Here is a 230,686-nt window from a genome sequence, read left to right as displayed (position 1 = left end):
CCATTATCTATGAGGCGCATGTACGCGGCCTCACCATGCAACATCCGCTGATTGCCAATGATATTCGAGGCACATTTGCCGCATTGAGTGATTCGGCCATCATCAGCCACCTGCAACGTATAGGGGTAACCGCGATAGAACTGATGCCTATCCATGCCTTTACGCAGGATAGATATCTGCTGGAAAAAAACCTCGCCAATTATTGGGGTTACAACACCCTCGCCTACTTTGCACCAGAGCCAGCCTATCTAGGCTCGGGTGGCCTGGAAGAAATTGCCAAGACCGTGGATGCCCTGCATGACGCGGGCATAGAAATCATACTCGATGTGGTTTACAACCACACCTGTGAGGGTAACCACCTCGGGCCTACCTTGTCCTGGAAAGGCATAGACAACCTCAGCTATTACAAGGAGTTGCCAGGCAACCCGCGTTACTACGACAATTTGACTGGCTGTGGCAACGCGCTAAACACCTCACACCCCAAGGTCATGCAAATGATCATGGATAGCCTGCGCCTATGGGCATCGGTCTACGGCATTGATGGCTTTAGATTTGACTTGGCGTTGACCCTGGGCCGCAACGAAAACGGCTTTAACCGTGATCACGCCTTATTCCACGCCATGCTGCAAGACCCCATCCTGACGCGCTGCAAACTGATTGCAGAACCTTGGGATGTAGGCCCAGGCGGCTTCCAACTGGCTCATTCCCCCCCGGGTTTTCAGAATGGAATGGCGATTACCGTGATGTCACACGCGAATTCTGGACTGGGCGCGAAGGCATGCTGTCGCAATTTGCCAGCCGCTTTGCCGCCTCCAGCGATCTGTTTAATGAACAGCACCGCCGACCCTGGTCCAGCGTTAACTTCATTACCGCACACGATGGCTTCACCCTGCATGATCTGGTCTCCTACAACGAAAAGCACAACGAAGCCAACGGCGAAGACAACCAGGACGGTGCCAATGACAATCGCAGCTGGAACTGCGGCCATGAAGGCGAAACTGATGATGAGGAAATACTGGCGCTGCGTGCGCAGCAAAAACGCAACTTCCTCACTACCCTATTCCTCTCGCAAGGCATTCCCATGCTGCTGGCAGGTGACGAGCTCAATAACAGCCAGCAAGGCAACAACAACACCTATTGTCAGGACAACCCACAGGGCTGGATAGACTGGTCCAATAGTGACGATAGCCTGATAGACCTGGTGGGCCAACTCGCCGCCCTGCGCAAAAGCCATGGGGCTATTTCAAGAGCCGAGTTTGTCACTGGCAAACTCAACGAGCATGGAAATTCCGATGTGGCCTGGTTCAACGTCAATGGCGAGCCCATGACGAATGAGCAATGGAGCGACCCTAACAACAAGGCCATGATGGTCAAGTTTGTGCCGCCTATCAAAAGTGAATGCGCGGTGCTGGTGATGATCAATGCCTCCCACGTCACCGTGCCTGCCCAACTGCCCTACTGTGAAACCTATGACTGGAGCTTGCTGCTGGATACACCGCTCAAGCCCATTCCTGACCAGCAAGGCAAGGACATCAATCTTGAATCACGCTCTATCTATGTTTACGAAGGCAAGCTGATTGCCGAGCAACACCCTCCTGCAGCGCAGGACAAAGCAAAAGACCAAACAAAAAACTAAACAGCATCAACTTATATATATCGGGGCAATAGCTATGGAAAAAATTCTGCAAATTCTTTACCGCATCCACAACGGCGAAACCACATTCCACGCAGGCGAAGCGCGCGATATGGTGCGTTTTCAGGTAGAGGTGGTTTGCCTGCAACAAGCCCACAAACTGGGCTATATCGCCCAGCCCTGGTTTATGGCCAGCGCCTCCTTGCAACACCCCTGGCAGATCGAAAAAGTCTCCATGCTCAAGCTCACAGACCTCGGACTAAAAACCTTGCAGGAACAATATCTTAGCGACACACTGGCAGCTTGAACTTGGATAAGAGATAAGTCTGGTCGCGGACAATCTTGGCAATGCCTGCTGAAAAGACTGAAATTCGCTAGCAGCCAGTCGCAGGATCAGGCTATAATGCGCACCCTTGCTTAGATGCAAGACATGGTAAGCGGAAGTGGCGGAATTGGTAGACGCACTGGATTTAGGTTCCAGCGCCGCAAGGTGTGAGAGTTCGAGTCTCTCCTTCCGCACCAGTTATGCTGGTGTAAACAGCAATAGAATCAAGGCGCAAACTACGGTTTAGCGCCTTTTTTATTGCCCATGCAAGGGTCATATGCGATTAACCTGCCGTAGCAAAAATAATAGGTACATTAGTTTAGTACCAGACATTTTATAAACGGCTCTTACGGCGACGCACAGCAATACCTACAAACCCGATTCCAAGACCTAGCATGGCATAGGTACTAGGCTCAGGAATCGCCACCACAACCTTAAGTTTAACGTTCATTCCTGGTAGTATTTCATGGCTTAATTTTGTAGGCTCAAATATCAATTCATAGCTATACTTTGGTGAATCCAAACCCGTAACGGTGAGTGTTGGGATTTCCTCAAGCCAACCCCAGGCACCATGGATCAAGATATATGTAGTGTCATGAGTTGGCGCATAATCGTTGAGGAAATCGATATTTATCGCACCACCAAATATATTGAGCAACGCCCACTCCGCATCAATATAGTCATGGCTTATGCCCGGATCAACACCACCAATCTTCATCCTCAATGATGCGTCTTTGGTGAAGTTGACATCCCCCTCTAGCTCTAGGATGCCGAAATCATCCCCCAAAGATAGCTCTCCGCCGTTCAGGTGCATATAGCCAACGATTGACCCCGTCGCTTTTAGCTCTCCGCCAGTCAGCGTCAGCCCTTGTGAACGATCTCTGTTGTTAAATGTGACATTGTTCAGAATTGTTGTACCAGCCGACTGGAAAAATGATTGAACATTTAGAGTTGAATGATTACCAAACTCAATTTTTCCGCCAGAATTTGATAAATCAAAAATTCCCGAAGTTTCAATATTTACACCAGAATTAACTTTAAGCTCGCCGCCTTCAGCATTGCTAAACCCTGAGATATCCAGCGTGCCGCTTCTAACTTCAACTTTCTGATTATTTGCAAATAAATTGTATAAACTAGAACGACCATCAGCACCCGGATCTACAAGGATTGTTCCCTTATTCAAGAAAGTAGGTGCGGATCTATTCATATAGTTGATTGCATTTCCCCCACCATCCCTCAATGTAAGAGTGCCATTATTTTCAATTGCGCTAACATTTGCCCAAAGGCTACCGCTCAGTGTTGTATTGCCATTCAATACCAGTTTGGAACTGGAGCATGAATCACAGTAAATCGCACCAGACCCAGCTTCCAACGAAATTACAGATCCTTTTTTACCAAGGACGGAATCACCATTGACGGTTATAGTTCCGCCTGTATGAAAATTACCAGATATCCAACTTAAACTCTGAGTGGTCAGGTTACCCGTTCCAGCAACTAGACCCCCATTTTGAGTAAATATTTTAACTTCAACATCTCCATTCATCTGAATGGTTCCACTATTGACAATGACGTGATCTTGAGAGGTTGGGACTACACCCTCCAACCAGTTTGTTGAATCATTCCAAGATCCCATACCACCAAACCAAGTACGGCTCTCAGCATATGCGACTGATGAGAAAGAAAAAATGCTGATAATAACTAATGCAACTTCTTCGAGTTTAAGTTTCATCACTTCTCCATTGTTAGATTTTATTAAGCCTTGTATTTAACCTAAAGAAGTCAAACAACATATAGTCCATAGAGACTAAAAACCTTCATCCTCAACAGAATTCATATATATGCCTGCTTAATATGAAAAAATAATCATAGTTTCAACCAACCAAACCATTACTCTATCCGCATGTGCATGCATATCACTTCCAAAAAATAAAAAGCCACCCGAAGGTGGCTTGGTGTCAGTACTAAGTAAAACCATCAGTAGATCTTGCGGCGGCGGGCGGCAAAACCGATTAAACTGAGCCCAAGGCCAAGCATGGCATAAGCACTAGGCTCTGGAACTGCAAGAACATTAAAAGTTATGCCAGAGCCAGTGTAATCAAGCCTGTAAGAGTACTTAGTTAGATCAAGGCCGCTCACATTGAGTTGACTGAATATATACCCATCCACGTACTCAGAGTTTTCATCAGACACTACATAGCCTGAAAATAGAAGATACTTGCTGCCAAGTACAGGCTCAAATGACTCAAAATTGACATTCAGAACTCCACCTTGAGCGAAGACCCAATCTAAGCCGTTCACTGCATCATATGTGACACCTCGCTCATTACCTGCAATAACAAGCGTAATCTCTGAAGCAGAGCCTAAAGTCACCCACGTCGCTTCCAATAATCCGGGTTTATCACCTAAAGATACTTTGCCCCCAGCCACTGTTAAACCGGCATTCATATTTCCGTTTGCAACAAACTCACCACCATTAATTTTGATACCGTCATAGTCAGTGAAAGTAAGATTTGCGTTGTCAAATGTAGTCTTACCAGAGTTTTGAACAAAGTAAGAGGCGGTGAAGGTTGAGCCTTGTTCTAGGCTGACCTCACCACCATTGTTTAACACCCCGGTGATGGAATTCCCGGTAATATCGGCTGTCGCTCCTGATTTAACATGGAAAACGCTTCCGGCATTATTGTTAAGTGGCCCGGAATAGTTGTAGATAACAAATGAACCGCTAGTGACAAAAACCTTACCATCATTGTCGAAAAGGTTGTTAAATCTAGCGGTTTGACCAGCTCCTGCATTGGCATCGATCGTGCCATTGTTCACCAGTGGGCTCCACCACCGATACCAATAATCAATCGAACTGTCAGACCCCTCCTTTAGCGTAAGATAACCGTTATTCACGATCTTCCCCATGCCTGCGGTTATCTTGCCTTGGAGAGTTGTATTGCCATTCAGGACCAAAGTAGTTTCTGGACAATTCTCGCATGTGTACGGATTGGTAACCCAGTTGCCCGCCAAAGACACCTCAGAACCCGCTACACCTATGGTGGCATGACCATTGACAGTTAAAACACCATTGACAGGGAAATTAGGGCCACCTAGATTGATATTCCCCCGTGTCCAATGCAAGCTGTTAGTAGTAATACTTCCAGAACCCTGGATTCGACCTATCGCAATCGTCAGGGAATCAACAACTACACCACCAGAAATAGACAAAAATCCATCATTGATTACCGCATGGTCTTCAGCACCAGGTACCACTCCACCTGACCATTTAGTTGAGTCATTCCAGTTTCCGTTACTGTCATTCCAGATGATATTTGCGAATGCCTGCGTTGATAATGTAGTCAGTGCGGCTAGTGCAATTGCACTTTTTATTGATGGTTTCATACAGATCCTAAATGGGAATAATGACGTTCATTATTAGCGGTGTTTGATGGAAAACCAGCCCTGGAAATACCCTGATCAGAAAAAATCTTTAGCTGCGCTTACGTCTAGCAACAAAAGCCAGCAACCCCATGCCCAGGCCAAGCATGGCAGATGTGCTAGGTTCCGGTACAGCTTGCACAATTAGCGAAATACTTGTTGCAGCGTAGTTAAGTTGATATGAATATTTCGACAAATCCAAACCATTCACATTGACTTGCGAGAATGAATAGCCAGCACCATATTCAGAGTTTTGATCAGCCAGTATTGAGCCACTAAATAAGGTGAAAGTATTTCCGTTAACAGGGTCAAATGAAAAATCAACATCCAGACTGCCATTCGCATGAATGTTACCCGTGGCTTGAACCCAGTCATAGTTCAAACCTTGGTCAGTGCCGCCAATATTGATGAGGAAATTGGAGTCTGCGCCCAGCAAGAGGTCTCCCTGTATGGTCAGTGCAGCAGGTGTATCGCCCAAGGAGAAATTCCCGCCATTCACATAGACACCACCTTTGAGTTGACCACTGGCCGTGAAGTTACCGCCATTAATGGCTATACCTGGGTCATCAGTGGTTTCGAGTGCAGCATTTTTGATAGTAGTGCTGCCAGAATTTTGTACAAACGAGCCGCTTTGAAGTTTAGCGCCGCTTTCAATGACCAGCTGACCACCATCGTTGAAAAACTCCTGGCCCCAATCACCAACCACTGAGAGTGTGGCACCAGAATTTACCTGTATCACCCCGGTACTGCTGTTTCGGGTCTGGAATCCAATGTTGTATATCTCCAGCGTGCCAGTTGCTACCTCCAACCTGCTGGAGTTCAGGTCATGATTCAACAATCCTGCCACCTTGCCAGCCCCCGCATCGCCAATGATGGTGCCGTTATTGATCAGAGGTGACCAGTAACGCATAAGATAAGGTGTATGAGTAGTACTACCCTCTTTCAAGGTGAGTGTGCCGTTGTTCACAATGTCACCAGTTGAAGCAATCAACTGCCCTTTTAGCGTTGTATTGCCATTGAGAATAATTCTGCTGGTACTACAACCCACGCAATCCCAATATGGGCCTTCGTAATCGACCACAGATACCGTAGTTCCAAATGCTCCGAGCACGGCATCGCCATTGACCGTTATGATGCCAACCCCAGGAGCACCACTTGCGAAATTGATATTGCCCTTGGTCCAATTCAAGGTGTTAGTAGTGATGCTGCCAGTTCCCTTGATAATGCCATCCCCAAGCGTCAAACCATCCAATGTGACACTTCCACTTAAAATGGCTTCACCAGTGTTGATAACGGCATGATCGGTGGAAATTGGCACCACACCGCCAACCCAGGCCGATGGGTCTATCCAATTACCGGGACCACCAGCCCAAATAACGTTGGCAAATGCAGGATTGGAGAGTCCCAATAATGCAGTAGACAATAAGAAAACCTTACCTGCTGCTTTCACATTATTCTCCTAGAATTATCTTGGTCGAACTAGACAATGACATTGATTATCATTTTTATCAAATAGTCTAATCAGGCCATTGTCTTAATTACAGAATAAGGTGATTATTTCAGGTTGAAAATTTCAAGAGCACATTCATACCAACAGTTTTCCACACGTAATCTTGTGCGAGAAACCTAGCTCAGTATGCCAATTGAATTGGTGATTTTTTTACCAGCATGTCTACATCAGCGCTTACTTGTAGAGCTAGCTTTAGTTTGACAAAAGTGCAGGGATGGAAAACCAGAAGAAAAGTTAGGCCACATTCAAAATCCCACTACTTACTCACGCATATGCTTTACCCTTAGCATGTCACCAATTCAGATTTGACACCCTTAGGCATACGGGCCAATATGACGAGGTAAAGAATTCACCCGTATCAAGAAAGTCAAACGCATTATGCAAATATCTATCAATCAGGACGAAATCAATATGCTGCGCGCTGAAGTGGAGATTCTCATGCGCGAACGCCATGACCTGCTCAAGGTAACTGGCGCGGCTGCTGGCCTGATTGCCGAGCTCGACAGTCACGACCTGCCAGTTGGCACGGAAGAGGCGGCAGAGCTGTTGGCAAGCAACATTAACACCCTACCAGAAGAAACCCTGCAGGACGCGCTGGACTCGGTCCAGGCGGCCATTGCAGAGTAGTATATTGCCTGAAACAGCGCCCAGTTATTCCTTGGGCGCTTCGTAAATTCCCACCAGCTTGCCCTTGGCCAACACATGGTCAGCGATTGCCTGTGTCCATTGCTCGCGCGTGGCACCTGCTGCCAGGTCTAGGCTTTGATCCAGCGCATAAATCTGGAAGTGGTAATGATGTGTGCCTGTGGCAGGCCTGGGCTTGGGGCCAAGATAACCTGTGCACCACTGATGGTAATGCCTTGACGCGCACCAGCCGGAGCGCTCAGTTGCCCGTCCTTGGGCAGATTGTCTGGTAGTGCCGTGACATTGGCCGGGATGTTGTACAGCACCCAGTGTACGATGGATTTGCCATCACGTACGCCGTTTTCATCTTCCAGCAGCAAGGCATAGCTCTTGGTGCCTGTTGGGCCTGCGCTCCAACTCAAGGCTGGTGAAAGTGAAGCGCCATAGCTGGAGTTCTGCAAAGGAATCAAGCCGCCATCCTTGAACGCGGTAGATTCCAGTTTCAAAGCCGTGGCTTGCTTGGCGTGTATGGCTTCAAAGCTCAGCTCAGCCTTGATCGGCTCTGCAGCCAGCGCAGGCAAGCTGCTCAGGCCCAGTAATAAGGTGGTCATCAAGCGTGTGTTCAACATGCGATTCTCCATATGGTTGTCTTAGGTAATTCTTCTTGAGTGCAGGCTGAATGAATACAGGCGTCACATGTGACGCCTGCCATCAAAGCCTTGCCCTTACTTCTTAGGTGGCTCTATCTTGTATAGCGCGCCGCTAGGGTCATCGGTCAGTACGTAAATATTGCCATCCGGGCCCTGCTTGACGTCACGTACGCGTTGATTGAGGAAGGAAAGCAGTCTTTCCTCGTGTACCACTTTGTTGCCCTCAAGCACGATGCGTATCAATTGTTTATCTGCCAGTGAGCCCAGCAGCAAATTGCCCTTCCAGGCGTTGTCCGCAGTGGCAAACGCCAGGCTGGAAAGCGCTGGCGATTTGGCCCAGTAGTAAGCTGGTGCCTCAAAGCCATCGCCCTTGCGGTGCGGGCCTGTGGTTTCCACGGTTTGCTGTCCGGTGTAATCCACGCCATAGCTGACGATAGGCCAGCCATAGTTTTTACCAGGCTTGACGATATTGAGTTCATCGCCACCACGTGGGCCCTGGTCTGTGCTCCAGATTTGGCCTGTAGTTGGGTGGAAGCCTATGCCTTCGGCATTGCGGTGACCATAAGACCAGATTTCCGGCCTGGCACCTGGCTTGCCAACAAAGGGGTTGTCCTTGGGCACCGTGCCATCAAGGTTGAGGCGCACCACCTTGCCCGCCAGCTTGTCCAGCTGCTGCGGTGCCAGGTTGGCATGGTTATCTCCATGGCTGATAAAGATATGGCCCTTGTTATCAAACAACAGGCGGCCACCGTATTCCCAGTAAGGGGCTACGGCCTGCTTGGGCTCTTGGCGGTAAAACACCTTGAAGTCTTCCAGGCTATTCTCACCCAGCTTGGCAGTGCCTACGGTCAAGCCCACAGGCTCTTCACCATCTGTGCCTTCGGCATAAGAAAGAAAAATGGTTTGGCTTTGCTTGAAATCAGGGGCCAGCGCCACGTCCAGCAAGCCACCATGGCCGCCGACGAAGACCGTGGGCACACCAGCGATAGGCTCGGAAACATCGCCCTGCGCAGTGATGCGGCGCAGCTTGCCTGTGCGCTCGGTGACCAGGAAGCTGCCGTCAGGCAAAAAAGCCAAGGCCCATGGGTGGGAGAGTTTTTCGGCTACCTTGGTGACATGGATGGGGCCAAGCTGGGTGCCCGCCAATTGGCGTTCGCTTTTGATGCTGGGTGGCACGCGCAGGGCCGCAGGTAATTCCGCTGCAGCAGGCGCCGCCGCCGGAGCAGTGGCTGCCGCCGTACCCGCTTGGGCGGATAAGCTAAAAGCACTGCTGATGGCTACGGAAACAAGCAGTCTGGTGTACTTATTCATAAATTTCTTACCTTGTGAAAGTTGCTGAAAATAATGGCAGGGTTCAAACCGAGTCATGGTGAGCACCATGACTCGGGGATAAAGCCAGAAATCGCTAGAAGTTGAACTGCACGCTGCCGACGATGGTGCGTGGCTCTGCCAACAGATAGGTCGGCGTACCGCGCACACGGCCGTCGTTCAATCCTGAAGACAAAGTCCCTGCCGAGACACCCTGCAGGTATTCCTTGTCAAACAGGTTGTTGACGTTGAGGCTGAATACCGCATTCTTGAAATAGCGGCTGATGTTGTTGACGCGATATCCCAAAGCCAGGTTGACCGTAGTTGCGCCCTCTACTTTTTCCTTGTTGGTCAGGTCACCGTAAAGGCTGCTCTTGTAGTAGGCACGAATATCACTGTAGAAGCTGCCATCGTCATAACCCAGGCCTATGCTGGCTAGATGCTTGGGCGTATTGAAGAGCTGCTTGCCTTTGGTATCCAAGGCTGCCGGGCCAGTGCCATTACCGCCCTCGACCACGAAGTCCTCTTGCTGTGTGGCCAGGGTATAAGCGTAGGAAGCGCTGTAGTTGAAGCTGTGCGGCAGCAAGCCATTCAGTGCCAGTTCCAGCCCCTTGGTCTCCACCTTGCCAGCGTTGTAGTAGGCCGTGACAAACTGAGGTGTCTGATAGGACACTTGGCGATTCTTGAAATTGTCGTAGAACAAGGCCGCGCTTGTGGAAATCTTGCTGTCACGATAACGCCAGCCAATTTCCTGGTTGATGGTAGTTTCCGCCTTCTGTGAGCTGTTAGCAGTGGTGTAGAGCGAAGCCGCTGCTGGGACACGCAAGTTCGAAGACACACTGTAATAAAGCTGGTTGTTCTGGTCAGCTTGATAATCCAGCGAAAACGCAGGCAGGAAGCGGTCATAGGTCTTGTCGCGCTCATAGCCTGGGTTGTTGTAATTAATCGACGTACCACTCAGCACCTGGCCAATGTTGTGCGCCTCGACCTTAGTCTGGTGATATGCCAAAGCAGTAGTGAGCTTGAGTTGCTCATTCACACTCCAAACATCCTCTGCCCAGAGCTTGAAGGTCGGCATATCTGTGCGCTGATCGGAGCGATAAACCGCGTTGCCTCTGCCATCAACTGCAATATTGCTTTCACCATTATTGGTAAAGGGCTTGCCATTGGCCTTGATCGGCACATAGGAGAAGGTTTGGCGTGAATGAATGCGCTCATACCAGCCACCTAGTTGCAACTTATTGCTATCACTCAGTTGCCAGTCTAGTTTGGCGCTGATTCCTGGGCGATATTGTGCTGGCAACATCTGCAGGGCGAAAGGTACGCCGGTGTCGATCTGGTCGCCATCACGGTTAAGATCGGTACCCAGGCCAACTTCACTGAGTACAACTGCACCAGATGATGAAGTACCCCCGCGAATACGCTGGAAGTAAGGATCTATATATAAATCAACCTTGTCCGACAGCTTGAAATGGCTGTTGACCATATAGTTCTGCACATGGAAGCTGGTTGAATATAGGTATTGACTAGCCGTAGGGTTAACGCTGTCAGCCACGCCATTGGTACCACGATAGGTGGAGAAAGCGGTTAGCGGATAGCCGCTCTTATAGGGCTGAGCATCATACTGCGCTTTAGTTTTGGGCTGGGTAGACCAGTTCTCCATTTCTTGTGTGGAGATGATGAAGTTGATGCTGTTCTCATCCCATTGGTATTGAAGATTGGCACCGAAACGCTTGGTTTGCGCGCGCAGGCGGCCAGCTTGCCAGTTGTCATAGCGACTGTCCGAAGCCGAAATCCAGCCGGAAAAACCGTTATGCTCGCCGAAATTGATGCGGGTATAGGTTTTCTGTACATCGTAATTGCCAAAGCTTTGCTTCAACATCACGCCAGGTTCCTTGGTTGGGGCAACGGTCTTGAGGATGATGCTGCCACCACTAGCGGTGACGCTAGGCAGGGAAATCGACGATGAACCGTAGATCAGAGAGATAGACTCGTAATCTTCAGGATCGCCGATGACACTGCCCACGGCCAACTGGAACAAGGGATCATTAAGCGGCAGGCCATCCCGCACAATGCCAATCTGACCACCACTGAAACCGCGTACCGTGAAGCCTGCGCCGCCTGCGCCATAGGAATTGCCGCCTTGGGATTGCACCCCAGGCAGGAATTTCAGAGAGTCATAGACACTGCCTATACCAGCCAGCTTTTCCAACTGGAACTTGGTCAAAGTCGCGCGTGAGCCAGGTGTGGATTCCACCTTGGTATCGCCCAGATAGTTGTCTCTGACTTCCTTGTCACTCACCACCACTACCGAGCCCAGGTCTGAAGGCTCAGCCTCTGTGTCTTCTGCCAGCGCAACATGGCCATATAACAGCACCAGAGCACACTGCACGGCAGTGCCGATTTTTCTGGTACGCATTGGAATTCTTTTCATTACTACTCCCCTAATCAATCAACTAATTTCCATGACTTCTCACCCAGGCTGTCAGCCTGGAATTGCGTTAAACGCAGAGCTAGAGGTGGCAACATCCATGCCATCCCTCACAGGCAATATCAAGAAAGGGGTAAAAATAGACTCAAGCGCTTGAATAAACTCAGCAAGAAAGTAGGTAAGCCCTTGTAAAGATGATCTTTACCATTTAGTTAGGGCCTTAACCAGTGATGCCAGCGCAACAAAAAATGCTGTCTCATGCGCAGCAGGTTTGCTGACAGCGCAGCATCTGGCGTGCAGATTGCCCAGATTGAAGGCTGGCTGTACTATCGCGCATGGAGTGAACAACGGCGGCGCAATGAATACAATAAAATCAGCGCCCGGACGAATATCCTGCCTTTTGTTGTGTAGCCTGCTGATTACACCTGCGGCTACCAGAAATACCAGGCGCAGCCATTACAGGCGCGTGATGGCATGGTTTCGTTACGGATGCACGATACGGGAGATGAGGGGTTTCAGGCTTATATGCGCGAGGAAGGCTATGCCAACCTGCCAGCGCAGTGGGGCTGGCGCGAGCTATTGCACAGCAGCTTCTACTTCCACCCTGACCTCAATGTGGCCCGCAGCCAATTACAAGTCGCCATGGCTGGCATCACCACCGCAGGTCAACGGCCTAACCCCAGCATTTCAGCCGGGGCCGGGCGCCGCAATGAACCCGATGTGCCCGAGGTCTACAGCCTGGGCTTCAATATCCCCATAGAAACCGCAGGCAAGCGCCAGGCGCGCATAGATATGGCCACGGCCTTGTCAGACGATGCCCGCTTCAATATCGCCCAGACCGCCTGGACACTTAGGCAGCGCTTGTTACTGAGCTGGATAGAGCTCAACGCCGCCCAGCAGAATCTGCTCATACTGCAGCAAGAAAACCGCCTGCGCGAGCATATCGTCACCATGCTGCAGCAAAGGCTGGAAGCCGGCATGGTTTCTAGCGTGGAACTCAGCAACGCCAGGCTGCAATGGCAGCGCATACAGCAAAGCCTGGTGCTGGAACAAGGCAGAATAGAAGAACTGAAAACCCAGCTGGCCAGCAATGCCGGGCTGCCTCTGAACAAATTCACCAGCCTCACCCTGCAAGCCGATGACGCTGCCACGCTGATGCAGGCACAACACAATATCGATATCGCCCACAGCCTCAACCCCACAGCGCAAGATGCCGCGCTGCAAAACCGCGTGGACATCCGCGCCAGCCTGGCGCGTTATGCGGCCAGCGAGGCCAGACTGCGGCTGGAAATTGCGCGGCAATACCCGGATATCAGCCTCTCCCCTGCCTACAACTATGAGGAAGGCTTCCATATCTGGTCGCTGGGCATTAACAGCCTGCTCAACATCATGCATCGCAACCAGGGCCAGATTGCCGAAGCCACTGCCTTGCGCGCCAATGAGGCTGCGCAGTTTGAAGCCCTGCAAGCCAGAGTGATAGCCTCCATGGACAGCGCGCGCAGCCGCTACGCTGCGGCCTTGCAGGCCTTAACCCAGGCAGGCGCGCTTTACCAGACGCTGCAACAACAAGCCGTGCTGGCTGGGCAGCGCTTCGAGCTGGGCTATGCCGACAGGCTGGAGCTAGTGACCCAACAACTCGAAAGCCTGCTGGCCAAGCAAAATTTCATTAGCGCGGAATATCAGGTGCAACGTGCCGCCGCGGCACTGGAAGACAGCATGCAGCTACCGCTGGAAAACCTGGGTGCTTTACCGCGTCAGCTGGATGCCACATCCCAGCAATATCTCAGCGCTCAGCAAACCTTATCAACGCAATCTCAAGATCAGTCGCCACGGAAGCCTCAGCCATGAACAAGAAAACCGCCGCGGTCATCATCATCCAGGCCTGCCTGATTGTCGTATTGCTCTGGTTGCTGGTGCTGTTCAGCAAGGATGAGTTCGAGGCCTTTAACGAGGACGAGGAAATCGAAAGCCCAGTGCGTGTGCACACTGAAAATGGTGCCTCACTGATTACCCTCAGCCCGGAAACTCAGCAACAGAGTGATATTCATACCCAGACCCTGGTTCAGGTTAAACACCTGACCACGCTGGAAGGCCTGGGCACGGTGATGCCGCTGGATGGCCTGCTGGATTTGCGCAGCCGCTACTTAAGTGCAGTCGGTGATTTGGCAGTCATCAAGGCCAGCCTCAGCAACAGTCAGAATGACTATGAGCGCCTGGCGCAGCTCAACCGCCATGACCGCAATATTTCCGACCGCATGCTGTGGGCAGCCGAGGCGGTTTACAAGGGTGACCAGGCCAAGCTGCAAGCCGCGGAGACCGCGCTGGATAATCTACGCTACACCGCGCGCCAGCAATGGGGTGAAACCCTGGGCCTGGCCGCCCTGGAACGCAATGCAAAACCTGAAATTCAGGCCTTGCTGGATTATCAGCAGGTGCTGATACGTATTGTGCTGCCTGCCGATCAGGAAAGCCCAAGCAAGGTGTTGAACGTTACCCCGGTAGGCAGCACACCACGTGGCATCAACGCACGCTTGATTGCCAGCGCGCCGCAGGCCGACCCCACTTTGCAGGGCCGCACCTACTTTTACGCCGCGCCCGCAGGTGAACTACGCGCAGGCATGCGCCTCAGCACCCGTGAAATGGATAGCGCCAAGCTCAAAACGGGGGTGGATATTCCGCAAAGTGCTGTAGTCTGGTTTGGTGGCAAGGCCTGGGTGTATCGCAAACAAGGCAGCGAAGACTTTGTGCGTGTGCCCATCAGCACCGAGGTAGAAAGTGAACACGGCTGGTTTAACCACGAACGCCTGGAACCCGGCAACACCATCGTCATCAGCGGGGCGCAGCTACTGCTCTCCGAGGAGCTCAAGTATCAGATCAAGAACGAAAACGACGATTAGGAACTGATGCCATGATGTCTGCCTGATCCGTTTCTCCATACGCCAAAGCGGCGTCATGATCGCACTGGCCTTGCTGGTAGTGTTTTATGGTCTGTACAAAACCACGCATAGCCATCTGGATGTGTTCCCGGAATTTGCCCCCACGCAACTGGTGATCCAGACCGAATCTCCAGGCCTATCTGCCGAACTGGTGGAGTCCCTAGTCACACAACCACTGGAAAACAGCATTGCGGGCACCGTGGGCATCAGCAGCCTGCGTTCACAATCCATCCCAGGCCTATCGGTCATCACCGTCATTTTTGACGACAGCAGCGATATCTACCGCAACCGTCAGGTGATTGCCGAGCGCCTGACCACACTGAGCAATGTGCTGCCCGTGGGCATAGTGCCCAACATCACACCGCTGACCTCCTCTGCCAGCACCGTGCTTGGCATAGGGCTGACTTCTGAAGTACGCACCCTTACTGAGCTACGTACCCTGGTGGACTGGACGCTGCGACCGCACCTGATGGCGGTGCAGGGCGTAGCCGATGTCAATGTGTTTGGTGGTGAGGTCAGGCAGTTTCAGATTCAGGTCGACCCGGCCAAACTGGTACGCTACAACCTCTCCATGCAACAAGTCGTGGATGCCGTCAGCCGTGACACTGGCATACGCGGTGCTGGTTTTATAGAAAACAGCAACCAGCGCATTATCCTCAATACCGAAGGCCAGGCCTTAACGCCGCAACAACTGGCACGCACCACCCTGCTGCATGCCGCAGGCCAGACCCTGCGCATTGCCGATATAGGTAAAGTGGTAGAAGGCGCAGCGCCTTCCATCAGTGCGGCCGCCATCAATGGCAAGACAGGCATCTATCTCTCAGTACAATCCCAGCTCGGGGCCAATACCGATGGCGTCACCCAGGCAGTAGAAGCCGCACTGGAAGAGCTAGGCCCGGTACTGGACGCCAAGGAAATCCAGGTCTACCCCAAGCTATTCCGCCCCTCCAACTTTATCGAAACCGCGATAGACGGCGTGCAGATTGATATTCTGATCGGCTCCATCCTCGTCATCGCCGTCCTGTTCCTGTTTCTGTTCAATGTACGCGCAGCCTTTATTTCTGCCACCGCCATTCCCCTCTCGCTGTTGACTGCCATTCTGGTGCTACAGCAGTTTGGCATGGGCCTCAATATCATGGTGCTGGGTGGCCTGGCAATTGCGCTGGGTGAAGTGGTCGACGATGCCATCATAGATTCGGAAAACATCTTCCGCCGTATACGCGAGAATCGCCTGCTGCCCACGCCCCTGCCGCTGCACACCGTGGTGTTCAATGCCTCCATGGAGGTGCGCAGTTCCGTGGTATACGCCACCTTTATTGTGGCCCTGGTGTTTCTGCCGCTGCTCACCATAGGCGGCGTTGCTGGCAAGTTGTTTGCCCCGCTGGGCTTTGCCTATATCAGCGCCATCATGGCGTCTCTAGTGGTGGCACTGACCCTGACGCCAGCGCTGTGCTACCTGCTGCTGGGCAATTCGGCCAAGCTGGATACCGCCGATTCTCCGGTAATCCGCTGGATCAAGCGCCATTACGTCAGCCTGCTGCACCGCATAGAGCAGCATTACAAGATATTGCTGGGGGTGACCCTGTTGTTTATTGCGCTGGGCCTCACCACCCTGCCTCTGTTCAAGACCCAGTTCATTCCCAGCCTCTACGAAGGCCATTACATCATGCACATGACTGCGGTACCCGGCACCTCTGAGCAGGAATCCCTGCGCATAGGCAAAAAGGTCACCGAAGTGCTGCAACAGATAGAAGGTGTGCAATCAGTCGCACAATGGGTAGGCCGTGCGCCCAATGGTGCCGATACCTTTGGCACGCATTACAGTGAATTCGAGATTGAGATAGGCACCCTGTCTGGTGCTGAACAAAGACGCATTCTGGAAGAAATCCGCGAGAAACTCTCGGGCATGGATGATGACGGCCCTGGCTACCCAGGCTTTATCGGCGTCAACTTTGCCATCAACACCTTCCTCACCGAACGCATAGAAGAAACCATCTCCGGCTATGCCGCAGCGCTGGTGGTGAATATCTATGGCCGCGATCTGGATAGCCTTAACCGGGATGCCACTCTGGTAGCAGCCGCGCTTGCCTCCTCCCCCGGCACCACAGATGTGATGGTGCAATCGCCGCCAGGCACACCGCAACTGGTAATCCGCCTATTGCCAGAAAAACTATTGCAATACGGCCTGCATGCCACGGATGTGCTGGATACCATACGCTTTGCCTATGAAAGCCGCCCGGTCACCCAGGTGTATCAGGATAACCGCGTCATAGGGGTAGCCGTGGTGCTGGCCCCCGAAGCCAGACAGAATATCCAGCAGGCCGCCCGTTTGCCGTTGCGCAATATCGAGGGCCGCATGCTGCAACTCAAGGACGTGGCCGATATCCGTCAGGAAAATGGCCAGTCCAAGATTCTGCACCAGGGCACCAAGCGTATTCAGACGGTTACCGCCAACTTCAAGGAAGGCGATATCAACAGCTATTACCAGCAAGCCAAGAAAAAACTCCGGCGCGAAGTGGATTTATCTCCGGGCAATTACCTGGCCTTCAGTGGCGAGGCGGAAGCTGGTAACCAGGCCAGCCAGGAACTGCTGGTCCATTCCCTGCTGGCACTGACCGGGATTTTCCTCATGCTGTATATCGCGCTGGGTAATCTGCGCAATCTGGCCCTTACCTTCCTCAACCTGCCGTTTGCGCTCATAGGCGGCATTATTGCCGCCGTGCTGGCAGGTGGCTGGATTTCCATAGGCTCCATGGTCGGTTTTGTCACCCTGTTTGGCATCACCCTGCGCAATGCCATCATGCTGATCTCGCACTACCAGCATCTGGTGGATATAGAAGGCCTGGAGTGGAATCTGGAAACCGCCATCCGCGGTGCCTCTGAGCGCCTGCCCTCCATCCTCATGACGGCCTTGGTGACTGGCCTTGGCCTGTTGCCGCTGGCCATAGGCAGTGGTGAGCCTGGGCGCGAAATCGAAGGTCCCATGGCCATGATCATTGTCGGTGGGCTGGTCACCTCTACCCTGCTCAACCTGCTGGTGATGCCAGCGGTGATGCTGCACCTGGGTAAATTCGAGAAGCAAGAGCTTTAAGGCTTTATTTCTGTCAACCACAGCGTCAGTGGTGGGTTAGAATCAAAAGCATGAATTGGCTTATGTCACTGAATTGGCTTATACCACTGGCTCGCCCTGCGCTACCAGCCTTGCTGCTGGCCATCTTGCTCTGCTCGCCCGCTGCCCAGGCCGCCCCTGCGCCCTGGTATCTTTGGCAGAGCAAGCTGAATGGCCAGACTATTTGTTTACAGCACTCACCCGGCCCCGGCTGGTATAGAGTGCAAGGGCCTTTCCAGCAGGATAACTGCCGCCCCTGACGCTATCTCTATCTTTTCTCTATATATCTTCATTGGGACGATTCACCATGGCATGGTTTACCCTGATCATCGCTGGACTGCTGGAAGTGGTCTGGGCGATAGGTCTCAAATATACCGAAGGCTTCAGCCGTTTTTGGCCCAGTGTAGGCACACTGGTGGCCATGTTGTGCAGCGTTGGCCTGCTGAGCCTGGCCATGCGTGGCTTGCCCATAGGGACGGCTTACGCAGTGTGGGTGGGCATAGGTGCGGTGGGTACGGTGATCATGGGGATCTGGCTATTTGACGAACCCACCAGCGCGTTAAGGCTGGCCAGCCTGTGCCTGATCATAGGCGGCATCATAGGGCTTAAGCTCAGTCACTAATCTGATTACAACTGTCTGCGGCATCAAGCACACTTACCAAGCTAGGTGCTTACCGCACCAGCGTACGGCTAGTGCCAGATTTGACGTCTGTGAGTATCACTGTTACCCCGGCGATATTAACGCCCAACATCTTCAGCAAGGGGTCGACTACATTGGCGGTCACCCCAGCCAGCAGTGGCAGCACAATGTTATTGATCGTGGGGGTCAGGATGGCATTGACAACGTTACCCAGGCAAATTCCGGCAACACAGACATTGATATTGAGATTGGCCCCAGTCGCCAGACCCGCCATGCTTTGCCCCGCTGAACCATAGCTGTTGGCTGAGACAGGCAGACTATTACTGACAGGATGGCTAAGGTTGAAGGTCATGGTATTAGGGGCGGGTTGAGTGATAGGCGCATTGAGGCCAAGCTCGGCATAAGCCAAAGGTCCTACCACCCTGAGCTCCGCCGGGCCAGAGCCTGCATTATTGGTCAGCCGTATACTGGCTAGCCCGGGATAAGCATCAATGCGTACATTGGTCTGCCCATTACTCAGCGTGGTTATCCCCATCAGTTCGGCACGCCCCGGTGCCACCTCCACCACCAGCTTTAAATCTATCGCGGCGATAAGACCGAGAATGCCAGGCTGGTTAACGCTGGTTTCCACACGCACCTGTGCTGTCCTTGCCACGGTACAGGCTGGGCCGCCTGTAAACGCTGCCGGCCCTATCACCAGTTGCGGCGGCTGCACAACAAAGGCTTTGATATCAATGGAAGTCAGGTTGGGGATGCTAATCCCCAGCGGCAAGCCTATGGCATTGTTGCCATTGGCAACCAATACCGCAGTATTCAGCAATTGCAGCACATTGATGCCCGCGCCCAGCACCGCATTAGGGTCTGGATTCACCACCTTGAGCACATCGCCTATCTTGATATTGGTAGTGTTGACGGTTTTGGTAGCTAAATTCGCCAGATCTGCCACCACCTGAGCGTTGGAAGTGGCCCCGCTTTGCCCGGCTGCCACTGCCAGCAACTGCATAAAATCCTTGAGCGAGAGATTGAGGTTAAGCAGGTCGTTGACCGATCCCACCGAGGTCCCCCTGGCCTGCACCAGATTGAGCAAGGTCAGTTGACTGTTGGCGATGCCCTGATAAGACGCCAGGCCCAGTGTCAGCGTAGTGCCCAGCACCTTGCCGAGCAAGGCATTGAGCAGGTTGGAATCAGACGTATTGAGGGTAGCCGCTGTGCTCCCCACCATGAACGAGGCATAAGAGCTGCGAGAAGGAGCCACCGCATCCGCCGTGATGACGATATTGCCCGTGAACAAACCGCCCGCAAACAAGCTGGCGGGTACTTCACGCGTGGCTCGTACCCGCACCGATTGGCGCTGAGAACTGCTAGCAGAGAAGCTGCGCACGCCTGTCGTCATATCCGGCTGAGTCATGCCCACATCCACCGCATTGGGCGTAGATAACAAGCTGCCCACATAGCCATTGGACAAAGCAGATGCCTGGGCCGCATTGGCAACACGGGTTTTCATGTCGGCCGTAGTTCCTGCGGGGCAGCCCCCCACCTCTTTCGCGGCATCGATTGCCGCCATATCGGCAATGCTTTGCAGCTTGCGCTTTTGCGACCATAGCCTGGCGCTATCGACCACTACGGCAGTGAACAAGACCGCCAGCAGCAACACCACCACACCAAATACGCCTATGGCGCCGCGTTGATGGTGGCGAGTTGAGACTGGCCTGGTCATGGTGAGTGCCTTTTGCTGACTATTTGCTGGAGTTGTTGAAACTGCCTGGATCAAAACGCTCGGGGATAGGTCGGGTGAAACTATCCAGATAGCGTTTGTGGATATTTTCCATGGCTGGCCCGGACAAGGTCTGACGCTTTACAGAAGCCTGCTCACCTTCACGCTGCAATTTGAGCCAGGTCTCGGTAGGTGTCAGCGACGGTTCATTTTCGGCTCTGGCGGCAGCGCTTTCTTCCGCTGCTGCCTGCAGCGAGATTGCCAGCACGCTGATGATAAGGGCAGTTTTCATTGAACAACCTCCAGAGTAGGACTGAGTATCCCTGTGCATAGTTGGGTATTACCATTGCAGCTGCCCAGCATATATTGCTGGCGTTGGCCGCTCTTGGCTGCAGGGTTGAGCGACGACTGGCCTAGGCTGTTGCGTATCTCAGCCAGGTTTTGTTCCGTGATGCCATAGTCACTGGCAATCTGTGCGGCTTTTTCATCCTGACCGGTCTTGAACATCAATAAAACCAGGTTATTAATCGCCAAGCGATTCTTACCATCCAGCTCTATGGCGGTCAGCAGCTCGGCCAGTGCCTGTCGGTTATCACCAGCCATCATGAGCGCATAGCCATAATCGCCACGTACCCGACTTTCCACAGGCAACAAGGTGCTGGCCACCTTGAGGTAACTGATGGCCGCCTCATGCTGATCCTGCATTTCGGCCAATAGCCCCATGCCCTGATAGGCCAGGCCAGAAACGCAACTGCCTAGCAGCGCCTGATAATACTGTGCTGATTGTTCATACTGCCCGGTCTGACGCAGGGCATGGGCGCGGTAGAGTCTGGCCTGCGGCAGCTCCAGCTTGGAGGCGTCAAGGAAAGCAATCGCGGCGTAGGCCTTACCATCTGCCAGTACCTTGCCTATCATTTCCAGCTGGGTCTTGTCTTCCGCCGAGATTGCCTGGCAGGAAAGCTTGGCGGCATTTTCCTTGGCGGTTTTATCCGAACTCTCGGCCCAGGCTGGCAAGCCTTGCAGCAGCATTGCCAGCAACACAGCGCCTGCCAAACGACTTGCATGCAGCTTGAACCATGAGAAGTAAACTTGATGCGCGCTTGAGTATTTCATCTTTTACCCCATAGAGCTCAGTGCACGTCCCAGGCCAATAAAGCCAGGGCCAGCGATAAAGACCATCAAGGCCGGGAACATGAACAACATCATGACGATGGTCATCTTGGCGGAGAGCTTGCCCACCCTTTCACGCAAGGCAGAAAACTGCCGCTCCTCCACCAGTGCGGCATAGCGCATGATGGATTCGCGCACATTGCCCCCCTGCGTAGCCACCTGTTTCAGCATGGCGACTACTTCTGTGAGGTCGGGGATATCCAACATCTGGCTCATGCCGAGCAAGGCCTCGCCCCTGTCCTGCCCGGCGGCAATACGCGCCAGAACACGCTGCAGCTCTTGCGCCAGCTCAGGCATGATTTCATCAGCCTGCTCTACCATGATGCGTAGCGAATGCTCCATGGACAGGCCAGAATCAAATAGCATGACCAGCAAATGCAGAAAGGTAGTGATCTCCTTAGTGATACGCTTGAGCCTACGTTGCGCCATATTGCGCAGGATGTAGCGTATTACCACGTAAAAGCCAGCATACCCAAACAAGGCTTTGAGCAGACTGCCGCCCAGGCTCTCGCCCTCAATCAGGAAAAACAAGGCGGTGACCCCCGCCGTGGTTAAAGGCCCCAGACGAACCATGGCATTAAAAATGACACGGGTGCGGCCACGGTAACCAGCTTGCACCAGCAGTTTGAGCACTTCTCGGTCTTTGCTGCTTGGTAGCACGGACAAACGCTCTATGAAACGCTCTACCCGCGCTTGGGTGAAGGCAGATGCAGGCGCTTCTTGCGCCCCAGTACATCCTCAAACCGTGCATGGGCATCCAGCTTGCGCATGCGCGATAGCTCGGCAAACATCAGCAGCATGGCCCCTGCCAGCAAGCCCACCATACTCATAATCAGCCAGATATTCATGGGTTGGGCTTCATCCTATATGCTCTTCATCATGCGCCAGAAAATCAGCACACCCGTCACCTGCATGATCAGCGCGCCCTTGAAAATCATGGCCCCGCTGGCATCCTGCAACATCATGTCGAGATATCCGGGGTTGCTGACATACATATAGCCCAGGATCAGCAAGGGCGTCAGCGACAGCACCCAGGCTGTAATCTTGGTTTCCCCGGTCATGGCCGCCAGTTCACGCTGCGCCTGCTCCTGCTGCCTGATCATATGCACCACGCTCTTGAGCAACTCCTGCGGTGAGCTGCCGTAATTGCTGCTGATGCGGATTGCCAGCGCAATCAGGCCCAGCTCCTTGATGCCATGCAACTGCGCCGCACTGTAGATGGCCTCGGCAAAACTGACGCCCAGGTCGGTTGAGCGTATCACCCGGTCCAAAACCCCGCGCAATGGCATCTGAATATCAGTCACCACGCCACGTACCGCTCCTTCCACACTTTTGCCCGTGGAAAGCGCTCTGGCCATTTGGTCTATGAACATGGGGATCTGCGTGACTATCCTGCGCTGGCGGCGGCGCAAACGCACATAGGGTACAAAAAACAGCAGTACCAGGCCAAGCCCAGGGTCATCCCCCCGGCCTGCCAAAAAATAAAGTACTGATCAAGAATGATGTGCATGATCAGCAACAGCATGGCGATGGCAACTATCTGCCACATGGCCAACTCAAACCCAAGCTGTACCGACAGGCGTAGTTGCTGACGCTTGAGCCAGCTATCCTGCTTGCCCGGCATTATGGACTGGGTCTTGTCGAAGAACGGCAGGGCTTGTTCCAGATTCTTGCGGGTTTTTTCCTGCACACGCTGTTGCTTGCTGCTCTGCCACAGCATCCAGGCTGGCAGTAGCAGCATCATTCCCATCAACATCAGCAGCCAGCGGTTCATGTGCTTTCCTAACTGAAGGCCAGTGCGCCGCGCAGCTTGGGGTTGCTGGGCGTCACCTGCAAATGCGTGAACTGTTCATTATCTGCGTCGTAGCTGAACAGCTCGTTGGTAACAAATTGCTCATCACGTATGCCCACTACTTCAACAATGGAGGTCACTCTGCGCTTGCCGTCCGCCATGCGCGTCACCTGCACTATCAATTCAATTGCGGCAGCTATCATCTTGCGCATCGTGATTTCGGCCCCTTGAAAACCAGCCAGGCCTGCCAAAGTCTCCAAGCGCAACAAGGCATCGTTGGCATTATTGGCATGCACTGTACTCATACAACCCTCGTGGCCAGTATTCATGGCCATCAGCATATCCATGACCTCCTTGCTGCGTACTTCGCCGAGGATAATGCGGTCTGGCCGCATACGTAGTGCATTGCGCACCAGATCATGCGCACTGACCTCGCCTACCCCATCTAGATTATTGGGCCGGGTTTCCAGACGTACCACGTGATCGTGCACCAGCCTTAATTCAGCGGCATCTTCTATGGTCACCAAGCGCTCTCCCTGCGGGATGGAGCGGCTCATAAAGTTGAGCATGGTGGTCTTGCCTGAGCCTGTGCCGCCGCTAATGATGGTGTTGACGCGGCGCTCGGCAGCATTGGTGAGAAAGCTCAGCATCTGCGAATTGAGTGTGCCATAAGCCAGCAAATCACTGCCCAGAATAGGCGTCTTGCGGAACTTACGTATCGACATGCAAGGCCCATTGAGCGCCAGCGGCGGAATAATCACATTGAGGCGACTGCCATCAGGTAATCGCGCATCAACCGTCGGGCTGGCTTCATCCACGCGCCGCCCCAGTGGTGACAGAATGCGGCGTATGACGCGCAGCACATGCTCGTCATCAATAAAGCGTAATGAGGTTTTTTCCAGCTTGCCCTTGCGCTCGATAAAGATATCGCGCGCACCATTGACCAGAATATCGTTGATGGTTTCATCGCGGATCAAGGTCTCCAGCGGGCCGAAGCCTGCCAGCTCATCCACCATTTCTTCAGTGAGCCGCTCCAGGTCAAAGGCACTAACCACCAGTTTTTTTTCTGCTACATAGCGATAAACCTTGCTATTGACGTAGGTGAACATCTGCTGCCGCGACATGCCCAGCAAGTCGGTTCTATCCTGCTCGATCTCACCTATGAGGTAACCATGTAGCAGTAGTTTGGTGTCCTGCGATTGATCGGCAGGCTTGATATCGTAGCGACTGTCAGAAATTCTCATGGCACATTCCTAGGATTTCACCAGCCGTAGCTCGACCAGCATGCGCTGTAGCGCCGCCATGATGCCGGTTTGCTGCGGTGGTTGTTCGCGATTTTCCAGCACTATCTGCGCCAGTTCGCGCACCCGCAAAGCATAGGGGCTTTTGGCGCTCTGCTCGAAAATGCTGTCGCCTGTATTGGTGGCCGCCAGCCGTATCATGCCGGAGGGCGGTAACAGACCCAGTATGGGTAATTCGAACGAGCTGGAGATGCTATCGGCATCCGGCATCATGCGGCTCAGATAGTGATCCAACACCAGCCCGGTGTTTTGCAATTCCAGCTTTTGCGAGCGCAAAGCCTTGAGCAATTCATAATTGCGCTTGCAACTGGGTACGCTTTGCTCGGCCACGACAATGGTTCTATCTACCGCCGACAGCAGCAGTTGCAGGAAATCCACCCGGGTCACACCGCCCAGGTTGATGACAATCTGCGAGAAGTATTTGCGCAGGGTGCGCAGCACGGTATAAATATCGGCCGGAGCTACCTGAAAATCTTCCTCAGGGTCTTCCGGCATGGATAACACGGTAAGGCCGCTCTTGTGCTTGGCAAAGCCAGTGTCAATCAAAGTCGCATCTACACGCCCAAGATTGCGCATGACATCGGCAAAGGTATATTTGGAGGTCATGCCCATAAACAGCAGGCTATCGGCATGTGGTGTACCCAGATCTACCAGCAAGGTAGATTCCCGCTCCTGCATGGCCAGTGACAAATGAATAGCCAGCATGACGGTGTCAGGCCCAGGTCTGGCATTGATGATGGCGGTGATCTTGCCCGCTGCCGCCCCTGTATTCAGGGTCATTTCCGGCTTGAGCATATTGCGCACACTTTGGCGGCCAAGGATGGCGAGTAACTCGTTCTCCTTGCTGCCTATGCGGATAAAATCGCGCACCCCAGCACGCATGATGGTCAGCAGCAGTTGTTCATCGGCAGTATCTGCCAACGCCAGCACTGGCAGATCCGGTCTGGTGGAGCTGATTTCTTCTATGAATGCCACTTCCTGCAGGAAGGCAGGCGACATGGCAACTTCTTGGCGGTAATCCTGAGAACGTAGGTGTACCAGCACGGCATTGATTTTGACGGCATCCACCAGTTGCAACACCTTGGGAATGTTCTGATCTTCCACAAAGATGAACTTGGTGGCATGGTCACTGACATTGCGCAGCCAGCGCATGCAATCCTCGCCATTGCTGATCACGATATAGTTGCGACTATCTGGCATTAGCGTGACATCCCGGTTGAACTGCGTTTTGGGTAGGCATCGCGCGACAGGAAGAACTCGCCAAAGCTGGGCTTGAAGTCCTTGAGTTCCTGCCCGGGCATGGGCGGTAGCGCGGCATCCCTGGAGATAGGTCTGACCAAACGTGGGGTCACCACCATGAGTAATTCCTTGTCTTCACGATCAAAGCGCTTGGAGCTGAAGAAAGCCCCAATAATCGGCAAGCTGCCCAGCCAGGGCATGCGATCTATATTGTTGACAGTGCTACGGCTCACCATGCCACTGATGACAAAGCTTTCGCCATTGCCCAGTGACACACTGGTTTCGGTACGCCTGACCTTGAGCCCTGGTACTGACACCCCGCCAGTTTGTACTGCGTTGGCGAAATCCAGCTCACTGACTTCAGGTGCCACCTTGAGAAAGATACGGTCGGCACTGAGTATGGTGGGGGTCAACATCAGCCTGACGCCATATTCCTTGTAACGTATGGTGATGGCGCTATCGGCTCCGCCACCGGTGCGTATAGGCACCGGATATTCACCCCCGGCAAGGAAGGTGGCCGTTTGGCCAGAGATGGCGGACAAGGAAGGCTCAGCCAGGGTATAGGCAAAGCCGTTGGTTTCCAGCACGCTCAAGGTGCCCAGCAAGCCTGAGCCATGGTTTCCCAGCGCCACATTGAAGGCATTCAGTATGGGCAGAAAACCTGAACCGCTGACAAAACTCACCCCGCCGTTTTCTCCACTCTCCAGCCCATTGAAAGCGCCCGGCGGCGACACTATGCCAAAGCCATTGCTGCTGGGACCGTTGCGCCCGATCAGAAAGCCAAAGCGCATGGCATTCTGGCGGCTGACCTCGACTACCTTGATATCAATCTGCACATGGCTGTCAAAGGCCGCACTACTGACGTCTACCGGGCCTTTTTTGTCTTTTTGCAGCGCTTCCAGCGCACGCGCATGTCCTTCCAGTGAATCAGCCTCACCAATCAGCGCCACACCAGCGCCAGCAGATTCGGCATGCAGCTCGGCTACATCCACTGCCTCCAGGCTTTGGCCTTCAAGCGCCAGGCTTTGGGTGACGTTGATATGCAGTACTTTGTTGGGCTGGCTGGATTTGTCATCCCAAAGACTGACATCGGTAGCGCCTAGCGCCTTGGGTACCAACAATACGGTCTTGGGGCTGGTCAAGGTCACGCCGACGATTTCCGGATTGGCAATCGCCACGCGCTTGAGGCTCAGTGGATGCTCGTAGACTTTCTGCTCACCCTGCCTGATGCTGATATCCTCTGCCCAGGCCTGCCCAGCAAGCAGGCAGACAAAACTCCCTATGTACCAGGCTAGCGATAAGCCCGGCTTTGCCCATGCTTTCAGCGCTGTCATTTATTGTCCTTTGAAGCTGACAGATTCGGTTTTGTCCCCGGCGTGAATAATCACGCTGGTTACGGGTTCTACCTTGCAGGGCCTCGCGCCTGACCAGTTGCTTGAGATACTGGCCCAGCCACGGTGGCAGGTTTGCCTTGAGCAATATCGCTGAGGTGTATCAGATCGCTGCCCCTATCCTGCTCTGTATGGGCGCCGCGCAGTGAGAGCCGCAGCGTACCGCCACTGGCAGCCAGCATCAGCTTGGCCACATCCTCTTCTCGCACAGCCAGTACGGCAGAGTGGCCGCCGCCTGCGCCCACGGTGGGATTGACACTAGGCACACTAGCGGCACCAGGGGCTAGAGGCCCTTTGCTTATTTCAGCATTGGCTTGCTGCAGGCTATTGACCTGCTGCAAATTTTCACCGTAGCTGATGACGCGCACATCCTTGATAATGGACTGCGCCGAGCTATCCACACTCACGCCATTGCTGGTACTGATATACAGCAGCACATCGACATGATCGCCAGGCTGAATAAATCCGCCCACGCCTATGACTTCATCGACCTTGAGCGCTACCCCGCGCTCACCTGACTTGAGCAATTGGGCGGCAGCACCACGTTGAGGGAAATGATTGGGTAACAGAATGCTACCCTTGCTGATATCGGAATCTAGGCTACGACCTATCAGATCGTTAGTGGCGCTATAGGCCAGATTTTGCGGTGTTTCACTTTCCTGCAGTTCTAGATCTGAGGCTTGCAGCACATGCCCGGCCTTGAGATCAGTGCTTGCTACTACATGGGTATAGCGTATAGCCGCTACCGGAGCCGGAGCACTAAGCTCAGGGGCTGGCTGGCTGGCCCGCAGTCCATAAAGCCCGATCAGGATTGCGCCTACAAACAGCAGGATGGCCGTGATCCTCAGTGCATTTCCGCTCATTTTTATGATGTCTCGTTTGTTATGTCATACATTCAAGCCGGACAAATGGCCGGGGAAAATCCGCTTTATCACACTAGGTTAATTGTTGCATTGCCTTGCAAATCCAGCGGCATGGGCAGCATGGGGCCATAGCGGGAATATTCAGAATCGGAATCACGGGCGTGCTGTTGTAATTGCTATACACCACACGCACGGTCAGGCTATTGCCCACCACGTTCACCACCACATTGCTATTGTTGGTACCCAGCACACGGTACGTATGTGATCTGGCATCCAGCTCAGCGCCTTGCCCACCGTGGTTTTAACCTGATTGGTCACACCCTGAGTGGTGTATTGCGCAGTACTTGAATACGCCATGGGATCAATGGCGATGGCAGATCTGGCACCCTCAGTGGCGGCGAAAACAAAGGAGGATTGCAGCAGGAACAGGATGGCGTAGGTGACTAGGGCATAGAACAGCACGAAGAACAGCATGAATAACATGGCAAATTCGATAGCGGCAGCCCCTGATTGCTTGCGTCTCAATGCGCGGTTTAAATTTGCATGATTCAATCTCCCATAGGCTAGGAAACAGCACGACTACCACCATGGAGGCCGCCAGTGCAGCACCGAAAGGAATATTGCGCCGACCACGCTCCAGGTAATTCATCCAGCTTGGGCTGGCAAGCCGTGGGCTGAAATACCACACCATTAATACAATGGCCAGAACGCTGAGTGAGGCCAAAACAAAGGTCAGTAGTACCACCTTAAGCCCACACAGCAAGCTGATAGCCATCAGCAGCTTGACATCGCCCCCACCCAGGCTATGCGTGGCATAACCTGGGATGGTGAGAAGAAAAGCTACGGCCAAACCCCCAAAGGCAGAGGAGATGGGTGGGCCGTAGTAAGACTGTCCAAAAAGCAGCATAAAGACTAAGGCAAACACTATTGCCCCCAAACTGAGTGCATTCGGTATCAGGCGCTGGGTTAGGTCATAAAACACAATCATGCCCGCCCACATGCATAGCGCCAGAATCCAGAGGCTATTCAACATTCAAGACTGCTTGTCGGTCATAAGTTACTGAGCACCCTAATCCTTGAATGCTCAAGTAAATGTACTCAAGTTGCTGCGTTAGTCAGCTGAGTGCTGATCTTGGTAAAGATAGTTGAGACCGCTGTGCGAATTGGTGTGGATACGCTGGCAATCACCACAGCCACCATGGCCGCAATCAAGGCGTATTCAATACCACTGGCGCCTTCTTCATCATGATAAAAATCCAACAGGCATTTTTTTACTGTAGTCAGCATGACGTTCTCCTGATTGAAATACCCTGAACCTGAAGCTCAGCATGAAATTTGTAAAATCTACTAAATATGAAAAATATGATATTCCGTAGTTTCCATGCTCGTCAAGCACCAAATGCGTGCAAAGCAATATAGGACAGGCTTAGAGGCAAAAAAAAGGCCAAGCTGGAGCTTGGCCTTTTTTATCTTGCGTGAAAAATTTATACGCTGTCGTACTTGAGGTATTTAAAGCGGGCATCCTCGTTGGGTGTACCCTCCAGCGCCCCACCCTCTGTTGCGGGTTGCCATTGAATCACAGACTCTATCTTGCCGCGAGTGCCCAATCCTTGTCCGTAATGCCCTTGGCGCTATGCGTGCACAATTTAACGATGACAAAAGCATAGGAAACCGTGAGATCAGGATGGTGCCAGGCAGCCTCCGCCAAATGCCCTACGGTGTTGACTACCATCAGGGTCGCTTTCCAGCCGCTGGTCTTGTATTTGCGCCTGATCCAGCCATCTTCAAAATACCAGTGGGGTAATTCCGCTTGCAGCTTGGCCTGAATCTCGGCCTCGCTGTAGGTACGTTCTGTGGCTTCTGCCATGGTCGGGTCTCCTCTAAATTGCCAGGGTGCTGCTATAAGTGCGCGAGCGCAGCACGTCTCGCCAGCGCAGCAGTATTAATTCCAGGAACAGCGCACAGGCAAGCCCACTCTTGCCAGGTCTGCGTCATTGAAGCCTTCGCTGAAAGCCACACAGTCCTGCCTGCCCACCACCCAGGTATTGAAATCGCGTCCGGCTATATGGTCGCCAAAGCCGGTATCAACAAAGCCTTCCTTGGTGAGTTTTTCCAGCGAGACTTGCTGATCGGCTTCTGGCCGCGAGGATTTCACCAGGATCAGATGCTCGGCATTGAGCTTGGCAGCCAGATACGCTGCCAGACTATCTGACGTAATGCCCCAGTTCATGGGCACATTTTCATCTGCGCATACCATATCACTGGGCATCCAAATAATGCCTCTGTGCTGCCAGCCACGTTCGGCAATTTCCAGCTCACTGCGCGCTGTCACCAGGCGTGGGCAAAGCCCGTTCATGAGCACGCCATATTGATCCATGGCCATCACGGCCATGCGGTGTGCGGTTGCATCATCAAGACCACACACGGTCTGGGCATCGCGTACCGCATCGGCAAACATGCCACCGCCCGGCACTATCACTACCTTGCCATCGCCATGACGCGCAATGGTGTCCAGCCATATATTCAGCTCCGGAGAACCCAGTAAGCTGCCACCCAGTTTAATTACCCACATCTTGGCCCCTAAAATAGTCTACAAGTTGCAGCATCGTTGACGCTTTATCCCAGGTCTCCCTGTATTCCTTGTCCATCTCGGAATCCGCTACGATACCACCTCCGGCCCAAAAGCGTATTTCGCCCTGGGAATAAACAGCGGTACGGATGGCAATATTGGTATCCATATTGCCATCAAAGCCAATGTAACCGATTGCGCCGCAATAGACACCTCGGCGATGCGGCTCCAACTCCTCGATAATCTGCATGGCGCGCAGCTTGGGCGCTCCAGTAATGGAGCCACCCGGGAAGGCACCGCGCAGCAAATCCAGTGCATCCTGATCATCAGCCAGCTTGCCAGTCACGGTACTCACCAGGTGATGAACGTTGGTATAGCTTTCCAAGGCAAACAAGCGGTCTGCACGCACAGTTCCCGTTGCGCAACTCTTACCCAGATCGTTACGCAACAAGTCGACAATCATGAGGTTCTCAGCCCTGTCCTTGAGGCTGCTCTGCAAATCCTCGGCATGGGCTTGATCTTCTGCCGCAGTAGCGCCACGTGGGCGTGTGCCCTTGATGGGCCTGGTTTCAACATGGCGGCCACTGACCTGCAAAAAGCGCTCGGGAGAGCCTGATAATATCTGCAGGTCTGGCAGGTTCATAAATGACATAAAGGGGGCTGAACCAGTCTTACGCAAATGCTGGTAAGCAAGCCAGCCGTCACCGCTGGCGCGTGCACTGAAGCGCTGTGCCAGATTGACCTGATAGCAATCGCCTTCGTGGATATAGGTCTGGATACGGTCAAATGCTTGCTGATAAGCCGGAAGATCAAAATTGGATTGGGTGGCGGAGTTGATAGTGAATGGGGTGTCAGGCAGTTGATCGGTGCCAACATTATCCTGTGTTTCTTCGAGAAACAAGGCGCGCAAAGCCGCCCAATCCTGATGGGGGCCTTCTGCCACGGCACAGGAAACCAGCCAGGTTTTCTGCTTACGGTGATCTACCACCACCGCCCAATCGTAGATACCAACCATCATCTGCGGTATATGCTCGCCATCCAGCGCTTGGTTGGGCAAAGCTTCCAGGCAGCGGCCCAGATCATAGGCAAAGTAGCCTAGCGCTCCACCGCTGAACGGTAAATCCGAGCTCAGGCGCGGGTACTGCTTTAAGGCCTGCTTGAGTAAAGCAAAAGGGTCTTCAGTCAGGCTTTGCACGCCATGCTGATCCTGTACATCAGTCACACCATTACGCGTGGTGAAGGTCTTGATGGGGTCCGCCACCATGATGTCGTAGTGACCGAAATCATTGCCCGGCCTGCCGCTATCGAGATAGATGGCCCAGGGCTTGTGCGCAATGCGTGCAAATAAAGCGGAGCTATCGGCCTGGTATGGTAATTCTTGTCTGAGCATGTGGCTTATTTCGAAGCGGATGATAAAAGGCCAAGATTGGCGACAGCATAAGCAGGCAAACATACGCCCGCCCAGTTACGCACATGATCTGACTCAGCTTTGATCAGCGAGCTCACATCAATGAATTCATGGCCTAGTTGTTGGGCTAGTTCGCGCACCAGGAAGGTCCCTGCCCCGGCACCGATAAACGGCGTACCTGGCCCTATCAAGTCTCTGGAAAGATTACGCAAGGCGGCACGGCGCAAGAGATTAAGCTGTTGCTGCTTGAAAGCCTGGGCCAGATGTATCCAGGCCGTCTGGCTGGCATCGCTGGCATCACGCCCTACGGTACGTGCCAGGCGGCGACTGGTTTCCGCCAAGGACTTGCCTGCACTATCGGCAGTGGCAGCCATATCCTCTTCCGGTTCCAGATCCCCTGTCAGTCTGTAGATATCAGCCGTGGTGGCAAAGTGCTCAGCGGCTACGTTTTGCCATTGCCCGGCAAAGGGTATGCTGGAGGCCAGGGCCATCAAGGAGGTACGTATCACCCCGGTATAGACCAACTCCTCATATTGCATGCGCTCGGCATCGCTATTGCCCAGATTGACGGGCTTGCCTGCCTGCAAGAGCACAAAGTCTGCCGTGGTACTGCCTATATCCACAAACAAGCCCTGCTGCAGCTTGCTGGCGACATAAGCAGCACTGGCCAGCCAGTTGGCTGAAGCAATGGCATTGGCATATTGATCAATCTGTGGATAGGCCACAAAGCCGGATTGCCCGGCGAAAAACTGCACATGGGCACCCAGCTTGGCCACTACGCGAGCGGCGATTTCTTTTACGCCTGTAGGCCTATCGGGGAAAATATCAGCCAGCTCGCCAGTCATGGTGACCTGATGCTGGACTTCCTGGGCTGCGAGTAAATCCAGGGCAGCGCTCAGCGCCAGGTCTAATTGGCCTATTCCTTGCCACAGCGGGCAAGGCACTTGCACCACCTTGATGGCAATGCCTGCGGGGCTAACCAGGGCCGCCTTGAGATGGGCACCACCTATATCCCAACCAATAAAGGAGCGTTTGGCAATCGGGTGTGATTCAGTCATTCAGCTTGATTTCAATCCTGTTGCGCTGCAAATCAGGCGGCAGCGTGAAGTGTTCATTATAGAACAAGTCGATTAACAAGCACGCGGGGTTATAGCCTATGGCCTGAGCAATGCCAGCAAACGAGGTAGTCAAGCGCGGATTCACCTCCAGGATATGCAACTCCCCCGCTTCATCCATGAGTAAATCCACCCCAACATAGCCAAACAACTCAGGCATGGCCTGTGCCACTTGCGCAGCAATCTCCGCAAAGCGCGCCCAGTGCTGCGCCATGCCGTTGACCACACTACCCTGGTACTGGAAGCTAGTGATCGTGTCCTGCTGCTGAGCAATAAGCTGGGTATTGCAGCTAAGCAGCCAGGCTTGCCCATCTCTACACAACATGGACAAACTGGCAGACTCACCGACGATATAAGGCTGTATCACATAGGATTTCATACGGCCTGCGCTAAGCCAAGTACGCATAGCGTCTATGTCCTGAAACAAGGCAGTACCCTCGCAACTAATGCCATCATCCGGCTTAGCGACCCATAGAGACGATTCCTTCGAACTTGCAGGTTGAACAAAAAACTCCTGTGCACGCCAGATTGGAAGCACATTCAATGCAGCCTCCTGCAGACGGCAGTAAGTGTCGTATTTACTCGCCGCCAGTGCCACAGCCTCTGGCGGGCAAGACAACAGGCCTTTGTTGGCTGCCAGCACCATGGCACTAAGCCGTTCCAGTGCCCCGCCGCTCTCGGGCGCAACCAGCCAGACCAAGTCGCAGTCTTGCACGGCCTGCTGCCATAGCGCCCAAGGATCTTCCCCAGACTGCAAGATATGAACATCGCAACCAGGCGTTAACTCAGATAGGGCTGGCTCAGGCAGGCGTGGATCATGCACCACACTGACCTGCATACCCAAGGCCAGCATGCCTTCCAGCATGGCATTGCGCATCAGCGAGGCCTCTTGCGCCAGCGCTGGAGGGATAGCCTCACGGTATAATCCCCCGCCCGTGACGTATTCGCAGACAAAAACACGGCGCGCTGCAATCTCAGACCGTGCGCTAGCACTGATCGCGGCAGTAGAATTTGAAGGATAGGGAGGAGGCGTAATGCAGATCATACCGGTGATAGACCTTATGCATGGGCAGGTTGTCCATGCCAGAAAGGGAGAGCGTGAGCATTATCACCTCATACAATCCCGCTTGAGCAGCGACAGCCAGCCCATCAATATCGTGAATGGCTTACGCGGATTATACCCGTTCACCAGCCTCTATATCGCCGACCTCGATGCCATACAAAAGCGTGGTCAGCACTTGTCCGTGGTCGCTGAGTTACAGCTCGCCCACCCCGAGCTGGAAATATGGATAGATGCAGGTTTCAGCTCTGTGGCTGAATTGCAGCCCTGGCTGGATTTGGGTGTTCGACCAGTACTGGGTTCAGAGAGTATCGCTGACATGGAAGCCTACTTGGCCATGGCTAAAGCCTGCACACAGCAACACATACTTTCTCTGGACTTCACCCAGCAAGGTTACCAAGGCCCCCTGCCCTTGCTGAATACTGCCCAGTATTGGCCGCAAGATGTGATTGTGATGAGCTTGCCGCACGTAGGAAGCAATCTGGGGCCTGATCTCAGCAAGCTGCAAAGCATGCAGCAGCAATATAGCGCGCAGGCTTTTTATGCCGCTGGCGGCACGCGTGATGTCGCGGACATTGAGGCACTGGCGCAATTAGGCATCAAAGGGGTGCTCATCGCGAGCGCGCTGCATGACGGCAGGTTGGATGCTCAAGCTCTGCAAGCTCAAGCACTGGGCAGTATAGGTCGCGGCTAGCGCGCGTATGTTCAAAACCTAAAACTCTAAAATATCCATACACCAAAAAGCAAAACGCCCAGTCACATATGCAACTGGGCGTTTTCTGCTAGTGCTGTCCTGAAGTTTTCAGGTCAGCATCACAGTCGGCTAATTACTTAGCTTGGAATGGGTGAGCAGATTCCTTGTATACCTTCAGGATGTCAGCAACCTTAGGCTCACGAGCAACTGCGCTCTTGATTGCCTGACGGGTAGCTTGGTAGTTCCACTCTTGGATACGCTCATCGATGTCAGCACGGCTGTCGATGAATACGCCAACGGAGATGAACACGTCATCAGCTTCTTCTTGTGGAATGGTGCCGTCAGCAACAGAGTCCATTACAGCCATCGCGATACCGCGCTGTGCTGGGCCGAACATCTGAACAGCTTGCTTGCCGTTCTTGATAGTTACCTTATTGAACATCACGGTTGCTGGCTTAACCATCAGGTTAGGAGCAACGATAGCCAGCAGGCCGTTAACGCCTTCCTTCTGGTCAGTCAGGGTACGGCAGAAAGCATCTTCTGCAGCGCTACCACGTGGCCCAATAATAAGATCGATGTGAGCTACGTTCAGCAGGTCGAGGCCGCTGCCGTCAGGACGATTGTCGATAACAAGAGCTTCACCTACTAAAACGCGATCAATAACTGCCATTTCATTCTCCAATATAAAGTTTCCGTAGAAACAAGCCTGACATTGCCGGGTTAGCTATGCCATAAAGTGCCTTACGTCTGTTTAACGTCAAGCCTTAAAAATTTGCTAAACATTATACATAGTTTTGTTAAAACTATGTGAATTGTCACACCAATACTTTGCTTCCATACCACTATTTTTTGCAATTCGGCTGCAATCATCTGCTGACGGGCTTTTAGTCATAAGCACGTCCGTAAAAGTTCACGCCAAATCCAAATAAAAAACCCGGATTACCAAAGCTGGTTTATCCGGGTTTTATTCATGCCTAACTAAGGATTACTCCAGGTTAGCGTGGATAGCACGCATACCTTCTTCAGTCAGGTTTTTGTCGTCTACGAGCTTGGCAATTGCCGACTCGAGGAACAACAGTGTGGACAACTCGAAGATGGTGCCCATAGGCATACCGTGAGTCTTGTCGAAGGCTTGTGGGTCATTGCCACCAACCGGAACTACCAGGTCAGCCAGCTCAGCCATGGGCGATTGTGCCTTCATGGAGATCACCACAATCTTGGCGCTTGGCTCTTGGCCTTCTTAACCAAAGGCAGCAAAGTCTCAGTACCACCGGAACCAGAAATCACGATGAAGAGGTCACCAGCTTGGATGCTAGGCGTTACAACTTCACCTACCATGCTCACTTGGTAGCCAGCGTGTACCAGACGCATCGCGAAGAAGCGGGAAACCAACAGGGAGCGACCAGCGCCACCGATGAAGGTACGGCCAGCAGCAGCCACCAGGTTCAGAATCTTGTCTTCAAAACCTTCAGCAGTGCTATTCAATACATTGGTCAGCTTGCCGACCACGAGTTCTTGATATTTATTCATAGCGTTCACCTTTAAACGTGTCTCGTTGAAGTGATGTCATAAAAAAATCCACCAGACTAGCTCTAGGAGCTACGTGTGGTGGATTCTTGTCTTGCTAGCTAGCTAGTTGAATTACTTAGCCAGGCCAGTGATTTCAGCAGCAGCAGCAGCTGGGTCAGCAGCACCGTAGATAGCAGCGCCAGCAACGATGATGGTAGCACCAGCGTCCTTAACTTGCTTAACGGTAGCAGGCTTAACACCACCAGCTACGGAAACTTCCAGACCCAGGTTCAGGCCGGTAACAGTTGCCAAGTCAGCGAAAGGAGTTTGGCCAGCAGCTTGTTGATCCAGACCAGTGTGAACGCCGATGATGTGCGCGCCCAGCTTAGCCACTTCCTTGGTACGTGCGGACTTGTCAGCAACGTTGATCAGGTCAATTTGAGCCTTCTTGCCGTACTTGTTAGCAGCGTCAATTACACCCTTGATAGTGCCCAGATCAGCTACGCCCAGAACGGTAACGATGTCAGCACCAGCCTTGTAGAAAGGCTCAGCTTCGTAGAAACCAGCATCCATAGTCTTCAAGTCAACCAGGATCTTGTTGTTAGGGAACTTTGCACGCAGAGTTTCCAGCAGCTTGATGCCGTTGTGCTTGATACATGGTGTACCGATTTCCAGAATGTCAACGTTAGGTGCAACTTTCTCAGCCAGCGCAACAGTCGCGTCGAAATCCAATGAATCTAATGCCATTTGTGTCAATGCCACGATACTTCCTCCAAAAGGGTTACAAATTGAATACTACTTAAAATCATTACTACTTTTTTGTGCAAAAAGCGGAACGGCAATGGTAATCGCCATACGCGCCGGATGTCAACGCAAAATCGGCATGACATCCGGTCAAATCGGCATTACAGCTTTTCAGCCAGTGCCTTTTCCAGCTTGTTTTGGTCTACTACAAAACCACGGATGCCTTCGGCCAGCTTTTCAGTCGCCATTGCATCTTCGTTCTGATCGAAACGGAATTCCTTTTCGCTCAGCAGAGCAGGACGTTGTGCAGTCGCACCGTTGTCTACCAGTACGCGTGGCAGGTTACCTTCGGTAGCCTTCAACTCTTCCAGCAGGTTAGGAGAAACTGTCAGGCGGTCGCAACCAGCCAGGGCAGTGATTTCACCAATGTTACGGAAGGAAGCGCCCATCACAACAGTCTTGTAGCCGTGTTCCTTGTAGTAAGCGTAAATCTTACGTACGGACAACACGCCTGGATCAGTTTCAGCAGTGTAGTTTTCACCAGTCTTAGCCTTGTACCAGTCCAGAATACGGCCAACGAATGGGGAAATCAGGAACACGCCAGCTTCAGCACATGCACGGGCTTGCGCAAAGCTGAACAGCAGTGTCAGGTTGCAGTTGATGCCTTCTTTTTCAAGAATTTCACCAGCCTTGATGCCTTCCCAAGTGGAAGCCAGCTTGATCAGTACGCGATCCTTGCTGATACCAGCGTCTTGGTACAGCTTGATGAGCTTGCGGCCCTTTTGCACCATGGCATCTGTATCGAAGGACAGACGTGCATCCACTTCAGTGGAGATCTTGCCTGGGATGTGCTTGAGGATTTCTTGACCAATCAGCACAGCCAGCTTGTCAGCTGCGTCTTCGATTTGCTGGGTCTTGTCACCGCTTTGAGCCTTGGCATAAGCAATCGCTTCGTCGATCAGCGGAGCGTATTGTGGCAGTGTGCTAGCCTTCAGCAGCAAAGAAGGATTGGTAGTTGCATCATAGGGCTTAACGCTCTTGATGGCTTCCACGTCGCCGGTATCGGCCACAATGGTTGTGATTTCCTTAAGTTGATCGAATAAATTAGCCATATTGCTCCTCCTTGAAATAGATACAGAAATTAAGCGTGACAGATATTAAGCATGCATATGATGAAGCTATGAACCAGGGTTGGGGCTGAACGGCCATGGTTTAGACTGCATGGTTGAGACTGGCTGATAAACACAGGCTCAAACGAGCTAACCTACGCCCCGCGGCTACTTAATCGAATTAGTATAACTGAAAATACGACTTATCCATATATCCCTGATCACTGCAGAGCATGGGCCATCAATGTTGCAACAGTAAGATCAGCGCTAGTGCCTGGATTTAGACGATTTGTCTTCAAATCAGCATCAAATTGCAACAAGGTGCGCTGATAAAGTTTGGGGTTGTCCTGTGCCAGCCAGGCCTGTAGATGCTCTGCCGCCTGCAGCCTCACCTCTTCTGCCTGCGCCAGCCCATATTTACGCAGCAAATGACTATCCGGGTAAGTGGCTAGCAGCGTGAGATAAAGTGTGGTCACAGCCCAGGCCTCGTTCTGCCAGCGGTCCAAGGCCTGCTGATAAGTTTTTAGGCCCAGACCAAAGATATCGGCAAAGTCATGGGCATATTGCCAGGCAATGCGGTCACGCTGGGCTGACGCTTGCATGGCGGCGAGCAAGCTGACTTCTGAGGCGGCATGCACATCGTGCTGATTGCTGCCACCCAAGCCAGCAGGATTAGCGCGCACAATGGCTTTGAATGCCAGATTGGCGTCCTCTACATCCAAGCCCTGCAAGACTTGCTGCAACCTGTGCTGCAAACTGCCCTGCCCGGCCCAAGCCGCTGCAACCAAGGGCGCACATAACAGCACAATACCCAGATTGGTATTGCAATCCACCACACTCCAGGTAGCTTCAACGGCAGCGAGAATACGCTCCCCCACCTTGAGCCCAGGCTGCGCAATCACAGCGGCCACGGCGTCGGCGCTCTGAATAAACTGCTGCACCACCATGCCATGACCATCAGAGAAGATATGTACATTGCCGGGCTTAAGCGCCGTTAACTCCGCCATGCAAGCCTGTTTGAAGGCGGCCGCAATCACTTCATTACTCACAAGCTTACTCATGAAGCAACGGCCAATACTGGCCTGGCATGTATCTGCGCTAGAAAATCATCCACCAGCTTGAGCGCGATATCCATGCCTGCCACGCCTTGCAAACCCTTCCAGGCCGGAATGCTGTTGACTTCCAGCACATACAGCTTTCCAGTGCGGTCACGAATCACATCCACGCCACAATAATCCACACCTACGGCATGGGCGGCAGCTTCTGCCAATTGCGCCAGCTCACCCTCAGCGGCTACCAACTCGCAACGGCCACCCTGGGCCACATTATTAACCCAGTGACTGCCATGGCGTATCATCGCCGCCACACTGCGGCCACGGATTACAAACACCCGGTGGTCATGCCAAGCGCCCTCGCCGCTATCTATATAAGACTGCAGGTAATAAAGTCCATCAACATGCTCTTCCATAGGTGCAGGCATGCGCTCGCCCGCTTGCAGCTTGCGCACCCCTTTACCCTGAGAGCCGAACAAGGGCTTGATCACCAACTGCCTACCCGCCATGGTTTCACGCGTGATGATCTCTTGCGCCTGATGCCGTGACTCACAGACCCAGGTATGCGGTGTACTGACGCCATTGAGATGCAGCAGAAAACTGGTCATGGCCTTATCTACCGTGCGCTCAACGGCCTGACCATCGTTATAGACGGTCACACCTAATAACTTGAGCGCATGCAGAATATCCAGCCGTGCAATTACCTGCTGCAAACTGCCGCCAGGTACGCCACGCACGAATACACCATCGGGCAAACCCTGCTCAAAGCCAGGGATGTGCACAGGCAGCGTGCCTGCCGCGCCTAGATTCAGTGCGCAATCCTTGAGCGAGATAAACACGGCCTCGCGTCCACGCTGGGCAAACGCCTCTTGCAGACGTTTGCCATGCCAGCCTGGATCATCAGTAAAAACGGGAATGCGGGGATTCAACTTACCAACTACACTCAATGATTAAGCGCTATAGCCAAAGGATTGATCCAGCAAGGCTGCATCCAGCTTGCCGCCAGTGAAACTACGGCCAGATTCCAGTGCAGTCACGGTCACAGCAGCTGGGCTGAACAGTAATGGATCTATCTTGTAGAAGTCCATATTCACTGCCTTGAATACTTCGGCGAAGGGGCGACCATAATCACGCGAGGCACTGCTGGGCAATTCTTGCGCCAGCTTGGCAGCGGCTTCATCGCTACCCTTCACAAATATATGCGCATGACCACCAAACAGAATGGCGTCATTAGTGCGGCCCATGCCAATGAGGAAATCAGGCGCTGGCGGTGGCAGCGGTGCGCTGGCAATACCATCCACTACATGCTCCAGCGGGAAATGCAGGGTGTGTATCTTATGCAGGGCTACTTCCAGCACGCGTGCCACGATCTGCACGGTACCCGCAAGACTACGGGTAGGTGTGAGGATAAAGGTCAGCTTGTCTATGGCAACACCAGTATCACGCGCGACTTTTTCTATCACTTCCACTGGCGGCACTTTGTCACTTTCCAGCACCAACACTGCGGCATCGGCCTGGTCTTTATAACCCAGCTCTTTATATAGCTCTTCGCGGCCAGCCAGCGCACGACCAGGGCCAGAACCCAGCGAGAAGAATTTCTCATGCGACAAGCTCCAACCTGCATACTGGCTACCCAGGCAAGACAGCACAGGGTTGTTGGAATGCACAGACAAAGCCCATGGCCAGTGCGGGAAAGCAGTAGAGCTTTGCAACTGCACATGACCCAGACCGCCCATGCAGATTTCTGCAATCAAACGACCTGCTTCCAGGCCACCTTCGGCTTGATGCCTGCATCAATAATGGTCGCGCCGTTATCTAGCTTTTCAACCTTGACACGCAAAGCCTTGGCATTGTTGATCAATTGCTGCACCAGGGGATTGGTCAATTGATTGACACTGGGCCACAGACTCACGTCCAGCTTGTTTTCACTCATGATTTTTCTTTCCTAATTACTCAATTTTTGGGGCAATGCCTGAGCATTGCTGGGGGGAGGTCATGCTGTTAATAGAATTTGGTTTTTGCCGCAGTTTTTTGCCGCAGTTTTTGCCGCACTATACCGCCTAAGCATGAGCCTGTTAATACATGACTTAAACTCAGAACAACTTAAATATATCAACTTAAATATATATAGCCATTGTTACTGCTTTAACACAGCAGCCACCCTAGCCTGCGCCAGCGCCCAAGCATCGGCTGCATGCACGGCTTGCGCCTGTACCGTACAACAAGGCTCATCTTGAGCAATCACCGTACCTGCTGGCGGAATATCCGCCACCCATTCCGGCCACGCGCCATCACCAATCTCCATGCCATGGTGCGCATAGCATACGGCCAAGGCTTTGGCTTCTGGCTGCACCTGGAAGGCAGGCAATTCGCCATCTAAACTTGCCCGTAGATGTAGTTCCATCAGCGGAATATCAGTCGCGTACAAGCCCGCACTTGCGGTCAGCCTGGGGTTGATTTCCAACACATAGACCTTGCCGTCTTCTGCCAATATGGCATCCAGACTATTCAAGCCTTTTAGCGACAAAGCCTGGGTCAATTGCGCTGCCGCAGTTTGCAATGCCAGTTTGGCACTTGCAGGCAAATCCGCATGGCTGACCAAACCGCCATAGCGGAAAGGCATGCCCACCCCTGGCTGACAAAACTGCTGGTTAAAGCCTATGACTTCAGCACGCTGAGCATTGGCCAAAAACAACAATGAAACCGGGGTGCCAGATAACTCGCGCTGGTAGACAAATTCAGACGGCTTAAGCGTTTTGGTATCCGGTGGACCATCCTGAAAATCCCTGTGCACCTGCGTGCCTCCCGAGCCGCCCATACGCTTGCGTAACCAGCCTTGCGACTGATCTGGTGCCTGGGTGCGGGTTTCCGGGTGCAGGATGTTGTAATGACGTAACAAGTCAAAAAACACCAGCCCATCCTTGGCGCGTCTGACACTATCCACGCTATTGCCTATCAAGCCATGCTGGGTGTTCACAGCTAGCTGTTGCGCTGCAATCTGCAACAGCCCAAGACGGCTTTCAAAACCGCTGCCATAGACCATGCCCATGATGTCTTCTGCTGCCAGTGAAGCCAGCGCGCTAGCAAATGCCTTGGGTTCAAAACCACCATCCTGATAAGGCAGGCGCAGCACTTGCTGCGCCAGAGCCTGGGTATCGACATCGGCAAAGATATCCAGCGCAATCACATCAAAAGCCGCAGTGGCTGCCAGCGCCACATAAGGGCGGGCAGACACTGCGGCCACAATTAGCTTGCGCGTCATTGCGGCCAGCCCGTGATTGCAGCGGTCAGAATTACTTCAGGCTATTACGTGCAGTCTCGAAGGCGGAGAGGAAGTCCAGGTAAACCTTCTTCTCGGTGGCTTCCAGCATTTGCTTGAGCAGGTTGTGCTGGGTGGTGTACTTGACGTTACCAATCGCCAGCGCGCCAATACCAAAGGCATTGGTACCAGGGATGGCCACGCCATCAGCGAATACATCGACACCTTCAGCGCCAGTAGGCGGTACGGCATTCACATCAGCAACTACCTTAAGGGTGGGCGAACCTGCCATTTGGGCCAGGCTCACCACTTGTATGCCAGCCGCAGCAGCACAGAGGGCGATATCGGTGCGGTGCAGGATTTTGTGCTTGAGTTCATCGGTACTGCCGTCGGTGTAACCCAGCTTGATACCGTAGCGCTGGTTATAGGCCGCAGCTTTTTCTTCTACATCGGCTACCGCACGGTGGGCAACCAGTTCAACTTCAGCGCCGTACTTGGCAGCAATCACGGCAGTACAACCACCCACAGGGCCAGTCGCGCCAAACACGCTAACCTTGCGGCCACTCAAATCACCACCAAAGTTCTTGATCAGGTGCTGCTCCACCTTGGCCATCATGCCAGCAGCGGTAGTGAATGCACCGGAAGGATCAGCAAACACGGAAATCTCAAACGGTGGCACCATGGCCTTGCGTGCGGTGTCCAGCATATCCATGGCCACATCAATATCACGACCGCCAATGAACACGCTTTCACGCTTCACGCCGCTGGGGCTGCGCGAGAAAATCGCGTCCTGCACCAGGCCTGTCACTTCTTTCAGCTCTACATTGGTATAAGGCACAATCTTGTCAAAACCTGCGTCAAACGCCATGTTGACATCAAATGGGCTAGCATTTTTTGCTGCCGTGATCAGATGCAGAATCGAGACTTTTTCCATATATCCACCTTTTTATTAAAATCCAGTTTATTGATTATCCATGGCACACATGGCAAATGCATTAGCCTAGAAGGCATCAGCCAGTTTGCGCGCCTGTTTGTGAGGCTCAAAGACTCAAGCTATAAAGTGCTAGCCTGCAATATCGCTTACCACACCACCTTCATTACGTCCTTCACACAACTCAAACGCCAACGCGTCATAAGATGAGAATTCTGTGCGCAATTGCGCAAGCAAGGCCAGCGCCTCGGATTGATGCTCAACAATGGCAAAACCCGTAGGCCCCCATGAGCTTTGGCCGAAACAGCCCACACCTAGTTGTTCCAGCCAGCTTAGCACTTTGGTCACGCGTGGGCTGGCATAGCGCCCGCCTTGTGCCGGAGCAAAGTAATCCCCGGTACGGGCTTGCAGCTCGCGTATGGCAGTGCCAAAGCTAGGCAAATCGTGCTCAGCCAGCGCAGGCAACGCCTGCATCAGTACATGTCTACAGAGTATGGCCGCGGCTTCCGCCGGAAATTGTGGCAGATTGCGGAAGGCCGAGATCTCGGCCTCACCATGCACACCGACTTCGGTGCGGTCAAAAATCAGGATAATGCGCCAATGCGCAGGGAATTCGGCACGGGCAATCACGGGCGGCACCACGGTATTGGCACCGCGACCCCCATCAATAATCACGCCGCCACTGGCAAAGGTACCCAGACCTATTCCTGAGCGTGCGCCACGCTCTGTGAGCTGGGCTACGTCATTCACCATCAGCCCCAGGCCGTAAAGGTGATTCATGGCCAGGCCCACGGCCAACGCCATTTGCGTGCCCGAACCCAGGCCCGCATGTTCGGGAATAATATGCTGGAGCTGGATATGCATAGCACCCTCCAGTTGCAGGGATGCCGCCAGACGCTCGGCAATCTTGACCGCGCGGGCAGCACCTGGCCCTTCCGCGCTGAATTGCGCAGCTTGCCAGGCATGTAATGCGGTGGCGGGCTGATTGAGTGAAACCCCTATACTGCCAAATCGGCGTCCCAGGTCCCCATTAAGGTCAAAAAACCCCATGTGCAAACGTGCTGTGGTAACAACACTGACGCCTTGCTTAACGATGATCATTTCCTTCAGCTTGCGGGTGAGCGGCATTTTTGATGCCTAGTAGCACAGGTGATGGCTATCCCCCCATGCTTCAAGCCGATATTGTAGCCCAGCGGGTGCCACTTTAAAAAGCCGTGTATCACTTTTGCCAAACAGGCGACAAGAAAATATGCATAGCTGAATCCACACTATGCGCAAACAAAAAACTCATGGCCATGAATGCTAGAAATGAATGCTAGGACAGAGATGAAAGTTTGCGGTAAATTGCCCTCTTGCGCTTTAGTGGCCTACATTGCGCCTCTATCAAGAGGTATAATCCGGCCTGCAATCTACAAGCTTGCGAGCACAGAAGCCGATTCATAGGCTTCCACCATGTCTGATCAAGACATGTACTATGAGGAACTAACAGTTTTCGGATGGAGAACATGACTCAAGCAACCCACTTCCCGGCCGCAACCCTGGAAGCCGTCGCGCTTCCCAGCGATGGTCTTCTTAGCGATGACCTCACGCTCAACCGCGATGCCGACGGCAATCTCTCCCTGCAATCCCCCACTTGCGCCAAAAGCCAAGCCTTCTTCGAGCGCCCACGCGCTGCCAGCACCCCCAGCATACAAGGTAAGCCAGCCACACTGGAAGCAGCCGTTGCCCATGCAGCGCAGCTGTTTGCCAAGGCCAAGCACCCGCTGCTGAGCGGACTGGCCACCGATGTCTACGGCATGCGCGCAGTAATGAATCTGGCGGAAAGCGCAGGGGCCACCATAGATCACATGAACTCCAAGAGTTCCATGAAGAATATTCTGGTGGTGCAGAATTCTGGCTGGTATGTCACCACGCTGAGCGAGGTAAAGAATCGCGTTGATTTGCTGGTCGTCATAGGCACCGATGTGGTCAGCTATTTCCCACGCTTCTTTGAGCGCATGATCTGGAACAAGGAAGCCATGTTCACTGCCGATACCGATGCACGTGAAGTCGTGTATCTGGGTGGCCGTAACCTGGACACCAGCGCTGGCGTTTCGCCCTCTGGCCGCAAGCCTGATGTTCTGCCCTGTGATATTGACCGGGTGCCTGAAGTATTGGCTGCCTTGCGCGCACTGCTGACTGGCAAGCCATTGAAGGCAGAAAATGTCGCTGGCATTGCCACTGCAGACCTGCAAAAGCTCGCCGATAGACTGCAAGCCGCCAAGTACAGCGTATTGGCCTGGACTGGCAGCGCACTCGATTTCCCCCATGCCGAACTGGCCATCCAGAATGTGGTTGGCATTGTTGAACATTTAAACAAGACCACGCGCAGCGCTGGTCTGCCATTGAGCGGCAATGATGGTGACGTCAGCGCCTATAACGTCAGCACCTGGATCAGCGGCTATCCTTTCCGTAGCTCCTACCGTAGAGGGTTCCCGGATTACGATCCCTATCACTATGAAACCACGCGTCTCTTGGCCGAAGGTGAGGCTGACGCCCTGATCTGGATTAACAGCTTCAACCCCGAGCGCCAGCCACCCGCAACCACACTGCCCACGGTTGTGATTGGTCACCCGGCTTCTGCTCTGGAAAAACCCGCTGAGGTGTTTATCCCGATCGCCGTGCCTGGCCTGGAAGCCAACGGTGCGCAGTTCCGCAGCGATAGCTCGGTCACCTTGCCACTGCGCAAGCTGAGGGAAACCGACCTGCCGACCCTGGCTGATGTGCTGTCTGCCATCGAAGCCACGCTCAAGACCGCTTAAGCAAGAATAAGGAACCAGCAACATGCTCATCAAACTTACCGGTGGCCGGGTTTACGATCCCGCACACCAGATCGATGGCAAGGTCATGGACATTTATGTCCGCGATGGCCGCATCGTAGAACGTCCCAGTGATGCCGAACCCATAGACCAGGAATATGACCTGCGTGGCAAGGTGGTGATGTCCGGTGCCATTGATATGCACACTCACATTGGCGGCGGCAAGGTCAATATTGCCCGTCTTATGCTGCCTGAAGATCATCGTGCCCACCCTTCCCAGCACACTGATGCCTGCCGTTCTGGCTGTGGTCATGCCGCACCTTCGACACTCACCACAGGTTATCGCTACGCCGAGATGGGTTACACCGCAGGTTTCGAGCCTGCACTATCCCCGGTCAATGCGCGCCAATCGCATCTGGAAATGTGCGACACCCCTATTATCGATAAGGGTGGCTACGCCATGATAGGCAGTGACGATTACTTCCTGCGCATGCTGGCCGCCAAGAAAGATCAGAACGCCATCAACGATTATGTGGCGTGGATACTGCATGCCACCCAGGCCATAGGCATCAAGGTAGTGAACCCAGGCGGTATCAATGCCTTCAAGTTCAACCAGCGCGCGCTTAATCTGGATGAAGAAAATGTGCACTACCAGGTCACGCCGCGTGAAGTGCTGCAATCGCTGACGCGTGCGGTTTATGAGCTGGGCATTGCCCACCCGCTGCACGTACACGGCAACAACCTCGGTGTGCCCGGCAATGTGGAAACCACTCTCAAGACCATGGGCGCGGTTGAAGGCTACCCAGTCCACCTTACGCATATCCAGTTTCACAGCTATGGTACCGAGGGTGACCGCAAGTTTTCCTCAGGCGCTGCTGCGATTGCCGAAGCACTCAACAAGCACAAGAACGTCTCGGCTGACGTAGGGCAGATTCTCTTTGGCCAAACCGTGACCGCTTCTGGCGACAATATGCGCCAGTACGCCAACTCCGGCCACGGCTCACCACGCAAGTCGGTGCTGATGGATATCGAGTGTGATTCAGGCTGCGGCGTAGTGCCGTTCAAGTACAAGGATCAAAACTTCGTCAACGCACTGCAGTGGGCAATAGGCCTGGAAATCTTCCTTTTGAGCGAAGACCCATGGCGTATTTTCCTTACCACCGACCACCCCAACGGTGCGCCATTCACCAGCTATCCGCATTTGATTCGCCTGCTGATGGACAAGAGCTTCCGTAACGATATGTTCACCAAGCTCAATCTGGATGCCCAGGCCATGAGCACGCTGAACTCTATCGAACGCGAATACAGCCTGTACGAGATTGCCATCATGACGCGTGCGGGTGCGGCCAAGCTGGTCGGCCTGCATGACCGTGGTCATTTGGGCGTGGGCGCTGGTGCAGACATTACCGTCTATACCGATAATCCAGATCGCGAAGCGATGTTTGCCAAGCCAGATTATGTGTTCAAGGATGGTCAACTGGTGGTGCGCAACGGTGAAGTGGTCAAGGTCACCTGGGGTAGCACGCATACGGTCAAGCCCGACTTCGACAAGGCTATCGAAAAAGACCTCAAGCAATACTTTGACCGCTACCACACCATGAATATGGAAAACTTCAAGGTCAATGCAGCCGAACTGGAAGAAGATGGTCGCGGCAACGTGATCGTCCAGGAGTGCAAGGGCCGCAGGGAGAAAACAGCATAATGATTATTAACGGCGTAACCATAGACGACACCTTTGCCGAAGCCTTCGGCATGCGCGGCACGCGTGTCATCATCACCGCGCAGAATTTGCGCTGGGCCTACAATGCCGCCCGCGCCATGACAGGCTTTGCGACCTCGGTGATTGCCTGCGGCGTGGAAGCAGGCATAGAGCGTGAACTCAGCCCGGAAGAAACTCCGGATGGCCGCCCCGGCGTCTCCATTTTGATGTTTGCCATGAGCAGCGCAGTGCTGATCAAGCAACTGGAAACCCGTATGGGCCAATGTGTGCTGACCTGCCCTACCGCAGCAGCATTCTCCGGCATAGACGAAGGCTATGCCGAGATCACCAAGATCAACCTCGGCAAAAACCTGCGCTTCTTCGGCGATGGCTTCCAGACCTCCAAGCTATTCAACGGCAAGCGCTACTGGCGCGTGCCTGTCATGGATGGTGAATTCCTCACTGAGGAAAGCACAGGCATGATTCGCTCGGTCGGCGGTGGCAATTTCCTCATTCTGGCGGAATCGCAACCGCAGGCGCTGGCCGCGTGTGAAGCCGCAATTGATGCCATGAGCAAGGTGCCCAATGTCATCATGCCTTTCCCTGGCGGCGTTGTGCGCTCAGGCTCCAAGGTAGGCTCCAAGTACAAGGCATTGATCGCCTCGACCAATGATGCCTTCTGCCCTACTCTCAAAGGCATCACCAAGACCGAGCTGTCCCCCGAGATCGAATCCGTAATGGAAATCGTGATTGATGGCCTGACCGATCCTGATATCCGGGTTGCCATGCGTGTGGGCATAGCCGCGGCTTGCGAGTTGGGTGCCAAGAACGGCATCAAGCGTATTTCCGCAGGTAACTACGGCGGCAAGCTCGGCCCTTATCACTTCAAACTCAGGGAGATCATGGCATGAGCGCGTTGACCTTTACCCTCAAAGCCCCCTTACAGCAGCGCGTAGATGTCTCGCCGCTGACCCCGGACCAACTCGCTGACAAGAGCGTTGCTGAGATTGCTGCCATTACCCTGGTCAGTGGCCGCCAGCAGTTGCGTGTAGATCAAGTCTTCGATATCAGCGGCGATGACGCCAACGACATCATCTTTGCTCAGGCCAGCCGCAAGCTGGACTATATAGGCCAGAAAATGAACGGTGGCCGCATCACCATCAATGGTGGCGCAGGCTCTTATCTGGGCTTGCAGATGCGCAAGGGTGAAATTGTGCTCAACGGTGATGCCGATGCCTTTGCTGCCAGCGGCATGGCAGGTGGTACGCTGCACATCAATGGCAGTGTGGGTGATTTCCTCGCCGCCGCCCTGCCTGGCGACCGCAAAGGCATGAAAGGTGGCGTAGTCATCATCACGGGCAATGCGGGTGAGCGCGCGGGTGACCAGATGCGTCGCGGCATTATCCTGATTGAAGGCAATGTCGGTGCCTACTGCGCATCGCGCATGCTGGCTGGCACCATAGGCGTATTGGGTACGGTAGGCGATTATTTGGGTTACGGCATGCGCCGCGGCACATTATTGCTGACACAAGAACCCAAGCTGCACGCTACCCTGCAGGATTGCGGCACCCACACCCTGCCCTTCCTCAGCCTGATGTTCAAGTCATTTGCCAACTTCCCCAGCAAGTTCGCCAGCCTGAAACAGAACCGCGTACAGCGCTATGCTGGCGATATTGCCAACGACGGCAAGGGTGAAATTCTGGTTTTGAAATAGGCTGTTAAAACAAAAGCACTGTAAGCACAGTATTTTGTCATGCAGTAAATACTGAAAAGCCCGCCTGCTCCCAGGCGGGCTTTTTTATGCCATCATCCTGCTGGCAGTTGTACCAGAGTGAGCATGAAGAGTTGGCTTCTGGCCTGGATAGTCACCTGGACTCACTGGGCGCAGAACTTCCAGCCAATCTACTTGCCTTACTCCTCATTACCAAAAGCAAAAAAGGAAACTCTATGAAAGCCAAACTCACAGTAAGCGCATTGGTCATGGCCCTGGCCGTTAGCGGCTGCGCCAATATGTCAGAAACCCAAAAAGGCACGACCAAGGGTGCGGCCATAGGTGCGGGCACCGGCGCCGTCATAGGCGCCATTGCGGGCAAGGGTAAGGGTGCAGCGATTGGCGCTGCAGTAGGTGCTGGCGCAGGTGCCATTGCAGGCAATATCTGGTCCAAGCGCATGGAAGAACAGAAGCGCCAGATGGAACAAGCTACTGAGGGCACAGGGGTACAAGTTTCCCAGACCGAAGATAATCGCCTTAAGCTGGCTATCCCCAGCGATATCTCCTTTGCCTCAGGCAAGGCTGATATCCAGCCTAACTTCCGTACTGTGCTTGATAGCTTTGCTTCCACACTCAATAGCAACCCACGCACTCTAGTAACGATTACTGGCCACACTGACAATACAGGTAGTGATGCCATCAACAACCCGCTTTCTCTGAACCGCGCCAGCAATACCCGTGATTACCTCACCGGGCGCGGCGTGGCTGCAAGTCGTTTCACCGTGAATGGTCGTGGCTCACATGAACCACTGGTGGCCAATGACACCGCTGCCAATCGCGCCAAGAATCGCCGTGTAGAGATCTTTGTCGCTGAGCCAGAGCCTGCAACTCCGCAGTAAATAACGCTGTTACAAGCACTAGCAAAAAGCCAGCTTACGCTGGCTTTTTTGTTTTCAACTTTGGCATCAAAGGTACATCAGCTTTCAGCCTCAAGCATACTTCTGCTGCAAATTCGCCACCTCATGTGCAGGCACAGAAGCCAGCACTGTGACATGTTCACCAAAAGCCTTGTCAAGAATTTCACCATTCATGCGCGCCAGGTCGCGCGTCAGTTGATCCAGGCGTTTGTAATCCAGCGTGAAACGCATGGTTTGCATTTCCACAAAATCACCAAAGCGTGCATTGTCCAAGGCCAGCTTGGCTGTGCCGCCATAAGCGCGGGCCAGGCCGCCAGTGCCAAGGTTAACGCCACCGTAGTAACGTATCACCCCCACACAAACGTTGATGAGATCACGCCCTTCCAACATCTGCAACACTGGCTTGCCTGCAGTCCCTGAAGGCTCACCAGCATCGCTGAAACGCTGCACTATGCCTTGTGACGTTTTAACCCTATAGGCGTAAGCCAGATGATGCGCGGATTGATGGGCGCTGGCCAGGCGGCGCAAAGCCATGGCCACGGCACGCTCGTCGCTGCAATAGTCTGCACTGGCGACAAAACGGGATTTGGTGATGGTCTGTTCTGCCTGACCGGATTGAGTAATGATCTGCACTGCTGAATAACCTGCTGTAACTATCTATAAACCTTGTGTATCAACATGACCATGGTGCATCGTCATGCGCTGTCACCTACTTAGCACGCCTATTTACCACGCTTGCCGCCACCGAGTATGGAACCCAGCACGCCACGCAATATTTGCCTGCCTAATTCAGAACCTATCGCGCGTGCCGCGCTCTTGGCTGCAGTTTCCAGCACACCTTGCGGCTGACGCCCACCAGTCTTGCGCGCGGGTTCTGACTTGCCGCCACCAAACAGATCACCCCAATCAAAGCCGCCTTCTTCAGCCGCCTGCTCGGGTGCTTCGGCCGCTCTACCCTTGAGAATCTCGTACGCTGATTCACGATCTACGCTGTTCTCGTAATGGCCGTAAACGATGGAAGACTTGATCAACTGCTCACGCTCTTGCGCATTAAGTGGCCCTATGCGGCTGCCTGGCGGGCAGATGAAAGCGCGCTCTACCGGGGTAGGCCTGCCTTGCTCATCAAGGAAAGATACCAGCGCCTCCCCTACCCCCAGCTCGGTAATCACCTCGCTAACCTTGACTGCAGGGTTGGCACGGAAGGTTTCCGCTGCCGCTCTGACGGCCTTCTGATCTCGTGGCGTAAAAGCACGCAAAGCGTGTTGCACACGATTACCCAGCTGGCCCAACACTACATCGGGGATATCCAGCGGGTTCTGGCTGACAAAATACACGCCCACACCCTTGGAGCGTATCAGGCGCACTACTTGTTCTATCTTGTCCATCAGGCTCTTGGGCGCATCATTGAACAACAAGTGCGCTTCATCAAAGAAGAAGGCCAGCTTGGGCTTTTCCAGATCGCCTACCTCGGGCAGCTTTTCAAACAACTCGGAGAGCAACCACAACAATAGCGTCGCATATACCGTGGCGAGTTATACAAGGCATCGGCGGCCAGGATATTCACCACGCCCCAGCCCTTGCTATCGGTTTGCATCAGGTCATCCAGATTGAGCGCAGGCTCACCAAACAACTGGTCTGCACCTTCATGCTCCAGCTGCAGCAAGGCACGCTGGATGGCCCCTACGCTGGCGCTGGAGATATTGCCGTACTCACTGCTGTATTCGCCTGCATGTTCAGACGCATGCTGAATCATGGCGCGCAGGTCTTTCATGTCCAGCAGTAACCAGCCCTTGTCATCGGCAATCTTGAATACAGCGGTCAACACGCCAGACTGCACCTCGTTGAGGTTGAGCATGCGCCCCAACAGCAATGGCCCCATCTCGGCGATGGTGGTGCGTACCGGGTGACCTTGCTTGCCAAACACATCCCATAGCGTTACCGGGCAAGCTGCCAAGGTAAAACCTTCTATCCCAAGCTGGGCCACCCTGGCCTCCACCTTGGCGTTGCCGCCGCCTGGCAGGCTGATGCCGCTGAGATCGCCCTTCACATCGGCCATAAACACTGGCACCCCCATGCGCGAGAAGCTCTCGGCGATGCTTTGCAGGGTGACGGTTTTGCCTGTGCCTGTGGCCCCGGAGATCAAGCCATGGCGGTTGGCCATTTTGGGCAAGAGGTAAAGAAAATCGGCGCTTTTTGCTAAGGGAATGGGATTGGTCATCAGAGATTCTCGCTATGTTCTATCATGGCCTACGTCAAATATCGCCCTGCCTGGCCTTGTCCATAATGCGCAATAAAATGGTTTCTAGCTGCTGCGCCGCCTTGCGCGCACGCGGGGTGGGGTTCTGAATGCTGCGTAAATCATAAGTGGGCCGCGCCAGTCCCAGGTAGAGCTTGCCTTTGCGCTGGTAGATGCCGATACGGCAAGGTGCAAAACTGACAAATTCGGGGTGATCCAGCATGATTTCCGCACCTAGGCCCAGATTGCAAAAACCCCGCACTTCCAACGGCCCTTCGGGAATCTGACCACGTTCCCGCAAATGCTCGCCTATGGGCAGATTGGCTGGGTTGACGAAATTCTCCCCGGCGGACACCACCTTGAGGCTATCAATCACATCCTCATAGCTGACACCAGGCTCGACTTCTACCTCATACAAACCACTTTCGCTATTAACGGCAGGCATGGGCGGCACATCCCTGGCCTGGGCTAGCAATGGCATCAACAACAGCCAGCATAAGCCTGTGCGCAGCAATGGCTTCATTGCAGCTTATTCACCAGGGCCGTTTTTCAATTCAGCCTCCACTGCCTTGCGGTCATAGTGCGGGGCCAGTAATTCAATAAAGGCATAGGCGTAACCACGCAAATAAGCATCGCGGCGCAAGCCTATATAGGTGGTGCTGGCAGGGAAAAGATCGCTGACATCGCGCATGGCCAGATGGCTATCGCGCGCAGGGTCATAGGCCATATTCGCCAGCAAGCCGACGCCCAAGCCCAGATTGACATAAGTCTTGATCACATCGGCATCAATCGCAGTCAGCACCACATTGGGGGTCAAGCCCGCCTTCTCGAATACCTGACTCACCAGTGAGCCGCCAGTAAAGGCAAAATCGTAGGTAATCAGCGGGTAGCGGGTAATCTTTTCCAGCGTCAGTGGCTTGCCGTCCATCAAGGGGTGATTTTGTGGTGTGACCACGCAGCGATTCCATTGATAGCAAGGCAGGCAAAGCAAGTCTTCGAAGCTGCTGATGGACTCGGTGGCAATGCCGATATCGGCTTCACCCCGGCGCACTTGCTCGGCCACCTGGGTGGGGTTGCCCTGATGTATGGTCAGCTTGACCCCAGGGTAACGCTCCATAAAGGATTTAACCGCCGCTGGCAATCTATAACGTGCCTGGGTGTGGGTAGTGGCGATGGTCAGGGCACCAGTGTCTTCATGGGTGAATTCCTCACCCACGCGCTTGATGTTGTCCATCTCCATCATGACGCGTTCAGCCAAGTCTAGTATAATTTTGCCTGGTTCCGTTATACCGATCAGCCGCTTGCCGTTACGCTTGAAAATCTGAAGATTAAGTTCTTCTTCAAGTAGTTGTATCTGCTTGCTCACCCCGGGCTGTGAGGTATGCAGAGCATCTGCGGCCAGTGAAACACTCAAGCCCTGGCGAGCTACCTCACGAACGTATCGCAACTGATGTATTTTCATTATGCTTTTTGGCCTTTGTTTTATAACAAAATCACATATGCATAGAATAACATACTATTAATTTATTTATTTAACCTGTTATAATAAAAGGCTTTTTCGGGCTATATTTTTTAAGCTGTTCACGCCTTAAACGCATGTCCAGTAAGAAAACAACAATCACTTCATGGACATAGGCTACATACTCTCCGGCTTTGCCGTTGGTTTTCTCGTCGGCATCACTGGGGTAGGCGGCGGTTCATTGATGACCCCGTTACTGGTTTTCCTGTTTGGTTTTAAGCCCATGGTAGCCGTTGGCACCGATCTGTTATTTGCGGCCATCACCAAAACGGGTGGGGTCTGGGTACATCACGGTACACACAAGTCCGTAGATTGGAAAGTTGTCGCACTGATGGCGACAGGTAGCCTACCGGTCTCGATAGCTACCATATATGTGATCAAGCATTTGATCGCAGTAGGCAAGGACACCACAGGCCTGATTACCTATGCATTAGGTATCGCCCTGATTCTTACAGCCTGTGCCCTGCTGATCCGTAGCTTTCTGCTGCGCAAGCAGGTGGCTGCGGTGGAAGATGATGTCATCAGTATTGGCCGATTCAATGGCAATACACAGATTGCGGCTACCGTCATGGTCGGCGCCGTACTCGGTGCTCTGGTTACCCTGTCTTCGGTTGGAGCAGGCGCGCTAGGCACTATCGCAATTCTGCTGCTCTACCCCAGGATGAGCACGCTGAAAGTGGTAGGCACCGATTTAGCCCACGCCATTCCACTCACCGCAGTGGCAGGCATAGGTCACTGGACCTTGGGCCATATTGATTTCACCTTGCTGGGTAGCCTGCTGATAGGCTCCCTGCCAGGCATTTGGATAGGCAGCCATGTCAGCGCCAAGATTCCGGAAAAGGTATTGCGTCCAATACTGGCCCTGATCTTGTTGCTGATTGGTTTCAAATTTGTTTTAGCATAAAAGTGAGCTCATGTATAAATACGACGAAATTGACCAGGCTATCGTGGATGAGCGCGTCAAGCAGTACCGCGATCAGACACGCCGCTTTCTCGCCGGCGAACTGACCGACGAAGAATTCCGCCCGCTGCGCCTGCAAAATGGCCTGTACATCCAGCGTCACGCCCCCATGCTGCGTATCGCTGTGCCTTACGGCATGCTGTCATCAAAGCAGTTGCGTAAGCTGGGTGATATCGCGAAGCGTTATGACCGTAGCTATGGCCATTTCAGCACACGTCAAAACCTGCAACTCAACTGGCCCAAGCTGGAAGATGTGCCGGACATTCTGGCTGAGTTGCTACCGTGCAAATGCACGCCATTCAAACCTCCGGCAATTGCATACGCAATATCACCGCCGACCAGTTTGCTGGGGTTGCGCCGGATGAAGTGATTGATCCACGCGCCATCGCCGAAATCATTCGTCAGTGGAGTACCTTCCACCCTGAGTTTGCCCTGCTGCCCCGCAAGTTCAAGATTGCGGTTTCCGGCACCAAGGAAGATAGAGCCATTATCCAGGCCCACGATATCGGTCTGGAGTTTTACCATGACGATCAACAGAAAATCGCCATCCGCGTTTGGGTAGGCGGCGGTCTAGGCCGCACTCCTATTCTGGGTTCCGTGGTGCGTGAGCATCTGGAATGGCAACATGTGCTGACCTATTGCGAAGCCGTGATCCGCGTTTACAACCTGCATGGTCGTCGCGACAACGCCTACAAGGCCCGTATCAAGATCTTGGTAAAAGCCCTGGGCGTGGAAGAGTTTGCGCGTCAGGTTGAAGAAGAGTGGCAACACCTCAAGGACAGCCCCAACACCATCACCAAGGCCGAGCTAGACCGTGTTGCACAGCATTTCACCAAAATGCCGTACGACACCCTGCCCGACCATGACGCTGGTTTTGACAGTGCAGTTGCCAGCAACCCAGCGTTTGCCGCATGGGTACGCCGTAATGTGCACAAGCACCAGCAGCCGGGCTACCGTGCCGTTACCCTCTCGCTCAAGACCCATGGTCAAGCACCGGGTGATGCCAGCACTGAACAAATGCACACCGTGGCTGATTTTGCCGACGAATACAGCTTTGGCGAGCTACGCGTCGCGCATGAGCAGAATCTGATTCTGGCTGACGTCAAGATCACTGATCTTTATGCGCTATGGGAAAAAGCCAAGGCCAATGGCCTGGCAACCGCCAATATTGGCCTGCTGACCGACATTATTTGCTGCCCAGGCGGCGATTTTTGCTCGCTGGCCAATGCCAAAAGCATCCCGATTGCAGAAGCTATTCAGATGCAGTTTGATGATATGGATTACCTCTATGACATCGGCGATCTGGAACTTAACATCTCAGGTTGCATGAACGCATGCGGTCACCACCATGTGGGCCATATTGGCGTACTCGGCGTTGATAAGGACGGTTCCGAGTGGTACCAGGTTACCCTGGGTGGCAAGCAAGGTAATGATGCCAACCTGGGCACCGTACTGGGCCCTTCATTTGCTGCAGATGAAATGCCAGGCGTGGTACAGAAACTGATTGATGTTTATGTGCGTGAGCGTACTGCTGAAGAGCGCTTCATCGACACGGTACGTCGCATAGGCGTAGCGCCGTTCAAGACACATGTCTATGGCGAAAAGAAAAAAGAGGTTGCACATGCCTAAGTCATCTAATTTGATCCTCAATCAGGCTATCGTCGAAGACGAATGGACCCTGGTGAGCTTGCCTGCGGGTGAAGAAGTCGTCAAAAAACAAGCGGGTAAGGTTGTGCTGTTCAAGCTGACTGGCGAAGCCTCCACCACGCCTGAGCAGATTGCCAACACCGAAATTCCAGCCAGCGGAAAAATCCTGGTCCCGCTATCGGTTTGGGTAGCACGTCAGCCTGAACTTGCCGCGCGCCATGCCGCAGGTGAAGTGGGCGTTTGGCTGGATACACACGAGTTGCTGGAAACCCTGGCAGCTTCCGTAGCCGATATCAACAGCCTGCCGCTGATTGCTGTGCACGTTGAGCGTTTTGCCGATGGCCGGATTTTCTCCATAGGCAATCTGCTGCGCACGCGCTACCACTATAAAAATGATCTACGTGCGTTTGGCGATGTACTGCGTGACCAATTGTTCTTCCTCAAGCGCTGCGGCTTCAACAGCTATTTGATTCGCGGCGATCGTTCGGCACAAGATGCTTTGGCGAGCCTGGGTGATTTCACCCAGCCTTACCAAGGTGCAGTAGATAATAATCAACCCGTATGGCGTCGCGTTAACCGTACCGCCCCACACTAGAGGTTGGAAAAAAATGATTGCGGCCAGCAACCACCCAAGCTGTGCCGTGCGAGATTGCTTTTCGTTTTAGGAATACTGACTGGAAATGTGAGCTGAAAACCAGCAACAAATTCAGGACAAAAATCAATATGACCACTCTGAACCAACAACCCCTCTCCCACCTTGACTGGTTGGAAGCTGAAGCTATCCACATCCTGCGCGAGGTTGCAGGCCAGTGCGCCAACCCGGTGTTACTGTTCTCGGGTGGCAAGGATTCGCTGTGCATTTTGCGCCTGGCAGAAAAAGCCTTCCGCCCTGGTCGCTTCCCTTTCCCGCTGATGCACATCGATACTGGCCACAATTACCAGGAAGTCATTAACTTCCGTGACCAACGTGCTGCAGAACTGGGAGAGCGCCTGATCGTGCGTTCGGTTGAAGATTCCATCAAGCGCGGCAGCGTGGTGCTGAAGTCGGCCGATGAGTCGCGTAACAAGCACCAGTCCGTGACCTTGCTTGAGGCGATTGAAGAGTTTGGTTTTGATTGCTGCATAGGCGGTGCCCGCCGCGATGAAGAAAAGGCGCGCGCCAAAGAGCGCATCATGAGCTTCCGTGATGAGTTCGGCCAATGGGACCCCAAGAACCAGCGTCCAGAATTGTGGAACCTCTACAATGCCCGCAGCCACAAGGGCGAAAACATACGCGCCTTCCCGATTTCCAACTGGACGGAAATGGATGTCTGGCAATATATAGAGCGTGAACAACTGGGTCTGCCCAGCATTTACTTCGCGCACAACCGCGATGTCGTCCTGCGTAACGGTGCCATCTTCCCGGTTAACGTGCCGCTGGCCAATGGTGAAATCATCAACCAGCCCAAGGCAGGCGAAACCGTGGAAAGCCAGCTGGTGCGCTTCCGCACCGTGGGTGATATCACCTGCACAGCCCCTGTGCCCAGCGATGCTGACACCCTGAGCAAGATCGTGCTGGAAACCGCGACCACCACCATCACTGAGCGTGGTGCTACCCGCCTGGATGACCAGACTTCTGACGCCTCTATGGAGCAGCGTAAGAAGGAAGGCTACTTCTAGGCCTGACGGCTCCTGAATATGGGTGAGTAATAACCCATATAGCTCGCAAACGATGGCTGGCCTACACCGAGTAGCAGCTTAACAGTGACGATTTATAAGAGTACCCAGATGTCCCAAATTGAAAACCTTGCAGTGCAGACTCCAGCTCACAATGACAGCCTGTTGCGCTTCATGACCTGCGGTAGTGTTGATGATGGCAAGAGCACATTGATTGGTCGCCTGCTTTACGACACCAAGACCATTCTGGCAGATACCCTGACCCAGATAGAACGCACTTCCAAGAAGCGCGGCCTGGAAGCCGTGGATCTCTCCTTGCTGACCGATGGCCTGCAAGCCGAGCGCGAGCAAGGCATCACCATTGATGTAGCCTACCGCTACTTCAGCACTGGCACGCGCAAATACATCATTGCCGATGCCCCTGGCCATGAGCAGTACACACGCAATATGGTGACGGCTGCTTCCACCGCCAACCTGGCGATTATTCTGATTGATGCACGCAAAGGCGTATTGACCCAGACCCGTAGGCACTCCTACCTGGCGCAACTGGTAGGCATTCCGCATATCGTTGTGGCCATCAACAAAATGGATCTGGTCGATTACTCACAAGCAGAATTCGAGCGCATACGCGCTAGCTATTTGGAATTTGCCGAGCAGATCAACCTGCAACGCAGTGGCCGTGACATCACCTTTGTACCTATGTCAGCGCTCAATGGCGACATGATTGTGGACCGTGGCGATAGCATGCCCTGGTATCAAGGCCCGACCATGCTGGAGCTGCTGGAAGCCGCCCCTGCTGCGCATTCTGAACGTGCAGAGCCTTTCCGCTTCCCGGTGCAATTCGTTTGCCGCCCGCAGGCTTCGGACAATCCAGAACTGCACGATTTCCGTGGTTTTATGGGTCGTGTGGAATCTGGCGATATCCAGGTAGGTGATGAAGTGACCGCCCTGCCCTCAGGCTTGAGTTCGCGCGTCAAAGCTATTCAATTAGGTGAAGCCAAGCTGGAGCAAGCGATTACCGAACAATCGGTGACCCTGCTGCTGGCCGATGAAATCGACATCTCGCGTGGCGACATGATAGTACGCAAGAACGAGGCACCAAGCCCGGTCAAGCAAATCAACGCTATGGTGTGCTGGTTGTCAGAAACCGCGCTTTCGCCTGCACGTACCTACATCATTCGTCATACCACACGTGAAACCAAAGCCAAGGTGGGTGAGATTGCCTACAAAATTGATGTAAACACCACAGAACAACTGGCCGCAGAAGGCAGCCTGGGCATGAACGATATTGCCAGCATCAGCTTCAAGCTGGCCCAGCCCTTGATGGTGGATCGCTATGAAAACAACCGTGCAACCGGGGCTTTCATCATTATTGATGAAGCCAGCAACAACACCGTGGGCGCTGGCATGATACAGGCCGCTGTTTAAATTCAGCACCTGATCATCTGTGAAACCAAAATCGCATATTCATATAATCAATAAATTCTGTATTTAATATCGCTTATAATTCACTATTGCACAAATTAAGTGCAGAGCCTGTTAGAGGAATATAAATGGCATACGTAGTAACTGAAAATTGCATCCAGTGTAAATACACCGACTGCGTCGATGTTTGCCCGGTGGATTGCTTTGTGGAAGGCCCTAACTTCCTGGCAATCAACCCCGACGAGTGTATCGACTGCACCTTGTGCGTGGCCGAGTGCCCTGCCGAGGCGATTTTCTCTGAGGATGACGTTCCTGAAGATCAGCAGGAGTTCATTGCCCTGAACGCCCGCCTGGCAGAAATCTGGCCAGCCATCACCGCGCGCAAAGCGCCTATGGCCGATGCCGATGCCAATAACGGCGCCCCAGGCAAGCGCGAACTGCTGGTTGAGTAATCGCCCGCTGATTTAGCCAGATAGGATGCATACTGCGCACAAGCGTAGATTGCATCCTCAGCCCCACCTGCTATAAAAAAACCGCTGCAAAGCGGTTTTTGCATTATTCGGCCTGTTGTTGTAACTGATTAGCAATATGATACGCAACAACTTCAACCTGCCCTCGGCTTGATACTGCGCGAATATTCCTCAGCTGATGCCTAACGCAGCGTAAACCCAATCGTTCCATCGCTGCCGCTACGCTCTATCACCTCAAACATGGGCGGCTGAAATGCACGATGAAAGCCCTTCACTATCTCCTGTCTTGCGCGCTCCAGCTCAGCATCAAACACGCGCACAGGCCTGAAAGACACCAGCATGCGGCCTGATTCTAGGTGGCGCACATCGTAAAAACGCACACCGTTTTTGCGCAATAACTCCTGCTCTTGCTCGGCCAAATTATTATTGGTTCGAAACTCCAGCAGAAAGCGCCGGGAATCTAGATGATGGGCCAGCAACTGGCGCACGCCATGGCCCAATTCGGCTTCCAGAGGATAAGTAGAAAACAGCGCCAAGTGTGTAGTGCCCTGGCTGCGCTGAAAAATGTCGAGAATCATGCTGACCTCCCGAAGTAAAATATGCATTGGCAAAATTAGCAATGGAAAGTGTGCGCATTGAACTGCAACAGCTCAACACTCACACCTATAAGCACCATCTTACGCCACCATGGCTGAGGGTTGAATACCTCATACCAGGCTCCCAGCAATGCTGCTTTGCTGAGCATGCCGCAGAAAAGTCATACCACCACAGATAACGTGGTGGTATGCAAGGAAAGTCGATGAAAAGTGCGTTGCCTGACGAGCTTATCGTAATGGTTCAAACTCAATATTGTAGGCGGCCCCGGCACTGGGTTTATCACTGCTGAGTTTGACCTGATAACGCAGTCTGACTTTGTCAGTAATGCGCTGGCTTTGCGCTTCTACCAGCTTGAGATAGGTGATACAAAACATTTTGCCGTTCTGGCTTTGCTGATTTCCCGGCTTGTATTCCTGCACGTGGTCAAACTGGAATTGCAAACCCGGGCCTAAGTTGTTGACCTTGATTATGGATTGTTGCAAACCCTGCAAAACCCAGGGTGCATCACAGACCATGGGGTAACTTTCGCTTAGATTGACTGCAGCGCGTGCATGGCCAGCCATCATACTCAGGCCTATCACTAGGGCAATGATGAACAACAAGGGAAGATTGATTTTCATGACAAGCCAAGTTCCTATTAATGACAAGTATGCTCAAATTTTACAATTAAATATTTTTATTAGCAATCATATATTGTTAAATAAATTAATTAATTGCTTATTTAAATTGGTTTTTCTTTGTCTTAATTTTCAATCTCTCAATCATTTCATTGTGTTATTTACATTTCTTGTCGTTACACATGAATTATCAACTTGAAACCAAAAGCCATCAGCAGTCTTTTCCGCAAGCAGGTATGATCATGGCCCGCCGCTACTCGTCCTAAGGTTGTCAGTGTCTGAAAAATCCCCTACTGCTTCAGCTTCATTGCTGCTGTTATTCACCTTGTCGGCACTGGCCATGCTGGGGCCATTTACCACGGATACCTACTTTCCGTTCTTTCCAGACATGGAAGCCTATTTCAGCATCAGCCAAACTCAGGCCCAGCTGAGCCTGACCGTCTACTTGCTGACCTCTACCTTGATGATGCTATTCCACGGGGCGTTCTCGGATAGTTGGGGACGCAAACCTGTGATTGTGTGGACGCTGTCAGGATTTGTGCTGAGCTCACTGGCCTGTGCCTGGGTGCAGGATTACAACAGCCTGCTGCTGTTCCGAGCCATGCTAGGGTTATTTGTCGGTGCAGGCACTGTGGTAGGTCAGGCCATGATTCGTGATCGCTTCTCCGGCGTTGCCGCGCAGAAGATCATTGCCCAGGTGACTATGCTGTTTGGGCTGGCACCCGCGATTGCGCCACTGGCTGGCGGCCTGTTGCATGCGTTTTTCCCCTGGCAATCGAGCTTTTATCTCTTGGCAGGTTTGGGCTTGATGCTGTTGTTGGTATGCCTGTTCAGCCTGAACGAGAGTTTACCTGCCAGCAAACGCCAACCTTTCCAGCTGCTCACCCTGCTCGCCAATTACGGCGCAATTGCACGTGAGCCCAGGTTTTTGGCACTGGCGGGCTGTATTGCCGCAGGTTTTGGCGGCTTCTTGATCTACGTCGGCGGTGCTCCAGATTTTGTGTTTCGAGTATTGCACTTGTCGGCCATGCAATTTGGCTGGTTGTTCATTCCTATTGTGATTGGCCTGATGGCAGGCTCTGCACTGGTAACCCGGCTGACTGGTAAAGTGAGCAATGGCCGTTTGATTAACATTAGCTTCGTGCTGATGGGGCTAGCCGCCTGCTTCAACCTGCTGTACCAGTTTTTGATAAGCGCAGACTCACATTGGCCAAGCTGGCCAGTGCTGCAAGTACTGCCAGTTCTGGTGTATACCTTGGGGCTGACTTTCCTCATTCCAGGTGTCATGGTGTTGGCACTGGATTTATTTCCGGAAAAGCGCGGCACTGCCGCCTCGATACAGGCATTTATCCAGATGCTGGTTTTTGTGCTGCTTTCGGCCTTGGTGGTGCCTCTGGTGCTGGGCAGTGGCTTACGTTATGCCATGGCCATGCTTGCCATGTTTTTACTCAACCTGTTGTGCTGGACAATCTATCGGGTATATCAGCGCAAGTCAGGCTGAACATGGTCACTCCCGATGCTGGCATTGGTTGGTCATAAAATCCACAAAGCGCCTGACCCTGGCCGACAAATGCCTGTTCTGCGGATAAAGAATATGAAACACCCGAGAGCGCCCAGCATAAGGCTGTAAAATTTCTACCAACTCCCCTTTTTGCAGCATCTCATTGGCAATGAAATGGTAGGTCTGGAAGATACCACCGCCAGCCCTGCCCCAGCTGATACAGCCCTGGGCATCATCCAGCACACGCATACGCCCACGTATCAATTGCTCTATGGCTTTGCCTTGCGCGTCCTTGAATAACCAGGGCATGGGTTTACCTGTGCTGGGCAAAATAAACTCCAGGCAATCATGTTGCTGTAGCTCGGCCAGGGTCTTGGGTTCCCCATGTTGTGCTAAATAAGCCGGGGCAGCAAATACCCCCACACTGGCATCTTCCAGCTTATGGGCCACCAATCTTGAATCAGGCGGCTCACCCAGCGTATCGCCAGATCAAAGCCTTCATCGGCAAAATCCACATTGCGACTGCTCAGGCTGACTTCCAGCTCGATCTGTGGATAGGCTGCCTGAAAACTGGGGAGCAAGGGCAGCAAGCGATAATTGGCGTACAGCGTGCCTACGGTAATGCGTAATACGCCGCTGGGGATTTTCTGATTGCCGGTAATCGCCCGCTCCGCCTCGGCGATCTGCTCCAGCGCACGCTGGCATTCTTGCCAATAGCAGTTGCCCTCAGAAGTGAGGCGCACATTGCGCGTGCTGCGGGTAAACAGCCGCACGCCCAAGCGCTCTTCCATACGCGCGATAGAACGGCTGACCGAGGCCGGGGTCAGCCCTAGCTGCTCAGCCGCCGCGCTGAAACTGCCCAGCTCAGCTGCCTTGCAGAATAACTCTATGCTATTGAGTTTGACCGATTCAAAACTACGCATAAAAACCCCTTGCAAAATGCCTATGTGACCGCATTTATTGATTAGCCAACTTATTACTTGATGTAACAAGTATTGTGATTTTCAGCTAGTTTATTGTTTTATGCGTTATGAATATAGTACAGCCTGGGTTTACTAGCCAGCCATCATGCTAGCTTGAGATAAACCAACCGGATTCCAGGGCTGCTGCCAGCTTGACGCCAGCAGCTCTTATCATTTTATTAATATCAGTAAAGGCTGCATCAATGACTGCATTGTTTACCCCCTTCACCCTGAAATCGGTTACCTTGCGTAACCGTATTGCGGTGCCGCCCATGTGCCAGTACAGCGCCGAGAATGGCTATACCACAGACTGGCACCAACACCATTACGCAGGCTTGGCACGCGGCGGTGCCGGGCTGGTGATAGTAGAAGCCACAGGCGTATTGCCGGAAGGCCGCATTACCCCAGGCTGCACAGGTTTGTGGGAAGATGGGCAAATCGAAGGTTTGAGCAAGATAGCCACTTCCATCAAGGCGGCAGGAGCCGTGCCTGGCATTCAGATCGCCCATGCTGGTCGCAAGGCCAGCGCCAACCGTCCTTGGGAAGGTGATGACCATATCCCTGCAGAAGACCCACGTAGCTGGCAGCCAATTGCGCCCTCCGCCATTGCCTACGGCCATCATTTGAACCGTACGCCTACCGAGATGAGCCTGGAAGATATCGCGCGCGTGCAAGAAGCCTTTGTTGCCGCTGCGCGCCGCGCCCTGCAGGCTGGCTTTGAATGGCTGGAGCTGCACTTTGCTCATGGTTATTTGGCGCAAAGCTTCTTCTCCGCACACAGCAACCATAGAACCGATGCATATGGTGGTGATTACCAGGGCCGCTCCAAATTCCTGCGTGACACCTTGGCCGCGGTGCGCAAAGTCTGGCCTGAGCACCTGCCCCTGACGGCACGTTTTGGTGTAATTGAATACGATGGCAAGGACGAAGCCACCCTGGCCGAATCCATACGCCTGGTACAAGACCTCAAGGCCCTGGGTCTGGATATGCTCAATGTCAGCGTAGGCTTCACCATTGCCGAAACGCAAATCCCCTGGGGCACACCTTTCCTGGCGCCTATCGCAGAACGTGTTGGCCGTGAAGCCGGATTACCCGTGGCCGCTTCCTGGGGCATAGATAACCCAGTGACAGCTAACCAGGTGGTTGAAGATGGGCAGATGGATTTGGTGATGGTGGGCAGAGCGCATCTGGCCAATCCGCACTGGCCCTATGCTGTGGCGCAGCAATTGAAAAAGGAAAAGCCAAGCTGGGTGTTGCCTGCGCCTTATGCGCATTGGCTGGAGAAATACCGCCCTAATTAATGAGGTTAGGCGATAACCCTTAGCAAGCTGATCACCAAAGCCCGCAATTTGCGGGCTTTTGCTTGGTGAATTATAGGTTTAATCAGCTGGGTTTAATCCGCTGGGTTTGCGGCAGTATTGATTGAAGTGGAATTGCCGTTATGCGCAAACGGGCAGCCATTCACCTGCTGCCGGAATGATGCAGAAAATTGATAGCTTTCTCGCCTCACGCGCATCACACCACCCAGGGGTTGATGTTGTTCCAGCGCATTCCAGGGGCTGAAGCGCAAACTATCGTCCAGCGCTTGTGATGTCTCATTATCCCAGGCCAGTTGCGGCTCAATATCAAGGGTCGCCACCGTCAGATAAGGCTTTCATCCTCCGACCAAACGACAGAAGCATCTTCTATCGGCATGCTTTCGAGATTGGTGCAGAGTTGCACGCGCAATTCCCAGCGTGCGCTGTGCTGGCTGAAGAAATTCACCACAGATTGACGAATGGCATCAGGGTTTTCCGGCTCCTCCAATGGCTGCTGCTTGAGCACCAGCAACTCCGCAGACACTGGCACCAGGCTGAGTTTGGCCATGTATTTGCCGTAACGCATGGGCACTTGCGTGAAGTAGGTTTCACCCAACAAATGATGCATGGGATGCCCGCCCAGGCTTTTGACCGTGGCACTCTCACTGCCCATAGCTTCTATTGCACGCTCAGTGCCACGCAATGCCGCAGATAAGGCCTGCTTGAAACCCTCGGCCTTATTGGTGGTTAGCGCTAGCAGCTTCAGGCTGGCAAGAAATGACTTGGGGTCAGGCGCGAGAAAAGCCGGACCATCCACCATAAGAAAATCCTGGCTGCTGAGATGATCTGTGCGATCTGGCAGCAGCTCGCCAGTCACATTCAACACCTTGATGGCCAAGCCTCGCGGTGTTGAAACACGATCACTGAGCAAATCTCCCGGGCTGGTAGAAAATCGCAGCACCACCGGATATGTGGCCGCCCGGCTGAACAAGCCCTGCGCCAGAGGCTCAGGCAAATTATCTGCAATGCAGAGCTCACCTTTTACCAAACCATGCGATTTGGCATGCACACTGCGTAAACCATGATGATAATCCTCTGCTGTGGTTTCGCTGATCTGCCTGAGTGCCGCGATCAAGCCCTGTATGGTTTCTGCTTCATCTTCAGCGGCTTGCTCCACGCCAGGATGGAACAGTACAGGGTTATTTTTTAGTGATGCTGCGCTGCTGTGTATGCTCATGCAATTTCCCTGAAGGTTGAAATGCCTAGGTCATTCAATGCGGTTTATTCGGTGGATTAGCCCAGCTTGCATGGCCATCTAGCTCAATGGCTTTCTAGAGGTATCTGCTGCAATAGGCTTTTGGCTTTTTCGGTAATACGGTGATGTCTTTCCATGTCTGGAAGAATTAACTCCAGCTCTACTAGCGAATCACGTATACCATTGGCAATCACCGCCTCGCGCCCTGCCCGCTCTGCGGCACTCACTTCGAGCAAGCCTTTCCATTGCATATTGCTGAGCTGGGATTGATGAACCAGCAGTGGTTCCGCGTTGATGGAAGAACTTGAATAGGTAGGGGTAACAGTGTGTTTGGTGTGCATGGCAGTCTCTCATCATGATAAGTAAACCCGCGAACCGTCATGATGTAAGTAATTGATATCTTGCGACTACAAGCCACTGTCGGATTTTGCTGTCGGAAAGCATGACTAATAGGGATGAGAACAGCAAACGCAATTGAATACCGTATGGAAAATCTGACACAGCAATCAGTCAGTGACGGATGAAGGGGTGCCACGAGCAGGCATAAAGTGGGTTCACGTTGCTTCAACCAATGATCCTCAGCAGCCAGACCAGTGACACAATCAGCAACGTATTGTCTGGCTCAGGGACCCAAAGGAGATAATACGATGGCTAATACCAATCAGCAGAAACAAGGCGGTTCTCACGAGCAGCATGTCAAGGCAGGCAGTCAAAGCCATAAAAACCAGCCACAATCAGCCGGAGCTAATCAGCGCGGCAGCCAGCAGGATCAGCATTCTCAACAATCCAAAGCTGGTCAACAAAGCCACAAGAACCGCTAACGCGGATTCATTCGTGCATCAGTGAGAATAAACCTGATGCATAGGCAAAGAAAAAGCCGCATGACTGCGGCTTTTTCTATTGGATCAAACTAACTACAGAACTAACTGCAGGGAGTTAGGCAACTTGCACAATGTGCTTGATACCTACCTCAGGATTAACATCGGCCTCGTAATCCACCCCTTCTATGCCAAAGCCAAACAGGCGTAGGAAATCGGCCTTGTAACCAGCAAAGTCGGTAGTGTCGTATAGGTTTTCATTGGTGACTTGATCCCACTGCGCAGCAACCAGGGTTTGCACTTCCGGAGCCAGCTCTTTGTAGTCTGCCCGCAGTCTGCCCTCTTCATCTAGGATAGGCTGGGCGTTATAGAGGCTGTCGCGGTAAAGTCCATCTACCTGTTCAATACACCCTTCGTGGGTTCCAGCCTGCTTCATAACCTTGAACAGCAGCGAGAGATACAAAGGCATCATGGGAATCGCCGAGCTGGCTTGGGTTACCAAGCCTTGAGTACGGCCACGCGCGCATCACCACCCTTGGCGGCCAAGCGCTCACGTATGGTCAGCACGCGTTGATCCAGATCTTTCTTCGCGGCGCCTATGGTGCCGTTCCAGTAAATATCATGGGTGATTTTCTCACCCAGATAAGTAAAGGCCGTGGTCTTGGCACCTTCAGCCAGCACACCCGCCTCATCCAGTGCTTCTATCCACATTTGCCAATCTTCACCGCCCATGACGGCAACTGTATTGGCAATTTCTTCATCACTGGCAGGCTCAATCACATTGTCCTTGATCACTTCTTTGTCGGTATCCAGGCCGCGTTGATGCAGGGTTTTGCCTATAGGCTTGAGCGTGGAGTTATAGACATGACCAGTCTTGGGGTGGGTACGGCGTGGTGAAGCCAGGCTGTACACCACCAGGTCCACCTGACCCAGATCACGCTTGATGGTGTCTATGGTTTGCTGTTTAACGGCATCAGAGAAGGCATCACCATTGATACTGCTGGCATATAGACCTTCAGCCTCAGCAAACTGGTGGAAGGCGGCAGAGTTGTACCAACCTGCTGAAGCAGGCTTGCTCGCCTCGCCTGCGCGCTCCAGGAACACGCCCACGGTGGAAGCTCCACTGCCAACGGCTGCGCTGATGCGGGCAGCCAGGCCATAGCCTGTGGAAGCACCTATCACCAGTACGCGCTTGGGGCCGTTGGCAATGGGGCCTTGGGCCTTAACGTAATCAATTTGCTGCTGCACATTGGCAGCACAGCCAGCGGGGTGAGCAGTGACGCAGATAAAGCCGCGCACACGGGGTTTGATGATCATGGAGTCCTCTCAGAAGTCTGGACGCGGGACTAGGCCGCTGTTTCCCGGCCAGGCTGGCCGGGCAAAGTGCGTATTATAAAGGCGGCTGGCGGCTGGCGCGAGAAAATCCGGGCCATTCTCGCCTGACCAGTCCCAGCTTATTGGCGTTAAATGCTGCCAATTGATTTTGCGCGATGTATTTATTTAAAAACTACAAGTTTTATAAAAATTGGTTTTTATAAAGCTGAGTACGGCTGACACTCAACCAGCCCAGCAGCAAATAACCCAGCATCACCAATGCCAGCCACAGCGGGTGGTGCCAGGTCAGCGGCACCAACAGCCCTGCCGATAGCGTGGAAAACAGCATTTGCATAAAAGCCTGGCCAGAGGCTGCGGTGCCACGTATCTTGGGGTGGCAATCCAGCGCCGCCAGGGACATCACTGGCACGGCTGCCGCCATGCCCATATTGAACAAAGCTACCGGGGCGATATTGAGCGCAGGGTGTATCAGCGGTAAGGCGCTCACCACTACGTTAATCAGGGTCATCAGCAGCATCCAGAAATAGGCGCGCCTGAGCAGCTCTGAAGGGGCATAACGCCCGGCGGCACGCCTAGCCAGCCAGGAGCCAAACACAGTGCCGCAAACCGTGGGTACAAACATCCAGGCAAACTGCTGCGAGCTTAAACCCAGATGCTGAATCAGATACACAGGGCTAGCGAGTACATAAAGAAAGAAGGCTGAAAAATTGGCACCTATGCCGAATACCAGCAGACCAAACTCACGGTGGGCAAATAGCTGTTGGTAATTGCGCAATACACTGCGTGCATTCAACGGAGTGCGCGCCGTCAGCGGCATTGTTTCTGGCAAATAATGCTGCGCCGCCCAGGCAATCACCATGCCGTAAAGCGCCAGGAATATAAAAATGGCCTGCCAGTGTATACCCAGCAACCAGCCACCCAATATGGGCGCTACAGCCGGGGCAACGGCAAACAGCATTTGTACGGTCGCCATGACTTTTTGTGCTTGTATACCCTGATACAAATCACGCACCATGCCCGCGCCACGACATTGCCCGCCCCGGCAGAAAGCCCTTGCAGCACGCGGCAAGCCCACAAGGTTTCGATATTGGGCGCCAGCGCACAGCCTATGGAAGCCAGGATAAAGAGCGATAAACCCCAGCGTATGGTGGTCAAGCGCCCTATCGCATCGCTGATAGCACCATGAAACAAGGTCATCAGCGCATAAGGCAAGAGATAAAAAGTCAGGCTTTGCTGCACATGGGCGGTGCTGGTGTGCAAGTCCATTTCCATGGCAGGAAAGGCTGGCAGATAGGTATCAATAGCGAGCGGAGCCAGCGCGGTCAGGCCAGCCAGCACGCCCACAGTTAAACGGGAATTGCTCATAGGGATTTAGAGTGATGTAGGCTGATGTTTTATGTGTTGTTATTAAGGGTTGACTGTAAGCAAAGCAATCGGCAAGCATATAGATTAAGCGTAAACATAGCTACGGTTATATGGATAATCCAGCTTGCCCTGCGCATCTGGCTTGCCTGCCAACACCTGAAACAGGGCCAGCCAGTTGTGATCAAAAGCATAGGCCGAACCTGCCATATAAATACGCCAGATACGGTATCTACGCTCCCCTATCAGTGCTATGGCCTGATCAGCATAAAACTCCAGCCTGCTCACCCAATCCCACAGGGTGCGGCCATAGTGTGGGCGCAGATTTTCTGCATCCAGCGGCTCCAGCCCGGAAGAAGATAATTCCGCCAGCACTTTGGAAATATGGTTGAGCTCACCACCAGGGAAAACGTAGTCGTCTATGAATTCGGAAATGCCATTGCCTAGGCCGCTGCTCTTGACCGCCACCGGGGTAATCCCATGGTTGAGCACCAGCCCACCTGGCTTGAGTAGGCTGTAGATTTTGTCGAAATACTCACGCAGGTGACGGCGGCCCACGTGTTCAAACATGCCCACACTGGCAATTTTGTCGAATGTTTCGCTGGCAGACAGTGTGCGGTAATCCATCAGGCGCACTTCCAGCCTATCCTGCCAGCCGCGCGCTTGTATCACCTGCTGTACATGCTGGTACTGGTTTTCCGAGAGGGTAATGCCTACGGCTTTAACGTCAAAATGTTCCACCGCGTAAAACACCAGCCCGCCCCAGCCGCAACCTATATCGAGAAAACGCTCGCCAGCTTTAAGCCTGAGCTTGCGGCAGATATGCGCCAGCTTTTTCTGCTGGGCATGCTCCAGAGTTTCATCGCCATCGGCGTAGTAGGCGCAGGAGTAGATGCGCTGGCTATCCAGCCACAAGGCATAGAACTCATTGGATACATCGTAGTGGTAGTGAATATCTCGGCGTGAGCGCCGCAGATTATGCTGCCAGAAGCGCCACTGTATGCGGTTTTCCGCCTCGGCGCTGGCATCGGTGGCGCAATAGGCCTGGCCCAGGCTCATGATATCTGGCGCTGAGCTATGATGTCCAAATCCCCTTCCACATAGGCGCGCGCCAAACTACCTAGGGTGGGCTTGGCCAAGGTCGCCAAGGTGCTGGCCTTGTGCGCGCGCAACTCTACCTTGGCTTGCGGATGCCCTGCCAGCAAGCTGTCATTCAGGCTCACGGCTATGGGTAAACCCGCAATGCTGCTAGCGATTCTGCTTTTTAGTAAGGCGGTAATCATGCGGCCTCCGACTGGCCCCTGCACAGGCAAATCTCTGCACGCAGGGTATTTATCATCAAATCATCAACTCAGGACTAAGCACAGGCCTTGCAGGCCAGCCAGGCTTACTCCCGCTTAAGCAAAACAATAAGCCATCCAACCCTGCTGCAAAAGCCCTGGCTTGCAGCTATTAGCAGTCTGCCCCCAGCACCTACCTCTTGAAATACTGGCAAGCGCTGCCATTTGTTACAATAACCTTCTATATCTTAAAACCTCTGCCCACCTCACACGCAGGCCATCTGGAGTATGCAATGCAATTAAATCTTGCCGAAATCAACGCCGAACTAGGCCACAATGCGGAAAAAATCGTGGAATGGGCTTTGAGCCTGAACAAGAAAGCGATTTGTACCACCAATTTCCGCCCTTTCGAGGCAGTGATTCTGCATATGGTCACGCGTATTCAGCCTGATACACCGGTGATCTGGATGGACAATGGCTACAATACCGAAGCCACCTACCGCTTTGCCAATGAGGTTAGCGAGCAGCTCAAACTCAACTTGCAGATTTATCTGCCCAAGCGCTCACGCGCGCACCGTGAAGCCATAGACGGTCAGGTGCCTGGCCTGGATGACCCCAGGCATGCCGCTTTCACCGAAGAGGTGAAGCTGGAGCCGTTTGCCCGCGCCCTGCGCGAGACTGCGCCCGAGGTCTGGTTTACCGCCCTGCGCGCCACCGATACTGCGGTACGTGCGCAAATGGAACCTGTCAGTATCAATCCCGATGGCTTGATCAAGGTAGCGCCACTGCTGCACTGGAGTTCCAAAGATCTGTATCAGTATCTGACAGCGCACAATCTGCCTAACAACTTTGATTATGTGGACCCAACCAAAGGTGAAGAAAACCGTGAATGCGGTTTGCACCTTTCCCACTAAGTGATATCAGCCATGCTAGCCCAGCCCCATTTGATAATGGGGCTATTTTTTTGTGTAGCCTCATGACGCAGCAGCACAGTATGGCTGTGTTTTTGCGCTAATCACTGGGGTTTTTTAATGATGCTTTTCAGCCCAAAGTAGTTAGAAAAACAAATATTCTCCCAATGCATTTCATCCGCGGTAATGTCACTGAAGTAAGTGATAGGCATGAGGTTTTTTTCTGGATAGGCAGGCACTTCCAGACTGTGGCCTTTTGAACTAAGTGCTAGATCAAAACGCTGGCTCATAAATTGATGCAGGTCTGCACTACTTCTGGTGGTGGTGATTAATTGACTCCATGATTGGTAAGGATGTAAGTTGAAAGCGCTCAATAACCAGGTAGAAAACATGATGACCATCAACATGCCGAAAGCTTGGGCCGGAGCAATAAATGGCTGGGTGCTCTGCCCTGTGACACGCCTGGCATTAAAGTAGCTGACGATACAATATGCCATCATGATCACCAACATAAAATCCTGAGTTCTGGTGCGGCTGGGGCCTAAATCCCCCATGACATACACTCTGACAAATGTTCCTGCCCACAATGCAAAAAACATACACACGGTAAACGCGATGATATGCGGCGCAGAAATTGACGTTTTAATGCTACGTGCTGGGAATAAGCGCATTAAGATGTTGAGCAGCAGCACAAATATGATCAGCGCCAGAAGATATCTTTTTCCTATTAATACCAGCGCGCCCCAAGCCGCATTCAATATCCCCATGTGCTCATGCATGCCTGATAATCGCACAAAGTTTCCGGGCGCCATGCTGGAGAGCAATACGCCGAACAATGCCCCCAGCAATAACCAGAAAATGTGCTTTTGCTTGCTGTGATAATAATGCAGCAGCGTCAGTGGCCCCATCAGTGCCAGATGCCCGAGTGCAGCGCCTTCATTGCACCCTGCAAGTAAAAGCGAGCCCAGGGTGATGGCAATGGCCCGAGCTTTCGTCAATGGCACCTTAGCTGAAAATACCTTGAACTCTTCTGCCATCAACAGCAGGAATATGCCACAGGCAAGCCCATAAGTAGCACCCCCAGACAACCAATATAAAGATTGGCGCACCTGAAAAAAGCTCATGAGCAAGGCGAACATGCCTAGCAAAACAATGACACTATTTTCAGAAAGCGCTTGCAGGAAAGACCTGAGAGCGTAGAGATTGAACAGTAAAATACTTAAGGGGACGAGGTAATAGTAATGCAGTAATATCTGCTCAGAATGCGCAAATAGTGAAATGAAGAATGTTGCAAGATAGCGACCGCTCCATTCCTGATATATGACAGCTACATTACCCAATATTCCGTGAAGATGGCCGCCATAGCCATAACAGAAATCATCTACTGAAGGTATGGAATACCAGAGGTTCCAGATTAGCCAGGCAAAGTACAGCACGCCCAGAATCGCCAAGGTACTGCGCGATGAAAGTATCATCGCCTGGCGAACATTCTCCAGAAGTGTTGGGTATGAAGTGGCAGTAGTATTCAATACGCTCCCCTAGTCATATCGATATTTCTATTACGCAATCCGCCAGCCAACGCTGCTGTTTTTTACAACAATATATTGCAGCAATTAAATCTATTGGCAGGTTGATGCGGCCACGCAATGACCGCATCTTTACATTATTTAAACCTAGCAGTTATTTAAACCTGTGAGCGATGTAAAAGTGAGCTAGAGCACGCTTTTATATTGACGAAAAATGGATTGGTTTTAGGGTAAAGCATGAAAGTCTGCAACCAGCTCTCGGTTTTCACCTTCTATCAGCTTGCGCGAGTTCTTGTCATTGCGGAATAAGATAGGCTGGGCCTGCAAATAAGGTTTTTGCGCATTGGCAATGGCTTCATCAATCAAATGCCGATGTGGTGACTTGGTGCACACTGGGTCTGCGGCTTCGGCATCGCCAGAGAGCAGGAAAGCCTGGCAACGGCAACCACCCAGGTCTTTATGCTTTTCATCACAACTGCGGCAAGGCTCTTTCATCCAGTCATCACCGCGATACTTATTGAAAGCGGGAGATTCCTGCCATACCCAGCCCAGGCCATTGGCCTTGACGTTGGGGAATACCATATTGGGCAGCACGCGCGCCGAGTGACATGGCAGTACATCGCCATTGGCGGTGACGATCATAAATACCTCGCCCCAGCCGTTCATGCATTTCTTGGGGCGCTCGGAGAAGTAATCTGGCACCACGAAATACACTTTCATCTTATTGCCTACGCGCTGGCGAAACTCATTGGTGATGACTTCGGCTTCGTCTATCTGCTCCTTGGTTGGCATCAATTGGTTACGATTCACCAGTGACCAGCCGTAATACTGGGTGTTGGCCAGTTCAACGAAATCAGCCCCCAGGGCTTCCGCCATCTCCAAGATTTCTTTGACGTGCTTGATGTTGTAGCGGTGTATCACCACGTTGAGCACCATGGGGTAGCCGTGATCTTTGATCATGGCAGCCACTTTTTTCTTCAGCTCAAAGGTGCGGGTGTTGGTGATGAAGTTGTTGATCTCTTCGGTGATGTCATGCATGGAAAGCTGGATATGATCCAACCCGCCCGCCTTGAAAGCAGTGATGCGTTTTTCGGTGAGGCCCACGCCAGAAGTGATGAGGTTGGTGTAATAACCCAGACGCCCAGCTTCCTCAACAATTTCTTCGATATCGTCACGCAGCAAGGGCTCGCCGCCGGATATGCCTAATTGCAGCGCACCCAGCTTGCGCGCATCGCGCAGCACGTTGATCCACTGCTCGGTGCTGAGCTCGTTTTGCGTGTGCTTGTCGTAATCGGTTGGGTTATAGCAAAAGGCGCAATGCAGCGGGCAGCGATAAGTAACCTCGGCCAGCAGCATAAAGGCTGGGTGTTGGTTTTTGATGCCGCAACGCCGTTGTTCTGTTGCGCTGGCTGTTGAGCTGGCTTCTGTTCAATCGCGGTACTCATATCTGCTCCTTCATGTCGTGCGCCTGCCACAGGCCGCCTGGACCATTTAACTGCGCATTTTCAGCTTAATTGCGCTTTTCCAGCCAGGCCTTGTCTACGGCCAGGTTGAGCATGGACAGGACATCGGCGGCAATTTCCGGCACATCGGGAAAAGCCTGGCTGACCTCTTGGATGATGTCTGCCACGCTGGCTCTGCCGTTCACGCGCTTGATGACCTCGCCTGCGCTACCATTGAGTTTGATCATGCCTTCGGGAAACAGCAGCACATAGCACTGCTGTGCTTCTTCCCACTGAAAACGGTAGTGACGTGCGATGGCGTAAACATCGCTCTGGGCCACGCCATTTTCTGCGCCAGTTACGGCTTGCTGATTATCTTGGTTGTCTGAGATAGTCGACATCGTTTTCCACCTTGATTTGCGTTGATGCCAGCATGATGGCGTCTGCCACCACCCACAGTACATCGAGTTTGAATTGCAGGATCTCCAGCGCTTTTTCCTGTAGCTCGCGCGTCTGGCTGAAGTAATCCAGGGTCACGGCCAGGCCCTGCTCAACATCACGTCGGGCTTCGGTCAGGCGTTTTTTGAAATACACCAGGCCTTGTTCGTCTATCCAAGGGTACATCTCAGGCCAGGAGCTAATGCGCTGCTGGTGAATATGTGGCGCAAACAACTCGGTCAGGGAGGAACAGACAGCCTCTTGCCAGGGGCGCTGACGCGCAAAGTTAACATAGGCATCCACCGCAAAACGCACGCCTGGCGACACCAACTTAAGCGAGGTAACGTCTTCACGACTCAAACCCACGGCCTGGCCCAGCTTGATCCAGGCTTCAATGCCACCTTCGCTGTTTTCGTCACCATCATGGTCTATGATGCGCTGTATCCAGCCCTTGCGGATTTCCTTGTCTGGGCAGTTGGACATGATGGCCGCGTCTTTCTGCGGAATGCTGATCTGGTAGTAAAAGCGATTGGCTACCCAGCATTGCAATTGCTCACGGCTCAGCCTGCCTTCATACATCATCACATGGAAAGGATGATAGATATGATAGCCCCTGCCCTTGTTGCGCAGCTGCTGCTCGAACTCTTCCCGTGTCCAGGGAATATTGTTTTCTACTGCTGAAGTCACGGTATTCATCTAGGCCGCTCCTAAAGAATGATATCCATACCGTCATAGGCCACTTCTATGCCATGACGGGTTAACTCTGCGCGCTGTTCTGAATCTTCACGCAGTATGGGGTTGGTGTTATTGATGTGTATGAGTACGCGGCGGGCCTGCGGATATTCATCCAGCACCTCTATCATGCCGCCAGGGCCAGATTGCGGGTTATGGCCGATATCTCTGGCCTTCTTGCTCATCAGGCCCAGATCGAGCATTTCAGTATTGGTCCAGAAAGTACCATCAACCATGATGCAATCCGCCTGCGCCATCAGCGCGGGCAAATGGGGTTCTATCTCACCCAGGCCAGGCGCATAAAAGGCCTTTTTGCCGTTATTGGTATCTTCAATCAGCACGCCTATGGTATCGCCAGGGTGCGGGTCATTGCGGTGTGGTGAATATGGTGGCGCGGCGCTCTTGAGCGCGACTGCAGTAAAGCGCAAGCCAGGTGCGCCAGCCACTGTAAAACTTTGCTCACCATCGGTGGGCACATCGTGGCGGTTCACACCACAGTAATGGCCGAGAATATTCAGCAAGGGATTACCCGTGGTGAGGTCTTGATAAACCATATCGGTACAGTACAGCTCACGCTTGACCTGCCCCTCACGCAGCATCAGCAAACCTGTGGTGTGATCTATCTGTGCGTCTATCAGCACTATGCCAACGATGCCGCTATCGCGCATGGCACGGCCAGGTTGCAAAGGAGCGAAATCTTGAATTTGTTGCAGGATATCTGGGGAGGTGTTGAACAGCACCCAGTTGATGCCATCAGCGCTGACGCAGATGGAGGATTGTGTGCGCTTCTTGGCGAGTATGGTGCCTTTGCGCAGTCCATCGCAGTTCTGGCAATTGCAGTTCCACTGCGGGAAGCCACCGCCAGCTGCAGATCCGAGAACATGAATATGCATTATCAGCCTTTGTTATGCCTGTATTAAGAACAGTTTATTGCTGTTGGATTATGACTGTTGAAACTAGTTTGCTGTCAGGTGGCAGCCGGGAGTATCCCCGGCTGTGACCGTCACTAGCTGATTAGCGATTGCAAACGTACATAGTGACTTCAAAACCGAAACGCATTTCTGTAACTTCTGGCTTGGTCCACATAATACTCTCCTAAGATAATGATAATTGTGAACGCTGCTTCACCCCGGCTTGAGATTGCCTAAACACCAAGACTTGGACTGAATACAACGTGAGCAAATTATCACCTTGATACCCCTGCTACCGACAGGGCAAAAATCGCCAAACACCCGTCATGATTTTCATGAGTCAGCGCGCCAGCTCAAGCTTGCAGGGCAAGTGAGCATAGTTAGCACATGGCCAGAAATAAAGCACAAAAGGCGACAGGTTTACACCTGTCGCCTTTTAAAGAGGTAAGCCTCAGCCTGTTAGTTCCCAGACTAAGCGCTTGAATACACTAGCCCTTGTTGAGTATCTCACCCAGCACTTGCAGGAAGCGCGCATTCTCTTCAAACAGCCCTATGCTCACGCGTAGATAATCCGGCATTTCATAGGCTGCTACCGGACGCACAATGACGCCGTTCTGTAATAGCTTCTGATATACCGCGCCAGCCTCACTAACTTTAAAGCTGACGAAGTTGCCATAGGAAGGAATATAGCTCAGGCCCAGTTGCTCCAACCCGCGTGTGATCTGCACCATACCAGCCTGATTGAGCGCACGGCTGCGCTCAACAAAAGCTTCGTCTTCCAGTGCCGCCACCGCAGCCGCCTGCGCCACACTATTAACGTTGAACGGTTGGCGCACGCGGTTCATGAGGTCGGCAATCGCAGTACTTGCCAAACCAAAGCCCACGCGCAAACCAGCCAGGCCATAGGCCTTGGACAAGGTGCGTGAGATCAGCAGATTGTCAAACTCAGCCAGCCAGCCTATGGCCTCGGATTTATATTCCGCACTCAGGTATTCATCATAGGCCTCATCCAGCACAACCAGCACCGAACTAGGGACTTTGGAGAGGAAGTCACGCAGCTCTGCTTTGCCCAGCAAAGTGCCCGTGGGGTTGTTGGGGTTGGCGATAAATACAACGCGGGTTTTATCCGTGATGGCCGCCAGCATGGCTGGGAGATCATGGCCAAAATCACGTGCAGGTACCACTACGCCTTGCGCACCCGTGGCCTGGGTGACCAGGGCATAGACCGCAAACGCATGCTGTGAATATACAGCCTCTGTACCTGGAGCCAGGAAGGCCCGCGCTGCCAGTTCCAGAATGTCATTGGAGCCATTGCCAAACACCAACTGCCCAGGGTTGACTGCAAACTTGCGGCAGACACAATCACGCAAGGCAAAGCTATTGCCATCAGGATAACGAGCGATATCCTGCAAGGCATCCTGCATGGCTTCATAGGCCTTGGGACTGACACCCAAAGGGTTTTCATTCGAGGCCAGCTTGATAATGGACTCAGGTGCCAGGCCCATTTCGCGGGCCAGCTCGGTAATGGGTTTGCCAGGCTGGTATGGCGCAATGGCATGTATATTGGAAGGCGCGAGGTCGCAGGGGCTGCTCACGATGAAAATCCTTTGCAAATAAATGAAGGTTGGTTTGCCACTCTGTAGCAGTGAATGAAATAGCTGGCTCACCAAGTACTGGCGAAATTTGTACTCAGACTACGCTTAAAAACTTTGCTCCTGCTTGCTTTGGCGCTTGATGTCATACATGGCATGGTCTGCCCTGCGTATCACGTCCACGGCAGAAACATCCCGATAAGGGAACACGCATATGCCTATGCTGGCAGATAAATCCTTGATCGGCGGCAAGCCATCCAGAATGATGGGCGAGATCAGTTGCATGCGCAATTTATTGGCCAACAACTCCGCTGCTTCAGGCGAGCCTATATCACGCGCCAGCACAAAGAACTCATCACCTCCCAGGCGCGCCAAGGTATCAGTTTCACGTACCGTGAAGCGTAAGCGCGTTGCCACCTCCTTGAGCACCACATCGCCGATCAGGTGGCCGTAGGTGTCATTGATAGGCTTGAACTTGTCTAGGTCTATGAACAGGCCTGCACAGAGTTGATCGTTACGCACCGAGAAATTGATGGCCTGCTCTATGCGGTCCAACAATAGCTCACGATTGGGCAAGCCAGTCAGCCTGTCATGCAAGGCTTTTTCCTGCTGCCTATGGCGCTCGTTATCCAGGTCTTTTTCGCGCAGGAACAGTTCGCGGCTTTGCTTCTCGGAAACATAGCTGGCAAAAGCGCCAACGACATTGGCGGAAAGCAAAAATACGTCATAAATCAGCACCTGCAATTGCGGCAAGGGCCGCAAGTATAGATACATGATATTGAAGATAAGAAATACGCACAGCCCAACCAAAGAGGCATTGAAAAAGCGTAAACCAGAGAAGGTATAACTCCAGAACACCATCACTACCAGGCCAGTGAAATAGTAGTTGATTGCCGCCAGCGGCATAAACGTCAGCTGCGCCAGCAGGCCTAAGCTGCTGAATAAGGCCACCAGGGCCAATAACAGTTGGTGATAGCGCACAAACTGGCGGTAGAAGGATAAGCCCAGCACCGCGAAGAACAGCATGACCACCATGGTGCGGATATACCAGACGCTGACAATGGCTTCCGGCGTAACAAACAGGGGGTCCAGCAAGCTGTAGAGCATGTACATGACCGCGCCGACCAGCAAAGCCAGACGGGAATGCCTGCGCAGACTGGGCATGGCATAGAGCTGGTAGAGCGCTTCCAGACGTTCATTCTGGAAACTGAGAGTCCATTTTCTCAGTGAAGCAGACCACAACAAATTCTGACTAATTGGCATACAACCCTCAGAAATACAGCTCTAGAACACCACGCCCATCATGGCGGCTGCGCCATATCAACCTTGGATGTTACCCAGTGATATGGACTCAGCTTGCGCGTAGTACAGCTTATAGATGCAATGTGAATTGCATATCTGGCCGAGCTTACGCCCGGCGCGTTTGCATCATATTACGGAGATAGGGTAGGAACCAAGCACCTTGACCAGAGAAGCGCATTGCTCCAACTCATAAAGCGCCTTGGCCACTTTGGGGTCTTGCTGGTGACCTTCAATATCGACAAAAAACACATACTCCCAAATACCCAGCTTGGAAGGTCTGGACTCAAACTTGCTCATGTCTATGCCATGCTGCGCCAGAGGTGCCAGCAGACCAACCACGGCACCAGGAACATTCTTGGCTGCCATCAGCAAAGAGGTTCTATCTTGACCCGATGGGGCTACTTCGTGCTGGGACAGTACCAGGAAGCGCGTCACATTCTTGGGGTCATCCTCAATATTTTCTGCGAGTATGGCCAGATCAAAAATATCAGCGGCCCGGCTGCTGGCTATCGCTACCGATGAGGGATCATGGGCCGCCAGCTCTGCCGCCTGGGCATTGCTGCCAGTGCTGACACGCTCAACGCCTGTGAGATTGAGATTGAGCCACTCATGGCATTGGCCCAGCGACTGCGCATGGGAATAAACGCGCTTGATTTCACCAGCATTCCCAGCTGCCTTGCTACGTAGCAGACAGTGATGTACAGGCAAGGTAATCTCGCCACAGATCTTCAAACTGGTGGTGGTGAGTAAGTCCAGCGTACGGCCAACTGCACCTTCGGTAGAGTTTTCCACTGGCACCACGGCATAATCCGCCGCACCAGATTCCACCATGCGGAATACTTCATCGATGGAGATACAGGGCTTAGGCAGATTAAGGCCACCAAACTGCTTGATGGCAGCTTCTTCGCTAAACGTACCCTGCGGACCGAGGAAGGCGACAGCCAGCTCACGCTCCAGCGCACGGCAATTGGACATGATGACGCGGAAAATGCCAGCCACTGCCTCACCAGACAAGGGGCCGGAATTTTTTTCCATCAGCGTACGTAGCACCTGCGCTTCACGCTCAGGACGGTAAATCGGGCCTTCGCCCTTGAGCGTGCCAATCTCACGTGCCAAAGCGGCGCGGGCATTGACCAGGGAGAGTATCTGCTCGTCAATCGCGTCGATTTGATCCCTGCAGTGTTTCAATATATCGCTCATGGGTCCTCACTTAGCCGTGGCTACGTTCAAATTCCTGCATGAAGGCCAGCAAGGCCTGCACCCCTTCTATGGGCATGGCGTTGTAGATGGATGCACGCATGCCACCGAGCAAGCGATGACCCTTGAGTTGCAGCAAGCCACGCGCTTGTGCCTGCTTGAGGAAGTCTGAATCCAAGGCGCTGTCTTTCAGCGTGAACGGAATGTTCATGCGCGAGCGGTTTTCCTCGGCGATAGGAGAATTGTAGAAGTCCGAACTATCCAGATAGTCATAGAGCAAGGCAGCTTTTTCGATATTGCGCTTTTCTATGGCCGCCAAGCCGCCCTGCGCCTTTAGCCACTTGAACACCAGCCCGGCAATGTAGATGCCATAGGTGGGTGGCGTGTTGTACATGGAGTCGTTATCAGCGTGTATCTTGTAATCCAGCATGGTGGGCGTGCCAGGCAAGGTCTGGCCGATTAAATCTTCACGCACGATCACGATGGTGAGACCCGCCGGGCCTATATTCTTCTGCGCACCCGCATAAATCAGCCCGAACTTGCTGACATCCACAGGGCGCGAGAGGATGTGTGAGGACATATCCACCACCAATGGCACTTTGCCAGTGTCTGGTGTCCAGAACATTTCCAGACCGCCTATGGTTTCATTCGAGGTGTAATGCACATACGCCGCATCAGGATTAAGCTTCCACTGGGATTGCTGCGGCACCGAGTGATACTGTTGTGCGGCCGATGACGCCACCACATTGACTTCGCAATACTTGCCTGCTTCTTCTATCGCCTTCTGCGCCCAGATGCCGGTATCTACATAATCCGCAGTTTTCTTCTCACGCAACAAGTTGAGCGGAATCATGGAAAACTGTTGATGTGCCCCACCCTGCAAAAACAGCACTTTGTAATTAGCGGGGATACCCATGAGCTCACGCAGATCGGCCTCAGCCTCGGCTGCGATGCTCATGAACTCCTTGCCCCTGTGGCTCATTTCCATGACCGACATGCCTGAGCCCTGCCAATCCAGCATTTCGGTGCTGGCTTGTTGCAGAACTTCCTTAGGCAATACGGCTGGGCCTGCAGAAAAATTATAGATTTGCGTCATGACTAGAGTGCTTTAATGATGATTTTTATTCTTCGCTGGTCTCGGCTTCACCGTCGTCGTCGGTCTCAACTACCTTTTCCAGACCTGAGAGCTTCTCGCCTTCAGACAGGTTGATCAAGGTCACGCCCTGAGTAGCACGACCCAGCTCACGGATTTCCTTGACGCGGGTGCGTATCAGCACACCTCCGGTGGTGATCAGCATGATTTCGTCGTCGTCATTGACCAGACGTGCGCCCACCACGATGCCATTACGCTCGCTGGTAGCGATAGCCTTGACACCCTGGGTAGCACGGCCGGAATGGCGGAAATCAGCCAGCACGGTACGTTTGCCAAAGCCGTTTTCGGTGGCAACCAACACGGTCTGCTTGTCATCATCGGCAATCAGCAGGGAAATCACCTTCTGCTTGGCTTGCAGCTTCATGCCACGCACACCACGAGCGGCACGGCCCATGGGTCGTACATCTTCTTCGTCAAACCAAACCGCCTTGCCGCCGTTGGACACCAGAACGATATCGTTGACGCCGTTGGTGACTTCCGCGCCTATCAGGTAATCGCCATCATCCAAATTCAGCGCTATGATGCCGGAACGACGTGGGTTGGAGAACTCGGTCAGTGCAGTCTTCTTGACTGTGCCCTTGGCGGTGGCCATAAACACAAAGTGGTTCTCGTCGAATTCCTTGACTGGCAGGATGGCGTTGATCTTCTCGCCTTCTTCCAATGGGAACAGGTTGACAATAGGCTTGCCACGGCTGACACGGCTGCCCTGTGGCACTTCATAGACCTTGAGCCAGTAAACCCGGCCACGGCTGGAGAAGCACAGGATGTAATCATGCGTGTTGGCGACAAACATCTTGTCGATGAAATCGTCTTCCTTGGTTGCAGCGGCTTGTTTGCCACGGCCACCACGGCGTTGTGCGCGGTATTCTTCCAGCGGCTGAGACTTGACGTAACCAGTGTGCGACAAAGTCACCACCACATCCTGTGGCGTGATCAGGTCTTCCAGAGAAAGATCCTGCGCATTGTGCACAATCTCACTGCGGCGCTCATCACCAAACTGGTTGAGAATCAGGGTCAGTTCTTCAACGATGATCTGGGTCACACGACCTGGGGTCGCCAGAATATCCAGCAAGTCAGCGATAACATCCATGACTTCCTTGTATTCATTGACGATCTTGTCTTGTTCCAGACCAGTCAGGCGTTGCAGACGCATCTGCAGAATTTCCTGCGCTTGTACATCAGATAATCTGTAACCATTAGGCGTCATGCCGAAATCGACAGACAGACCTTCTGGGCGCGAGGCTTCCATGGCTGCGCGCTTGAGCATTTCTTCCACCACTGGCGAAGTCCAGGTGCGGGCCATCAATTCACGCTTGGCTTCTGGTGGTGTAGGTGCTGCCTTGATCAAGGCAATCATTTCATCGACGTTAGCCAGCGCTACAGCCAGACCTTCCAGCACATGACCACGTTCACGCGCCTTGCGCAATTCGTATACAGTGCGGCGGGTAATGACTTCACGGCGGTGACGCAGGAAAGCTTCCAGCATCTGTTTGAGGTTGAGCAGGCGTGGCTGACCGTCAAGCAAGGCCACCATATTCATGCCGAAGGTATCTTGCAGCTGGGTCTGCTTGTAGAGGTTGTTCAGCACCACTTCTGGCACTTCACCACGCTTGAGCTCAATCACCACGCGCATACCGGATTTATCCGATTCGTCGCGCAGGTCGGAAATGCCTTCTATCTTTTTCTCGTTGACCAGCTCGGCGATTTTCTCGACGAAGGTCTTTTTGTTGACCTGATACGGCAGCTCATCGACGATCAGCGCCTGGCGATTGCCACGCTCCAGATCTTCCACATGGGTACGACCACGCATGACCACACGGCCACGGCCAGTGCGGTAACCTTCGCGCACGCCTACGGTGCCATAGATAATGCCCGCGGTTGGGAAGTCCGGCGCCGGGATGATCTCTATCAGTTCATCTATGGTGGTTTCGGGGTTGCGTAACAGGGTTAAACAGCCAGCAATTACCTCGTTAAGGTTGTGCGGCGGGATATTGGTGGCCATACCAACGGCGATACCCGAGCTGCCGTTGATCAGCAGATTGGGGATACGCGCTGGCATGATCAGCGGTTCATGTTCGGAGCCATCATAGTTGGGGCCGAAGTCCACGGTTTCCTTGTCGATATCGGCAAGCAACTCGTGGGCAATCTTCGCCATACGGATTTCGGTATAACGCATCGCCGCTGCATTATCACCATCGACCGAGCCAAAGTTACCCTGACCATCAACCAGCATGTAGCGCAGCGAGAAATCCTGCGCCATACGCACTATGGTGTCGTAAACGGCAGTGTCACCGTGCGGGTGGTACTTACCGATGACGTCACCGACAATACGGGCAGATTTCTTGTAGGCACGGTTCCAGTCGTTGTTGAGCTCATGCATGGCAAAGAGCACACGACGGTGCACTGGTTTCAATCCATCGCGGACATCTGGCAGTGCGCGCCCCACGATCACGCTCATGGCGTAATCAAGGTAGGAACGGCGCATCTCGTCTTCGAGGCTGATAGGGAGGGTTTCTTTAGCGAACTGATCCATTGTTTACTATCGGCTTTAAAAGGGCTTAAAGTCTGCGATTCTAGCACGATACGTAGCACTAAGCATGCACGGATTTACCCTGCCCAGCGCTTGAAACCAAGCCTTCCGCGCCTGCTGAGCCTGACAGTGCGCATGCCTTTGGTTTTACCCTCCATCAGCCCTCAATCAACCCCAATGAATTGCCGACCGATTGCGCCATTGATAGCAAAAATTAATTAGAAATTTCACTTTAGTTGCTTTAGGCTATTGCGTCCTGCAAATTCAAAACTCAACCCCCAATTCAAAACCAAAACTTAGGAGAAAGTAAATGGCCGTTCTAGTTGGCAAACCAGCTCCAGATTTCACCGCTGCTGCAGTGCTCGGTGACAACTCCATCAAGGAAGACTTCAATCTTGCCCAGCACATCAAGGGTAAGGCTGCTGTTGTGTTCTTCTACCCACTGGACTTCACCTTTGTCTGCCCTTCCGAGCTGATCGCTTTTGATCACCGCCTGGAAGAGTTCAAGGCCCGTGGCATTGAAGTGATCGGTGTTTCCATCGACTCCCACTTCTCTCACCTGGCATGGAAGAACACCCCTGTAGACAAGGGTGGCATTGGCAAGGTTGGCTACCCACTGGTCGCTGACATCAAGCACGAAATCGTTAAGGCTTACGATGTTGAAGCTGACGGTGGCGTGGCTTACCGTGGTTCCTTCCTGATCAACAAGCAAGGCGTAGTGGTACACCAGGTCATCAACGACCTGCCACTGGGTCGTGACATCGACGAAATGCTGCGCATGGTTGACGCGCTGCAATTCTTTGAAGAGCATGGCGAAGTTTGCCCAGCTGGCTGGAAAAAAGGCAAGGCTGGTATGAGCGCTACCACTGAAGGTGTAGCTAAGTACCTGGCTGACAACGCAGCATCACTGTAATTGCAGTGCGCTGTACCGGGATGTCCTGTAACGCGATGTCATAGACAATCCCGGTCGCTATCATAAAAAACGGGGCTTAAGCCCCGTTTTTTTATTGCTGCAAACCGCCGCTTATTTATTTTCTGCGGCCACCCACCACGACCACCAACACACCTGCACGATGGCAACAATGCCTAGCACATCGGGAATGGCCACGTCTTTTTCCACCTCGGCAGTAGCCTTTAGGGGGCCGATTTGCGCCACCGTCTCTTCAGTGGTGAAACTAAAGCCCTTATACACCAGGGCCGCAGCACCCAGCACAATCAACAGTACTCCAACAATGACCGACGTTTTCATTTGCTCTCCTCTGTGACGGTTTGGTTTTTATAGCTCGCTGGTAATACCTGCACGGCTTTACATTAAATTAAAACTTCTTGCGTGCTTCGGAAACCGCATGTTTGATGACTTCCCAGGCTTCATCACTACCCTTCTTCAGTTCCTGCCAAGCATCGCCCGCTGAAGCTTGCAGTTCCAGCAATTTCAGCTTGGCATCGTCACGCTTGAGGCGCAGGTTATCCACCTGCTCGCCATACTTGATGCGCAGATCCGCATCCACCTGGTGCAAGCGCGCATCCAGCACATCGATTTCAGCACTCCACTCATCGAGTTGTGCCTTGAGTTTTTCTACGTAATCATCTTTGAGACTCATGCCTTGCTCCTCCTCTACGAAACTCACACAAAAAACTGCCTATGTCGATATGACAGCGCCTGCGGCCTATAGTGCCTCAGCCATGATAACTCAGCAATAACGCGCGGAACTGGGTTGTCAAAACCCAGCCCCAGCAATATCACCCTAGGTACTTAACCAGGCGAGGTCTGCCTTGAGGTCTTCCACATGTTCCAGACCCACGGCAATACGCACCAGACCATCGCCTATGCCTGCTTCAGCACGGGCTTCCGGGCTGACACGGCTATGCGTGGTAGTGGCTGGATGAGTGATAGTGCTCTTGGCATCGCCAGATTAGCGGTGATGGAAATGAGCTTGGTAGCATCAATCAAATGCCAAGCCGCGTCCTTGCCACCCTTGACGTCAAACGAAACGATGGCGCCACCGCTCTTCTGCTGGCGTTGTGCCAGGGCGTGCTGGGGATGCGAAGCCAGGCCTGGGTAATACACCCTGGCCACGCGTGGCTGCTGCTCCAGCCATTCAGCCAGCGCCTGTGCGTTGCGCGCATGGGCTTCCATGCGCACATGCAGGGTTTCCAGACCCTTGAGGAACACCCAGGCATTGAAAGCGCTCATGGTAGGGCCTGCGGTACGCAGGAAACCATAGACTGGCTCCAGGATATCCTTGCGGCCCAGCACTGCGCCACCCAGGCAACGGCCCTGGCCATCTATATACTTGGTCGCGGAATGCACGACGATATCGGCCCCCAGCGCCAGCGGCTTTTGCAAGGCCGGGCTGCAGAAGCAATTATCCACCGCCAGCAATGCGCCTGAAGCATGGGCAATCTCAGCCAGCAGGCCTATATCGCAGATTTCTGTCAGCGGATTGGATGGCGTCTCAACAAAGAACAGCTTGGTGTTGGGCTTTACCGCGGCCTTCCAGGCTTCTGGGTCAGTCAGGGAAACAAAGGTGGTCTCCAGACCCCAGCGCTTGAGGATGTTGCTGAACAGCTGCACCGAGGTGCCAAAGATGCTGCGTGAAGCCACCACATGATCGCCCGCTGAACACACGCCCATGACGCAAGCCAGAATGGCAGACATGCCAGAAGAGGTTGCAACGCAGAACTCTGCACCTTCCAGTGCGGCCAGCTTGTTCTGGAACATGGTGACCGTAGGTTGGTAAAGCGCGAATAAATATTGCCAGGCTCTTGTCCGCCAAAACGTGCAGCGGCCTGGGCGGCATTTTCAAACACAAAACTGGAGGTGAGGAACATGGCCTCGGAATTTTCGCCATAAGGCGTGTGCTCGCTGCCGGCACGTACACTCAGGGTTTCAGGATGCCATTCATGCTGACTCATTTTATTTTTCCTTCCCGCCCGTCACTGGGCTTGATTGCGTGGCACGGGCATAAAAAAACCCGCTGTAGCACTGGGGCTAAAACGGGTTTCTCATCAACTCGCTTTAGCTGCATTTATATTGCGCCCGCAAGCTGAGTGCTACATAAACTCAAATCGGCGCATGGAGAGAGTCTAGTTCAGCCTCCCCGCTGGCGTCAAGCCACAAACTCCTCTTCACGCGATGCCACCAGGTTAAGGTCTAGCTGCGTGATGGAGTTGGCTGGGCGCTCTTTGATGGCGCTATCACCACGGGCGTTCTCGGTACGCGCCAGATAGGCTTCGTCGATATCGCCAGTGATGTAATTGCCATCAAAGCAGGAGCAATCGAAGACCTTGATATCAGGGTTGCTGAGTTGCACAGCGGCAATCAAGGCATCTAGATCCTGATAGATCAGCGCATCAGCACCAATTTCCTCGCAAATCTGCTGGTCGGTACGGCCAGTGGCCAGCAATTCATCACGCGAGGGCATATCAATGCCGTAAACATTGGGGAAACGTACCGGAGGCGCAGCCGAGGCAAAGAACACTTTGCTGGCACCTGCATCACGCGCCATCTGCACGATTTGCTTGGAGGTGGTGCCACGCACAATCGAATCATCAACCAGCAAGACGTTCTTGCCCTTGAACTCCATGCCTATGGGGTTGAGCTTCTGACGTACGGACTTCTTGCGCAGTGCCTGACCAGGCATGATGAAGGTACGGCCTATATAGCGGTTCTTGATGAAGCCTTCGCGGTAAGTCAGGTTGAGCGCATTGGCCAACTGCAAAGCACTGGGGCGGCTAGTATCAGGGATAGGAATCACAACGTCTATCTTGAGGTCTTTCCATTCGCGGGCGATTTTTTCGGCCAGGCTTTCACCCATATGCAGACGGGTCTGGTAAACCGAAACGTTATCGATCACGGAATCAGGACGCGCGAGGTAGACATACTCAAAGATACAAGGTGCCAGCTTGGGAGCTTCAGCACACTGGCGTGAGTAGAAATTGCCATTGAGATCAATAAAGATGGCCTCCCCTGGCTCTACATCACGCACCAGGGTAAAGCCCAGCACATCCAATGCCACGCTCTCGGAAGCGACAATATATTCAGTGCCACTCTCGGTTTCATTCTTGCCGATAACGAGGGGACGGATGCCGTTCGGGTCACGGAAAGCCAGCAGGCCGAAGTTGGCAATCATGGCCACCACTGCATAGGCACCACGGCAACGCCTGTGCACGCCTGCTACCGCTTCAAACGCCATATCGGTATTGAGTACGGCATTATGGGCCGAGGTTTCGATCTCGCGCGCCAGCACATTGAGCAGCACTTCGGAATCGGAGCTGGTGTTGATATGGCGCAAATCCTGCCTGAACATTTCCTGCTTGAGTTGCGCAGAGTTGGTCAGGTTGCCGTTGTGGCCCAGCACAATGCCAAACGGTGAGTTGACGTAGAAAGGTTGGGCCTCGGCAGCCGAGGATGATCCGGCAGTCGGGTAACGCACATGGGCAATACCAGCGTTGCCTATCAGGCTACGCATATGGCGGGTTTGGAAAACATCCTGCACCATGCCGTTATTTTTGTGCATGAAGAAGGTATCGCCATCACAGGTCACGATACCGGCAGCATCCTGACCGCGATGCTGCAGTACCAGTAGCCCGTCATAGAGCAGTTGGTTGACTGGGTTTTTACCGACTACACCGATAATTCCACACATGAGCTTATGCCTTAAGAACTATGAATCCGGAAAACTAGATCAGTCGTCAGACCAAATCTAGTCGTATTTAATACGCTTTGCAATATCCTCTGGGAACCAGGGCAGCACGGCCTGCACCATCGCCTCCAGCGGCGCACTGAACATGGCATTACGCCAGCGCGCATCTTGCGGCAAGGAAGTAAACCCAGCCAGCAAGACGATGGTTGCAACTATCAACAAACCTCGCGCCAGGCCAAACAAGCCACCCAGCCCCCTGTCCAGCACTCAGGCCCACGGTCTTGAACAATTGCGCAATCGCAATCGCCAACAGACTACAAAGCAATAATGAGGACAAAAACAAAATTAAAAAGGCCGCAAGGAATTTCAATTCCGCAGACGGTATTGCGTCGGGCAATCGGCTGGCTAGTTCTACGGTGTAGAGTCGCGCTACAACAAAGGCGATGACCCAGCCCGCCAGCGCCAGGATTTCCCTGACAAATCCGCGCATCACGCTGAGCAGTACCGAGATACCAACGATCACTAGCACTGCATAATCAAAACCTGTCATTGCTATTTATTGCTAATGACCATTCCAGACAGACCCGCAGCCTTGACCTTGCCCAAGGCCTGATCAGCCTGCTCACGGCTGGCAAACGGGCCTACACGTAATCTGGTCTTATCGCCACCTGCAGTGGGAATAAGCTCGGTATGCGACTTCAAACCCTGGCCGGATAATTTATCCTGCAAATTCTTGACGTTGATCGGGTCGGAAAACACGCCTATCTGTACCAGGAAACCACCTGCCGCGGATTTTGCGCTAGCTTCCGGCTTGGCAGTCTCTACTTTCGCGGTCTCAACTTTAGTCGGCTCGGCTTTGTGCACCTCCGCTTTAGGCGGCGCAGGTTTCACTTCTGGTTTGGGTGTTTCTTTCTTGGCCACTTCCTTTGCTGGCTCGGCAGCGGGCTTTGCCGCAACAGGCTTAGTTTCAGCTTTGGGCACAACCGGGCTTGGAGTGGCAGGCTTGGCCACTTCCGGGTCTGCCTCAGGGTCAGCATCGCCCTCTTGCTCTACGGGCGCAGTCAGTATTGGGCCGGAAACAATTTCCTCAGTGGGTTCAGTCACTGGTGCCACTTTGGAGGTGAAATCTTCCCCATCCTGACTGGGGATATGAATCGCAATTTCCTGCTGCGGTGCAGTACTGCTGCGGTCATCCAGCACCATAGGCAATATGGTGACCATCAACAGCACCAGGGCTATTGCCCCGACCAGACGCCTGCGGGCACGTTTCTTGAACTGTAATTCCTGCTCACTCGTTTGGTCGGAAGCCATCAAAAATCCTACTGTGCGGTTGAATCAATACGTACATCATGACAAGTTGCGTTGCGGCAATCAGCTTTAGCCTATGCCTTACGATCAGCACCGAGTTTTGCAGAGTCAGGTGCTAGGCCAGGTGCTGCACCACGCATTAACTCTCGCATAATGTCGGCCACGGTGAAGAACGAGCCAAAGACCAGAATTCTATCATTTTCGCCTGCATCATTACAGGCTTGTCTATATGCCTCACCCAGATCAGCAAAGCCAGCAGCCTGGCCATGATCAAGGGCTGAGATTAGTGACAACAGCTGATCAGCAGCAGCACCGCGCGCGTTTTCCACTCTGGCGACATACCAGGCATCTATAAACGGCGCAATAATCTGCAGCACCCCGGCAATATCCTTATCTGCCAGCATGGAAAACACGGCCAACGTGCGGCCAGCGGCTGGAAAGCGTTGCAGATTAGAGGCCAATGCGGCTGCCGCATGGGGATTGTGTGCTACATCAAGAATGAGTTCGGGGTGATGATCAACGCGCTGGAAGCGGCCATTGAGCTTAACCTGCAGCAGACCCTGACGCATCTGCTCCAGCGTCACTGGCAATTGGGTGCTCAGCGCCAGCACCGCATTGATGACACAGGCTGCATTATTGAGTTGAAAATCCCCGGCCAGCGCAGGCAAAGGCAGTTCAATATCCTGGCCCTCTGCCAAATAGCGCCAACCTGCGGGTGTAATGCTATAGCCAAAATCGCGCTGAATCAGGCGCAGATCAGCGTTTAACTCGGTGGCATACGCCAGCAAGGAAGCCGGCGGTGCGTCATCGCCATAAATGGCGGGCAAATTAGCCCGGTAAACCCCGGCTTTTTCTCGGCCTATGGATTCTCTGTCATTGCCGAGAAAGTCCATGTGATCGAGGTCCACACTGGTGACAATGCTACATACTGGCTCGAAGACATTCACTGCATCCAGCCGACCACCCAGACCGACTTCAAGAATGCCAACATCGACCCCGGTTGTCACCATGTGCCAGACTGCAGCCAGGGTGCCAAACTCGAAATAGGTCAGGGCCACATCTTGGCGGGCTTGCTCTACTGCGGCAAATGCTCGCACCAGATCATCATCGGCCACTTCATTGCCACTGATGCGCACACGCTCATTGAAGCGCACAAAATGCGGTGAGGTATAACAACCCACCCTATGCCCCGCTGCCTGGTAAATACTCTCCAGCATGGCACAGGTAGACCCCTTGCCATTGGTGCCAGTGACTATCAGCAAGGGAAAAGTTGGCGTCAAATTCAGACGCTGACGCACCAACTCCACACGCTCCAGGCCCATGGCGATGGAGGCAGGATGCAGGGCTTCGATATACTCTAGCCAGCCAGCAAGATCACGCGGCATTGAAGATGTAGAACTCACAGGCTTGGATGAAGATTAAGCAGCACTCAGAGGGGTACGCATAAAGCCAGACATCAGGGTGGCAAGCTTGTCGCGCATTTCACGCCTATCAACAATCATATCGATAGCACCATGCTCCAAGAGGAACTCGGAACGCTGGAAACCTTCAGGCAAGGTCTCGCGCACAGTCTGCTCAATTACGCGTGGGCCAGCAAAACCGATCAGGGCTTGGGGCTCAGCCATGATGACATCACCCAGCATGGCAAAGCTGGCAGAGACGCCACCCATGGTGGGGTCGGTCAATACGGAAATATACGGCAGGCCTGCATTGCTCAGACGGTTCAAGGCAGCGCTGGTTTTGGCCATTTGCATCAGCGAGAACAAACCTTCTTGCATACGCGCACCGCCACTGGCAGAGACGCAGATAAAGGGGCTACGGCTTTCGATAGCCGCATTGACACCGCGCGCAAAACGCTCACCCACCACAGAACCCATGGATCCACCCATGAACTTGAATTCGAAGGCGGCAGCTACCACACCTATGGTTTTGATGCTGCCTTGCATGACGATGAGTGAGTCGGTTTCATCCATCTCAGTCTGAGTCACTTTCAGTCTATCGACATAGCGCTTGCTATCCTTGAACTTGAGCGGATCAACAGGCTGAACTTCGGCACCGATCTCAGAACGCCCTTCGGCATCCAACAGCAGATTCAGGCGCGTACGCGCAGAGATACGATTGTGATAAGAGCACTTGGGGCAGACTTCGGCATTGCTCTCCAGATCTGTGCGGTAAAGCACCGCTTCGCAGGATGGGCATTTGCTCCACAAACCCTCGGGGACGGTCTTGCGATTATTCCCGACTGGGCGATTGATCTTAGGAGGCAACAGTTTTTGCAACCAGCTCATGGTTTATCCTTTACTCTGAAAAATGCAGGTCGGGCCATCAACGCGCGCCCTGCTTTTTTTGCAGACCGAGCTATAACCGCCCTGCCTGCTTTTCTCATCTGATCAGGCGGAAACTCCGCCTGCTTTGTTTCTGGCTATGCTCAGCCTATTGCTGCGCGTAGCTCCTGAGTCAGCTTGACCACATTATTCAACAACTGATCTTCACTGGAACCTTCAATTTCCTGCACCATGCGACTACCCACCACCACGGCATCGGCCACTGCGGCCACGGCCTTGGCTGTCGCGGCATCACGCACACCAAATCCAACCCCTATAGGCAGATCTGTCTGCTGACGTATGCTGGCGACCTTGCTGCCAACCTCTTCAATATCCAGGTTTTTGGAACCTGTAACACCTTTGAGTGACACATAGTAAATAAAGCCTGAAGCCTGTTGCGTGATCATATCGATACGCTGGCGATCTGAGGTAGGCGACAAGAGGAAAATAGCATCAAGTTGATGCGCTTGCAGCAACTGGGCAAATTCCTGACACTCCTCTGGTGGATAATCCACAGTCAAAACGCCATCCACACCCGCCTCGCTGGCGCGCTGGGCAAATGCGCCTGCCCCATGGCTTCCACCGGGTTGGCATACCCCATCAAGACCACCGGAGTTTGCTCATCGGTGGCACGAAACTCCCTGACCATCTCCAACACATCCTTGAGCCCCACCTTGTGCGCCAAGGCACGCTCAGTGGCACGCTGAATCACAGGGCCGTCAGCCATAGGGTCAGAGAACGGCACACCCAATTCTAGGATATCAGCGCCTGCATGCACCAGGGCATGCATCAGACCTACGGTGTACTTGGGATGCGGGTCGCCTGCCGTGATATAGGGAATCAGGGCTTTTTTGCCTTGCGCTTTCAGCGCGGCGAATCTTGCTTGAATACGGGACATGTAAAAAAACCAGCTTATAAGGTGATACCGGCCAGATTGGCCACGGTGTTGATATCCTTGTCGCCACGACCGGACAGGTTAACCAGCACAACCTGATCGGGAGACATGGTCGCCGCCAGCTTCATGGCATGGGCTATCGCATGGCTGGACTCCAGCGCAGGGATAATGCCTTCTGTGCGGCACAAGGTGTGGAAGGCTTCCATGGCTTCATCATCGGTGATGGCCACATATTCCGCACGCTTGATATCCTTCAGCCACGCATGTTCAGGGCCCACACCTGGATAATCCAGGCCTGCAGAGACCGAATGCGTTTCTATGATCTGGCCGTTTTCATCTTGCATGAGATAGGTACGGTTGCCGTGCAATACACCAGCCGGGCTATTGGCGGTCAGTGGTGCCGCATGCTTGCCGCTTTCAATGCCATGGCCCGCAGCTTCAACGCCAATCAAACGAACATTCTCAACATCAATGTACGGATAGAAAATACCCATGGCGTTGGAGCCACCACCTACACAGGCCACAACGGCATCTGGCTGGCGGCCTATCATTTCCTGCATCTGTTCCTTGGCTTCAATGCCAATCACAGCCTGGAAGTCACGCACCATCATGGGGTAAGGGTGAGGACCAGCCACTGTGCCTATGATGTAGAAGGTGTCTGAGATATTGGTGACCCAATCGCGCATGGCTTCATTGAGTGCATCCTTGAGTGTCTTGGAGCCGCTTTCCACAGGCACCACAGTGCACCCAGCAGCTTCATGCGGAACACATTGGGCGCCTGACGCTTGACGTCTTCTGCCCCCATGTACACCACACATTCCAGACCCAGGCGGGCGGCTATGGTGGCAGTCGCCACGCCGTGCTGACCAGCCCCGGTTTCGGCAATCACACGCGGCTTGCCCATACGCTTGGCCAGCAAGGCCTGGCCTATGGTGTTGTTAACCTTGTGAGCACCAGTGTGGTTAAGATCTTCACGCTTGAGGAAGATTTTCGCGCCTCCGGCCTGCTTGGTGAGGCGCTCGGCATAATAGATTGGGCTGGGCCTACCGACAAAATGCTTGAGATCGTAGGCAAATTCGGCAAGAAACTCGGGGTCATGGCGGTAACGCTCATACATGACGCGCAATTCTTCCAGAGCCTCGATCAAGGTCTCGGCAACAAATGTACCGCCGTAAGGACCAAAATGACCGCGTGCATCGGGCATATCATAAAGCTGCATCGTTTACTCCTTGCATGAATGCGGCGATCTTGCCAGCATCCTTGATTCCTTTGGACTGTTCCACACCACCACTCACATCGACCGCATATGGCCTGACTTGTTCTATGGCGGCACTCACGTTCAGGGAGGTTAAACCACCTGCCAGCACAATCGGTACTGGCAGCGCGGCGGGATTAATCCCCAGTCGAAGACCTGCCCGGTTCCGCCCTGCACACCTTCTTGATAGGCATCCAGCAGCAGTGCTCGGGCGTCGTGGTATTGGGTGGCGTATTGTAGCAAATTTGTCTCTCTGCGGACGCGAATTGCCTTCATATAAGGCAAGCCTGCCTGCCGACATTGCTCTGGAGACTCGTCGCCATGAAATTGCAGCAGATCCAGCCTGACTTGTGACAGCACGGCATCCAGCTCTGCCTGGCTGGCATTAACGAACAAGCCTACAGCGCTGACAAAAGGCGGCAGACTTTGCACAATCTCAGCCGCTGCGGCGATTTCAATATGACGCGGGCTGCGCGCGTAAAACACCAAACCTATGGCATCACAGCCATGCTGCACCGCGGCCAGGGCATCGCTCACTCGGGTAATGCCACAAATCTTGACCCTGGTTCTCACATCAATAAGCCTGTCATGAAAGGCGCTAGGGTATCACAAAAACGCCAGTCCTCAGCCCACGCCCAGCTGCAATCTTCGCTCGGTGACAGGCAGGCCCCAGTGGGCGTCATAGCCTACACCAGTCAAATACAAGCCATCAGGGGAAAAGGTCGGCGGTGACAAGGTGCGGTCGCGACTTTGCAATAACTCAGCCATAAAACTGGGAGGATATTTACCCTTGCCGATATAAATCAAGGCACCCACCATATTGCGTACCTGGTGGTGCAAAAACGCCGAGGCACAGAACTCAAATACCAGACTGCTGCCCACCGCCCTCACCTCAGCCTGATGCATGGTTTTAATCGGCGATTTGGCCTGGCATTCTGCCGCCCTAAAGGCCGTGAAATCATGCTGGCCGCGCAAGTACTGCACCGCCTCCTGCATCATGGCCAAATTCAGCGGCTGATGAAACCATCCCGCCTTACCTGCCAGCACCGCTGGCGCTACTGGCTGATTCACCAACCAATATTGGTAGCTGCGCTGAAAGGCATCGAAGCGCGCATGGAAACGCTCATCAACCTGTTGCGCCCACAACACCCTCACCTCGCGCGGCATGCGTGCATTGACGCCGCGCACCCAGGCACTGAGCGGACGCTCTGCCGTGGTGTCAAAATGCACAATCTGCGACAAAGCATGCACTCCGGTATCAGTACGACCCGCAGCAGCCACCCTGATCTCATGCCCGGCCAGGGTTGCCAAGGCCTGCTCCAGCGTGTCTTGCACGGTGTTACCACCCGGCTGGCTTTGCCAACCATGAAAGCCTGCGCCATCGTACTCCAGCCCTAATGCCAGCCTCACGCTTGTTTGCCCTGCTGTGGAAAATTATTCATATGCGTATTTTACCCTGAGCAGTACCAACCCTGATGCGCTTGCGATGAGCAGGCAATAAAAAAGCCGGGCTTTAACCCGGCTTTTGCAATCAACCCCTGCTGTTAGGCAAGATCATCCAAAATGGCTTGGGCCTTGGCCTTCTGCCTGGGGCCACCTTCCTTGAGGATTTCTTCCAACAACTCACGCGCACCCTCGTTATCGCCCATGTCCATATACGCGGTCACGAGGTCAAGCTTGGTATCCACATCTGGCGATTCGTCAGCCAGGCTGCCAGTTTCCAAGCCTGTTGTGCCAGAAGCATTGTCCGCGACATTCAGATCAATATTTGAAATATCAATCTCAACCGAAAGCGGTGCAGCGGGTTCAGTTGCCGGGTAGTCAAAATCAGGCAGCGCGATGTCACTTTCATCAACGGCAGCGCTATTGCCTACACTTTCACCTCCTGCAAGATCAATGTCTTCAAAGTTGAAGTGCGGCACACTGTCATTGGCTTCGACCTTGGCGTCTGGATCAGACTCAAGCTTGCCATCTGCATCAGACGATAGATCAGATAAATCCAGCACTCCCGCCTCAGGCTCTGCCGCAGTATCCTCGCTGGCGAGGAAGTCTTCAATCGCCGCATTGTCAGCATCAGCAGTGTGATTGTCACCCGCATTAGCTGCTGGCAACTCCTGTTCAGTGCCTAAGTCATTACTTTCGCCAAAGCTGATTTCTGGCAGGTCGAAATCAATATTGGGCAAGTCGCTGTCTGTTTCTACTTCTGCGGCAGGGCTTGGCAACTCAATTTCGGGCAGTTCGATTTCCGGCAAGCCGAAATCAACATCTTCAACTACTGAGCCTGCTGGCGGCGCCAAATCCTCAGACAAATCGAAATCAGGGACTGACAGTTCAGGCAATGAGGCCGCTGTATCGCTAGCTAATACATCGCCAGCCAATGCCTCAGCATCAGATGTTGAAGCTTCAGAGCCTGCGGCCTGTGCACTACCCACCTCATCTATGGATTTCTCAGCTGAACCCTCAGGGAATGAGAACTCAGGCAGATCCAAATCAGGCAGCGCTGCGCCTTCATCCGTAGCACCCAGCTCAGGCAGGTCAAAATCCGGAATCTCAGCATCAAGCTCAGCAATATCCATCTGCAAGGTATTTTTGGCAGGTGGCTCAGGCAGGTCCAGCGCAAATTCGATATCGTTGCCGCCATGTGCAGTTGCGTCCACATCTGCAGGCTGTGCAGTGCTATCCCCTAGCCCACCCAGATCAAAGTCCAGGCTGGGCAGTTCGTCCGCAGCATCAGGGGTGGAGAAAGGCTGTGCGCTGAAGGATTGTGGGTCAGAAGACAAATCACCCAGTTCCAGGTCAGCCAGTTCTGAGCGCTCTGTCGTATTGCCAAATACGGGCGCGCCGAAATCAGGCTCAAGCGCATTGCTATCAGCACCTAACAGGTTTTGATCAAATGTATTGTCCTTGAATGTATCGTGATCCACTTCATCACTGCCATCCGCATTTTCACTACCTGCTTGCTGCTCTTGGCTGTTGGCCGCATAAAGCCCGGCTGCTGCCGCACCAGCAAGCGCTGCACCCGCGGCAGTGGTGAGAGTGCTATCAGGGGTAGTGGCACTGACAAATCCATCTGTCGCCAAGCCGTCGCTAGCGGCATTGGCCTTGGCACTGATGGCCTTGCTTTCAACTTCCGCTGAATAGAGGGGGTTGTTTGGCTCCAGCTTGCGGCCCATTTCGGCCACTTTGGCCCAGATGGGATCAGCAGCACCCAAGGTAGTGTAAATTTCACCCGCTACCGTTTCAAACGCTGAGGTATCGTTCCTGGCAGCGAAAATTTCCAGTAGCTTCACATGCAGTTCGTGGCGCTGTGGTTCCTTGACGATGGCATCCTTGAGGATTTCCTCAGCCTGCGCATCACGGCCATAAGCCATGTAAACCTCGGCCTCGGCAATCGGGTCAACGTCATGCGTATCTATCATGCCGCCAGTATTCGGCGAGAAATCGGTCAGGAAAGAGGTATCGCCAGCATTGACGGTAGCGCCAGCTGCCGTATTGCCGAATACGGTGTTAGCCTTTAGGCCGCCTGAGGTCAGGATGCCTTTTTCAAAACTATCCAGCTCGCGCTTGCGCCTGTTGCGCAAGAACAACCAACCGCCCAGCAGCAATACCAGGGCACCGCCAGCCAGGGCAGGCAGCAAAGGATCATCGCCCAGGATTTCACCAATCAAGCTTGGCTCTTCCACCGCAGGTGGCGGCACTACCGCAGGTGTTGCGGGTTTTTCAGCTTTTTGTACCTTGCTGGGTTCGTCAGCAGCCTGTGGTGCAGGCTCGGCCAGTGTGGCGACTGCTGGATCAGTATTAGCGGGTTCAGGAGTAGCCGTCTCAGCCTTGGCTGGCTCGGCTGCGACTTCAGGCTTAGTGGTTTCTGCAGATTTAGGCGTTTCTGCAGGTTTAGGCGCTTCAGCCTGAACAGGCGGCGCAGCAGGTGCTGGCGTGGCGTCCTTGTTTTGCAGGTTAGCCAGTGATTGATTTCTGATGGCCAGCAGCTTTTGCATATCGGAAATTTGTTTTTCCAATGCGGCCAAGCGCTCGGCAGAATCATTCAGACTCTTGTCTTTAGCAGTTAACTCTTCCTGTAGTGCATTGATCTGCTCTTGCGCGGCAGCCTTGCCTTTGGCATCTGATCTGGATAGCTTGATGACATCGCGCAGACCAGCATCGGCGGGGGCTGCTCTATCGGTAGCTGCGCTGGTAATGCGGCCTGACGCCGACTGTTGCGTACCACCTTCTGCTGCAGGATTAGATTCTGCCGCCAGACCAGCCAGGCGATTGCGATAGGCATTCCAGTCTGAGGAATGCGCACGCACTTCACGTGTGGCCTCAGCCGGGCTGACTTGTTGCAATTCGCTCGCCGCAGGCACGCGCATGATCTGCCCGGTCTTCAGGCGATTCATATTCTTGTTGCTAAAGGCATCCTCATTGGCTCTATACAAACCAATCAGCATTTGATCCAGGCTAACGCCTTCAACTTGGTGCTGCTGCGCGATGGCGCTAAGGGTATCGCCTTTTGCTGTGGTGTAATTTTGCGCTGGGGTATCACTGGCAGCGACTGAGGTGGAAGATACTGGAGCAGAAGTTGCCGCACGCGGCGCGGGTGTTGCAGCCTGATTGGCGGTATTGGTTCTGGCAGAGTTTTTGGTGGAGTTTCTTGCCGGAGTTTTGGCAGCATTGCCAGAGGCTGCATTCGCTGCACGGCCCGCAGGTGCTACGCTAGGGGTATTGGCATCAGGGGGCAATTGCACGCCGTTATACACCTGGGCCTGATTGCTATACCCAGGTGGATCAAGTAATACGGTGTACTCGCGCAACAAGCGGCCAGTTTCCCAATCCACCTGAATCAGCATATCGAGGAAAGGATCACTGACGGCCTGGCGAGTAGTGAGCTTAAGGATGGGGGTGCCATCGCCACGTTTGGTCACATCAACCTTGATGGCACTGTGCAGCGCTGTACGCTCCACGCCCTGCACGCTGTAAGCTTCTGGAGAAGCGATGCCAGCACTGAGGGATGCGAGTTCTTCCGGTGTCGGCGAGAGCAGTTCTATCTCTGCCGAAAGCGGTTCGCCAAGCCCGGATGTCACTGTCAAGCGACCCAGCCCAGCAGCATCTGCAGCAATAGGCGCAAAGGCCATCAATACCGCGAGCGTGATCCCCTTTAATTTGGACTTATGCACTATTCCACCCTTATTAACTATAAATAGCATTATTAAATTAACATCAATCAGTTACAGTTTCAAGCTGATACAAAACTTTACCTTGCGGATGGGCCAGGCCCAATCAAGCTCTTGTCACCAATGACAATTTATTTAACAAATGTAAAAAGTGAATTAATTCAATGCGAGTGCAGGAATAAATCCTGAGAGAAACTTCCCTGCCAGCGCAGGCAGGGAAGTAAGAGAGATAAGCAGAGACTTAACAAATTACTCTGCTGGGCGGCCTGATACTTGCCTAGGAGCTTGCCTGAAATCAGGCTTCAACCAGAATGCGCAGCATTCTACGCAAGGGCTCGGCAGCACCCCACAGCAGCTGATCACCCACCGTGAACGCAGACAGGTATTCCCCGCCCATATTCAGTTTACGCAACCTTCCAACTGGAGTTTGCATGGTGCCAGTAATAGCAGCCGGGCTTAAGCGTTCAATAGTGGCTTGACGCTCGTTGGGAATCACCTCCGCCCATGGGTTGGCCTTGGCCAACATGTCATTGATTTCATCCAGCGGCACATCTTGCTTGAGCTTGATGGTCAGCGCCTGGGAATGACAGCGCATAGCGCCTATACGCACACAGAGCCCATCAATCGCGATAGGCTGGGATTCACGGCCCAGTATCTTGTTGGTTTCTGCTTGGCCCTTCCACTCTTCCTTGCTTTGACCATTGCCCAGATCCTTGTCTATCCAGGGGATCAGGCTACCAGCCAGCGGCACACCAAAGTTATCTACTGGGTAATCTGCGCTGCGCAGAGTTGCAGCTACCTTGCGGTCTATCTCCAGTATGCTGGAGGCAGGGTCCTGCAATTCAGCTTGCACGCTGGCATTGACCACGCCCATTTGCGCAATCAACTCGCGCATATTCTGCGCACCCGCACCCGATGCCGCCTGATAGGTCATGGAAGTCGCCCACTCCACCAGGTCAGCCTTGAACAAACCGTTCAAGGCCATCAGCATCAGCGACACGGTACAGTTACCACCTATCCAGTTGCGGCCACCCTTACCCAATGACTGTTTGATGACATCCAGGTTGACCGGGTCCAGCACGATGACGGCATCCTGCTCCATACGCAGAGTGGAGGCCGCATCTATCCAGTGACCCTGCCAGCCATCAGCACGTAGCTTGGGGAAAACTTCAGTGGTGTAATCACCGCCTTGACAGGAAATGATGATGTCCATGGCCTTGAGCTCGGCAATCGCACGGGCGTCCTTCAATGGCGGCGTGTCTTTACCAATCGCCGGGCCAGCGGCCCCGGTTTGCGAGGTGGTGAAGAAAACAGGCTCAATATCCTTGAAATCGTTTTCGGCCACCATGCGCTGCATAAGCACTGATCCGACCATGCCGCGCCAGCCGACAAAACCAACTTTGAACATCATCTCATCCTGACTGTGTATGGCCCATCATCTGTGGGCCTGGTTGTTTACTCTATTGTTACTAATCTTGCAGTGCTACTACTTATAGCGCTGCGACGACAGCATCGCCCATTTCGCTGCACTTGACCTTGCGCGTGCCTTCGGTCCAGATATCCGCGGTGCGGTAACCTTGTTCCAAGGCCTTTTTCACGGCATTTTCAACGCGGGTGGCATTGGCTTCATCGTTGAAGCTGTAACGCAGCATCATGGCAGCCGAAAGTATAGTGGCCAGTGGGTTGGCAATATCCTTGCCTGCGATATCCGGTGCCGAACCATGGCTAGGCTCGTACATACCCTTGTTGTTCTGATCCAGCGATGCCGATGGCAGCATGCCTATGGACCCTGTCAGCATGGAAGCTTCATCAGACAGAATGTCACCAAAAATATTGCCAGTCACCATCACGTCAAACTGCTTGGGTGCGCGTATCAACTGCATGGCGGCATTGTCCACATACATATGGCTAAGCTCGACTTCTGGATATTCCTTGGCCACTTCTATCATCACCTGGCGCCAGAGTTCTGTGGTTTCCAGCACATTGGCCTTATCGACGGAACAGACCTTTTTGTTACGCTTCATGCAATGCCAAAAGCGACATGGGCAATGCGGCGAATCTCGGATTCGCTGTAACGCATGGTGTTGATGCCTTCGCGCTCGCCATTTTCTAGCGTTGAGATACCACGTGGCTGACCAAAGTAGATATCGCCTGTCAATTCGCGCACGATCATGATATCCAGACCCGCCACTACTTCTGGCTTGAGGGTGGAAGCAGAAGCCAGCTCTGGGTACAGCAGCGCAGGACGCAGGTTGGCAAACAGGTTTAGCGCCTTGCGTATACGCAGCAAGCCGCGCTCAGGGCGTTGGTCACGTGGCAGGCTGTCGTATTTCCAATCGCCTACCGCACCCAGCAGTACCGCATCGGACTCTTCAGCCAGCTTAAGGGTAGCAGCGGGCAGCGGGTCACCAGCGGCTTCATAGCCTGCGCCACCAATCGGGGCTTCTTGCAACTCCAGCTTGATATCCAACGCCTTGAGCACTTTGACGGCTTGCGTCACAATTTCGGGACCAATGCCGTCACCCGGCAATACTGCAATCTTCATACACAATTTCCAAAAGAATAATGGTTTAAGGTTGAAACAAGCGGCGCCAGCCAACGCGCTTACTGTTGCTGCCTGGGCTGGCAGGCTAGTCTCAGCAACTAGCTGCACCCAATAGCGTGATCACATGCTTAGTTAAATAACCAGGGCTGCGTGGCCTTGTGCTTGGTCTCAAAGGTTTTAATCTCAGAGACATGCTGCAAGGTCAGGCCAATATCATCCAGACCATTGAGCAGGCAGTGCTTGCGGAAAGCATCCACCTCAAAGCTATAGGACTGACCGCTGGGGGTAGTCACAGTCTGCGCCTCAAGATCTACCGCTAGCTGATAACCCACGCTAGGCTCCACTTCCTTGAACAGGCTATCGACTATTTCAGCGGAAAGCGTGATAGGCAAAATACCGTTCTTGAAGCAGTTATTGAAGAAGATATCGGCAAAGCTGGGGGCGATAATCGCGCGGAAGCCAAAATCCAGCAAAGCCAGGGCGCGTGCTCGCGGCTGGAACCACAACCGAAGTTCTCACGTGCCAGCAAGACACTGGCGCCTGATAGCGTGGCTGGTTCAGCGCAAAGTCCGGGTTAAGCGGACGCTTGCTGTTATCCATGCCAGGCTCACCATGGTCAAGATAGCGCCACTCATCAAAGGCGTTGGGGCCAAAGCCCGCGCGCTTGATCGACTTGAGAAACTGCTTGGGGATGATGGCATCGGTATCGACATTGGCACGATCCAGTGGCACCACCACGCCATTCAACTGGGTAAAAGCTTGCATAAGTATTCCAACTATTTGGTTGATCTTTGCAGGGCTTCGCCTGCCTTCTCGATATCCTTGCCCAGGCCCTGAACGGTGTTACACCCCGTCAAGAGTGACAGCGCCAGCGCCGCCAGCACAATAAACTGCATGCTGCGGCCTACGGCTAGTTCAGGAACTGGCGCACATCAACGAAGTGCCCCGTCACCGCCGCTGCTGCCGCCATTTCCGGGCTGACCAGATGGGTACGCCCGCCTGGGCCCTGGCGGCCTTCAAAGTTACGGTTAGAGGTAGAAGCACAACGCTCACCTGGCTCCAGACGGTCGGCATTCATGGCCAGACACATGGAGCAACCTGGCTCACGCCATTCAAAACCAGCATCCTTGAAGATCTTGTCCAGACCTTCTTCTTCAGCCTGCGCCTTAACCAGACCAGAGCCTGGCACTACCAGCGCCAACTTCACATTGGCGGCCACATGCTTGCCCTTAGCCACGGCCGCCGCCGCACGCAAATCTTCTATACGTGAGTTGGTGCAAGAGCCGATAAATACCTTGTCGATATTAATCTGATCCATAGGCGTATTTGCCGCCAAGCCCATGTATTGCAGGGCACGCTCTATGCCGCCACGCTTGGTCGGGTCGGCTTCCTGTGTCGGGTCAGGCACACTGCCATTGATGGCGGTGACCATTTCTGGGGACGTACCCCAAGTGACTTGTGGCTCAATTTCTTCAGCCTTCAGTGCTACCACGGCATCAAAACGTGCGCCTTCGTCGCTGTGCAAGGTGCGCCAGTAAGTCACTGCAGCATCCCATTGCTCAGCCTTGGGCGCGTAAGGTCTACCCTTGACGTAATTGATGGTGGTGTCGTCCACCGCCACCATGCCAGCACGCGCACCCGCTTCAATCGCCATATTGCACAGGGTCATACGCCCTTCCATGCTCAGGCTACGGATAGCAGAACCCGCAAACTCAATCGCGTAACCCGTACCACCTGCAGTGCCTATCTTGCCGATCACGGCCAGGGCAATATCCTTGGCGGTCACGCCCAGGCCCAACTTGCCTTCAACGCTGACTTGCATGGCTTTGGATTTCTTTTGCACCAGGCACTGGGTCGCCATCACATGCTCAACTTCGGAGGTGCCTATACCATGGGCCAATGCACCAAACGCACCATGGGTGCTGGTATGGGAATCACCACAGACCACGGTCATGCCGGGCAAGGTTGCGCCCTGCTCCGGGCCCATGACGTGAACGATGCCCTGACGCGCATCACCCATCTTGAATTCGGTGACGCCAAAATCGGTACAGTTCTGATCCAGAGTTTCCACCTGCAAACGCGAGATGGGGTCAGCAATGCCCTGACTTCTATCCGTAGTCGGTACATTGTGGTCAGGCACCGCCAGCACGGAGTTAATGCGCCATAGCTTGCGGCCAGCCATCTTCAGACCTTCAAATGCCTGTGGGCTGGTGACTTCATGTACCAGATGGCGGTCGATATAGATCAGCGCAGTGCCGTTCTCCTCGCGCACCACGTGGGAATCGAATAATTTGTCGTAAAGCGTTCTTGCTGACATAGGGTCTTTCTAGCTCACTCTGACCGCCAGGCTTGGCGGTCTCTTACTATTTAGTTACGGGCTGGCGGCTACAAGTTTAGTCACGGAAATTGCCATACTGCAGCGGAAAATCCGTGATGGACTTGCGCACCTGCGCAATCGCATCCTGCAACACATCACGCTTGGCACCGGAGACGCGTACTTCGTCACCCTGAATGCTGGCCTGTACCTTGAGGCCGCTATCCTTAAGCAACTTGACGATTTTCTTCGCCAGTTCGCTATCAATACCGGCCTTGATCTTCAGCACTTGCTTGACCTTGTTGCCCGAGACTTTTTGCACGTCCTGGTGATCCAGGCGCTTGGCGCTATCGGCTTCCTTCTTTTCCATCGCTGGCAGCAGAATGGCCTTGATCTGGTCCAGCTGGAAATCTGAATCGCCGTGCAGCGTAATCAGTTCGTCTTTCTCGTTCAACTCTAGGCTGGCACTGGTGCCCTTGAAGTCATAACGGTTGGCAATGGTACGGTCCGCAACATCCACGGCGTTTTTCAACGCCACCATGTCGACTTCTGAGGAAATATCAAATGAAGGCATAGGGAAGCATCCTTGTCATGATGGTCATATTACTTACAGGCCAGCCATGCTTGCGCCAGGCCAGCCTGCGTTACTGTTAATTGCTGGTCTTATTCGAAATGGCAAACGTAGTCCAGGGTTTCCAGTGTTTCGATATCGAAACTGGAATTACCCGCCACGGTGAATTTTTCGCCTTCACCATAGGTTTTCCACTCGGTTTCGCCCTTGAGGCGCACCTTGCAAACACCACCGTTGATTTCCATCAGCTCAGGGGAGCCAGTGTTAAAAGTCAGGGTGCTGGGGAAAATGACGCCCACAGTGGCACGGGTACCGTTCTGGAACAACACGGTATGGCTGACACACTTGCCGTCAAAATAGACATTGGCTTTTTTCTTGACACTGACATGATCGAACTGGGCCATGCTGGTTTCCTCGTAATATGTGTTTATATGATCTTGTTTACTTCTTGTTGCGCTGGTTCGCAGCGATGCGCATACGCAAGGCATTGAGCTTGATAAAGCCACCTGCATCACGGTGGTCGTAAGCCCCGGCATCATCTTCAAAGGTGGCAATGGTCGGGTCGAACAAGGAGTCCGTAGCCGAATCGCGGCCAGTCACGATAACATTGCCCTTGTAGAGCTTGAGCCTGACCCAACCGTTTACGGTCTTCTGCGTCTGGTCTATCAAAGTCTGCAGCGTCACGCGCTCTGGACTCCACCAGTAACCGTTGTAGATCATGCTGGCATAACGCGGCATGAGGTCATCTTTAAGATGCGCCACTTCACGGTCCAGCGTGATGGATTCAATGGCCCGATGTGCCCTGAGCAAGATGGTGCCGCCAGGGGTTTCATAGCAACCGCGCGACTTCATGCCCACATAGCGGTTTTCCACCAAGTCCAGACGGCCTATGCCGTGCTTGCCACCCAGGCGGTTCAACTCCGCCAGCAACTCATGCGGTGGCAAGGCTTTACCATTTAAAGAGATGGGGTCGCCGTTGCGGTATTCAATATCCAGGTATTCGGCCTGGTCTGGTGCGCGCTCTGGCGAAACCGTCCAGCGCCACATATCTTCTTCCGCTTCAGCCGCTGGGTTTTCCAGGTGACGGCCTTCGTAGGAAATGTGCAGCAGGTTGGCGTCCATGCTGTAGGGGCTGCCGCCTTGCTTGTGCTTCATTTCCACAGGGATACTGTTTTGCTCGGCATAGGCCAGCAGCTTTTCACGGCTGAGCAAATCCCACTCGCGCCATGGGGCGATGATTTTGATATTGGGGTTGAGCGCATAAGCACCCAGCTCGAAACGCACCTGGTCGTTACCCTTGCCAGTGGCGCCATGAGAAACCGCGTCAGCTTTGGTTTCCGCAGCAATTTCGATCAAACGCTTGGCAATCAGCGGACGCGCAATCGAGGTACCCAGCAGGTATTCGCCTTCGTAAACGGTGTTGGCGCGGAACATGGGGAAGACGAAGTCACGCACAAACTCTTCGCGCAGGTCATCGATATAGATTTCCTTAACGCCAAATTTCTTGGCTTTTTCGCGTGCAGGCTCAACCTCTTCACCCTGGCCGATATCAGCAGTAAAGGTCACCACTTCACACTGGTAAACATCCTGCAACCACTTGAGGATTACCGAGGTATCCAGGCCGCCGGAATAGGCCAGCACGACTTTTTTCACATCACTCATTATTTCTTCCCAATCAATTCTTTAATTCAGTAAACCTGCACCTGGTGCTAGAGCTTGCCCAGCAGCAGATATTCCATCAGCGCCTTCTGTACATGCAGGCGGTTTTCCGCTTCGTCCCACACCACAGACTGCGGGCCATCTATCACCTCGGCCGCCACCTCTTCGCCTCTGTGCGCTGGCAGGCAGTGCATAAACAAGGCATTTGGGCCAGCGATGCGCATCATATCTGCATCCACCTGCCAATCCTGGAAGTCACGTCTGCGCTCTTCGTTCTCAGCCTCAAAGCCCATAGAGGTCCAGACATCGGTGGTGACAAGATCGGCACCACGCGCCGCTTCCATTGGGTCTTCAAACTCTTCGTAATGGTCAGTGCCATAGAGGTTGGCGCGCTCAGGTTCAACTTCATAGCCCTGCGGCGTAGACACATGCACATTAAAATCAAACACTTCCGCCGCCTGCAACCAGGTGTTACAGACGTTGTTGGAATCACCTATCCAGGCCACGGTCTTGCCTTTGATCGGGCCTCTGTGCTCGATAAAGGTGTAGATATCCGCCAGAATCTGGCATGGATGATATTCATTGGTCAGGCCGTTGATCACAGGCACCCGCGAATTGGCCGCGAAGCGCTCTATGATTTCCTGCTCAAAGGTACGGATCATGACGATATCGCTCATGCGCGAGATCACCTGTGCCGCATCTTCCACCGGCTCACCCCGCCCCAGCTGGGAATCACGGGTATTGAGGTAGATGGCAGAACCACCCAGCTGCTGCATGCCAGCCTCGAAGGACAGACGGGTACGGGTGCTGGCTTTCTCGAAAATCATCACCAGCGTACGGTCAGTCAGCGGCCAGTATTGCTGGTAAGCCTTGAACTGTTCCTTGATCCAGCGGGTGCGCTCAAAGATATGCGCAAACTCATCCGCATTCAGATCATTCAACTGCAAAAAATGTTTGATTGCCATATTAATTATTCATCCCGACCACTCAGGCCAGGAACCTCTTGATTAAAGGCGTGAGGGTATCTACAAGCTGGCCTGCCTCTTGTTCTGTCATGATCAATGGTGGCAGCAGGCGTATCACCTTGTCGGCAGTGACATTGATCAATAAGCCAGCATCCAGCGCCTGTTTGACCAGCTCGCCACAAGGCCTGTCCAGCTCTATGCCTATCATGAGACCCGCATTGCGTATGGTGGTCACACCAGTCACACCCTTGAGCTGCTCAGTGAAGGCTTGATTAATCCAATTACCCAGCTTTTCGGCATGGGCCAGCAAACCGTGCTGCTCAATGATATTCAGCGTAGCCAGACCAGCAGCCGAAGCCAGCGGGTTACCACCAAAGGTAGAGCCATGCTTGCCATAGGTAAACACTTCTGCCGCCGCGCCACGCGCCAGACAAGCACCAATAGGCACACCAGAACCCAGGCCCTTGGCCAGCGTCATCACGTCCGGCAGCACTTCGGTATGCTGGAACGCAAACCAGGTGCCAGTACGTGCCACACCGCTCTGCACTTCATCCAGCATCAGCAGCCAGCCATTTTCATCGGCGATATCACGCAGACCACGGAAATAAGCCGCAACATCCTTGGGCACATTGATGCCGCCCTCGCCCTGTATAGGCTCAAGCAGAATCGCCACTACATTCGGGTGGTGAGCCGCCACTTGGCGTATCGCGTCTAGGTCATCGAATGGCACACGGATAAAACCGCTGACCAGCGGCTCAAAGCCTGCTTGAGTCTTGCGGTTGCCAGTGGCAGACAATGTTGCCAGGGTACGGCCATGGAAAGCACGTTCCATGACGATAATTTCAGGATTCTCTACACCCTTCTGGTGACCGTAAAGCCTGGCCAGCTTGATGGCGGCCTCATTGGCTTCACAGCCTGAATTACAGAGAAACACCTTATCCATGCCGGACACCGCACAGAGCTTGTCAGCAAGCTTGGCTTGCTCGGCAATACCATAAACATTGGAAACATGGATCAAACGGCCAGCTTGCTCATTGATGGCTGCGAGCAATTGTGGATGGGCATGACCCAGACCATTGACGGCAATACCTGCCAATCCGTCCAGATAGCGCTTGCCTTCGGTATCCCATAGCCATACGCCTTCACCGTGCGTAAAAGTCACGGCTTGGCGCGCATAGGTATTCATCAAGTGTTCAGACATTTTGCAGTTCACAATCTCAAGGTTTAGATTCCAAGGTTTGGAATAAAAGTGCTAAAGGTTTGGATCTAGAATATTTAGCTCAACAAAACAAAAACGGCGGCACCAGCCGCCGTCCATGGCAAGATGCGGCGACTTCAGCGGGCGTAGGCGCGCGTTTTCAGCAGTCGAATCGCTGCCAGCACGGCCAGGCCAATTCCCACTTGTCGCAATGCAGTCTTCATATTGCCTTCCTAAAGTTGATAAGTCAGTTTTGACTTATGCCATTTTTGACTCAGTCTTGCAGGTCAGATTTTACGACGCCCATAGTCGCTGGTAGCAAGATTCAAGGCCTAGCTGGCAAGAATGCGCAAGCTGCTCAAAAACCTTGTACATCAAGGGCTCGAGAGTAGCGCAATTCAGCACTTTAGGCAAGAATCGCCACAGCTTTTTGCCCGGATATGGCCCCTGCATTTACAAACCCCATGTTGCTTATGGGTTTAAAAAAAGCCAGGTTTAGGGCAAAATCCAATGTTCGCTTAATTTTTAAGGTGTTAGCAGGTTTCAGCCTTATGGTATCACTTGCATCTGTTACCACATTGCCCGTGCAGGGCAAATCTCCCACTCAAGACACGCAGCTGCCGGTTTCCTGGTACACCGACCCCGCCATCTACGCGCTGGAAGAACAGCATTTATTTGCGCATGCGCCCAAATATCTGGGCCATGAACTCATGGTGCCCGAGCTGGGCAGCTATCATGCCCTGTCTTGGATGAACAATGCCAAGGCCTTGATCCGCAACGAACAAGGCATAGACCTGATCAGCAATGTCTGCCGCCATCGCCAGGCCTTGATGCTGAAAGGCAGCGGCAAGACCAAGAATATCATCTGCCCCCTGCACCGCTGGACTTACAACACCGAAGGCACCTTGCTGGGTGCACCGCATTTCAAGGAAAACCCCTGCCTCAATCTGAATAAATCCAGCCTGCAATCCTGGCAAGGGCTGCTGTTTGACAGCAAGCGCGATATCGCGCAAGACCTTAACCAGCTGGGCTGCAAGCAGGATTTCGATTTCACGGGCTATATGCTCAACCGCGTGATGGTGGATGAATACAACTTCAACTGGAAGACCTTTATCGAGGTCTATCTGGAAGACTATCACGTAGGCCCCTTCCACCCCGGCCTGGGCAATTTTGTCGATTGCGAAGCACTCAACTGGGAGTTTGGTGACAGCTACAGCGTACAGACCGTGGGCGTGCATAAGGCACTGGAAAAATCCGGCTCGCAGATCTATCAGGAATGGCAGCAACAGGTTTTACGCTATAACCAGAACCAACAGCCCAAATTTGGCGCCATCTGGATGGTGTACTACCCTTTCCTCATGATTGAGTGGTACCCCAATGTACTGGTGGTTTCCCATATCATTCCGCGCGGCACTAACGCCTGCACCAATGTGGTGGAGTTTTATTACCCTGAAGACATTGCGTTGTTTGAGGAAGAATTTGTTGCCGCGCAACAGGCGGCTTATACCGAAACCGCCGTTGAAGATAACGAGATATGCCAGCGCATGCACGAGGGCCGTCAGGCACTCGCCGCCCAGGGCCTGGATGAACGCGGCCCTTACCAGCACCCCATGGAAACCGGCATGCAGCATTTCCATGCCTGGCTGCATAAGCAACTAGATGCACATATAGCCCCATAATATTGCCCTGACGCTGAATTACCCACACCAGAGATAGTCAGCGCAAGATCAGCCCCCTAATTCCTGGCATCAGGTTGTTACAAGCCAATGCCAGCCTAGAAAGAAACCGTTGAAATTACCTAAACTTGGCAGCCTGTGGATGCTGGTTGCCGCCTTTTTCTTTGCCATCATGGGTGTGCTGGTCAAGCTGGGTGCGGAAAAATTCGGCAGCGTAGAGCTGGTGTTCTACAGATCGCTGTTTGGCCTGGTATTTATCTATGCCCTCACACGCTTGCGCAGGCAAAGTCTCAAAACCCAGTTGATGGGCACGCATATGAAACGCGGCATTCTGGCTTTGCCTCACTGCTGTGCTTTTTCTATGCCTTGAGTGAGCTGCCGCTGGCCACCGCGATTTCGCTCAACTACACCTCACCGCTGTTCCTGGCGCTGGCCCTCACCATCATGCTGCACGAAAAGCCGCGCAAGGTGCTGATCGCCGCCGTAGTGCTGGGCTTTGTCGGCGTCACACTATTGCTGCGCCCCAGCCTGCATGTGGATGAGTTTATCGCAGGCACCATAGGCCTGCTGTCAGGCGCTATGGCAGGCGTGGTCTATGTGCATGTGACCCAGCTGGGACGCGCCGGAGAGCCAGACTGGCGCACCGTGTTCTATTTCACACTGGTATGCACCCTGGGTTGCGCGCTGTGGATGCTATTCATGCACTTCACGCCTTTGGCTTGGGAAGACTTGCCCGTGCTGCTGGGCCTGGGCGTAGTCGCTACCATCGCCCAACTGGCGATGACGCGCGCCTATAGAACTGGCAGCCCACTGGTGGTGGGCAGCCTGGCCTACACCACCGTGCTGCTGGCCAGCTTGTTCGGCGTGCTACTGTGGAATGAAACCCTGTCGGCGGACAGATGGCTGGCCGTGGGCATTATCATACTCAGCGGCGTCATGAGCGTGCTCTCAACACCAAGAACAAGCCCCAACACAAGCTCCAACGCGGCAGAAAGCAGTAAATCGGCTTAGCATTTCCTTGCCAGCCGGGGTAAACTTTGCCTCCCAGCGTCCGTTGATGATGACATGTGCTCATTACTTTCCAGCCGCTTTCACCGCTATATCGCCTTGAGCCTGGCCGTGTGCCTATGTGTCTCTCTAAGCGGCTGCATGGGTGCGCCAATTGCGCAGCAACTGGCATCTTCCCTTATGATGCGCGCCGCAGACCGCGCCAGCTCAGATGCCTATGAAGCGCACTTGCGCGGCGAGCCGCCACGCATCACCCAGACCCAAGCCGACCAACCCATCCCAGGTCATGGCAATGTCGCCAATGGTTCTCAAGCCAGCGCCCAATCCACTGCCCCGCAATTTGATCAATACTGGTCAGCCTTTCTCAATGCTGGCTTTACTGAAACCGCGCCAGAGCCTCATGCTGCCAGTGCAGACACTCAACCAGCAGTGCAGCTTGCCAGCACAGCCAGTGTCACCAATACTCCCAGCATCAGCAGCAATGCCCTGGTCGGCATAGAAACCTGGAATTTACTCCTGGGTGAAGAAAAACTCGCCATGCTGAAACAGGCTTTGCTACGCGGCAAGGAGCTGCCACCAGCGCAGGACTGGCGTAATTGGCAAGTGGCGGTGGGAGCATCCAAGGAATCACCGCAGACCGCAGTGACTTTTCTCGTGCCACCTGAGTTGGGCTATCTGCATAGCGGCCAGGAGGTGATGGTGGAATTGGCCACCCCTGGCGATATCGGCATGGCGCGCTATCTGGTAGCCAGCGGACGGCCTTGAGGGCGCTAGCTTACTTTAGAAAGACATTAAGCCTGGCTGCCCTGGTCATGGCTAAAGGATGAAATCTTAGGGGTCTATCAACCCCGAGCGCATCGCAATCAAAGCCAGTTCTGCCGAGTTGTTGGCGTTGAGCTTTTGCTTGATATTGTAGAGATGGGTGCCCACGGTGCGCGGTGAAAGACACAGCACGTCGGCAATTTCATTGGTGCTCTTGCCCTTGGCCAGCGCCATGAACACTTCAAACTCACGGTCAGAAAGCACATCCACGGGGTTCTGCTGACCGGAAATCTGCTGTATTGCCATTTGCTGGGCAACATTGGCTTCCAGATACATCTTGCCTGCAGCGACAGTGTGAATCGCCTTGATCAATTCCTCAGCGGCGCTACGCTTGGTGAGATACCCCATGGCCCCGGCATTGAGCACACGTTTGGGGTGTACCGAATCCTCATGCGCGGACAGCACCAGTATGCGCGCGGCGTCATCCTTGGCGCGTATGCGGTCTATGGCCTCCAGCCCGCCCATGCCAGGCATGGTGATATCCATGATGACCACATTGGGCTTGTGTTCCTGATAGAGCTTGATGGCCTGCTCGCCACTCTCGGCCTCGGCCACTACCTGTATGGCCTGATCGGCTTCCAGCAGCAGCTTGAAGCCCATGCGCACCACGGCATGGTCATCCACCAGCATTACCCGGATTGTTGTACTCATGCTTCTGTGCTCCCAGGGATGGTGACGGAAATGCTGCAGCCACTGCCGGGCAGCGAATCTATATTGAAGTTACCGTACAAAGCCTGGGTACGTTCGCGCATGCCCAGCAGGCCAAAATGGCGGTTTTGATCCACATTGCACATATTCATGCCTATGCCATTGTCCTTGATCGAAAGCGTGAGGTTACCATTTTCGTGCCGTGCCAGGCTGATATCTATGCTGCTGGCCTGGGCATGGCGCAAGGCATTGGTTACGGATTCCTGCACGATACGGTAGAGATTGATATTGAGGCTTTCGCCCAGCAACTCTAGCTTGCCTTGCAGACTAAGGCTGAAATTGACCTTGGGGTTTTGCAATTGCCAATCGGCCACGGCGTCCTTGAGTGCTTCTGACAAGCCCAGATTATCCAACGAGCCTGGGCGTAGATGGCGGATGATGTTGTGCATGCCGTCATAGATATGGTTGGCAGCCGAAACTATGGTTTGCGCATGGGATTCTATACCCGGCATTTCGCCCTTGGCCTTGTTGGCAATCGCCACGGCAAAGGTCTTGATTGCGGTGACATATTGCCCCAGCTCATCATGCAGCTCGCGCGCCAGGCTGCGGCGTTCATCCTCGATATGCCGCTGTATCAAATGCGTAAGCTGGCGGTTTTCTTCCAGCTTGCGCGCGGTTTCTTCGGCCAGCTTGCGCTCGGTGATATCGCGCATGCTGCAAATCTCACCTATGATCTCGCCAGTCTTGGGGTCCATCAGCGGCGCGGCCGAGAGCGCCACATCCAGGCGCTTGCCATCGCGTGCCACGCGTTGGGTGTCGTAGTGCTCCACCGTGCCATGCTGGGCAATATCGGCAAAATTACGCGCCAGCTCGCCCTCATGCTCAGGTGGCAGCAAGAGCTTGGCCGATTTGCCTATGATGTCTTCCTCGCCATAACCAAATAACTGCTGCGCGGCCTGGTTCCAGAAAGAAATATTGCCATCCAGATCATGAATCATGATGGCGTCCGCAGTCTGCTTGGCCACCAGCGCCAGGCGACGATTTTCTTCCGTGCTTTCGCGTAGCGATTGCCCCATAAGGTTGAAATTCTGCGCAATACGGGAAAATTCCGGCACGCGGTAACGTGGCAAACGAATATCAAGATTACCCTGCTCCACCGCAGAAATGGCCTTCAAGATATCCCCGGCGGGCTTGAGCCAGCGCCCCAGCATCCAGTAAATCATGACATTAAGCACTACAAAGAAGCCAAACTCCAGCCAGAGCAGGTTTTTGAACGAGGCCCAGGATTCACGAATCGCCCCGCCTGCATCGGAAGCCACCACTAGCATGCCAAAGCGTATGCGGCGCGACACTACCTCAGGCTCAGGCACCACCATGCTGACAAACCAGCGCGGTGGTGTTTCGTCCGCGCGGTAGGTTGAAGGTGGCGATTGATACATCAGCTCACCCTGGGCGTTGTAGAGAAATATCTCACTGCTGCGCACATGGCCCAGCGATTGCAAAAAGGTGTGCATCACATCGTGGGTATAACCCCACTCCGGGTTTTGCCTGGAATTGATAATGACGGTATCCAGCAACTGCACGGTGACACGGGTGGCAGACTCTACGCTCTCCTCGGTGGAGATGCGCATGCCCTTGATGACCACATAGCCCACCGCCACCATCAATAGCAGCAGCAAGGTAGTAATCAGCAGGTTGAAGCGTACTCTCAAGCTCATGAGTGGCCCTGGCAGGTTTGCCTGACGATAAGGAAAGCCAGCAGTGTAAATCAGGATGCCGTGAAATGGCAGGCAAGCGATATAGCCTGACATAGTGCAACGTAGTACAGCTTAGTCCCATTAGCTCAGACATGATTAGCCCAGACATGCCCTGATGCATTTAGTTATAATTCCGCCATGCCTGATCAATACAAAGAAATTTTCAATCTGTCGCTGGCCACCATAGTCGGCACCATTACCGGACTCAGTCTGAACAATCTGGGGCTGGGTGCGCTCACTGGCATTGTGATAGGTGTGGTGTTCTCCATCTTCAATCGCCCCAAATCATGATATTGCTGGCGGCAAGACTACGCAGTGAGCCTGAAGGTCATGACAAGCATGCTTGAGCCAGGCACGATAAATCCGCGGCATCAAAGCCACCTCATCATTGCAGGCATCGTGCTGCTAGTGCTAATGCTGCTGTCTGGCATACGCCCTTACGACCAGGCAACCTGGCTCATGGAAGTGCTGCCAGTGATGATAGTGCTGCCACTGCTGGCGTTCAGCTATAAGACTTTTCCACTCAGTACCCTGCTATATGGCCTGGTGTTTGTGCATGCGCTGGTGCTCATGCTGGGCGGGCACTACAGCTATGCCCGGGTACCCCTGGGATTTGAGCTGGCTGAGTTATTCAATCTCAGCCGCAACCCCTACGACAAGATAGGTCACTTTATGCAGGGCCTGGTGCCCGCCATCGCCGCTCGCGAGATATTGCTGCGCGGGCATTATGTGCAAGGTCGACGGATGTTGGCTTTCCTTGTCATCTGCGTAGTGCTGGCCATCAGTGCATGTTATGAGCTGATTGAATGGGCGGCTGCCGTCGTGCTGGGCCAGGGCGCCGATGAATTCCTAGGCACCCAGGGTGACCCCTGGGATACTCAATCCGATATGGGCTTTGCCTTGCTGGGTGGCATCACTGCCTTGCTGCTGCTGTCACGCTGGCATGACCAGGCCATGGCCTTGCTACCGGGGCACCATCATGCACGCTAGGCTGGGGCTATTGCTGCTGGCATTTTTATGCCAGCCAGCTCAGGCACAGACTGCTGCCAGCACGCCCAAAGCGCTGAGTGCGCAAGTGGAAAGGCTGGCGGCACTATTAGGCGATGGTTACGCCGTGGGCTATCCGGCAGCCACCATGAGCCAGTCCTTGTCGCTTGCAGACAAGCACGCCGTGGTACTGGCAGTGTTTACCGTGGAAGGCTACAAAGGCGGCAATAATTTCCGTCAGTTTTTGGCAGCGTTTAGCCCAGAGCAGGCAGAAGGAAAAACCCACTACAGCCTGCTGGATGTGATTCCCATAGGCGCTGGCGGCTGGCGCAGCCTGGATAAGCTGGAGGCCAAGGTCACAGGTCAATCCAAGCTGGGTGGTAGTGTGTTGGCCTTGCCTGCGCTGGAAAATATCTCTGACGACGCTGTCAATTTTCCTAGCAAGAAAACCCATATCCGCTTATTGCTGGAGCAAGGGCGTTTCAAAGAAATCAAGTAAGCGTCAAACAAGTCTAAAAACTTTAGGAGCAGGCCTAGCCCTCTCGCAAGGAGTCCAAGCATGTCGCTGAGCAATACGCAAAAAATCGCCCTCTTTGACCGTATCTGGCAGGAGTATGTCAGCACCCATGGCCTGGGTGGCATGGCCAAGGGTGACTTTGATGCCCTGCTGTTATGGGAGTATGCGCAGGCAGTGCAGAGTGTAGACACCTTCAAGCTCAGCAGCACTTTCCGTATTCGTGAATCGCGTGCACGCAGCCTGCTGGAAAGTGCGGCCATGAAGTTCGGCCAACTGGACGAGGCGGAAGCCTGGTCACGGCTGCTGGCTGCCCTTGCTAGTGTGGAGTTTCATGTCGAGAGTTTGGAAAAAGGCCAGATGCGTTTTCACCTGAAAACGCCTTTGCTGTTCCGCCACCTGCAAAACCAGGCCAGGCTCGCCGATGACAGCCTGACCTTCAACGCCTCTAGCGAATACGTGGTGGGCAATCTGGCCACGCTGTATCGCATTTTGGATTATTGCTGGGAAGAACAGGCTTTTGGCCCGCAATGGCAAGGAGAAACCCTGGCTGCCCAGCGCGAGCATATACGCCACATCATAGGCAAGATAGGTGCGCATATCGCCAACAACCACCTGCAAACCCTGAAGCAGCTAAAGAAATCGCGCTTGCCCGGCATCATAGAACAAAGCAGCCGACTGGCTGGCATAGGTCGCTTTATCAAGGATTTGTGGCAGCTGGTGCAGACTTAACGCTTTGAATCTAGCGCTTTAAATCAAAGCCCAAACACATTAAGCGCGCCACCCCCTGGCGCTGCGTTGAACTGCTTGAGGCCGCGCATCACGCCAGCAGTGCCTGCGCCATCACTATCCTCGCTCAGGCCCTGATTGAGCGCTACGCCTGCCCAGCCGCCTATGCCGGAAAACACCGCCACATATTGCTTGCCTTGGTGGCTATAGGTCATGGGATTGCCAACGATGCCCGAGCCTAGCTGAAAGCGCCATAACTCCTTGCCCGTATTGGCATCCAGCACCTTGAACCAGCGATCCAGCGTGCCATAGAACACCAGCCTACCCGCCGTTGCCAAAGCCCCGCTCCAGACAGGATAGGCCTCTTGTTTATACCAGATACGCTTGCCCTGCCAGCCATCCCAGGCCATAAAACCACCCATCACGCCCTCAGGGCCGGGCTGCATGGTAATGCTGGCCCCCGCCCAGGGCTGACCCGCCACATACTTGGCTTCCACCGCCTCATACTGCATGCACAAATGGTTGAGTGGCACATAAAACCAACCGCTCTGCGGTGAATAGGCGGCAGGCTGCATGTTTTTAACCCCTAGCGCCGAGGGGCAGATGGCGCTGGTTTCCTGATCCTGATGCGTAGAATAGCGCGCATCCTTGAGCGGTATGCCCGTCTGTAAATCTATGCCCGTGGCCCAATTGACAAAGGGGTGCATTTTATTGGCCACCAGCAGTTTGCCAGTATCGCGCGCCAGGGTGTAGGCAAAGCCATTGCGGTCAAAATGCGTAGCCAGTTTATGGCTGCCATGGTTCCATAGAATCAATTCATTAACGCTGTCATAGTCCCACTCGTCATGCGGGGTGAGTTGATAGCCCCAGCGTGCCTGCCCAGTGTCGAGATCACGCGCAAACAAGGTCATCGCCCATTTGTTATCGCCAGGGCGGATATCCGGGTTCCACACTGAAGGGTTACCTGTACCGTAATACACCAGGTTAAGCTTAGGATCATAGGAGAACCAGCCCCACACCGGGCCACCTCCATGCTGCCAGGGCTCTTGCCCACCATGCGCGTTGCCTTGGGCTTTCAGCCAGGTGCGTACCCCTAAATTATCCTCAGGGAATTTAAGTCTGTCCTTGGGCAAAGCTTGAAGCTACCCCCTTCGCGATTGCCCCCGGCGATATCTTCATAACTACTCAAGGCGCTGTAATGTGGGTTATGGCGATTAAAGCCTGCCCCTATTAACACCTCATCATCCGGGCCTGTGCTGTAGGCCTTCCATTGCAGGCTGCCATCTTTGAGCGCATAGGCGGCAAGAAAACAGCGCACGCCAAACTCGCCACCGCTGCAGCCAGTCAGCACTTTGTCCTTGAACACATAGGGCGCATTGGTATTGCTGGCGCCTAGCTTGATGTCGTTAACCTGAGTTTGCCAATGTACATGGCCATCTTGTAAATCCAGAGCCACTAACAAGCCATTGTTCTGCTGCAACAACACCTTGCCTTCGGCATAGGCCAGCCCACGGTTGACACTATCGCAGCAGAGTATGGCTTCGGTATCGCTGGCCTGACGCGGATGGAAAGACCAGAGGATTTTCTGCGCCTGATTCAAATCCAGCGCATAGACATTATTGGGAAAAGCCGTGTGCACCAGCATGACATTGCCTATCACCAAGGGTGCGCCTTCATGGCCCTTGTTCACCCCGGTGGCAAAACTCCAGGCCAGGCGCAGGCGCTGCACATTGCCCTGCTTGATTTGCGCCAGACGGCTATAAGCCTGATTGAAATAATCCTTGCGCGGGCTTACCCATTGTTTGTCGTCATTGATCAGGCTTTGAAGATTTTCTCTTTGAAGATTTTCTCTTGGCAGGTTTACTCCCTGCATGTTTTCTTGCGCAGATACAGTGGTAGAGCTGGCTGCTGTGGTGCATAACAGCGCCAGCAGCATGGGGGTGGAATGTGCTTGCATGCAGGTTTGAACGCTCAGGCTGCCCTTGTCGATGACATACCTTATCTAAAAAGGTGATAACCACACTGGCTTTCTGGTTGACAAGGCTCAAAATATAAACATAATACGAATCATTCTTATTTTTTATCGCAAAGGTAATCAAGAGAATGTGTTTCCTGCCCAGGCATTCATGACCAAGGCCGGGAACAGCTCCAGGCCAGGGCTTTCATTGGGAACGCCAGGCTTGATCTTCAACGCAAAAGGAATAATGACAATGCAAACAACATCCCTACGCTTGCTGGTTGGTGCCAGCCTGTTCGCTATCGCTGGCCTGGCGCAAGCGAATGCAACCCATGACACATTCATCGACGTGGCCAACTCCGTGTCCTTCGATGGCTGGAACCAACTCAACCGTGGCCGCTTGCCTGCTGCGCTGACCCTGGACGAACTCAAGGCTGGCACCGTGGCCAACGTTGCGGGTTCTGGTGATGCCGCACTGACCCTGCTGTCTGGCAGCTACTACCCAGCAGGTTTTGGTCTGTACGGTAATGGCAACCTCACTTTCACCGACAACACTGTTGCCAGCAACATCACTTCCCTGGTGTTCCAAGGCATCATCAATGACTTTGATGCTTCCTTCGGTGCCACACCATTCAGCCTGAGCCTGAGCTACAACGGTGGCAACCAAGCCCTGGCTGGCACTTTGGTGCAATTCACTGACACTGGCACTGCGCTGATTACTACCAGTACAGCTGGGATCTGAGCAGTGTTAGCGCTCCTATCACTTCTTACACCCTCAACTTCAATATCGGCTTCTCCCAGTCCCTGGCTTTCCAGATTGACCAGGTGGCTGCCGTACCTGAGCCCTCCAGCTACGCCATGCTGATGCTGGGCCTGGGTGCAGTTGGTTTTGCTGCGCGTCGTCGCAAGGCTTAATCAAGTACGCGCTTAATCGGCGCTGATAGTCACTTGCACTCCCCTACCGGTGGGAGTGCCCGCCAGGCATCTGAGGATGCCTGGCACTTTCTTATGTGCTTCCCCAGCAAGGTCATGACCACAGTTTTCAGCCCGACCTGAAGCGCCATGTTTTCTGCGGCAACGCTGATGACAAGCCATCATCAGTTAAACTAGCGGCTTTCCTCGTTTTTCTCTCTAGCATATGTGGTCTGAACTCTTTATGGGCCTGGGCGCAATTGGCCTGATGCTGCTTGGCATTGATGCAATGACACGCGGGCTGAAAACCGCCGCCGGGCCCAGCTTTATGCAGTTGCTACAGCATTGGACCAAAACTCCGCTGCAAGCGGTTGCCATTGGCGGCATCAGTACGCTGGCCGTGCAGTCGTCTACCGCCATTACCGTCACCACCATAGGCTTTGCCAACGCCAATATTCTTTCGCTCTCTGCCGCGGCCTTTGTCATCTATGGCAGTAATTTGGGCAGCTCGCTGAGCGCTTGGCTGGTGGCTATTCTGGGTGGCAGTTTCAAGCTGGAGGCACTGGCCCTGCCCATACTGGGCGTTGCGGTCATGCTCAAGCTGTTTAGCAAACAAAGCCGCCGTCAGGGCATGGGAGAAGCCTTGACTGGTTTTGCCTTGCTGTTTCTGGGCCTGGGTTTTCTCAAAAACAGCCTGGCTTCCAGTTTTGTTCATATTGATTTTGCTGCGCTGACCACGCTGGGCGTATGGGGCATCCTCTTGTCCATGCTGGCGGGGATATTGCTGACGGTGGTGATGCAGGCCTCGCTGGCGGTGATTGCCTTGGTCATCACCGCAGTCTCTACCGGGGCCGTGCCATTGGAAATAGGCGCGGCCGTAGTCATAGGTTCTAACGTAGGCACCACCTCCACTGCCCTGCTCGCCACGCTGGCGGCCACACCCATTGCCAAACGCGTTGCCAGCCTGCATGTGCTGTTCAATGTGTTGACCGCGATAGTGGCGCTGATACTGCTGAAACCTTTGCTCTGGGGCATTGCAGAACTGGCGCGACTGGTGTTTCAGGATACCGAGCCGCAATTTATCCTGGCCTTGTTCCACACCTGTTTCAATCTGCTGGGCGTCATTCTGATGACGCCTTTGACCCCGCCGTTGCTGCGCTGGTTGGATACCTTGTTCCGCAGCCCAGGCCAGCAACCGCTATTCAATCTGGATCAATCCAGCCTGGCGATTCCCAGCCTGGCGATCAAGGCCATCAGCCTGGAAAGCATGCGTAGTGGCCAGCAGATTGCGCAGCTGGCATTACGCATGGCGCAAGGCTCACCGCCCGATGCGCAATTGCTGGAAGATAGCCGCGACCGCTTGCAGCAGGTGCATCACTACACTGCCAAGCTGGCACAACAGACCCTGTCGGCGCAGGAGGCGGAGCTGCTCAATGTGCTGGTGCAGAATCAGCTGCGCCTGTCCATGGCCTTGCAGTTGCTGCCTGGGTTGGCCAGATTTTTACCGGAAGACGCTGCAAGCTTTGCGCTGGAAACCCCCTACTGGCAAGCATTGAGTACTAGTCAGCAACCCTTGGATAGAGCGGGCCTGAGGCAAGCGTATAAGCGCTTTGTGCGTGACCGCCAGCAGCAAAAGCAGTCCATAGTGGAAGAGGTATTACATGCCAGGCTGAAGCACGACTCTGGTGGCAACAACCTGCTAAAACTCGCTGAAACCCGGCGTTTCAACCAGCAGTTGACCAAGGCCTTGCTGGCCTTTGAGAAACTGCATGCCAGCTTTGACCGCCCTGAGGTCAGCAGCCGCCAGGCCGCGCTGCTGCAAGCCACACCTTAAGCGGCAGACAAGCGCCACAGAGAAGTCAATTCCGCTGTGCGTGCCTTGAATAGCGGATCACTGCTATCCGCGGCACGACCATGGCGTGGCTTGATATCCAGCCGCTCAATCACAGTCAGCCCTGCGGCGTCTATCATATCCAGCAGGGTTTGGCGGCTGCGCAATCCCAGATGCTCGGCAATGTCCGACATAATCAGCCAGCCCTCGCCTCCAGGCAGCAGATGCGCGGCCAAGCCTTGCAGAAAACCCTGGAGCATGGCGCTAGCGGGGTCGTAAATCGCATATTCAATTGGGGCATTGGCCTTGGCCGGAATCCACGGTGGATTACACACCACTAGTGCAGCGCGGCCTTCTGGATAAAGGTCGCGTTTGAGCACTTGTACCTGCTCGGTGAGGCCCAATTGCTGGATATTGTCTTGCGCGCAGGCCAAGGCACGCTCATCCTGATCCGTCGCCAACACTTGCTGCACCCCGCGCCTGGCCAATACCGCAGCCAATACGCCTGTACCGGTGCCGATATCAAAAGCCAGCATGCCATCTGCAGAAGGTGCTGAAAAAGCCTGAGGCAGAGGCGCTTGAGCGACCAAGTCTATATATTCACCGCGCACCGGAGAAAACACCCCATAGTGCGGATGAATCACGCCGCCCAATGCCGGGATAGAGACGCCTTTACGCCGCCACTCATAAGCGCCTATCAGCCCTTGCAGCTCGCGCAAGGACATGACGCAGCCACCCGCACTCCAGGCATTGTCCGTACCCAAGGCCTGCTCACAGGCTAGCCTAACATCGGGGGCACGGCGCAGTTTGATGCTGTAATCGGGCTCAAGCTGAATCAGCAACAGGCCCAACACTCTGGCCCGTTGTGCCTGCGCCTGCCTATGCAAGTGGAATGCCTCGGTGGGGTCTGCCGCGGTCTTGGGCAGTTTGCGCTCCAGCCTTCTGGTCATGGCTTGCAGCAATTGGCGTGCATTGTGGAAATCACCACGCCAGAGCAGGCCCGTGCCTTCGCAAGCCAGTCTATAGGCCTGATCAGCCTTGAGGCTGTCATCCACTACCTGCACCCGCGCTGGGGCTTTGCCCAGGTTTTCGGCACGCCAGGGCGCGCTGTGCTCTACCCCTTGCTCCTGCCAATTTACAGTGGGGCTGGGGATATTCTGTGCATGCGCGGCATCAGTGGAAATAATGGACAAAATAGAACTTTCTGTTTCAGTCAGGCGTCACTAGGATAGTGACAAACTTGGGTAGTGACAAAGACGTGTCGCCGATGTGTCTCCATGTGTTTCCGATGTGTTACCACACTGGCACGTACGCGTTAAGCACTACACTGGCAAGACCGGATATAAAGCGGTCATTATAGTGCATGCAGGCTAAGCGCTATCCGCAAACCACAATGTCGCGGTTTACAAGATAGGTCAAATGCAAAGATTCCGCCCAAAGATCATGCCAAAAGATCATGCCTGACCTTGTACCGCACACCCACTTTGCAAAAATAAGGATAAACCATGCAACAGATTTTGATTCCCGCCCTGATTGCGCTGTCACTGACTGCCTGTGGTGATGTCGCCAAGCTTCCGGTGTCGGCTGGCATGGGTGCCAAGCCCGAGCTACCGCAGCCACGCACTAGCCTGATCCCCACCGTACAAGTAGCCACAGCTGTTGGTTGGCCACTCAATGCCACACCGAGAGCGGTGGAAGGCACACAGGTGGTGCCGTTTGCTGATGGCTTGGAACATCCACGCTGGTTGTATCAACTGCCAAATGGCGATGTGGTTGTGGCGGAAAGCAACGCCCCGCCCAAGCCAGATGAAGGCTTCAGCTTGCGCCGCTGGTTTGCCAAGCAATTCATGAAGCGTGGCGGCGCAGGTGTGCCCAGTGCCAACCGCATCACCTTGCTGCGTGATACCGATGGTGATGGTATCGCCGATAAACGCTCGGTCTTTTTGCAAGGCCTGCATTCGCCCTTTGGCATGGCTTTGATTGGCAATACCTTCTATGTCGCCAATGCGGATGCCATTGTTACCTTCCCCTATAAAGAGGGTGAAACCAGCATCGCCGCCCTGCCCACCAAGCTGGTAGACCTGCCCGGCCTGCCGCTTAATCACCACTGGACCAAGAACCTGATTGCCAGTGCCGATGGCAGCAAGCTCTATGTCACGGTAGGCTCCAACAGCAATATCGGTGAAAACGGCATGGAGATAGAAGAAGGCCGCGCTGCCATTTGGGAAGTGGACGCCAAAACTGGCGAGCATCGTATCTTTGCTTCTGGCCTGCGTAACCCCAACGGCCTGGCTTGGGAGCCAGAAAGCAATACCTTATGGACTGCAGTTAACGAACGCGATGAAATCGGCAGTGATTTGGTGCCGGATTACATCACCTCGGTGCAGGATGGCGGTTTTTATGGCTGGCCCTATAGCTATTATGGCCAGCATGTTGATGTACGCGTGCAACCGCAAAAACCCGAACTGGTGGCCAAGGCGATTGCACCGGATTATGCCCTGGGACCACATACCGCTTCATTGGGCCTGACCTCGGCCAAGGGCAATACCCTGCCTGAGCAATTTGCCAATGGCATGTTTGTCGGCCAGCATGGTTCATGGAACCGCAAGCCTGTCAGTGGCTATAAAGTGCTGTTTGTGCCCTTTGCTGCCGGCAAACCTGCGGGCAACCCTGTCGATGTGCTGACTGGCTTCCTCAATGAAAAGGGTGAAGCCCAGGGACGCCCGGTAGGCGTGCTGGTAGACCAAAAAGGTGGCTTGCTGGTGGCTGATGATGTGGGCAACACGGTCTGGCGCGTGACAGCGGCCACTGCGGGCAAATAAGCGGCTAGCCAGCCAAATTAAGAGGGAAGTTTTCCCGATGTTGCTGTGACGCCTCTGCGGCGGTTGCGGGAGATTTTGCCGACATGCTTTAATGCAGAATCTCCCTGCAGGCTCTTATTCATGGCTAGCTTTATTGACCGCATTCCAACCCACAATCGCAGCATCAATATCCGCAAGGCTGGCGGCTTAGCCGCTACTATCATGAGCGTGTTGCAAGTGGCACTATTGATTTGCCTGGCACCTACCTCCCATGCCGCAGCGCAGACTGATGAAGCACAACAGGCAGCCAGCAAGTTCTTTCTTGATTACATGACGCTGCGGCAACAGGACAAAGTCAGCGGCCTGCCCAGCATGCAGCAACTAGATACGCTCTCCCCGCACTTCATCCCCAAGTTGCACCGCATTTTCTATATTGCCCTGCGCGAGCAACACCGTTGCCGTGGCCGAGGTAAAACCACGCCCTGGGCGGAGGGAGATATCTTCAGCTCCAGTGATCTTGGCTTCAGCAGCTTTAGCGTTGGCCCCAGCATCACCAATCAATATGGCCGCCAAGCCAAGGTCAGCTTCACCTTGCAAGAAAACGGCAAAACCCTGCGCTGGGATGACGAAGTGATTCTGCGCAAGGAAGATGGCGCATGGCTGATCTACGATATTGAGTACCACGGTCAGTTTGCCCGCAGCAAGCGTGGCAAAAGCCTGCAAGCCGTCATAGACAAAAACCCAGCCTGCTAAATAAATATTTAGCACGTCATATCCAGCACGCCATATCTAGCACTTAATGCCTCGCCAAGCAGGCAGCATCTGCTTGACGCATGTACTTAGCTTGCTTATTATCTCGCTACAAAATATCTTGCTTTAGATATCTAGCCCTAATAGATTCATAGATAGAGATTCATAGATTGACTGCAGCCCATCGCAGGCTTACCTGCCTCACCCTATTGCTTGTTTCAGTAAATCAGCAGCGCCCAGTTTCACAGCACTTCCCCACCTGCCCTGCTACGCCCCTGTGCGCATCCATAATAAGGGAGCAGCAACATGGCCACTGAAAAAGCTCCTTCAACCTCTTACGCTACTTACCTCGCTGAGTCTTCCGAGGCGCTGTTCATTGCGCTGGATGAACGCGACAACTATACCTACCAGCATTGCGACCGCGTTTCGCTATTGGCACGTGAGTTGGGTATGGCCTGTGGTTTGAGTCAGCAGGAACTGGACTTGCTCGCCATCAGCGCGCGCTTTCACGATATAGGCAAGATTGGCATTCCCGATAGCGTGCTGCTCAAGCCAGGGGCGCTAGATGCTGAAGAATGGGCGCTGATGAAAATGCATCCGGTCAAGGGTGAACGTCTGTTCCGCAATACCCTGCACCCTCATGCAGCGGAGGTGGCGCGTATTATTCGCCATCATCATGAATGCTTTAATGGCAGCGGCTATCCCGATCAACTGTCAGGCGAGGATATTCCGCTGGCTTCGCGCATATTGTTGATCGTTGATGGTTATGACGCCATGAGCACCAGTCGGCCTTACCATCATGGGCGCAGCCACAGCGAAATCATGGAGATTATGCTGGCCGAGGAAGGTCAGAAAACCGACCCCACGCTGTTCAGGCAATTTATACAGGTCATCGCCAACAGCGCGGCACGCGTGGCATAAAGAATTGGCGCCTATCTGGCGCGCTGCAAGCTGCTTTCTACTTATGTTTTTAGTTCAAAAACCGTGTTCCATAAAGCAGTCACAGCCTCTACATGCCCCTGCACCTCGCTCAGCGGCACTTTGGCCTGGTTATTTCCCTGCAAGCGAATAGCGTGTTGCCTGCGCCTGTAATCCCGGTAGGCCTGGGCCGCTGCATTGCCTGATGCTGCTGTGATCAATTGCAGGCTGCCCAGCATTTCCAGCAAGGCAATATTGCCCAGATTGCGTGTTAGTTGCGGGTATTGCTGCGCATGCGCCAGCACCAGGTATTGCACAATAAACTCAACATCAACAATACCGCCCCTGTCATGCTTGAGGTCAAACAACTCGCCATGATTGGGGTGCGCCTGCTGCATCTTCTGCCGCATGGCAGCCACCTCCTCGGCCAGCTTGACCGGATCGCGTTGCTGCCCCAGCACATTGGCACGTATTTCTTCAAAGCGTGCCCCTATGACTGCATTGCCAGCACAGAAGCGCGCCCGCGTCAGCGCCTGATGCTCCCATACCCAGGCTTTTTCCTGCTGGTAGTGCTCAAAAGCCTGTACCGAGCTGACCAGCAAGCCACTGGCACCATCGGGGCGTAACTGCATATCGGTTTCATACAGTATGCCTGCGGCGGTCATGCTGCTGAGCCAGGTGTTGATGCGTTGGCCCAGGCGCGCATAGACCTCACCTGCTTCTGCGGCTTCATCTTCATAGAGGAAAATAATATCCAGATCAGAGGCATAGCCCAACTCCTTGCCCCCCAGCTTGCCATAGCCAATCACGGCAAACTGCGGATCATCACGATGGCGGTTACGTAAAGTCGGCCACAAGGCCTTGATGGTGACCTCAAGAATAATATCGGCCAGGGCACTGAGATAATCCGAGAGGGTTTCCAGCGGCAATTGCCCGGCAACATCGGTAGCGGCAAAGCGGAACACGGCGGCATGCTTGAACTGGCGCATCTCATCCATCTGCCGCTCAACATCGCCATTAAGCGCTTCAATACGCGCCAGCAAATCTGCACGCATGGCAGTAAAATCTGGTGCGGCATAGAGGTTGCGCGTATCCAGCAACTCATCCAGCAGGATGGGATGCTGGGTGAGATATTGCGCCAGCCAGGGGCTGGCTGCGACTATCTTGGTCACCAGGCTCAGGGCCGAGGGATATTCCGCCAGCAAGGCAGATAACTGGCACGGCGGCAAATGCTGTCCAGCAGATCTGCCACGCGCATCAACACCACATCGGGCTGTTTCTCATGCGCCGCTTCGGTCAATGCCAAAGGCATCAGGGTATCAAACCTATGCTTGCTCAATTCCGGCAACTGGCGGTAGCGTGGACTGTCATGCAGGCTCATGAGCTTGCGCAAAGTATCTTGCGGCTCGACATAGCCAGTTGCGCCATGGCATTCACAGCCTCCTCACCTTCCAGCAAGCCGCGCCATAGTGCCACCGCTGGTGACTGGGTGTGCTCTTCCGACTTATCAGCCTGGTTGGATTTGGCATCGTTGAACACCTGCTCAAAATGCTGCTGCACCAGGCTGCGATGCTGATCAAGCACCGCCAGAAACGCAGGCCAGTCGGCAAAATTCATGCCTTTGGCTATGCGCCGCTGGCTTTCCTCGCTGGCGGGCAAATCCTGGGTCTGGCTATCTTCCAGATATTGCAGCCTATGCTCCAGATTGCGCAGAAAGATATAAGCCTGTTGCAACTCATGCACCGCCTGTATGGGCAATAAACCTTTGCCCTGCAATAGCGAAAGCACCTTGAGCGTGGGGCGTATCTGCAAACTGGCATCACGTCCGCCGCGTATCAGCTGGAACACCTGCGCAATAAACTCCACCTCGCGTATGCCTCCACGGCCCAGCTTGATGTTGTCATGCATATCGCGCCGATTCACATCGCGCTGAATCTGCAACTTGAGATCGCGCATGGAGCAAATGCGCCAAAATCCAGATATTTGCGGAAGACAAAAGGCCGCAACAAGGCGCCCAGACCTTGATCAGGCCCTGCTACCACGCGGCCCTTGATCCAGGCATAACGTTCCCACTCGCGCCCCTGGTTCTGGTAATACTCTTCCAGCATGGCAAAGCTACAGGCGAGCGGACCTTCCGAGCCGTAAGGCCGCAACCGCATATCCACGCGGAACACAAAACCATCCTCGGTAATCTCGTCAATCGCGGCTATGAGACGCTTGGCCAGGCGCGTGAAAAACTCGATATTGCTGATGGATTTTGCGCCATTGGTTTCTCCATCCTCGGCAAACGCAAAAATCAGGTCTATGTCCGAAGAAACATTCAGCTCATGGCCACCAAGCTTGCCCATGCCCACCACCGTAAAGTGCTGACGTTCGCCGCTGTCCTCGCCTATGGGCACACCGTACTGCGCTTCCAGCCAGGGAGTCAGATGCTGCAATGCGGCCTGCAAGGTAGTTTCCGCCAAGGCACTCACCACCTGCATCACTTCATTCAAATCCGCCAGGCCATTGAGGTCACGCACCATCAGCCGCAATATCACGCGCTGCCTCAGCTTGCGTAACACCCGTTTCAGGCTGACATCATCACTGATCGCTTGCTGTGCCAGCCAATCCTGCATAGCGCTTGCTGTCCAGGCGTGGTGCAAATTAGTAGCCAGGTCATCCAGCAGGCCAGCATCACTATTGACCAAGCGCCCGACAAAAGGACTGCAATCCAGCGCATGCAGCAGATATTGTTCATCCTGGCTGGGCACTGCGTCTGGGAGTGTGATCTCGGAAAGTGGTCGCATGGGGGTTGAAGCCTATTCTTGCTGGGTAATCAATTGTTGGAGGTAAACGGTAACACAGGCCAGTGTTTGCGCCCAGCATGCGCCTGTCTGCCTGCACCAACTGTAGGGTCAGCGTGACAAAAAATTGCAGTGCTTTGGACTGCTTGCAGGCAATAAAATTGTTAATGAAATGTTATTATGCGCTGAGCCGGGGCCAGTTAAAGGCCCCTACCATTTTGGATTGCCCTTTAATATCAAGTTCTAAGGAGTTTGTATGTCGTCGATTGAGTCCGTGCTGACGGAAAAGCGTGTTTTTGCGCCACATGATGCTTTCCGCCAAGCCGCCACCGTATCGGGTCTTGAGGCCTATCAGCCTTGTGTGATGCGGCTGAGCAGGATTACAGCGGTTTCTGGGCCAAACTGGCCCGTGAGGAAATTGATTGGCAGACTCCTTTCAACAGCACTTTGGATGAATCACAAGCCCCGTTCTACCGCTGGTTTGCCGATGGCAAACTCAATGCCTCCTATAACTGTCTGGACAGGCATCTGGAAAAACGCGGTGACAAGATTGCGCTGATTTTTGAGGCCGATGATGGCAGCGTCAGCAATATCACCTACAAAGCCTTGCATGCACGCGTCTGCCGTTTTGCCAATGTACTCAAGCAACAAGGTGTAGGCCTGGGTGATCGCGTCATTATCTATTTGCCCATGAGCATAGAAGCCATTGTTGCCATGCAGGCCTGCGCGCGTATAGGCGCGATTCACTCCGTGGTGTTCGGCGGTTTCTCTGCCAAAAGCCTGCATGAGCGTATTGTCGATGTCGGTGCCAAACTGGTGATTACAGCGGATGGTGGTCAGCGTGGCGGCAAATCCGTCACCCTGAAAACTGCGGTGGATGAAGCACTGAGTCTGGATGGCTGCGAAGCGGTGAAAAATGTGATTGTCTACCAACGTACTGGTGGCGCAATTGCCTGGAACGCCGCGCGCGATCTCTGGTGGCATGAGCTGGAAGCTGAAGCCAGCCCAGTATGTGAACCTGTATGGGTAGAGGCCGAGCATCCGCTGTTTATTCTCTACACCTCAGGCTCCACTGGCACGCCCAAGGGTGTGCAACACTCGACTGGTGGCTATCTGCTGGGTGCCATCATGAGCATGAAGTGGGTGTTTGACCACAAGGCCACGGATATTTTCTGGTGTACAGCAGATGTGGGCTGGATCACGGGTCATAGTTATGTGGCTTATGGCCCGCTCGCGATTGGCAGCACTCAAGTGGTGTTCGAAGGCGTGCCCACCTGGCCTGATGCTGGCCGTTTCTGGCAGATGATAGAACGCCACAAGGTTAGCATTTTCTACACCGCGCCTACTGCGATACGCTCACTGATCAAGCTCGGTGGCGATCTGCCCAATCAATATGATCTTTCCAGCCTGCGCCTGCTGGGTTCGGTGGGTGAACCCATCAACCCTGAAGCCTGGATGTGGTATCACAAGGTAGTGGGCAAAGAGCGCTGCCCGATTGCCGATACCTGGTGGCAGACCGAGACTGGCGCACATATGATTGCACCGCTGCCAGGCGCGATAGATGCCAAGCCGGGTTCCTGCACCCGCCCCCTGCCCGGCATCATGATTGATATCGTCAATGAGGATGGCAGTGCTGTGACCGATACCGGTGGCGGTTTGCTGGTAGTCAAGAAACCCTGGCCTTCGATGATACGTAACATCTGGGGCAATCCTGAGCGCTTCAAGAAAGCCTACTTCCCGGAAGAACTCAAAGGCTATTACCTGGCTGGCGATTCTGCCACAGGGATGAAGACGGTTATTACTGGATCATGGGCCGTATTGATGATGTGCTGAATGTCTCAGGTCATCGACTGGGCACCATGGAAATTGAATCTGCACTGGTAGCCAACCCTCTGGTGGCAGAAGCCGCGATTGTGGGCAGGCCGCATGACATCAAGGGTGAATCCATAGTCGCCTATGTAGTGCTGAAGGGCGACCGCCCTGAGGGTGAAGCCGCCAAGGCCATCGCCAGCCAATTGCGTGACTGGGTAGGCAAGGAGATAGGCCCGATTGCCAAGCCTGATGAAATTCGCTTTGGTGAAAACCTGCCCAAGACGCGTTCGGGCAAGATCATGCGTCGTCTGCTGCGTTCACTGGCCAAGGGCGAGGAAATTACCTCGGATATCTCCACTCTGGATAACCCGGCGATTCTGGAGCAGCTCAAGCAGTCTAACCACTAAGCGCACATAACCTAACAAACAACAAGCCAGTCGTGAGGCCACTGTTTGGGCACCACGACTGGCTTGTTGGTTTTTACAGATCGGTTTTGAGGACTATTTTGCTGCAGGTTTATTTAGCCGTAGCCTGCTGATAGATATTGCTCGCGCGCATGCCACCCTTGCAAAAGCCCAGGATAGGCGTGGGCAGGCTGGGCAGCAAAGCCGCCAGTTCATCCACATGCGCCTGGGTCAATTGCCCGGATACAAAGGGGATATGCACATAAGCCAGGCCATTGGCCTCGGCTGCCTGGGCAATCTCAGCGCTGCTGGGCTGCTCAGGGCCGCCTTCGCCGTCTGGGCGGTTATTGATAATGGTCTTGAAACCACTAGCGGCCGCTTCGGCCACTTGTGCCACGCTCAATTGTGGCGCGCTGCTGAATTGCTCGTTAAGAGTCTTGAAGGTGAGGCTCATATGATGCTTTCTTGTGATTCAAATGCATTGGTGTTGATGCGAATGGGGATGGTGGCCTTTAGCGCCTCCCCTCGTGTGCAGGTATCCTCTGCGTATTGTTTCAACTGCTGTGCTGCCTATATCTCCAGCCAGGCCGGAGTTGGATTTTAAACCATGCTGTGCCTGGATGCAGTCTTCACTAGACCAGCAACTGACTGGAATGTTGCAATCCCCAGGCTGCGCTCCAGCACGGTATATCCGCCAAATCTATTGCCAAGGCAGCAAAAAACCACCTCTGCCTGCAAGCACCAGTCAATAATCTCTTATACTTTGCTAAACCATTCAAAAAAGAAACTCCCATGCCTCCAGATACCAGCTCCAGCCCACAAACCATCTATCTCAAGGATTACACCCCTGCCCCCTATTTAGCCTCCAGCGTTGCACTGCGCTTTGAATTGTTTGAAGACAAAACCCTGGTGCATGCTGAAGTACGCTATGAAAAAAACCCTGCGGCTAAAAACAGCGAGCTGGTGCTGCACGGGCAGGATCAAACGCTGCTCTCGGTGCAGTTGAATGGTGAGAAATACTCAGACTATCGTCTTGAAGACAACCGCATGCTATTGGCTGACTTGCCTGCGCAATTCACCCTCACCATCAGCTCGGAGATACACCCCGAGAGCAATACCGCGCTGGAGGGCCTGTATAAATCCCAGGGCACCTTCTGCACACAGTGCGAGGCAGAAGGCTTCCGCCGAATTACTTACTTCCAGGACAGGCCAGATGTACTGAGCATTTTCTCCGTGCGTATAGAAGCGGATAAAGCGCTGTACCCGGTGTTGCTCTCCAACGGCAATCTAGTGGAGCGTGGTGATTTGCCCGCAGGCCGTCACTTTACGGCCTGGCATGATCCCTTCCCCAAGCCCTGCTATTTGTTTGCACTGGTGGCGGGCGATCTGGTACGGGTGGCGGATATTTTCACCACGCGCTCAGGCCGCAAGGTGGATTTGCATATCTATGTGCGCAGCGGTGATGAAGGCCAATGCGACCACGCCATGGCCTCGCTGAAAAAATCCATGCGCTGGGATGAAGAGCGTTATGGCCGCGAATATGAGCTGGATTTGTTCAATATTGTTGCCGTCAGTGATTTCAATATGGGCGCGATGGAAAACACCTCGCTCAATATCTTCAACACCAAACTGGTGCTGGCCCAGCAGGAAACCGCCACCGATAGCGATTTCATCAGTGTCGAAGCCGTGATTGCGCATGAATACTTCCATAACTGGACCGGCAACCGCGTGACGTGCAGGGACTGGTTCCAGCTTTCGCTGAAAGAAGGCCTGACGGTATTCCGTGATCAGGAATTCAGCGCCGATATGAACTCGCGTGCCGTGCAGCGTATTGATGATGTGGATCAGCTACGCCGCTTGCAGTTCCCAGAAGATGCCAGCCCGCTGGCGCATGCGGTGCAGCCGGATAACTTTATCGAGATCAGCAACTTCTACACCATGACGATCTACGAAAAAGGCTCTGAACTGATACGCATGCAGCACACCCTGTTGGGGCCAGATACCTACCGCAAGGCCACCGATCTCTACTTCCAGCGCTTTGATGGCCATGCGGTCACCATTGATGATTTTGTGCAGTGCATGGCCGATGCCTCTGGGCGTGACATGCGCCAGTTCCACCGCTGGTACAAGCAGGCGGGCACCCCTAGCGTGCAAGCCAGCGGACGTTACGACGCCAACACCGCCAGCTACACGCTCAGCCTCAAGCAAAGCCAGCCTGACACCCCAGGGCAAACCAATAAACAGCCCTTGCTGATTCCTCTGGCTGTGGGCCTGCTCAACGAGCAGGGAGAAGAAACCCATGCCACGCAGATTCTGGAAATGACAGAGCGCGAGCAGGAATTCCGCTTTGAGGGCGTCAATGCGCGGCCTGTTCCCTCCATATTGCGCGGCTTCTCCGCCCCTATCAAACTTAGCACCGATCTCAGTGATGATGATCTCAGGCTGCTACAACTCAAGGACACAGACGGCTTCAATAAATGGGAGGCTGGCCAAACCATTGCGCTGCGCACCATACAGCGTGTGATCGCCGATGCTGAAGCCGACATCAGCCAGTTTGTTGCCGATTTCGGCACGCTGATCACACAGGGCCTGAACCAAGAGGTGGACAAGGCCTTGCTCGCACGTGCACTGTCACTGCCTTCCATCTCAGTCATAGGCCAGGCCCAGGCCGTGGTTGACCCTGCAGCTATAGACCAGGCCAGAGATGTAGTGCTCAAAGCCATCAAGCGTGCGCACAAGGATGCACTGGCCGAGCTGTATGCACAGAATGCCAGCCAGGGCGTATTTGAAATTACGCCCCAGGCCATGGGCCGCCGCGCCCTGCGCAACACCGTGCTGGAACTCCTGACCGTAACCAATGGCACAGGCTGCGCGGCCAGAGCCCAGGCACATTACCAGCAGGCAGATAACATGACAGACCGCGTGGCGGCCTTGAGCAGCCTGGCTGATAGTACCCAGCCCCAACGCGAGCAGGTGTTTGATGATTTCTATCAACGCTTCCAGCAATACCAGCTAGTAGTAGACAAGTGGTTCTCGCTGCAAGTCATTGCCAAGCGCGATAGCCTGTTTACTGACTTTGCCGCCTTGCGCCAGCATGCGGAATTCAACATCCGCAACCCTAACCGTGTACGTGCGCTTTACTCTGCCTTTGCCGTTAACAACCCGGTCAAATTCCATGACCCTAGCGGACAAGGTTATGCCCTGCTGCGCGATGCGATCATAGAACTCAACAGCATCAACCCGCAGATAGCCGCGCGCCAGGTTACGCCTTTCCGCGAATGGCGACGTTATACCCCGGCCCTGCAAACGCAAATGCAAGCCGCGCTGCAAACCATTATGGATAACCCCAAGCTCTCCAGCGATGTGTTTGAAGTGGTCAGCAAATGCCTTAAGTAGCCACTGCGCTGGGCCTGCCATGCATGGCATAGCAGGCCTATCGCATTTGGAAAAAACTCCTGAAAAACTTTGAAAAAAACTAGTCTGGCAAGCGTGCGATATCCGCGCTGGCATCGCCGCTGCGCTTGATAATGATGTAATGCTGGGCGTTGAAATGCTGCTGTAATGCTGGTTCCAGATGGTCGCAAAGCTTATCTGGCGCCATAGGCGTGGTTTGCATGATGAGCTTGGGCTCGCTGTCCTCAACGCAAGGTTTTTTCCAGATGCTGTATTGAATGCTGGGCACATCCTCGCACAGCGTTTGCTCTTTGGCAGGCCCACAAATCACCTGAAAACGCTCTTGCGGAAAAATATCCTTGAGATGATCCACCCCCACCGCAAGTTGAACCGGCGTCTCAAACGGCATGGTTTCGAGCACGAGTTTACCCAGCTCATTGATTGCTCCACCGGGCATGCGCGCAATCACCACACTAATCATTCTTGTACCCACAGATGTGTTTCCTTTTCTTGATGTTTTTAGACAGAAAGCACGCGTGACGGATAACCGCTTTACGTTTAAAACTTGGTTTTATGTTTAAAACTTAATATCCAAATTGATGCCTGGCACCATACTAACAGCTTGCAGAATTAGCTCCCAAGCGCAGCAGCAGCGTTACGTGGGCTTGTGGGGCACATGGATATTTTCTTGCAAGGTCTCTTAGAAGGTCTGCCAGGCTTAGTCCTGCCGCATCAAGCTGCGTATCCCCATTATGCATAGCAGCACCAGCACGCCAGTGCTGGCAAACGCTAGTTTGAGTCCTATGGCGTGGGAGATATACCCTATCATCGCTGGCCCCAGCAATACGCCGCCATAACCCAATATGCTGATGGCAGCTATGGCATGCGCCATGGGCATGGTTTTTTGCCGACCAGCCAAGGTGAACAAGATAGGCACCAAATTGCCTACCGCCAAGCCTGCCAGGGCAATAGCAAGCATCACCAGCCACAAGGGCGATGCCAAGGCTGCACAGATCAAGCCCAAGCCTGTCACCACCATGCCTGCTAGCAGAACGTTGCGCTCCCCAAAGCGCAAAATCAGGCTTTCGCCACAGAAGCGGCTCAAGGTCATGGCAATCGCAAATAGCGCATAGCCTGCCCCGGAATACGCCAGCTTGAGGGATTTTTCCTGCGTCAGCAGCAATGCGCTCCAGTCCAGCATGGCACCCTCTGCCAGGAATATTACAAAGATGAGCAAACCTATAGTGATGACCTTGCCTCTGGGCAAGATAAACAGCGGATGCTGCTCTTGGCTAGGGGTAGGCATGAAGTTGTTGGCAGCACAAAGCAGGGAAAGCAGTATCGCGCCTGCCCCCAGCATGGTGGCCGTTACCACACTGATGCCGCTGGCTAGGCCCAAGGTCATGCCACTTGCCCCCACTAGCCCGCCTATGCTGTAAAAGCCGTGGAAAGAGGACATCAGAGGTTTTTCTGCCAGATGTTGCACTTCGGTGCCATGGATATTGCCTGCCACATCAATCGCCCCTATGGCAGCACCAAACAGCAACAAGCATAGTGCCAGCAGTACGGTATTGCTCAGCAAGGCCAATAGCGGCAGGGTCAACACCAAGCTGGCAGCGGCCGTGACAATAATGCGCTTAGTCCCCAGCCTTCCAGACAGCGCGCTGGCAAGCGGCATGCCGATTACCGCACCCAGGCCCAGACACAGCAAAATGGTGCCCAGGGTAGCGGGATCTGCCTGTAATCGTGCCTGGGCATAAGGCACCAGCGGTGCCCAACTGGCGATGGCAAACCCAGCGATGAAAAAACTGTGTTTGGTCGCGGTTTTACCGCGCGCCAGGGTGTGGTCAATATGGTGTGAGGGCTTAAGTGAGTGAGGCTGCTTGTTCATGCGGCTAGGGCTTAGGTGAGTGAAGCTGCTGACTTGCTGCTTAGGCTAGCTTTTTAGCTGCTGTTTTACTGGGCGGCGTACCGTCTAATGGTGGAAATAAAACACAGCTAGTGGCTTGAAACCTAGGTGTGCAATTTTGCTTTAAGCCAGCGCAAAGTCGCAAGCGCTTTCGTCAGAAAATCACTGTGTTATTTAGCTTGTTTAGCTATTCTGGTTTGTGACCTGCTCGCAAACCAGCCAGCACAATCAGTATGATGAAAAACTGACATATAAGTCACTGATTTTTAAACGTCAAATAGTCCATTTGGACTATATATCCCACATATGAATATACTGATTTATCGTGCCATAATCGTGTTGGGATTTTACCAATCCTACCATTAACCACCCCTGGGAGATAATTATGAAAATCAGTCACTTGGCAATGATTTCTTTACTTTTTTCTACCACCTCTGCTCTGGCCGCACCTTCCACCATCTACTCCACCAACGTTAATATTGATTACGATATTGACAATTTTTTCTTCCAAATTGATGTGCCCTCTTTTGGCGGCTCTTATCAGCAAGTTTTACCCGGCACCATCGCCGCAGTAAGCGCAGTTAACAATGGCATTCAATTGGACTTTAGCGGCTCTTTAGGACTCTATGCCAGCGCAGGCACTAATTTCTCCACAGAAAGCCTGAATGCGATCTTTAATGTGCCTCTCGCCTTTAATGTGCATAGTGGTTATGAGATCACAAGTTACTCTGTCACTTATTCTGGCACTTACAGCCTGATGAATTTAGGGAATGTTTCACTCAGTGATGCCAGCGCTTCGTTCTACGACAGTGTCAATTATGGCCCAGGCGCTTATTACCAGCCTTTACTGCAACAGGTGTGGTTTCTGGCGCTACGCTGACGGAACTAGCAGGCCAGTTCAACGCCACAGCAGACTATGGTTACATTTCCGTATTTATGGGCTACGAGGAGGTGTTCTCGCACTATGAGTCCGTGCCCTACAATTGCGATAGCGAAGGGGTCTGTGAGTACAGAGATGAGCCTGTGTATATACAGGTGCCTGTTTATCAAGACCAAGGCGTCATTGGAGAAGCCAGCATCAACTTGAGCAGCATACGCGTGGTTGCCAATGTGGTTGCTGTGCCAGAAGCCGATACCTATACCATGTTGCTGGCTGGTCTTGGTTTGCTGGGCTGGTCCACACGCCGTCGCCAGTCTTGATACTGCACTCATCCCGATAGCGATGATCCTAAGCCTGCCCTTAAGCGATTATCGGCAGGCTTATTTACATGTAGGTTGACCGCAAAGACTTAAATATTATTCCGCATCTTTTAGCTCACTCTTTCTGTGTCAAGAATTCAGACTGTATCGAGAACTCAGGGCTAATGAATAAACACCGGAATGATAGAAGCAACCAAAATCATGGCCATTGTGTAATTAAAAATTTTCACTTGCTTGCCGTTTGATAGCAAACGCCGCACTCCCAAACCAAATACATTCCACAAGGCATTACAGGGCAAGGCAAGCAGCCCAAACAGTATGGACATCAAGGCTAGTAGGCCTAAGGTATATTCGTGGGGCAAAAAGGTGGTGATGGTGCCCATGGCGATCACCCAGGCTTTGGGATTCACCCATTGAAAAAGCGCGGCTTGAATAAAAGTCATAGGTTTGGCAGTGCCAGGCAGGCTGCCCTGCAGCATTCCGGCATGCGCCATCTTCCAGGCCAGCCACAGCAAGTAGCTCGCTCCCAGATATTTCAATATGGTTTGCAGAACAGGGTATGCCTCAAATGTGGCATGCAGCCCACAGCCCACGGCAAACACCATGAGTGCAAACCCTACGGAAATGCCTAGAAGATGCGGCAAGGAACGCCTAAAACCATAATTAACCCCAGCCACCAACAACATGGTGTTATTAGGGCCAGGTGTAACCGAGGTAATGGTGGCAAACATGGTAAAGGGGATGAGTTGTTCAAAATGCATAGCTGTAACCAACACCAGAATAAGCCAAAATTCTAGCCACTATGGCAACTTGGTAACAGAGACAGCAAAGTGATAAATTTATGGGTACAGTTTAAAATCTCAACCTGCCCAAGTGAGAACAAATTAGACCCATGAATCGCTATCAGCAACTCGCAGAGGAAATTAGCTTAGCCATTAATTCAGGCACCTTGATGCCAGGGTCAGCTTTACCATCACTACGCGACTGTGCCACGCAACAGGGCTTGAGCATGAATACGGTGATCTCCGCCTACCGCTTGCTTGAAGACAGAGGCTTGATTGAATCCAGACCTCAATCTGGTTTTTTTGTCTGCAGCCATCTGCCCCAACCGCAAGCGCCAATCCGCAAGACTGCCGCTATTCTGCAAAATGCCAAGGAGCATGAAATCATGAATATGATTCTGCTGGCATCGCGCGATCCTGACTATGTGGACTTGGGCCTGGCCACGCCCAAAAGTGCCAAATACTATCCCGGTGAGCAGCTAGCCAAAATCACCGCCAGCCTGCTGAGAAAGAAATCTGCGCTGGTAGCGCAATATGCCCTGCCCCCGGGATCTAGCGCATTAAAGGAACAAATTGCCCATAGAGGCCATCGCCTGGGGATGCAACTAGACCCCGACAATATTGTGATCACGCATGGTGGCATGGAAGCCCTTCAACTTGCCTTGAAGGCCGTCACCAAGGCGGGAGACAAGGTCGGTATCGAAGCGCCCTCTTATTTCAACCTTTACCCTTTGCTGGATGCCTTGAGTTTACAAGCGCTGGAAATTCCAACCCACCCCCAGCATGGCATGGATCTCGACGTACTGGAACATTTGCTGCAAGGAGGTGAGCTGAGTGCAATTATCAGTATGCCCACGGTACAAAACCCCTTGGGTTTCACCATGGATATTGCTGCTAAGCGCCGCCTGGCTGATCTTGTAAACCAATATCAAACGCCATTGATAGAAGACGCCATCTATGCGGAGCTGCAATATGCCGAGCCCTTGCAACCCACTGTAAAAGCCTTTGATAGCGAGGGGTGGATTATTATCTGCTCCAGTTACTCCAAGGCATTAGCCCCTGACTACCGGATTGGATGGATAGAGGCAGGACGTTTTAGCCACAAGGTAAAAGACCTGAAATTTATCAGCAGTGTGGCTGAGTCCAAGCTCTTGAGTGAGGCCATTGCGCAAATATTGAAGAGCGGTGGCTATGATAGACATCTGCGTAGCTTGCGTCGCCACTCCTATGAGCAAATGACGACTATCCGTGGCTTGGTAGCCCGTCATTTTCCACCAGGCACCAAAGCAACCTTACCTAGCGGCGGCTTTCTGTTATGGGTAGAACTGCCAGCCCCCATTGATAGCTTAGCGCTCTTTATTGCGGCCCTGAAACATAAAATCATTGTTGTCCCTGGCCAAATCTACTCCAGGCAAGGCAGATACCAGCATTACCTGCGGATTTCTTGTTGCCAAGAGATTGATGATCGCATGATTGAAGCTTTTCAGACCCTGGGCAAACTGGCTTTGCAACAGTGCGCTACTCAATCGGCAGCAGAGTGATAGAGCTACTGCGCTGAGGTAAACGTCAATTCGCGAAGGGATAAGGCCGCAAGAGGTGATGAAGCAGCGTTGCTGCAATGAGGAGATCGCTGACCAACTCAAGTTCCTTATTGTCCGGAGATAAGGGGTGGACCCAATGCCCAGCTTGAGTTGGTCAACTGGGTGCGATATTACTGCTCACCCTGATAGGCGGCTATCAGGCGTTGTCTGACATTCAAGCCCGACGATGCTGACAGAGATATGATTTATGCCTGTGGTGCCAGCAAACCTTGCACCGCAATATTGATCGCGGCCAGCGTTAGTGGCTTGGCCACCACATCGTTAAAGCCTGCGGCACGAATTTTCTCCTGATTGGCGGCGCTGGCTATGCCAGTGACCGCCACCAAGGGCGTGGCCTGGGTTTTGTCATGGCTACGCAACTGTCTGGCCATTTGCAAGCCATCCATGCCTGGCATATCAATATCGGAGAGTATTAAATCGTAAGGGCTAGCGGCCCCTAGCGCCGCATCCAGGCCCGCTTGGCCATCAAAAGCCAGATCCACGCTATAGCCCTGCAGGCTGAGCAATTGCGCCAGCAACTCAGCAGAATGCTGGTTATCTTCTACCAACAGCAGCTTCACAGCACGCTGGGCTTGGGGAATGCTCACAGGCACTTCCTGCGGCACAGTAGTACTCAGCGGCAGAATGATACGGAAGCTGGCCCCTGTGCCTTTGCCTTGCGATGCCGCCTCAGCCCTGCCCTGATGCAATTCCACAATTTGTTTGACCAGGGCCAGACCTATGCCTAAGCCACCTTTGGCTCGGGAGGAAGAAGCATCTTCCTGCACAAACATATCAAAGATATTGGGCAAGACATCGGCGGGTATGCCCTGGCCAGTATCTGTCACTTCCAGCACCGCCATGCCATCTGCTTTATGCAAAGAGACGTGGATGGCACCCCCGTTGGGGGTAAATTTCAGGGCATTGGATAATAGGTTCCAGATCACCTGCTCTATGCGTGCGGAATCGGCATGGATGCTAATGCCGGGCTGTAATTCGCAAGACAGGGTAATCGCACGGTTAAAGGCTTCTTCGTGGATAGAAGCCACCAGTTCACTGACTGCGGTTTCCAGATCATAGCTATTGCACTGCAAAGCCAGCTTGCCTGTGTTGATGCGCGATAAATCCAGCAGGTCATCCACCACCGTCGCCAGGCTTTTAACCGTGCGGCGCAAGGTTTGCGAGGCACGCAGGATCACAGGCTGAGTTTGTGCTTCTGGCACGCGCGCCAGCAGCTCGGCATTAAGCTGTATCAAATTCAGTGGGTTGCGCAACTCGTGAGATACCACCGCAAGGAAATCATCCTTGGCCTTGTTAGCGCGCGCCAGGGCCTGATCGGCAGCCTGGCGCGAGGTGATATCCTTGAACAACACTCCCACCATGCGCTGCTCTGGCGCATCAACGCGAAAGCCATAGATTTCAAAATAGCGGTTTAATGCAGACGCCACTTGCTCAAAGCGCTCTGGCACTCCAGTCTTGGCGATGCGCCCATAACGCTCAAACCAGACCTGCTCATGCTCGGGCTTTAACTCCTTCATGCGTTTACCCACCACATCACTGAGGCCGGTATGCGTGAAAAATGCGGGATTGGTGTAGAGGAAAAGATAATCGATGGGTTGGTCCTGCTCGTCATAGATCATCTTGATGATGCACAGACCCTGGTCTATGGAATCAAAAATCTGCTGCGAGCGCTGTTCTATCAGACGGCGCGCATGCTCTGCGCGCGCACGTTCCACGGTTTCCCAGGTGCGTTCCCCGGCTTTTTGCAGCATGAAGACTTCATTGGGCGTCCACTGCCGTGGCCGATTGACACTGATGGAAAGTATGGCCACCAGACTGCTGGCCTTGATCAAAGGCACGGCAATATAGCTCTGCACGCCCACAGTGCTGTAAGCCTGGCGCTCCTGCGCGTTGAGAGATGGCTCAAGCGCAAGGTCTTCTATCACCACCGTTTCACCCGCACGCAACCTATCCATGAGTTGCTTGCCATAGCTGTCCAGATTGAAACTGCCTTCAATAATGCCTATGCCCGGCTGCTGATGCGCAATATTGATAATCGCATCGCCATCCGGCCCTATCTCGGCATAACTCACCCGGTCCGCAGCCATCACTTCGCTCAGCATGGTGCACACCTCGCGCTTGATATCTGAGGCATGGAACAAAGGACGAATGGTATCGCTGAGTTTGAGCAGAAATTGATATTCTGCTGCGCCCATGGGGCTGGGGTTATCGTCACTCAGGCTTGGCGCTTTCAAGAACTGGGCTCCTAGGCAGCATCATGTGGGTAGCGGGATAAGCCAGTAGTAATTCAAGACTAGTCGTGGCTATTGACCAGCATTATGGCACGGCTTGCGCTAAAAAAATCTAGCGCTCAGCTTAATGCACACACTTGATGCAGCGGCCTGCAAGGGCGTATAGCGCACAGCAGAAGGTTCAGGTCTGGAGCCTGAGTAATACCAGGCCTAAAAGCGTCATTCAGGTTTGTGGGTTGAGCATTCTGCGCACCTGGCACACCAGGCCAGAGACGGTCTTGGCTTGCGCGTCCTGGCTCACAGGTTTGAATTCTGCGCGCAGTTTTTCTGGCCTGGCGGCAGGCAGATGTTGGCGATAGCGCTGCTGACTGCAATCAAACTCCAATTCCATTTGCTGTGTTACCACTGCTGCCTTGGGTGGGTGCGAGATCACCTTGGCCATGATGGAGGAGTAAGCGCCATGCTCATCGTAAGAATCAAGATCTACCAGTATTTCCTGATCTCCCTGCCGCGCAATCGACTCCCACTCCACCGCCCAGGCAAACAAGGGAAACAGCAACACCAACATCATTGCAAACATCACGGCCGGCTTCATGACAGACTCCCAGAAATTATGCTGCCATGATGTCGCAAGTGAAGCGTGGCGCATATCAGTTAAATGACGCATATGCGCCCGCATTTTCGCGCTACTCAGTAAAGGAGTGTTGTAAAGCGAGGCTAAGCGAAGAGCGTAGCTGAGAGCAAAACGAAGCAAGCATGATGAGAAGCTGCGAGGAAGTTTGCAGCGCGCTGAACGCTGATGCGTACAGCAGAAATGAAAAACGCGAACCCTAGGGTTCGCGTTTTTACTGGCGGAGTGGACGGGGCTCGAACCCGCGACCCCCGGCGTGACAGGCCGGTATTCTAACCAACTGAACTACCACTCCATAACTCTGCGTCAGGTGGTCAACCAGACGACTTTTTCACTGCTTTTTTCCAACCAGGCGGATGGTGGGTGCTGACGGGGTCGAACCGCCGACATTCGCCTTGTAAGGGCGACGCTCTACCAACTGAGCTAAGCACCCTGCCTGACTGAGGAGCGGCATTCTACAGGTTTTTTTATATTTGAAAAGGGGCTAAATGCAGTTTTTTTGCTGCACTCGCGCTTGAGCCAAAAAAGCCGGACAAGCTTGTTATACTTATGCCTTGTTGTATCAATTACTTGTCTTCTCGCCTCAAGGATTTTTCCATGCTAAAAATAATTGCTGCCCTCGTGTTCATTGCTCTGGCTGTTGTCGCGATTCGCATCGCCTACGCTGGCCCCACACCAGAACCTGGCAGCCAGGCGCCCGCATTTACCCTGCCCGATGCCAAGCAACAAAATCACAGCCTCAAGGATTATGCAGGCCAATGGCTGGTGCTGTACTTTTACCCCAAGGACGACACCCCAGGGTGCACCAAGGAAGCGTGCAGCTTCCGGGATGATATGTTCCAGCTGGAAAAACTGGGTGCCAAGGTGGTGGGCATCAGTGTTGATGACTCGGCCTCACACGCCAAGTTTGCAGAAAAATACAGCCTGCCCTTCCCCCTGCTCTCGGATGCGGATGGTAAAACGGCCGACAGCTACGGCGCCCTGACCAATCTGGGCATTATCAAGATTGCCAAACGCTATACCTACCTGATAGACCCCAAGGGCAAAATCGCCAAGCGTTATCTAAGCGTGGATACCTCACGCCATTCGCAAGAGATTATTGATGACCTCAAGCAGCTGCAAAAACAAGCGCAGTCCTAGCAGCTAGAACTCGCTACAAACTTAGACCGCTGTAGCGCCAGCGCCCTCTTTCTGCGCTTTTTCATTGAAGTGGCGGTCTATTTCGCTGATATCAAACGCACCCCAGGCGGCAATGGCTTGATCTAGCTCCTGCGCAGTCATTGCGCCTATCTGGGCATCCACGACTATCTGCTGCCGGGTAACCAGCAAGGCAGGGATTTGCTTGAGGTTGAAGGAGGCGGCGATTTCTGGATCATCATCAATATTGATCTGAGCAAAGACAATATCTGCATGTTGGCTGGAAGCCGTTTCAAAAGTGTCAGCAAATGCCAGACAGGGTTCGCACCAGGACGCCCAGAAATCGATGATGACAAAGGGGTGCTGCTCTATGATCTGTTTGAAATTATGTTTGCTGAGTTGTACAACTGGCATATAGGCTCCGGAATCTTGATGAGGAATTAGGCGAAGAATATTGTCTTGCGGCTGCCAAGCAGTCTATTGGGCAGGCGTGGCTGAGGACAATGTCAAAACTTCCCGCATTAACACCAGTATTTTTTCCATTGCGAGCGGGAGTTAGTCCCGCTTCATCTTCTTGTAGCACAGCGGTCTATAATCCCCAAACCACATACAAAAGCGAGAAAAAAGGCAGATTTAGCCCTCTTTTCAACAGTTTGTTACAAAAAAAGATTAACGAATGCTGAGCGTGGTGTTAAAGTCTTTCTTTAAGTACTTCCAAGAAGTATCAAATATATCTAACACTTAGATCATGCATTTGCTTCGTTGATCATGCACTTGGATCATTTGCAGTCAGATTTGGATTTAGATAAATACTTGGCACCAACATAAACGCTATTCAACAAAGCCAAGATGCAGCGCAGGCGTCACTCCAGCTATGACATAGGCCTAAGCTCAAAATGCAGTTATCAAGATGTTATGGATGCATTGAAGATTTTTGAATGGGGAATGCAAGAGAATGTGCAGTGCCGGTGCCCAGATTGTTTTAAATAACGCCACGATCAGTGCCTTACCTTCCGTACCGCAATTACTGACCAAGCTGCTTGAAACGCTACAGGACGAAAACTCTGGCCTGGAGCAACTTGCCCATTTGATTGAGATGGATGTGGTCATCAGCGCTCGCGTGCTGGAAGTGGCCAACTCAGCAGCTTACCGCCGTGACCAGAAACCCGTGCTTTCCATACGCACAGGCATCATGATTCTGGGCTGGGATCTGGTAAAAATGCTCACCCTCAGCATTGTTTGCCAACGCATGTTCAATGATTATTATGAGCAGAGCAATCAGGATATTGAGCATTACTGGTACCACTCCCTGCGTTGCGCCGTCATTGCCAAATCCATCGCTGCCAAAACGCAAGCCGCTGCGATTGAAGAAGCCTATATCGCGGGCTTGATGCACAACATAGGCAGGCTGGCCCTGCTCTGCGGCTTTAAAAACAAATACCCGCCCTTCTTTGCCATTGATGACTCTTTGCCCGGTTACATAGAGAGTGAGCTGGCGCATTTTGGGATTGATCACTGCGAGCTGGGCGCCTGGATTATCCGCGACTGGAACATCCGCTCTTTCCTCGGTGATGCAGTGGCCTATCATCACTTGCCTGCGGCACAGATAGAACATACGCCCGCATTGGTGAAGATAGTTTATCTGGCCAATCTGCTACTGACAGACCGCGTCAACGAGCGCCAGTCTGCCATCATCCTGGCGCGCAAATGGTTTGATCTTGAGCCCGCCGCTGTCAATGACATCATGAGCGTGGGCCTGGCCCAGGTACATATTCTTGCCACATCCCTAGGCATAGAAGTGGGCACCGCCCACACCAGCAATCAGGACTGGGGCAACCAAGAGCCGGATATCGAGGCCCTGGTCAGGGCATTGGCTGGCAATTTCAAACCTGTGACGGCATCATCATCCGGTAAAAATAAACTGGTACAAGGTGCCATGAACACGGCCTTGATCAACCACCTTGAAGCGACCAGCCAGCAGCCTGAAATATTGGCAGACTTTCTGGCATTCTTGCCCAAGCTCGCACGTCTGCTTTGCAATGCGCAGCAGATTTTGCTGTTTGTGCCAGATGCAGAACAAACCACGCTGACTGGCATGCCCATTGGTGAAGAACAAGAATGGGTGAGCAATTTCAAGCTGCCAATCAAACCCGCCACCAGCATTATTACCGCCGCCTGGATCAAGAAAAGTCATTGCCATAGCTTCCAAGCTTTTGATGGCTTCAAGCCTTCACTACCGGATCAGCAGATGATTCGCCTGTGCGAAGCCGATGGCATGCTGTGTGTGCCCATGATTACGCGCGGTCAATTGGCAGGCATTATGGTGCTGGCCATAGGTCAGGCAGAGTTTTTGATTGCCAAGCAGCAACTGAATGTACCGATTGCACTGGCGCGCATTACTGCCATGCGGCTTGCTGCCAGTTCGCAGAACAACACTGGCCAACCTTCCAGTGCCGAACTGGAAATTGCCGCGCATCAGGACAGGCTCAAGCGCTTTGTCCATGAGACCAGCAGCCCGCTGACCACCATCAAGAATTACCTCGCCATTCTGGAACAAAAAATGCTGCTTAACGGCATGCCCAACCGCGATATCAATATCGTCAATGAAGAGATAGACCGGGTGGGCACCATGATAGGCAACCTGTATGCCAAGGATCAGGATCACACTGCTGCCAGCATAGACGTCAACCAACTGGTAACTGACCTGATTACCCTGCATCGGCAAACTTACTTGCAACCAGCAGGTGTGGAAGTTGAGCTGAATCTTGCCGATAAGCTGCCGCAGATCACCACCATTCCTTATCAGTTACGTCAGGTGGTGGTAAACCTTGTGCGCAATGCCGCAGAGGCCATGACAGCCAAAGGCGGCAAGCTCTCGGTATCAACGTATCTGGAAAACCATGGTGGCGCAGAGCCTATGGTGTTGATTCAGGTCAGCGACAATGGGCCGGGCATAGACCCAGCCATACTGGCCCATCTTTTCAGCCCGGTGCAGACCACTAAGGGCGATGAGCATAGCGGTCTCGGCTTGAGCATTAGTTATGACATTATCAAAGGCCTGAACGGTACGATTAGTTGCCGTACTTCCAGTGCTGGTACCATTTTTGATGTACGCCTCCCGCTGCAGGCCAATATTGAGCAACAGCAGCCCTCGCTTATCCACTAAGGCAATCGCTTCATGGCTTATCAACTCGCAGCATCACTACCGCACATGGGTGAAAAACTAATGCCCAAGCCAAGTTTGTTGATTGTTGATGACAATGAGCGCCTGGCACAGAGTCTGCAGCACTTGCTCTACATGCATGGCTACAATGCCGAAATCTGCTCCTCTGGACGCGATGCGCTGCAGTTGGTGACGGATATCAAGTTTGACCTGATGCTGCTGGATCTTTCCATGCCGGGCATGAATGGATTTGAAGTGCTGTCCGAACTGGCTACCCACGCCAGACGCACCCCGGTAATTGTAATCAGCGGCACCAAAACCCTGAATGCGGCGATAGAAGCCATGCGGCTGGGTGCTTATGACTTTGTGCGCAAACCTTATCAGCCGGAAGAACTGCTGCGTACCATAGAAAACGCGATTGAGAAATCCCGGCTGGAAACGCAAAACCGCAGCATACACGCCAGGCTCGAAGAGTCGGAGAACCTCTATCGCTACCTGGTGGATAGCTCCCCGGACATTATTTACACCCTGGATGACGAAGGCTGTTTTACCTTTATCAACCATAGAGTAGAAACCCTGCTGGGCTACAAACGCGAGGCCCTGGTGGGCAAACATTACACCGAAATCATCTATGCCGATGATTATGACCGTGCCTGCTATGCCTTCAACGAGCGCCGCACCGGCAACCGTGCAGCGCGCAATATAGAACTGCGCCTTAAATGTCGGGACAAAGATGGCGAAGTACGCCACTTTGAGATCAACTTCATCACCGTAGTGCTTAATGCCACGGGCATACAGGGTGAAGACCCGGAGTTTGGCACCCCCTTCAACGGCACCTACGGCGTGGCCCGTGATATCAGCGACCGCAAAAAGGTGGAAGAAGCCATTACCCACCAGGCCTATCACGACACCCTCACCGGACTACCCAACCGCGCGCTGTTCAAGGACAGGCTCAACGTGGCCTTGCATCACGCCAAGCGCAACCAGCAGCGCCTCGCCATCATGTTCCTGGATCTGGATCGCTTTAAATGGGTGAACGACACCCTGGGTCATCTTTATGGTGATGAATTGCTCAAGCATGTGGCGCACAGACTGACAGACTGCCTGCGCGCGCAAGACACCCTGGCGCGTATGGGCGGCGATGAATTCACCCTGCTATTGCAAGACCTGCAACATGCCGATGATGCCAGCCGCGTGGCAGCCAAAATCGTTGAAGAGTTGAAGCGCCCCTTCTTGCTGGATGACAGAGAAATCTTCATCTCCTCGAGCATAGGCATAGCCATTTACCCAGATCACGGTGACTCCATAGAAACCCTGATCAAGAGCGCCGATATCGCCATGTATCACGTTAAATGGCGCGGCAAGAATGGCTATCAGTATTATGAAGCCAGCATGAACGCCATGTTCCATAAAAAGCTCTCCATGGAAAACGAGCTACGGCGCGCCATTGAGAAAAAGCAGATTGTGCTCAACTACCAACCCCAGGTAGATGTTGAGACACAGCGCGTGATCGGCGTCGAGGCACTGGCACGCTGGCATCACCCTGAGCTGGGCATTATCTCCCCTACCGAATTTATCCCCTTAGCGGAAGAAACTGGCTTGATATCAGGGCTGAGCGATATGCTGCTGGAAGATGCCTGCCTGCAAATGCTGGCCTGGCAACAGCAGGGCTTGCTGGGGTTCCGGCTGGCATTCAATATCTCGCCGCAACTAGTGGAAGAAGAAAACTTTGTTACCAAAATCATACAGCGCATAGAAACCCACCAGCTCAAGCCTGATCAATTTGAGATTGAGATCACAGAAAACCTGCTGGTGCGGGATATAGAAAACGCGATTACCAAACTGAAAACCTTGGGCAAACATGGCATCAAGATTGCGCTTGATGACTTTGGCACCTGTTATTCATCCCTCTCCTACCTCAGACAATTCCCCATACACAACATCAAGATCGATAAATCCTTTATCGGCGATATCCATACCATCAACGAAAGCGTGCCCATCATCACTGCCATTTCTGGCATCGCCAAAGGCTTTGAACTGGATTTGATTGCAGAAGGTGTGGAAACCACGCAGCAAATGAAAACCTTGCAGACCATGGGCTGCAACAAGATGCAAGGCTATTTGTTCAGCAAACCGCTGCCTGCGGCAGAGGTTACCAAGCTATTGCAGAACCAGGCCAAACTGTTCCAAGACACGCCTTACCTGTCTTTGGCAGGCATGCATTGAGCTCAATACCCCACTCTGTTCAGAGTCAGGCAGAACAAACCCTGCAGCAAACCTCGGTAGAAATGCGCCAGACGCGGTATAATCCGCTATTAGGTTTGTTGCGCGCAGAACTTAGGCCAAACAAACAAGTCCTAATAACAGCTTTAAACCATTTGGGGCCGACCAGGTTTCGACGTGGGTTGCAAAGCAGCGCAGGGCATACCGAGGCCTAGTCACCTCGTAAATAAACTAGAACAAGTATAGTCGCAAACGACGAAACTTACGCTCTAGCCGCTTAATCCCGGCTGGACGCTGCACCGAAGGGCCTCTCGGTCGGGTGGGGTAACCCACAGCAGCGTCATTAAGAGAGGATCGTGCGATATTGGGTTACTTAATATCGTATTAAATCCAAGGTAACTCGCCTGCTGTTTGCTTGCTCGTTGGTGAGCATCAGGTTAAATCAAACAACACAGCTAAGTATGTAGAACTGTCTGTGGAGGGCTTGCGGACGGGGGTTCGATTCCCCCCGGCTCCACCAAATACCTGTTCAACGCCATGTTGAACAGCACACATAACCCCGGTAAATCCTAGTGATTCCGGGGTTTTTTGTTGATCACTGCCTAATCTCATCTACTGAAATGCAGTCCTCTCTATGGATAACAGCACTTACTGCTTACCGAAAATGGCCCTCTCAGAAGTATCAATCCGCAATGCAAAGCCCAGCGTTAGGATGAGGGCGGGTTGTTTATTCAAAACAGGTGCCAGGTTGGACTTAGTGGTGCAAGAAACCAGAAGATAGATATTCACGCGGCTTGTTTTTAAGAACTCAGTAGACACTGGAAGATTCAGAGCCCATTGGCATATTGAGCGCGGCCCGCATACTTACATGACCAAGAAAACATCAGTCGAGCTTGACGCGCACTCCCGCTTCGCTGCGATACCCATCTCGCATCCGGCCTGGATCATAAACACCCTGCCCTACTGGCCAATACTTGAATATGTGCGCTAGGGCACTGGCCAATGGGCTAAAGTAAAGACAACCAGGCACGGTTACTCAGTCCAAGCGCCTTATGGCATGGTGCGAGTAACTGTTGCAGAGTTTCACGATGTAGTCCGAGATGCGGCTGCCCTTGCTAAGCGCCTCTATGCATAGGGCATTTATTTGAGTCCATAAAAAAGATGAATTATTACAGTCCATAAAACGGCTTAAGAGCTACTAGGTTAATTTTCGGAGTCCATAAAAAAGAACTCAGGATTGGTGTGCCTTCTTGGTTGTAATCTGCTGTTGCTCTATCATGGGGGCGTAAGTGATAATTTTCTGACTCGGTAACAAAGAGCACTAAGTAAGTGTCACCACTCGCCCAATACCAAATGAACTACGCGTGCGGGTGAGGCAATAACAATAAGGCGGCATGGTTAGTAGGACTTTAAGGGGAAGTGATGCAATGCGATGACTTTATAGATTTTCTTTCCTACATTTTGATCCCAAGTGGCTGGCTGTTAGCTACAACCTCTATCCTTATGGAATTTGAATGGCCTAGGCATAAACTTGGCCTCTCCAAAAAAATTCCTAACCATCTCTGCAGTCACTCTGTCATTCCTATTGGCAGCCAGTGGCGCAACGATGATTCTTGTAGGTATGATTTACCCCGCCAAAAGTTATCTTTTCTGATGCTCTACAAACCATTCATTGCCGCGCTGCTGCTATTCGCTTCAACCCAAACCCAAGCCGCCACCATCACAGGTAAATCACTACGATGAGCTGCCCTGCCTGTGGTCGCCCAGTTGAAGCAACTGATGCCAAATGTATTCATTGCGGAAAATCTTTTACTGTAGACATCTATGTGCCCCCGGAAGATGGGGAGCGATTTCAGCCTTATATGCTTTATAAGTTTTATAAGCTTCACAAGCTTAAAAGCTTGCTTGGATATTATGCACTCTGCTAGTATTGGCGCCTATTATTACTTCTATTTTGTACGTTATTTTTTTGTTTATAGTTTTTGCTATTACATTGGTATTTTTCCAGGTAATTGAACTTCCTAATTTCGAATTAATGGTTTTGATAGAGATGATTAAATATGACTTACTAGTAGCTTTAGTGATCGCTACAATTTTCTGGATAAAAGAGGAATTATTCGAAATCTATGATTAATAGAAAGCCGTGAGGTTGCATACTCCAATAATACTCATGAAAACATTTTTAGCCGCTCTACTGCTACTCATTTCAGCCCAAACAAACGCCGCCACCATCATAGGCCGAGTAGTAAAAGTCTCAGACGGCGACACCATCACGGTTTTAGAGGACACCACTCAGCACAAGATCAGGCTCATGGGCATTGATGCGCCTGAGCCAACATGAAACATTGTTAATAACCAGAAAGTTGATGGCTATTAGTCATATTGATCTATTTCATCACCCAATATTGTTTGGTAACCTGCTGGACATAATAAAAATGATTTACTTTTTGACAGGGGATAACAATGTTATTGACTAAGACCTTAGCTGCATCTTTGGTGATGGCTGCATGCTCAATCGCCGCAACATCTGCATCAGCTCAAACCTATTTTCTTGATGCAAGTCAGTTTAACTACATGAGTGCAGACAAGATTCAGGGCTATATCAAGACTGATAAAGTTGGCACTTTCACCACTAAAGAAGCTGTTGAAGAAGTGCTACAGCAAACCAGCTTTGGTTTCAAGATCATGGATGGCGCATCCGTGCTGTCCGAGCTTACCGTCCTCAATAGTGCATGGGAGCTGGATTTGCGGTCTATCATGGGAGTTAGCCTGGTAATAAGTGATAGTGAATTTTCATTAAGCTTTGTTACCCCGCAGGAGTTTTCCTCCGCGAGATTACTCCTGATTTCCGACGATGGGTCTACCAGACTACAGTTCAGTCAAGTAAATAACATCAGCGACTATTCCATAATTCATATGAGCTATAACGCATCTCATAGCGCCTCAACCAATTTGCCATTTGGATCTACTTTTGTGCTTTCCGCCGCCTTGGTACCCGAACCATCAAGTTACGTCATGCTAGGCCTAGGGCTAGCATTCCTCGGCATGACTGCTCGTCGCAGAAGCTAGGGGCTTACTTGTGCTGATGAAAACCCGCTCCGGCGGGTTTTTTATTGCCTAGCGTCTGCCCTGCATCCGATTGGACTAATGCCACCCTAGCCATGTGCAGATACTATGTAGTGGCTTACACCTCCTCACATAGGCAATAAGCGCAGGTCCAGCTCGCGCCTCTGCCCTCCCCGGTGTAGGCGCATTTTTTTGCCTATCACTTTGAGCGGTATTTAGAACCCATGTGGACATGCAGATCTTGTAAAGCCCAGCTCGAACTCCACGACGTCAAGGCAACCCTTGATGCCCAGGGGCTGAACTTCATCTACCCTATCTGCCAGCATCGCAATAAGCTGATCAACGTTGGCACCGATCACTTACACGTAGTGCAGCCTGATATTGACAGGGATGAGTTCAAGGCTCGCACTTAAACCACTCCCCTTTTGTGCGCGCGACACAAACAAAAACAGGGGCATGTAGCTCCTGTGATTGATGTGCCTTAGATTAGGCTGATTTGCGGCGGCGAGTTGCGAAGCCTAGCACACCAAGACCTAAGCCTAGCATGGCATAAGCACTTGGCTCTGGAACACTTGAAATAATTTGTTCGTTGTCTAAACCAAAATGATAAGTATCCGTGGCGAATATCACCCTAAGGTTGATATAAAGCTTGTTATTGGCAACTTGATGAAAAGGGTACTCTGGAACAATGGGTTCATTTCTAAACACACCCGAGCTTGTGCCTCCCAGATAGTCCCAACCATTAATCACTGAATTATCAAACTCAAAGGTGAATGCAAAGTGCATAGTCTCACCCCACTCATTAACAGGCCCAACACTCCTTCTGATGTTACCAGTCAGGCCCTTATTGGATTCTAATATACCGATCGTTAGACCATCGTCTTTAAAATCGATGATTTGTTAGATTGACCCTGGCCCACCAAATACCTGTCCAACGCCATGTTGAACACCACAAAAAACCCCGGCAAATCCTAATGATTCCGGGTTTTTTTTGTTTAATGCCACCGCCTCAGCTTTATGAGGATGCAACAAAACTTAAGGCTCGCGATAAGTTTATATATTGTTATTGGGGAACGAAGCTACCCGACTAGGCAATGATCATCAGTAAACTCTCAAGCAGTGTAGACAAGCTTTTGAGCGGTACTATAGCTACATTCAAACAATTGTAGGTTAGGAAAAATAGCATGTCCCCCACCAAATGAACTACCCATTCAACTGACATGCCCTTTACCTACTGTATAAACTGCAAGCGCAAAGTTAAAACCAAATTTACCATCTGCCCGGGATGCGGCAAACCACGTTCCGGGCCTGATGGCTCTCCCCGCAGGTCAACAGTAACTTTGCTTAAAGTGCTAGGGCTAATATCTGCTTTAGCACTTCTTTACCTCAAAATCTCCTGAATTTAACGCTATCAATATTAAGCCCCCGGAGGGGCTTTTTTAGCTTAATGCACAGATTAGGCTTTGACGTTTCCTTGCCCTAGCTCCGCCCCGGTTTGCGGGTCGCTCTTGGGGTCTGATGCTGTACGCTCGGCCAACTGCTGATTCAACTTTTCTTCTTCTGAGCTTAATTTCACCGTTGCCACGCCATCTCCCTTGCCCAGGGTGGCTGGCTCCTTAACATATTCCCACTCCCCGCCCTTATTCCAGGGGCCTCTGACTTCATCTCCTTTTGAAAGGTCAAGGTAGAGATTGGTGAATTGGGGATCACCGGGCAATTTACCCGGTGGGAAGTTGTTATCAATGGCATATAGCGCTTTTTCAAATGATTTTTGATGCGCTATTTCCCGCGTCATCAAAAATGTGAGGGCGTCTTTAACCCCAGGGTCTTCAGTGATGTTGATCAAGCGCTCATACACAATCTTGGCCCTGGCTTCTGCTGCGATATTGGAGCGCAGATCTGCGGTAGGCTCTCCAATGGTATCGACATATGCTGCACTCCATGGCACGCCTGCGGAGTTTGTCAGCGGAGCGCCACCACCGTAAAGCAGTTGTGTCAGGTGGCTATCATTGCCGCTGCCCGAGAGTGAGCGATATATCTCGCCCTCGGCATCCACACCCTCAGCCAGCTTGCCTCTAGCACCCTTGTTAAGCATGCATACTAGGCTGCCGATGATTTCCAGATGGCTTAATTCTTCAGTGGCAATATCAAACAGCATGTCTTTGCGGCCTGCATCATCTTCAGCAATTGCCTGGGTGAAATAGCGGCAAGCGGCTGCAAGCTCACCTTGAGGGCCGCCAAACTGTTCAAGTAAAAGGTTAGCCAGGCCAGGGTTGGTTTCATTAACACGCACTGTATATTGCAATCGTTTGTTATGTGAAAACATGACTTTCTCCGTCTGTGTTGTCTGCTGGCTGGAAGTAGCAAGCTGGCATCACAGTATTGCAAGCCCGGATAGTCTGTTATGGGACAGCGGCTTTATCAGATGTGGGAAGGCATTACTTGGCAAATCACTCAAGAGCACTGGGGTATTTGTGCATCATGCCAACCTTGGAAAGGACAGTTCAGCAAGTAGTCCATGGGCATAGATGTGCCAAATAAGGCACAGCCACCTATACTCATCCCTCCCTATCTCCCCCGCTGCTGATCATCCTTCTCCAGCCACGCTGAGCAGTGATATTGCGGTTTTTTTTCAAGTCACTCCCGTGCACGTTTGCCGTTAGTCAGTGGGATATTGGCGTGGATAGTCAGAAGCGCGACCAAGTGATTATTACTAAATTACAAGTTGAGAGCCTAGGCACTATGAAACTGTATCGCCTCAAGCTCTATGTGAGCAATACGCTACTTTAATCCCCAAACAGGCCTTTCAAAAAAGCTCGAGCCCTCCGGCTGAAGTTCAGCAACCAGCATGCTGGCGTATGCTTTTTTGCTATTAAACTGCTATCACCGCCCGCATTGACTTTTGAAATATACTCAATAAAATGAATATTAAATCACTTAAAAATCATTTTATTGATGCCAAGACGATCAAACACTTTACTCAGCACTCACCAGGCCGCAGCCGAGGTTTTGGCACTTCTTGGCCTAAGAATCCGCGCTCATAGAATTGCGCATGGGTGGACCATCAAGGAAATGGCCGAGCGCCTGCTTTGCTCGCAAAACACCTATAGAGCCATTGAAGCGGGCAAGCCTAGCGCCAGTATTGGTATCTTGGCGAATACCTTATGGCTGTTTGGGGAGCTTGATTCCTTGAATATGGTGGCGCCACTGCCTTATGCACTCAGCCCTGGCAAGCGCGTGAGAAAACAGAAAAATGCGCTTGCCTCCGGACGTATTACTGAGGATGAACGTGACTTCTGAACGTAAACTTTATGTGGGTCTGCACCAGGCAAATGCACAAGCGCCTGTTGCCGTGGGGCTATTAAAGCTGGTACGTAGCGGCAATATTGAATCAGGAGAATATGCCTATGGCAGGCAATATCTTGATGCACCTGCTGCCATAGCACTCAATCCTGATCATCTCCCTTTAACACCTGAAGTTAGAGTCTTGCCCCCACAGCGTATCCGTGAAGGTGGCGCTCTGCCATTGACCTTCCGGGATGCTTTACCAGATAGCTGGGGCCGTAAAGTGCTTGAATCACAACACGGCGGCCCACTTAATGACATCGATGTATTACTGAGAACAAACCAGGACAGAGTGGGTGCCATGCTGTTCAGTGAGGCACTGCCTATCCTGAACGAGGATGATGACACCGAGCCCACTACAATTGAGGCACTGGCAGAGGCGGTAAGAAGGCTGGAGTTCGATATGGAGATTCCTCAGCATATGCGCAAGCTGCTGCGCAGAGGAGGATCTTTAGGTGGAGCCAGACCAAAATCGAGCTTTATCCATGCGCAGCAAAAATGGCTGGCCAAATTCCCTGCGGTGGATGACAGGCACGATGTTGAGCTGCTGGAACATGCGGTATTGCGCCTGGCAGCGTTGTGCGGCATTGAGGTGTCGCCCTCTCAGCTGGTGCCTATTCAACATGGGCACGCCATTCTGATCAAGCGTTTTGATCGGCAGGGGGAGATAGATGGGGAGACTCGCTTACATTATCTGTCGGCTTCTGCATTGCTCAATGTCTCTTATGAGAGTGGCAGTGGCAGCTATGTGGAGTTAGCCCAGGTGATTCGCAGAATTTCCTCACAACCCCAGCATGACCTCAATCAGCTGTATCGCAGAATGATCTTCAACATCATCATTGACAATACGGATGATCATGTCAAAAACCATGGCATGCTGCATGTGGGCCACGGGCAATACCGCCTGGCTCCGGCTTTTGATATTGAAATGCAACTGAGAAACCTGGGCCAGCAAGAGTTGGCCATCATGCCTGGCCATTCAGGTTCCAGTCTGAAATCTGCCATGCAAGCCGCGCCTGCCTTTGGCCTATCTGAGCAAGACGCGCAGCAATCTATTGAAAAGATTCAGGCGCTGGTTGATAACCAGCTTGTGAGCATCACGGCAGCGCTGGGGGCAGCGCAGGGTTTGCAATCCAAGATTCAGCAATGCTTAAGGCGCCAATATGAATTGACGCATGACATGCCTTGATCGACTTGCCACACTCCCGCAAGAGATGGCAAACAACCTCAGCACCTCTCACCATCTCGCCACCCAGTTTTTAACCATTTATCTCAACATCAAAACCCGAATGAATAACCAACAAAGCCCATAGGCTGGGTTCTGGTTTCCGCAATCGGGCTATCGCCTTGCTCATTGCTCAAACGGTTGGCAATCAAACCAAAGAACAAGGCCTGGTTTTGGTTGACGCTGTAAATACCATTAATGCCAATTTGATATTGAACACCAGCCCCAGCTTTATAAGCTGGCCGCCCAGGGCGCACTTCATCAGCATCCACGCCAAAGTAGTAGTCATTGAGCTTGCTGTCATTCCATTGCATGCCTACCAGGCCATTCAGACGCAGCTTACTGGAGCGGTAAAGATTGCGAATAAACTGCAATTGCACGTTCTGCCCTTTGCTGGCGCCGCCCACATCAAAGCCCCATTGCGCATTGACCGTGCCATAGTCGGTCTGCCAGCGCAGCACCGGGCCCATATCCACCGAGAAGTCCCTGTCATCCATACCCTTGGTTCTGCTGCTGTCATCGGCGTCCCAGCCAAAGCGGGCATCGGCGGAAAGGCCAAAGCGGATACGCTTGTCACTGGATTCAAGCAACCAGACGCCAGCCTGCAAGCCATTGATATAAAACCTGTCCCCATAATTGGCATTGATCACAGGCAGTACCAGCGCACGAAAATCCTTAGAGCCTGAGGTTTTGGGGATAAAGCCCACGCCTATCCCGTACATATTCTTCTGTCTGGGCATGGCAGTTTCAGTCTGGCGGTCTATTCTGTCATCCTCAGCCCAGGCATTGCTGGCTAGCAATGCCATGGTTGCCATACTCAATGCGCGTTTAAGTTGTGCCATTGTTTTCCTATCTAATGTTCATACAGGTAATGTTTAAAGGGGCCATATTATTGGATTCTGTAAACTAAAAGCGCTCAGACCCAATGCAGTGTAAAGCAATTGTGTTGCGTTTTTAGCGCCTTTTCAGCATCGCCATGTTTACTAGTGCCATACATGCCCATAACCCATTGCCGGGCTACAGGTCCGTTTGGACTATATGCGTTCTGTACCGCAGGTATATGATAGTCAGGTCGGGATTGATTCCCCCGATGGCATTCAAGCTACTCCGGGCCTCTATCCTCCCCGATGTGGCGCTTTTTTTTAGCAGCACATCCCCCACTCAAAAACGCGCTTTGGCCATGAAGCATTGCGGTGCGCATGGCGAGCTTTCCTTAGCCACAAGACCGCATTGCTTGCACACACCCTGGCCGTATTTTTATCCCACAAACACTTAAGCGGGCATCCTATATCGACAGCATGTTGACGGCCTTATGCTGGTCTCGTCGGTGCCTGACAGGCCCTGATGCCCAACTCCTCTCCTATGCCTTATCGCTTTCGGTGAGGCATTTTTTTGGCTATTGATACATGAGCTAGCGCTATATGTGTTTGCAGAGATTCATCTACATCACTGTGTCCATGATTACTGTTTCCAAAATGACTTTAACCATGGCCCTGGTTACAGGCACAAGCGCTTATTTTTTGCGCTGGCGCACAGAATGTAATGGCATTGCCGCTGTCGAACCCGCAGCCATTTTCAATCAAAACACATCATGGATTTAATCATCGCGCGGCCGGAAGGTTTGTACTGCCCCCCCGGCGATTTTTATATAGACCCCTGGCGGCCAGTAGACCGTGCCGTGATTACGCACGGCCATGGTGATCATGCACGCACAGGTCATCAGCACTATCTGGCTACTGCTGCAGGCGCAGGTATATTGCGCAAGCGTCTGGGCGAACATATCAATCTGCAAACGCTGGAATATGGTGAGAGCCTTCAGCACCATGGTGTCAACATCAGCCTGCACCCGGCTGGGCATGTCTTGGGCTCGGCCCAGGTGCGAGTGGAATATCAGGGTGAGGTCTGGGTGGCCTCAGGCGATTACAAAGTGGAGCCTGATGGCACCTGCACCCCGTTTGAAAGCGTGCGCTGTCACACCTTTATTACCGAGTCCACCTTTGGCCTGCCAATTTATCGCTGGCAGGCGCAGCAGCAGATTTTTGCCGATATCAACCAGTGGTGGCAGAGCAATGCAGAACAAAACCGCGCCAGCGTGCTGTTCTGCTATGCCTTTGGCAAAGCCCAGCGCGTATTGTCAGGCTTGAACCAACATATAGGCCCCATTCTGGTTCATGGCGCGGTAGAGCCGCTAAACCAGATTTACCGTCAGGCGGGCATTGCACTGCCGCTCACCCACTATGTCAGCGAAATAGAAGACAAAGCCCAAATCAGCAAAAGCCTGGTGCTGGCGCCGCCATCCGCGCAAGGCACGCCGTGGATGAAACGCTTTGGCGATTACTCCGACGCCTTTGCCAGTGGCTGGATGCAGCTACGCGGCACGCGCAGGCGGCGCGGCGTAGACCGTGGCTTTATTCTCTCTGACCATGCCGATTGGCCAGGCTTGCAAACCGCCATCAAGGCTACGGGTGCAGAGCGCGTGTTTGTTACCCATGGGCAGATACACCCCATGGTGCGCTGGCTGTGCGAGCAAGGCCTGGACGCACAGGCTTTTGTCACAGAATATGGTGAGGAAGCCGCAGAGGCGGAAACAGACTTTGCCGCTGAAAGCGCCTTGTCACCAGAACCATCTGCAAACACGTCCTCTGCAAATCAGCCTGCTGCAGAAATTGCCACGACCACTGCAACCACCGCAACCCACCCTCACCTGCGCCAAAAAGCGAGGCGCACATGACATTATCAAAAGGCCAAATTTGAAAGCCTTTGCCGACCTCTACTATCGGCTGGATGCCACCACCAGCAGCAATGCCAAGCTGGCGGCATTGCGGGATTATTTTTTGTTGGCATCAGCCGCCGATGCAGCCTGGGCGGTGTATTTTCTTGCGGGCGGCCGCCCACGCCAGCTGGTGCCCACCAAGCTATTGCGTGCACTAACGCTGTCAGCCAGCCAGCTGCCAGAATGGCTGTTTGAAGAAAGCTACCATGCGGTGGGTGACCTGGCTGAAACCATGGCTTTGCTCTTGCCAGATGCCAGCCACACTTCAAATCAAGGCCTGGCCAGCTGGGTAGAAAACAATTTGCTGCCACTGCGCGGCCTGCCGCCGGAAACCTTGAGCCAGCAGTTGCTGCCTTTGCTGCTGCAACTGGATCAACGCAGTCAATTGGTGTGCATCAAGCTGATTACCGGCAGCTTCCGCGTTGGTGTTTCGCGCCTGCTGGTCACGCGCGCGCTGGCGGCGGTGGCAGGCATAGATGCCAAGCGCATTGCCCAGCGCCTAGTCGGTTATACCGACCTTGCTGCCCGGCCAACTGCAGCGCATTACCTCAAATTGATTGCGCCTGTGCATGAAGATGGAGAGACGCTAAGCGAAGGCCAGCCCTACCCGTTTTTCCTCGCGCATCCACTGCAACTGCCTACCGAGCAATTGGCAGCAATACTTGGCGGCCCAGAAGATTGGCAGGTGGAATGGAAATGGGATGGCATACGCGCGCAACTAGTGAAGCGTGACGGCCAGCTATGGCTATGGTCACGCGGTGAAGAACTGGTGACCGAGCGCTTTCCTGAATTGCACGGGCTGCTACAGCACTTGCCGGATGGCACTGTGCTGGATGGTGAGCTGGTGGTATGGAAACAAGGCCAAGTCCAGCCCTTTGCCTTGCTACAGCAACGCTTGGGGCGCAAAACCCTTAATAGCAAGATTCTGCAAAACCTGCCTGTGGTATTGCTGGCTTACGACCTGCTGGAATGGCAAGGCCAGGACTGGCGCGAGCAGGCGCAATCTGTGCGACGTACGCAACTGGAAGAAATTGTACTCAGTTGCCAGCAGCCGCAATTGCAAATATCACCCTTGATCAGCGGAGCAAGCTGGCAAGCGCTGGATAAACAACGCGCCGCATCGAGCAGCCTGGGGGTGGAAGGCTTTATGCTCAAGCGCAAGGATGCGCACTATGGCATAGGCCGCACCAAGGATGTAGGCGTCTGGTGGAAGTGGAAAATAGACCCTTACACCGCAGATGCGGTGCTGATTTATGCGCAGACTGGTCATGGCCGCCGCGCCAGCCTCTACACCGACTACACCTTTGCCGTCTGGGATAGCCCGCAGGACAACCCCGAGCGCAAATTGCTGCCTTTTGCCAAGGCTTATTCTGGCCTCACCGATGCAGAAATGCGCGAGGTGGACGCCATTATCCGCAAAACCACGCTGGAGAAATTTGGCCCGGTACGCAGCGTCACCCCCACCATGGTGTTTGAGCTGGGCTTTGAAGGCATAGCCCTCAGCTCACGTCACAAAAGCGGCATAGCCGTGCGTTTTCCGCGCATGCTGCGCTGGCGGCAGGATAAACCCGTGGCCGAGGCCGACACCCTGCAGAGCTTGCAGGCGCTGTTACCGCAGGCTGCAAGCCCTGCCAGTCAGGAGGTGGATGAATCATGACCCTGCGCGCAGCCCCTGCAAGTTCATTGCCTGCACCCTCCTTGCCCTCTGCTGACAGCCCTGCCGCTGATAGCCCTGCCGTCACCAAGCCTGATGATTTTGCTTTAAGTCGGCACTGGTTTGCAGGCCATGGCTGGCAGCCTTTCCCGTTTCAGCAGCAGGTTTGGCAGGCCGTGGCCCAGGGTCAATCCGGCCTGCTGCACGCCACCACCGGGGCGGGTAAAACCTATGCGGTATGGATGGCGGCCATAGAGCGCTTTGCCTTGAACAAGCCAGCGACAATCACCGCAGCAGCCTCGGCGAGCGCTGAAAAACCAGCGACCACCAGCAAGCGCAAGCCGCCCAGCCAGGGTTTGACCCTGTTATGGATCACCCCCATGCGCGCCCTGGCGGCAGATACCGAGCGTGCATTAACTGCACCGCTGCAGCAGCTAAACCTGGATTGGAGCATAGGCTTGCGCACGGGCGACACCAATAGTGCCGAGCGCGCACGGCAAAGCAGACGCCTGCCCACCGCGCTGATTACCACCCCAGAAAGCCTGACCCTGCTGCTGACGCGGCCAGATGCCGCAACCATTTTTGCCAGCCTGAAAATGGTGGTGGTGGATGAATGGCATGAATTAATCGGCAACAAGCGCGGTGTGCAATTGCAACTGGCGCTGGCCCGCTTGCGGCGCTGGCAAGCTGGCTTGATTACCTGGGGCTTGTCAGCCACGCTGGGCAATTTGCAGCATGCCATGGAGGTGCTGATTCCTGGCCCATCTCACAGCAGTTCTGCCCCGCCCGTACTGGTGCAGGGCAAGCTGGCAAAACAGCTGTTGATAGACACCTTGTTACCACCAGGCATAGAGCGTTTTCCCTGGGCTGGGCACCTGGGTTTGCGCATGTTGCCGCAGGTGATCGCGGAAATTGAATCCAGCGCCAACAGCCTGATTTTCACCAACACCCGCTCACAATGCGAGATTTGGTATCAAGCTTTGCTGGAAGCCCGTCCAGACTGGGCAGGCTTGATTGCGCTACACCATGGCTCGCTGGATAGAAACGTCAGGGAGTGGGTAGAGTCTGGCCTCAAGGCAGGCACGCTCAAGGCCGTGGTCTGCACCTCCAGCCTGGATCTAGGCGTGGATTTCCTGCCCGTGGAGCGCGTGTTGCAGATAGGCTCGCCCAAGGGCGTAGCCCGCTTGATGCAGCGTGCCGGGCGCTCAGGCCATGCCCCCGGACGCGCCTCGCGCCTGACCGTGGTGCCTACACATGCCATGGAATTAATCGAATCGGTGGCAGCGCAAGATGCCATTGCTGCGGGTCGCATCGAAGCCAGGCAATCGCCGCGCAAGCCCTTGGACGTGCTGGTGCAGCACCTGGTGACCATTGCGCTGGGTGGTGGCTTTATTGCCGATGATTTATTGGCGGAAGTACGTAGCTGTTATGCCTACCAGGATTTAAGCGCAGAAGAATGGCGCTGGGCCCTGGCCTTTGTGCAGCATGGCGGCGAATCGCTCACCGCTTATCCGGATTACCGCCGTGCCATCCCCGATGAACACGGCGTGTGGCATGTGCCAGATGCGCACCTGGCACGGCGGCACCGCATGAGCATAGGCACCATCGTCAGCGATTCCAGCATGATGGTGAAATTCTGGAGCAAAGGCGCTTCTGGCAAAAGCCTGGGCTCAGTGGAAGAAAACTTTATCGCCAGGCTCAAGCCCGGTGATCATTTCTTGTTTGCCGGGCGCTTGCTGGAACTGGTGCGCGTGCATGAAATGACCGCTTTTGTGCGCAAGGCAACGGGCAAAAAAGCCGCCATCCCCCGCTGGAACGGTGGCCGCCTGCCGCTTTCCACCGAACTGGCTACCGCCATGGTGGCACGTATGGATGCTGCGGCCCACGGCCATGTTGACGGTCCGGAAATGCAATTAATCCAGCCCTTGCTGCAAGTGCAAAGCAACTGGTCAGCCCTACCCACCAATACCCATCTGCTGGCCGAATCGCTGCACTCGCGCGAAGGCTGGCATTTGTTTCTTTACCCCTACGCCGGGCGCAGTGTGCATCTGGGCCTCGCCAGCCTGCTGGCCTGGCGTGCGGGCAAGCATCAGCCCAACACCTTCTCCATCGCGGTCAATGATTACGGGCTAGAACTGCTTTCCGCCGTGGCGGTAGATTGGGCCAGCATATTCCAGCAAGATATCTTCAGCACAGAAAACCTGTTGCGCGATGTGATAGAGAGCCTGAATGCAGGTGAGCTGGCGCAAAGACGTTTTCGTGAAATTGCGCGTATTTCCGGGCTGGTGTTTGCCGGGTTTCCCGGTGCGCATAAAAGCGCCAAGCAAGTGCAGGCTTCATCCAGCCTGTTTTATGACGTTTTCAGCAAATACGATCCACACAACCTGTTGCTGACACAAGCCCAGCAGGAAGTGCTGCAACAAGAGCTGGAAATCGCACGCCTGTCTGCCACGCTGCAACAACTACAAAGCAAGCAAATACAATTGATGCAAATCAAACGGCCTACGCCGTTTGCGTTTCCGCTGCTGGTAGAACGCTTCCGCGAAAGCAGCAGCTCAGAGAAACTCGCCGACCGCATTGCGCGCATGGTAAGCGAGCTGGAAAAAGCCGCAGGCGCAGGGGCGTATGTCCATGAAGAAAGCCCGCAGGCACAGGCACAATTCAATACCCAGCAGCAAGCCTACAAAAAGCGCGAGCGCCATGGCAAAACTGGCAAGCCCACTACGGCAGAAGAAAGAAGCAAAGCACCAAGACGACGTAGCCGCATGATTCCAAACAAAGCACGCCCAGAATGATTCTATGCATGACTCATTCCTTAATTAAACTCATGAGTAAACTCGTGACTCAGCTCATTTTCAACGCATGCCCCAGCCCAAGCTTACTTTGATCAACACCAATCGCTTGATGCAACTCCAGCCATGAAACATCAACACCCACTGAGCATAGGCAGCAATACCCTGCTGTTGCTGGCCGATAAAGCCATCTACTGGCCGCAACAGCAAGCCCTGCTGCTGGCCGATGCCCACTTCGGCAAGGCCGCGGCCTATCGTGCGCTGGGCCAGCCCGTGCCACAAGGCACCACTAGCCACAATCTGCAACGCTTAAACCAGCTGCTATCTACATACCCCACGCAAAAAATCATATTCCTCGGCGATTTTTTGCATGCGCCCAAGTCTCACGCCCCAGCCACGCTGCAGGCTTTACGTCTGTGGCGTGCGCAACATGCCGCCATAGCGTGTGTTCTGGTACGCGGCAATCATGATCACTCTGCGGGTGATCCGCCTGCAGACTTGAATATTGCCACTGTGGATGAGCCTTACCTGCTGGGAGATTTCGCCCTGCAACATCTGCCAATCTCTCATCCACCCATCACGTGCTGGCGGGGCATATCCATCCAGTGTTCCGCTTGCAAGGCAAAGCCCGCCAACGCCTGACTTTGCCCTGTTTTCACCACCAGCCAGGCATCACGCTACTGCCCGCTTTCGGTGCTTTCACTGGCGGCTACGCGGTGGAACATCATGCGGATAGTCAGGTTTATGTCACAGATGGAGACTGCGTGTGGCCAATCACAGCCGCATCATGAAGTCAGCATGAGGGCTAAATAAGCGCGCTAGACTGATTTCAAGAGATGCTTGAATTGAAGTTGATCAGCACCATACTGACCAGCAGCGCGACTATGACCGCCATGCCTATCGCCAAAACCAGCGTCAGGCGCGCGGTTTTCTTGGCAGCCAGCGCAGTTTTCTCGGCGTATTGCAGTGCCAGCGTCTGGCTGATCTGCTTCTCACGCGCTTTCACCTCGCCCTCGGTCATGCTTATCCAGTCCAGCAAGGCTTGCCTGCGGCTACCAAAACTAAGCTCGGCCTTGGCCTTGCAATAGGCCAGGCCCTTTTCCTCGCACTCGGCCAACATAGCCGCTTTTTGCTTGCTCACACCCCCTGCTGTCATGCACGCCCTTTGTCTATTGCTGTTGTAGGGACGATTATCAGGCTGGTGTTGCCCAAGGCGGTAGCATAAAACGGCAACTTCTTACGGCTATGAGTGCGTTTACTTCAGATAGCGATCCGCAGACTCTCGCAGCGTGGTAAATGCCATCGCCAGCTTGGTCACTTGATTGGGAAAATCTGAGGCTGGGGCTTTTTCTGCCTCTTTCAGCGCACCGCTGAGCACCAGCGCATTGATACGCACGCGCTCATGCTCTTTGGCGGCAAAGTGAAAATCCATCAGCCCCAGCATGTAAAACAGGGCACTGGACAAGGTCATTCTAGGTAATACATCCACTGGCTGACATTGCTGATATTCACGCAGGGTGTCTTCCATATCCTGAAAATAGGCTTGGCGGAAATAACGGCTTCTGGCCTGAGCTGCCCTGATTTTGCTGAATTTCACAAAAGCAAACCACGCCGCAATCGGCAGCAAGATAACAGCAAAGATGATCAGCCACAGCAGCACAAGCTCACTCATTCACCAGATCCCCACATCACGCCTTGGATAGATGTTCGATTTTATCACTTTCGGCTGTGTTGTCAGGAAAGTTTGCCTGGTGACTAGGCTTGATTGTGCACTGGCACTAAAAAATTCTCTGGTGCGGAATTTTTTTGAGTATACTCATTAAAGTAATAAATATAATAAAACTGGCAAGATCATCTTAGGCACCAGTCGCGCCACATAACAAAGCCTTGTGATCAGATCAGCCCAAATGCTCTCCCGGTGTCGAGAAAAATAAGAGAGTAAAAATGTTATCCGCCCCCCCCCCCAGGAGAACAGCATGGCGACCGACTTGGCCCTCGTCGATTTTTTTCGTCCGTATATTCTCAAAGGTGAGAATACAGACTGGCATGCCGCCTTATCTGTCATTTATGTAGAAAGCTTTGAAACCGCACTCAGTGATGAAGGCATCACGATTCGGGGTGTAGCGCGTTTTTCCGGCGCGGGCAAGCTGGCGTTTGACCCTCTGGCAGGCAAGCTTTCCTTTGATGGCTACAATACCGAGGGGCATCCGCAGCAGCAGCCAGGCAGGCGTGAGCCTGGCTGGATATTACCGATACCAGGCTGGAGTTTGCCTTGTCTGCGCCCAGGGCAGCGGGGGCCATTATCAGCGCTGGACTGGCCTCCATTCCTGCTAGTGAAACGGCATTCAACCCGGTACGAGAGGTGTTGAACGCCTGGGATGACATTCCCGCAGACGCACCACCTTCAGACTACCCTGGCACGGCATTCTCGCTGGAGCTGGTGCTGGCGGGGATTGTGCTGCGCCCGCCTTTCCTCAAGCCCGCCAAGATGACCACCGAGGGCCTGCTGCTGGCAGATAGCAGCCGCCAGGATGTGACGTTCAACCTGCCCAAGATCAAGCTGTTGCTGAACCAGGGCAGTGATGCCCAGGCCAGGCTTGAAGTCAGCCTTCAGTCCCTGGGGGTAGCCAGCCTGGATGATGGCGGGGATATTGCCGCAGCCGAGATGATCAGCATGACGCCGCCCTATGCCTTGATTGGGGAATCTGGAGTGGTGGGCTTTGGTTTCAAATCCGCCGTGCTGGATTTATCGGATGGCTACACCCCGGCGGCCGTGCTGCAACAGTTTGGCTTTGATGAAAGCTGGACCGGGCTGTATCTGCCGGAAATCCGCTTGTTTGTAGCCCCGCACGGCATGGAGGATTTTGCCGTCAATGCCGGGGTGCGTAATCTGTTGATAGGCTTAGGCCAATCCAGTGGCATCACGGGTGATTTTGAGGTGATGGTCATCAATCAGGGCGCGGGCGATTTGGGCTTGCAAGCGGTGTTCCTGACACCAGATAACCGTGTGATTGGCGTTGAACCATTGCCTGATGGCAGCTTGGAAGTTGCCCTGCCTGCACAGTCGCGTTTGTTGCTGGAAATTTCCGGCGGCAAGGCGCCCTACTTTGGCCAGGCCAGCTTTGGCGGCAGCGATCACGCCGGACTGGTGCACGATATTGATCTCTCCAGCAATACTGAACTTAATATCAGCGTCAGCGCCAGAGACTCCAGCAGCCAGCAAAAGACCAAGACACTGAGCATCAAGGCTTATCGTCTAAGCCCTGCCAATACGAGTACTGGCAACACCAGCAGCCCGGTGTCCCCGGCCAGCGTCAAGACCACCAGCATCACGCTGGATGGCGTCAGCCAGGCTACACCTGCCCTGACTTTGGTCAGACAAGACAGTAGCACTATCACCATCAGCCTTGATCCGCCTTCCGCCAACACCAGTTGGAAGATAGGCAACAACCCGCCCGAAATCGGTGCCAGCGTCACCATCCCACTGGCAGCTGGAGAAACCAAGCCAGTAGAGGCGTCTTTAAGTGATGGCACGGTAAACAGCATCAACTGCTATTTCCGTTTTGATCAGCCTGGCAGCACCACACCCAGCGGCTTTGCGCTGGACTACAACAACAGCAACAGCTCGCCCGCAGTAGATCCCAGCAGCAGCACTTACTGGATGCCACCTGCTATTCCTTTCATGGATAAATTCCGTGCGGCGCTGCGGCAGCTCAATGGCGCTAGCTTGACCCTGGTGGGCAGCGCCAGCTATGAGCTCAATGATGCCAAGGATAAATACAATTATCTGCTGTCCCGACGCCGGGCCGAGGCCTTGCGGCAATTGCTGGAGTCCGAGGCCAACCATCCAGACCCGGCACAACGTATCCCCGCTTTTACGCTGACTACGGCCCCAGCCGATATTGGCGCGTCAGCGCCACCCAGCGCCTGGGTCAGCGACTGGAAAACCCATAGCAGCCCGAGAAATCTTTGGTGGAAAGCCAGCATAGAAGGCTTTGGCCCCATCACCATCCCCGGCAGTATCACCCAGGGTGAAGTCACGCGCCCTGCGGCTGCCCAGCCAGTGCCCCCGCCCCCCGCCCTCACTACCCCTCCCGCACCACCGCAGGCACCGGACTGGTTCCGTTCCATTGCGCTCAAGGTACGCATAGTGCGTGATCAGTTTGTGGCGGTGGAATTATCCGGCGAGCTGGATTTTGAGACGGCGGCAGAAGAAAAACTGCGTAACCGCGGTGTAGGCAGTGGCCAGATTCCGCAGTTTGAAGGGCTGGGCAGCCAAAACCCCAGCGATGGCATCGTCAAATACTTGATTCTTTACCAGACCGACCCCGCCAGCCAGACCGATCAGATCAAGCTCTATCTGGGTGCAGACCCCAACGATAAAGACGGCCTGCTGATGACAGGCCAACTGCCAGGCCAGCCGCTGAAGAACCCCAGTACTGGCCGCAATGTATTGGGCATGACCGCCCTGTTTACCCCGCTGCTGGCAGAAACTGCCCCCGCCTCGCCCACCGATGGCAGCGTGGCTGAAATTGTGCTCAGCACGGCAGCCCTCGGCCTGCCTATCGCGCTGGCTGAGCTGGGCCTGTTCAATGTAGAGCGTGTGGTGCTGTATGGCGGCGAGCTGAATGTGATCAACCGTGCCGGACAATGGGTATCAACCCTGTTGTTTGACGTGGAAACCGCCATCTCGGCCGATATTGAATTGGGTGGCATCCGCTTTCTGGAAATTCCCCGCGATAAACCACTGGCGGTAAGGTACAAGGCCATAGGTTTGAAAATGGGCTTCCCACCAGGCTCTAACGACCGTTTCCAGCTCAGGCCCATGTTTGATGCCTCCAAGGGGTATTCCATAGATTTATCCGGCCCGGGCGCCTGAAAGTGCCCGACCCGCTGGGGCAAATCCTGCAGGTGCTGGGCGCACGCATCGCCCGCACCAATCCCCTGACCTTTGAGATAGACCTGGGCTTTGCCATAGACCTGGGGGTAGTCACCATAGAACGCGCGCGTATGCGCCTGCCAGTCAGCCCACTGGGGCCACCTGAACTCACCGCGTTTGCGGCCAGCATCAGTGTGCCCAGCACCATAGAAGGCCGCGGCTATCTGGAAATCAACAATCGTGAATTCAAGGGCCAGATTGATGTATCGCTGGTGCCGCTCAAGCTGCGCCTGGCCGCAGGCCTGGGCATTGCCGACATTCCCGCCAGCAAGGGTGGGCCAGCCACAGGTGTCATCATCACACTGGAACTGGAACTGCCAGTCGCCATTCCGCTGGCGCAATCCGGCTTTGGCATTTATGGCTTCCTCGGCCTGTTTGCCATGCATTACGCGCGTGATGAGACTGGCATCAACTCACTGACACCAGCGCTGGCCTGGCTCAAGGACAGGGCCAAGGGCGACCCTACCAATATCGATGCCTGGAAACCCGAGATCAATAAATGGGGCTTTGGCCTGGGGGCCATACTCGGCACCATGGAAGGTGGCATCATCTTCAACGTCAAGGGCATGGTGTTGCTGGAGCTGCCGGGGCCACGCCTGCTGCTGATCATGCGCGCCAACCTGCTGGCGGTGCTGCCTGACCTCAAGGATGGCGAGGCCGAAGGCACTTTCCTCTGCGTGATTGATCTTGATTTTGGCCGTGGCAGGCTGACCATAGGCATGTCCATAGATTTCAAGATCACGCCGCTGATTGAAATCCAGATTCCGGTAGAGGCCTATTTCAATCTGACCCAGGGTAATGACTGGCATGTCTACCTCGGCACAATGCCCGGCGAAGAAGTGGGCATGACCTTGCCCGGCCCAATACACGCCAACATCCTGCAAGTGTTTGATGGCGCAGGTTATGTCATGATCAGCGGCCACGGCATTCCGGCTTATAAAGGCTGGATGCCATCCATGGCGTAGGCCTGGCGGTTGGCTTGGAAGTATCCATACTCTGGGGCAACCGTTCCATAGGCCTGTATTTACGCGCCACTGCAGGTTTCAACGCCGTGCTGGGCTTTGAGCCTTTCTATGTCGGCGGCCTGTTGTATGTGCGTGGTGAATTGCGCCTGTTTGTGGTCAGCATCAGCGCCTCGGCCCAGCTCACGGTGCAGATAGGCGAGAAAGCCGATGGCAGCAAACTGGCCAGAATCGATGGCGAAATCTGTGGCGAAGTGGATTTATTCTTCTTCACGGTCAAGGGCTGCGTTGATTTCCATCTGGGCGTGCAATCGCAAATCACCCCGCCCGCGCCATTGCTGCTGCGCAGCGCCACCCTGGTCAGCCGCTCACCTGCTTTGGTAGTGGGCACTGGTGTCGATAAAGGCATAGATTCCAAGCTGGGCGATGGCTTGGCGCAAACCAATGCGCCTGCCCATGATGATGCCAAGCTGGTGACCGTACCTATAGATGCCATTCCGCTACTGACCATGTCGGCGATTCCGCAGATCAATGGTTTGCAGATCATGGGTGAAGCCAGCACCAACAGCCCGGGCGGGACTGTTGATGGCTTTATCCAGCGTGGCGATTATGCCTACCGCTATGTGCTGACCAGCGTGGAGCTGGCACGTGCGGATGGCGGCGATATCACAGGCCCCGGCCCGCGCCCTTCCACCTGGTGGACACTCAATGACCCCAGTGTAGGCAATCTGGTGACCCAGCTTTCGCTATTGAACTGGACGCCCAATGCCACGCCCAAGGCCGTGGAACGCAGCGAGTTGCTGGAACACACCATAGAAGAGCGCTGGGGTACGGTCTGCCATGATGCCGCGCCTGCCGCTGCAGTGTTATGGACGTTTGAAGCAGAGCCAACCGGGCCATCCGAAACTGGCTGGCTGGTAGAGGGCATTGCCTGGCCAGACCCAGACAAAACCAAGCGCTCCACCCCCGCCGAGCTGGAAATCAAGGTATGGGAACGCTGGCGCAGCGGCGACCGCCAGCTGGATAGACTGCGCGGCATAGTGCCCGCCGTGGTTGCCCCGGCCAGCGTGCCCTGCTATGTGCCCAGGCGCAGGCCCAAAAAACCGACCCTGAAAGAACTGGCTTTGCAGAATGCAGGCAAAAGCGGCTACAGCGCGCGCCTGGCCTATGAGCGCAAAGCCCTGCTGGCTGCCACTGCCGCCTCGGTAGGCTTGCGCAAGACTGACCGCAGCGATGTGCCCGGCCTGCAAGTCCATGAGTTATTGCAGCAGATTGCCAATGGCCAGCCTGTGTACCGAGCCTCATTGCAGCCCGGCGCGCTTCATCATCCTCACTCAAGCAAGACGGCTTGCAACAGCCGCCTGCTGGCCTCACCCCAGTTTGATCTGGGCATTCCCATTGTGTTTGGTGATGCCAACCACGGCAAAGAAGTAGAAGAAAAGCTGGAAAAACTTGGCCAGGGCATGGATGAGTTTTGCGATGTGCTGGTCGTAGATTGCGGCGCGGTTATTGATGGCTGGATATTGCTGCTGTTACACAACAGCCTGGATAAAGAGGCCGAAGGCAGCCATAGCCTGATTGTGCGTTATCTCAATGGCGCAGGCAAGGAACTCAACCGCCGCCCGGTGACCGATTACGATTTGCTGCAAAGCGTGGGCATACCGCCCAAATGGAATGACCAGAACGGCCCATGGGCCAGGCCCATCTACCATGTACTGGGCCATGCCCAGCATCTGGGACGGCAATACACCCCCTATCTGGTCAAGGTAAAAACCAGCCGCGATGTACGGCAAATCCAGATTGCCATGCTACAGAAAAACCCGGATAGATCGGTGCGCATGAAGCATGAACAGGCAGGCCGCCCCTATTACCTTGCCGCCTTTGAATTCACCAGCATGGCCGAGGCCTCGCGTGAAGAATGGGATAGCGAGGAAAGCAAGCGTAACCGTCAGGTGCTGGAAACCTTCCTCGGGCCGCAAAGCGGCGATATCGCGCTCTTGGTGCCCGACCAGTTATATCGCATCAGCACCAAGGTGGAAGTCACCACGCGCGACAAGGCAGGCAATCTATCCGGCCCAGAGCCGCAAACTGCGGACTTCTGGTTCAAGACCGACAAGCTCAGCCCGCGCTCGCTGGAGCCATGGATGTTATGCACGGTGCCAGGTGCTGATGAGCAACATTACTTTGGTGCAGAGTTCATCAAAATTGTGTTTGCCACTCAGGATGTAGACAAGCTGTGGGCGGCCTATGGCAAGGAACTGCGCGCCCGCCTCAAGGCCGCCTCTTACAGACAGGTCAACGTGCCTGGTCTGGTGCACCCAGTGCCGCTAGTCAGGCAAGCAACGCTGGGTAGCCTGCAACCTGGGCTGGAGAATATCCCGGCCAGCGTACTCTCACCGTTTGAGGGCGCATTGGTGGACGGCTTGAAAGACTATGGCCCATGCATACCCGTCAATGGTGAGCGCACCCGTCATAGCAGCATCACCCTGCCAATTCCGCTAGACCCTTATACCGACTATGTGCTGGATATTGAAGCAGTGCCCATAGGGGCAGCGGCAAACACAGTGGGAGAACGCGTGCTGCGTCGGCATTTCTCTACTGGGCTTACGCCAGCTTTGCAGCCTTTGCCACCAGCTTCCAGGGCGTGCTGACCGAGCATAGACATGTCCCTGCCGGGGCCATACAGGTGATTGCCGCCAACCCGGCCTTTGCCAGTCGGCAACCGCAAGGGGCCGAGCTAGACCTGGCCATGATCAATGCCGGGCTGGAGCCTATGCCTGTGCCACAAAGCCCGCGCATTGTGGTGCTGTGGGAGCAGGCTAGTGCTGCTGCGCTGCCGCAGCCTGTGGCGGTGCTGATTGATGCTTCCGAGCCTATGCTGCGCAGCCGACTGCTGCCGCGCGAGGAAATCAGCCAGGACAACCCGCCCACCCGGCGCTGGAAGATGCTGGATGAAATCTGGCTCAATCTGGTGGCAGATAGCGGCAATGGCGCCAGCATCAGCAGCACCTTGTGGGCACCGGGCAAGCAGCGCGCCCTGGTGGTGTTGGCCCCTAACGCGCGCAATCAGCGCCTCAAGCTCAGCCTGCAGAAAAAAGCCCAGACCGCAGCCTATCTGGATGGCGCGGCGGCAACAGATAGCGCTTTTGTGATTGTGGATGAGATTCTCGGCCATGCGCCCTGGGAAGAGATATGAAGAACAATAAGGAACAAGACCATGGCCATACGTATCTTTGAACCGTCGATTCTCAAGGCACAAGGTGCGCTGCTGGATTTGATTGGGCTATACAGGCGCGGCGGGCATCAGTCTGAACTCAAACTGAGCGCGGACTATCAAGTGCTGTTGCGCTGGCAAACTTCGCCGCTGGCAGGGCTGCCCAGTGAGCCATTCAAGATATGGCGACGCCCGGCAAGGCCGTTTGCCGAGGCCAAAAAAATCCGCTACGAGGTGATCAATGTGGATGCCTTTTTGCCCGCCAATGCCGCATCCCTGACTGTGGTGCAGTTTGCGCAGCCCTTGGCTTCAGTCCGCTTGCAGATCAAGGCAGATAATCCTGGCATTGCCTCGGTGGGGCTGATGTGTGGCGTGCCCATGCTGGAATCGCTGGTGTCCATACAATCCCGGCAACTGGCCGCAGAGGAAACCACTGTCATGGAGTTTCATTCGCCACTGATTACCAGCCTGGTGCTGATCAATGTTGATAGGTTTAGCGATATCAAGGGCGTGTTGCTGGCTGAGACAGAGCAAGTTGATGACTGGGAACTGGTAGAAACCGTGGGCTTGCCTGTAGACGAGCGCGATTGGCAAAGCAGCGGCCAGCGCCATGGCATCAAACAAGGCTTGAGCAACCAGGAGACTGACGCCATCAGTGCCGCGGTTGATCGCTTCCAGCGTGGTATCAATCCTTTTGGCTGGGGCGCTTATCTGCCGGATGGCACGCCTGCTCCGGATTGGCAGTTGCCCGAGCCTGAGAAACTGGTGGAAGAAAGCAGCATGGAATTGCTGCCCATGTTGCGCCAGGTGGCTGACGCCGCCCCCAACCAACAAGCTGCCAAGACCTTCCAGTTTCAGATTGACCCGCCACAAAACCCTGCGGGTGGCACCATGCCCACTGATGAGCCGAGCACGGCGGATTTATCCCCGGTAGGTTTACTTGCCATGCTGGCTGCGGGTGACCCGCAACTGGCAGTGACCCTGGGCTTTGGTACTGGCTATTACGAAGAGAAACCTATCAGGACCAAGCGCTACACCCAAAGCGCTTATGACTGGATGATCACGGCACTGTGGGATAGAGGCCTGGATGGTCAATCTGATGCCGTGGAGTTTGCGGCACTGGTGCCCCGCCCTGGCCTGGGCATCCCCGCCCCCACCCCAGCCGATTTGCAGGTAGACCTGCAAGCGCATCTGCGGCCAGAAAAAGTCGATCAGCTGGTTGGCCTCGATACGCAGCAGCTGGGAGCGCTTCCCGCAGACCGAACTGACCTCGGTGGCCAGTTTTGCCGCGGCGCGCCATACGCTGGGCAAGCCAGATAGGGCCGAAGCCTTGCTGCAAACCCGCATGCTGACCAAAGGCTATTGCCCCATCATCAACACCCGCAGCGCCCAAGACCCGGAACCCACGCGGCAAAGCCACACTGACGCTAGTTTGCTTATCCCGCCCGACCCCGGCAAGGTGCTGGTCGATTACGCCATTAGCACACAGAATATCTTTGGCCTATGGAGCGGCTGGAGCGAAAAACCGATAGAAGTGAGCCAGCCAGCCCCAGCCAATGTGCAGATATTGTCGGCAGAACTGATAGTCACTGACCCCGGCGCAGGATCACTCTGCCCGGCCAGCCTGCGTTTTGAGTTTTCTGTGGATTGGCGCATACGTTCTATCGCCAAAATAGAGTTGCACAGCCGTTTGTTTGCCGCCGTCACGCGCCAGACTGAGCCGCCTGCGGCCAATGATAACCAGGGCATACAGTACAAGCTGGGCGGCGCCATCACCCCGATTGCGATTCAGTTCAATGGCGATATCCCCACGCTTAACGGACAGCCCGTCACCGCCCTCAATGCCGAGGGTGATGAGGAAGTCACGCCCGGAGATGCGCAAAGCAGCAGTCGACGTTACCGCGTGACCATCCCCGGTTTTGAGCTGGAATACGCCAGCAGCGCCCACATAGGCCTGACGCTGCAAGCCAGAGTGGTAGAAGCTATCGCCAATTACCGCACAGGTGCCTGGTCACCCTCGCCCAAGATTATTTACGCCTCTGATCCACGCGCGCGGCCCACACTGGTGGTTGATCTGGTACGGCTTGCCAGCCTGCCGGATGCAGCGGGTGAGTGCCATGCCCATCTGGACTGGGCCGCCGTGCCCAGTGCCCTGGGTTATGCAATCTACGAAAGCACGGAAACCCGTCTGCTGACCAGTCACCCCGGCTACCCGCAACCCTCACCCGAGCGCAGCCTGAGCCAGCGCCTGACGACACTGAAGCAGGCTTTCAATGCCCAGCCACTGCGCCGCGATTTCACGCGCAGAAATGCCGAGCTGGTGAGCAGCAATCATTTGGATGTCAGCTTGCCGCGTGGCTCGCAGGATATTCATCTTTATGTGATCCTGCCCGTCATGGCGGGCGGCACTGAAGGCCCGTGGCCCAGCGGTGCGGATGCCAGCAAGGCCTTGATTCCCTATGCCGCGCCGCGTATCGCCCAGCCTGCTCCCCCCACCATAGAGTTGCAGTTGCTACAGGATAAAGCCCCCGCCGCCGCCAATTTCCGTGCCCGTCTCAGGATAGCCACCCGTGGCGATGCCGGGGCCAGACCCAAACGCATTGATATTCACCGGGTGAGAGTAGATGATGCCGCGCGTCAGCTGGACAGCATGGGGCCGCCAATTGCTAGCCTCACCGCCAGCCTTACTACCAGCCTTCCTACCCCTACGGCGCAATGGCAGGTCGATACCGCAGGCAATGCGCAACCCTGGATCAGCCAGGTGATAGGCACAGACCAGCCTGAGGGCTCATGGCGCACGGTCTGGTACAGAGCCGTGGCCTGGTCTGAGGATGATGCGCAACGCGGCATCCTGAAAAGCCGCTCTCTGCCATCGCCTGCGGTTTCCGTGGTGATCCCCCCTGCCACTGGCCCTGACCTCAGCCCCTTGAGCCAGTCTTCTGCAGGCGGAGACCCAGCCTGGGTGCTGATCAACTTCAGCAGCCTGGCCCCCATCGCCCCTACACCGCTGGGGCCGCACATACTTAGCATAGAGGTACGCAAAGCCGATGGCAGCAGTCTGCTAGAACAGCAATTACCGCTACATCAGCTGCCCAGCACCCAGCCTGCCAGCGGCTCTGGCGTTTGGCGCATCGCAGCACCTGCTAGCAGTTCTGGTAGCAGCTCTGCTAGTAGTACCGGGCGCTATGGCATCATTTTGCGCCGTGCCTCAATCAACGATGCATTGAGCGTCAATGTCAGAATCACCGACCCCTTGCAGCGCATTGCCGAGCAAGTCATCAATATCGCGGCTGGCAGCACTACGCCCTTGCCCTCGCTCTCCAGGATTGATGCTTTCTCTATTGTTGGCCGCGGCCATATCTATAGTTTCAGCACCGATGCGCCAGATCGGGATGCCAATGGCGGTATTTATCGCATCCATGTAGCCGCAGTGGCCAAGGCCGACTCGCCCTTCCCCCAGCTAGACCCCAAACGTGTGCCCAAGACAGCAACGGGGGGCATAGCGCTCAAATCCATAGAACAGGGGTCGCTCAAGATTGAAGGGACTAATATCCCAGACCTGAAAAAACTGCTGGGGCAATTCACCTTGAAAAAAGGCGTGTTTATCTTTGAAGGCCCGCTGTCTACGGTGAAAAAACAGCCCAAAACGCCCACCCTGGGCAATGAAAGCCTGCTGCTGTATCGGCAAAGCGCAGACAGAGACAACAACTTTATCTTGCTGGCCAAAGCAGGCCTGAGTTCATTGCTGGTCAGGATAACCACGCCTGATGGTCGCAGTGTAGAACAACGCTGGAAAGCCTAGGAGACAGCATGGTCACGGTATACACCCTTACCCCCGCCAATGCGGCACAGGCCTTGCAGGAAAAAGGCCTCGAAGCACTGGGCATTACCACGCTGGCACTGGCCACAGGCTGGAGCAGCAGCACACCGGCTTATGATGACAGCCGCCTCAGCTTAAGCTTTACGCAAAGCGTGCAAGCGCCCTGGCGGGGCATTCTTGAATTTTTGCCTGCTGGCCATATGTTCCGCAACCCTGAGGGCAACCCCTACAGCGGGCCTGTGGCGGTGTTGCGCCTGCACCCCCAGGCAGCGGCGCGCTTGCAGAAGCTGGCGCAGCAACGCTATAGCGTCAGCGGCCAGCCTTTGTTGCAGGCATTGCCTGTGGTCATGGTCATCCACGGCTGGAGTGAAAACAAGGCACCGCAGATCTACGAGGCCGGGCTGGGCTTAAGCGCTGGCAGCGCCAGCAAGCTCATCAGTTTTCATGATCACCGCGGCCTGATCATAGACCCTATCGCCGTGGCTGCCATGTTGCTTGACCTGGCGAATACCTTTAGCGCCTTGCGCCAGCCTGCGGGTGCGGCCCTGGCCACGGGGGCAGGCAGCCTGCAAGAGATTGCCAACATAGACCTTGACGCCCAGAGACCCATACTCGCGCATGTGGTCACCTTACATGGCCGGGCTTATGTGCCCACGCCCACAGGCCCAGGGGTCAACAAGCTAGACAACAGCGACAACCCGGCCGGGGCACTACCTGCCAGCGGCCTGCTCAAGCTGGGCCAGGATGAAAAACTTGCCGCCAGCGGTGCTAGCGCCAGCCGCCTGAAACTGGCCTGGGCCGGGGCTGGCTCACTCAAGGGCGGCACCTTGGCTGCTGGCAACTTAGCGGTGCCTGCGCTGCCAGCCGGGGTGACACTGACGCGGCGCTTTGTGCGCGTGTTTGCGGTGGATCTCGATTGGCACTTGCTGGGTAACCGCAGCGCAACTGCCTTCAACGGCATACCGCCGGATGATCAGCTAATGCCTACAGACCTCAAGCCGCAGGTACGTGATGGCATTACGCTGGATTATCTGGTGGATGGCCCAGACACTTTGGGGGCTATCTCCGAGGTGGCAGCGCGCATGAATGGCAATGTAGGCTTGATGTTTGCGGTGTCCCCGGTGTTTGAAAGCGCAGTGGGCACCCCCACGACCACGGGCCAGGATGCCCACTGGCCTGCCTTCCCCGGCCCGGATAACCAGGCTGGCTTTAGCACTGGGCCATCACCGCTGCAAGGTGCAGAAGCCACGCGCCACGGGGCGCAGGATGTCATCGTCACCCTGCCTGCGGCATTGCTGGCCAAGCTAGCCCCTGCGGGTGCCTCTTTGCGCATTTATCCGCAGTCTTTCCAAAGCATAGCCGCCATAGGCGAGGCTCCCTCCTTTATACGCGGTGATGGCGGTGCTGGCCTGGTGCTGGCCAATAGCCCGCTACAGATATTGCTGCCCAACCCGTTTGCGCTGGCAGCAGGCGACGCTTTCCCTAGTCCGGCCACACTGGTGTTTGATGTATGTATCACGCCGCGCAAGGGCAAACGGCGCTTATTGGCAGCCCAAAGGCTGAGCATAGCGCCTGATAGCAATATCACGCTGACGGATGCTTTTGCCAGCCCAGACCCATTGACCACGTTCCCGGACACCATACGCTCCATCAGCCCAACACCCTTGTTTGGCCTGCCACGCACGGTCACGCCTCCTAGCAATAATCCCGCTAGCGTGGCTGACCTGGTGAGGTCACTGATGTCTGAGACTTCTCCGCGCCAGGGGCCGCGTCTGCCCATGATGATGCGGCACGAGACCATGGTGATTACGGGTATCAGCGATGGCAGCACCACGGAAGGACTGGCCTGGGATGCGGTGCTGACCGGGGGCCGCTGGGCCAGGGAAACGCGCTCGACGCTGCATGGCCAGGGCAACCCGGGCAATCCCGCCGGGCCGGACACCCATGCTGCCGGAGTGCGGGTAGGTGGCGCATTGGCTTATGACCTCGCCAGAATGGCAGTCAGGCGCGTACAATCCATGTTGCCACTCAACAATTCCACAGGCAATGCAGCCAGCCCGGGCTGGCTTGCCTTTAGCGGTGGCAACAACTTCAATCCTCCGGTACTGGCCCCTGCCACACCCATCCCCACGGCTTCTGGCGTGGCGCTGCAAACTGTTGCCGCGGTAGTGGAAACCCCGGAACTCTCATTGCTGCCAGTCAACAATGCCTTGAGCGCTCCCCCACCCATCAGCCTGCAAAGTGTGGTGACCACGCTGGCAGACGCCTTCAACCTGCCGCCGCCCAGCGTGGCCGTGCAAAATTCGGACAGGTTGATCAACGAAGTCAGGCGCGAATATTACCTATCCAAATACGGTAATCGCGATGCACTATGGGCCATCGCCAGAGCGTTTGGTGAGGCGGATGAACTGGTATATGTAGAAACCGCAGGCCTGGCAAGAACTGCTGCCGTCAGTGGCGGCACGCCAGAACACGAGATAGACCTGATCAAGTTACTGGCGGATCGTCTCAATACCAATCCACGACTCAAACTGGTGTTGTGCCTGCCCAGAGAAACCGACTTTGCCCCGCGCTTTGCACCTTATGTACGTGGTGCCATCCAGCAAAGAACCCTAGCTGTGGAAGCATTGCAGGCCGTGGCACCAGCACGCGTTGCTGTGTTTCACCCGCTGGGCTTCCCCGGCAGATGGGCCAATATCCGAACCACCAACATCATTGTTGATGATGTCTGGAGCCTGAGCGGCGCCACGCACTTGCGCAGGCGCGGCATGACTTTCGATGGCAGCGTGGCCCTGGCGACTTTGGACCATGAGATTGAAGCTGGCTACAGCCGCAAAATCAGGCACTTCCGCCGCGCCCTGATGGCAGCCAAGCTAGGCGTAAGCCCTGTGGATGAACAAGGCAATGTCTCTGCCAACTGGATAAGGCTACAGTCCCCCGACAGCGCATTTGATCTGGTGGATGATTTGCTCAAACAGGGTGGCCTGGGCAAACTGGCGCCCTTGTGGGCTGGGCCTACGGACAGCACGGTGATTCCCGCTGTTGCCGAGGTGGTAGACCCGGATGGTAAGCAAGGCGCGCTGGCGCTGGCTACCTTGGCAAGCTGGTTAAGTGAGTCGGAGTGAGAATGGAGCGCTGCCCTAGGCCGGGTGACAATGTGCTCTCAAACTCTCAGGTTTCAAGGGAACATTTCACTTCAGATAAACTCATATTAATTAGTACAAGACATCAACTAAACAATTGTTTTATCATGAAGATATGTATAGAGACAGGGGATTATGATGGCCATTACCACCAGTGCTTCATTATCAGTCACAAGCTCTACCAGCAGAACACCCGTGCCCAGTGAGGCTTTGAACGAAGCCAAGAAACAGGCTGAACTCAGGCCAGATCAGCAAAGGCTGAACCTCAACGGTCAGATATTGCAGGCCTCTTTGCAGGTATCCATTCAATCCGGCAACAACAGCATGAGCTTGTTGTATCGCTCGGCGATTGAGCAACTCAACGTGACGCTGGAGCCTGACTTTGGCGCCAACGCCATCAGCAATGCCATGGGCCAGGACAATAGCGCCGAAGCCACGGCCAATCGCATACTCTCCGCCTCTACTGGCTTTTTTGAAGCTTACGCCAAGCGTTATCCAGATAAAGACCCAGAACAGGTCGCCAATGACTTTGTTTCGCTGATACGCGGCGGCTTTGAAAAAGGCTTTAACGAGGCCAAGGATATACTCACGGGCTTGAATGTCATGGGTGAGAACAGCACCATAGCCTCGGATATTGCCAAGACTTTTGAGCTGGTGCAAAAAGGCTTTGATGATTTCCTTGCCACCAAACTGGCAGATATCAAAGCCGCGGCTGGCAAAGACGCCAACCAGCAGGTACCTGCCTGAGTTTCACACTCACTCAAATACTCAACACCAAGCCAACAGCCAGCGCTGTTGGCTTTGTTTTTATAAGCGCTTGATCTGTGCCTGATCAGAGCAGGAGCTGTTCTCCGCTACGCAATGTCAGCACACGCACGCCGCTGGCAGTCACCGCCACCGTATGTTCAAACTGCGCAGATAACAGGCCATCACGGGTGACCACGGTCCATTCATCAGCTTCAGTCACCACCGCGGCGCGGCCCTGATTGATCATGGGCTCTATGGTGAACACCATGCCTTCACGCAGCAACCAGCCAGTATTGGGCCTGCCCCAATGCAGCACTTCTGGCTCTTCGTGCATTTCGCGGCCTATGCCGTGCCCGCAATACTCTTTCACCACCGCATAGCCATGAAGGCGCGCATGCTGTTGTATGGCATGGCCCACATCGCCTAGCCGTTTGCCGGGACGCACAGCGGCAATGCCTTTCCACATGGCTTCATAAGTCACTTGCACCAGGCGCTGGGCTTCTGCCGAGACTTCCCCCACCAGATAGGTTTTGCTGGAATCGGCGATATAGCCGTTTTTTTCCAGCGTGATATCAAAATTAACGATATCGCCACTTTGCAGAATGTCGCCAGTGGCTGGCACGCCGTGGCAGACCACCTGATTGCGCGAGGCGTTGATGGCATAGGGATAGCCATACTGTCCCTTGCTCGCAGGTCGTGCCTGTTGCTCACGGATAATGAAATCTTCAACCAGATCATTGACCTGCATGGTGGACATGCCCACCAGCTCAAGCTGATCCAGTCTCTGGAACACCTCGGCCAGCAAGCGGCCAGATTCAGCCATCAAGGCAATTTCATCGGCAGTCTTGATCATGAGGCGCTTACTTGCGGCGGGGTGACGCTAATACCAGCACTACGCATCTCCTGCGCCATGATCTCGCTGAAACTCAGCGCCGGATTCAATTCACAGAGCATGCCCATCTTGATCCAGAAAGCCGCCTGCGCATTGATGGAACGGCAAGAAACTGCGCTGGCCTTGCGTAATTGGTCATGCAGTTCTTCTTCAATATTGACTATGCCCATGCTTGTCCTTGCTAACTATCCATATATAAATCATATATGGATTATATATTAACTCAGACAATGAAAAGAAGGTCTTGTGGTCAGTGGGATTGAAGCATTTACATAACATCTATGCTTGATCGCCTTGATACCAAGCCCTGCTGCGGTTGACGATATACACTACTGCCAGCATGGCCGGAACTTCAATCAGCACACCTACCACCGTGGCTAATGCAGCACCTGAATGAAAGCCGAACAAACTGATTGCCGTGGCCACTGCCAATTCAAAAAAATTACTCGCCCCGATCAAGCCGAGGGGCCAGCCACACTGTGTTGCTCACGCGCTTGTAGTTCAGCCAATAGGCTAACCCGGCACTGAAAAACACCTGAATCATGATAGGGATGGCCAACAGCGCAATCACCAGTGGCTGCGCAATGATGGCGTGTCCCTGAAAACCAAACAGCAGCACCAGAGTCAGCAACAAGGCAGCAATAGACCCATGCCCGGCGACGCGCATTGCTCGCTCAAAAACCGCTTGGCTTTTAGACATCAATATCTTGCGTGCTAGCTGCGCCAACAGCACGGGGATAATGATATAGAGCACGACTGAGGTAGTGAGGGTAGCCCAGGGCACAGTGATGGCAGACATGCCCAACAACAATCCAACCAATGGCCCGTAGCCAAACATCATGATGCTATCGTTCAGTGCCACTTGGGATAAGGTAAACAAGGGGTCGCCCTGCGCGAGCCTGCTCCAGACAAACACCATTGCGGTGCATGGCGCGGCTGCGAGCAAAATCAGTCCGGCAATATAGCTATCCACTTGTGCAGCAGGCAGCATTCCGGCAAAACAATGACGGATAAATATCCAGCCGAGCAAAGCCATTAAACATGGCTTGACCAGCCAATTGATCAACAAGGTAATAACGATGCCTTTGCTGTGCTGACGCACTTGGCTCAGTGCAGCAAAGTCCACCTTGGCAAGCATGGGGATAATCATGACCCACATCAAAAAACCGAGCGGCAGATTAACCTGGGCAAATTCAAGGCGGGCAATGGCGTGAAATAGCCAGGGCAACAGTTCGCCCAGTGACACCCCAATCAGAATACACAGCGCTACCCAGCAGCTCAGGTAACGTTCAAACGCGCTCATTTCATGTTATCCAGGGCTTGCTTGATTTCAGCAGCACTCATGCTCTCCAGCGGCAAGCTGATAAACCGTTCTACACAATGCTGTATTTGCCCACGGATGCGTGCGAAAGCAGCCCTCTTATCTGCATCACCCCCTTCAGCCGCAGCAGGGTCTTCAAAACCCCAATGCCCTGAAATGGGACGCCCAGGCCATATCGGGCAGACCTCCCCCGCTGCGTTATCGCAGACAGTGATGACCATATCCATCTGCGGCGCATCTGGCCTGGCAAACTCATCCCAGCTTTTACTGCGCAAAGTTGCAGCGGCATAGCCAAGCTCTGCCACTTGCTCAAGCGCAAATGGGTTCACACGACCAGTGGGCTTGCTACCAGCACTATAGGCTGTGAACCTGCCCTGCCCGAGCTGATTGAACAAGGCTTCTGCCATGATGCTTCTTGCCGAGTTGCCTGTGCAGAGAATGAGCACATTCAAGGTTTTGCTCATCATGGCGTGGGCGCTTTACGAGATTGAAACTGCACTGGCGTGCACGGTGCACCGCCACAGCAATTCTCGGTCAGATAAGCCAGCACATTGTTCATCTGCTCAAAATTGGCTGAGTAAATGACATAGCGGCCTTCATTGCGCGAGGTCAGCAGCTGGGCATGACTGAGCTCTTTCACATGGAAAGATAATGAGGAAGGCGCAATACCCAAAGACTCGCTGATTTTGCCTGCAGCCAGTCCATCAGGCCCTGCCTGCACCAGTAAGCGATAGATAGCAAGACGGGATTCCTGCGCTAGCGCAGCGAGTGCTGAGACTATAGTTTTTGATTCCAAATTGGGTGTCGATTCCATATTTCAATAATATTTTAAATATGGAATCGAAGCAAACATGTATCCTGATTCTGGATGATTAAACCATCAATGCTGCTGATGCCAACGAGTTAAAGGCTTCCCGGCAATGCCTGGCGGCTTGTTCCGATCAGATCAGTGAGATGCTATTGGTGTGCAATTACCTAAGAAATTTCAACAAACAAATCCTGTTTCTACCTCGCACTGCATTGCTGAATGCAACTTATCACTTTTAGTCAACATGTCGCCTTGTGCTGAGAAGCAGCTAGGCTGGATGAAACATCCCTGTGAGCTCTCGGCTCACAGGGATGTTTTTTCAAGTTTCAAGCGTTATCTCGGGAGCAAGGGGTGGATTATGACTTTACCATTGTCAGCGGCGACCCTATTTATCAGGACACGCTGCAGCTAGCAGGAACATTGAATATTGCCTTTGCTGATGATTTCACGCCCGAGGATGGGGACATCTTTTATCTGCTCAGTGGCAGCGTAATGGAAGAACTGGAAGCAAGGCTGAATAATCCACTGCAATACAGCGTTTTTAATAGCATCAATGTGAGCGGACTCGATCTGGATAAATTCGAGTATCAAATCGACTATATCACCACGCTGCTTACAGGTAACAATTCCGGCTATCCAGCCAAATATAATCTCACTGTGGCCTTGAAAGTACTGGCAGTCGTGCCGGAACCATCCAATGTTGCTATGCTGGGTTTTGGGCTCGCCCTGATTGGCGGACTGGTGCGCAGACACAGGCAATCACTGGCCTAGATTCGACAATGTCCCCGTAATGACGTGGGAATTATCATCAAAAACACATTCCATGCATTTGCCATTTTATGCACTATCTCGCGCAGTACTCTTCATGCCTATTCTTTTAAAATTTCCTCATAAAATGAGGTTAGAAATTCGAAAATATTGAACATTCATGTCGAAAACCAATTTTATTTCCTTGCCCAGATACAAAAAAATCCACGATCCAGATCGACAATCAATTCAATGATTCCCGGCACAGGTAATATCCATCAGGGTTCTAGCAGCATGTTGCTAATCGTGGCAAAAAACCGTCTCAATAGTTAGTACAAATGGACTATTGTAGCAACAGGTATTATTAACATAGTTTAGCATTACCTTAACTGATGTAATTCTCTGCAATTTCAACGCATCTATCTAGGCGTAGCATCCACCCCGGGGGCAATAAAAAAGTACCTTCAATGCCCTTTATTTGCGCTTTAAATGACTCAGTTTCGGCTTGTAGCCATATGGAGATACTGATGTATACATCACGCATTCATTAGTGGCTGGCGCGGATAAGCACTGAGTCTATTGATTGGGAGATCATGATGAATACCCGCTTTCACTACGCGTTAATCTTATCGGCTACCTTGTTGTTCAGCGGCACGGCCAGCGCCGCACCACAATACAAACTTACCGAGCTACTACCCTTGCAGACTGCAGAGGCAGATGGATCAGCAAGCAATGCCTATGGCATCAATGATCATGGCGTGGCAGTGGGTTGGAGCGATATTTATTGGCGCTCTCCTCCAGCTTCCGTCTACTGGGTAAACGGTGTTGCCAGCCGCTTGCCTGGCAGAATAGGTTATGACTCAGCCCATGGCATCAATAACCACGGCCATATCATAGGCACGGAGTGGGATGACAAAGCCATATTATGGAAAAATGGCATCTTCCATGAATTGACCGTGCCCTTCCCCACCTATTGGACTGAGGCCAATGGCATCAATGACAATGGCATCATTGTCGGTGCTGCGGCCAATGCTGATTATAAACGTGCGGGTTACTGGGAAAATGAAAGCTACCAGCAACTATCTCAGCTTTACAGCTTCGAGAGCTCGGCCAAGGCAGTCAATGAGGCAGGAAAAATTGTAGGCTACAGCAACACAAGTAGCGCGCTGAATGCCTCTTCAGTGGCCACCGTTTGGGAAAATGGCAATGTGATTGCACTAGATGGTTTCAGCGCCAATGCACATAGCCAGGCCAACGCTGTGAATGATCTCGGCCATGTGGTGGGCTTCTCTACCGACGCCTCAGGCAATCGGCTGGCCGCCTTTTGGGATGATAGCGGTGTCACAAGTCTGGGCGCACTGGCCGGATTCAGCCAGAGTGAGGCATTGGGTATCAACGACGCAGGTTTTATTGTGGGCCTGTCTACCCATATTGATGAGTTTGGAAGACAATCCCGCGCCGCCACCCTGTGGGCAGACGGTCAAATTTATAACTTGCAGGACCTGATTGAAAATCTGGGAGCAGATTGGGTAGTCTTTTCGGTCAATGGCATCAATGCCAAGGGCCAGATCGTCGGCACAGCCTATATCGATGATGGCTTCTACCCATTGAACCGCGGTTATGTGCTTACTCCAGTACCTGAACCATCCCATCTGGCCTTGCTGCTGGCTGGCATTGGACTTCTGTTTATGTCCAAGCGTCGCCAAGCTTGAGTTAGCAAGCTACCTCAAAACAGATGCAAAAGTAGTGTTAATAGCGGGCAGCGCTTTTCGCGCTGCCCGTTTCTTTTATATACCAGTATCCCAGTTTTGACCCTGATGATCAGATACAGCCAATCGCGCCTGAATTTGAGACAATGACAGCTTGTCTTTTAAACCTGCCCCCTGTCATGAACCTGCCTTACCTCAACGGCTACCCTACCGCCCTCGTCAGCCAGGTGCAGACATTGCTGCAAAGCGGAGAGCTTGGCAGCAGGCTGTCACAGAAATACACGCAAAGCCACCCCCACCAGACCGATAAGTCCTTGTATCTTTACGTGATGGACTTCAAGCAGCGCTACCTGAAAAATGCCGCGCCGCTGGCCAAGGTGCAATACGATAACCAGCAGCACCCGGTGCGCGGCACGCTAGGTACCAATACCTATATTGCGCGGGTGCAGGGCAGCAAGCTCAAGAACAAGAATGAGATACGCGTGGCCAGCCTGTTCCGCGATGCGCCTGAGGAGTTTTTGCGCATGATTGTGGTACATGAACTGGCGCACCTGAAGGAAAAAGACCACAACAAGGCGTTTTACCAGTTATGTACGCATATGGAACCCAGCTATCACCAGCTGGAATTTGATATGCGCGTGTGGCTGAGCTGGCGTGAGCATGCGGCGCAGATCAAGCAAGGCCCAGATGTTGAAGGCTGATTAATCCTGCTTAAGCCACCCTGAACCTTGCATAAGCCCTGCCGAACTTAATTACTGATGCTGACCGCGTTGAGCAGGCCCACGGCGATAGAAAGCGAAGCCAGGAAAATAGCGGGGGCAACCACCCCTTCTTCTATATGTTTGGACCAGTGGCGCATGGCGGTGAATACCAAAAACTGCACCACGCAGGTAATACCTGCCCAGATGATCATTTCCAGCAAGGACTGGGTGTAATAGATAGAAGACACCAGCGGAAAGGTAAAGCCCAATACCGCCCCACCCAGCGAAATGGCCGCCGCAGAGTTACCTTGCGCAATCAGTTTGAATTCGCGGTAAGGCGTGATTTGTACGTAGATCAGTACAAACAGGGCCAGTAGCACCAGGCTGTGCCCAGGTAGGATAGAAATGCGCCTATGCCATGTATCATAATGTAATCCTTTTTTATTCATTATCTTGCATTGTTTATTCAATGTAGAATCTTAAAATTGAACTGCGTACTGCTGGCTTGGATAATTTATAAGCCAGTGTTTATTCCACAAAGAAGTGCGGCACAAAGTTGCTCATATTGGTGGTGATGGCTTTGACATCCTCACGCACGCACATGCCTGCAGCCTCACCATTGACCACCCAGGCACCGATGACAGGGTACTTGCCATCAAAGGTCGGCATGTCATACAAGGCCTGGTAGATCACCCCTTCAGCGCCATAGGGGCCATCATCCTCGGCGATGATCTTGCCATCCTTGACCAGCTGGATATTGGCCCCCTCACGTGAGTACAAGGGTTTGCGCGCATAAGATGTCAACTTGCCTGCCTCAAAATAGGCAGGAAGCAGATTGGGATGCTCTGGATATAGCTCCCACAACAGTGGCAGCAGCCCTTTGCACGACAATACCGATTTCCATAATGGCTCGATAAAGCGCGTGGCAGTTGCGTGCAGATGCTCGCCAAATGATTCGCGCATCATCCATTCCCAGGGGTAAAGCTTGAACAGGCGGGCGATGGGTTCATCTTCAAGATCGACAAAGCACTTGAGGGTTTCGTCCCAGCCTATGTCTTCAACAAATACATGCTTGGCCTGGTGCCCGGCCTGGGTGACGGTATCCAGCATATACATGGCGCACACCCAGTCTTCTTCGTTGTCCTGCAAGGAGGCGAGATGTATAGGCGCACCCTTGGGCAAGGCCTGCCAGCGCGCCACCAACTTTTCATGCAGTGAATTGAACTGGTCATATTGCGGATAGACATCCTGCAGCCAGTACCACTGGCAGACAGCAGATTCCAGCAGCGAGGTTGGCGTATCAGCGTTGTACTCCAGCATTTTGGGCGGGCTTTTGCCGTCGTAGGCAAAATCAAAGCGGCCATAGATGGAGAATTCCTCACGCTGCCAGGAATCACGTATGGCGCCCCAAAAGGCTTGCGGTATGCCAAGCTGAGCCAGGCGGTTCTGAGTGATGGCCACTTCCAGCGCGTGCAGGCACATGCGGTGCAGTTCCTCGCTGGCGGATTCGATTTCTTCTATCTGCTGCAGGCTGAAACGGTAGCAGGCATCTTCCTTCCAGTAATCATCCCAGTTGTGGAAAGACAAACCCTGCTGCTCCAGCTTGGCTGCGGCGTCGGGACGCGGCGTGATGGTGAGGCGTTGCATGGCTCAGCCTCCACCCGAAAAACCACGGGCACTGCTGCCGAAGCCACCACGGTTGGTCTTGCCCACGGTAGTGGTATTGCTGCGGTAAGCACTGCCTGCATGAATGCGGCTGTTGTCTATGATGCGTGTCCTGCCATTAGGGTAGAGCTGCACCGGACGTTGCAGGTTGTGATCCCAGAAATAACGCGGGCCATACCAGCGTGGGCCATAGATATAGTGCGGATTATTATCGTTAGGAGCTTCACCATTGGGGTTGTCAGTACAGCTCTGACCGTCATTCCAGTCCTGCTCGCATTCGGCACGGCTGTTGTAAACCTGTTGCTGCACATCATTTTCTGGCTGCTGACTACATGACGACAAGGTCAGGCTACCCAAGATAATCAGGGGTACCGAGACCGATCTTTTCTTCTTCACTCTGCCTCCCAGTTCTGGCTTTTTATTGATTCGGTTTTGCCGCTATTGTTAACACTGGCCATTGGCCTCAAGCCGCTGTTTTTCTCAAGCTATTGTATTTCTCAAACCATGACTGCCTTGACGCCAGCTTCAGCGTCGGCATTTTCCACTACAAAGTCCTGAAATTGCAATCCGCCTGCTGGCTGCCAATCTGTCATTACCCCAGCCACCTGACCCAGATAAGGTCTGGCCACCTGCATGATTTCACGGTGATCCATGCTTTCTGCCTCTACCACGCCCGCCCTTGGATGCTGCTGCATCCAGCTTAAGGCGCCCAGTATGCCAGCCACCACCTGCATGGAGGTGGCACTATTGTGACAACCGAGCTGCCTGGCCTCTTGCAATGTCAGCGTGGAGCCATACCAATAGGCACCCGCCTGCCAGCGCTTTCCACTTTCAAGCGCAGTGCCTGCGGCAAATATCAGCAACACACCGAGTTGATCAAAACCCGAAATTAATTCATCCCTGAGCACCTGACTGCGTTGCGGCGGCTGATAGCCTGAAGCCTGCCAGTATTGTAAGGAGCGTGCCGCAATCGGTGATGGGCTATAGGCGTAATAAACGGTGGGTCTATAACGAGGCTGGGCAATATCATCACCAGGCAGTGTGAGCAAATGGGCTATAGACAAAGCCTCATGATGGGTAATCAGCCAGGCCTGCTGCTCACCTACAGCGGGCACCCAGGAACGCACGCGCAGCTCTGCACTGTGGCGTTGCAGATAAATGCCGCTGCCATCTCCCACCTCGTGATACTCGGCATCAACAGGTAAAGTGCGCTCATGTGTGCCCCAGCCCAGTTCCGCGCCCTGCCAGGCTTCTGCCATCAAGCCATCCACAGACCAGGTATTGTAAAAATGACCGGGGGCGGCAGCGATATTGCTGTGCTGGGTGTCGCGTTCTGCCACTTGCACCACCTTCACCCCCAGTTGCTGCGCCAGCGCAGCCCAGGATGCCCAGTGGCTGATACCGCGCAGGGCTGCCAGTGACTCCAGGGCCTCCTTCAACAAATGCGATACCAGGCCTGGGTTGGCACCATGCGCAATCACGGCGGTAGTCTTGCCCCTTTCAGTTTCTTTACCATCTTCGTTCACACCAACACTTAGGTAGGGCTTGGCTGCCTCACTCAATGCCGCATGGCGCAGCATATAGTTGCTGGCGGCGATGCCGCCCTGCCTGTAGGTGCCCGCCCAGGTTCAACACAGGTATCTAGGTAAAACACATCCTGCGCCTGACACCATTGCAGCAGAGACAAAGAAGCCACATCCACAGACACATTGATTAATAGATCGCCTGCCTGCAGATGCTGGGCCAGCACCGTGGCGTAGTTGTTTTGATCCAAACTGATGCGCTTGATGCTGAGGCCAAATTGCTGCGCTTCAACCACTCCCTCATCTGCACCTTCATCATCGGCGGCAATCAGCGTGATTTGCGCAGCCTGCAAGGAAAAATGCTTGAGCAGCATGGGCAGCAAACCCTGGCCTATGCTGCCAAAACCAAGAATAAGAATGGATTGCTGGAGAAAACTCATGAAAGCAGGAAAAATCTAAGGCCAGGCTGGTTGGGTGGGAGAGAAGGTGGTTGGATATTTAGACTGACATTGTACTCAAAGCCATGTACTCAACGCGAGGTTGATGCGTGGCATTAAACCCCGCAATGCCAGCCTGAATTGGCGATGCTTAGAAAGACAACAGGCCATGCGCGTTTTCATCACCGCCAGGTTTGCAGAAAATAAAAAGCCAGGCTGAGTGAGCGCCTGGCTGAGAGAACATGTCGTGAGTATTTAATTAATCTTGAATATCTGCACCGATTGCCTGAGGTTGTCGGACTGATCATCCAATACCTTGGCGGTGGCAGCCGCCTGCTCTACCAGGGCAGAATTCTGCTGCGTGGCCCCATCTATCTGCGCCACCGCAATCTTCACCTGCTCAATACTGTCGGCCTGCTCGCCAGAAGCCGCTGCAATTTCTTCCACCAGGGTAGTGATCTGGCCTACTGAGGTGGTGACTTCGCGTATGGTGCTGCCAGCGGCGATCACACGGTGTGTGCCAGCCTCCACCACTTCAGAGGATGAGACGATCAAGGCCTTGATTTCCTTGGCAGCGCTGGCACTGCGCTGCGCCAATGAGCGCACCTCGCTGGCCACCACCGCAAAGCCCTTGCCCTGCTCGCCTGCGCGCGCCGCTTCCACAGCAGCGTTGAGCGCCAGGATATTGGTCTGGAAGGCAATGCCATCAATCAGGCTGGTGATGTCACCAATCTGGTGTGATTTGGCGCTGATTTCCTGCATGATCTTCACCACGTCCTCCATGGCGGATTCGCCCTGGCGCGCAATGCTGGAGGCATTCTTGACCATGCCATTGGCGGTTCTGGCGTTTTGCGCATTCTGCGCCACAATATCCGCGAGTTGCTGCATGCTGGTCGTGGTCTCTTGCAGCGATGAGGCCTGCTCTTCGGTGCGATGCGACAAATCCAGATTGCCACTGGCAATCTCGCTGGCACCATTGCTGATCTGCTCAACCCCGGCACGTACCTGACGCACAGTGTCGCTCAGGCTGTCCTTCATATCACGCAGGTAGGGATAAAGTTGCCCCGGGCAATTCTTGCCGAACATCTCGATATGGCAGGTAAGATCGCCATTGGCTATCTGCTGGAAATAGGTTTTGATCTGATCCAGCGGCATGCGCACAAAATGCACAATATAGCGGTCTGCCAGCAAGATAAGCACCAGGCAGAAAGCCAGAATGCCGATCACCACGCCTATGACCAGCTTACGGTTGGCTGAGGCCTGCTTCAGCATCTGCACCTGTTGTTGTTCTGCAGCATCGTTGAACTGGGCCATGGCATTGCCGAATTCGCGGCTGGCGCTGACCACGGTTGTGAGGTTGTGGGTTTTGTATTGATCGAGGTTGCCAGCAGCCAGCAGACTCACCAACTTGGCCAGGCCATCGCTGCTTAACTTGCTATAAGGTTGCTTGAGGGCTTGCAGTTCAGGGCTATCTTGCCCGGCAGTGTATTGCAGGAAGTTATTGAAGTTGCTATCGGCCTTGGACAGCGAATCCCTGACGGCCTCGGCCTCCTGCCTGGCCGCATCTGTATTACCTTCTGCCAGATATTCAGCCTGCCGCGCCAGCCGCAGGCGCGCGCGCATGATCTGGTCATTGGTTTGCGCCAGCGCATGGGTTTTTTGCAGCATCACCCGGCTTTCATCCAGCTCCTCACCCGCGCGGTTGAGGCCGTAGAGGCTAAGCGCCGAGAGACTGATGATCAGCACGCTGATGAAAGCCAATACGATGAGCACCATATGGTGCACCGTGATATCCCGCAGAAATTGTTTCATACAACTCTCCTCATCAGCGTTATTAGTTTTTGCTTTTGCTGCTACATCAATACCTTATTCCTCTTACCACTCTGCCTATCACCGTCTATGAGCGCTCGCGTTCCGCTGAGCACCAACACTATTCCCCACATGCGTTCTGGTGACCAAGCTTGCCAATGACAGACATAGATTGGTCACTTGTAACCAAATATGCAGATTTGTTAACACATATTCATGATTACGTACTGTTGTACAAAATACTTGAGCTTGAGAGATAAAAAATTACTCAGGCTGACTTAGCGCTTGCCAGGCTAATGACTTGATTTGGCAGGATTCACCTCAATTCAGCCTTAACTCAGGCTGGACAAACCGGGCAAACTTTAGGACACTTGCCCGGATGCGCGCACTGCTTATTCTTTTAATGACGCTGCTGCTGATGGGCTGTAAAGAGCCTGCCAAGCCGCTGCCGGACCCGCAGCAAAGCAAGGAAATCATTGTGGTAACCCACAATGGCCCCAGTACGTATTACTACAGTGGCAATAACCAATACGCTGGCTTGGAATATGATCTGGTGCGTAATTTCGTCCGCGAGCTGGGCCCGGAGTACAGCGTCAAGTTTCTCGTGGTCAACAATATCTCCCAGGTGATTCCCGCCCTGCTCAAGCGCAAAGCCCACTTTGCCGCAGCCGACCTCACCATTACCCATATGCGCGAACATATGGTGCAATTCAGCCAGCCTTACCAGAATGTACAACAGCAGATGGTGTTCAACACCGAGCTGACCAAGGCCCCGGCCAGCATTCAGGATTTACTCGGCAAGCAGATCGTCATTCCCGCTGGCACCAGCTACGCCGAACGCCTGCAGGCACTGAAGGATAAGGAACCCAAGCTGCACTGGAGCGAAACCAAGACTGCCAACTCCGATGAGTTAATGGCGCGGGTGGCAGAAGGTGAGCTGGATTACACGGTGGCTGATGGCCACCTGATTGCCCTGGTGCAAAACTATTACCCCAACCTGGGTGCCAGCATGCCGCTGGGCAAGCCGGAGCAAGTCGCCTGGGCCTTCCCCAAATCTGGCGATGCCTGGCTACAGGGCAAGGCCGATGCCTTTTTCCAGCGCATCCGCCACGATGGCACTTTGCGCAATCTGATAGACCGTTATTACGGCCATGCCGACCGCCTCAAGCCTGTGGATGTCACCAGCTTTATGCAGCGCTCCGAGAGCCTGCTGCCCAAGTATGTGCATTTGTTCCAAGAAGCGCAGGAGCTGACCGGGCTGGATTGGCGCCTGATTGCCGCAATTGCCTATCAGGAATCGCACTGGGACAGGTTCAACACCTCGCCCACCAATGTACGCGGCATGATGATGCTGACTGAAGATACCGCCGACAGGCTGGGCGTGACCGACAGGCTGGATGCCAAGCAAAGCATCATTGCCGGAGCACGTTATGTATTGATGCTAAAGGATTTGATCCCGGAATCGGTGCATGAACCAGACCGCACCTGGATGGCGCTGGCCGCCTACAACATAGGCTACGCCCACTTGCAGGATGCTCGCATACTCACCAAAAAGCTCAAGCTCAACCCTGACCGCTGGGTGGATGTGAAAAAAGCCCTGCCCATGCTCAGCAAGGAAGAACACTACACCCAGCTTAAATATGGCTATGCACGCGGCGGCGCGCCTGTGGTGTTTGTGGAATCGGTGCGCACCTATCACAAAATTCTGGTCAAGCGCGAGCCACGCCATACGCCCATCTTCCCCAGCTTTGAAGTGGCAGGCCTGAGCGGTGTGGGCAATGCAATCAGCCAGGAATAGAGCGCTGGCCGCCCATATCGCGGCCAGCCAACAGCAAAATCCAGCACAGGCACGGCATTAGCCCTCAGATTCCCAAGGCCTGACGCGGCTTATCGTTATAAAATAGGCTCTGCTTAGCGTTAGCGCATAGCGATTACCCAGCCTGATAATAAGAAAGTACGCGATTCATGCACGCCGCCGACTTCATCCAGGACCTGGCTGTCATCATGTTGGTGGCAGGTATGGTCACCATCATATTCCACCGCCTGAAACAGCCGGTGGTGCTGGGCTACATCCTGGCTGGCCTGATACTCGGCCCGCACACCCCGCCCTTCGCCATGGTGCAGGATCACCACACCATAGAAATTCTCGCCGAGCTGGGCATAGTATTTTTGATGTTCTCGCTGGGGCTGGAATTCAGCCTGCGTAAATTGCGCGCCGTAGGGGCCACGGCGGTGGTGGCCGCACTGGTCGAGATTGTGGTCATGGTCTGGCTGGGCTGGGAGATAGGCCAGTATTTCGGCTGGAAACCCATGGATTCCATCTTCCTCGGGGCCATGATCGCCATCTCCTCCACCACCATCATCGTCAAGGCGCTGGACGAGCTGAATATGAAGCATGAGCGCTTTGCGCAGCTGATTTTTGGCGTGCTGATTGTGGAGGATATCCTGGGCATAGGCATCATCGCCCTGCTCTCCGGCATCGCCGCCACTGGCCATGTTTCTACGCTGGATGCAGCGGCCACCATTTCCAAACTCACCCTGTTTATGGTGGTAGCGCTGGTACTGGGCATTATTCTGGTGCCCAAGCTGCTGGAGTATGTCGCCAGCTTCAAGCGTGACGAAATGCTGCTGATCACCATACTCGGTCTGTGCTTCGGCTTCTGTTTGCTGGTGCTGCAGCTGGATTACAGCGTGGCGCTGGGCGCGTTCATGATAGGTGCCATCATGGCCGAATCTCGGCGCATCCGTGCCATAGAACGGCTGATTACGCCCATACGTGACATGTTCAGTGCCATCTTCTTTGTGGCCATAGGGTTGATGCTGGAACCCGCCATCATCTTGCAGTACGCCAAGCCTGTCATCGTTGTGATACTGGTGATTATCTTCGGCAAAATTGCCGTGGCAGCATCCGTGATCACCACGCTGACCACGCCTTATCTGATCAAGCTGGCCGACCCGCTCTCCCATCATCTGGCGCGCAATATGCCTGAGCGCATTGCGCAATTCTTCCGTCTGTACAGCAATTGGCTCAGCGCCAACAACCACGCGCCAGATAGCGATAGCGCCATACTGGCGAATATTTATCGCAAACTGCTGCTACAGGTGTTCGTCAATCTATGCATGGTCAGTGCGTTGTTCTTGGGCGCGGTCTGGCTGGTTAATGTTTATCTGGTGAAGATTCCCTCCCCCATGCGCGACATCATGTGGCAGCAGGCCTTGGCCTGGGGCATCAGCCTGCTGCTGGCCGCGCCTTTCCTGATTGCCGCTTTCCGCAAATTGCAGTCGCTGGGCTTGTTGCTGGCAGATCACAGCACGCAAGGCATGAGCGGCAATGACAGCAGCCGCGTACAGCGCTTTATCGCCAAGAGCGTCAATGTAGTGGCGGCAGTGGGCATGACATTGCTGATCATGACCCTGGGCCACAGCATCATGCCACCCTGGGATGTATGGGTATTCACGCTGGCGATAGTGGCGGCATTAGTGGCCTTGCTCTGGCGCTGGTTTGTCATGCTGCATTACCGCATGCAGATTGCGCTGATAGAAACGCTGAACCAAGAAAAAGAAGAGCATTAAACGCTGCGCAAGGCAGCAACAAACAAAAAGGCCAGGTTAACCCTGGCCTTTGTTCATTCATGCGTTTGCAGCGCTAGCGCATGTTTAGATGCTGATAAGCTCCAGCCCTGCCATATAAGGGCGCAGCACTTCAGGCACGATAACGCTGCCATCGGCCTGCTGATAGTTTTCCAGCACCGCCACCAGCGTACGTCCCACTGCCAGACCAGAGCCATTGAGGGTGTGCAGCAGTTCAGGCTTGCCCTGCTCGTTGCGGAAGCGGGCTTGCAAACGACGCGCCTGGAAGGCCTCGCAGTTGGAGACTGAAGAAATTTCCCTATAGGTGTTCTGCGCAGGCAACCAGACTTCCAGGTCATAGGTCTTGCTGGCACCAAAGCCCATATCACCCGTGCATAGTGACACCACACGATAAGGCAGACCCAGCGCCTGCAATACATGCTCGGCATGGCCTACCATTTCTTCCAGCGCGGCATAGCTTTGCTCTGGATGCGTGATCTGCACCATCTCAACCTTATCAAACTGGTGCTGGCGTATCATGCCGCGCGTATCACGGCCATAAGAACCCGCCTCGGAACGGAAGCAAGGCGTATGCGCCGTTAACTTAATCGGCAGGCTGTCCAGCGCCACAATTTCATCGCGCACGGTGTTGGTCAAGGTCACTTCCGAGGTTGGGATCAGATACAACGCCTCGCCCTCGCCTTCCTGACCGCCCTTTTGCGCCGCAAACAAATCAGCCTCAAACTTGGGTAACTGACCAGTGCCGCGCAGGCTATCAGCATTCACCATATAAGGCGTGTAGCACTCGGTGTAGCCATGACGCTCAGTCTGGGTGTCCAGCATAAACTGCGCCAGCGCACGGTGCAACTTGGCGATCTTGCCGCGCATCAAGGTAAAGCGCGCGCCTGCCAGCTTGGCACCCGTATCAAAATCCAGGCCCAGCGGTGTGCCGACATCGGTATGATCCTTGATATCAAAATCAAAACTGCGTGGCGTGCCTACACGGCGTACTTCAACATTGTCTTCTTCGGATTTACCCAGAGGCACGCTTTCATGCGGCAAATTCGGCACGCTGAGCAACAACTGCTGCAACTCAGCCTGAATTGCCGCCAGACGTTCCTCATCCGCCTTGAGCTGATCACCCAAGCCAGCGACCTCGGCCAGGATAGGCGCCACATCCTCACCCTTGGATTTGGCAATGCCGATCTGCTTGGAAGTGGCGTTACGCTTGGCCTGCAAGTCCTGGGTACGGGTCTGCACGGTCTTGCGCTCGTTTTCCAGCGCGGTGAAGCTGGCGGTATCCAGGGTAAAGCCACGGCTGGCAAGGCGTGCCACTACCTGATCGAGATCATTGCGTAATTGCTGGATGTCTAACATGAGTTCTTGGCCTTCAAATTCTGTTTATTAATTGATGTGTAGTGATAAATGCCAGGGTAAAGCCTGGATGTTGCCATTGTGTTTTCTAAGTCAGCGGTGACTTAGAAAAATAGACCTATTTTTTGCGTTTGCGGGCTTCCGCATCCAAGCCGCGCAAATGCGCCATTTTTTCGCTGATTTTACCTTCCAGCCCGCGCGATGTCGGCACATAAAACTGGATTTCATCCAGATCATCGGGGAAATATTGCTCACCCGCGGCATAAGCCCCTGGCTCATTGTGCGCGTAGCGATATTCCTTGCCGTAATTCAGCTCTTTCATGAGCTTGGTAGGCGCATTGCGCAAATGCAGCGGCACTGGCCTGGATTTATCGCTGGCAACAAAAGCCTTGGCCTGGTTGTAAGCCATATAGGCCGCATTGCTCTTGGCGGCCACCGCCAGGTAAATCACGGCATTGGCCAGCGCCAGTTCGCCTTCAGGTGAACCCAGGCGCTCGTAAATCTGGCAGGCTTCCAGTGCCATGGTTTGCGCTCTGGGGTCAGCAATGCCTATGTCTTCTACCGCCATACGCACGATGCGCCGCCCCATATACAAAGGGTCAGCGCCGCCATCCAGCATACGCAGGAACCAGTAAAGCGCGGCATCGGGGTTGGAGCCGCGCACGGATTTATGCAGCGCGGAAATCTGGTCGTAAAACGCTTCACCACCCTTGTCAAAACGGCGCATCTTGCTGGCCATGGTGGTCTGCAGGAATTCAATATCGATTTCCTTGACCTCGGCGGCTGAGGCGGCGTTAAACAAGCCTTCGGCAAAATTCAGCAAACGGCGTGCATCACCATCGGCATAGCCCAGCACCTGCTCTTCCACTTCCGCAGTCAGGCTGACATCGGTCTGCATTTCCTGCCTGGCACGTTCCAGCAACAATTTAAGCTCAGGCTCGGATAATGCACTGAGCACAAATACCTGCGCCCGGCTCAACAGCGCACTGTTAACTTCAAAAGACGGGTTTTCGGTGGTGGCACCAATAAAGGTAATCAGCCCACTCTCAACAAATGGCAAGAAAGCATCCTGCTGGCCCTTGTTGAACCTGTGCACCTCATCAACAAACAGGATGGTCTTGCGGCCCGTCTGCTGCAAGGTATGCTGGGCACGCTCTACGGCCTCCCGTATATCCTTGATGCCTGCAAGCACCGCAGACAAGGGTATGAATTCAGCATCGGCAGTATTGGCAATCAGGCGTGCCAACGTGGTCTTGCCCACACCCGGCGGCCCCCACAAAATCATCGATGGCAGCTTGCCCGAGGTAAAGGCCAGCCTAAGCGGCTTGCCCTCGCCCAACAAGTGCGATTGGCCCACCACTTCTTCCAGGTTTTTCGGCCGCAGGCGTTCCGCCAGGGGGGCCTGGGGAGCACGTGGTTCAAATAGTCCCGGCTCAAACAGTCCGGGTTCCGATAATCCGCTCACGGGGTTGCCTATGCTTACTACCTAAGAATTGATCAAGAGAGGTGGCCTATCAAGCTTATGGCCTGTGATGCAGATAATTCTGCTGTCACCCATGCTTCGCCGCTACAACAAGCCGCTATTGTAACGTCTACAGGGACTTAAGGTTAGTCCGCAGCAGCCTATCAACGCGGCTTAATCAGCAATATCTATTGGGGGAACTGGCGATCGAGATTCAAGGCCTGATTGTTGACCGCAATCAGATTGAGCAGATCAGTGACCGAGAAGTTGACACCTGCGCGTGACAGGCCTGTGCCGCTGAGGCTGCCGGAATTGATCACCAGCGTGCATGTAGGCAAACAACCTGTACCCGTCATGCTGCCATTATTGAATACAAAGCTGCCGTCTGGCCGCAAAGTGCCTATGGCATTGCTCTCGGTGCTACGGCTGATGACCCCAGCAAGGCCGCTGAGGCTAAGGCCAAAACTGGCTTGATAGTTACGGAAATCTACGCTGAGGTTGCCTGTGGCATTGAGCCAGACGAAAGAACCCAGCAGCCCTGCACCCGCCACATTGCCACTTCCGCTCCAGCTGCCTATGGTGCCAGCCTGGTTGGCCGCCAGAATTTCCGCTGCCACCCCAGTCGGATTGGTTGGGTCTGGTGTAGTACCACCGCCAGTATTACCACCTGTATTGCCGCTATTACCTGCATTCGGGTTGGGTGGATCTATGCTGTTGCAGTTAGCCACCGCACAAGGCATGCCGCTTTGATCGCGCATATCCCCCTGCACAAAACCCTGATCGGCTATTGCGCTGGTCTGCTTTTCTTCCAGGGTATCTTGCATGCTGCCCTGCTGCGGCCCTGCTGCGGCCAATACTGGCATCACCAGTGAATAGCCAGGACGGCTGCTGCTATCGCTGACCTCACCGGACTGGCCTTTGTATAAGACCAAACCACCTTGTGCGTTTTCCATGAATACAGCGCCATCGCCCACCTTGACGATGAGTTTTTGTGAGTCATCAATCAGGGCGGTAAATTCAGTACGCGTATGCCTATGGTGGCGACTGGGGTATCCATGCGGTAAGCGGGTTTGTTGGCGTGACCAATCACGCCAGTGATGGCGCGCAAACCACCCTTGATCAGACGGAATATGCCGCGCTCGTTACCATCCACCGCACCGCTGTAGTGATATTCCTCAACCTTGAAGCTGCTATTGGGTTGCAGCGATATATAGCCGCCATCAATAAACTTGACCTGCAGCCGACCATCATCCGCAGTTTGCAGGGTATCGCCTGTCGCGATTTCACTGCCTTTGCTGACGACATGGGACTGACCGCTTTGATCGATAATGCTGGCACTGCCATGTACAAACTCTACCCGCCCGGCTTCTGCCAGCACCTGAGACGCAGGCAGTGACAGCAGCACGCCTAGCAACAAGGTGCTTGCTCGCAGGTTGCTGAATGCCCATAGGCTGTGCAGCGCAGATGTAGCTGTCACAGGCTTACCAGTTGAATTCGCGCCGTATGCTGAAGGAGAGCATATAGCGGTCAAACCGATTGAGGTCGATATTGGAGTCATTCCGTATATAGGTCAGTTGTGGCTTGATCACCCAATTGTACCCCGGTAAATAGCGCAAGCCCAGATTGAGATCAAATTGCTTGTCGCCCCTTGATACCTGGAACAAACCATCGCGCTCATCATAGCGACGGTATTCGTAGCCACTGGTGGCATAAGCGACAAATTTTGGGGTAAACGCCAGTTGTCCGCCCAGGCGTGCGCCATAGAGATGGTGGCTGAAAAAGTCCCAGTCTCTATCCAGCGTGCGCTCCTGCCCCATATAGGCGCTCATGAACAGCAATGGTGTCAAATCACCATTGAACACATGCGCCCAGCCACCCCCACCTACATAGCGGTTGGCATTACGGATGTCATTGTCTGGATAATCCAGCCGCGATACCTGCACAAAGGCATTGATCTGGTTCTTGTCATCAAGATCGCGCTGCCATTGACCATTGAGGCCATGCACGCGGCGGAAAATGTCATGATCCAGGCTCAGGCTGGCGCTTTGCGCCGCCAGGGTGAAGGTATCAACATGGCGCACATAGCGCAGGCCCAGGTTGTAATCCAGAGTGCCCAGATCAAATCTATCTTCTTGATGGTTGAAACGCTGCGAGGCATTGACGCTGCCAAATACAGTCAAGCCGCCATAGTTGGGGCTGCGAAAGGAAATGCCGCCTGCCAGGCTGGCAAAATTGTCCGAGGTTTCACGCGCTTCGCGCCCGAGCAACAAATCCAGACCACCCAGGCCAGGAATCGCCATGATGGTCACCGAAGAAGCGGCGGTGGCACTGTTGACATTGCTGTCATGCCCCACACCCGCCTCGACATAGGCTGAATAAGTACTGCTGAGACCCTGGGATTTATCAATGGCGCTCATATAGCGATTGATCACCTGGGTCATATCTTCAGGGGGCTTTTGCGCCAGCACATTGCGGAACTCGGCACGTGCGGCTTCTTGCTCACCAAGCAGGAAATAGGCACGCGCAATATGCGCCCTGGCATTGCCATTGCCAGGGTTGCTTGCCAGCACGCGCTCCAGCGCAAACACCCCGCGTGTCACATGGCCGCTATCAATCGCGGACAAGCCCAGCAGCATATCGTACTCAGCCTCGCCGGAGCGCTCGGTTTCCAGCGGCTCCAGCAGGCTATAGGCAGATTGGTATTGCTTGGCAGCCATCAATTTAGCAGCCGCAGCCAGGACATCGTCCTGCGCGCTCGCCAGCAGGCTCTGCCCCAGCAAGGATAGTCCGGCGATCAGTCGCCATATTGTGGTTCGGGATATCACGATATCAGTACGGAGTTGGTCAGGCGGCTAGCCACAGATTTCATCATCTTATTATTCATTGATTTCATGACATGCATTTAATTACTTGTATTTAAATACCTGTCTTGGAAAATGCCCATCATGCGTGAGGACTATTCCCCTACAACGTCCGCCCCTGCCGGAACCTTGAAACGGAAGTTGCCAGCAGGCAATACAGGGTTACGCTCCAGCTTGCTGAATTCTATGCTGGTGGTGTGACCAAAGCTGTCGTGCAACTCCATCTTTTGCAGCACATCGCCCTTGAAGCCCAGCAACACTCTGTCAAAACCACTATCCTCGGCCTTGGGTACAGCTTCTGCCCACTCCAGGCCGTCCTGGCGCACTATGGCATTGCTGAGGGTGAAGTTGCGCTCTACTTCCTGCGCTCCGGCCAGCAGTGCCGCCGGGCTGGAGCCTATGGCCTTGCCCAGTGCGCGCACGGTGACCTGGTTCAGCTCGGGGTCAAACAACCAGACTTTTTCACCATCGCCCACAATCTGCTGCACATAGGGTTTTTCATAATCCCAGCGGAATTTGCCCGGGCGTGACAACTGCATATCGCCATTAACCTCTTGCACCTTGTTGCCCTGGGCATCATTCACCACCTGGTGAAAACGTGCGCGCATGGAGGTGGTGGATTTGAAAAAGGCCTTGAGTGTATCGGCACCCGCAGCCTCTGCCAGCCAGGGAGTTGCCATCATGCTGCTTGCCATCAAGAGGCTTGCCAGTAACTTCATGCTTGTAAATTCCTTTAGGCAGCAGGCTGCCATTTGCAGTGTGAATGTCGATTGTTGATTGCTAGCTGCTTGCTAGTGCCAGGGAAATTTCCCCTAGTCGTTATTGGGTGCAATAACCTCGCGGTTGCCATTGCTTTGCATGGCACTGACCAGCCCGGCACGTTCCATTTCTTCAATCAGGCGCGCGGCGCGGTTATAGCCTATGCGTAACTGGCGCTGTACCGAGGAGATGGAGGCACGGCGCGATTTCAGCACAATGGCTACCGCCTCGTCATACAAGGGGTCTGCTTCGCCGCCACCGCCGCCCTCACCCAGCTCGCCGCCTTCAACACCCTCTTCGCTACCGCCAGTGAGTATGCCTTCTATATAGTTGGGCTCGCCTTGCAGCTTGAGGTGTTCCACCACTCTATGCACTTCCTGATCGGAAACAAACGCGCCGTGCACACGTTGCGGATTGCTGGAGCCAGGCGGCTGATACAGCATATCGCCCTGACCCAACAGTGCTTCCGCCCCCATCTGGTCAAGAATGGTGCGCGAATCTATCTTGCTGGAAACCTGGAAAGCCACGCGGGTGGGGATATTGGCCTTAATCAAACCTGTAATCACATCAACAGAAGGCCGCTGTGTCGCCACCACCAAGTGTATGCCGCAGGCTCGGGCCTTTTGTGCCAGACGTGCAATGGGTTCTTCCACCTTTTTGCCTACCACCATCATCAGGTCGGCCAATTCATCAATTACCACCACAATCAGCGGCAATTCTTCCAGCGGCTCTGGTTCATCCGGCGTCAGGCTGAATGGATGCGGGATGGAAGCGCCTTCCTTGGCCGCATCACGGATTTTCTGGTTATAGCCAGCCAGGTTACGCACGCCCAGCGTGGACATCAGCTTGTAGCGGCGTTCCATCTCGGCCACGCTCCAGTTCAGCGCATTGCCAGCCTGGCGCATATCGGTAATGACTGGCGCCAGCAAATGTGGAATGGCGTCGTAGACTGAAAGCTCCAGCATTTTCGGGTCTATCAGAATCAGTCTCACCTTGCTTGGCTCTGCCTTGTACACCAGGCTCAAGATCATGGCGTTAATCGCCACTGATTTACCTGAGCCGGTAGTACCCGCGACCAGTACGTGGGGCATCTTGGCCAAATCCGCCACTACAGGTTTGCCCGCAATATCCTTGCCCATGGCAATCGCCAGCGGTGAGCTGACATCGGCATACACCTGTGAACCCAGAATCTCAGAGAGAAACACCACCTGGCGTTTGGGGTTGGGAATTTCCAGACCCATATAAATCTTGCCGGGGATGGTTTCAACCACACGCACACTGACTACGGACAAGGCCCGCGCCAAATCCTTGGACAGATTGGCTACCTGACTGCCCTTGACCCCGGCGGCTGGCTCAATTTCATAGCGTGTAATTACCGGGCCAGGCAATGCGGTCACCACCTTGACCTCAATGCCAAAGTCCATGAGCTTGCGCTCTATCAAGCGTGAGGTAAATTCCAGCGTTTCGGCAGACTGCACCTCCACCACGCCACTGGTTCATCCAAGAGATGCAATGGTGGCAAGGGTGAATCTGGCAAGGTTTCAAACAAGGGGGTTTGCTTTTCCTTCTGCACGCGCTCGCTTTTGACAATCTCAAAAGTAGGCGGCACTTCAATCTGCACTGGCTGCCTGTCTTCAGTGCGCTTGCGTTCGTGATCTACAAACTCATTGCGCTTTTGCTCGGCCACTTTGCCCAGCTTTCTATCCTGGTAATCCTGCCAGCGCTCCAGCACATAGTGATAACTGAACTCCAGGCCAGCACCCAGTCTTTCGGCAATGGTGATCCATGACCAGCCTGTGAACAGGCTGAAACCTACCGCCAGCGTTAGCAGCAGCAGCAAGGTAGAGCCAGCAAAGCCCAGCAAGGCCTGCAAGCCTGCGTCTACAGACTTGCCCAGCATGCCGCCAGCCGATAAAGGCAGCTCAACCGCCAGCGCATGGAAATGCCCGGCCTCAAGCGCCGCTGAGGAAAGCAGCAAGGTGACAAAGCCGCCCAGGTTGAGCCAGATCAGGGGCTTATGCTCGGCGTCTACTGCTTCCAGGCGCAAGTAGACTAGCCACATGGCGTAAAACGCCAGCACTACCCACCACCAGGCGGAGAAGCCAAACAGGTAAAGCAGGATATCGGAAAAATGGGCACCCAGTGCGCCGCCTGCGTTCTGCGTGATATCGCCGTCACTGGTGCTGTGCGACCAGGAGGGGTCATCGCTGTGATAGGTAAACAGGATCAGGGTGAGATAAAGGCCGACCACGACCAGCCCTAGCCACCAGGCTTCCTTGACTATTCCTGGGGTGGCAGCAGGTTCAGCTTGACGACGGCTATTGAGAGGCGCGCTTTTTTTCTGGAAGAACAAGATAATTCAAGACCCGGAGCAAAGTTGAGCTTGCCCGATTATAGCAGCTTAACCCCAGCTGGCTCTGCAAGCAGTACAACTCTTCAGCTTGTGTTTATAGCGGAGCTTTACACTTGGCAGCACAAGCAGCTCGCCTTAACACCTTAGTTAAGACCTTAGTTATAGCCAAGCTGGAGAGTGCAAGTTGATCAGAATTGTCTATCAGAGCCATAAATACAATCAATTTGCACTTGGTCATGCCGCCGCCTAAACTGACGGACATGACTTGAAAAGCCATGAGCAAACCCCACCTCGAAAGTAGCTGAGCATGGCCAATCAGTCGCACTCGCAGCAAGTGACTGGTTTTTAATGGCCTAGGCTTTATTTTAAGGTGTAAGCGAAACCAAGGTTTGCCATCATGGTCAGCAACTAACTCAAGGCCAGCAATCGCGCCCATAGCCCGGATGTTGGCTGGACTTCAACTTGCACTCACCTCTATAACAGGCATCAATAACAGGAGAATAAGATGGTAGATATAGGCATCAGTGAAAAAGATCGCAAGAAAATTGCCGATGGTTTGTCGCGCTTCCTCGCGGATACGTACACGCTTTACCTCAAGACCCATTATTTCCACTGGAATGTCACCGGCCCGCAATTCCGCACGCTGCATCTTATGTTTGAAGAGCAATATAACGAGTTGTGGACCGCGGTAGACCAGATTGCCGAGCGTATCCGCTCCCTGGACTTCCCTGCGCCCGGTACTTACAAAGAATTTGCCAAGCTCACCAGCATTGAAGAGTCCGAGGGCGTGCCTCATGCCCAGGATATGATCAAGGCCTTGGTATCTGGCCACGAAGCGTGGTGCGTACTGCACGTAGCGTGTTCCCGATTGCGGAAAAAGCCTCGGATGAAGCCACGGCCGACTTGCTGACCCAGCGTCTGCAAATCCATGAAAAAACCGCATGGATGTTGCGCAGCCTGCTGGAAAAACCCTAATATCTCGCAGTTTTTATTATCAATGCGGCTTTAACTCACGCATTACTCAGGAGTATTCACTGTATGGCAACAAAACATGCACGCCTGCTGATTCTGGGCTCTGGCCCAGCAGGTTATTCTGCCGCTGTCTATGCAGCGCGCGCCAATCTCAAGCCTGTGTTGATCACCGGTATTGCCCAGGGTGGGCAACTGATGACCACCACCGAGGTGGATAACTGGCCTGCGGATGCCGATGGCGTTCAAGGCCCCGAGTTGATGGCGCGCTTCCAGAAGCATGCCGAGCGCTTCAACACGGAAATGATCTTTGATCATATCCACACCACCAAGCTCGATGAAAAGCCTATCCGCCTGATCGGCGATTCCGGTGAATACACCTGTGATGCCTTGATTATCGCCACTGGTGCTTCGGCCAAATATCTGGGCCTGCCCTCAGAGGAAGCCTTTGCTGGCAAGGGTGTTTCCGCCTGCGCTACTTGCGATGGTTTCTTCTATCGCAACCAGGAAGTTGCCGTGATCGGTGGTGGCAATACCGCAGTTGAAGAAGCACTTTACCTGGCCAATATCGCCAGCAAAGTGACCCTGGTACACCGACGCGACAAGTTCAAGGCTGAGGCTATTCTGGTAGACAAGCTCATGGAGCGCGTCAAGGAAGGTCGTATTGTGCTGGAAACTTTCAAGACCCTGGACGAAGTGCTGGGTGACGAAACTGGTGTGACCGGGATGCGCCTCAAGGATGCCAACGGCAGCGCCACCAAGGATATCGCGCTCAAGGGCGTATTCATCGCGATTGGTCACAAGCCCAACACTGATATCTTTGAAGGTCAGCTAGAGATGGAAGGTGGCTATATCGTCACCAAGGCCGGGCGTGAAGGTAACTTCACTGCGACCAGCGTCCCTGGCGTGTTTGCGGCTGGTGATGTGCAGGATCATATCTACCGTCAGGCAGTCACCAGTGCTGGCACTGGTTGTATGGCGGCACTGGATGCCGAGCGTTACCTGGATCAGATCGCCTAATGTGTTTTTCCCGCAGGCCTGGCCTGCGGGAATACCCTGTTAGCGGCAGCAAAGCGATGGTGGATCACCATGACAGATCACGACGACGACAACGACGCCAATGCACTGTTCCTTGCAGCAGTTGATGGCGCTCGACCATTAAAACCCGTCTCACGGCTGAACCACACCCCCCCTCCACCCAAGCCCATTCCCCGGCAGTTTTTGCGTGACGAACGTCAGGCACTCGCCGACTCTCTCAGTGATGACTATATCCCCGCCCATGAACTGGAAAGTGGCGAGGAGCTGCTTTACCTGCGTGATGGTCATGCCCCCGATATCCTCAGCAAACTGCGCCGTGGTCATTGGGTGGTGCAGGCTGCGCTGGACTTGCATGGCTGATCAGCGATGAAGCCAGGCTCAGCGTGGCCGAGTTTCTGGCGCACAGCAAAAAACGTGGCATACGCTGCGTGCGCATTATTCATGGCAAGGGCTTGAGTTCACGCAACCGTGAACCTGTGCTCAAGCACAAATTACGCAGCTGGCTAATGCAAAAAGATGAGGTCATTGCCTATGCTCAGGCGCGGCAGCAAGATGGTGGCAGCGGAGCTGTTATTGTCTTGCTCAAAGCTTGAGCAAAGCTCTGGATTAACGACAAGAATTTAATTAAAGTAGAGCCAGTTAAGCAATTGTAATAACTTGAAAATATCACTGATAAGCCTTAAAAAAATAAAGTCTGCTCAGCTGTAAACTAAAGCGTAATTCTCGCGTTTACTATGCATCGCACCCCAGGGTGTATGAACAGAAAGTGAGTTTCATCCTATGCAGTGGCGTCTTCTGACGTGTACCGGATTGGTACTTTTAGCTCTGCACCACCCCGCGCTGGCGGCTGACAGCAATAGCCTAGCTGCCCAGGCGGAACTTGATAGCCTCACCCTGGCCAGGGCCAGTGAACTCTTTAATAGCAATAGCCGCGAACTCCTGCTTTCCCGCCGCATGCTGGAGGGCGCCAAAGCCGACACCCTCACCGCAGCTCAGCGCCCCAACCCCACTTTCTCGCTCAACTCCAACAACTTCAAGCTCAATGGCAATAATGGTCGTGGCGGCCTCAATGACCGCACGCTGGATACTATCGCCCGCATAGAACAGCCCATAGAGCGTGGCAACAAGCGTGGCCTGCGCATGGCGGTAGCCGAGGACGCAGTGCAGGCCAGCGAGCTGGATCTCAGCGATAGCCTGCGTCAGCAAAAGCGAGTTTTCTACGGCGCTTACTATGACTTGTTACTGGCGCAGCAAAGCGAGCAGATTCTCTCTAGCAATCAGGCGCTGTACGACAATATGCTGAGCGCGGCTGAACTAAGACTCAAGGCAGGTGATATCTCCGCCACCGACGCTGCGCGTATACGCATTGATGTATTGCGTGCGCAAAATGAGCTGCGCCAGGCCAGGGCCGAGAAAGAAAAAGCCCAGGCCGACCTAGCTTACCTGCTGGGGCAAGAACAACAGGCCAGACGTATTGTGATCCGCGATACCTGGCCAGACCTAAACCAGGCGCAGGATATCGTCAGCGATAGCGTATTAGAGCAACGCCCCGATGTGCAGGCCGCCATGGCCCGTATTCAGCAGGCCAATGACAATCGCAAGCTGGCGCAGGCGCAGACCACACGCGATATCACCATAGGCCTGCAATACGAGCATTACCCCAACGACAGCCGCAACACGGTGGGCGCAGGCTTTAGCATTCCTTTGTTCACCGGATATCAATATCAAGGCGAGATTGCGCGGGCCGAGGTGGATTACACCACCGCCATGGAGGCCGAGGAGCGCATACGCGCAAATGCCATGGGTGAGCTTACCCGCGCACGTGCCGACCTCGAAGCTGCGCTGGAAAAAGCCCAGCGCTATGACCAGAACATGATGATAGAAGCCGAAAAAACCGCGCAAGCGGCCGAGTTTGCCTATCAGCATGGCGCCATGGGCGTGACCGATTTGCTGGATGCGCGCCGCGTGCTGCGTGCCTTGCAGATTGATGCCGCCACTGCCCATGCCGATTATGCAAAATCATTGGCCAACTGGCGTGCGGCCTTGAATATCAGCGACGCCCGCTAAATCACAGCCTCACAAAGAAAACACCAAGACAACACCAAGAAAGAACCATGATGCGTCAACCGCTTTTGCTTGCTGCTACCTGCCTGGCATTGATGGCCCAGTGCATTGCCCTCCCCAGCCTGGCTGCAGAAAAAACCCAGCCCGCCAAGGCCACACCCGCGCCCACACCACGCGATGAAGTGATACTGGCCAAAGATTCACCGCAACTGGCTAACCTGAAGATAGATACCGTGACGCTGGTGCCCGCCCCTGCCGCCCCGGCCCTGAACGGCAAGATTGTCTTTAATGAAAACTACACCGCGCGTATCAGCTCCCCGGTGGTGGGCAGAGCGCTCAAGATCAGCGCCGAGAATGGTGATAGCGTCAAGGCAGGTCAGGTATTAATGACCATGGACTCGCCCGACCTGGGCAGTGCCGTGGCTGACGCCCGCAAAGCACAGGCCGAGCTGGAATTGAAGAAACAGGCCTTTGAACGCAGCCGCATGCTGCTGGAGGGTGGCGTGATTCCGCACAAGGAGCTGGAAGCCAGCAAGGCCGACCTCGATGAAGCCGCCGCTGAGACTGCCCGTGCCAACGCCAGGCTCAACAACCTGGGTGCCAGCCGCAACAGCAGCGACAATTACACCCTGCGTGCGCCATTGAGCGGCGTGATTGTTGACCGTCAAGTCAACCCTGGCAATGAAGTCAGACCAGATGCCGCCAGCCCCTTATTCATCATCACCGACCCCACGCATTTGTGGGCCAATATTGATCTGCCGGAGCGTGACTTGGGCAAGGTGGGCGTGGGCCAAGCCATCAGCGTGGAAGTCGATGCCTACCCAGGTGAAAGCTTCACAGGCAAGGTGTTATCCATAGGCGGCATGATAGACCCGGCCACACGCCGCATCCCTATCCGTTGCTCGGTGGAAAGCAAAGGCAAGCTCAAGCCTGAGATGTATGCGCGTATTACCCTGTTGGCACAGGACCAGCGCATGGTGATCCGCATCCCCAATAGCGCGCTGATTACCGAGGGTTTGTATAGCTATGTGTTTGTTGAGATAGCGCCAGGCCATATCAAAAAACGCCGTGTCACGCTGGATGTGCAAGGCCGAGACTTTGCCACGATCAAGCAGGGCCTGAACCAGGGTGAACGCCTGGTGACTTCAGGTGCCATTCTGCTCAATTCCGAACTTGCTGCAGGTAAATAAGGGCTGGCCATGCTAGACAAACTGATTACGTTTTCCCTGCAGCAGCGCGTGTTTGTGCTTCTAGCTACCCTGGTGCTGATTATTGCTGGCTACTTTGCCGTGGAGAACATGCCGATTGAGGCCTTCCCCGATGTAGAGGATGTGCATGTAGGCATAGTGACACAGGTGCCGGGGCTGGCACCTGAAGAAGTTGAACGCGTGGTGACGCTACCCATAGAACATGAAATGAGTGGCGTACCGCATCTTTCCCAGATGCGCTCGGTATCCATTACTGGGCTATCTGTCATCACCCTGACCTTCTCCGAGAAAACCGACGATTATTTTGCACGCCAGCAAGTGCTGGAAAGATTGCAGGGCGCAGATTTGCCAGCGCAATACCAGCCTACTCTGGCCCCGCTTTCCACTGCGGTAGGCGAGATTTTCCGTTATCTGGTGGAAGCACCCAAGGATATGCCGCAGCGCGAGATACGTGCGATTCAGGATTGGCAGATTGTGCCCATGCTGCGCACCGTGCCTGGCGTGGCCGATATCACCAGCTTTGGCGGCAGCATCAAGGAATATCAGGTCAGGCTGGACCCTTACCTGCTGAAGAAAAACGATATCACCGTTGACCAGGTCAACCAGGCGCTGAGTGGCAATAGCAGCAATGTAGGCGGTGGCCTGATGCACCGTGGCGACGAAGATTTGGTGGTGCGCGGTATAGGGCTATACAAGAATCTGGATGACATTGCCAATACCGTGATTGATGCGCGTGGCGGCAAACCCATATTGGTCAGCGATATCGGCAAGGTTGAAATCGGTGACCGCACACGCTCAGGCATTGTGGCCTTCAATGACAGGGACGATGTGGTTGAAGGCATTGTCATCATGAACAAGGGCCAGAACCCGGCACGCGTGATTGAAGCCTTGCGCACCAAGGTGGATGAAATCAACGCCAAGTTGCCGCCCGGGGTACGTGTCGCCCCCTTCTATGACCGCACCACGCTGATTGCCCACACAGTGCATACCGTCACCGAAAATCTGGTGGTAGGTGCGCTTCTGGTCGTCACCATCCTGATCGTTTTCCTGCGCAACTGGCGCGCTGCCTTGATTGTGGCTTCGGTGATTCCTTTATCGCTGCTGTTTGCCTTTGTCATCATGGATATACGCGGGGTTTCGGCTAATCTGATCTCGCTGGGCGCGGTGGACTTCGGCATCATCATAGACAGCGCCGTGGTGCTGGTAGAGGCGCTAATGGTGCGGCTGGCCGTGGCGCAAACCGAGCGCCTGCCGCAACAGGCCACCTATGGCTGGCGTCTGCATACCTTGAAGCAGACTGCGGTGGAAATGGGCAGGCCTATATTGTTCTCCAAGGCCATTATCATTCTGGCCTTCCTGCCTATTTTCACTTTCCAGCGCGTAGAGGGCAAAATCTTCTCACCCATGGCGTTCACGCTGAGTTTTGCGCTGCTAGGGGCCATTTTACTGACGCTGACCCTGGTGCCCGCGCTGCTGTCTTACACCATGAAGCGTGAAGATATGGCAGAAAAGCATAGCGGCTGGATGCACAAAGTGCAGGAAGGCTATCGTAGCTTGTTGCTGCGCTGCGCTCCTTTGCGTTGGCCGCTGGCGGGTGCTTCAGTGGTGTTGCTGGTGATTTCTTTGGTGCTGGCACCACGCCTGGGGTCGGAGTTTCTGCCCAAGCTGGATGAAGGCAATATCTGGCTCACCATCAGCCTGCCACCTTCCACCGGGCTGGAAAAAACCAAGGAGGTCGAGCGTCATGTGCGCAAGATTCTCAAGAGCTATCAAGAGGTTAACCTGGTGGTCAGCCATGTTGGCCGCCCCGATGATGGCACCGACCCCAAAGGGCCGAACAATATCGAAATCCTCGCTGACCTCAAGCCCAGGCAAGAGTGGAAATTTGCCAGCAAGGAAGCGCTGATTGAGAGCATCTCAGCCAAGATACACACCATCCCCGGCATTCCCACCAACTTCTCGCAGGTGATACAGGATAGCGTTGAAGAGGCTTTATCCGGCGTTAAGGGTGAGATTTCGGTGAAGATCTTTGGCCCTGACCTGGCCCTGCTGGAAGACAAGGCCGATCAGGTGGTGGATGTGCTCAACAGCATACAAGGTGCCAGCGATGTGGCCGCTATCCGTATTTCGGGTAACTCCGAGCTGGATATCACGCTGGATAGAGCCAAGCTGGCCCGCTACGGCATGACGGTCAACGACGTTAACACCACCCTGCAAACCGCGCTGGCTGGCAGCGCTGCCAACACCTTCTATGATGGGGATAGACGTTTTGATGTCACCCTGCGCCTGGAACGGCAATACCGCGATGGCGTGGATGATATCTCCGAGCTGCCAGTAGCCTGCCTGACGGTGCGGGCACCATCACTGGGAGAAGTGGCAGACATCAGCATCAAACAGGGCGCTTCCCGCGTTAGCCGCGAGGGTGTCTCGCGCATTGTCGCCATCAAGGCCAACCTGATCAATCGCGATCAGGCAGCTTTGTGGCCGAGGCCATGGACAAGGTTAAACAGCAGGTCAAACTGCCGCCCGGCTACACCATGACCTGGGGCGGCCAGTTTGAAAACCAGCAACGCGCCATGAAACGTCTGCAAGTCATTGTGCCTTTGTCCTTGCTGCTGATTTTTGTGCTGCTGTTTATGGCCTTCAAGTCCATACGCAATGCCCTGCTGGTGCTGCTGATGATCCCTTTCACTTTGATAGGTGGCCTGGCGGCGCTGGGGTTGGCGGGGCTGCATCTTTCAGTTTCGGCGGCGGTAGGTTTTATTGCCCTGGCCGGGGTATCGGTACAGAACGGCGTCATTATGGTGGAGCAGATCAAACACCTGATGCGTGAGGGCGAAGATTTATCCAAGGCGGTGATAGAAGGTGCGGTAGCACGCTTGCGCCCTATCATGATGACCGCGCTGATGGCGGGCCTGGGCTTGCTGCCTGCTGCGCTGTCACACAGCATAGGCTCGGAAACCCAGCGCCCGTTTGCCGTGGTGATTGTGGGCGGCCTGGTATCGGCTACCTTGTTTACCCTGCTGTTGCTGCCCTTGCTCTACCCCTACTTCTCGGATGGTGGGCGCAACGACAAGGAATAAGACTTCAGCATCTCATAGGCAAACAAAAAACCCGACCTAGGTCGGGTTTTTGTTTACCTGATATGGCCAAGCCATACTTGCCAGCCATACTTTCCAGTCAAATCTAGGCTGCTAGATTTGCAGCCTAGATTTGAATACGTTGTATCAAACAGCTTGCCTGTGCCGCAATGCCCTCGCCTCGCCCGGTAAAACCCAGCTTTTCCGTGGTGGTGGCTTTGACGTTGACACAGTCCAGCGGCAGGTTGCAATCGCTGGCGATGTTGACGCACATATCATGGATATGCGGTGCCATCTTGGGCGCTTCGGCCATGATGGTGGCATCGATATTATTGATGCTGTAATGCTTAGCCTTGAGCAGCTTCACCACATGACGCAGCAACACGCGCGAATCCGCACCCTTGAAGCGCTCGTCCGTATCCGGGAAGTGCTTGCCTATATCGCCCAGTGCCGCCGCCCCCAACAAGGCATCGCTGATGGCGTGCAGCAACACATCAGCATCGGAATGCCCTTTGAGGCCCTTGGCAAAAGGAATATCCACCCCGCCTATGATGCAAGGACGCCCTTCCACCAATTGATGTACATCAAAACCGCTGCCTATTCTGATCATGCTGAATTCTCCTTGGCATCTGCAAGCAGGATAGCCTCGCTATGGCCAAATCCTGCGGAAAAGTAATCTTGAGATTGCGTAACTCACCCGTCACCAGCCGTGGGCTTAAGCCTAAAGCCTCTACGGCCTGAGCTTCATCAGTGGGCACCCCACCCGCCTGCTGCAAGGCTTGCTTCAACAAGCCATAGCGGAACATCTGCGGTGTTTGCGCCTGCCAGAGTTGCTCACGCGGCTCGGTGCGCGCTACACGCTGCGCCTGATCAGCACGCTTGAGCGTATCTGCGAGCGGAATCGCCAGCAAGCCGCCAGTGTCATCGTCCTGCAAAGTGTCTAGCAGCCGCGTCAAACTGGCCTGGCTCAAGCCTGGGCGTGCGGCGTCATGCACCAGCACCCAATCATCCTCCTGCCACTGCCCAGCCATGGCGTGCAAGCCATTCAGCACAGTTTCTGCCCGGCTGGCCCCACCACAACGGTGCAGACTAACTCGTGGGCTAGTTTCGATATGCAGCTCATCCCACAAGGCATCATCAGCGCTGATGACAACATGAATGGAGTTGATACGGGCGGCAGCTTCAAACACCGCCAGGGTATGCGCAATCAAGGGCTTGCCGAGCAAAGGCAAATACTGCTTGGGTAAGGCAGCCCCCATGCGGCTACCACTCCCGGCAGCAGGAATCAGGACATGAAATGAAGACATGGGCGGGATTTTAGCATGGGCACAGCCGGGCTTGAGGCTGGATCAGCTCATGCCGGGATCAGTGGCGAGGGAATGTGAGCGAAATGCTCAAGCGCTGTTTTCAGACCTGATTGGAAGATACGGGTTCTGGACGCAGCACCAGCCAGATAGCCACTGCCGCCATGGTCAGGCTTACCGCCCATTTGCTCCAAAGTGGCGCAGGCGAAAACCACAGCATGATACTGCTGCACGACATCATAAACACCGCAAAACACTTGGCCTTGCGTGACACCGCACCATTTTCACGCCATTGGCGAATGTGCTGGCCATAGCGTGGATGGTTGAGCAAATAACGCTCAAGCTCTGGCCAGCCCTGCCCGCCTGCCCAGGCCGCTACCAACACGAATGGCACGGTAGGCATGATGGGCAGAAATGCGCCGATAACACCGAGTATCAGGGAGATAACCGCAAGAATGCGCCAGAGTATGGTCTTGGTTTGCTCGAGCATGGAACATCAATGAATGGGAAACACCTGCAAGATACCATGCCAGCCGCTGCCTCAACCAGCTGTCCATGCCACTGCAGTTGCAGGGCATGAACATGTCTTCAAACTCAGAGTGGTTTTAATCCGAGCAAATTGATGCTGGAAGCTGGCAGGGTATTACTCATCCTGCCCTGCCGCCAGATTTGGCGTAGAAGCAATTTTATGGATGGAAAGATCAGCACCATTGAACTCCTCTTCCGCATCGAGTCGCAGGCCGATAAAGAAGCGGATGGCCCCATAGACAGCAAAGCCACCGACCAAGGCCACCGTGATGCCCAGCGCAGTGCCCAACAACTGCGAAACCAGACTGACACCGCCCATGCCACCCAGTGCAGTGGCACCAAAGATACCAGCAGCTACACCACCCCAGGCGCCACAAATCCCGTGCAGCGGCCAGACACCAAGCACATCATCAATCTTCCAGCGGTTTTGTGTCAGTGTGAAAGTCCAGACAAACACCGCACCCGCCACCAAGCCAATGATCAAACCGCCCAAAGGGTTTACCACATCTGAACCTGCGCAGATGGCCACCAGACCAGCCAGCGGGCCGTTGTGCACAAAACCAGGGTCGTTTCTACCTGCCAACAAGGCGGCAAGCGTGCCACCTACCATGGCCATCAGCGAATTCAGCGCCACCAGACCAGTCACCGCATTTACTGTTTGCGCAGACATCACGTTAAAACCAAACCAGCCCACGGTGAGTATCCAGGCACCCAGTGCAAGGAAAGGAATGCTCGAAGGCGGGAAAGCATGCAAACGACCATCCTTGCTATAGCGCCCCAAACGTGGCCCTAGCAGCAGCACTGCCGCCAGCGCAATCCAGCCGCCCATGGCGTGCACGACAACAGAACCCGCAAAGTCATGGTATGGCGCGCCGAATGTGGCTTCCAGCCAGGCTTGTACGCCAAAGTGGCCGTTCCAGCTATGCCTTCAAAGAAGGGATACACCAGACCAACAATGGCAAAAGTGGCTGCCAATTGCGGATTAAAACGCGCGCGCTCAGCAATGCCGCCAGAGATAATCGCCGGAATAGCCGCAGCAAATGTGAGTAAAAAGAAGAACTTGACCAGACCATAGCCGTTTTGCACCGCCAGTGCTTCCGCCCCCTGCATAAAGTGCACGCCGTAGGCCACGCCATAGCCAACAAAGAAATAGGCAATGGTAGACACTGCAAAGTCCACCATGATTTTCACCAGGGCATTCACCTGGTTTTTTCGCCGCACCGTGCCAACCTCAAGAAAGGCAAAGCTGCATGCATGGCAAGCACCATAATGGCGCCCATCAATATAAAAAATACGTCATTTCCTGACTGTAAGTTGTCCATTGCATCTCCTCCATCTAGTTTTATAGCGACAGAGATATAGCAAAAACCACGCCACGACTGATGACTTTGTTTTATAAGGGTTTTATTTGAGCGGAGATTAAGGGATGCACTAAATATGTGCTACACATTGTGCATTGCACTAATTAAGTGCAATTTTGTGTAAAGACTCAGCTAGGTCGCTTGGCGCATTTTTGTAGGATCAATTTCAACTTGTCATTTTGTTACCATAAGTTGCCATGGTGGTTTCCATTGAACTCAAATGGTTACAAGAATGTTGTTGTCATAAGCTCCCGCACCCTTGCACCCCATCCTATTTCGCAGCGATACATCCTATTTGCTTATCACACAGCAAAGGATGGACTTGAAACATTTAAAAATATAAAAGACCGCAATTGCGATCTTTTATATTTGAATTCTTCACTGCATAACAATTGAAGAAAGAATTTAATCCCATTTAAACAACATTCAACTAAGCCATTTCAGAAGAGTTGATATCCATGCGTAAATCACCAAGCCTCTAACAATAAATTTCCACCATAACACTGATTGCTCAGATCCTCTCCAGAGGGCGACCGAAAACCAAATGCTGACGACATAACTAAATACATACAAAGGCGCTAGCAATAATGTTGCACTTGATAATGAATTTGTTGTTTTTAGAATGACGAAAATAATGATGACAAAAACAATTGAAAAAATATCAACGCAAATATCAGATCTAATGGCTTGTACTCTCCATGCCAACCTTTTTTTATTACTTCCACCACTATCTCCTTTCAATATTATTTAGTTTGGTTACACGGACTATGTGATGCTTACCAATAGGATAAGCACATATTCCATTATGCCGAGTGGCCCTTACTCATGCCCAGCGACAAGCTCAACACCCTTAGCCGGGGAGTTGCTAGACTTCTAGTGGTGCCAATAAAGGCAACCAAGCCCGCAGAAAATTCGTTTCGTATTGTGACAAGCATGCTTTCGGCCTTCTGCTCATCAATCAGAACTGAAATGGCGCCATCGTACTTTTCACGCCCGAACTCTCTGGTGGAGTACGGTCTTACTTCCGCCCCCCATTAGAGCTGCATCTATCTAAGACAATAAGTGAGCGGCTTCAAAAAGGGTAGCTACCATTTCAAGCGATGAATACCTATACCCAATATCAGAATACCAGTCGGCTCTCGTGCCAGTCGACCAATGATCGCCTGATCAGCTAGAAATTGAGCTGCCCCCAGAAGCACGCGCAATGCATCAAGGAGGCGGTTTTTTATTTAAAAGCCAGTCGTAGCGGGCTTTATGGTAAACCGTAAGGTTGCGTAATGTGTGATTGAGGGGAGGTGCTGAGGGGACTCCCCCGCGTGCGCCGCATACTAGCGCTTTCTGCGGAGGGGTTGTACTAAGGCGGATTCTTCCGCGGCACAGATGAAACACTATCAGGATAAGGACGAGATGCGGCCGACGCCAACTTAAGAAACTTGCGCGGCAAGTGCAAGAACCATGGCACCATAGACAGGAGTAATCGCCAGTAGTACTTGCTCTCCCTTGGCAATACTATTCATGACCGATCGAATCACCGGCTCAAATGGAATTGGATCTACCTTCTCCCCGGGAGTAGTTAGCATCTCAACAGCCCATCCCATATCGTCCTCGCTGCATGTGAAGTCATACACGTCAACCTTCTCAACAATGTTTTGCTCACGCATTTCATGAATAAGCATTCGGTCTAATCCGTCTACCGCCATAAGGCAGTCGGCACCACTTGAGAGAACAAACGCTAACTCAACCCGTTTCTCTTTTTCGTAGCACCGTATTGACGTTAGATGGCTATCGACAAACTTTGCATAGTCTGACATTGCGCAGTCCCCTTTATTGATATCCGTTTTATTGATTAGTATACCTACGCGAGTATTTCGCTCTAACCTCCGTTAGCGAGGGTGCGCCATTCAGCACGAACAGCTTATCCGCCATGGCAACAATGTCGGGATTCCATTCATTGGAATACTCGATGCAGTCATTAATCGCCATCTCAAGCCCGCGCTTTGCCTGCAAGCGTGACTGCTTTTCCAGCCTTTCCAGCACGATAAGAGGATGACTTTCTGGGCGATGAGATGGCTTGACCATGCAAAATTCATAGAATAAGCCCATGAATTTTTTTAGGCCCTCATATTCCACATCTTTCATTTATTTGCTCCCAAGTACAGATTTTTTCAGGATCAGAAATACTGAACTCACTAGTTACCTTGCCAATATGTCTGCCAAAATAATCAGGGAAAATTGAAGAGCGCGTGATTAATTGTCCCGCCCATAGTAAGACCTATATCCCCAAAGAAAGCAAATAAAAAGTACTCCAAGGAGTGCTTTTGATTACGTCCAAACCTGATTCTTTTCCAGCGAAATTCTAACAACTTTATCCCAAAGCACTGATTTTAAATCAAGCGCTACGTCAAACTTCCTACCTCCCTACAGTAAGCAATAAAAAAGCACTCCAAAGAGTGCTTTTTATTTACGGCGCAGCGCGATTAGTTACCAGCGATAAGTCGCTGAAACCACCGCCTTGCGCGGCTCGCCATAGAAGCAGCCGTAGGTGCAGCTGGCAATATAGGTTTTGTCCGTCAGGTTGGTGATGTTCAAGGCCAATCTCCAAGCGCCTGTGGTGTAGCTTGCCATGGCATCCAGCAAGGTGAAGGACGGTACGCTTACAGCGCTGCCCTGCCCCATGCCGCGGGTTTCGTCTACATAGCGCACACCCGCACCTATTTTCAAATCAGGCAGTGCAAAAGCCGCCAGGCTGTAGTCACCCCATAGAGAAAGCTGGTTAAACGGCACACTATCCAGGCGCTGCCCTTCTTGCGCTGGCTGCAATGGGCTGGCCTGCAGGGTGCGCGCATCGGTGTAGGCATACGCGGCTATCAGGTTGGCATGCTGGCCAACACGTGTACGCGCCTCAAGCTCCAGGCCTTTGGATCTCGCCTTGCCCGTCTGCATGGAAAAATCGGTATCCACAGGGTCAGTCACGGTAACGTTTTCACGCGTCAGCTGATACACCGCAGCGGACAGCAAGGTTTCCGAGCCGCTGGGTTGATAGCGCACCCCCACCTCTATCTGTTTGCCTTCGGTAGGCTTGAAACGGCTGCCAGTGCGGTCAGTACCTGTGGTGGGTTCAAACGATTCGCTGTAACTGATAAAGGGCGCTAGGCCATTGTCTGCCAGGTACACCAGGCCTGCGCGTCCAGTGAAGGCGTAGCTTTTTTCATCGTCTGCCCATTTTTCACCCGTAAACAAGGCCTTGCCATCTTCGCGCACGGTGTCATAACGCCCGCCCAGCAGCACTACCCATTTTTCGGCTATCTTCATTTGGTCTTGCACATAAACGCCCAGGCGGCGGGTTTTGGTAATGCCTGAATTGCCCGCAGGGACAGCATCACTTAAAGCACCGCCATACACAGGCGCATAAAGATCAAGCGCCACGCCATCGCGGTTATAGCGTTTATCCTGGTGCCGCAGTGTGGCAACATCCACGCCTAGCAGCGCAGTGTGCTGCACGCCACCCTGGGTAAATTGGTATTGCAATGAGGTATCGGCAGTCACCGCCGATGACTTATCTTCACGGTCTTGCGCGCCACGGAAAAGTGACGTTCTTTGATCACTCTGCAATTGCCAGATATCCGCAGCGTTGTATTCATTTTGCGCATGGTAGTAGCGCACATTGTTTCTCAGCTTGAGCTGATCACTAAAGGCATGCTCAAACAAATAACCCACTGAGTAACGCTTGATGTTGAACTTGTCATAACCAGGCTCACCGGGGAAGAAATCACGTTTTATCCTGCCATTGGGGTTGGGCAACACAGTGCCGGAGCCAGGCAGGCCATAGACATAGCGCGTTTTGTCTTCTTGATATTCACTCAGCAAGGTGAGGGAAGTATTGGCACTCGGTTGCCACTTGAGTGCAGGGGCAATGTAGCTGCGGTCATCCGGCACGTAATCCACAAAGGTGCTGCTATGGCGCTTTAAGAAGGTGAGGCGATACGACCACTCACCCTCTTTATCCAGTGCGCCGCCAAAATCACCCCCCACCTGCTTGCGATCAAAACTACCCAATTGAAAGTTCAACTCGCGCAAAGGCTCCAGCGTCGGGCGCTTGCTCACGGTGTTGATAATCCCACCCGGCCCGGCGCTGCCATAAAGCACAGATGCCGCGCCTTTCAGCAGCTCAATCCGTTCCAGGCCATAGGTTTCCTGCCGCCCGTTGTAGATATTGACGGTGTATAAACTGCCATCTCTATAGGTGCTGCCGACATTGGTGCGAAAGCCACGCAAAAAGAAGCTATCTGTGGTGCGGTCCAGGCCCTCTGCCCGGCTCACGCCAGCGGCATAGCTCAGCGCATCTTGCAGGCTTTGTACGCCCAGGGTCTGCATTTCTTGCTGGCCTATCACGGTAATCGATTGCGGGGTTTCCAAGATGGGGGTATCGGTTTTGGTGCCTGTGGCACTGCGCTTGGCCACATAGCCTTTCACCGCACTCACGGCAGTTTCATCACTGCCGCGCTGTCCTCGCACGGCAATCTCTGGCAGTGCCGATGCCTCATGCGGCTGATTGGTCATGAGCTTGGCTTTTTGCAAGGTAAACACGCCCTCGCCCGTTTCAATCACTTCCAGGCCAGAGCCAGCCAGCACGGCATCAAAACCCTGCCGCACCGAGTATCTGCCCTTCAAACCTGCGCTATTCAGGCCGTTGGTCTGCGCGGTGCTGAACGACAAAGTCACCCCGGCCGTGGCGGCAAACTGGTTGAGCACCGTGGTGAGGCTGCCTGGGTTGATATCAAACGCACGCGCCTGTGTGGACGCGGCCTCTGCCGCCAGCACTGGGCTGGCATGCATGCTGAACGCACCTGCCACGGCCAGCACCAGCGGCAAGGCCTTGAATAGTTTGGATGGATATTTCATACACTCCCCTTGAATAGAATTATGGTGTCTACTCAGGGGGCCGATTGAAGCCAAAAAAGATGAAAAATTTGGCGTAAATATTTTATGTGCTGATCAAAACCGGGTGATTCAAACGCCCTGCACACTCACCCAATAGCGCGTGGTTTTAACCACCTTCAGCCGGAAAGACTGGCGCAAGGCAAGCAAGGCCCTGTCGGTATCATGCACAGGATAAACGCCAGAAACCTTCAATGCCGCCACTGCCGGGTCACAACGCAACCAGCCACTACGGTAACGCGCCAGTTCTGCCACCAGCTCAGCCAGGGGCCAATCCACCGCAATAATCTGGCCTTGTTGCCAGGCGGCAATATTGGCATCCACCGGGGCAATTTCCCCCACTTGCCCATGCCGGATAACAACCTGCTGCCCGGCCTCCAGCCTGGTAGCGCTCAAAGCATGGTCTAAACGTATCTCCACCGCATGCTCCAGCACCGCCACCAGGGTGGCATCTGCCAGCTTGCGCACAATAAAGCGCGTGCCTAATGCCTGAATACGCGCGTGCTCGGTCACTACATAAAAAGCCCGCCTCGCCGCATGCTCCTTGGCGGTTTGCACCAAAATCTCACCCTCATGCAAGCTCAGCATTCGCGCCTGATTATCGTAATGCACATCCAGTGCCGTGGCCGTGTTCAGCCACACCTGCGAACCATCCGCCAGGCGCACCTCGCGCTGCTCGCCCGTGCCTGTACGGTATTGCGCCAGCCAGTTTGACCATGGGTGTTCACGCACCAGGCCATAAGCCAAGCCCGAGCCTATGCCCAGCACGGCAATGCCCTTGAGTAAGGAGCGCCTATCCTGCGAAACCCCTTGCAGCGTAGGCAGGCTGATGGCGGCAGGCACGCGCTGCAAGGATTGTTGCAGCCCTTGCAACCTGGCCCAGGCTTGCTGGTGATCAATATCAGCCTCATACCAGGCGCGCCATTGCGCGTGCTCAATCTCACTTGCTTCGCCCGAACTTAAGCGCACATACCAGCCTATGGCCTGGCTACGTATTTGAGAGGCCTGCGTCATGGTGCTTCCATCAGGTCGTAACAGTGCGCCAGCGCCGTGGTCATGTAATTGCTGACACTGCGCTTGGTCACCTGCAAGCTGAGGGCAATCTCGGCATAAGTCAGGCCTTCCAGCTGAGAAAGCAAAAATGCCTGCCGCACCTTGCTTAAGCCCATCCAGCATGCGGTCTATCTGCAGCAAAGCTTCCCACATCAAGGCACGCTCTTCCATGGAGGGCAAGCTCGCCTGCGGCAGAGTGGACAACACGTCCAGATAAGCCCGCTCCAGTGCCTGTTTGCGGAACAAATCAAACACCAGACCTTTGGCTATTGTCGCCAGATAGTCGCGAGGCTCGCGTATCTCCGCCGCATTACGCGCCGCAATGATGCGCAAAAAAGTATCATGCGCCAGCTCTGACGCCTGCTCGCGACAGCCCAGCTTACGCCGCAACCAGCCCCGCAGCCATTGATGGTGCGTGGCATAGAGCGTATCAACTGACTGTGGAGTAAGCGTGCTTTCCTGGGAGAGCATTTCCTGGGAGACCATGACGAGTGAATATAAAAATGATTCTCATTTTAAGAGATTGCTGGATGTCATGGCAAATACTAGGGGCTTACGTGTTGCGTCTGGGTCCAATACTGATGATCGAGATTGCCCGCGATGGTGATAATACCGACTACGTCATGCCTGCGCGCGGCAACCAGCGTGGCCACAGCACCTCCGCCTGAATACCCAACCAGGCTGATGTTTTGCGCGTGATATTTGGCTTTTAATAGATTGACCACTTCATTGGTGGATTGGATAAGTAAAATCGATTAAATACAACATGGTCACACTGCCATGCCTAAATCAGCCTGATGTGCCCATGTGATAGCTAATCCTGTTGCAGTTGCCCTTGATGGCCTGGCCGAGGTATCGGCGCTACTGATTAGCAATGCCATGAGGGTGCGTAAGCTACAAGGCTTTCTCCTGATCAAGACTGAGAGAGAATGACTGGGGTGGGCTGCGGTGCTGAACAAATGTTGCCAGAATCACCATATCCATGATCTAAATAGAAAAATTACCCAGGGGATTAACACCACATGCAAAACCCGCTCAGCCGATTTTCATGCAAATGTCTGTTTTTCTTTGTCTTGGCTTTCATAGCCACGGCTGCCATAGCAGATGGTGTTGGCATAATTCGCCAGAGCAATACCACTAGTGAATTGCATTCGATTGCATTCACTCCCGATGGCCAGCGGGGTTGGGCCGTAGGCTTTAACGGCAGCATTATCACCACAACTGATGGCGGACAGACGTGGACGCCACAATCCAGTGGCACCAACAATGAACTGCAATCTGTGTTTTTCACCGCAAATGGTCAGCACGGTTGGGTGGTGGGCTTTGGCGGCACCATCCTTGCCACGCGTAATGGGGGTGCAAGCTGGTCACAGCAAAACAGTGGCACATCCAATGAACTGGCATCCGTGTTTTTCACCCCTGCTGGGCGCACAGGCTGGGCGGTGGGCTTTAATGGCACTATTCTGGCAACACATGACGGCGGCCTATCCTGGAAGCCGCAAGAGAGTGGCAGCAACAATGCCCTCAATAGTGTGAGTTTCAGCCCGGATGGCAAGCATGGCTATATTGTGGGTTTTGGCGGGCTCATATTGGCCACGTCAGATGGCGGTGCCAAATGGAACAGGCAGGAAAGCGGCACCAGCAACGAGCTCAACTCGGTGAGCCTGGCTAAAGCGGGCCAATCTGCCTGGGCGGCTGGGTTTGGCGGTGTGATTGTCACCACCGCAAATGCTGGCCGTAGCTGGCGCATGCTTGCTACAGACAGCCACAATGAACTCAACGCCATTAGCTTTAGCGCTGATGGGCAAACTGGCTGGGCGGTGGGCTTTAATGGCAGCATACTAACTAGCCATAATGGCGGTGAAACCTGGCGCGCGTTGAGTAGTGGCACCGCAAATGAGCTTAATGCAATTTGTACAACTCACAGTGGAAAGCATGCCTGGTCAGCAGGTTTTGGTGGCGTCATCATCCAGCATTAAAGCCTGCATGCCTGGCCGCGCCGCTGATTTCAAGCAGCACTCTTAATCAATATGGATAAACATTGAAACCACATTATTTTTTAATGCTTTGCTCATTAACCATACTCAGCCTGGCAGTTTCTGCCTGCAGTACAAAAGCAGGCTATGAAGGTGTTAAAGAAGGCGCACGCAACCAATGCCGCACTCAGCCGCCGGGTGAAATTCAGTCCTGTTTGGATAGGCTGAATACCCAGACTTATGAAGAATATGAAAAGGCGCGAGCCAAGTAATGTCTGCATGAGCGCTTGAGGTCGTGCCTCAGGCTTGTAAAGAAAGACATTGCCGGAGTGGCAATGTCTTTTTCAAACGTTCATGGTGATCAGCGAAGCTTAAGCAGGCTGATCACATCACCATTCCCATCACGTCAACATCGCCAATATGTTCTGTGGCCTATTTCCACTCTGAGGAAGAACCCGCCCATAGATCAATCCCTCCCTCTTGTGCCAGCCCATCAATTTCTGCCAACTCTGCACTGCTGAATGCCAAGTTTTGCAGCGCCGCGACATTTTCGCGTATCTGCTGACTATTACTGGCACCTATCAGGGTGGAGGTAATGCGCTCATCCCTGAGCACCCAGGCCAGGGCCATCTGTGCCAGCGATTGGCCGCGGCGCAGGGCAATCTCGTTCAGCCCACGGATACGTTTAAGGTTGGCCTCGCTCAAATGGCCGGGCTGTATGGAGTTGCCGCCTGGACGGTTGATACGTGCATCTTGCGGAATCCCCGACAGGTATTTATCTGACAACAAGCCCTGCGCCAAGGCGGTGAAGGTGATGCAGCCCATGCCTTCGGCTTGCAGGGTATTGAGCAAATCGCGCTCTATCCAGCGATTGAGCAGGTTGTAGGAAGGCTGATGTATCAGGCAGGGGATTTTCCATTCACGCAGCAAGTTGGAGGCTTCCAGGGTTTTGGCTGGGGAATAAGAAGATATACCGACATACAGCGCCTTGCCCTGCTGCACCGCAGTCGCCAATGCGCCCATGGTTTCTTCCAGCGGGGTTTCGGCATCGTAGCGATGGGAATAAAAGATATCGAAATAATCCAGCCCCATGCGTTGCAAGCTTTGATCCAGACTGGCCAGCAGGTATTTACGCGAGCCGCCGCCCTGGCCATAAGGGCCAGGCCACATATCCCACCCCGCCTTGGTAGAGATAATGAGTTCATCACGATAGGGCTTGAAATCCTGGCGGTAAAGCTGACCGAAATTGGCTTCAGCACTGCCATAGGGCGGGCCATAGTTGTTGGCCAGATCAAAATGGGTAATGCCCAGATCAAACGCTGTGCGCAGCATGTCGCGCTGCACGGCTATCGGCGTGTTATCGCCAAAATTGTGCCAAAGCCTAGTGACAATAGCGGCAGTTTCAAACCGCTCTTGCCACAGCGGCGGTAAGGCATTGCATCATAACGTTGCGGATTTGCTTGGTAAGTCATGTCTGATTCCTGAGTACTCATAGTTAATGGCTAATTGTGGTTTTTCTGAGCCGCCAGCACGTGTTCAGGCGCTCTCTCGCTGTATCAATTCACAGTCCAGCAGGTTGAGGTGTGGAATCTCGCCTTCAATTTCCACCTCGCCCAGCGCCTGCAATATGCGTAAGGCAGCAACCTCGCCTATTTCCCGCGCAGGCGGGCGTATGGTGGTGAGGCTGGGCAGCAATAGTTCTGAAAAAGCATAGTTACCAAAGCCGAAAATCGCACCATCCTGGGGGAAGCGCATGCCCGCCCTTAGCCCTGCCAGCATGCCACCAGCGGCTAGGTTGTCATTGGCAAAAATTACCGCTTCGGCAGGCTGTTTACGCTGCAGTAATGAGTTAATGGCCTGACGCCCAGCCTCAAACGGGTCGGCCTCAGTCGGCACAAATACCCACGGCTCCAGCCCCTGCTCTGTCATGCGCGCCATATATCCATCGCGTCTATCCAGTGCGCTCAAGTCACCCACCAGGCTGTTCTGTACAAAGGCAATGCGTCTATGGCCTTTGCCATGCAGATACTCCACTGCCTGACGGCCTACCTCAAGGTGGGAGAAACCCACCTGCAAGGGCTGGCGCTCTGGGGCATAGTCCCAGGTTTCTACTATGGGTATCCCCGCCTTGGCAATCAGCCTTTCTGTGCCTGCGGAATGGTATTGGCTGGTGAGTACCAGGGCCGCAGGTGACCAGCCGAGGAAAGCGCGTACCGCATCTTCTTCTTTCTCAACCGAGAAATAGCTAGAGGCCAGCAGCAACTGGTAACCATGACGGTTGAGCACATCACTAAAGCTCTGGATGGTGTTGGCAAAGATAGGCCCGGAGATATTGGGAATCACCATGGCGACAATGCGCCCCCGGGTTGAGGCCAGCCCGCCCGCCGCCTGATTGGGCAGATAGTCCAGGGTTTGCACCGCCTCGGCGATGCGCAGGCGTAATGCCTCAGACACAACGTCCGGCTGTTTGAAATAGCGCGATACCGTAATGGAAGACACGCCAGCCAACTTCGCCACGTCATGCACCGTGGCCCTGCCCAGGCCTTTACGCTTGCCTGACATTTTGCCGCTTCGCTTTTTTCATATAAGCAATCTCATATAACCAATTTCTATATTTATTTTTAATTTAATTCTTTGACAGCATACCAAGACTGCTTGAATATCTCGCCAATGTTACCGGTAACATCGTTGAGATTATCAGTGTTTATTCAAAATTCAAAACATTTATTGCGCACCATTTTTTGGCCTAGGTCTTGGCCTACTGCTTTGGCTTTTGGCGAGCAGAAATCGTGGTTTATTCGCCAGCTTGGTCGCGCCTGATGGTAGCGCTCAGCTTGCAGCGTTTGGGCAAACGTTTTGCCCAAAACACCATACTCAACGATATCAATCTCGATATCGCCAGCGGCGAGTTTATTGTGCTGGTGGGGCCATCTGGCTGCGGCAAATCTACTCTACTGCGCATATTGGCTGGGCTGGAACATGCGGATGATGGCCAGGTGATTCTCAATGGCCGCAGCATCAACCGCCTGCCCCCGCGCGAGCGCAATATTGCCCTGGTGTTTCAGGATTACGCCTTATATCCGCACAAAACCGTGTACGACAATCTGGCCTTTGGCCTCAGCATACGCGGCACGCCCAAGGCAGAGATTGCCGAAAAAGTCACCGCTGTTGCCGAGATGCTGCAACTGACGCCCTTGCTGCAACGCAAGCCTGCTGCCCTTTCTGGTGGCCAGCGCCAGCGGGTGGCCATAGGCCGCGCCCTGGTGCGCGAGGCGCAACTGTTTCTGTTTGACGAGCCACTCTCCAACCTCGATGCCAAGCTGCGCACCGAAATGCGCATGGAGATCAAACGTCTGCACCAGCGCCTGGGCAAGACCATGGTCTATGTCACGCACGATCAGGTTGAAGCCATGACCCTGGCAGACCGGATTGCGGTAATCAATCACGGGCGCATAGAGCAGCTGGGCACGCCCGCGCAGATTTACCAAACCCCGGCCACCCTGTTTGTGGCAGGTTTTATGGGTGCGCCCCCCATGAACTTGTTGCGCCTGCCAGTGCAATGGTCTGTGGATCAAGCCCATGCCTATATTGCGGGGCAGGTGATTGCGGTGCAGCACCTGGCAGCGCAGCAAGGCCAATCCCTCACCCTGGCATACGCCCAGAACATATCACCATCAGCGACTCGGCAGATAACAACTCAACAGATGACGACTCAACCGACAATAACCGCGCAGACACCCTGATACTCAATGCCGTGGTTGATCTGCTGGAACCTCTGGGTGCAGAGACCATTGCCACGCTGCGCCTGCAACAGCCCACCGCCAATCTGGCCCCCTACAGCGTGCAGGCACGTATTCCCGGCCAGCAAGTCCTGCACACCGGGCAAAAAGTGCAGCTCCGCATTGCCCATCAGCAACTGCACTGGTTCGATAGCGAAAGCGGCTTGCGCCTGGAGTCAGCACTATGAGCATGCTGCCAAGGTTATGGTCAGCACCAGGCATCAAAACCATGTTGCTGGCCAGCTTGCTGGCGCTGGCCCTGCCCGCCCACGCGGAAACCGTGCTGCGCGTATTCATAGGCGGCGCGGCACAGCGCCCTGACCTGTTCCGTACCCTCGCAGATCGCTATGAGGCCAGCCACCCCGGCATACGCATAGAAATAGGCAGCGGTGCTGCCACCTCTGAATTGCAGCGTAAATATCTCTCTGTGCTGCTCAACGCCCACGACGACAGCTTTGATGCCTTGATGCTGGATATCGTCAATCCGCACCAGTTTGCCGCCGCAGGCTGGATAGCGCCGCTGGAGCCCTATTTACCTGCAGAAAAACACAGGCTGCTAGAGGATGGCCTGCCGATTTATCAGCACACCAACTTGATCAAGGGCCAACTCTACACCCTGCCCGCCGTCACCGATGCCATGTTTATGTATTACCGCAAGGACTTGCTGGCCAAGCACGGCATAGCCGCGCCGCAAACCTGGCAGCAACTGGCCGCGGCCGCCCGCACCATTACGCAGGCTGAGCAACAAGCAGGCTTGCAGGGTCTTTCCATTCAGGGCGCGCCAATTGAAGGCACGGTATGCAGTTTTTTGATTCCCTACTGGAGTCAGGGCAAGGATATTCTCGATAGCAATGGCAAGCTGGCACTAGACCGCCCTGCCGCGCTCAAGGCCTTGCAGCTTTGGCAGGGGCTGCAACAGCAAAACATCATTCCGCGCCATGTAGCCGAGGTAAAAACCGCAGATACCGTCAATACCTTCAAGG

186 protein-coding genes, 3 tRNA genes, 1 other RNA gene and 25 pseudogenes (2 of these 215 running past the window's edge) are annotated in these 230,686 nt (G+C 53.7%); 82 read left to right on the top strand and 133 right to left on the bottom strand.

Going from position 1 to position 230,686, the window contains the following annotated elements; translation table 11 throughout:
* The 4 genes from JCM2850_RS16550 to JCM2850_RS02445 all read left to right on the top strand — a co-directional run.
* On the top strand, positions 1-1,166 hold the 3' portion of the coding sequence (locus JCM2850_RS16550) for a glycogen debranching protein (RefSeq protein ID WP_234406036.1). It extends 478 nt beyond the left edge of the window; only the last 1,166 of its 1,644 coding nucleotides appear in the window; its start codon lies beyond the left edge, outside the window; its stop codon occupies positions 1,164-1,166.
* A complete protein-coding gene (locus tag JCM2850_RS22265) occupies positions 1,082-1,636 on the top strand; it encodes a GlgX family protein (protein WP_234406035.1) in 555 nt (184 codons plus the stop codon). Before JCM2850_RS16550 ends, JCM2850_RS22265 begins: the two co-directional genes overlap by 85 nt.
* A gap of 34 nt (positions 1,637-1,670) precedes the next feature.
* The gene (locus JCM2850_RS02450; protein ID WP_025869653.1) at positions 1,671-1,940 is read left to right on the top strand and encodes a hypothetical protein; all 270 of its coding nucleotides are present in this window, start codon (positions 1,671-1,673) and stop codon (positions 1,938-1,940) included.
* Between the two features lie 130 nt (positions 1,941-2,070).
* Positions 2,071-2,155 (top strand) — tRNA-Leu (locus JCM2850_RS02445).
* Positions 2,156-2,292: 137 nt separating this feature from the next.
* Here the strand turns inward: JCM2850_RS02445 and JCM2850_RS02440 are convergent.
* The 3 genes from JCM2850_RS02440 to JCM2850_RS22255 all read right to left on the bottom strand — a co-directional run bounded on the left by JCM2850_RS02440 (position 2,293) and on the right by JCM2850_RS22255 (position 6,828).
* Positions 2,293-3,687 (bottom strand): PEP-CTERM sorting domain-containing protein, encoded by a 1,395-nt coding sequence (locus tag JCM2850_RS02440; RefSeq protein WP_025869652.1) that lies wholly within the window; start codon positions 3,685-3,687, stop codon positions 2,293-2,295.
* A 245-nt stretch (positions 3,688-3,932) separates the two neighbouring features.
* Entirely contained in the window at positions 3,933-5,342 is a 1,410-nt protein-coding gene (locus JCM2850_RS22260) for a PEP-CTERM sorting domain-containing protein (RefSeq protein ID WP_025869651.1), read from the bottom strand.
* Between the two features lie 88 nt (positions 5,343-5,430).
* Complete coding sequence (locus JCM2850_RS22255; RefSeq protein WP_148301172.1) at positions 5,431-6,828, bottom strand: PEP-CTERM sorting domain-containing protein; 1,398 nt, start codon at positions 6,826-6,828, stop codon at positions 5,431-5,433.
* A gap of 438 nt (positions 6,829-7,266) precedes the next feature.
* On the opposite strand from JCM2850_RS22255, the gene JCM2850_RS02425 reads away from it, so the two are divergent.
* Positions 7,267-7,515, top strand: a complete 249-nt coding sequence (locus tag JCM2850_RS02425; RefSeq protein ID WP_025869649.1) for a hypothetical protein — start codon at positions 7,267-7,269, stop codon at positions 7,513-7,515.
* Between the two features lie 24 nt (positions 7,516-7,539).
* On the opposite strand, the pseudogene JCM2850_RS16545 reads toward JCM2850_RS02425, so the two are convergent.
* The 3 genes and pseudogenes from JCM2850_RS16545 to JCM2850_RS02410 all read right to left on the bottom strand — a co-directional run bounded on the left by JCM2850_RS16545 (position 7,540) and on the right by JCM2850_RS02410 (position 11,904).
* A pseudogene (locus JCM2850_RS16545) lies at positions 7,540-8,123 on the bottom strand (YbhB/YbcL family Raf kinase inhibitor-like protein).
* A gap of 114 nt (positions 8,124-8,237) precedes the next feature.
* Complete coding sequence (locus tag JCM2850_RS02415; RefSeq protein ID WP_025869648.1) at positions 8,238-9,473, bottom strand: PQQ-dependent sugar dehydrogenase; 1,236 nt, start codon at positions 9,471-9,473, stop codon at positions 8,238-8,240.
* 94 nt (positions 9,474-9,567) lie between these two features.
* Positions 9,568-11,904, bottom strand: coding sequence for a TonB-dependent receptor (locus tag JCM2850_RS02410; protein ID WP_036265366.1), 2,337 nt, complete (start codon positions 11,902-11,904; stop codon positions 9,568-9,570).
* Between the two features lie 471 nt (positions 11,905-12,375).
* Between JCM2850_RS02410 and JCM2850_RS02400 the strand changes: the two genes are divergently transcribed.
* The 5 genes from JCM2850_RS02400 to sugE all read left to right on the top strand — a co-directional run bounded on the left by JCM2850_RS02400 (position 12,376) and on the right by sugE (position 18,568).
* Positions 12,376-13,749 (top strand): TolC family protein, encoded by a 1,374-nt coding sequence (locus JCM2850_RS02400; RefSeq protein ID WP_081774919.1) that lies wholly within the window; start codon positions 12,376-12,378, stop codon positions 13,747-13,749.
* The gene (locus tag JCM2850_RS02395; RefSeq protein WP_025869645.1) at positions 13,746-14,798 is read left to right on the top strand and encodes an efflux RND transporter periplasmic adaptor subunit; all 1,053 of its coding nucleotides are present in this window, start codon (positions 13,746-13,748) and stop codon (positions 14,796-14,798) included. The genes JCM2850_RS02400 and JCM2850_RS02395 overlap by 4 nt, the downstream gene beginning before the upstream one ends.
* Positions 14,799-14,853: 55 nt before the next feature.
* Positions 14,854-17,928 (top strand): efflux RND transporter permease subunit, encoded by a 3,075-nt coding sequence (locus tag JCM2850_RS02390; RefSeq protein WP_025869644.1) that lies wholly within the window; start codon positions 14,854-14,856, stop codon positions 17,926-17,928.
* A gap of 62 nt (positions 17,929-17,990) precedes the next feature.
* Positions 17,991-18,206 carry a hypothetical protein gene (locus JCM2850_RS16540; protein WP_036265363.1) on the top strand — a complete coding sequence of 72 codons (216 nt, stop codon included), beginning with the start codon at positions 17,991-17,993 and terminating at the stop codon, positions 18,204-18,206.
* 47 nt (positions 18,207-18,253) lie between these two features.
* Positions 18,254-18,568, top strand: a complete 315-nt coding sequence (sugE, locus tag JCM2850_RS02380; protein ID WP_025869643.1) for a quaternary ammonium compound efflux SMR transporter SugE — start codon at positions 18,254-18,256, stop codon at positions 18,566-18,568.
* A 49-nt stretch (positions 18,569-18,617) separates the two neighbouring features.
* Here sugE and JCM2850_RS02375 read toward each other — a convergent pair whose 3' ends face one another.
* The 20 genes and pseudogenes from JCM2850_RS02375 to JCM2850_RS02290 all read right to left on the bottom strand — a co-directional run bounded on the left by JCM2850_RS02375 (position 18,618) and on the right by JCM2850_RS02290 (position 34,193).
* Positions 18,618-20,303, bottom strand: a complete 1,686-nt coding sequence (locus JCM2850_RS02375) for a TadG family pilus assembly protein (RefSeq protein ID WP_025869642.1) — start codon at positions 20,301-20,303, stop codon at positions 18,618-18,620.
* A gap of 19 nt (positions 20,304-20,322) precedes the next feature.
* Positions 20,323-20,592: a DUF3613 domain-containing protein gene (locus tag JCM2850_RS02370; protein ID WP_025869641.1), complete on the bottom strand. Its 270-nt coding sequence runs from the start codon at positions 20,590-20,592 to the stop codon at positions 20,323-20,325.
* Positions 20,589-21,413: a tetratricopeptide repeat protein gene (locus JCM2850_RS16535; RefSeq protein WP_148301171.1), complete on the bottom strand. Its 825-nt coding sequence runs from the start codon at positions 21,411-21,413 to the stop codon at positions 20,589-20,591. Before JCM2850_RS16535 ends, JCM2850_RS02370 begins: the two co-directional genes overlap by 4 nt.
* Before the next feature lie 3 nt (positions 21,414-21,416).
* Complete coding sequence (locus JCM2850_RS02360) at positions 21,417-22,130, bottom strand: type II secretion system F family protein (RefSeq protein ID WP_159105113.1); 714 nt, start codon at positions 22,128-22,130, stop codon at positions 21,417-21,419.
* Between the two features lie 23 nt (positions 22,131-22,153).
* Positions 22,154-22,318: a hypothetical protein gene (locus tag JCM2850_RS21545; protein ID WP_159105112.1), complete on the bottom strand. Its 165-nt coding sequence runs from the start codon at positions 22,316-22,318 to the stop codon at positions 22,154-22,156.
* Positions 22,319-22,333: 15 nt separating this feature from the next.
* Complete coding sequence (locus JCM2850_RS16530; RefSeq protein WP_051525226.1) at positions 22,334-22,843, bottom strand: type II secretion system F family protein; 510 nt, start codon at positions 22,841-22,843, stop codon at positions 22,334-22,336.
* A 14-nt stretch (positions 22,844-22,857) separates the two neighbouring features.
* Complete coding sequence (locus JCM2850_RS20185; protein WP_051525225.1) at positions 22,858-23,244, bottom strand: hypothetical protein; 387 nt, start codon at positions 23,242-23,244, stop codon at positions 22,858-22,860.
* A gap of 8 nt (positions 23,245-23,252) precedes the next feature.
* Positions 23,253-24,506 carry a TadA family conjugal transfer-associated ATPase gene (locus JCM2850_RS02345; RefSeq protein WP_025869638.1) on the bottom strand — a complete coding sequence of 418 codons (1,254 nt, stop codon included), beginning with the start codon at positions 24,504-24,506 and terminating at the stop codon, positions 23,253-23,255.
* Between the two features lie 9 nt (positions 24,507-24,515).
* Positions 24,516-25,763 carry a CpaE/TadZ family protein gene (locus JCM2850_RS02340; RefSeq protein WP_025869637.1) on the bottom strand — a complete coding sequence of 416 codons (1,248 nt, stop codon included), beginning with the start codon at positions 25,761-25,763 and terminating at the stop codon, positions 24,516-24,518.
* Complete coding sequence (locus tag JCM2850_RS02335; protein ID WP_025869636.1) at positions 25,763-27,136, bottom strand: type II and III secretion system protein family protein; 1,374 nt, start codon at positions 27,134-27,136, stop codon at positions 25,763-25,765. Before JCM2850_RS02335 ends, JCM2850_RS02340 begins: the two co-directional genes overlap by 1 nt.
* 68 nt (positions 27,137-27,204) lie before the next feature.
* Positions 27,205-28,056, bottom strand: a complete 852-nt coding sequence (gene cpaB, locus JCM2850_RS02330) for a Flp pilus assembly protein CpaB (RefSeq protein ID WP_025869635.1) — start codon at positions 28,054-28,056, stop codon at positions 27,205-27,207.
* 73 nt (positions 28,057-28,129) lie between these two features.
* On the bottom strand, positions 28,130-28,306 hold the full coding sequence (locus JCM2850_RS22250; protein WP_234406034.1) for a hypothetical protein: 177 nt from the start codon (positions 28,304-28,306) through the stop codon (positions 28,130-28,132).
* Positions 28,273-28,530, bottom strand: a complete 258-nt coding sequence (locus JCM2850_RS22245) for a hypothetical protein (RefSeq protein ID WP_234406033.1) — start codon at positions 28,528-28,530, stop codon at positions 28,273-28,275. The genes JCM2850_RS22250 and JCM2850_RS22245 overlap by 34 nt, the downstream gene beginning before the upstream one ends.
* Positions 28,445-29,089 carry an A24 family peptidase gene (locus JCM2850_RS20830; RefSeq protein WP_025869634.1) on the bottom strand — a complete coding sequence of 215 codons (645 nt, stop codon included), beginning with the start codon at positions 29,087-29,089 and terminating at the stop codon, positions 28,445-28,447. Before JCM2850_RS20830 ends, JCM2850_RS22245 begins: the two co-directional genes overlap by 86 nt.
* A 65-nt stretch (positions 29,090-29,154) precedes the next feature.
* Entirely contained in the window at positions 29,155-29,343 is a 189-nt protein-coding gene (locus tag JCM2850_RS02315) for a Flp family type IVb pilin (RefSeq protein ID WP_025869633.1), read from the bottom strand.
* A 197-nt stretch (positions 29,344-29,540) separates the two neighbouring features.
* A pseudogene (locus tag JCM2850_RS16515) lies at positions 29,541-29,923 on the bottom strand (4a-hydroxytetrahydrobiopterin dehydratase).
* Positions 29,924-29,998: 75 nt separating this feature from the next.
* Positions 29,999-30,628, bottom strand: a complete 630-nt coding sequence (locus JCM2850_RS02305) for an amino acid kinase family protein (protein WP_025869632.1) — start codon at positions 30,626-30,628, stop codon at positions 29,999-30,001.
* Positions 30,615-32,015: an aminodeoxychorismate synthase component I gene (pabB, locus tag JCM2850_RS02300; RefSeq protein WP_025869631.1), complete on the bottom strand. Its 1,401-nt coding sequence runs from the start codon at positions 32,013-32,015 to the stop codon at positions 30,615-30,617. Before pabB ends, JCM2850_RS02305 begins: the two co-directional genes overlap by 14 nt.
* A gap of 5 nt (positions 32,016-32,020) precedes the next feature.
* The gene (locus JCM2850_RS02295) at positions 32,021-33,091 is read right to left on the bottom strand and encodes a hydantoinase/oxoprolinase family protein (protein WP_051525224.1); all 1,071 of its coding nucleotides are present in this window, start codon (positions 33,089-33,091) and stop codon (positions 32,021-32,023) included.
* Positions 33,084-34,193: an ATP-grasp domain-containing protein gene (locus JCM2850_RS02290; protein ID WP_025869629.1), complete on the bottom strand. Its 1,110-nt coding sequence runs from the start codon at positions 34,191-34,193 to the stop codon at positions 33,084-33,086. The genes JCM2850_RS02295 and JCM2850_RS02290 overlap by 8 nt, the downstream gene beginning before the upstream one ends.
* Here JCM2850_RS02290 and JCM2850_RS02280 point away from each other — a divergent pair.
* Complete coding sequence (locus JCM2850_RS02280; protein ID WP_025869628.1) at positions 34,183-34,902, top strand: HisA/HisF-related TIM barrel protein; 720 nt, start codon at positions 34,183-34,185, stop codon at positions 34,900-34,902. The two genes, JCM2850_RS02290 and JCM2850_RS02280, sit on opposite strands and share 11 nt — an antisense overlap.
* Positions 34,903-35,035: 133 nt before the next feature.
* Here JCM2850_RS02280 and fae read toward each other — a convergent pair whose 3' ends face one another.
* The 10 genes and pseudogenes from fae to JCM2850_RS02230 form a co-directional block, all read right to left on the bottom strand.
* Positions 35,036-35,572: a formaldehyde-activating enzyme gene (gene fae / locus JCM2850_RS02275; RefSeq protein ID WP_025869627.1), complete on the bottom strand. Its 537-nt coding sequence runs from the start codon at positions 35,570-35,572 to the stop codon at positions 35,036-35,038.
* Positions 35,573-35,887: 315 nt separating this feature from the next.
* A pseudogene (gene hxlB / locus JCM2850_RS16510) lies at positions 35,888-36,432 on the bottom strand (6-phospho-3-hexuloisomerase).
* Between the two features lie 111 nt (positions 36,433-36,543).
* Positions 36,544-37,173, bottom strand: coding sequence for a 3-hexulose-6-phosphate synthase (gene hxlA / locus JCM2850_RS02265; RefSeq protein ID WP_025869626.1), 630 nt, complete (start codon positions 37,171-37,173; stop codon positions 36,544-36,546).
* 143 nt (positions 37,174-37,316) lie between these two features.
* A complete protein-coding gene (tal, locus tag JCM2850_RS02260; RefSeq protein WP_025869625.1) occupies positions 37,317-38,267 on the bottom strand; it encodes a transaldolase in 951 nt (316 codons plus the stop codon).
* Between the two features lie 218 nt (positions 38,268-38,485).
* Positions 38,486-39,325 (bottom strand): triphosphoribosyl-dephospho-CoA synthase, encoded by an 840-nt coding sequence (locus JCM2850_RS16505; protein WP_036265362.1) that lies wholly within the window; start codon positions 39,323-39,325, stop codon positions 38,486-38,488.
* Entirely contained in the window at positions 39,322-40,245 is a 924-nt protein-coding gene (locus JCM2850_RS02250; RefSeq protein WP_025869624.1) for an ATP-grasp domain-containing protein, read from the bottom strand. Before JCM2850_RS02250 ends, JCM2850_RS16505 begins: the two co-directional genes overlap by 4 nt.
* Positions 40,246-40,266: 21 nt before the next feature.
* Positions 40,267-41,249, bottom strand: a pseudogene (gene mch / locus JCM2850_RS16500) (methenyltetrahydromethanopterin cyclohydrolase).
* A 204-nt stretch (positions 41,250-41,453) separates the two neighbouring features.
* Positions 41,454-42,578 (bottom strand): ATP-grasp domain-containing protein, encoded by a 1,125-nt coding sequence (locus JCM2850_RS02240; RefSeq protein ID WP_025869623.1) that lies wholly within the window; start codon positions 42,576-42,578, stop codon positions 41,454-41,456.
* A 31-nt stretch (positions 42,579-42,609) separates the two neighbouring features.
* A complete protein-coding gene (locus JCM2850_RS02235; protein WP_025869622.1) occupies positions 42,610-43,509 on the bottom strand; it encodes an NAD(P)-dependent methylenetetrahydromethanopterin dehydrogenase in 900 nt (299 codons plus the stop codon).
* A gap of 129 nt (positions 43,510-43,638) precedes the next feature.
* On the bottom strand, positions 43,639-44,634 hold the full coding sequence (locus tag JCM2850_RS02230) for a beta-ribofuranosylaminobenzene 5'-phosphate synthase family protein (protein ID WP_234406032.1): 996 nt from the start codon (positions 44,632-44,634) through the stop codon (positions 43,639-43,641).
* Between the two features lie 377 nt (positions 44,635-45,011).
* On the opposite strand from JCM2850_RS02230, the gene JCM2850_RS02225 reads away from it, so the two are divergent.
* The 5 genes from JCM2850_RS02225 to JCM2850_RS02205 all read left to right on the top strand — a co-directional run bounded on the left by JCM2850_RS02225 (position 45,012) and on the right by JCM2850_RS02205 (position 50,613).
* Positions 45,012-46,307 carry a formylmethanofuran dehydrogenase subunit B gene (locus JCM2850_RS02225; RefSeq protein WP_234406031.1) on the top strand — a complete coding sequence of 432 codons (1,296 nt, stop codon included), beginning with the start codon at positions 45,012-45,014 and terminating at the stop codon, positions 46,305-46,307.
* A 22-nt stretch (positions 46,308-46,329) separates the two neighbouring features.
* Positions 46,330-48,006, top strand: a complete 1,677-nt coding sequence (locus JCM2850_RS02220; RefSeq protein WP_025869619.1) for a formylmethanofuran dehydrogenase subunit A — start codon at positions 46,330-46,332, stop codon at positions 48,004-48,006.
* Positions 48,006-48,914 carry a formylmethanofuran--tetrahydromethanopterin N-formyltransferase gene (gene fhcD / locus JCM2850_RS02215; RefSeq protein ID WP_025869618.1) on the top strand — a complete coding sequence of 303 codons (909 nt, stop codon included), beginning with the start codon at positions 48,006-48,008 and terminating at the stop codon, positions 48,912-48,914. Before JCM2850_RS02220 ends, fhcD begins: the two co-directional genes overlap by 1 nt.
* Positions 48,911-49,717 (top strand): formylmethanofuran dehydrogenase subunit C, encoded by an 807-nt coding sequence (locus tag JCM2850_RS02210; RefSeq protein WP_025869617.1) that lies wholly within the window; start codon positions 48,911-48,913, stop codon positions 49,715-49,717. Before fhcD ends, JCM2850_RS02210 begins: the two co-directional genes overlap by 4 nt.
* Before the next feature lie 233 nt (positions 49,718-49,950).
* Positions 49,951-50,613, top strand: a complete 663-nt coding sequence (locus tag JCM2850_RS02205; RefSeq protein WP_025869616.1) for a YiaD family glycine zipper/OmpA-like lipoprotein — start codon at positions 49,951-49,953, stop codon at positions 50,611-50,613.
* Between the two features lie 90 nt (positions 50,614-50,703).
* Here JCM2850_RS02205 and JCM2850_RS02200 read toward each other — a convergent pair whose 3' ends face one another.
* From JCM2850_RS02200 to JCM2850_RS02185, 4 genes and pseudogenes are all read right to left on the bottom strand, one after another.
* Complete coding sequence (locus JCM2850_RS02200) at positions 50,704-51,264, bottom strand: IMPACT family protein (protein ID WP_025869615.1); 561 nt, start codon at positions 51,262-51,264, stop codon at positions 50,704-50,706.
* Between the two features lie 89 nt (positions 51,265-51,353).
* Positions 51,354-52,849: pseudogene (locus JCM2850_RS16495) on the bottom strand (helicase HerA-like domain-containing protein).
* A 34-nt stretch (positions 52,850-52,883) separates the two neighbouring features.
* Positions 52,884-53,390 (bottom strand): DUF302 domain-containing protein, encoded by a 507-nt coding sequence (locus JCM2850_RS02190; RefSeq protein ID WP_025869614.1) that lies wholly within the window; start codon positions 53,388-53,390, stop codon positions 52,884-52,886.
* A gap of 6 nt (positions 53,391-53,396) precedes the next feature.
* On the bottom strand, positions 53,397-54,329 hold the full coding sequence (locus JCM2850_RS02185) for a CysB family HTH-type transcriptional regulator (RefSeq protein WP_025869613.1): 933 nt from the start codon (positions 54,327-54,329) through the stop codon (positions 53,397-53,399).
* A 163-nt stretch (positions 54,330-54,492) separates the two neighbouring features.
* On the opposite strand from JCM2850_RS02185, the gene JCM2850_RS02180 reads away from it, so the two are divergent.
* The 6 genes and pseudogenes from JCM2850_RS02180 to fdxA all read left to right on the top strand — a co-directional run bounded on the left by JCM2850_RS02180 (position 54,493) and on the right by fdxA (position 60,527).
* A complete protein-coding gene (locus JCM2850_RS02180; protein ID WP_025869612.1) occupies positions 54,493-55,290 on the top strand; it encodes a sulfite exporter TauE/SafE family protein in 798 nt (265 codons plus the stop codon).
* 10 nt (positions 55,291-55,300) lie between these two features.
* A pseudogene (locus JCM2850_RS16490) lies at positions 55,301-56,976 on the top strand (nitrite/sulfite reductase).
* Positions 56,969-57,589, top strand: a complete 621-nt coding sequence (locus JCM2850_RS02170) for a DUF934 domain-containing protein (RefSeq protein ID WP_025869611.1) — start codon at positions 56,969-56,971, stop codon at positions 57,587-57,589. Before JCM2850_RS16490 ends, JCM2850_RS02170 begins: the two are co-directional and overlap by 8 nt.
* Before the next feature lie 128 nt (positions 57,590-57,717).
* The gene (gene cysD / locus JCM2850_RS02165; RefSeq protein WP_025869610.1) at positions 57,718-58,653 is read left to right on the top strand and encodes a sulfate adenylyltransferase subunit CysD; all 936 of its coding nucleotides are present in this window, start codon (positions 57,718-57,720) and stop codon (positions 58,651-58,653) included.
* 108 nt (positions 58,654-58,761) lie between these two features.
* Entirely contained in the window at positions 58,762-60,078 is a 1,317-nt protein-coding gene (gene cysN / locus JCM2850_RS02160; protein WP_025869609.1) for a sulfate adenylyltransferase subunit CysN, read from the top strand.
* Positions 60,079-60,203: 125 nt separating this feature from the next.
* On the top strand, positions 60,204-60,527 hold the full coding sequence (gene fdxA, locus JCM2850_RS02155; RefSeq protein ID WP_025869608.1) for a ferredoxin FdxA: 324 nt from the start codon (positions 60,204-60,206) through the stop codon (positions 60,525-60,527).
* Positions 60,528-60,727: 200 nt separating this feature from the next.
* On the opposite strand, the gene JCM2850_RS02150 is transcribed toward fdxA, so the two are convergent.
* Both JCM2850_RS02150 and JCM2850_RS02140 read right to left on the bottom strand, forming a co-directional pair.
* Positions 60,728-61,123 carry a hypothetical protein gene (locus JCM2850_RS02150; protein WP_025869607.1) on the bottom strand — a complete coding sequence of 132 codons (396 nt, stop codon included), beginning with the start codon at positions 61,121-61,123 and terminating at the stop codon, positions 60,728-60,730.
* A gap of 246 nt (positions 61,124-61,369) precedes the next feature.
* Complete coding sequence (locus JCM2850_RS02140) at positions 61,370-61,762, bottom strand: hypothetical protein (RefSeq protein WP_025869606.1); 393 nt, start codon at positions 61,760-61,762, stop codon at positions 61,370-61,372.
* A 271-nt stretch (positions 61,763-62,033) separates the two neighbouring features.
* On the opposite strand from JCM2850_RS02140, the gene JCM2850_RS02135 reads away from it, so the two are divergent.
* Positions 62,034-63,260, top strand: a complete 1,227-nt coding sequence (locus JCM2850_RS02135; protein WP_148301170.1) for a multidrug effflux MFS transporter — start codon at positions 62,034-62,036, stop codon at positions 63,258-63,260.
* 6 nt (positions 63,261-63,266) lie between these two features.
* On the opposite strand, the gene JCM2850_RS23705 is transcribed toward JCM2850_RS02135, so the two are convergent.
* Together JCM2850_RS23705 and JCM2850_RS23700 are read right to left on the bottom strand one after the other, a co-directional pair.
* Positions 63,267-63,710, bottom strand: coding sequence for a substrate binding domain-containing protein (locus tag JCM2850_RS23705; protein ID WP_369384797.1), 444 nt, complete (start codon positions 63,708-63,710; stop codon positions 63,267-63,269).
* Positions 63,653-64,183, bottom strand: a complete 531-nt coding sequence (locus JCM2850_RS23700; protein WP_369384795.1) for a LysR family transcriptional regulator — start codon at positions 64,181-64,183, stop codon at positions 63,653-63,655. The genes JCM2850_RS23705 and JCM2850_RS23700 overlap by 58 nt, the downstream gene beginning before the upstream one ends.
* Positions 64,184-64,425: 242 nt before the next feature.
* Between JCM2850_RS23700 and JCM2850_RS02125 the strand changes: the two genes are divergently transcribed.
* Positions 64,426-65,523 (top strand): NADH:flavin oxidoreductase/NADH oxidase, encoded by a 1,098-nt coding sequence (locus JCM2850_RS02125; RefSeq protein ID WP_025869604.1) that lies wholly within the window; start codon positions 64,426-64,428, stop codon positions 65,521-65,523.
* Positions 65,524-65,615: 92 nt separating this feature from the next.
* Here the strand turns inward: JCM2850_RS02125 and JCM2850_RS21720 are convergent, their stop codons facing one another.
* From JCM2850_RS21720 to JCM2850_RS02115, 3 genes are all read right to left on the bottom strand, one after another.
* Positions 65,616-65,861 carry a hypothetical protein gene (locus tag JCM2850_RS21720; protein ID WP_199898229.1) on the bottom strand — a complete coding sequence of 82 codons (246 nt, stop codon included), beginning with the start codon at positions 65,859-65,861 and terminating at the stop codon, positions 65,616-65,618.
* Between the two features lie 2 nt (positions 65,862-65,863).
* Positions 65,864-66,757, bottom strand: coding sequence for a catalase family protein (locus JCM2850_RS16480; RefSeq protein ID WP_199898228.1), 894 nt, complete (start codon positions 66,755-66,757; stop codon positions 65,864-65,866).
* A gap of 83 nt (positions 66,758-66,840) precedes the next feature.
* A complete protein-coding gene (locus JCM2850_RS02115; protein WP_025869603.1) occupies positions 66,841-67,116 on the bottom strand; it encodes a hypothetical protein in 276 nt (91 codons plus the stop codon).
* A 306-nt stretch (positions 67,117-67,422) separates the two neighbouring features.
* On the opposite strand from JCM2850_RS02115, the gene JCM2850_RS21715 reads away from it, so the two are divergent.
* Positions 67,423-67,596 (top strand): hypothetical protein, encoded by a 174-nt coding sequence (locus JCM2850_RS21715; RefSeq protein WP_199898227.1) that lies wholly within the window; start codon positions 67,423-67,425, stop codon positions 67,594-67,596.
* Positions 67,597-67,711: 115 nt separating this feature from the next.
* On the opposite strand, the pseudogene fabV reads toward JCM2850_RS21715, so the two are convergent.
* From fabV to JCM2850_RS22240, 4 genes and pseudogenes are all read right to left on the bottom strand, one after another.
* Positions 67,712-68,910: pseudogene (fabV, locus tag JCM2850_RS16475) on the bottom strand (enoyl-ACP reductase FabV).
* A gap of 199 nt (positions 68,911-69,109) precedes the next feature.
* Positions 69,110-70,293, bottom strand: a pseudogene (locus JCM2850_RS16470) (multidrug effflux MFS transporter).
* A gap of 84 nt (positions 70,294-70,377) precedes the next feature.
* Positions 70,378-71,349 carry a class I SAM-dependent methyltransferase gene (locus JCM2850_RS16465; protein WP_234406030.1) on the bottom strand — a complete coding sequence of 324 codons (972 nt, stop codon included), beginning with the start codon at positions 71,347-71,349 and terminating at the stop codon, positions 70,378-70,380.
* On the bottom strand, positions 71,346-71,573 hold the full coding sequence (locus tag JCM2850_RS22240) for a hypothetical protein (protein WP_234406029.1): 228 nt from the start codon (positions 71,571-71,573) through the stop codon (positions 71,346-71,348). Before JCM2850_RS22240 ends, JCM2850_RS16465 begins: the two co-directional genes overlap by 4 nt.
* A gap of 290 nt (positions 71,574-71,863) precedes the next feature.
* On the opposite strand from JCM2850_RS22240, the gene JCM2850_RS02090 reads away from it, so the two are divergent.
* Complete coding sequence (locus tag JCM2850_RS02090; RefSeq protein WP_025869602.1) at positions 71,864-72,484, top strand: phosphoadenosine phosphosulfate reductase domain-containing protein; 621 nt, start codon at positions 71,864-71,866, stop codon at positions 72,482-72,484.
* A 101-nt stretch (positions 72,485-72,585) separates the two neighbouring features.
* Here the strand turns inward: JCM2850_RS02090 and JCM2850_RS02080 are convergent, their stop codons facing one another.
* The 11 genes and pseudogenes from JCM2850_RS02080 to gyrA all read right to left on the bottom strand — a co-directional run bounded on the left by JCM2850_RS02080 (position 72,586) and on the right by gyrA (position 85,307).
* Positions 72,586-74,010, bottom strand: coding sequence for a DUF6056 family protein (locus JCM2850_RS02080; protein WP_148301169.1), 1,425 nt, complete (start codon positions 74,008-74,010; stop codon positions 72,586-72,588).
* Between the two features lie 222 nt (positions 74,011-74,232).
* A pseudogene (pqqE, locus tag JCM2850_RS16460) lies at positions 74,233-75,452 on the bottom strand (pyrroloquinoline quinone biosynthesis protein PqqE).
* Positions 75,453-75,517: 65 nt separating this feature from the next.
* Positions 75,518-75,850 (bottom strand): pyrroloquinoline quinone biosynthesis peptide chaperone PqqD, encoded by a 333-nt coding sequence (gene pqqD, locus JCM2850_RS02070; protein ID WP_025869600.1) that lies wholly within the window; start codon positions 75,848-75,850, stop codon positions 75,518-75,520.
* Complete coding sequence (gene pqqC / locus JCM2850_RS02065) at positions 75,822-76,583, bottom strand: pyrroloquinoline-quinone synthase PqqC (RefSeq protein ID WP_025869599.1); 762 nt, start codon at positions 76,581-76,583, stop codon at positions 75,822-75,824. Before pqqC ends, pqqD begins: the two co-directional genes overlap by 29 nt.
* 11 nt (positions 76,584-76,594) lie before the next feature.
* The gene (gene pqqB, locus JCM2850_RS02060) at positions 76,595-77,512 is read right to left on the bottom strand and encodes a pyrroloquinoline quinone biosynthesis protein PqqB (RefSeq protein WP_025869598.1); all 918 of its coding nucleotides are present in this window, start codon (positions 77,510-77,512) and stop codon (positions 76,595-76,597) included.
* A gap of 121 nt (positions 77,513-77,633) precedes the next feature.
* Entirely contained in the window at positions 77,634-77,705 is a 72-nt protein-coding gene (pqqA, locus tag JCM2850_RS20825; RefSeq protein WP_081774944.1) for a pyrroloquinoline quinone precursor peptide PqqA, read from the bottom strand.
* 313 nt (positions 77,706-78,018) lie between these two features.
* Positions 78,019-79,125 (bottom strand): histidinol-phosphate transaminase, encoded by a 1,107-nt coding sequence (gene hisC / locus JCM2850_RS02055; RefSeq protein ID WP_025869597.1) that lies wholly within the window; start codon positions 79,123-79,125, stop codon positions 78,019-78,021.
* Between the two features lie 105 nt (positions 79,126-79,230).
* On the bottom strand, positions 79,231-80,385 hold the full coding sequence (locus JCM2850_RS02050; RefSeq protein WP_025869596.1) for a GGDEF domain-containing protein: 1,155 nt from the start codon (positions 80,383-80,385) through the stop codon (positions 79,231-79,233).
* A gap of 165 nt (positions 80,386-80,550) precedes the next feature.
* Positions 80,551-81,624 (bottom strand): prephenate dehydratase, encoded by a 1,074-nt coding sequence (pheA, locus tag JCM2850_RS02045; protein ID WP_025869595.1) that lies wholly within the window; start codon positions 81,622-81,624, stop codon positions 80,551-80,553.
* Between the two features lie 10 nt (positions 81,625-81,634).
* The gene (serC, locus tag JCM2850_RS02040) at positions 81,635-82,717 is read right to left on the bottom strand and encodes a 3-phosphoserine/phosphohydroxythreonine transaminase (RefSeq protein WP_025869594.1); all 1,083 of its coding nucleotides are present in this window, start codon (positions 82,715-82,717) and stop codon (positions 81,635-81,637) included.
* A gap of 25 nt (positions 82,718-82,742) precedes the next feature.
* Complete coding sequence (gyrA, locus tag JCM2850_RS02035; RefSeq protein ID WP_025869593.1) at positions 82,743-85,307, bottom strand: DNA gyrase subunit A; 2,565 nt, start codon at positions 85,305-85,307, stop codon at positions 82,743-82,745.
* Positions 85,308-85,614: 307 nt separating this feature from the next.
* Between gyrA and JCM2850_RS02030 the strand changes: the two genes are divergently transcribed.
* Entirely contained in the window at positions 85,615-86,217 is a 603-nt protein-coding gene (locus JCM2850_RS02030) for a peroxiredoxin (protein ID WP_025869592.1), read from the top strand.
* A gap of 111 nt (positions 86,218-86,328) precedes the next feature.
* Here the strand turns inward: JCM2850_RS02030 and JCM2850_RS16455 are convergent, their stop codons facing one another.
* The 24 genes and pseudogenes from JCM2850_RS16455 to JCM2850_RS01915 all read right to left on the bottom strand — a co-directional run bounded on the left by JCM2850_RS16455 (position 86,329) and on the right by JCM2850_RS01915 (position 110,155).
* Positions 86,329-86,553: a hypothetical protein gene (locus JCM2850_RS16455; protein ID WP_234406028.1), complete on the bottom strand. Its 225-nt coding sequence runs from the start codon at positions 86,551-86,553 to the stop codon at positions 86,329-86,331.
* Between the two features lie 67 nt (positions 86,554-86,620).
* The gene (locus JCM2850_RS02020; RefSeq protein WP_025869591.1) at positions 86,621-86,905 is read right to left on the bottom strand and encodes a sll1863 family stress response protein; all 285 of its coding nucleotides are present in this window, start codon (positions 86,903-86,905) and stop codon (positions 86,621-86,623) included.
* A gap of 144 nt (positions 86,906-87,049) precedes the next feature.
* Positions 87,050-88,220 (bottom strand): annotated as a pseudogene (locus JCM2850_RS16450) (O-succinylhomoserine sulfhydrylase).
* A gap of 194 nt (positions 88,221-88,414) precedes the next feature.
* Positions 88,415-89,953: an amidophosphoribosyltransferase gene (gene purF, locus JCM2850_RS02010; RefSeq protein ID WP_025869590.1), complete on the bottom strand. Its 1,539-nt coding sequence runs from the start codon at positions 89,951-89,953 to the stop codon at positions 88,415-88,417.
* Positions 89,954-90,010: 57 nt separating this feature from the next.
* Positions 90,011-90,172: a hypothetical protein gene (locus tag JCM2850_RS23695; protein ID WP_369384794.1), complete on the bottom strand. Its 162-nt coding sequence runs from the start codon at positions 90,170-90,172 to the stop codon at positions 90,011-90,013.
* Positions 90,102-90,440, bottom strand: a complete 339-nt coding sequence (locus JCM2850_RS16445; RefSeq protein WP_369384820.1) for a CvpA family protein — start codon at positions 90,438-90,440, stop codon at positions 90,102-90,104. The genes JCM2850_RS23695 and JCM2850_RS16445 overlap by 71 nt, the downstream gene beginning before the upstream one ends.
* A 62-nt stretch (positions 90,441-90,502) precedes the next feature.
* Positions 90,503-91,261: an SPOR domain-containing protein gene (locus JCM2850_RS02000; RefSeq protein WP_025869589.1), complete on the bottom strand. Its 759-nt coding sequence runs from the start codon at positions 91,259-91,261 to the stop codon at positions 90,503-90,505.
* A gap of 71 nt (positions 91,262-91,332) precedes the next feature.
* Positions 91,333-92,643 carry a bifunctional tetrahydrofolate synthase/dihydrofolate synthase gene (gene folC, locus JCM2850_RS01995; protein WP_199898226.1) on the bottom strand — a complete coding sequence of 437 codons (1,311 nt, stop codon included), beginning with the start codon at positions 92,641-92,643 and terminating at the stop codon, positions 91,333-91,335.
* Positions 92,644-92,676: 33 nt separating this feature from the next.
* Positions 92,677-93,546, bottom strand: a complete 870-nt coding sequence (gene accD, locus JCM2850_RS01990; protein ID WP_025869587.1) for an acetyl-CoA carboxylase, carboxyltransferase subunit beta — start codon at positions 93,544-93,546, stop codon at positions 92,677-92,679.
* Between the two features lie 140 nt (positions 93,547-93,686).
* Positions 93,687-94,480: pseudogene (trpA, locus tag JCM2850_RS16440) on the bottom strand (tryptophan synthase subunit alpha).
* A gap of 14 nt (positions 94,481-94,494) precedes the next feature.
* Positions 94,495-95,696, bottom strand: a pseudogene (gene trpB / locus JCM2850_RS16435) (tryptophan synthase subunit beta).
* Positions 95,683-96,305: pseudogene (locus JCM2850_RS16430) on the bottom strand (phosphoribosylanthranilate isomerase). The pseudogenes trpB and JCM2850_RS16430 overlap by 14 nt, the downstream one beginning before the upstream one ends.
* A gap of 51 nt (positions 96,306-96,356) precedes the next feature.
* Entirely contained in the window at positions 96,357-97,142 is a 786-nt protein-coding gene (truA, locus tag JCM2850_RS01970) for a tRNA pseudouridine(38-40) synthase TruA (protein ID WP_025869586.1), read from the bottom strand.
* Positions 97,143-97,276: 134 nt separating this feature from the next.
* Positions 97,277-100,903 (bottom strand): motility hub landmark protein FimV, encoded by a 3,627-nt coding sequence (locus tag JCM2850_RS01965; protein WP_025869585.1) that lies wholly within the window; start codon positions 100,901-100,903, stop codon positions 97,277-97,279.
* A 292-nt stretch (positions 100,904-101,195) separates the two neighbouring features.
* Positions 101,196-102,308: an aspartate-semialdehyde dehydrogenase gene (asd, locus tag JCM2850_RS01960; protein WP_025869584.1), complete on the bottom strand. Its 1,113-nt coding sequence runs from the start codon at positions 102,306-102,308 to the stop codon at positions 101,196-101,198.
* 82 nt (positions 102,309-102,390) lie between these two features.
* Positions 102,391-103,445: pseudogene (gene leuB / locus JCM2850_RS16425) on the bottom strand (3-isopropylmalate dehydrogenase).
* 128 nt (positions 103,446-103,573) lie between these two features.
* Positions 103,574-104,210, bottom strand: a pseudogene (gene leuD / locus JCM2850_RS16420) (3-isopropylmalate dehydratase small subunit).
* Between the two features lie 11 nt (positions 104,211-104,221).
* Complete coding sequence (locus JCM2850_RS20820) at positions 104,222-104,341, bottom strand: entericidin A/B family lipoprotein (RefSeq protein WP_081774918.1); 120 nt, start codon at positions 104,339-104,341, stop codon at positions 104,222-104,224.
* A gap of 14 nt (positions 104,342-104,355) precedes the next feature.
* A complete protein-coding gene (gene leuC / locus JCM2850_RS01940) occupies positions 104,356-105,762 on the bottom strand; it encodes a 3-isopropylmalate dehydratase large subunit (RefSeq protein ID WP_025869583.1) in 1,407 nt (468 codons plus the stop codon).
* 76 nt (positions 105,763-105,838) lie between these two features.
* Positions 105,839-106,333: a YajQ family cyclic di-GMP-binding protein gene (locus JCM2850_RS01935; RefSeq protein WP_025869582.1), complete on the bottom strand. Its 495-nt coding sequence runs from the start codon at positions 106,331-106,333 to the stop codon at positions 105,839-105,841.
* Positions 106,334-106,422: 89 nt separating this feature from the next.
* On the bottom strand, positions 106,423-106,734 hold the full coding sequence (ppnP, locus tag JCM2850_RS01930) for a pyrimidine/purine nucleoside phosphorylase (protein WP_025869581.1): 312 nt from the start codon (positions 106,732-106,734) through the stop codon (positions 106,423-106,425).
* 37 nt (positions 106,735-106,771) lie between these two features.
* Positions 106,772-107,992 carry an argininosuccinate synthase gene (locus tag JCM2850_RS01925; protein ID WP_025869580.1) on the bottom strand — a complete coding sequence of 407 codons (1,221 nt, stop codon included), beginning with the start codon at positions 107,990-107,992 and terminating at the stop codon, positions 106,772-106,774.
* A 47-nt stretch (positions 107,993-108,039) separates the two neighbouring features.
* Positions 108,040-108,954 carry an ornithine carbamoyltransferase gene (argF, locus tag JCM2850_RS01920; protein ID WP_025869579.1) on the bottom strand — a complete coding sequence of 305 codons (915 nt, stop codon included), beginning with the start codon at positions 108,952-108,954 and terminating at the stop codon, positions 108,040-108,042.
* A gap of 22 nt (positions 108,955-108,976) precedes the next feature.
* Positions 108,977-110,155: an aspartate aminotransferase family protein gene (locus JCM2850_RS01915; protein WP_025869578.1), complete on the bottom strand. Its 1,179-nt coding sequence runs from the start codon at positions 110,153-110,155 to the stop codon at positions 108,977-108,979.
* Positions 110,156-110,703: 548 nt separating this feature from the next.
* Between JCM2850_RS01915 and JCM2850_RS01910 the strand changes: the two genes are divergently transcribed.
* The 3 genes and pseudogenes from JCM2850_RS01910 to JCM2850_RS01900 all read left to right on the top strand — a co-directional run bounded on the left by JCM2850_RS01910 (position 110,704) and on the right by JCM2850_RS01900 (position 113,601).
* Positions 110,704-111,831: an aromatic ring-hydroxylating oxygenase subunit alpha gene (locus JCM2850_RS01910; RefSeq protein WP_025869577.1), complete on the top strand. Its 1,128-nt coding sequence runs from the start codon at positions 110,704-110,706 to the stop codon at positions 111,829-111,831.
* Positions 111,832-111,970: 139 nt separating this feature from the next.
* A pseudogene (locus JCM2850_RS16415) lies at positions 111,971-112,839 on the top strand (DMT family transporter).
* Between the two features lie 54 nt (positions 112,840-112,893).
* The gene (locus JCM2850_RS01900; RefSeq protein ID WP_148301167.1) at positions 112,894-113,601 is read left to right on the top strand and encodes a hypothetical protein; all 708 of its coding nucleotides are present in this window, start codon (positions 112,894-112,896) and stop codon (positions 113,599-113,601) included.
* Between the two features lie 66 nt (positions 113,602-113,667).
* On the opposite strand, the gene JCM2850_RS01895 is transcribed toward JCM2850_RS01900, so the two are convergent.
* A complete protein-coding gene (locus JCM2850_RS01895; RefSeq protein WP_025869575.1) occupies positions 113,668-114,309 on the bottom strand; it encodes a response regulator in 642 nt (213 codons plus the stop codon).
* On the bottom strand, positions 114,306-116,024 hold the full coding sequence (locus JCM2850_RS01890; protein ID WP_025869574.1) for a PAS domain S-box protein: 1,719 nt from the start codon (positions 116,022-116,024) through the stop codon (positions 114,306-114,308). Before JCM2850_RS01890 ends, JCM2850_RS01895 begins: the two co-directional genes overlap by 4 nt.
* A 177-nt stretch (positions 116,025-116,201) precedes the next feature.
* Between JCM2850_RS01890 and JCM2850_RS21540 the strand changes: the two genes are divergently transcribed.
* The 4 genes from JCM2850_RS21540 (at position 116,202) to JCM2850_RS01870 (ending at position 118,296) form a co-directional block, all read left to right on the top strand.
* The gene (locus tag JCM2850_RS21540; protein ID WP_159105111.1) at positions 116,202-116,354 is read left to right on the top strand and encodes a hypothetical protein; all 153 of its coding nucleotides are present in this window, start codon (positions 116,202-116,204) and stop codon (positions 116,352-116,354) included.
* Between the two features lie 108 nt (positions 116,355-116,462).
* Positions 116,463-117,053, top strand: a complete 591-nt coding sequence (locus JCM2850_RS01880) for a DUF2238 domain-containing protein (RefSeq protein ID WP_234406027.1) — start codon at positions 116,463-116,465, stop codon at positions 117,051-117,053.
* Positions 117,043-117,549 carry a hypothetical protein gene (locus tag JCM2850_RS01875; protein ID WP_025869572.1) on the top strand — a complete coding sequence of 169 codons (507 nt, stop codon included), beginning with the start codon at positions 117,043-117,045 and terminating at the stop codon, positions 117,547-117,549. Before JCM2850_RS01880 ends, JCM2850_RS01875 begins: the two co-directional genes overlap by 11 nt.
* 60 nt (positions 117,550-117,609) lie before the next feature.
* A complete protein-coding gene (locus JCM2850_RS01870) occupies positions 117,610-118,296 on the top strand; it encodes a hypothetical protein (protein ID WP_025869571.1) in 687 nt (228 codons plus the stop codon).
* Between the two features lie 23 nt (positions 118,297-118,319).
* On the opposite strand, the pseudogene JCM2850_RS16410 reads toward JCM2850_RS01870, so the two are convergent.
* Positions 118,320-120,166 (bottom strand): annotated as a pseudogene (locus tag JCM2850_RS16410) (PQQ-dependent dehydrogenase, methanol/ethanol family).
* A gap of 337 nt (positions 120,167-120,503) precedes the next feature.
* Between JCM2850_RS16410 and JCM2850_RS16405 the strand changes: the two are divergent.
* The 3 genes from JCM2850_RS16405 to JCM2850_RS01850 all read left to right on the top strand — a co-directional run bounded on the left by JCM2850_RS16405 (position 120,504) and on the right by JCM2850_RS01850 (position 122,996).
* Positions 120,504-120,992: a hypothetical protein gene (locus JCM2850_RS16405; RefSeq protein ID WP_234406026.1), complete on the top strand. Its 489-nt coding sequence runs from the start codon at positions 120,504-120,506 to the stop codon at positions 120,990-120,992.
* Between the two features lie 83 nt (positions 120,993-121,075).
* A complete protein-coding gene (locus tag JCM2850_RS22235) occupies positions 121,076-121,165 on the top strand; it encodes a PEP-CTERM sorting domain-containing protein (RefSeq protein WP_234406025.1) in 90 nt (29 codons plus the stop codon).
* Positions 121,166-121,406: 241 nt separating this feature from the next.
* Positions 121,407-122,996, top strand: a complete 1,590-nt coding sequence (locus JCM2850_RS01850; RefSeq protein ID WP_234406024.1) for a Na/Pi cotransporter family protein — start codon at positions 121,407-121,409, stop codon at positions 122,994-122,996.
* Here the strand turns inward: JCM2850_RS01850 and JCM2850_RS01845 are convergent.
* Positions 122,993-124,147 (bottom strand): methyltransferase, encoded by a 1,155-nt coding sequence (locus JCM2850_RS01845; protein ID WP_025869569.1) that lies wholly within the window; start codon positions 124,145-124,147, stop codon positions 122,993-122,995. The two genes, JCM2850_RS01850 and JCM2850_RS01845, sit on opposite strands and share 4 nt — an antisense overlap.
* Before the next feature lie 351 nt (positions 124,148-124,498).
* Between JCM2850_RS01845 and JCM2850_RS01840 the strand changes: the two genes are divergently transcribed.
* The 3 genes from JCM2850_RS01840 to JCM2850_RS01830 all read left to right on the top strand — a co-directional run bounded on the left by JCM2850_RS01840 (position 124,499) and on the right by JCM2850_RS01830 (position 127,465).
* Positions 124,499-125,815, top strand: a complete 1,317-nt coding sequence (locus JCM2850_RS01840; RefSeq protein WP_025869568.1) for a PQQ-dependent sugar dehydrogenase — start codon at positions 124,499-124,501, stop codon at positions 125,813-125,815.
* A 120-nt stretch (positions 125,816-125,935) separates the two neighbouring features.
* Positions 125,936-126,547 carry a DUF3828 domain-containing protein gene (locus JCM2850_RS01835; protein ID WP_025869567.1) on the top strand — a complete coding sequence of 204 codons (612 nt, stop codon included), beginning with the start codon at positions 125,936-125,938 and terminating at the stop codon, positions 126,545-126,547.
* A gap of 303 nt (positions 126,548-126,850) precedes the next feature.
* Positions 126,851-127,465 (top strand): HD-GYP domain-containing protein, encoded by a 615-nt coding sequence (locus tag JCM2850_RS01830; RefSeq protein ID WP_025869566.1) that lies wholly within the window; start codon positions 126,851-126,853, stop codon positions 127,463-127,465.
* Between the two features lie 41 nt (positions 127,466-127,506).
* On the opposite strand, the pseudogene glnE reads toward JCM2850_RS01830, so the two are convergent.
* Positions 127,507-130,251 (bottom strand): annotated as a pseudogene (glnE, locus tag JCM2850_RS16400) (bifunctional [glutamate--ammonia ligase]-adenylyl-L-tyrosine phosphorylase/[glutamate--ammonia-ligase] adenylyltransferase).
* Between the two features lie 253 nt (positions 130,252-130,504).
* Here glnE and acs point away from each other — a divergent pair.
* Positions 130,505-132,467 (top strand): annotated as a pseudogene (gene acs / locus JCM2850_RS16395) (acetate--CoA ligase).
* Positions 132,468-132,576: 109 nt separating this feature from the next.
* Here acs and JCM2850_RS01815 read toward each other — a convergent pair.
* Positions 132,577-132,918: a protein tyrosine phosphatase family protein gene (locus tag JCM2850_RS01815; protein ID WP_025869565.1), complete on the bottom strand. Its 342-nt coding sequence runs from the start codon at positions 132,916-132,918 to the stop codon at positions 132,577-132,579.
* A 338-nt stretch (positions 132,919-133,256) separates the two neighbouring features.
* Between JCM2850_RS01815 and pepN the strand changes: the two genes are divergently transcribed.
* Positions 133,257-135,860, top strand: coding sequence for an aminopeptidase N (gene pepN / locus JCM2850_RS01805; RefSeq protein ID WP_025869564.1), 2,604 nt, complete (start codon positions 133,257-133,259; stop codon positions 135,858-135,860).
* Between the two features lie 79 nt (positions 135,861-135,939).
* Here the strand turns inward: pepN and JCM2850_RS01800 are convergent, their stop codons facing one another.
* Both JCM2850_RS01800 and JCM2850_RS01795 read right to left on the bottom strand, forming a co-directional pair.
* Positions 135,940-136,350, bottom strand: a complete 411-nt coding sequence (locus JCM2850_RS01800; protein WP_148301166.1) for a hypothetical protein — start codon at positions 136,348-136,350, stop codon at positions 135,940-135,942.
* Between the two features lie 225 nt (positions 136,351-136,575).
* Positions 136,576-137,748 carry an MFS transporter gene (locus tag JCM2850_RS01795; RefSeq protein ID WP_025869562.1) on the bottom strand — a complete coding sequence of 391 codons (1,173 nt, stop codon included), beginning with the start codon at positions 137,746-137,748 and terminating at the stop codon, positions 136,576-136,578.
* 403 nt (positions 137,749-138,151) lie between these two features.
* Between JCM2850_RS01795 and JCM2850_RS01790 the strand changes: the two genes are divergently transcribed.
* Both JCM2850_RS01790 and JCM2850_RS22230 read left to right on the top strand, forming a co-directional pair.
* Positions 138,152-138,646, top strand: coding sequence for a hypothetical protein (locus JCM2850_RS01790; RefSeq protein WP_025869561.1), 495 nt, complete (start codon positions 138,152-138,154; stop codon positions 138,644-138,646).
* Positions 138,625-138,966, top strand: coding sequence for a PEP-CTERM sorting domain-containing protein (locus JCM2850_RS22230; protein WP_025869560.1), 342 nt, complete (start codon positions 138,625-138,627; stop codon positions 138,964-138,966). The genes JCM2850_RS01790 and JCM2850_RS22230 overlap by 22 nt, the downstream gene beginning before the upstream one ends.
* Positions 138,967-139,127: 161 nt before the next feature.
* On the opposite strand, the gene JCM2850_RS01780 is transcribed toward JCM2850_RS22230, so the two are convergent.
* The gene (locus JCM2850_RS01780; protein WP_025869559.1) at positions 139,128-139,727 is read right to left on the bottom strand and encodes a LysE family translocator; all 600 of its coding nucleotides are present in this window, start codon (positions 139,725-139,727) and stop codon (positions 139,128-139,130) included.
* A 131-nt stretch (positions 139,728-139,858) separates the two neighbouring features.
* Here JCM2850_RS01780 and JCM2850_RS01775 point away from each other — a divergent pair, with 131 nt between their 5' ends.
* Positions 139,859-141,289 (top strand): aminotransferase-like domain-containing protein, encoded by a 1,431-nt coding sequence (locus JCM2850_RS01775; RefSeq protein WP_025869558.1) that lies wholly within the window; start codon positions 139,859-139,861, stop codon positions 141,287-141,289.
* Positions 141,290-141,534: 245 nt separating this feature from the next.
* Here the strand turns inward: JCM2850_RS01775 and JCM2850_RS16390 are convergent, their stop codons facing one another.
* The 4 genes from JCM2850_RS16390 to JCM2850_RS01755 all read right to left on the bottom strand — a co-directional run bounded on the left by JCM2850_RS16390 (position 141,535) and on the right by JCM2850_RS01755 (position 144,644).
* Positions 141,535-143,583 (bottom strand): ATP-binding protein, encoded by a 2,049-nt coding sequence (locus tag JCM2850_RS16390; protein WP_025869557.1) that lies wholly within the window; start codon positions 143,581-143,583, stop codon positions 141,535-141,537.
* Positions 143,584-143,803: 220 nt separating this feature from the next.
* Entirely contained in the window at positions 143,804-144,175 is a 372-nt protein-coding gene (locus JCM2850_RS01765) for a hypothetical protein (RefSeq protein WP_025869556.1), read from the bottom strand.
* Between the two features lie 254 nt (positions 144,176-144,429).
* Positions 144,430-144,506: transfer RNA gene (locus tag JCM2850_RS01760), tRNA-Asp, on the bottom strand.
* 62 nt (positions 144,507-144,568) lie between these two features.
* A tRNA-Val gene (locus tag JCM2850_RS01755) sits at positions 144,569-144,644 on the bottom strand.
* Positions 144,645-144,808: 164 nt separating this feature from the next.
* Between JCM2850_RS01755 and JCM2850_RS01750 the strand changes: the two genes are divergently transcribed.
* Positions 144,809-145,351 (top strand): peroxiredoxin, encoded by a 543-nt coding sequence (locus JCM2850_RS01750; protein WP_025869555.1) that lies wholly within the window; start codon positions 144,809-144,811, stop codon positions 145,349-145,351.
* Between the two features lie 21 nt (positions 145,352-145,372).
* Here JCM2850_RS01750 and JCM2850_RS01745 read toward each other — a convergent pair whose 3' ends face one another.
* The gene (locus JCM2850_RS01745) at positions 145,373-145,762 is read right to left on the bottom strand and encodes a thioredoxin family protein (RefSeq protein WP_025869554.1); all 390 of its coding nucleotides are present in this window, start codon (positions 145,760-145,762) and stop codon (positions 145,373-145,375) included.
* 541 nt (positions 145,763-146,303) lie between these two features.
* Between JCM2850_RS01745 and JCM2850_RS01740 the strand changes: the two genes are divergently transcribed.
* The 5 genes from JCM2850_RS01740 (at position 146,304) to JCM2850_RS01720 (ending at position 153,803) form a co-directional block, all read left to right on the top strand.
* The gene (locus tag JCM2850_RS01740) at positions 146,304-148,514 is read left to right on the top strand and encodes an HDOD domain-containing protein (protein ID WP_025869553.1); all 2,211 of its coding nucleotides are present in this window, start codon (positions 146,304-146,306) and stop codon (positions 148,512-148,514) included.
* Between the two features lie 12 nt (positions 148,515-148,526).
* Complete coding sequence (locus JCM2850_RS01735) at positions 148,527-150,737, top strand: EAL domain-containing protein (protein WP_081774917.1); 2,211 nt, start codon at positions 148,527-148,529, stop codon at positions 150,735-150,737.
* Between the two features lie 154 nt (positions 150,738-150,891).
* Positions 150,892-151,254, top strand: a transfer-messenger RNA (tmRNA) gene (gene ssrA / locus JCM2850_RS20815).
* Positions 151,255-152,156: 902 nt separating this feature from the next.
* Complete coding sequence (locus tag JCM2850_RS16385; protein ID WP_036265355.1) at positions 152,157-152,477, top strand: hypothetical protein; 321 nt, start codon at positions 152,157-152,159, stop codon at positions 152,475-152,477.
* A 720-nt stretch (positions 152,478-153,197) separates the two neighbouring features.
* Positions 153,198-153,803: a PEP-CTERM sorting domain-containing protein gene (locus JCM2850_RS01720; RefSeq protein WP_025869550.1), complete on the top strand. Its 606-nt coding sequence runs from the start codon at positions 153,198-153,200 to the stop codon at positions 153,801-153,803.
* Between the two features lie 483 nt (positions 153,804-154,286).
* Here the strand turns inward: JCM2850_RS01720 and JCM2850_RS01710 are convergent, their stop codons facing one another.
* Together JCM2850_RS01710 and JCM2850_RS01705 are read right to left on the bottom strand one after the other, a co-directional pair.
* Positions 154,287-154,586: a PEP-CTERM sorting domain-containing protein gene (locus JCM2850_RS01710; RefSeq protein ID WP_025869548.1), complete on the bottom strand. Its 300-nt coding sequence runs from the start codon at positions 154,584-154,586 to the stop codon at positions 154,287-154,289.
* A gap of 670 nt (positions 154,587-155,256) precedes the next feature.
* Positions 155,257-156,126, bottom strand: a complete 870-nt coding sequence (locus JCM2850_RS01705; RefSeq protein ID WP_025869547.1) for a manganese catalase family protein — start codon at positions 156,124-156,126, stop codon at positions 155,257-155,259.
* A 629-nt stretch (positions 156,127-156,755) separates the two neighbouring features.
* Between JCM2850_RS01705 and JCM2850_RS01695 the strand changes: the two genes are divergently transcribed.
* Together JCM2850_RS01695 and JCM2850_RS01690 are read left to right on the top strand one after the other, a co-directional pair.
* Positions 156,756-157,100: a helix-turn-helix domain-containing protein gene (locus tag JCM2850_RS01695; RefSeq protein WP_025869546.1), complete on the top strand. Its 345-nt coding sequence runs from the start codon at positions 156,756-156,758 to the stop codon at positions 157,098-157,100.
* Positions 157,090-158,334 (top strand): type II toxin-antitoxin system HipA family toxin, encoded by a 1,245-nt coding sequence (locus JCM2850_RS01690; protein ID WP_025869545.1) that lies wholly within the window; start codon positions 157,090-157,092, stop codon positions 158,332-158,334. The genes JCM2850_RS01695 and JCM2850_RS01690 overlap by 11 nt, the downstream gene beginning before the upstream one ends.
* A gap of 89 nt (positions 158,335-158,423) precedes the next feature.
* On the opposite strand, the gene JCM2850_RS01685 is transcribed toward JCM2850_RS01690, so the two are convergent.
* Positions 158,424-159,212 carry a MipA/OmpV family protein gene (locus JCM2850_RS01685; RefSeq protein ID WP_025869544.1) on the bottom strand — a complete coding sequence of 263 codons (789 nt, stop codon included), beginning with the start codon at positions 159,210-159,212 and terminating at the stop codon, positions 158,424-158,426.
* Positions 159,213-159,961: 749 nt separating this feature from the next.
* Here JCM2850_RS01685 and JCM2850_RS01675 point away from each other — a divergent pair.
* The 4 genes from JCM2850_RS01675 (at position 159,962) to JCM2850_RS16380 (ending at position 166,231) form a co-directional block, all read left to right on the top strand.
* Positions 159,962-161,101, top strand: a complete 1,140-nt coding sequence (locus JCM2850_RS01675; protein ID WP_025869542.1) for a ligase-associated DNA damage response exonuclease — start codon at positions 159,962-159,964, stop codon at positions 161,099-161,101.
* 19 nt (positions 161,102-161,120) lie between these two features.
* A complete protein-coding gene (locus JCM2850_RS01670; RefSeq protein ID WP_025869541.1) occupies positions 161,121-162,800 on the top strand; it encodes an ATP-dependent DNA ligase in 1,680 nt (559 codons plus the stop codon).
* A complete protein-coding gene (locus JCM2850_RS01665) occupies positions 162,797-165,592 on the top strand; it encodes a ligase-associated DNA damage response DEXH box helicase (protein ID WP_025869540.1) in 2,796 nt (931 codons plus the stop codon). The genes JCM2850_RS01670 and JCM2850_RS01665 overlap by 4 nt, the downstream gene beginning before the upstream one ends.
* A 123-nt stretch (positions 165,593-165,715) precedes the next feature.
* Positions 165,716-166,231: a metallophosphoesterase gene (locus JCM2850_RS16380; protein ID WP_234406021.1), complete on the top strand. Its 516-nt coding sequence runs from the start codon at positions 165,716-165,718 to the stop codon at positions 166,229-166,231.
* Positions 166,232-166,418: 187 nt separating this feature from the next.
* On the opposite strand, the gene JCM2850_RS01655 is transcribed toward JCM2850_RS16380, so the two are convergent.
* Together JCM2850_RS01655 and JCM2850_RS01650 are read right to left on the bottom strand one after the other, a co-directional pair.
* On the bottom strand, positions 166,419-166,730 hold the full coding sequence (locus tag JCM2850_RS01655; protein ID WP_148301165.1) for a hypothetical protein: 312 nt from the start codon (positions 166,728-166,730) through the stop codon (positions 166,419-166,421).
* A 114-nt stretch (positions 166,731-166,844) separates the two neighbouring features.
* Positions 166,845-167,261 carry a hypothetical protein gene (locus tag JCM2850_RS01650; protein ID WP_025869538.1) on the bottom strand — a complete coding sequence of 139 codons (417 nt, stop codon included), beginning with the start codon at positions 167,259-167,261 and terminating at the stop codon, positions 166,845-166,847.
* 304 nt (positions 167,262-167,565) lie between these two features.
* On the opposite strand from JCM2850_RS01650, the gene JCM2850_RS21260 reads away from it, so the two are divergent.
* From JCM2850_RS21260 to JCM2850_RS01605, 9 genes are all read left to right on the top strand, one after another.
* A complete protein-coding gene (locus JCM2850_RS21260; RefSeq protein ID WP_025869537.1) occupies positions 167,566-167,958 on the top strand; it encodes a hypothetical protein in 393 nt (130 codons plus the stop codon).
* Complete coding sequence (locus JCM2850_RS21255) at positions 167,862-170,468, top strand: OmpA family protein (protein ID WP_159105110.1); 2,607 nt, start codon at positions 167,862-167,864, stop codon at positions 170,466-170,468. The genes JCM2850_RS21260 and JCM2850_RS21255 overlap by 97 nt, the downstream gene beginning before the upstream one ends.
* 2 nt (positions 170,469-170,470) lie before the next feature.
* Complete coding sequence (locus JCM2850_RS21250) at positions 170,471-171,493, top strand: hypothetical protein (protein WP_025869535.1); 1,023 nt, start codon at positions 170,471-170,473, stop codon at positions 171,491-171,493.
* A 14-nt stretch (positions 171,494-171,507) separates the two neighbouring features.
* Complete coding sequence (locus JCM2850_RS21245; protein ID WP_025869534.1) at positions 171,508-174,141, top strand: hypothetical protein; 2,634 nt, start codon at positions 171,508-171,510, stop codon at positions 174,139-174,141.
* Complete coding sequence (locus JCM2850_RS21240; protein ID WP_025869533.1) at positions 174,135-174,686, top strand: hypothetical protein; 552 nt, start codon at positions 174,135-174,137, stop codon at positions 174,684-174,686. The genes JCM2850_RS21245 and JCM2850_RS21240 overlap by 7 nt, the downstream gene beginning before the upstream one ends.
* Before the next feature lie 21 nt (positions 174,687-174,707).
* Positions 174,708-176,024 (top strand): hypothetical protein, encoded by a 1,317-nt coding sequence (locus tag JCM2850_RS20155; RefSeq protein ID WP_025869532.1) that lies wholly within the window; start codon positions 174,708-174,710, stop codon positions 176,022-176,024.
* The gene (locus tag JCM2850_RS16370) at positions 175,924-178,506 is read left to right on the top strand and encodes a hypothetical protein (RefSeq protein ID WP_148301163.1); all 2,583 of its coding nucleotides are present in this window, start codon (positions 175,924-175,926) and stop codon (positions 178,504-178,506) included. Before JCM2850_RS20155 ends, JCM2850_RS16370 begins: the two co-directional genes overlap by 101 nt.
* A gap of 8 nt (positions 178,507-178,514) precedes the next feature.
* The gene (locus JCM2850_RS01610) at positions 178,515-181,649 is read left to right on the top strand and encodes a phospholipase D-like domain-containing protein (RefSeq protein ID WP_025869530.1); all 3,135 of its coding nucleotides are present in this window, start codon (positions 178,515-178,517) and stop codon (positions 181,647-181,649) included.
* 153 nt (positions 181,650-181,802) lie between these two features.
* The gene (locus JCM2850_RS01605) at positions 181,803-182,414 is read left to right on the top strand and encodes a DUF5610 domain-containing protein (protein WP_036265351.1); all 612 of its coding nucleotides are present in this window, start codon (positions 181,803-181,805) and stop codon (positions 182,412-182,414) included.
* An 85-nt stretch (positions 182,415-182,499) separates the two neighbouring features.
* Here the strand turns inward: JCM2850_RS01605 and map are convergent, their stop codons facing one another.
* From map to JCM2850_RS01580, 5 genes and pseudogenes are all read right to left on the bottom strand, one after another.
* Positions 182,500-183,267: a type I methionyl aminopeptidase gene (gene map / locus JCM2850_RS01600; protein WP_025869528.1), complete on the bottom strand. Its 768-nt coding sequence runs from the start codon at positions 183,265-183,267 to the stop codon at positions 182,500-182,502.
* The gene (locus JCM2850_RS01595; protein ID WP_025869527.1) at positions 183,264-183,476 is read right to left on the bottom strand and encodes a ParD-like family protein; all 213 of its coding nucleotides are present in this window, start codon (positions 183,474-183,476) and stop codon (positions 183,264-183,266) included. Before JCM2850_RS01595 ends, map begins: the two co-directional genes overlap by 4 nt.
* Before the next feature lie 109 nt (positions 183,477-183,585).
* Positions 183,586-184,609: pseudogene (arsB, locus tag JCM2850_RS16365) on the bottom strand (ACR3 family arsenite efflux transporter).
* The gene (locus tag JCM2850_RS01585; protein WP_025869526.1) at positions 184,606-185,094 is read right to left on the bottom strand and encodes an arsenate reductase ArsC; all 489 of its coding nucleotides are present in this window, start codon (positions 185,092-185,094) and stop codon (positions 184,606-184,608) included. Before JCM2850_RS01585 ends, arsB begins: the two are co-directional and overlap by 4 nt.
* Entirely contained in the window at positions 185,091-185,423 is a 333-nt protein-coding gene (locus JCM2850_RS01580; RefSeq protein ID WP_025869525.1) for an ArsR/SmtB family transcription factor, read from the bottom strand. The genes JCM2850_RS01585 and JCM2850_RS01580 overlap by 4 nt, the downstream gene beginning before the upstream one ends.
* A gap of 363 nt (positions 185,424-185,786) precedes the next feature.
* Here JCM2850_RS01580 and JCM2850_RS01575 point away from each other — a divergent pair, with 363 nt between their 5' ends.
* From JCM2850_RS01575 to JCM2850_RS01560, 3 genes are all read left to right on the top strand, one after another.
* Positions 185,787-186,206 carry a PEP-CTERM sorting domain-containing protein gene (locus JCM2850_RS01575; protein WP_025869524.1) on the top strand — a complete coding sequence of 140 codons (420 nt, stop codon included), beginning with the start codon at positions 185,787-185,789 and terminating at the stop codon, positions 186,204-186,206.
* 569 nt (positions 186,207-186,775) lie between these two features.
* Entirely contained in the window at positions 186,776-187,894 is a 1,119-nt protein-coding gene (locus JCM2850_RS01565; protein WP_036265350.1) for a PEP-CTERM sorting domain-containing protein, read from the top strand.
* A gap of 176 nt (positions 187,895-188,070) precedes the next feature.
* Positions 188,071-188,592 (top strand): M48 metallopeptidase family protein, encoded by a 522-nt coding sequence (locus JCM2850_RS01560; RefSeq protein ID WP_025869522.1) that lies wholly within the window; start codon positions 188,071-188,073, stop codon positions 188,590-188,592.
* Between the two features lie 47 nt (positions 188,593-188,639).
* Here JCM2850_RS01560 and JCM2850_RS01555 read toward each other — a convergent pair whose 3' ends face one another.
* From JCM2850_RS01555 to JCM2850_RS01530, 6 genes are all read right to left on the bottom strand, one after another.
* Entirely contained in the window at positions 188,640-188,972 is a 333-nt protein-coding gene (locus JCM2850_RS01555; protein WP_159105109.1) for a DUF350 domain-containing protein, read from the bottom strand.
* A 148-nt stretch (positions 188,973-189,120) separates the two neighbouring features.
* On the bottom strand, positions 189,121-190,239 hold the full coding sequence (locus JCM2850_RS01550) for a glutathionylspermidine synthase family protein (RefSeq protein WP_025869520.1): 1,119 nt from the start codon (positions 190,237-190,239) through the stop codon (positions 189,121-189,123).
* Positions 190,240-190,242: 3 nt separating this feature from the next.
* The gene (locus JCM2850_RS16360) at positions 190,243-190,653 is read right to left on the bottom strand and encodes a hypothetical protein (protein ID WP_025869519.1); all 411 of its coding nucleotides are present in this window, start codon (positions 190,651-190,653) and stop codon (positions 190,243-190,245) included.
* Between the two features lie 101 nt (positions 190,654-190,754).
* Entirely contained in the window at positions 190,755-191,837 is a 1,083-nt protein-coding gene (locus tag JCM2850_RS16355) for a saccharopine dehydrogenase C-terminal domain-containing protein (protein ID WP_051525219.1), read from the bottom strand.
* Positions 191,816-192,220 (bottom strand): saccharopine dehydrogenase NADP-binding domain-containing protein, encoded by a 405-nt coding sequence (locus tag JCM2850_RS16350; protein ID WP_036265348.1) that lies wholly within the window; start codon positions 192,218-192,220, stop codon positions 191,816-191,818. Before JCM2850_RS16350 ends, JCM2850_RS16355 begins: the two co-directional genes overlap by 22 nt.
* A 252-nt stretch (positions 192,221-192,472) precedes the next feature.
* A complete protein-coding gene (locus JCM2850_RS01530) occupies positions 192,473-194,029 on the bottom strand; it encodes a methyl-accepting chemotaxis protein (protein WP_025869518.1) in 1,557 nt (518 codons plus the stop codon).
* A gap of 376 nt (positions 194,030-194,405) precedes the next feature.
* On the opposite strand from JCM2850_RS01530, the gene mltF reads away from it, so the two are divergent.
* Complete coding sequence (gene mltF / locus JCM2850_RS01525; protein ID WP_025869517.1) at positions 194,406-195,824, top strand: membrane-bound lytic murein transglycosylase MltF; 1,419 nt, start codon at positions 194,406-194,408, stop codon at positions 195,822-195,824.
* A gap of 167 nt (positions 195,825-195,991) precedes the next feature.
* Positions 195,992-197,599 carry a cation:proton antiporter domain-containing protein gene (locus tag JCM2850_RS01520; protein WP_025869516.1) on the top strand — a complete coding sequence of 536 codons (1,608 nt, stop codon included), beginning with the start codon at positions 195,992-195,994 and terminating at the stop codon, positions 197,597-197,599.
* An 84-nt stretch (positions 197,600-197,683) separates the two neighbouring features.
* On the opposite strand, the gene serS is transcribed toward JCM2850_RS01520, so the two are convergent.
* The 7 genes and pseudogenes from serS to JCM2850_RS16340 form a co-directional block, all read right to left on the bottom strand.
* Complete coding sequence (gene serS / locus JCM2850_RS01515; RefSeq protein ID WP_025869515.1) at positions 197,684-198,973, bottom strand: serine--tRNA ligase; 1,290 nt, start codon at positions 198,971-198,973, stop codon at positions 197,684-197,686.
* Positions 198,974-199,088: 115 nt separating this feature from the next.
* Entirely contained in the window at positions 199,089-200,435 is a 1,347-nt protein-coding gene (locus tag JCM2850_RS01510) for a replication-associated recombination protein A (RefSeq protein ID WP_025869514.1), read from the bottom strand.
* A 185-nt stretch (positions 200,436-200,620) separates the two neighbouring features.
* On the bottom strand, positions 200,621-201,385 hold the full coding sequence (locus tag JCM2850_RS20150) for a hypothetical protein (RefSeq protein WP_148301162.1): 765 nt from the start codon (positions 201,383-201,385) through the stop codon (positions 200,621-200,623).
* Positions 201,386-201,435: 50 nt separating this feature from the next.
* Entirely contained in the window at positions 201,436-201,909 is a 474-nt protein-coding gene (locus tag JCM2850_RS16345) for a FecR family protein (RefSeq protein WP_025869512.1), read from the bottom strand.
* A 4-nt stretch (positions 201,910-201,913) separates the two neighbouring features.
* Complete coding sequence (locus JCM2850_RS01495; RefSeq protein ID WP_025869511.1) at positions 201,914-203,212, bottom strand: tetratricopeptide repeat protein; 1,299 nt, start codon at positions 203,210-203,212, stop codon at positions 201,914-201,916.
* Between the two features lie 176 nt (positions 203,213-203,388).
* Positions 203,389-204,012: an outer membrane lipoprotein periplasmic chaperone LolA gene (lolA, locus tag JCM2850_RS01490; protein WP_025869510.1), complete on the bottom strand. Its 624-nt coding sequence runs from the start codon at positions 204,010-204,012 to the stop codon at positions 203,389-203,391.
* 93 nt (positions 204,013-204,105) lie between these two features.
* Positions 204,106-206,405 (bottom strand): annotated as a pseudogene (locus tag JCM2850_RS16340) (DNA translocase FtsK).
* A 505-nt stretch (positions 206,406-206,910) separates the two neighbouring features.
* On the opposite strand from JCM2850_RS16340, the pseudogene JCM2850_RS16335 reads away from it, so the two are divergent.
* From JCM2850_RS16335 to JCM2850_RS16325, 6 genes and pseudogenes are all read left to right on the top strand, one after another.
* Positions 206,911-207,380: pseudogene (locus JCM2850_RS16335) on the top strand (Dps family protein).
* 63 nt (positions 207,381-207,443) lie between these two features.
* Positions 207,444-208,394, top strand: a complete 951-nt coding sequence (trxB, locus tag JCM2850_RS01465) for a thioredoxin-disulfide reductase (RefSeq protein WP_025869507.1) — start codon at positions 207,444-207,446, stop codon at positions 208,392-208,394.
* A gap of 69 nt (positions 208,395-208,463) precedes the next feature.
* Positions 208,464-209,005: pseudogene (locus JCM2850_RS16330) on the top strand (Smr/MutS family protein).
* A gap of 187 nt (positions 209,006-209,192) precedes the next feature.
* A complete protein-coding gene (locus JCM2850_RS01455) occupies positions 209,193-210,479 on the top strand; it encodes a TolC family protein (RefSeq protein ID WP_025869506.1) in 1,287 nt (428 codons plus the stop codon).
* A 47-nt stretch (positions 210,480-210,526) separates the two neighbouring features.
* Entirely contained in the window at positions 210,527-211,666 is a 1,140-nt protein-coding gene (locus JCM2850_RS01450) for an efflux RND transporter periplasmic adaptor subunit (protein ID WP_025869505.1), read from the top strand.
* A 9-nt stretch (positions 211,667-211,675) separates the two neighbouring features.
* Positions 211,676-214,767, top strand: a pseudogene (locus JCM2850_RS16325) (efflux RND transporter permease subunit).
* 124 nt (positions 214,768-214,891) lie between these two features.
* On the opposite strand, the gene ispF reads toward JCM2850_RS16325, so the two are convergent.
* The 8 genes and pseudogenes from ispF to JCM2850_RS20805 form a co-directional block, all read right to left on the bottom strand.
* Positions 214,892-215,374 carry a 2-C-methyl-D-erythritol 2,4-cyclodiphosphate synthase gene (gene ispF, locus JCM2850_RS01440; protein ID WP_025869504.1) on the bottom strand — a complete coding sequence of 161 codons (483 nt, stop codon included), beginning with the start codon at positions 215,372-215,374 and terminating at the stop codon, positions 214,892-214,894.
* Positions 215,349-216,071 carry a 2-C-methyl-D-erythritol 4-phosphate cytidylyltransferase gene (gene ispD / locus JCM2850_RS01435; RefSeq protein WP_025869503.1) on the bottom strand — a complete coding sequence of 241 codons (723 nt, stop codon included), beginning with the start codon at positions 216,069-216,071 and terminating at the stop codon, positions 215,349-215,351. Before ispD ends, ispF begins: the two co-directional genes overlap by 26 nt.
* Positions 216,072-216,171: 100 nt before the next feature.
* Positions 216,172-216,558, bottom strand: a complete 387-nt coding sequence (locus JCM2850_RS01430; protein WP_036265345.1) for a YbaN family protein — start codon at positions 216,556-216,558, stop codon at positions 216,172-216,174.
* A 153-nt stretch (positions 216,559-216,711) separates the two neighbouring features.
* Positions 216,712-217,918: pseudogene (locus tag JCM2850_RS16320) on the bottom strand (ammonium transporter).
* Between the two features lie 1,463 nt (positions 217,919-219,381).
* Positions 219,382-219,768 carry a hypothetical protein gene (locus JCM2850_RS01420; protein WP_025869501.1) on the bottom strand — a complete coding sequence of 129 codons (387 nt, stop codon included), beginning with the start codon at positions 219,766-219,768 and terminating at the stop codon, positions 219,382-219,384.
* Between the two features lie 28 nt (positions 219,769-219,796).
* Entirely contained in the window at positions 219,797-220,096 is a 300-nt protein-coding gene (locus JCM2850_RS01415) for a hypothetical protein (protein ID WP_148301160.1), read from the bottom strand.
* Between the two features lie 342 nt (positions 220,097-220,438).
* Positions 220,439-222,859, bottom strand: coding sequence for a TonB-dependent siderophore receptor (locus JCM2850_RS01410; protein WP_025869499.1), 2,421 nt, complete (start codon positions 222,857-222,859; stop codon positions 220,439-220,441).
* Between the two features lie 108 nt (positions 222,860-222,967).
* Entirely contained in the window at positions 222,968-224,434 is a 1,467-nt protein-coding gene (locus JCM2850_RS20805; protein ID WP_025869498.1) for a FecR domain-containing protein, read from the bottom strand.
* A gap of 44 nt (positions 224,435-224,478) precedes the next feature.
* On the opposite strand from JCM2850_RS20805, the gene JCM2850_RS21535 reads away from it, so the two are divergent.
* Entirely contained in the window at positions 224,479-224,616 is a 138-nt protein-coding gene (locus tag JCM2850_RS21535) for a hypothetical protein (RefSeq protein ID WP_159105108.1), read from the top strand.
* Positions 224,617-224,970: 354 nt separating this feature from the next.
* Entirely contained in the window at positions 224,971-225,927 is a 957-nt protein-coding gene (locus tag JCM2850_RS01390) for a YCF48-related protein (protein WP_036265343.1), read from the top strand.
* Positions 225,928-226,356: 429 nt separating this feature from the next.
* Here JCM2850_RS01390 and mgrA read toward each other — a convergent pair whose 3' ends face one another.
* Together mgrA and JCM2850_RS01375 are read right to left on the bottom strand one after the other, a co-directional pair.
* Positions 226,357-227,268: an L-glyceraldehyde 3-phosphate reductase gene (gene mgrA / locus JCM2850_RS16310; protein ID WP_305079946.1), complete on the bottom strand. Its 912-nt coding sequence runs from the start codon at positions 227,266-227,268 to the stop codon at positions 226,357-226,359.
* Between the two features lie 192 nt (positions 227,269-227,460).
* Positions 227,461-228,486, bottom strand: coding sequence for a LacI family DNA-binding transcriptional regulator (locus JCM2850_RS01375; protein ID WP_025869495.1), 1,026 nt, complete (start codon positions 228,484-228,486; stop codon positions 227,461-227,463).
* Positions 228,487-228,713: 227 nt separating this feature from the next.
* Here JCM2850_RS01375 and JCM2850_RS16305 point away from each other — a divergent pair, with 227 nt between their 5' ends.
* The 3 genes in view from JCM2850_RS16305 to JCM2850_RS16300 are tightly spaced (each overlapping or abutting the next) and all read left to right on the top strand, a layout consistent with a single transcriptional unit that may run on beyond the window.
* Positions 228,714-229,667 (top strand): ABC transporter ATP-binding protein, encoded by a 954-nt coding sequence (locus JCM2850_RS16305; protein ID WP_199898224.1) that lies wholly within the window; start codon positions 228,714-228,716, stop codon positions 229,665-229,667.
* Complete coding sequence (locus JCM2850_RS22225) at positions 229,562-229,891, top strand: TOBE domain-containing protein (RefSeq protein ID WP_234406072.1); 330 nt, start codon at positions 229,562-229,564, stop codon at positions 229,889-229,891. Before JCM2850_RS16305 ends, JCM2850_RS22225 begins: the two co-directional genes overlap by 106 nt.
* Positions 229,888-230,686: the 5' portion of an extracellular solute-binding protein gene (locus JCM2850_RS16300; protein ID WP_051525216.1), read on the top strand. It continues 428 nt past the right edge of the window; the window shows 799 of its 1,227 coding nt (coding positions 1-799); the start codon lies at positions 229,888-229,890; its stop codon lies off the right edge, out of view. The genes JCM2850_RS22225 and JCM2850_RS16300 overlap by 4 nt, the downstream gene beginning before the upstream one ends.

It is taken from the genome of Methylobacillus glycogenes JCM 2850 (assembly GCF_000617925.1).
GTDB lineage: Bacteria > Pseudomonadota > Gammaproteobacteria > Burkholderiales > Methylophilaceae > Methylobacillus > Methylobacillus glycogenes.
The sequence above is the reverse complement of the archived record's forward strand: the minus strand, read 5'-3'. Positions and strand labels throughout refer to the sequence as shown.

Excerpts from the sequence above, each read along its gene's own strand:
- JCM2850_RS02180 (WP_025869612.1), top strand. The coding sequence starts at position 54,493 with ATGGACATAGGCTACATACTCTCCGGCTTTGCCGTTGGTTTTCTCGTC.
- JCM2850_RS22260 (WP_025869651.1), bottom strand. The coding sequence starts at position 5,342 with ATGAAACCATCAATAAAAAGTGCAATTGCACTAGCCGCACTGACTACA.
- serC (WP_025869594.1), bottom strand. The coding sequence starts at position 82,717 with ATGACGCAAATCTATAATTTTTCTGCAGGCCCAGCCGTATTGCCTAAG.
- JCM2850_RS01595 (WP_025869527.1), bottom strand. The coding sequence starts at position 183,476 with ATGGGCATAGTCAATATTGAAGAAGAACTGCATGACCAATTACGCAAG.
- JCM2850_RS02140 (WP_025869606.1), bottom strand. The coding sequence starts at position 61,762 with ATGAAAATCAATCTTCCCTTGTTGTTCATCATTGCCCTAGTGATAGGC.
- JCM2850_RS01780 (WP_025869559.1), bottom strand. The coding sequence starts at position 139,727 with ATGCATTTTGAACAACTCATCCCCTTTACCATGTTTGCCACCATTACC.
- JCM2850_RS21540 (WP_159105111.1), top strand. The coding sequence starts at position 116,202 with ATGCCTGATCAATACAAAGAAATTTTCAATCTGTCGCTGGCCACCATA.
- JCM2850_RS02410 (WP_036265366.1), bottom strand. The coding sequence starts at position 11,904 with ATGAAAAGAATTCCAATGCGTACCAGAAAAATCGGCACTGCCGTGCAG.
- JCM2850_RS20155 (WP_025869532.1), top strand. The coding sequence starts at position 174,708 with ATGGCCATACGTATCTTTGAACCGTCGATTCTCAAGGCACAAGGTGCG.
- JCM2850_RS01875 (WP_025869572.1), top strand. The coding sequence starts at position 117,043 with ATGCACGCTAGGCTGGGGCTATTGCTGCTGGCATTTTTATGCCAGCCA.
- JCM2850_RS16505 (WP_036265362.1), bottom strand. The coding sequence starts at position 39,325 with ATGAGTAAGCTTGTGAGTAATGAAGTGATTGCGGCCGCCTTCAAACAG.
- JCM2850_RS16540 (WP_036265363.1), top strand. The coding sequence starts at position 17,991 with ATGTCACTGAATTGGCTTATACCACTGGCTCGCCCTGCGCTACCAGCC.
- JCM2850_RS01455 (WP_025869506.1), top strand. The coding sequence starts at position 209,193 with ATGCAGTGGCGTCTTCTGACGTGTACCGGATTGGTACTTTTAGCTCTG.
- JCM2850_RS16535 (WP_148301171.1), bottom strand. The coding sequence starts at position 21,413 with ATGAAATACTCAAGCGCGCATCAAGTTTACTTCTCATGGTTCAAGCTG.
- JCM2850_RS01765 (WP_025869556.1), bottom strand. The coding sequence starts at position 144,175 with ATGAAGCCGGCCGTGATGTTTGCAATGATGTTGGTGTTGCTGTTTCCC.
- pheA (WP_025869595.1), bottom strand. The coding sequence starts at position 81,624 with ATGAGCGATATATTGAAACACTGCAGGGATCAAATCGACGCGATTGAC.
- sugE (WP_025869643.1), top strand. The coding sequence starts at position 18,254 with ATGGCATGGTTTACCCTGATCATCGCTGGACTGCTGGAAGTGGTCTGG.
- JCM2850_RS01840 (WP_025869568.1), top strand. The coding sequence starts at position 124,499 with ATGCAACAGATTTTGATTCCCGCCCTGATTGCGCTGTCACTGACTGCC.
- JCM2850_RS02450 (WP_025869653.1), top strand. The coding sequence starts at position 1,671 with ATGGAAAAAATTCTGCAAATTCTTTACCGCATCCACAACGGCGAAACC.
- cysN (WP_025869609.1), top strand. The coding sequence starts at position 58,762 with ATGTCCCAAATTGAAAACCTTGCAGTGCAGACTCCAGCTCACAATGAC.
- JCM2850_RS02220 (WP_025869619.1), top strand. The coding sequence starts at position 46,330 with ATGCTCATCAAACTTACCGGTGGCCGGGTTTACGATCCCGCACACCAG.
- JCM2850_RS16480 (WP_199898228.1), bottom strand. The coding sequence starts at position 66,757 with ATGAGCATACACAGCAGCGCAGCATCACTAAAAAATAACCCTGTACTG.
- JCM2850_RS16350 (WP_036265348.1), bottom strand. The coding sequence starts at position 192,220 with ATGAGTTTTCTCCAGCAATCCATTCTTATTCTTGGTTTTGGCAGCATA.
- JCM2850_RS02290 (WP_025869629.1), bottom strand. The coding sequence starts at position 34,193 with ATGATCTGCATTACGCCTCCTCCCTATCCTTCAAATTCTACTGCCGCG.
- JCM2850_RS01910 (WP_025869577.1), top strand. The coding sequence starts at position 110,704 with ATGGTATCACTTGCATCTGTTACCACATTGCCCGTGCAGGGCAAATCT.
- tal (WP_025869625.1), bottom strand. The coding sequence starts at position 38,267 with ATGGCTAATTTATTCGATCAACTTAAGGAAATCACAACCATTGTGGCC.
- JCM2850_RS01790 (WP_025869561.1), top strand. The coding sequence starts at position 138,152 with ATGAAAATCAGTCACTTGGCAATGATTTCTTTACTTTTTTCTACCACC.
- cysD (WP_025869610.1), top strand. The coding sequence starts at position 57,718 with ATGACCACTCTGAACCAACAACCCCTCTCCCACCTTGACTGGTTGGAA.
- JCM2850_RS02020 (WP_025869591.1), bottom strand. The coding sequence starts at position 86,905 with ATGAGTCTCAAAGATGATTACGTAGAAAAACTCAAGGCACAACTCGAT.
- JCM2850_RS02395 (WP_025869645.1), top strand. The coding sequence starts at position 13,746 with ATGAACAAGAAAACCGCCGCGGTCATCATCATCCAGGCCTGCCTGATT.
- JCM2850_RS01850 (WP_234406024.1), top strand. The coding sequence starts at position 121,407 with ATGGGCCTGGGCGCAATTGGCCTGATGCTGCTTGGCATTGATGCAATG.
- JCM2850_RS16445 (WP_369384820.1), bottom strand. The coding sequence starts at position 90,440 with ATGCGCGGATTTGTCAGGGAAATCCTGGCGCTGGCGGGCTGGGTCATC.
- JCM2850_RS01705 (WP_025869547.1), bottom strand. The coding sequence starts at position 156,126 with ATGTTTTCACATAACAAACGATTGCAATATACAGTGCGTGTTAATGAA.
- JCM2850_RS02185 (WP_025869613.1), bottom strand. The coding sequence starts at position 54,329 with ATGAAAATACATCAGTTGCGATACGTTCGTGAGGTAGCTCGCCAGGGC.
- JCM2850_RS01420 (WP_025869501.1), bottom strand. The coding sequence starts at position 219,768 with ATGTCAGACTATGCAAAGTTTGTCGATAGCCATCTAACGTCAATACGG.
- ispF (WP_025869504.1), bottom strand. The coding sequence starts at position 215,374 with ATGATCAGAATAGGCAGCGGTTTTGATGTACATCAATTGGTGGAAGGG.
- JCM2850_RS22265 (WP_234406035.1), top strand. The coding sequence starts at position 1,082 with ATGCTGCTGGCAGGTGACGAGCTCAATAACAGCCAGCAAGGCAACAAC.
- JCM2850_RS02415 (WP_025869648.1), bottom strand. The coding sequence starts at position 9,473 with ATGAATAAGTACACCAGACTGCTTGTTTCCGTAGCCATCAGCAGTGCT.
- JCM2850_RS01835 (WP_025869567.1), top strand. The coding sequence starts at position 125,936 with ATGGCTAGCTTTATTGACCGCATTCCAACCCACAATCGCAGCATCAAT.
- JCM2850_RS01585 (WP_025869526.1), bottom strand. The coding sequence starts at position 185,094 with ATGATGAGCAAAACCTTGAATGTGCTCATTCTCTGCACAGGCAACTCG.
- JCM2850_RS01665 (WP_025869540.1), top strand. The coding sequence starts at position 162,797 with ATGACCCTGCGCGCAGCCCCTGCAAGTTCATTGCCTGCACCCTCCTTG.
- JCM2850_RS01890 (WP_025869574.1), bottom strand. The coding sequence starts at position 116,024 with ATGAGCTTGAGAGTACGCTTCAACCTGCTGATTACTACCTTGCTGCTG.
- JCM2850_RS02375 (WP_025869642.1), bottom strand. The coding sequence starts at position 20,303 with ATGACCAGGCCAGTCTCAACTCGCCACCATCAACGCGGCGCCATAGGC.
- JCM2850_RS01745 (WP_025869554.1), bottom strand. The coding sequence starts at position 145,762 with ATGCCAGTTGTACAACTCAGCAAACATAATTTCAAACAGATCATAGAG.
- JCM2850_RS16380 (WP_234406021.1), top strand. The coding sequence starts at position 165,716 with ATGAAACATCAACACCCACTGAGCATAGGCAGCAATACCCTGCTGTTG.
- JCM2850_RS16455 (WP_234406028.1), bottom strand. The coding sequence starts at position 86,553 with ATGAAAACGTCGGTCATTGTTGGAGTACTGTTGATTGTGCTGGGTGCT.
- accD (WP_025869587.1), bottom strand. The coding sequence starts at position 93,546 with ATGAGCTGGTTGCAAAAACTGTTGCCTCCTAAGATCAATCGCCCAGTC.
- JCM2850_RS01650 (WP_025869538.1), bottom strand. The coding sequence starts at position 167,261 with ATGAGTGAGCTTGTGCTGCTGTGGCTGATCATCTTTGCTGTTATCTTG.
- JCM2850_RS20150 (WP_148301162.1), bottom strand. The coding sequence starts at position 201,385 with ATGGAAAACGCACAAGGTGGTTTGGTCTTATACAAAGGCCAGTCCGGT.
- JCM2850_RS02115 (WP_025869603.1), bottom strand. The coding sequence starts at position 67,116 with ATGCACACCAAACACACTGTTACCCCTACCTATTCAAGTTCTTCCATC.
- JCM2850_RS01410 (WP_025869499.1), bottom strand. The coding sequence starts at position 222,859 with ATGAAATATCCATCCAAACTATTCAAGGCCTTGCCGCTGGTGCTGGCC.
- JCM2850_RS01450 (WP_025869505.1), top strand. The coding sequence starts at position 210,527 with ATGATGCGTCAACCGCTTTTGCTTGCTGCTACCTGCCTGGCATTGATG.
- gyrA (WP_025869593.1), bottom strand. The coding sequence starts at position 85,307 with ATGGATCAGTTCGCTAAAGAAACCCTCCCTATCAGCCTCGAAGACGAG.
- JCM2850_RS02280 (WP_025869628.1), top strand. The coding sequence starts at position 34,183 with ATGCAGATCATACCGGTGATAGACCTTATGCATGGGCAGGTTGTCCAT.
- JCM2850_RS16405 (WP_234406026.1), top strand. The coding sequence starts at position 120,504 with ATGCAAACAACATCCCTACGCTTGCTGGTTGGTGCCAGCCTGTTCGCT.
- JCM2850_RS02125 (WP_025869604.1), top strand. The coding sequence starts at position 64,426 with ATGACTGCATTGTTTACCCCCTTCACCCTGAAATCGGTTACCTTGCGT.
- JCM2850_RS01720 (WP_025869550.1), top strand. The coding sequence starts at position 153,198 with ATGTTATTGACTAAGACCTTAGCTGCATCTTTGGTGATGGCTGCATGC.
- JCM2850_RS16530 (WP_051525226.1), bottom strand. The coding sequence starts at position 22,843 with ATGTTCATAGACCAAATGGCCAGAGCGCTTTCCACGGGCAAAAGTGTG.
- JCM2850_RS02240 (WP_025869623.1), bottom strand. The coding sequence starts at position 42,578 with ATGACGCGCAAGCTAATTGTGGCCGCAGTGTCTGCCCGCCCTTATGTG.
- JCM2850_RS02345 (WP_025869638.1), bottom strand. The coding sequence starts at position 24,506 with ATGAGAATTTCTGACAGTCGCTACGATATCAAGCCTGCCGATCAATCG.
- JCM2850_RS21260 (WP_025869537.1), top strand. The coding sequence starts at position 167,566 with ATGGCGACCGACTTGGCCCTCGTCGATTTTTTTCGTCCGTATATTCTC.
- JCM2850_RS01415 (WP_148301160.1), bottom strand. The coding sequence starts at position 220,096 with ATGAAAGATGTGGAATATGAGGGCCTAAAAAAATTCATGGGCTTATTC.
- JCM2850_RS02315 (WP_025869633.1), bottom strand. The coding sequence starts at position 29,343 with ATGCTGACTACAGTAAAAAAATGCCTGTTGGATTTTTATCATGATGAA.
- JCM2850_RS02225 (WP_234406031.1), top strand. The coding sequence starts at position 45,012 with ATGACTCAAGCAACCCACTTCCCGGCCGCAACCCTGGAAGCCGTCGCG.
- JCM2850_RS16355 (WP_051525219.1), bottom strand. The coding sequence starts at position 191,837 with ATGCTGCGCCATGCGGCATTGAGTGAGGCAGCCAAGCCCTACCTAAGT.
- JCM2850_RS20185 (WP_051525225.1), bottom strand. The coding sequence starts at position 23,244 with ATGAACCGCTGGCTGCTGATGTTGATGGGAATGATGCTGCTACTGCCA.
- JCM2850_RS01565 (WP_036265350.1), top strand. The coding sequence starts at position 186,776 with ATGATGAATACCCGCTTTCACTACGCGTTAATCTTATCGGCTACCTTG.
- JCM2850_RS02400 (WP_081774919.1), top strand. The coding sequence starts at position 12,376 with ATGGTTTCGTTACGGATGCACGATACGGGAGATGAGGGGTTTCAGGCT.
- JCM2850_RS02090 (WP_025869602.1), top strand. The coding sequence starts at position 71,864 with ATGCAATTAAATCTTGCCGAAATCAACGCCGAACTAGGCCACAATGCG.
- argF (WP_025869579.1), bottom strand. The coding sequence starts at position 108,954 with ATGGCAATCAAACATTTTTTGCAGTTGAATGATCTGAATGCGGATGAG.
- JCM2850_RS01430 (WP_036265345.1), bottom strand. The coding sequence starts at position 216,558 with ATGCTCGAGCAAACCAAGACCATACTCTGGCGCATTCTTGCGGTTATC.
- asd (WP_025869584.1), bottom strand. The coding sequence starts at position 102,308 with ATGTTCAAAGTTGGTTTTGTCGGCTGGCGCGGCATGGTCGGATCAGTG.
- JCM2850_RS02370 (WP_025869641.1), bottom strand. The coding sequence starts at position 20,592 with ATGAAAACTGCCCTTATCATCAGCGTGCTGGCAATCTCGCTGCAGGCA.
- JCM2850_RS21545 (WP_159105112.1), bottom strand. The coding sequence starts at position 22,318 with ATGAATATCTGGCTGATTATGAGTATGGTGGGCTTGCTGGCAGGGGCC.
- JCM2850_RS02425 (WP_025869649.1), top strand. The coding sequence starts at position 7,267 with ATGCAAATATCTATCAATCAGGACGAAATCAATATGCTGCGCGCTGAA.
- JCM2850_RS02440 (WP_025869652.1), bottom strand. The coding sequence starts at position 3,687 with ATGAAACTTAAACTCGAAGAAGTTGCATTAGTTATTATCAGCATTTTT.
- JCM2850_RS20820 (WP_081774918.1), bottom strand. The coding sequence starts at position 104,341 with ATGCAGTTTATTGTGCTGGCGGCGCTGGCGCTGTCACTCTTGACGGGG.
- JCM2850_RS01390 (WP_036265343.1), top strand. The coding sequence starts at position 224,971 with ATGCAAAACCCGCTCAGCCGATTTTCATGCAAATGTCTGTTTTTCTTT.
- JCM2850_RS20830 (WP_025869634.1), bottom strand. The coding sequence starts at position 29,089 with ATGTTGAATAGCCTCTGGATTCTGGCGCTATGCATGTGGGCGGGCATG.
- folC (WP_199898226.1), bottom strand. The coding sequence starts at position 92,643 with ATGCCGCGTGATCTTGCTGGCTGGCTAGAGTATATCGAAGCCCTGCAT.
- JCM2850_RS01925 (WP_025869580.1), bottom strand. The coding sequence starts at position 107,992 with ATGAGTGATGTGAAAAAAGTCGTGCTGGCCTATTCCGGCGGCCTGGAT.
- JCM2850_RS02230 (WP_234406032.1), bottom strand. The coding sequence starts at position 44,634 with ATGCCGCTCACCCGCAAGCTGAAGGAAATGATCATCGTTAAGCAAGGC.
- ispD (WP_025869503.1), bottom strand. The coding sequence starts at position 216,071 with ATGTCTTCATTTCATGTCCTGATTCCTGCTGCCGGGAGTGGTAGCCGC.
- JCM2850_RS01375 (WP_025869495.1), bottom strand. The coding sequence starts at position 228,486 with ATGTCAGGCAAGCGTAAAGGCCTGGGCAGGGCCACGGTGCATGACGTG.
- JCM2850_RS01870 (WP_025869571.1), top strand. The coding sequence starts at position 117,610 with ATGTCGCTGAGCAATACGCAAAAAATCGCCCTCTTTGACCGTATCTGG.
- JCM2850_RS22240 (WP_234406029.1), bottom strand. The coding sequence starts at position 71,573 with ATGATTACCGCCTTACTAAAAAGCAGAATCGCTAGCAGCATTGCGGGT.
- JCM2850_RS02340 (WP_025869637.1), bottom strand. The coding sequence starts at position 25,763 with ATGCCAGATAGTCGCAACTATATCGTGATCAGCAATGGCGAGGATTGC.
- JCM2850_RS02000 (WP_025869589.1), bottom strand. The coding sequence starts at position 91,261 with ATGGCTTCCGACCAAACGAGTGAGCAGGAATTACAGTTCAAGAAACGT.
- JCM2850_RS16465 (WP_234406030.1), bottom strand. The coding sequence starts at position 71,349 with ATGAGCCTGGGCCAGGCCTATTGCGCCACCGATGCCAGCGCCGAGGCG.
- JCM2850_RS02235 (WP_025869622.1), bottom strand. The coding sequence starts at position 43,509 with ATGGAAAAAGTCTCGATTCTGCATCTGATCACGGCAGCAAAAAATGCT.
- JCM2850_RS01560 (WP_025869522.1), top strand. The coding sequence starts at position 188,071 with ATGAACCTGCCTTACCTCAACGGCTACCCTACCGCCCTCGTCAGCCAG.
- JCM2850_RS02210 (WP_025869617.1), top strand. The coding sequence starts at position 48,911 with ATGAGCGCGTTGACCTTTACCCTCAAAGCCCCCTTACAGCAGCGCGTA.
- JCM2850_RS01605 (WP_036265351.1), top strand. The coding sequence starts at position 181,803 with ATGATGGCCATTACCACCAGTGCTTCATTATCAGTCACAAGCTCTACC.
- JCM2850_RS01550 (WP_025869520.1), bottom strand. The coding sequence starts at position 190,239 with ATGCAACGCCTCACCATCACGCCGCGTCCCGACGCCGCAGCCAAGCTG.
- fhcD (WP_025869618.1), top strand. The coding sequence starts at position 48,006 with ATGATTATTAACGGCGTAACCATAGACGACACCTTTGCCGAAGCCTTC.
- JCM2850_RS02205 (WP_025869616.1), top strand. The coding sequence starts at position 49,951 with ATGAAAGCCAAACTCACAGTAAGCGCATTGGTCATGGCCCTGGCCGTT.
- JCM2850_RS01695 (WP_025869546.1), top strand. The coding sequence starts at position 156,756 with ATGCCAAGACGATCAAACACTTTACTCAGCACTCACCAGGCCGCAGCC.
- JCM2850_RS23700 (WP_369384795.1), bottom strand. The coding sequence starts at position 64,183 with ATGCGTAGTTTTGAATCGGTCAAACTCAATAGCATAGAGTTATTCTGC.
- JCM2850_RS02190 (WP_025869614.1), bottom strand. The coding sequence starts at position 53,390 with ATGAAGCCATTGCTGCGCACAGGCTTATGCTGGCTGTTGTTGATGCCA.
- JCM2850_RS22245 (WP_234406033.1), bottom strand. The coding sequence starts at position 28,530 with ATGCTGTTCTTCGTGCTGTTCTATGCCCTAGTCACCTACGCCATCCTG.
- pepN (WP_025869564.1), top strand. The coding sequence starts at position 133,257 with ATGCCTCCAGATACCAGCTCCAGCCCACAAACCATCTATCTCAAGGAT.
- JCM2850_RS21715 (WP_199898227.1), top strand. The coding sequence starts at position 67,423 with ATGGCTAATACCAATCAGCAGAAACAAGGCGGTTCTCACGAGCAGCAT.
- fae (WP_025869627.1), bottom strand. The coding sequence starts at position 35,572 with ATGGCAGTTATTGATCGCGTTTTAGTAGGTGAAGCTCTTGTTATCGAC.
- pabB (WP_025869631.1), bottom strand. The coding sequence starts at position 32,015 with ATGCTCAGACAAGAATTACCATACCAGGCCGATAGCTCCGCTTTATTT.
- JCM2850_RS01750 (WP_025869555.1), top strand. The coding sequence starts at position 144,809 with ATGCTAAAAATAATTGCTGCCCTCGTGTTCATTGCTCTGGCTGTTGTC.
- JCM2850_RS01685 (WP_025869544.1), bottom strand. The coding sequence starts at position 159,212 with ATGGCACAACTTAAACGCGCATTGAGTATGGCAACCATGGCATTGCTA.
- JCM2850_RS01830 (WP_025869566.1), top strand. The coding sequence starts at position 126,851 with ATGGCCACTGAAAAAGCTCCTTCAACCTCTTACGCTACTTACCTCGCT.
- JCM2850_RS02305 (WP_025869632.1), bottom strand. The coding sequence starts at position 30,628 with ATGTGGGTAATTAAACTGGGTGGCAGCTTACTGGGTTCTCCGGAGCTG.
- mltF (WP_025869517.1), top strand. The coding sequence starts at position 194,406 with ATGCGCGCACTGCTTATTCTTTTAATGACGCTGCTGCTGATGGGCTGT.
- lolA (WP_025869510.1), bottom strand. The coding sequence starts at position 204,012 with ATGAAGTTACTGGCAAGCCTCTTGATGGCAAGCAGCATGATGGCAACT.
- JCM2850_RS01520 (WP_025869516.1), top strand. The coding sequence starts at position 195,992 with ATGCACGCCGCCGACTTCATCCAGGACCTGGCTGTCATCATGTTGGTG.
- JCM2850_RS01815 (WP_025869565.1), bottom strand. The coding sequence starts at position 132,918 with ATGAGCCTCACCTTCAAGACTCTTAACGAGCAATTCAGCAGCGCGCCA.
- JCM2850_RS02170 (WP_025869611.1), top strand. The coding sequence starts at position 56,969 with ATGCCTAAGTCATCTAATTTGATCCTCAATCAGGCTATCGTCGAAGAC.
- JCM2850_RS01710 (WP_025869548.1), bottom strand. The coding sequence starts at position 154,586 with ATGCACTTTGCATTCACCTTTGAGTTTGATAATTCAGTGATTAATGGT.
- pqqB (WP_025869598.1), bottom strand. The coding sequence starts at position 77,512 with ATGCATATTCATGTTCTCGGATCTGCAGCTGGCGGTGGCTTCCCGCAG.
- JCM2850_RS01775 (WP_025869558.1), top strand. The coding sequence starts at position 139,859 with ATGAATCGCTATCAGCAACTCGCAGAGGAAATTAGCTTAGCCATTAAT.
- JCM2850_RS02150 (WP_025869607.1), bottom strand. The coding sequence starts at position 61,123 with ATGATTCTCGACATTTTTCAGCGCAGCCAGGGCACTACACACTTGGCG.
- map (WP_025869528.1), bottom strand. The coding sequence starts at position 183,267 with ATGATCAAGACTGCCGATGAAATTGCCTTGATGGCTGAATCTGGCCGC.
- fdxA (WP_025869608.1), top strand. The coding sequence starts at position 60,204 with ATGGCATACGTAGTAACTGAAAATTGCATCCAGTGTAAATACACCGAC.
- JCM2850_RS01740 (WP_025869553.1), top strand. The coding sequence starts at position 146,304 with ATGTGCAGTGCCGGTGCCCAGATTGTTTTAAATAACGCCACGATCAGT.
- JCM2850_RS21535 (WP_159105108.1), top strand. The coding sequence starts at position 224,479 with ATGTCATGGCAAATACTAGGGGCTTACGTGTTGCGTCTGGGTCCAATA.
- JCM2850_RS16385 (WP_036265355.1), top strand. The coding sequence starts at position 152,157 with ATGCAATGCGATGACTTTATAGATTTTCTTTCCTACATTTTGATCCCA.
- JCM2850_RS01935 (WP_025869582.1), bottom strand. The coding sequence starts at position 106,333 with ATGCCTTCATTTGATATTTCCTCAGAAGTCGACATGGTGGCGTTGAAA.
- JCM2850_RS01900 (WP_148301167.1), top strand. The coding sequence starts at position 112,894 with ATGTGCTCATTACTTTCCAGCCGCTTTCACCGCTATATCGCCTTGAGC.
- JCM2850_RS02335 (WP_025869636.1), bottom strand. The coding sequence starts at position 27,136 with ATGACAGCGCTGAAAGCATGGGCAAAGCCGGGCTTATCGCTAGCCTGG.
- JCM2850_RS02390 (WP_025869644.1), top strand. The coding sequence starts at position 14,854 with ATGATCGCACTGGCCTTGCTGGTAGTGTTTTATGGTCTGTACAAAACC.
- pqqD (WP_025869600.1), bottom strand. The coding sequence starts at position 75,850 with ATGTCGACTATCTCAGACAACCAAGATAATCAGCAAGCCGTAACTGGC.
- leuC (WP_025869583.1), bottom strand. The coding sequence starts at position 105,762 with ATGTCAGCAAGAACGCTTTACGACAAATTATTCGATTCCCACGTGGTG.
- JCM2850_RS01895 (WP_025869575.1), bottom strand. The coding sequence starts at position 114,309 with ATGAGTACAACAATCCGGGTAATGCTGGTGGATGACCATGCCGTGGTG.
- JCM2850_RS01610 (WP_025869530.1), top strand. The coding sequence starts at position 178,515 with ATGGTCACGGTATACACCCTTACCCCCGCCAATGCGGCACAGGCCTTG.
- purF (WP_025869590.1), bottom strand. The coding sequence starts at position 89,953 with ATGTGTGGAATTATCGGTGTAGTCGGTAAAAACCCAGTCAACCAACTG.
- JCM2850_RS01915 (WP_025869578.1), bottom strand. The coding sequence starts at position 110,155 with ATGTCTGAACACTTGATGAATACCTATGCGCGCCAAGCCGTGACTTTT.
- JCM2850_RS02030 (WP_025869592.1), top strand. The coding sequence starts at position 85,615 with ATGGCCGTTCTAGTTGGCAAACCAGCTCCAGATTTCACCGCTGCTGCA.
- JCM2850_RS02295 (WP_051525224.1), bottom strand. The coding sequence starts at position 33,091 with ATGACTGAATCACACCCGATTGCCAAACGCTCCTTTATTGGTTGGGAT.
- JCM2850_RS01530 (WP_025869518.1), bottom strand. The coding sequence starts at position 194,029 with ATGAAACAATTTCTGCGGGATATCACGGTGCACCATATGGTGCTCATC.
- JCM2850_RS02050 (WP_025869596.1), bottom strand. The coding sequence starts at position 80,385 with ATGCCAATTAGTCAGAATTTGTTGTGGTCTGCTTCACTGAGAAAATGG.
- cpaB (WP_025869635.1), bottom strand. The coding sequence starts at position 28,056 with ATGAGCGGAAATGCACTGAGGATCACGGCCATCCTGCTGTTTGTAGGC.
- JCM2850_RS01675 (WP_025869542.1), top strand. The coding sequence starts at position 159,962 with ATGGATTTAATCATCGCGCGGCCGGAAGGTTTGTACTGCCCCCCCGGC.
- pqqC (WP_025869599.1), bottom strand. The coding sequence starts at position 76,583 with ATGAATACCGTGACTTCAGCAGTAGAAAACAATATTCCCTGGACACGG.
- serS (WP_025869515.1), bottom strand. The coding sequence starts at position 198,973 with ATGTTAGACATCCAGCAATTACGCAATGATCTCGATCAGGTAGTGGCA.
- JCM2850_RS01795 (WP_025869562.1), bottom strand. The coding sequence starts at position 137,748 with ATGAACAAGCAGCCTCACTCACTTAAGCCCTCACACCATATTGACCAC.
- JCM2850_RS20805 (WP_025869498.1), bottom strand. The coding sequence starts at position 224,434 with ATGGTCTCCCAGGAAATGCTCTCCCAGGAAAGCACGCTTACTCCACAG.
- ppnP (WP_025869581.1), bottom strand. The coding sequence starts at position 106,734 with ATGGCCCAGTTCGATCATGTCAGTGTCAAGAAAAAAGCCAATGTCTAT.
- trxB (WP_025869507.1), top strand. The coding sequence starts at position 207,444 with ATGGCAACAAAACATGCACGCCTGCTGATTCTGGGCTCTGGCCCAGCA.
- JCM2850_RS01735 (WP_081774917.1), top strand. The coding sequence starts at position 148,527 with ATGGCTTATCAACTCGCAGCATCACTACCGCACATGGGTGAAAAACTA.